At 73.7% G+C, this 222,437-nt stretch carries 212 protein-coding genes, 5 tRNA genes, 5 pseudogenes and 1 riboswitch (1 of these 223 running past the window's edge); of the genes and pseudogenes, 73 read left to right on the forward strand and 149 right to left on the reverse strand.

From position 1 onward, the window contains the following. Window positions 1-112: 112 nt before the first annotated feature. The 38 genes from map to AC0VX0_RS08815 form a co-directional block, all read right to left on the reverse strand. Window positions 113-955 carry a type I methionyl aminopeptidase gene (gene map / locus AC0VX0_RS08630; protein ID WP_036317782.1) on the reverse strand — a complete coding sequence of 281 codons (843 nt, stop codon included), beginning with the start codon at window positions 953-955 and terminating at the stop codon, window positions 113-115. Window positions 956-959: 4 nt separating this feature from the next. Further along, window positions 960-1,577: an adenylate kinase gene (locus AC0VX0_RS08635; RefSeq protein WP_036317780.1), complete on the reverse strand. Its 618-nt coding sequence runs from the start codon at window positions 1,575-1,577 to the stop codon at window positions 960-962. A 51-nt stretch (window positions 1,578-1,628) separates the two neighbouring features. After that, window positions 1,629-2,936: a preprotein translocase subunit SecY gene (gene secY, locus AC0VX0_RS08640; RefSeq protein WP_036317778.1), complete on the reverse strand. Its 1,308-nt coding sequence runs from the start codon at window positions 2,934-2,936 to the stop codon at window positions 1,629-1,631. A gap of 165 nt (window positions 2,937-3,101) precedes the next feature. Then, complete coding sequence (rplO, locus tag AC0VX0_RS08645) at window positions 3,102-3,554, reverse strand: 50S ribosomal protein L15 (protein ID WP_036317776.1); 453 nt, start codon at window positions 3,552-3,554, stop codon at window positions 3,102-3,104. After that, on the reverse strand, window positions 3,547-3,771 hold the full coding sequence (rpmD, locus tag AC0VX0_RS08650) for a 50S ribosomal protein L30 (protein WP_002857502.1): 225 nt from the start codon (window positions 3,769-3,771) through the stop codon (window positions 3,547-3,549). Before rpmD ends, rplO begins: the two co-directional genes overlap by 8 nt. A 3-nt stretch (window positions 3,772-3,774) precedes the next feature. Next, a complete protein-coding gene (rpsE, locus tag AC0VX0_RS08655) occupies window positions 3,775-4,524 on the reverse strand; it encodes a 30S ribosomal protein S5 (protein WP_002857500.1) in 750 nt (249 codons plus the stop codon). Continuing rightward, a complete protein-coding gene (gene rplR / locus AC0VX0_RS08660; protein ID WP_002857498.1) occupies window positions 4,521-4,895 on the reverse strand; it encodes a 50S ribosomal protein L18 in 375 nt (124 codons plus the stop codon). Before rplR ends, rpsE begins: the two co-directional genes overlap by 4 nt. Beyond that, window positions 4,895-5,428, reverse strand: a complete 534-nt coding sequence (gene rplF, locus AC0VX0_RS08665; protein ID WP_036317775.1) for a 50S ribosomal protein L6 — start codon at window positions 5,426-5,428, stop codon at window positions 4,895-4,897. The genes rplR and rplF overlap by 1 nt, the downstream gene beginning before the upstream one ends. Window positions 5,429-5,458: 30 nt before the next feature. Next, the gene (gene rpsH, locus AC0VX0_RS08670; RefSeq protein ID WP_002857494.1) at window positions 5,459-5,857 is read right to left on the reverse strand and encodes a 30S ribosomal protein S8; all 399 of its coding nucleotides are present in this window, start codon (window positions 5,855-5,857) and stop codon (window positions 5,459-5,461) included. 73 nt (window positions 5,858-5,930) lie between these two features. Beyond that, entirely contained in the window at window positions 5,931-6,506 is a 576-nt protein-coding gene (rplE, locus tag AC0VX0_RS08675; protein WP_036317773.1) for a 50S ribosomal protein L5, read from the reverse strand. Next, the gene (gene rplX, locus AC0VX0_RS08680) at window positions 6,506-6,847 is read right to left on the reverse strand and encodes a 50S ribosomal protein L24 (RefSeq protein ID WP_036317770.1); all 342 of its coding nucleotides are present in this window, start codon (window positions 6,845-6,847) and stop codon (window positions 6,506-6,508) included. Before rplX ends, rplE begins: the two co-directional genes overlap by 1 nt. Window positions 6,848-6,851: 4 nt before the next feature. After that, entirely contained in the window at window positions 6,852-7,220 is a 369-nt protein-coding gene (gene rplN / locus AC0VX0_RS08685; RefSeq protein WP_002857487.1) for a 50S ribosomal protein L14, read from the reverse strand. Window positions 7,221-7,562: 342 nt separating this feature from the next. Further along, window positions 7,563-7,844 carry a 30S ribosomal protein S17 gene (rpsQ, locus tag AC0VX0_RS08690; RefSeq protein ID WP_036317768.1) on the reverse strand — a complete coding sequence of 94 codons (282 nt, stop codon included), beginning with the start codon at window positions 7,842-7,844 and terminating at the stop codon, window positions 7,563-7,565. Further along, window positions 7,841-8,110 carry a 50S ribosomal protein L29 gene (gene rpmC / locus AC0VX0_RS08695; RefSeq protein WP_036317766.1) on the reverse strand — a complete coding sequence of 90 codons (270 nt, stop codon included), beginning with the start codon at window positions 8,108-8,110 and terminating at the stop codon, window positions 7,841-7,843. Before rpmC ends, rpsQ begins: the two co-directional genes overlap by 4 nt. Before the next feature lie 4 nt (window positions 8,111-8,114). Continuing rightward, window positions 8,115-8,531 (reverse strand): 50S ribosomal protein L16, encoded by a 417-nt coding sequence (gene rplP / locus AC0VX0_RS08700; protein WP_036317764.1) that lies wholly within the window; start codon window positions 8,529-8,531, stop codon window positions 8,115-8,117. After that, complete coding sequence (gene rpsC, locus AC0VX0_RS08705; protein ID WP_002857479.1) at window positions 8,531-9,349, reverse strand: 30S ribosomal protein S3; 819 nt, start codon at window positions 9,347-9,349, stop codon at window positions 8,531-8,533. Before rpsC ends, rplP begins: the two co-directional genes overlap by 1 nt. Window positions 9,350-9,351: 2 nt before the next feature. Next, window positions 9,352-9,717: a 50S ribosomal protein L22 gene (gene rplV / locus AC0VX0_RS08710; protein ID WP_017487837.1), complete on the reverse strand. Its 366-nt coding sequence runs from the start codon at window positions 9,715-9,717 to the stop codon at window positions 9,352-9,354. A gap of 51 nt (window positions 9,718-9,768) precedes the next feature. After that, a complete protein-coding gene (rpsS, locus tag AC0VX0_RS08715; RefSeq protein WP_002857475.1) occupies window positions 9,769-10,050 on the reverse strand; it encodes a 30S ribosomal protein S19 in 282 nt (93 codons plus the stop codon). Window positions 10,051-10,065: 15 nt separating this feature from the next. Then, complete coding sequence (gene rplB / locus AC0VX0_RS08720) at window positions 10,066-10,905, reverse strand: 50S ribosomal protein L2 (RefSeq protein WP_010080386.1); 840 nt, start codon at window positions 10,903-10,905, stop codon at window positions 10,066-10,068. A 37-nt stretch (window positions 10,906-10,942) separates the two neighbouring features. After that, window positions 10,943-11,248 carry a 50S ribosomal protein L23 gene (rplW, locus tag AC0VX0_RS08725; RefSeq protein WP_070708751.1) on the reverse strand — a complete coding sequence of 102 codons (306 nt, stop codon included), beginning with the start codon at window positions 11,246-11,248 and terminating at the stop codon, window positions 10,943-10,945. Continuing rightward, complete coding sequence (rplD, locus tag AC0VX0_RS08730) at window positions 11,245-11,880, reverse strand: 50S ribosomal protein L4 (RefSeq protein WP_036381542.1); 636 nt, start codon at window positions 11,878-11,880, stop codon at window positions 11,245-11,247. Before rplD ends, rplW begins: the two co-directional genes overlap by 4 nt. 4 nt (window positions 11,881-11,884) lie before the next feature. Beyond that, window positions 11,885-12,535: a 50S ribosomal protein L3 gene (rplC, locus tag AC0VX0_RS08735; protein ID WP_036317759.1), complete on the reverse strand. Its 651-nt coding sequence runs from the start codon at window positions 12,533-12,535 to the stop codon at window positions 11,885-11,887. Window positions 12,536-12,555: 20 nt separating this feature from the next. Beyond that, entirely contained in the window at window positions 12,556-12,864 is a 309-nt protein-coding gene (rpsJ, locus tag AC0VX0_RS08740) for a 30S ribosomal protein S10 (RefSeq protein ID WP_002857463.1), read from the reverse strand. A 326-nt stretch (window positions 12,865-13,190) separates the two neighbouring features. Then, complete coding sequence (locus AC0VX0_RS08745) at window positions 13,191-13,658, reverse strand: DUF3817 domain-containing protein (protein WP_036317755.1); 468 nt, start codon at window positions 13,656-13,658, stop codon at window positions 13,191-13,193. Continuing rightward, entirely contained in the window at window positions 13,655-13,795 is a 141-nt protein-coding gene (locus AC0VX0_RS08750) for a hypothetical protein (protein ID WP_162833779.1), read from the reverse strand. The genes AC0VX0_RS08745 and AC0VX0_RS08750 overlap by 4 nt, the downstream gene beginning before the upstream one ends. 128 nt (window positions 13,796-13,923) lie before the next feature. Continuing rightward, window positions 13,924-15,114 (reverse strand): elongation factor Tu, encoded by a 1,191-nt coding sequence (gene tuf / locus AC0VX0_RS08755; protein WP_036317754.1) that lies wholly within the window; start codon window positions 15,112-15,114, stop codon window positions 13,924-13,926. A 281-nt stretch (window positions 15,115-15,395) separates the two neighbouring features. After that, window positions 15,396-17,510, reverse strand: coding sequence for an elongation factor G (gene fusA, locus AC0VX0_RS08760; RefSeq protein ID WP_036317752.1), 2,115 nt, complete (start codon window positions 17,508-17,510; stop codon window positions 15,396-15,398). A 118-nt stretch (window positions 17,511-17,628) separates the two neighbouring features. Further along, complete coding sequence (rpsG, locus tag AC0VX0_RS08765) at window positions 17,629-18,099, reverse strand: 30S ribosomal protein S7 (RefSeq protein WP_010080379.1); 471 nt, start codon at window positions 18,097-18,099, stop codon at window positions 17,629-17,631. After that, a complete protein-coding gene (gene rpsL, locus AC0VX0_RS08770; protein ID WP_002854787.1) occupies window positions 18,099-18,473 on the reverse strand; it encodes a 30S ribosomal protein S12 in 375 nt (124 codons plus the stop codon). The genes rpsG and rpsL overlap by 1 nt, the downstream gene beginning before the upstream one ends. A gap of 309 nt (window positions 18,474-18,782) precedes the next feature. Then, complete coding sequence (locus tag AC0VX0_RS08775; protein ID WP_113913797.1) at window positions 18,783-22,679, reverse strand: DNA-directed RNA polymerase subunit beta'; 3,897 nt, start codon at window positions 22,677-22,679, stop codon at window positions 18,783-18,785. 83 nt (window positions 22,680-22,762) lie between these two features. Then, a complete protein-coding gene (rpoB, locus tag AC0VX0_RS08780) occupies window positions 22,763-26,269 on the reverse strand; it encodes a DNA-directed RNA polymerase subunit beta (RefSeq protein WP_036317750.1) in 3,507 nt (1,168 codons plus the stop codon). A gap of 285 nt (window positions 26,270-26,554) precedes the next feature. Then, entirely contained in the window at window positions 26,555-26,944 is a 390-nt protein-coding gene (gene rplL / locus AC0VX0_RS08785; protein ID WP_036317747.1) for a 50S ribosomal protein L7/L12, read from the reverse strand. A gap of 69 nt (window positions 26,945-27,013) precedes the next feature. After that, a complete protein-coding gene (gene rplJ, locus AC0VX0_RS08790; RefSeq protein ID WP_002854782.1) occupies window positions 27,014-27,535 on the reverse strand; it encodes a 50S ribosomal protein L10 in 522 nt (173 codons plus the stop codon). A gap of 344 nt (window positions 27,536-27,879) precedes the next feature. Then, window positions 27,880-28,587: a 50S ribosomal protein L1 gene (gene rplA, locus AC0VX0_RS08795; protein ID WP_036317746.1), complete on the reverse strand. Its 708-nt coding sequence runs from the start codon at window positions 28,585-28,587 to the stop codon at window positions 27,880-27,882. Between the two features lie 77 nt (window positions 28,588-28,664). Then, complete coding sequence (rplK, locus tag AC0VX0_RS08800) at window positions 28,665-29,096, reverse strand: 50S ribosomal protein L11 (protein ID WP_010080374.1); 432 nt, start codon at window positions 29,094-29,096, stop codon at window positions 28,665-28,667. 132 nt (window positions 29,097-29,228) lie between these two features. Continuing rightward, the gene (gene nusG, locus AC0VX0_RS08805; protein ID WP_036317744.1) at window positions 29,229-30,113 is read right to left on the reverse strand and encodes a transcription termination/antitermination protein NusG; all 885 of its coding nucleotides are present in this window, start codon (window positions 30,111-30,113) and stop codon (window positions 29,229-29,231) included. Window positions 30,114-30,217: 104 nt separating this feature from the next. Next, window positions 30,218-30,469, reverse strand: coding sequence for a preprotein translocase subunit SecE (secE, locus tag AC0VX0_RS08810; protein ID WP_036317743.1), 252 nt, complete (start codon window positions 30,467-30,469; stop codon window positions 30,218-30,220). Between the two features lie 80 nt (window positions 30,470-30,549). Then, window positions 30,550-30,622 (reverse strand) — tRNA-Trp (locus tag AC0VX0_RS08815). A 173-nt stretch (window positions 30,623-30,795) separates the two neighbouring features. Here AC0VX0_RS08815 and AC0VX0_RS08820 point away from each other — a divergent pair. Next, window positions 30,796-32,004: a pyridoxal phosphate-dependent aminotransferase gene (locus AC0VX0_RS08820; protein WP_102708513.1), complete on the forward strand. Its 1,209-nt coding sequence runs from the start codon at window positions 30,796-30,798 to the stop codon at window positions 32,002-32,004. 47 nt (window positions 32,005-32,051) lie between these two features. Here AC0VX0_RS08820 and AC0VX0_RS08825 read toward each other — a convergent pair whose 3' ends face one another. Both AC0VX0_RS08825 and AC0VX0_RS08830 read right to left on the reverse strand, forming a co-directional pair. After that, window positions 32,052-32,750, reverse strand: a complete 699-nt coding sequence (locus AC0VX0_RS08825; RefSeq protein WP_102708514.1) for a LuxR C-terminal-related transcriptional regulator — start codon at window positions 32,748-32,750, stop codon at window positions 32,052-32,054. After that, complete coding sequence (locus AC0VX0_RS08830; protein ID WP_102708515.1) at window positions 32,747-34,006, reverse strand: ATP-binding protein; 1,260 nt, start codon at window positions 34,004-34,006, stop codon at window positions 32,747-32,749. The genes AC0VX0_RS08825 and AC0VX0_RS08830 overlap by 4 nt, the downstream gene beginning before the upstream one ends. Window positions 34,007-34,102: 96 nt before the next feature. Here AC0VX0_RS08830 and AC0VX0_RS08835 point away from each other — a divergent pair, with 96 nt between their 5' ends. The 3 genes from AC0VX0_RS08835 (at window position 34,103) to AC0VX0_RS08845 (ending at window position 37,037) form a co-directional block, all read left to right on the forward strand. Beyond that, window positions 34,103-35,167 (forward strand): PspC domain-containing protein, encoded by a 1,065-nt coding sequence (locus AC0VX0_RS08835; protein ID WP_102708516.1) that lies wholly within the window; start codon window positions 34,103-34,105, stop codon window positions 35,165-35,167. Window positions 35,168-35,256: 89 nt separating this feature from the next. Beyond that, a complete protein-coding gene (locus AC0VX0_RS08840) occupies window positions 35,257-36,288 on the forward strand; it encodes a 6-phosphofructokinase (RefSeq protein ID WP_036317733.1) in 1,032 nt (343 codons plus the stop codon). Next, complete coding sequence (locus AC0VX0_RS08845; RefSeq protein WP_102708517.1) at window positions 36,285-37,037, forward strand: GNAT family N-acetyltransferase; 753 nt, start codon at window positions 36,285-36,287, stop codon at window positions 37,035-37,037. Before AC0VX0_RS08840 ends, AC0VX0_RS08845 begins: the two co-directional genes overlap by 4 nt. 13 nt (window positions 37,038-37,050) lie before the next feature. Here the strand turns inward: AC0VX0_RS08845 and ygfZ are convergent, their stop codons facing one another. From ygfZ to AC0VX0_RS08860, 3 genes are all read right to left on the reverse strand, one after another. Then, a complete protein-coding gene (ygfZ, locus tag AC0VX0_RS08850; protein WP_102708518.1) occupies window positions 37,051-38,247 on the reverse strand; it encodes a CAF17-like 4Fe-4S cluster assembly/insertion protein YgfZ in 1,197 nt (398 codons plus the stop codon). Next, entirely contained in the window at window positions 38,244-38,912 is a 669-nt protein-coding gene (locus AC0VX0_RS08855) for a nitrobindin family protein (protein ID WP_063188690.1), read from the reverse strand. The genes ygfZ and AC0VX0_RS08855 overlap by 4 nt, the downstream gene beginning before the upstream one ends. A 187-nt stretch (window positions 38,913-39,099) precedes the next feature. Beyond that, window positions 39,100-39,906 (reverse strand): hypothetical protein, encoded by an 807-nt coding sequence (locus AC0VX0_RS08860; RefSeq protein ID WP_223247462.1) that lies wholly within the window; start codon window positions 39,904-39,906, stop codon window positions 39,100-39,102. Window positions 39,907-40,007: 101 nt separating this feature from the next. On the opposite strand from AC0VX0_RS08860, the gene mshD reads away from it, so the two are divergent. The 6 genes from mshD (at window position 40,008) to AC0VX0_RS08890 (ending at window position 44,252) form a co-directional block, all read left to right on the forward strand. Further along, complete coding sequence (mshD, locus tag AC0VX0_RS08865; RefSeq protein WP_061873105.1) at window positions 40,008-40,961, forward strand: mycothiol synthase; 954 nt, start codon at window positions 40,008-40,010, stop codon at window positions 40,959-40,961. Between the two features lie 137 nt (window positions 40,962-41,098). Next, entirely contained in the window at window positions 41,099-42,109 is a 1,011-nt protein-coding gene (locus AC0VX0_RS08870; RefSeq protein WP_061867129.1) for an NUDIX hydrolase, read from the forward strand. Between the two features lie 59 nt (window positions 42,110-42,168). Further along, window positions 42,169-42,525, forward strand: coding sequence for a GNAT family N-acetyltransferase (locus AC0VX0_RS08875; protein WP_036337891.1), 357 nt, complete (start codon window positions 42,169-42,171; stop codon window positions 42,523-42,525). 82 nt (window positions 42,526-42,607) lie between these two features. Next, window positions 42,608-43,438, forward strand: a complete 831-nt coding sequence (locus tag AC0VX0_RS08880; protein ID WP_377635867.1) for a thymidylate synthase — start codon at window positions 42,608-42,610, stop codon at window positions 43,436-43,438. A 21-nt stretch (window positions 43,439-43,459) separates the two neighbouring features. Then, the gene (locus AC0VX0_RS08885) at window positions 43,460-44,020 is read left to right on the forward strand and encodes a dihydrofolate reductase (protein WP_036317714.1); all 561 of its coding nucleotides are present in this window, start codon (window positions 43,460-43,462) and stop codon (window positions 44,018-44,020) included. Between the two features lies 1 nt (window position 44,021). Beyond that, entirely contained in the window at window positions 44,022-44,252 is a 231-nt protein-coding gene (locus AC0VX0_RS08890; RefSeq protein WP_036317712.1) for an NF038396 family protein, read from the forward strand. On the opposite strand, the gene AC0VX0_RS08895 is transcribed toward AC0VX0_RS08890, so the two are convergent. Next, window positions 44,249-45,256, reverse strand: coding sequence for an IS481 family transposase (locus AC0VX0_RS08895; RefSeq protein WP_161787838.1), 1,008 nt, complete (start codon window positions 45,254-45,256; stop codon window positions 44,249-44,251). The two genes, AC0VX0_RS08890 and AC0VX0_RS08895, sit on opposite strands and share 4 nt — an antisense overlap. Before the next feature lie 127 nt (window positions 45,257-45,383). Between AC0VX0_RS08895 and asd the strand changes: the two genes are divergently transcribed. Further along, entirely contained in the window at window positions 45,384-46,556 is a 1,173-nt protein-coding gene (asd, locus tag AC0VX0_RS08900) for an aspartate-semialdehyde dehydrogenase (protein WP_051995332.1), read from the forward strand. Between the two features lie 192 nt (window positions 46,557-46,748). Here asd and AC0VX0_RS08905 read toward each other — a convergent pair whose 3' ends face one another. The 7 genes from AC0VX0_RS08905 to AC0VX0_RS08935 form a co-directional block, all read right to left on the reverse strand. Continuing rightward, complete coding sequence (locus AC0VX0_RS08905) at window positions 46,749-47,948, reverse strand: UDP-N-acetylmuramate dehydrogenase (protein ID WP_377636230.1); 1,200 nt, start codon at window positions 47,946-47,948, stop codon at window positions 46,749-46,751. Further along, entirely contained in the window at window positions 47,945-48,436 is a 492-nt protein-coding gene (locus AC0VX0_RS08910) for a MaoC/PaaZ C-terminal domain-containing protein (protein ID WP_078025942.1), read from the reverse strand. The genes AC0VX0_RS08905 and AC0VX0_RS08910 overlap by 4 nt, the downstream gene beginning before the upstream one ends. Then, the gene (locus AC0VX0_RS08915) at window positions 48,436-48,885 is read right to left on the reverse strand and encodes an FAS1-like dehydratase domain-containing protein (protein WP_377636228.1); all 450 of its coding nucleotides are present in this window, start codon (window positions 48,883-48,885) and stop codon (window positions 48,436-48,438) included. The genes AC0VX0_RS08910 and AC0VX0_RS08915 overlap by 1 nt, the downstream gene beginning before the upstream one ends. A 40-nt stretch (window positions 48,886-48,925) precedes the next feature. After that, a complete protein-coding gene (locus AC0VX0_RS08920) occupies window positions 48,926-49,219 on the reverse strand; it encodes a hypothetical protein (RefSeq protein ID WP_377636227.1) in 294 nt (97 codons plus the stop codon). A gap of 89 nt (window positions 49,220-49,308) precedes the next feature. Beyond that, window positions 49,309-49,382 (reverse strand) — tRNA-Met (locus tag AC0VX0_RS08925). Between the two features lie 60 nt (window positions 49,383-49,442). Further along, a tRNA-Thr gene (locus AC0VX0_RS08930) sits at window positions 49,443-49,514 on the reverse strand. A gap of 87 nt (window positions 49,515-49,601) precedes the next feature. Further along, window positions 49,602-51,731, reverse strand: coding sequence for a DEAD/DEAH box helicase (locus tag AC0VX0_RS08935; RefSeq protein WP_144819825.1), 2,130 nt, complete (start codon window positions 51,729-51,731; stop codon window positions 49,602-49,604). Window positions 51,732-52,040: 309 nt separating this feature from the next. On the opposite strand from AC0VX0_RS08935, the gene AC0VX0_RS08940 reads away from it, so the two are divergent. Next, on the forward strand, window positions 52,041-52,670 hold the full coding sequence (locus tag AC0VX0_RS08940) for a hypothetical protein (RefSeq protein WP_377636224.1): 630 nt from the start codon (window positions 52,041-52,043) through the stop codon (window positions 52,668-52,670). Between the two features lie 53 nt (window positions 52,671-52,723). Here the strand turns inward: AC0VX0_RS08940 and AC0VX0_RS08945 are convergent. From AC0VX0_RS08945 to AC0VX0_RS08955, 3 genes and pseudogenes are all read right to left on the reverse strand, one after another. After that, window positions 52,724-53,932 (reverse strand): annotated as a pseudogene (locus AC0VX0_RS08945) (amidohydrolase). A gap of 121 nt (window positions 53,933-54,053) precedes the next feature. After that, window positions 54,054-55,313: a cystathionine gamma-synthase gene (locus AC0VX0_RS08950; protein ID WP_083325348.1), complete on the reverse strand. Its 1,260-nt coding sequence runs from the start codon at window positions 55,311-55,313 to the stop codon at window positions 54,054-54,056. Window positions 55,314-55,374: 61 nt separating this feature from the next. Then, the gene (locus AC0VX0_RS08955) at window positions 55,375-56,940 is read right to left on the reverse strand and encodes a pyridoxal-phosphate dependent enzyme (protein ID WP_036317690.1); all 1,566 of its coding nucleotides are present in this window, start codon (window positions 56,938-56,940) and stop codon (window positions 55,375-55,377) included. A 162-nt stretch (window positions 56,941-57,102) separates the two neighbouring features. On the opposite strand from AC0VX0_RS08955, the gene AC0VX0_RS08960 reads away from it, so the two are divergent. Next, window positions 57,103-58,131, forward strand: coding sequence for a DNA-3-methyladenine glycosylase family protein (locus AC0VX0_RS08960; protein ID WP_102708520.1), 1,029 nt, complete (start codon window positions 57,103-57,105; stop codon window positions 58,129-58,131). 205 nt (window positions 58,132-58,336) lie between these two features. Continuing rightward, window positions 58,337-58,801, forward strand: coding sequence for a hypothetical protein (locus AC0VX0_RS08965; protein WP_041103583.1), 465 nt, complete (start codon window positions 58,337-58,339; stop codon window positions 58,799-58,801). Window positions 58,802-58,816: 15 nt separating this feature from the next. On the opposite strand, the gene AC0VX0_RS08970 is transcribed toward AC0VX0_RS08965, so the two are convergent. Both AC0VX0_RS08970 and AC0VX0_RS08975 read right to left on the reverse strand, forming a co-directional pair. Continuing rightward, a complete protein-coding gene (locus AC0VX0_RS08970) occupies window positions 58,817-60,571 on the reverse strand; it encodes an AMP-binding protein (protein WP_340309371.1) in 1,755 nt (584 codons plus the stop codon). A gap of 220 nt (window positions 60,572-60,791) precedes the next feature. Continuing rightward, window positions 60,792-60,873, reverse strand: a tRNA-Tyr gene (locus tag AC0VX0_RS08975). Window positions 60,874-61,082: 209 nt separating this feature from the next. Here AC0VX0_RS08975 and AC0VX0_RS08980 point away from each other — a divergent pair. Continuing rightward, window positions 61,083-61,571 carry a YajQ family cyclic di-GMP-binding protein gene (locus AC0VX0_RS08980; protein WP_036317682.1) on the forward strand — a complete coding sequence of 163 codons (489 nt, stop codon included), beginning with the start codon at window positions 61,083-61,085 and terminating at the stop codon, window positions 61,569-61,571. 40 nt (window positions 61,572-61,611) lie between these two features. Further along, window positions 61,612-62,115, forward strand: a complete 504-nt coding sequence (locus AC0VX0_RS08985; protein WP_115165934.1) for a hypothetical protein — start codon at window positions 61,612-61,614, stop codon at window positions 62,113-62,115. Between the two features lie 187 nt (window positions 62,116-62,302). Here the strand turns inward: AC0VX0_RS08985 and AC0VX0_RS08990 are convergent, their stop codons facing one another. Both AC0VX0_RS08990 and AC0VX0_RS08995 read right to left on the reverse strand, forming a co-directional pair. Continuing rightward, a complete protein-coding gene (locus AC0VX0_RS08990; RefSeq protein ID WP_070709429.1) occupies window positions 62,303-63,598 on the reverse strand; it encodes an MFS transporter in 1,296 nt (431 codons plus the stop codon). A 41-nt stretch (window positions 63,599-63,639) separates the two neighbouring features. Then, window positions 63,640-65,058 carry an FAD-dependent oxidoreductase gene (locus AC0VX0_RS08995; RefSeq protein WP_357013165.1) on the reverse strand — a complete coding sequence of 473 codons (1,419 nt, stop codon included), beginning with the start codon at window positions 65,056-65,058 and terminating at the stop codon, window positions 63,640-63,642. Between the two features lie 141 nt (window positions 65,059-65,199). Here AC0VX0_RS08995 and rarD point away from each other — a divergent pair, with 141 nt between their 5' ends. The 3 genes from rarD to AC0VX0_RS09010 are packed head-to-tail and all read left to right on the forward strand — an operon-like array spanning window position 65,200 to window position 67,217. Beyond that, window positions 65,200-66,219 (forward strand): EamA family transporter RarD, encoded by a 1,020-nt coding sequence (gene rarD / locus AC0VX0_RS09000; RefSeq protein WP_357013168.1) that lies wholly within the window; start codon window positions 65,200-65,202, stop codon window positions 66,217-66,219. 9 nt (window positions 66,220-66,228) lie between these two features. Beyond that, on the forward strand, window positions 66,229-66,723 hold the full coding sequence (locus AC0VX0_RS09005; protein WP_036337079.1) for a hypothetical protein: 495 nt from the start codon (window positions 66,229-66,231) through the stop codon (window positions 66,721-66,723). Next, window positions 66,720-67,217 (forward strand): HIT family protein, encoded by a 498-nt coding sequence (locus AC0VX0_RS09010; RefSeq protein ID WP_070709449.1) that lies wholly within the window; start codon window positions 66,720-66,722, stop codon window positions 67,215-67,217. Before AC0VX0_RS09005 ends, AC0VX0_RS09010 begins: the two co-directional genes overlap by 4 nt. A 43-nt stretch (window positions 67,218-67,260) precedes the next feature. Here the strand turns inward: AC0VX0_RS09010 and AC0VX0_RS09015 are convergent, their stop codons facing one another. From AC0VX0_RS09015 to AC0VX0_RS09040, 6 genes are all read right to left on the reverse strand, one after another. Next, a complete protein-coding gene (locus tag AC0VX0_RS09015; protein ID WP_357013172.1) occupies window positions 67,261-68,325 on the reverse strand; it encodes a polyprenyl synthetase family protein in 1,065 nt (354 codons plus the stop codon). Next, window positions 68,322-69,722: a geranylgeranyl reductase family protein gene (locus AC0VX0_RS09020; protein WP_357013174.1), complete on the reverse strand. Its 1,401-nt coding sequence runs from the start codon at window positions 69,720-69,722 to the stop codon at window positions 68,322-68,324. The genes AC0VX0_RS09015 and AC0VX0_RS09020 overlap by 4 nt, the downstream gene beginning before the upstream one ends. Then, window positions 69,719-71,656 carry a 2-succinyl-5-enolpyruvyl-6-hydroxy-3-cyclohexene-1-carboxylic-acid synthase gene (menD, locus tag AC0VX0_RS09025; RefSeq protein ID WP_041104939.1) on the reverse strand — a complete coding sequence of 646 codons (1,938 nt, stop codon included), beginning with the start codon at window positions 71,654-71,656 and terminating at the stop codon, window positions 69,719-69,721. Before menD ends, AC0VX0_RS09020 begins: the two co-directional genes overlap by 4 nt. 116 nt (window positions 71,657-71,772) lie before the next feature. Then, window positions 71,773-73,917: a PhoX family protein gene (locus AC0VX0_RS09030; RefSeq protein ID WP_169577776.1), complete on the reverse strand. Its 2,145-nt coding sequence runs from the start codon at window positions 73,915-73,917 to the stop codon at window positions 71,773-71,775. 227 nt (window positions 73,918-74,144) lie between these two features. Continuing rightward, the gene (locus AC0VX0_RS09035) at window positions 74,145-75,218 is read right to left on the reverse strand and encodes an o-succinylbenzoate synthase (protein ID WP_036318002.1); all 1,074 of its coding nucleotides are present in this window, start codon (window positions 75,216-75,218) and stop codon (window positions 74,145-74,147) included. A gap of 80 nt (window positions 75,219-75,298) precedes the next feature. Further along, window positions 75,299-75,985: a hypothetical protein gene (locus AC0VX0_RS09040; protein ID WP_036317999.1), complete on the reverse strand. Its 687-nt coding sequence runs from the start codon at window positions 75,983-75,985 to the stop codon at window positions 75,299-75,301. 110 nt (window positions 75,986-76,095) lie between these two features. Here AC0VX0_RS09040 and AC0VX0_RS09045 point away from each other — a divergent pair, with 110 nt between their 5' ends. Next, window positions 76,096-76,956: a phosphatase PAP2 family protein gene (locus AC0VX0_RS09045; protein WP_377636220.1), complete on the forward strand. Its 861-nt coding sequence runs from the start codon at window positions 76,096-76,098 to the stop codon at window positions 76,954-76,956. Between the two features lie 126 nt (window positions 76,957-77,082). Here AC0VX0_RS09045 and AC0VX0_RS09050 read toward each other — a convergent pair whose 3' ends face one another. From AC0VX0_RS09050 to AC0VX0_RS09060, 3 genes are read right to left on the reverse strand one after another with little or no spacing between them, the layout of a single operon-like run. Continuing rightward, window positions 77,083-78,573: a dihydrolipoamide acetyltransferase family protein gene (locus tag AC0VX0_RS09050; RefSeq protein WP_036316711.1), complete on the reverse strand. Its 1,491-nt coding sequence runs from the start codon at window positions 78,571-78,573 to the stop codon at window positions 77,083-77,085. Further along, the gene (locus AC0VX0_RS09055) at window positions 78,570-79,619 is read right to left on the reverse strand and encodes an alpha-ketoacid dehydrogenase subunit beta (RefSeq protein WP_036316710.1); all 1,050 of its coding nucleotides are present in this window, start codon (window positions 79,617-79,619) and stop codon (window positions 78,570-78,572) included. Before AC0VX0_RS09055 ends, AC0VX0_RS09050 begins: the two co-directional genes overlap by 4 nt. A gap of 2 nt (window positions 79,620-79,621) precedes the next feature. Next, complete coding sequence (locus AC0VX0_RS09060) at window positions 79,622-80,824, reverse strand: thiamine pyrophosphate-dependent enzyme (protein ID WP_036382945.1); 1,203 nt, start codon at window positions 80,822-80,824, stop codon at window positions 79,622-79,624. A 189-nt stretch (window positions 80,825-81,013) separates the two neighbouring features. On the opposite strand from AC0VX0_RS09060, the gene AC0VX0_RS09065 reads away from it, so the two are divergent. Next, on the forward strand, window positions 81,014-81,487 hold the full coding sequence (locus tag AC0VX0_RS09065; RefSeq protein ID WP_036316705.1) for an Lrp/AsnC family transcriptional regulator: 474 nt from the start codon (window positions 81,014-81,016) through the stop codon (window positions 81,485-81,487). A gap of 21 nt (window positions 81,488-81,508) precedes the next feature. On the opposite strand, the gene AC0VX0_RS09070 is transcribed toward AC0VX0_RS09065, so the two are convergent. Continuing rightward, a complete protein-coding gene (locus tag AC0VX0_RS09070; protein ID WP_052007026.1) occupies window positions 81,509-82,807 on the reverse strand; it encodes an MFS transporter in 1,299 nt (432 codons plus the stop codon). Between the two features lie 65 nt (window positions 82,808-82,872). On the opposite strand from AC0VX0_RS09070, the gene AC0VX0_RS09075 reads away from it, so the two are divergent. From AC0VX0_RS09075 to AC0VX0_RS09100, 6 genes are all read left to right on the forward strand, one after another. Further along, a complete protein-coding gene (locus tag AC0VX0_RS09075) occupies window positions 82,873-84,363 on the forward strand; it encodes an NCS2 family permease (RefSeq protein WP_073116745.1) in 1,491 nt (496 codons plus the stop codon). A gap of 103 nt (window positions 84,364-84,466) precedes the next feature. Then, window positions 84,467-86,713 carry a S9 family peptidase gene (locus AC0VX0_RS09080; protein WP_475451548.1) on the forward strand — a complete coding sequence of 749 codons (2,247 nt, stop codon included), beginning with the start codon at window positions 84,467-84,469 and terminating at the stop codon, window positions 86,711-86,713. A 170-nt stretch (window positions 86,714-86,883) separates the two neighbouring features. Further along, window positions 86,884-87,867 (forward strand): 1,4-dihydroxy-2-naphthoyl-CoA synthase, encoded by a 984-nt coding sequence (locus tag AC0VX0_RS09085; protein ID WP_051995303.1) that lies wholly within the window; start codon window positions 86,884-86,886, stop codon window positions 87,865-87,867. A 31-nt stretch (window positions 87,868-87,898) separates the two neighbouring features. Next, window positions 87,899-89,464 carry an aspartate:alanine exchanger family transporter gene (locus AC0VX0_RS09090; RefSeq protein ID WP_036382950.1) on the forward strand — a complete coding sequence of 522 codons (1,566 nt, stop codon included), beginning with the start codon at window positions 87,899-87,901 and terminating at the stop codon, window positions 89,462-89,464. 48 nt (window positions 89,465-89,512) lie between these two features. After that, entirely contained in the window at window positions 89,513-90,694 is a 1,182-nt protein-coding gene (locus tag AC0VX0_RS09095; protein WP_002856349.1) for an AMP-binding protein, read from the forward strand. Window positions 90,695-90,821: 127 nt separating this feature from the next. Then, the gene (locus AC0VX0_RS09100; RefSeq protein ID WP_002856348.1) at window positions 90,822-91,694 is read left to right on the forward strand and encodes a 1,4-dihydroxy-2-naphthoate polyprenyltransferase; all 873 of its coding nucleotides are present in this window, start codon (window positions 90,822-90,824) and stop codon (window positions 91,692-91,694) included. A gap of 57 nt (window positions 91,695-91,751) precedes the next feature. Here AC0VX0_RS09100 and AC0VX0_RS09105 read toward each other — a convergent pair whose 3' ends face one another. Continuing rightward, window positions 91,752-92,027: a DUF4229 domain-containing protein gene (locus tag AC0VX0_RS09105; protein WP_002856347.1), complete on the reverse strand. Its 276-nt coding sequence runs from the start codon at window positions 92,025-92,027 to the stop codon at window positions 91,752-91,754. A 69-nt stretch (window positions 92,028-92,096) separates the two neighbouring features. Here AC0VX0_RS09105 and AC0VX0_RS09110 point away from each other — a divergent pair, with 69 nt between their 5' ends. Continuing rightward, window positions 92,097-92,501, forward strand: a complete 405-nt coding sequence (locus AC0VX0_RS09110) for a PLDc N-terminal domain-containing protein (RefSeq protein ID WP_049159041.1) — start codon at window positions 92,097-92,099, stop codon at window positions 92,499-92,501. Window positions 92,502-92,516: 15 nt separating this feature from the next. On the opposite strand, the gene ccsB is transcribed toward AC0VX0_RS09110, so the two are convergent. The 5 genes from ccsB to AC0VX0_RS09135 all read right to left on the reverse strand — a co-directional run bounded on the left by ccsB (window position 92,517) and on the right by AC0VX0_RS09135 (window position 97,522). After that, a complete protein-coding gene (gene ccsB / locus AC0VX0_RS09115; protein ID WP_044658895.1) occupies window positions 92,517-93,614 on the reverse strand; it encodes a c-type cytochrome biogenesis protein CcsB in 1,098 nt (365 codons plus the stop codon). Between the two features lie 2 nt (window positions 93,615-93,616). Continuing rightward, a complete protein-coding gene (gene resB / locus AC0VX0_RS09120; protein ID WP_475451552.1) occupies window positions 93,617-95,314 on the reverse strand; it encodes a cytochrome c biogenesis protein ResB in 1,698 nt (565 codons plus the stop codon). Then, a complete protein-coding gene (locus AC0VX0_RS09125; protein ID WP_036334702.1) occupies window positions 95,311-96,066 on the reverse strand; it encodes a cytochrome c biogenesis CcdA family protein in 756 nt (251 codons plus the stop codon). Before AC0VX0_RS09125 ends, resB begins: the two co-directional genes overlap by 4 nt. 16 nt (window positions 96,067-96,082) lie before the next feature. After that, entirely contained in the window at window positions 96,083-96,694 is a 612-nt protein-coding gene (locus AC0VX0_RS09130) for a TlpA family protein disulfide reductase (RefSeq protein ID WP_002856341.1), read from the reverse strand. Between the two features lie 153 nt (window positions 96,695-96,847). Next, complete coding sequence (locus AC0VX0_RS09135; protein WP_002856340.1) at window positions 96,848-97,522, reverse strand: histidine phosphatase family protein; 675 nt, start codon at window positions 97,520-97,522, stop codon at window positions 96,848-96,850. A gap of 125 nt (window positions 97,523-97,647) precedes the next feature. On the opposite strand from AC0VX0_RS09135, the gene AC0VX0_RS09140 reads away from it, so the two are divergent. Next, the gene (locus AC0VX0_RS09140; RefSeq protein ID WP_002856339.1) at window positions 97,648-98,388 is read left to right on the forward strand and encodes a Bax inhibitor 1 family protein; all 741 of its coding nucleotides are present in this window, start codon (window positions 97,648-97,650) and stop codon (window positions 98,386-98,388) included. A gap of 6 nt (window positions 98,389-98,394) precedes the next feature. On the opposite strand, the gene AC0VX0_RS09145 is transcribed toward AC0VX0_RS09140, so the two are convergent. The 3 genes from AC0VX0_RS09145 to AC0VX0_RS09155 form a co-directional block, all read right to left on the reverse strand. Continuing rightward, window positions 98,395-98,664 (reverse strand): glutaredoxin family protein, encoded by a 270-nt coding sequence (locus tag AC0VX0_RS09145; protein WP_002856337.1) that lies wholly within the window; start codon window positions 98,662-98,664, stop codon window positions 98,395-98,397. A gap of 94 nt (window positions 98,665-98,758) precedes the next feature. Continuing rightward, on the reverse strand, window positions 98,759-98,857 hold the full coding sequence (locus AC0VX0_RS09150) for a 30S ribosomal protein bS22 (RefSeq protein WP_005504750.1): 99 nt from the start codon (window positions 98,855-98,857) through the stop codon (window positions 98,759-98,761). Window positions 98,858-99,020: 163 nt separating this feature from the next. After that, window positions 99,021-100,274 (reverse strand): acetoin utilization protein AcuC, encoded by a 1,254-nt coding sequence (locus AC0VX0_RS09155; protein ID WP_002856333.1) that lies wholly within the window; start codon window positions 100,272-100,274, stop codon window positions 99,021-99,023. 136 nt (window positions 100,275-100,410) lie between these two features. On the opposite strand from AC0VX0_RS09155, the gene AC0VX0_RS09160 reads away from it, so the two are divergent. Both AC0VX0_RS09160 and AC0VX0_RS09165 read left to right on the forward strand, forming a co-directional pair. Next, window positions 100,411-101,886 (forward strand): TrkH family potassium uptake protein, encoded by a 1,476-nt coding sequence (locus AC0VX0_RS09160; protein ID WP_002856331.1) that lies wholly within the window; start codon window positions 100,411-100,413, stop codon window positions 101,884-101,886. Beyond that, window positions 101,879-102,556 (forward strand): potassium channel family protein, encoded by a 678-nt coding sequence (locus AC0VX0_RS09165; RefSeq protein WP_002856329.1) that lies wholly within the window; start codon window positions 101,879-101,881, stop codon window positions 102,554-102,556. Before AC0VX0_RS09160 ends, AC0VX0_RS09165 begins: the two co-directional genes overlap by 8 nt. Window positions 102,557-102,571: 15 nt before the next feature. Here AC0VX0_RS09165 and proC read toward each other — a convergent pair whose 3' ends face one another. The 6 genes from proC to trhO form a co-directional block, all read right to left on the reverse strand. Then, complete coding sequence (gene proC / locus AC0VX0_RS09170; protein WP_002856327.1) at window positions 102,572-103,402, reverse strand: pyrroline-5-carboxylate reductase; 831 nt, start codon at window positions 103,400-103,402, stop codon at window positions 102,572-102,574. Continuing rightward, entirely contained in the window at window positions 103,399-104,286 is an 888-nt protein-coding gene (locus AC0VX0_RS09175) for a sugar phosphate isomerase/epimerase family protein (protein ID WP_002856324.1), read from the reverse strand. Before AC0VX0_RS09175 ends, proC begins: the two co-directional genes overlap by 4 nt. A 2-nt stretch (window positions 104,287-104,288) precedes the next feature. Then, on the reverse strand, window positions 104,289-105,311 hold the full coding sequence (locus tag AC0VX0_RS09180) for a Ppx/GppA family phosphatase (protein ID WP_002856323.1): 1,023 nt from the start codon (window positions 105,309-105,311) through the stop codon (window positions 104,289-104,291). 5 nt (window positions 105,312-105,316) lie between these two features. Further along, window positions 105,317-108,151, reverse strand: a complete 2,835-nt coding sequence (gene topA, locus AC0VX0_RS09185) for a type I DNA topoisomerase (RefSeq protein WP_475451556.1) — start codon at window positions 108,149-108,151, stop codon at window positions 105,317-105,319. Window positions 108,152-108,293: 142 nt separating this feature from the next. Continuing rightward, window positions 108,294-109,970, reverse strand: a complete 1,677-nt coding sequence (locus AC0VX0_RS09190; protein ID WP_144918892.1) for a DUF7059 domain-containing protein — start codon at window positions 109,968-109,970, stop codon at window positions 108,294-108,296. Next, window positions 109,967-110,896, reverse strand: a complete 930-nt coding sequence (gene trhO / locus AC0VX0_RS09195) for an oxygen-dependent tRNA uridine(34) hydroxylase TrhO (RefSeq protein WP_144861971.1) — start codon at window positions 110,894-110,896, stop codon at window positions 109,967-109,969. Before trhO ends, AC0VX0_RS09190 begins: the two co-directional genes overlap by 4 nt. A 93-nt stretch (window positions 110,897-110,989) precedes the next feature. Between trhO and AC0VX0_RS09200 the strand changes: the two genes are divergently transcribed. Both AC0VX0_RS09200 and AC0VX0_RS09205 read left to right on the forward strand, forming a co-directional pair. Beyond that, a complete protein-coding gene (locus AC0VX0_RS09200; protein ID WP_101967387.1) occupies window positions 110,990-111,763 on the forward strand; it encodes a GNAT family N-acetyltransferase in 774 nt (257 codons plus the stop codon). After that, window positions 111,760-114,360: a DEAD/DEAH box helicase gene (locus AC0VX0_RS09205; RefSeq protein WP_119217841.1), complete on the forward strand. Its 2,601-nt coding sequence runs from the start codon at window positions 111,760-111,762 to the stop codon at window positions 114,358-114,360. Before AC0VX0_RS09200 ends, AC0VX0_RS09205 begins: the two co-directional genes overlap by 4 nt. Here AC0VX0_RS09205 and AC0VX0_RS09210 read toward each other — a convergent pair. The 6 genes from AC0VX0_RS09210 to AC0VX0_RS09235 form a co-directional block, all read right to left on the reverse strand. Then, the gene (locus AC0VX0_RS09210; RefSeq protein ID WP_376173543.1) at window positions 114,276-114,719 is read right to left on the reverse strand and encodes an Rv3654c family TadE-like protein; all 444 of its coding nucleotides are present in this window, start codon (window positions 114,717-114,719) and stop codon (window positions 114,276-114,278) included. The two genes, AC0VX0_RS09205 and AC0VX0_RS09210, sit on opposite strands and share 85 nt — an antisense overlap. Beyond that, window positions 114,716-115,168 (reverse strand): TadE family type IV pilus minor pilin, encoded by a 453-nt coding sequence (locus AC0VX0_RS09215; protein ID WP_119217839.1) that lies wholly within the window; start codon window positions 115,166-115,168, stop codon window positions 114,716-114,718. Before AC0VX0_RS09215 ends, AC0VX0_RS09210 begins: the two co-directional genes overlap by 4 nt. Then, window positions 115,161-115,394, reverse strand: coding sequence for a DUF4244 domain-containing protein (locus AC0VX0_RS09220; RefSeq protein ID WP_010080291.1), 234 nt, complete (start codon window positions 115,392-115,394; stop codon window positions 115,161-115,163). Before AC0VX0_RS09220 ends, AC0VX0_RS09215 begins: the two co-directional genes overlap by 8 nt. Window positions 115,395-115,570: 176 nt before the next feature. Beyond that, window positions 115,571-116,716, reverse strand: a complete 1,146-nt coding sequence (locus tag AC0VX0_RS09225) for a type II secretion system F family protein (RefSeq protein WP_262391150.1) — start codon at window positions 116,714-116,716, stop codon at window positions 115,571-115,573. Further along, window positions 116,713-118,038 carry a TadA family conjugal transfer-associated ATPase gene (locus tag AC0VX0_RS09230; RefSeq protein WP_119217837.1) on the reverse strand — a complete coding sequence of 442 codons (1,326 nt, stop codon included), beginning with the start codon at window positions 118,036-118,038 and terminating at the stop codon, window positions 116,713-116,715. The genes AC0VX0_RS09225 and AC0VX0_RS09230 overlap by 4 nt, the downstream gene beginning before the upstream one ends. 158 nt (window positions 118,039-118,196) lie before the next feature. After that, entirely contained in the window at window positions 118,197-119,006 is an 810-nt protein-coding gene (locus AC0VX0_RS09235; protein ID WP_119217836.1) for an NUDIX hydrolase, read from the reverse strand. Between the two features lie 36 nt (window positions 119,007-119,042). Here AC0VX0_RS09235 and AC0VX0_RS09240 point away from each other — a divergent pair. Continuing rightward, window positions 119,043-120,258 (forward strand): annotated as a pseudogene (locus AC0VX0_RS09240) (NAD(P)-binding domain-containing protein). Window positions 120,259-120,275: 17 nt separating this feature from the next. Here the strand turns inward: AC0VX0_RS09240 and nth are convergent. Then, complete coding sequence (gene nth / locus AC0VX0_RS09245) at window positions 120,276-121,082, reverse strand: endonuclease III (protein WP_135019571.1); 807 nt, start codon at window positions 121,080-121,082, stop codon at window positions 120,276-120,278. Window positions 121,083-121,127: 45 nt separating this feature from the next. Then, window positions 121,128-122,135 (reverse strand): IS481 family transposase, encoded by a 1,008-nt coding sequence (locus tag AC0VX0_RS09250; RefSeq protein ID WP_357013657.1) that lies wholly within the window; start codon window positions 122,133-122,135, stop codon window positions 121,128-121,130. Window positions 122,136-122,436: 301 nt separating this feature from the next. Between AC0VX0_RS09250 and acs the strand changes: the two genes are divergently transcribed. Next, the gene (gene acs / locus AC0VX0_RS09255) at window positions 122,437-124,377 is read left to right on the forward strand and encodes an acetate--CoA ligase (RefSeq protein ID WP_044658877.1); all 1,941 of its coding nucleotides are present in this window, start codon (window positions 122,437-122,439) and stop codon (window positions 124,375-124,377) included. 75 nt (window positions 124,378-124,452) lie between these two features. Here acs and AC0VX0_RS09260 read toward each other — a convergent pair whose 3' ends face one another. From AC0VX0_RS09260 to AC0VX0_RS09280, 5 genes and pseudogenes are all read right to left on the reverse strand, one after another. Next, the gene (locus tag AC0VX0_RS09260; protein WP_044658875.1) at window positions 124,453-124,935 is read right to left on the reverse strand and encodes a GntR family transcriptional regulator; all 483 of its coding nucleotides are present in this window, start codon (window positions 124,933-124,935) and stop codon (window positions 124,453-124,455) included. After that, window positions 124,907-125,092 (reverse strand): methionine/alanine import family NSS transporter small subunit, encoded by a 186-nt coding sequence (locus AC0VX0_RS09265; protein WP_044658874.1) that lies wholly within the window; start codon window positions 125,090-125,092, stop codon window positions 124,907-124,909. The genes AC0VX0_RS09260 and AC0VX0_RS09265 overlap by 29 nt, the downstream gene beginning before the upstream one ends. A 3-nt stretch (window positions 125,093-125,095) precedes the next feature. After that, window positions 125,096-126,739 carry a sodium-dependent transporter gene (locus tag AC0VX0_RS09270; RefSeq protein ID WP_119217834.1) on the reverse strand — a complete coding sequence of 548 codons (1,644 nt, stop codon included), beginning with the start codon at window positions 126,737-126,739 and terminating at the stop codon, window positions 125,096-125,098. A gap of 119 nt (window positions 126,740-126,858) precedes the next feature. Continuing rightward, window positions 126,859-127,326: a trypsin-like peptidase domain-containing protein gene (locus AC0VX0_RS09275; RefSeq protein ID WP_475452045.1), complete on the reverse strand. Its 468-nt coding sequence runs from the start codon at window positions 127,324-127,326 to the stop codon at window positions 126,859-126,861. A 478-nt stretch (window positions 127,327-127,804) separates the two neighbouring features. After that, window positions 127,805-128,191: pseudogene (locus AC0VX0_RS09280) on the reverse strand (CvpA family protein); the annotation flags it as partial. A 174-nt stretch (window positions 128,192-128,365) separates the two neighbouring features. Here AC0VX0_RS09280 and AC0VX0_RS09285 point away from each other — a divergent pair. Further along, the gene (locus AC0VX0_RS09285; protein WP_002854021.1) at window positions 128,366-129,043 is read left to right on the forward strand and encodes a Crp/Fnr family transcriptional regulator; all 678 of its coding nucleotides are present in this window, start codon (window positions 128,366-128,368) and stop codon (window positions 129,041-129,043) included. 35 nt (window positions 129,044-129,078) lie between these two features. Here AC0VX0_RS09285 and AC0VX0_RS09290 read toward each other — a convergent pair whose 3' ends face one another. Genes AC0VX0_RS09290 through AC0VX0_RS09300 form a run of 3 tightly spaced genes read right to left on the reverse strand, consistent with a single transcriptional unit; the run spans window position 129,079 to window position 130,635 of the window. Next, window positions 129,079-129,981, reverse strand: a complete 903-nt coding sequence (locus AC0VX0_RS09290; protein ID WP_044658871.1) for an NUDIX hydrolase — start codon at window positions 129,979-129,981, stop codon at window positions 129,079-129,081. Next, window positions 129,971-130,471, reverse strand: coding sequence for a RidA family protein (locus AC0VX0_RS09295; protein ID WP_020628330.1), 501 nt, complete (start codon window positions 130,469-130,471; stop codon window positions 129,971-129,973). Before AC0VX0_RS09295 ends, AC0VX0_RS09290 begins: the two co-directional genes overlap by 11 nt. Continuing rightward, window positions 130,468-130,635 (reverse strand): DUF4177 domain-containing protein, encoded by a 168-nt coding sequence (locus AC0VX0_RS09300; RefSeq protein WP_010080276.1) that lies wholly within the window; start codon window positions 130,633-130,635, stop codon window positions 130,468-130,470. The genes AC0VX0_RS09295 and AC0VX0_RS09300 overlap by 4 nt, the downstream gene beginning before the upstream one ends. Before the next feature lie 68 nt (window positions 130,636-130,703). On the opposite strand from AC0VX0_RS09300, the gene AC0VX0_RS09305 reads away from it, so the two are divergent. The 4 genes from AC0VX0_RS09305 to AC0VX0_RS09320 are packed head-to-tail and all read left to right on the forward strand — an operon-like array spanning window position 130,704 to window position 137,603. Beyond that, the gene (locus AC0VX0_RS09305) at window positions 130,704-132,887 is read left to right on the forward strand and encodes a transglycosylase domain-containing protein (protein WP_036314273.1); all 2,184 of its coding nucleotides are present in this window, start codon (window positions 130,704-130,706) and stop codon (window positions 132,885-132,887) included. Between the two features lie 5 nt (window positions 132,888-132,892). Beyond that, window positions 132,893-133,861 (forward strand): metallophosphoesterase, encoded by a 969-nt coding sequence (locus AC0VX0_RS09310; protein ID WP_036314271.1) that lies wholly within the window; start codon window positions 132,893-132,895, stop codon window positions 133,859-133,861. A 41-nt stretch (window positions 133,862-133,902) separates the two neighbouring features. Continuing rightward, window positions 133,903-135,741, forward strand: a complete 1,839-nt coding sequence (locus tag AC0VX0_RS09315) for an ABC transporter ATP-binding protein (RefSeq protein ID WP_101966072.1) — start codon at window positions 133,903-133,905, stop codon at window positions 135,739-135,741. Further along, window positions 135,738-137,603 (forward strand): ABC transporter ATP-binding protein, encoded by a 1,866-nt coding sequence (locus AC0VX0_RS09320; protein WP_101966071.1) that lies wholly within the window; start codon window positions 135,738-135,740, stop codon window positions 137,601-137,603. The genes AC0VX0_RS09315 and AC0VX0_RS09320 overlap by 4 nt, the downstream gene beginning before the upstream one ends. 65 nt (window positions 137,604-137,668) lie before the next feature. On the opposite strand, the gene AC0VX0_RS09325 is transcribed toward AC0VX0_RS09320, so the two are convergent. Then, window positions 137,669-138,616 carry a phosphoribosylaminoimidazolesuccinocarboxamide synthase gene (locus tag AC0VX0_RS09325; protein WP_044658867.1) on the reverse strand — a complete coding sequence of 316 codons (948 nt, stop codon included), beginning with the start codon at window positions 138,614-138,616 and terminating at the stop codon, window positions 137,669-137,671. Next, a complete protein-coding gene (gene purD, locus AC0VX0_RS09330) occupies window positions 138,613-139,902 on the reverse strand; it encodes a phosphoribosylamine--glycine ligase (RefSeq protein WP_044658866.1) in 1,290 nt (429 codons plus the stop codon). Before purD ends, AC0VX0_RS09325 begins: the two co-directional genes overlap by 4 nt. 62 nt (window positions 139,903-139,964) lie before the next feature. Here purD and AC0VX0_RS09335 point away from each other — a divergent pair, with 62 nt between their 5' ends. Beyond that, window positions 139,965-140,234, forward strand: a complete 270-nt coding sequence (locus AC0VX0_RS09335; RefSeq protein ID WP_020624424.1) for a hypothetical protein — start codon at window positions 139,965-139,967, stop codon at window positions 140,232-140,234. 42 nt (window positions 140,235-140,276) lie between these two features. Here AC0VX0_RS09335 and AC0VX0_RS09340 read toward each other — a convergent pair whose 3' ends face one another. Together AC0VX0_RS09340 and AC0VX0_RS09345 are read right to left on the reverse strand one after the other, a co-directional pair. Beyond that, entirely contained in the window at window positions 140,277-140,906 is a 630-nt protein-coding gene (locus tag AC0VX0_RS09340) for a response regulator (protein WP_060973807.1), read from the reverse strand. Further along, on the reverse strand, window positions 140,903-142,273 hold the full coding sequence (locus tag AC0VX0_RS09345) for a sensor histidine kinase (RefSeq protein WP_119217828.1): 1,371 nt from the start codon (window positions 142,271-142,273) through the stop codon (window positions 140,903-140,905). Before AC0VX0_RS09345 ends, AC0VX0_RS09340 begins: the two co-directional genes overlap by 4 nt. A gap of 202 nt (window positions 142,274-142,475) precedes the next feature. Between AC0VX0_RS09345 and AC0VX0_RS09350 the strand changes: the two genes are divergently transcribed. From AC0VX0_RS09350 to purM, 7 genes are all read left to right on the forward strand, one after another. Further along, on the forward strand, window positions 142,476-143,627 hold the full coding sequence (locus AC0VX0_RS09350; RefSeq protein WP_049146829.1) for an ABC transporter permease: 1,152 nt from the start codon (window positions 142,476-142,478) through the stop codon (window positions 143,625-143,627). 79 nt (window positions 143,628-143,706) lie between these two features. After that, window positions 143,707-144,504, forward strand: a complete 798-nt coding sequence (locus AC0VX0_RS09355; RefSeq protein ID WP_041103971.1) for an ABC transporter ATP-binding protein — start codon at window positions 143,707-143,709, stop codon at window positions 144,502-144,504. An 81-nt stretch (window positions 144,505-144,585) separates the two neighbouring features. Next, on the forward strand, window positions 144,586-145,659 hold the full coding sequence (locus AC0VX0_RS09360; RefSeq protein WP_049146831.1) for an asparaginase: 1,074 nt from the start codon (window positions 144,586-144,588) through the stop codon (window positions 145,657-145,659). Beyond that, on the forward strand, window positions 145,656-146,057 hold the full coding sequence (locus AC0VX0_RS09365; RefSeq protein ID WP_044658863.1) for a sterol carrier family protein: 402 nt from the start codon (window positions 145,656-145,658) through the stop codon (window positions 146,055-146,057). Before AC0VX0_RS09360 ends, AC0VX0_RS09365 begins: the two co-directional genes overlap by 4 nt. A 283-nt stretch (window positions 146,058-146,340) precedes the next feature. Then, entirely contained in the window at window positions 146,341-146,748 is a 408-nt protein-coding gene (locus AC0VX0_RS09370; RefSeq protein ID WP_044658862.1) for a hypothetical protein, read from the forward strand. Next, on the forward strand, window positions 146,745-148,358 hold the full coding sequence (purF, locus tag AC0VX0_RS09375) for an amidophosphoribosyltransferase (protein ID WP_396830003.1): 1,614 nt from the start codon (window positions 146,745-146,747) through the stop codon (window positions 148,356-148,358). The genes AC0VX0_RS09370 and purF overlap by 4 nt, the downstream gene beginning before the upstream one ends. After that, window positions 148,355-149,512 carry a phosphoribosylformylglycinamidine cyclo-ligase gene (gene purM, locus AC0VX0_RS09380; RefSeq protein ID WP_145950673.1) on the forward strand — a complete coding sequence of 386 codons (1,158 nt, stop codon included), beginning with the start codon at window positions 148,355-148,357 and terminating at the stop codon, window positions 149,510-149,512. Before purF ends, purM begins: the two co-directional genes overlap by 4 nt. A 131-nt stretch (window positions 149,513-149,643) precedes the next feature. Here the strand turns inward: purM and AC0VX0_RS09385 are convergent, their stop codons facing one another. The 3 genes from AC0VX0_RS09385 to AC0VX0_RS09395 form a co-directional block, all read right to left on the reverse strand. Further along, the gene (locus tag AC0VX0_RS09385; RefSeq protein WP_336638533.1) at window positions 149,644-150,633 is read right to left on the reverse strand and encodes a hypothetical protein; all 990 of its coding nucleotides are present in this window, start codon (window positions 150,631-150,633) and stop codon (window positions 149,644-149,646) included. Window positions 150,634-150,831: 198 nt separating this feature from the next. Then, on the reverse strand, window positions 150,832-151,776 hold the full coding sequence (locus AC0VX0_RS09390; RefSeq protein ID WP_044658859.1) for a Sir2 family NAD-dependent protein deacetylase: 945 nt from the start codon (window positions 151,774-151,776) through the stop codon (window positions 150,832-150,834). Then, window positions 151,773-151,979 carry a DUF3073 domain-containing protein gene (locus AC0VX0_RS09395; protein WP_036314242.1) on the reverse strand — a complete coding sequence of 69 codons (207 nt, stop codon included), beginning with the start codon at window positions 151,977-151,979 and terminating at the stop codon, window positions 151,773-151,775. The genes AC0VX0_RS09390 and AC0VX0_RS09395 overlap by 4 nt, the downstream gene beginning before the upstream one ends. A gap of 154 nt (window positions 151,980-152,133) precedes the next feature. Between AC0VX0_RS09395 and AC0VX0_RS09400 the strand changes: the two genes are divergently transcribed. Next, window positions 152,134-152,433, forward strand: coding sequence for a M28 family peptidase (locus tag AC0VX0_RS09400; protein WP_041103963.1), 300 nt, complete (start codon window positions 152,134-152,136; stop codon window positions 152,431-152,433). 112 nt (window positions 152,434-152,545) lie between these two features. Here AC0VX0_RS09400 and AC0VX0_RS09405 read toward each other — a convergent pair whose 3' ends face one another. Together AC0VX0_RS09405 and AC0VX0_RS09410 are read right to left on the reverse strand one after the other, a co-directional pair. Beyond that, the gene (locus AC0VX0_RS09405; RefSeq protein ID WP_192593637.1) at window positions 152,546-153,166 is read right to left on the reverse strand and encodes a response regulator transcription factor; all 621 of its coding nucleotides are present in this window, start codon (window positions 153,164-153,166) and stop codon (window positions 152,546-152,548) included. Next, entirely contained in the window at window positions 153,163-154,515 is a 1,353-nt protein-coding gene (locus AC0VX0_RS09410) for a sensor histidine kinase (protein WP_206452285.1), read from the reverse strand. The genes AC0VX0_RS09405 and AC0VX0_RS09410 overlap by 4 nt, the downstream gene beginning before the upstream one ends. A gap of 209 nt (window positions 154,516-154,724) precedes the next feature. Here AC0VX0_RS09410 and AC0VX0_RS09415 point away from each other — a divergent pair, with 209 nt between their 5' ends. Next, window positions 154,725-155,261 carry a hypothetical protein gene (locus tag AC0VX0_RS09415; RefSeq protein WP_168168011.1) on the forward strand — a complete coding sequence of 179 codons (537 nt, stop codon included), beginning with the start codon at window positions 154,725-154,727 and terminating at the stop codon, window positions 155,259-155,261. Between the two features lie 82 nt (window positions 155,262-155,343). Here the strand turns inward: AC0VX0_RS09415 and clpB are convergent, their stop codons facing one another. Beyond that, window positions 155,344-157,938 (reverse strand): ATP-dependent chaperone ClpB, encoded by a 2,595-nt coding sequence (gene clpB, locus AC0VX0_RS09420; RefSeq protein WP_095694926.1) that lies wholly within the window; start codon window positions 157,936-157,938, stop codon window positions 155,344-155,346. 146 nt (window positions 157,939-158,084) lie between these two features. On the opposite strand from clpB, the gene AC0VX0_RS09425 reads away from it, so the two are divergent. Further along, window positions 158,085-159,266 carry a YihY/virulence factor BrkB family protein gene (locus tag AC0VX0_RS09425; protein WP_396830002.1) on the forward strand — a complete coding sequence of 394 codons (1,182 nt, stop codon included), beginning with the start codon at window positions 158,085-158,087 and terminating at the stop codon, window positions 159,264-159,266. 4 nt (window positions 159,267-159,270) lie between these two features. Here the strand turns inward: AC0VX0_RS09425 and AC0VX0_RS09430 are convergent, their stop codons facing one another. Beyond that, the gene (locus AC0VX0_RS09430; RefSeq protein WP_355504508.1) at window positions 159,271-159,972 is read right to left on the reverse strand and encodes a hypothetical protein; all 702 of its coding nucleotides are present in this window, start codon (window positions 159,970-159,972) and stop codon (window positions 159,271-159,273) included. A gap of 313 nt (window positions 159,973-160,285) precedes the next feature. Here AC0VX0_RS09430 and AC0VX0_RS09435 point away from each other — a divergent pair, with 313 nt between their 5' ends. The 3 genes from AC0VX0_RS09435 to AC0VX0_RS09445 are packed head-to-tail and all read left to right on the forward strand — an operon-like array spanning window position 160,286 to window position 162,739. After that, window positions 160,286-161,107: an ABC transporter substrate-binding protein gene (locus AC0VX0_RS09435; RefSeq protein ID WP_122054602.1), complete on the forward strand. Its 822-nt coding sequence runs from the start codon at window positions 160,286-160,288 to the stop codon at window positions 161,105-161,107. Continuing rightward, window positions 161,104-161,934, forward strand: coding sequence for an amino acid ABC transporter permease (locus AC0VX0_RS09440; protein WP_020626482.1), 831 nt, complete (start codon window positions 161,104-161,106; stop codon window positions 161,932-161,934). The genes AC0VX0_RS09435 and AC0VX0_RS09440 overlap by 4 nt, the downstream gene beginning before the upstream one ends. A gap of 1 nt (window position 161,935) precedes the next feature. Beyond that, on the forward strand, window positions 161,936-162,739 hold the full coding sequence (locus tag AC0VX0_RS09445) for an amino acid ABC transporter ATP-binding protein (RefSeq protein WP_036314233.1): 804 nt from the start codon (window positions 161,936-161,938) through the stop codon (window positions 162,737-162,739). Window positions 162,740-162,838: 99 nt separating this feature from the next. On the opposite strand, the gene AC0VX0_RS09450 is transcribed toward AC0VX0_RS09445, so the two are convergent. Continuing rightward, window positions 162,839-163,432, reverse strand: coding sequence for a hypothetical protein (locus tag AC0VX0_RS09450; protein ID WP_020626481.1), 594 nt, complete (start codon window positions 163,430-163,432; stop codon window positions 162,839-162,841). A 200-nt stretch (window positions 163,433-163,632) separates the two neighbouring features. Between AC0VX0_RS09450 and AC0VX0_RS09455 the strand changes: the two genes are divergently transcribed. From AC0VX0_RS09455 to trmB, 3 genes are all read left to right on the forward strand, one after another. Then, a complete protein-coding gene (locus AC0VX0_RS09455) occupies window positions 163,633-164,379 on the forward strand; it encodes a DedA family protein (protein WP_036382290.1) in 747 nt (248 codons plus the stop codon). Between the two features lie 5 nt (window positions 164,380-164,384). Continuing rightward, the gene (locus AC0VX0_RS09460) at window positions 164,385-165,728 is read left to right on the forward strand and encodes a hypothetical protein (protein WP_101966068.1); all 1,344 of its coding nucleotides are present in this window, start codon (window positions 164,385-164,387) and stop codon (window positions 165,726-165,728) included. Window positions 165,729-165,798: 70 nt separating this feature from the next. After that, window positions 165,799-166,794, forward strand: a complete 996-nt coding sequence (gene trmB, locus AC0VX0_RS09465) for a tRNA (guanosine(46)-N7)-methyltransferase TrmB (protein WP_069941131.1) — start codon at window positions 165,799-165,801, stop codon at window positions 166,792-166,794. Window positions 166,795-166,816: 22 nt separating this feature from the next. Here trmB and AC0VX0_RS09470 read toward each other — a convergent pair whose 3' ends face one another. From AC0VX0_RS09470 to dnaK, 5 genes are all read right to left on the reverse strand, one after another. After that, complete coding sequence (locus tag AC0VX0_RS09470; protein WP_231866265.1) at window positions 166,817-167,884, reverse strand: alpha/beta hydrolase; 1,068 nt, start codon at window positions 167,882-167,884, stop codon at window positions 166,817-166,819. Then, window positions 167,863-168,414 carry a heat shock protein transcriptional repressor HspR gene (locus AC0VX0_RS09475; protein ID WP_020626477.1) on the reverse strand — a complete coding sequence of 184 codons (552 nt, stop codon included), beginning with the start codon at window positions 168,412-168,414 and terminating at the stop codon, window positions 167,863-167,865. The genes AC0VX0_RS09470 and AC0VX0_RS09475 overlap by 22 nt, the downstream gene beginning before the upstream one ends. Beyond that, window positions 168,411-169,403: a DnaJ C-terminal domain-containing protein gene (locus AC0VX0_RS09480; RefSeq protein ID WP_396830000.1), complete on the reverse strand. Its 993-nt coding sequence runs from the start codon at window positions 169,401-169,403 to the stop codon at window positions 168,411-168,413. Before AC0VX0_RS09480 ends, AC0VX0_RS09475 begins: the two co-directional genes overlap by 4 nt. A 68-nt stretch (window positions 169,404-169,471) precedes the next feature. Beyond that, complete coding sequence (locus AC0VX0_RS09485; RefSeq protein WP_122054606.1) at window positions 169,472-170,134, reverse strand: nucleotide exchange factor GrpE; 663 nt, start codon at window positions 170,132-170,134, stop codon at window positions 169,472-169,474. Between the two features lie 161 nt (window positions 170,135-170,295). Beyond that, window positions 170,296-172,155 (reverse strand): molecular chaperone DnaK, encoded by a 1,860-nt coding sequence (dnaK, locus tag AC0VX0_RS09490; protein WP_036317232.1) that lies wholly within the window; start codon window positions 172,153-172,155, stop codon window positions 170,296-170,298. Window positions 172,156-172,480: 325 nt separating this feature from the next. Here dnaK and AC0VX0_RS09495 point away from each other — a divergent pair, with 325 nt between their 5' ends. Further along, window positions 172,481-173,107 (forward strand): Dps family protein, encoded by a 627-nt coding sequence (locus AC0VX0_RS09495; RefSeq protein WP_036317229.1) that lies wholly within the window; start codon window positions 172,481-172,483, stop codon window positions 173,105-173,107. 76 nt (window positions 173,108-173,183) lie between these two features. On the opposite strand, the gene AC0VX0_RS09500 is transcribed toward AC0VX0_RS09495, so the two are convergent. Beyond that, window positions 173,184-175,478 (reverse strand): MMPL family transporter, encoded by a 2,295-nt coding sequence (locus AC0VX0_RS09500; RefSeq protein WP_396829973.1) that lies wholly within the window; start codon window positions 175,476-175,478, stop codon window positions 173,184-173,186. 63 nt (window positions 175,479-175,541) lie between these two features. On the opposite strand from AC0VX0_RS09500, the gene AC0VX0_RS09505 reads away from it, so the two are divergent. The 5 genes from AC0VX0_RS09505 (at window position 175,542) to AC0VX0_RS09525 (ending at window position 181,429) form a co-directional block, all read left to right on the forward strand. Continuing rightward, window positions 175,542-176,018, forward strand: a complete 477-nt coding sequence (locus AC0VX0_RS09505; RefSeq protein ID WP_036317223.1) for a MarR family winged helix-turn-helix transcriptional regulator — start codon at window positions 175,542-175,544, stop codon at window positions 176,016-176,018. Further along, window positions 176,015-176,527, forward strand: coding sequence for a nucleoside/nucleotide kinase family protein (locus tag AC0VX0_RS09510; RefSeq protein ID WP_036317220.1), 513 nt, complete (start codon window positions 176,015-176,017; stop codon window positions 176,525-176,527). Before AC0VX0_RS09505 ends, AC0VX0_RS09510 begins: the two co-directional genes overlap by 4 nt. 161 nt (window positions 176,528-176,688) lie before the next feature. Then, window positions 176,689-180,000 (forward strand): MMPL family transporter, encoded by a 3,312-nt coding sequence (locus tag AC0VX0_RS09515; RefSeq protein WP_036317217.1) that lies wholly within the window; start codon window positions 176,689-176,691, stop codon window positions 179,998-180,000. A gap of 71 nt (window positions 180,001-180,071) precedes the next feature. After that, window positions 180,072-181,073 carry an aminotransferase class IV gene (locus AC0VX0_RS09520; protein ID WP_101966067.1) on the forward strand — a complete coding sequence of 334 codons (1,002 nt, stop codon included), beginning with the start codon at window positions 180,072-180,074 and terminating at the stop codon, window positions 181,071-181,073. A gap of 77 nt (window positions 181,074-181,150) precedes the next feature. Further along, window positions 181,151-181,429, forward strand: a complete 279-nt coding sequence (locus tag AC0VX0_RS09525) for a DUF4235 domain-containing protein (RefSeq protein WP_036317169.1) — start codon at window positions 181,151-181,153, stop codon at window positions 181,427-181,429. Window positions 181,430-181,506: 77 nt separating this feature from the next. Here the strand turns inward: AC0VX0_RS09525 and mnhG are convergent, their stop codons facing one another. The 9 genes and pseudogenes from mnhG to AC0VX0_RS09570 form a co-directional block, all read right to left on the reverse strand. Continuing rightward, window positions 181,507-181,914: a monovalent cation/H(+) antiporter subunit G gene (mnhG, locus tag AC0VX0_RS09530; RefSeq protein WP_129867214.1), complete on the reverse strand. Its 408-nt coding sequence runs from the start codon at window positions 181,912-181,914 to the stop codon at window positions 181,507-181,509. Then, window positions 181,911-182,249, reverse strand: coding sequence for an MrpF/PhaF family protein (locus AC0VX0_RS09535; protein WP_036317163.1), 339 nt, complete (start codon window positions 182,247-182,249; stop codon window positions 181,911-181,913). Before AC0VX0_RS09535 ends, mnhG begins: the two co-directional genes overlap by 4 nt. After that, complete coding sequence (locus AC0VX0_RS09540) at window positions 182,249-182,866, reverse strand: Na+/H+ antiporter subunit E (RefSeq protein ID WP_101967512.1); 618 nt, start codon at window positions 182,864-182,866, stop codon at window positions 182,249-182,251. Before AC0VX0_RS09540 ends, AC0VX0_RS09535 begins: the two co-directional genes overlap by 1 nt. Beyond that, window positions 182,853-184,484: a Na+/H+ antiporter subunit D gene (locus AC0VX0_RS09545; RefSeq protein WP_036340029.1), complete on the reverse strand. Its 1,632-nt coding sequence runs from the start codon at window positions 184,482-184,484 to the stop codon at window positions 182,853-182,855. The genes AC0VX0_RS09540 and AC0VX0_RS09545 overlap by 14 nt, the downstream gene beginning before the upstream one ends. Next, the gene (locus AC0VX0_RS09550; protein ID WP_002858374.1) at window positions 184,481-185,041 is read right to left on the reverse strand and encodes an NADH-quinone oxidoreductase subunit K; all 561 of its coding nucleotides are present in this window, start codon (window positions 185,039-185,041) and stop codon (window positions 184,481-184,483) included. Before AC0VX0_RS09550 ends, AC0VX0_RS09545 begins: the two co-directional genes overlap by 4 nt. Then, window positions 185,038-188,136 carry a Na+/H+ antiporter subunit A gene (locus AC0VX0_RS09555; protein ID WP_396768892.1) on the reverse strand — a complete coding sequence of 1,033 codons (3,099 nt, stop codon included), beginning with the start codon at window positions 188,134-188,136 and terminating at the stop codon, window positions 185,038-185,040. The genes AC0VX0_RS09550 and AC0VX0_RS09555 overlap by 4 nt, the downstream gene beginning before the upstream one ends. Window positions 188,137-188,204: 68 nt before the next feature. Then, window positions 188,205-189,605, reverse strand: a pseudogene (locus tag AC0VX0_RS09560) (MFS transporter); the annotation flags it as partial. After that, a complete protein-coding gene (gene dcd, locus AC0VX0_RS09565) occupies window positions 189,524-190,105 on the reverse strand; it encodes a dCTP deaminase (RefSeq protein ID WP_036341271.1) in 582 nt (193 codons plus the stop codon). The pseudogene AC0VX0_RS09560 and the gene dcd, both read right to left, overlap by 82 nt. 3 nt (window positions 190,106-190,108) lie before the next feature. Continuing rightward, the gene (locus AC0VX0_RS09570) at window positions 190,109-191,638 is read right to left on the reverse strand and encodes a hypothetical protein (protein WP_144819993.1); all 1,530 of its coding nucleotides are present in this window, start codon (window positions 191,636-191,638) and stop codon (window positions 190,109-190,111) included. 121 nt (window positions 191,639-191,759) lie between these two features. On the opposite strand from AC0VX0_RS09570, the pseudogene AC0VX0_RS09575 reads away from it, so the two are divergent. Next, window positions 191,760-191,948 (forward strand): annotated as a pseudogene (locus AC0VX0_RS09575) (cation:proton antiporter); the annotation flags it as partial. A 99-nt stretch (window positions 191,949-192,047) separates the two neighbouring features. Next, window positions 192,048-192,121, forward strand: a tRNA-Gly gene (locus AC0VX0_RS09580). A gap of 167 nt (window positions 192,122-192,288) precedes the next feature. On the opposite strand, the gene AC0VX0_RS09585 is transcribed toward AC0VX0_RS09580, so the two are convergent. Continuing rightward, entirely contained in the window at window positions 192,289-192,735 is a 447-nt protein-coding gene (locus AC0VX0_RS09585; protein ID WP_036317141.1) for a DUF2087 domain-containing protein, read from the reverse strand. Between the two features lie 260 nt (window positions 192,736-192,995). On the opposite strand from AC0VX0_RS09585, the gene AC0VX0_RS09590 reads away from it, so the two are divergent. Next, window positions 192,996-193,976 carry an AEC family transporter gene (locus AC0VX0_RS09590; RefSeq protein WP_129866951.1) on the forward strand — a complete coding sequence of 327 codons (981 nt, stop codon included), beginning with the start codon at window positions 192,996-192,998 and terminating at the stop codon, window positions 193,974-193,976. A gap of 55 nt (window positions 193,977-194,031) precedes the next feature. Here the strand turns inward: AC0VX0_RS09590 and AC0VX0_RS09595 are convergent, their stop codons facing one another. The 15 genes from AC0VX0_RS09595 to AC0VX0_RS09665 all read right to left on the reverse strand — a co-directional run bounded on the left by AC0VX0_RS09595 (window position 194,032) and on the right by AC0VX0_RS09665 (window position 207,869). Beyond that, window positions 194,032-194,991 (reverse strand): diaminopimelate dehydrogenase, encoded by a 960-nt coding sequence (locus AC0VX0_RS09595; RefSeq protein ID WP_036317138.1) that lies wholly within the window; start codon window positions 194,989-194,991, stop codon window positions 194,032-194,034. Between the two features lie 44 nt (window positions 194,992-195,035). Next, window positions 195,036-195,629, reverse strand: coding sequence for a hypothetical protein (locus AC0VX0_RS09600; RefSeq protein ID WP_475451572.1), 594 nt, complete (start codon window positions 195,627-195,629; stop codon window positions 195,036-195,038). Between the two features lie 124 nt (window positions 195,630-195,753). After that, the gene (locus tag AC0VX0_RS09605) at window positions 195,754-196,233 is read right to left on the reverse strand and encodes a flavodoxin domain-containing protein (RefSeq protein WP_078025518.1); all 480 of its coding nucleotides are present in this window, start codon (window positions 196,231-196,233) and stop codon (window positions 195,754-195,756) included. A 40-nt stretch (window positions 196,234-196,273) separates the two neighbouring features. Next, complete coding sequence (locus AC0VX0_RS09610; protein WP_396829977.1) at window positions 196,274-198,373, reverse strand: NHL domain-containing thioredoxin family protein; 2,100 nt, start codon at window positions 198,371-198,373, stop codon at window positions 196,274-196,276. Window positions 198,374-198,468: 95 nt separating this feature from the next. Further along, the gene (locus tag AC0VX0_RS09615) at window positions 198,469-199,323 is read right to left on the reverse strand and encodes a hypothetical protein (RefSeq protein WP_396829979.1); all 855 of its coding nucleotides are present in this window, start codon (window positions 199,321-199,323) and stop codon (window positions 198,469-198,471) included. After that, window positions 199,313-201,571 carry a bifunctional copper resistance protein CopD/cytochrome c oxidase assembly protein gene (locus AC0VX0_RS09620; protein ID WP_061873116.1) on the reverse strand — a complete coding sequence of 753 codons (2,259 nt, stop codon included), beginning with the start codon at window positions 201,569-201,571 and terminating at the stop codon, window positions 199,313-199,315. Before AC0VX0_RS09620 ends, AC0VX0_RS09615 begins: the two co-directional genes overlap by 11 nt. 73 nt (window positions 201,572-201,644) lie before the next feature. Beyond that, a complete protein-coding gene (locus AC0VX0_RS09625; protein ID WP_102708540.1) occupies window positions 201,645-203,075 on the reverse strand; it encodes a Dyp-type peroxidase in 1,431 nt (476 codons plus the stop codon). Beyond that, the gene (locus AC0VX0_RS09630) at window positions 203,062-203,673 is read right to left on the reverse strand and encodes a copper chaperone PCu(A)C (protein WP_095694943.1); all 612 of its coding nucleotides are present in this window, start codon (window positions 203,671-203,673) and stop codon (window positions 203,062-203,064) included. The genes AC0VX0_RS09625 and AC0VX0_RS09630 overlap by 14 nt, the downstream gene beginning before the upstream one ends. Before the next feature lie 103 nt (window positions 203,674-203,776). Further along, complete coding sequence (locus tag AC0VX0_RS09635; protein WP_119217817.1) at window positions 203,777-204,460, reverse strand: copper resistance CopC family protein; 684 nt, start codon at window positions 204,458-204,460, stop codon at window positions 203,777-203,779. A 110-nt stretch (window positions 204,461-204,570) separates the two neighbouring features. Further along, on the reverse strand, window positions 204,571-205,266 hold the full coding sequence (locus AC0VX0_RS09640) for a hypothetical protein (protein WP_102708538.1): 696 nt from the start codon (window positions 205,264-205,266) through the stop codon (window positions 204,571-204,573). Between the two features lie 157 nt (window positions 205,267-205,423). Further along, window positions 205,424-205,705, reverse strand: a complete 282-nt coding sequence (locus AC0VX0_RS09645; RefSeq protein WP_002858339.1) for an HU family DNA-binding protein — start codon at window positions 205,703-205,705, stop codon at window positions 205,424-205,426. A gap of 229 nt (window positions 205,706-205,934) precedes the next feature. Next, the gene (gene rpsN / locus AC0VX0_RS09650) at window positions 205,935-206,240 is read right to left on the reverse strand and encodes a 30S ribosomal protein S14 (protein WP_002858338.1); all 306 of its coding nucleotides are present in this window, start codon (window positions 206,238-206,240) and stop codon (window positions 205,935-205,937) included. A 1-nt stretch (window position 206,241) separates the two neighbouring features. Next, window positions 206,242-206,409, reverse strand: coding sequence for a 50S ribosomal protein L33 (rpmG, locus tag AC0VX0_RS09655; protein WP_002858336.1), 168 nt, complete (start codon window positions 206,407-206,409; stop codon window positions 206,242-206,244). A 1-nt stretch (window position 206,410) separates the two neighbouring features. Then, on the reverse strand, window positions 206,411-206,647 hold the full coding sequence (gene rpmB, locus AC0VX0_RS09660; RefSeq protein ID WP_044658835.1) for a 50S ribosomal protein L28: 237 nt from the start codon (window positions 206,645-206,647) through the stop codon (window positions 206,411-206,413). Window positions 206,648-207,113: 466 nt separating this feature from the next. Next, the gene (locus tag AC0VX0_RS09665; RefSeq protein ID WP_396829981.1) at window positions 207,114-207,869 is read right to left on the reverse strand and encodes a VIT1/CCC1 transporter family protein; all 756 of its coding nucleotides are present in this window, start codon (window positions 207,867-207,869) and stop codon (window positions 207,114-207,116) included. Window positions 207,870-208,038: 169 nt separating this feature from the next. Between AC0VX0_RS09665 and AC0VX0_RS09670 the strand changes: the two genes are divergently transcribed. Then, a complete protein-coding gene (locus tag AC0VX0_RS09670) occupies window positions 208,039-209,322 on the forward strand; it encodes an NRAMP family divalent metal transporter (protein ID WP_041104497.1) in 1,284 nt (427 codons plus the stop codon). Further along, window positions 209,315-210,127, forward strand: coding sequence for a putative hydro-lyase (locus AC0VX0_RS09675; protein ID WP_102708537.1), 813 nt, complete (start codon window positions 209,315-209,317; stop codon window positions 210,125-210,127). Before AC0VX0_RS09670 ends, AC0VX0_RS09675 begins: the two co-directional genes overlap by 8 nt. A 22-nt stretch (window positions 210,128-210,149) precedes the next feature. On the opposite strand, the gene AC0VX0_RS09680 is transcribed toward AC0VX0_RS09675, so the two are convergent. The 5 genes from AC0VX0_RS09680 to AC0VX0_RS09700 all read right to left on the reverse strand — a co-directional run bounded on the left by AC0VX0_RS09680 (window position 210,150) and on the right by AC0VX0_RS09700 (window position 216,502). Continuing rightward, a complete protein-coding gene (locus tag AC0VX0_RS09680) occupies window positions 210,150-210,857 on the reverse strand; it encodes a GntR family transcriptional regulator (protein ID WP_095694948.1) in 708 nt (235 codons plus the stop codon). Next, window positions 210,854-212,629 (reverse strand): acetyl/propionyl/methylcrotonyl-CoA carboxylase subunit alpha, encoded by a 1,776-nt coding sequence (locus AC0VX0_RS09685; RefSeq protein WP_102708536.1) that lies wholly within the window; start codon window positions 212,627-212,629, stop codon window positions 210,854-210,856. The genes AC0VX0_RS09680 and AC0VX0_RS09685 overlap by 4 nt, the downstream gene beginning before the upstream one ends. Beyond that, entirely contained in the window at window positions 212,626-214,386 is a 1,761-nt protein-coding gene (locus AC0VX0_RS09690) for a 5-oxoprolinase subunit B/C family protein (protein ID WP_336638539.1), read from the reverse strand. The genes AC0VX0_RS09685 and AC0VX0_RS09690 overlap by 4 nt, the downstream gene beginning before the upstream one ends. Further along, the gene (locus tag AC0VX0_RS09695) at window positions 214,383-215,150 is read right to left on the reverse strand and encodes a LamB/YcsF family protein (RefSeq protein WP_145015394.1); all 768 of its coding nucleotides are present in this window, start codon (window positions 215,148-215,150) and stop codon (window positions 214,383-214,385) included. Before AC0VX0_RS09695 ends, AC0VX0_RS09690 begins: the two co-directional genes overlap by 4 nt. A gap of 200 nt (window positions 215,151-215,350) precedes the next feature. Further along, window positions 215,351-216,502 (reverse strand): glutathione S-transferase family protein, encoded by a 1,152-nt coding sequence (locus tag AC0VX0_RS09700; RefSeq protein ID WP_336638540.1) that lies wholly within the window; start codon window positions 216,500-216,502, stop codon window positions 215,351-215,353. Window positions 216,503-216,514: 12 nt separating this feature from the next. Between AC0VX0_RS09700 and AC0VX0_RS09705 the strand changes: the two genes are divergently transcribed. Together AC0VX0_RS09705 and AC0VX0_RS09710 are read left to right on the forward strand one after the other, a co-directional pair. Then, window positions 216,515-217,330, forward strand: coding sequence for an MBL fold metallo-hydrolase (locus AC0VX0_RS09705; RefSeq protein ID WP_070708537.1), 816 nt, complete (start codon window positions 216,515-216,517; stop codon window positions 217,328-217,330). Window positions 217,331-217,403: 73 nt separating this feature from the next. Further along, complete coding sequence (locus AC0VX0_RS09710) at window positions 217,404-217,940, forward strand: universal stress protein (RefSeq protein WP_060774870.1); 537 nt, start codon at window positions 217,404-217,406, stop codon at window positions 217,938-217,940. Between the two features lie 16 nt (window positions 217,941-217,956). On the opposite strand, the gene AC0VX0_RS09715 is transcribed toward AC0VX0_RS09710, so the two are convergent. Continuing rightward, window positions 217,957-219,534, reverse strand: coding sequence for a mechanosensitive ion channel family protein (locus AC0VX0_RS09715; protein WP_161787802.1), 1,578 nt, complete (start codon window positions 219,532-219,534; stop codon window positions 217,957-217,959). Between the two features lie 134 nt (window positions 219,535-219,668). Here AC0VX0_RS09715 and hisD point away from each other — a divergent pair, with 134 nt between their 5' ends. Together hisD and AC0VX0_RS09725 are read left to right on the forward strand one after the other, a co-directional pair. Then, window positions 219,669-220,985 (forward strand): histidinol dehydrogenase, encoded by a 1,317-nt coding sequence (gene hisD / locus AC0VX0_RS09720; protein ID WP_070709126.1) that lies wholly within the window; start codon window positions 219,669-219,671, stop codon window positions 220,983-220,985. Between the two features lie 10 nt (window positions 220,986-220,995). Further along, window positions 220,996-221,364 (forward strand): RNA-binding S4 domain-containing protein, encoded by a 369-nt coding sequence (locus tag AC0VX0_RS09725; protein WP_002855797.1) that lies wholly within the window; start codon window positions 220,996-220,998, stop codon window positions 221,362-221,364. A 47-nt stretch (window positions 221,365-221,411) separates the two neighbouring features. On the opposite strand, the gene AC0VX0_RS09730 is transcribed toward AC0VX0_RS09725, so the two are convergent. Further along, window positions 221,412-222,026, reverse strand: coding sequence for a hypothetical protein (locus AC0VX0_RS09730; protein WP_241252118.1), 615 nt, complete (start codon window positions 222,024-222,026; stop codon window positions 221,412-221,414). 196 nt (window positions 222,027-222,222) lie between these two features. Beyond that, window positions 222,223-222,342: riboswitch (SAM riboswitch) on the forward strand. Window positions 222,343-222,415: 73 nt separating this feature from the next. Here AC0VX0_RS09730 and AC0VX0_RS09735 point away from each other — a divergent pair. Then, window positions 222,416-222,437, forward strand: the beginning of a protein-coding gene (locus AC0VX0_RS09735) for a flavin reductase family protein (RefSeq protein WP_078025502.1). The gene runs 503 nt beyond the window's last position; 22 of the gene's 525 nt are visible here — the first part of the coding sequence; the start codon lies at window positions 222,416-222,418; the stop codon falls past the right edge of the window.

Genomic DNA, 222,437 nt, shown 5'->3' on the forward strand with positions numbered 1-222,437 from the left:
CACACGAACAACGTTCGATGATACCGCATTCTCGGTCTGAGAACCAGCACAGACGACGACGGCCGCCCGGTCCGCCGGACGGGCGGGACGGACGGCCGACAGCTCGGGCCGCTCACTCCCCCGGCGGGACCGGGACCACGCCGAACCGGGCGAGCTCGGAGGCGCCGCCGTCGGGCGCGGTGAGCACCCACACACCGCCGTCGTGCCGGCAGACCGAGTGCTCCCACTGGCTGGCGCGGGCGCCGTCGAGGGTCACCACGGTCCAGTCGTCCGCGAGCACCTTCGTGTCGATGGAGCCACGCACCAGCATCGGCTCGATGGCGAGCGCCAGACCGGGGCGGATCTTGGGGCCCCGGTGGCCGGTGCGGTAGTTGAACACGTCCGGGGGCAGGTGCATGGCCGAGCCGATGCCGTGCCCCACGTACTCCTCGAGGATGCCGAGCTCCTCGCCCGGCTGCGCCGAGACGAAGTCGTCGATGGCGTCCCCGATGTCCCCGACATGGGTGGCGGACGCGAAGGCCGCGATGCCGACCCAGAGCGCCTCCCGCGTGATCGCCGAGAGGCGCTCGTCGGCCGGGTCCGCGGTGCCGGCCGCGGAGGAGCCCAGGATCACCGTGCGGGCCGAGTCGGCGTGCCAGCCGTCCACGATCGCGCCCCCGTCGACCTTCAGCACGTCGCCGGTCTGCAGGACCCGGTCCCCGGGGATGCCGTGCACGACCTCGTCGTTGACCGAGGTGCAGATCGAGGCCGGGAAGTCGTAGTAGCCCAGGAAGTTGGAGGTCGCACCGCGCTCGGCCAGGACGCCCGCGAACACGGCGTCCAGCTCCGCGGTGGTGACGCCCGGCGCGGCCGCGGTCAGCGTGGCGTCCAGGGCCTCGGACAGGACCACCCCCGCGCGCTGCATGGCCTGCAGCTGGGGGGCGGTCTTGAGCTCGAGCGAGCGGCGGCCGATCACGGGGTCAGGACTCCGCGCCCGGCTGGATCACGGGCAGGGAGCCCGTGGCTGCGCGCACGGAGTACACGGCCTGCAGCAGGCGCTCGGTGACGTCGTCGATCTGCCCGGTGCCGTCCACGCGGGCGACGATGCCGCGCTCCACGTACTCCTGGATGACGGACTCGGTCTCGCGGTGGTACAGGTCCAGGCGGTGCTCGATGACCTCCTGGGTGTCGTCCGCGCGGCCCTCGATCTCGGCACGCTTGAGCAGACGCTCCACGAGCTCCTCGTCGGGCACCTCCAGCTCGACGACGGCGGACAGCGACTGGCCGGACTCGGCGAGCATGGCGTCCAGCGCCTCGACCTGGCCCTTCGTGCGCGGGTAGCCGTCCAGCAGGAAGCCGTGCTCCGCGTCGGCCTGGGCGATGCGGTCCGCGACCATGCGGTTCGTGACCTCATCGGGGACGAAGTCGCCGTTGTCGATGTACTTCTTGGCCTCGACGCCGAGCGGCGTCATCGACTTCACGTTGTGGCGGAAGATGTCACCGGTGGAGATCGGGACGATCCCCAGCTTGTCGGCGATCCGGGCGGCCTGGGTGCCCTTGCCGGAACCGGGAGGGCCCATGAGCAGCATGCGGGTCATCGTGTGTTCCTCACTGTCGATACGGACGGCGTTGCGGGATCGGGTCGGGGCTCAGCGCAGCAGGCCCTCGTAGTGGCGCTGCTCCATCTGTGCGCTGACCTGCTTCACGGTCTGGAGGCCGACGCCCACCATGATGAGGATGGACGTGCCGCCGAGCGGGAAGTTCTGGCTGGTGCCGATCACCGCGAAGGCGATCAGCGGGATCATGGCCACGATACCCAGGTAGAGGGCGCCCACGAGCGTGATGCGGCTGATGACGTACTGCAGGTAACGCTCGGTGGGCCGGCCGGCGCGGACGCCGGGGATGAAGCCGCCGTAGCGCTTCATGTTGTCCGAGATCTCCACCGGGTTGAACGTGATGGACACGTAGAAGTACGTGAAGCCGATGATGAGCAGGAAGTACAGGGCCATGTACACCGGGTGGTCGCCGGGGCCGAAGTACCGGCTCAGCCACGTGATCCACGGGGCCGGCGCACTGCCGTCCTGCGGCGTGTTGAACTGGATGAGGATGCTCGGGAGCATCAGCACGGAGGAGGCGAAGATGACCGGGATGACGTTGGCCATGTTCACCTTGACCGGGATGTAGGTGCTCGACCCGCCCACGGTCCGCGAGCCGATCTGCCGCTTGGCGTACTGGACCGGGATCCGGCGCTGCGACTCCTCCACGAAGACGATGGCCAGCATGGTGAGCAGGCCGATCCCCATGACGATCGCGAACACGCGCCAGCCCTGCGTCTGGACCACCTGGCCGAGGCCGGCCGGAAAGCCCGCCGCGATGGAGGTGAAGATCAGCAGGGACATGCCGTTGCCCACGCCGTTCTCGGTGATCCGCTCGCCGAACCACATGACGATGAGACAGCCGGTGGTCAGGGCGATGACCACGAGCAGCACCGTGAGGATGGAGCCGTCGCGCAGCAGCGGCAGGCTGCATCCGAGCAGGGCCCCGGTGCGGGCCAGCGAGGCCATCGTGGTCGCCTGCAGCAGGGCGAGGGCGAGGGTCAGGTAGCGGGTGTACTGCGTCAGCGTCGCCTGGCCCTGCGGGCCCTCCTGGTGGAGCTGCTCGAAGCGCGGGATCACCACGCGCAGCAGCTGCACGATGATCGACGCCGTGATGTAGGGCATGATGCCGAGCGCGAAGACGGACACCTGCAGGAGCGCCCCGCCCGAGAACATGTTCACGAAGGAGTACAGGCCGCCCTGGGCGTTGCCCGCCGCGAGACACTGCTGCACCGCCGGGTAGTCCACCCCGGGGGCCGGCACGAAGGCGCCCATCCGGTAGACGGCGATGAGCGCGAGCGTGAAGGCGATCTTCCGCAACAGGTCAGGCGTCCGGACGATCCGGGCGATGGCCTTGAGCACGAGTCCTCCTGCGGTGGTCCTGTGGGGCGCGCGCCGGCCGCGGGGCGGGGCACGAGACGGCGGCCACACCGGGGCGGCCGCTGTGCGAGTCTACACGGATGGACCGAGGGCCCTGGTCCGGAGCGGCTGCTCCGGGCCAGGGCCCTCGGTGGATGGGTCGGCGTGTCAGAGGGTCTCGGTGGACCCGCCGGCGGCCTGGATCTTCTCCACGGCGGACGAGGAGAAGGCGTTCGCCTTCACCTGCACGGCCGAGGTGATCTCCCCCGTGCCCAGCACCTTGACGGGCTGACCGCGACGGACGAGGCCCTTGGACACGAGCGCGTCCACGGTGACCTCACCGCCCTCGGGGAAGTGCGCGGAGAGCTTGTCCAGGTTCACGACCTGGTACTCCGTGCGGAACGGGTTCTTGAAGCCGCGGAGCTTCGGCAGACGCATCTGCAGGGGCAGCTGGCCGCCCTCGAAGCCCGCACGGACCTGGTAACGGGCTTTGGTGCCCTTGGTGCCGCGACCGGCGGTCTTGCCCTTCGACGCCTCACCGCGACCCACACGGGTCTTGGCGGTCTTGGCACCGGGGGCCGGACGCAGGTCGTGGACCTTGATGGCGTCGTTGTCAGCCATTGTTGACCTCCTCCACGGACACCAGGTGCGGCACGGTGTTGACCATGCCGACCGTCACCGCGTCGGCCTTGCGGGTGACCTGGTGGCCGATCCGCTTCAGGCCCAGCGAGCGCAGGGTGTCCCGATGGTTCTGCTTGGAGCCCGTGACGCCGCGGGTCTGGGTGATGACCAGGGTGGCGTCCGAGGGCTGGATGTTCTTGCGGGTGGGCTCAAACACGGCTCACGCACCTGCCTTCGCGCTCTTCTGGGCGCGATCGTTCTCCATGGTGCGCAGCATCGCATGGGGGGCGATCTCGTCCAGGGCCTTGCCGCGGCGGGCGGCGACGGCCTGGGGCTCTTCCAGCTTCTTGAGGGCGTCCACGGTGCCGCGCACGATGTTGATCGCGTTCACGGAGCCCATGGACTTGGACAGCACGTCGTGGATGCCGGCGCACTCGAGCACGGCGCGCACCGGACCGCCGGCGATCACGCCGGTACCCGGGGAGGCCGGGCGGAGCAGCACGACGCCGGCGGCGTCCTCACCCTGCACCAGGTGCGGGATGGTGGAGCCGACGCGGGGGACGCGGAAGAAGGACTTCTTGGCCTCCTCCACGGCCTTCTGGATCGCGGCGGGGACCTCCTTCGCCTTGCCGTAGCCGACGCCGACGGTGCCGTCGCCGTCACCCACCACCACGAGGGCGGTGAAGGAGAAGCGGCGGCCGCCCTTGACGACCTTGGAGACGCGGTTGATGCCCACGACGCGCTCGAGGAACTGGTCCTTCTCGTCGTCCTGGGCGCCACGACGGTTGCGGTCGTCGCGACGGCCGCCACGACGATCGCCGTCACGGCCACCGCGGCCGCCGTCGCGACCGCCGCGGCCACCGGTGGCGCGCTCGGTGGTCTGGCTCGCCGAGCCCGACCCGGTCTCGGAGACGGTGGTCTCGGTGCTCTCGGTCACCTGAGTGTCCTTCTGGTTGATGTTCTCGGTCACAGCTGCAGCCCACCCTCTCGCGCACCGTCGGCCACGGCCGCGACGCGCCCGTGGTACTTGTTGCCGCCGCGGTCGAAGACCACGGCCTCGATGCCGGCCGCCTTGGCACGCTCGGCGACGAGCTCGCCCACGCGCTTGGCCTTGGCCGTCTTGTCGCCCTCGAGCGCACGCACGTCGGCCTCCATGGTGGAGGCGTACGCGAGCGTGCGGCTCTGCGTGTCGTCCACGACCTGCACGAACATGTGCCGTGCAGAGCGGTTGACGACGAGGCGGGGACGGACGGTGGTGCCGGAGATCCGCTTGCGCACCCGGAGGTGGCGGCGGGTGCGGGCGTTGAACTTGCCCTTGCCCTTCACCTTCAGAGTAGACATCACTTACCTGCCTTTCCGGCCTTGCGGCGGATCTGCTCGCCCGCGTAGCGCACGCCCTTGCCCTTGTACGGGTCGGGGCGGCGCAGCTTGCGGATGTTGGCGGCGGTCTCGCCGACCTGCTGCTTGTCGATACCGGCGACGGTGACCTTGTTGCCCTCCACCGTGAAGGTGATGCCCTGGGGCGCCTTCACCGGGACGGGGTGGGAGTAGCCCAGGGCGAACTCGAGGTCCTGGCCCTTGGCCTGCACGCGGTAGCCGGTGCCGACGACCTCGAGCTGCTTGGAGAAGCCGTTGGTCACGCCCTCGACCATGTTGCTGATGAGGGTGCGGGTCAGACCGTGCAGGGAACGGGACTCACGCTCGTCGTCGGGGCGGGCCACGGTGACCTGCCCCTCCTCGAGGGTGACCGTGATGGGCGTGGGCAGCGAGTGCTCGAGCTGGCCCTTGGGGCCCTTCACGGAGACGCGGTCGCCGTCGATGGTCACATCGACGCCGGCGGGGATGGTGATCGGGAGACGTCCGATTCGAGACATGTCAGTTCAGCCTTTCTTCCGTCTTGCCCGTCACCAGACGTAGGCGAGGACTTCTCCGCCCACGCCCTTCTTGGCGGCCTGCTGGTTCGTGAGGAGACCAGAGGAGGTGGACAGGATGGCGATGCCGAGGCCGCCCAGCACGTGGGGCAGGTTCGTGGACTTCGCGTACACGCGCAGGCCCGGCTTGGAGATGCGGCGCAGGCCGGCGATCGCACGCTCACGCTGCGGGCCGAACTTCAGGTCGATGGTCAGCTTCTTGCCGACCTCGGCCTCCTCCTCGCGCCAGTCCTGGATGTAGCCCTCGGCCTTGAGGATCTCGGCGACGCGAGTCTTCAGCTTCGAGGACGGCATGGACACGGTGTCGTGGTAGGCCGAGTTTGCGTTGCGCAGACGGGTCAGCATGTCTGCGACGGGATCGGTCATGGTCATGTGGGCTTCACGCCCTTTCTCGCCGTGGTTTCCGCCACCGGTTCACCGGTGGAGGACCTGTGGCGTGGAGGTCTTACTGGTCGGTCTTGAACGGGAAGCCCAGCGCCTTGAGCAGCGCGCGGCCCTCGTCGTCGTTCTTGGCGGTCGTCACCACGGTGATGTCCATGCCGCGCACGCGGTCGATCTTGTCCTGATCGATCTCGTGGAACACGGTCTGCTCGGACAGGCCGAAGGTGTAGTTGCCGTTGCCGTCGAACTGGCGGTCGGACAGGCCGCGGAAGTCACGGATGCGCGGCAGCGCGAGCGTGACCAGGCGGTCCAGGAACTCCCACATGCGGTCGCCACGGAGCGTGGCGTGCGTGCCGATGGGCATGCCCTCACGCAGCTTGAACTGCGCGATGGACTTGCGGGCCTTGGTGATCATCGGCTTCTGGCCGGTGATGGCGGTGAGGTCGGCGACCGCGCCGTCGATGATCTTGGAGTCCTTGGCGGCCTCGCCGACGCCCATGTTGACGACGACCTTCACGAGACCCGGCACCTGCATGACGTTCCCGTACTGGAACTGCTCCTGCAGGGCGCCGCGGATCTCGTCGCGGTACTTGGTCTTCAGACGCGGGGTGACCTTCTCGGTCTGCTGCACCTCGGTCATCACAGCTCCTTCCCCGAGGCCTTGGCGAAGCGGACCTTCACGGTCTTGCTCACGCCGTCCTTCTCGACGGTCTCGAAGCGGTAGCCCACACGGGTCGGCTTCTTGGTCTCCGGGTCCACCACGGCCACGTTCGAGATGTGGATCGGGGCCTCGACGACCTGCAGGCCGCCCTCGGTGGAACCGTTGTTGTCCTGGCCGGCGCGCAGGTGCTTGGTCACGCGGTTCACGCCCTCGACGAGCACGCGCTCATCCGCCGGGAACACGCGCAGGACCTTGCCCTGCTTGCCCTTGTCCTTGCCACTGATGACCTGGACGAGGTCGTCCTTCTTGATCTTGGCCATGAGGTCAGATCACCTCCGGGGCGAGCGACACGATCTTCATGAACTTCTTGTCACGCAGCTCGCGACCCACGGGGCCGAAGATGCGCGTGCCACGGGGCTCGCCGTCGGTCTTCAGGATGACCGCCGCGTTCTCGTCGAACTTGATGTACGAGCCGTCGGGACGGCGGGACTGCTTGCGGGTGCGGACCACCACGGCCTTGACGACGTCGCCCTTCTTGACGTTGCCGCCGGGGATGGCGTCCTTCACGGTGGCGACGATGGTGTCGCCGATGCCTGCGTAGCGGCGTCCGGAACCGCCGAGAACACGGATGGTCAGGATTTCCTTCGCACCGGTGTTGTCGGCGACCTTGAGCCGCGACTCCTGCTGGATCACTTGTCTCTCCTAGCGTCGCGCCGGTTCTCCCCCACGATGGGCGAGCCTTGCGGAACGGTTGAACGGGCATCCCGGGACGCTTACCCCTCCCCCGAGGCGGGCCGCCCGCCGTCGTCCCCCGGCGACGCGTGTTCAGACAGCGTCGGGGAGGTCGAGAGCGGAGGGGCGCGCAGGGCAGGGCCGAGGCGGATCCGGGATCGGCGTGCGCGGCCCTCGGCACACAGGATGGATGGTCCTGCCAACGAGAGGGCGCACGAATATCAGAGTCTAACGCACAAGGCCGCCCCGTGCCAGTGCACGGGGCGGCCCTCTGCGTCGCCGGCCCTCAGGGGGCCGGGTCGATCACTTGGCGCGCTCGACGATCTCCACCAGACGCCACCGCTTGGAGGCGGACAGCGGGCGGGTCTCGGCGAGGCGGACGCGGTCGCCCACGCCGGCGGTGTTGTCCTCGTCGTGCGCCTTCACGCGCTTCGAGGTCTTCAGCACCTTGCCGTAGAGCGAGTGCTTCTTGCGGTCCTCGACCTCGACGACGATGGTCTTGTCCATCTTGTCGGAGACGACGATGCCACGGAGGGCCTTGCGGTAGCCGCGCTCCTCGGAGACGGCCGGGGTCTGCTCGGTCACTTGGCAGCCTCCTCGTTCTTCTCGGCCTGCGCCTCGGCGGCGACATCGCCGCGGATGCCCAGCTCGCGCTCGCGCAGGATCGTGTAGATGCGCGCGATGTCACGCTTGACGGCCTTCAGCCGGCTGGCGTTGTCCAGCTGACCGGTGGCGGCCTGGAAGCGCAGGTTGAACAGCTCCTCCTTGGAGGACTTCAGGGCCTCCAGCAGGCGGGCGTTGTCCATCCCGTCCAGGGACTCGACGTTCAGATCCTTGGTGCCGATCGCCATGGGATCACTCACCACCCTCTCGACGGATGATACGGGCCTTCAGCGGCAGCTTGTGGATGGCCAGGCGGAGCGCCTCGCGGGCGACGTCCTCCGTGACACCCGACAGCTCGAAGAGCACGCGTCCGGGCTTGACGTTGGCGACCCACCACTCCGGCGAGCCCTTGCCGGAGCCCATGCGGGTCTCGGCGGGCTTCTTGGTGAGCGGACGGTCCGGGTAGATGTTGATCCAGACCTTGCCGCCACGCTTGATGTAGCGGGTCATGGCGATACGGGCGGCCTCGATCTGACGGTTGGTCACATAGGCCGGCGTGAGCGCCTGGATGCCCCACTCGCCGAACGTCACGGTGGTGCCGCCCTTGGCGGCGCCGGAACGCTTGGGGTGGTGCTGCTTGCGGTGCTTGACGCGACGGGGGATCAGCATCAGGCGTTGCCTCCTTCAGCGGGAGCGGCGGCCGGGGTCTCGGCGCCGGCGCCGGCGTTCTCCTGGCGGGGAGCACGCTCGGCGCGATCGTTGCGACGACGACGCTCACCGCCGCCACGGCGCTCGCCGCCACGGCCACGGCCGGAGGGCTGCGCGGCCTCCTTGGCCGCGAGCTCCTTGGCGGTCAGGTCGCCCTTGTAGATCCAGACCTTCACGCCGATGCGGCCGAAGGTGGTCTTGGCCTCGAACTTGCCGAAGTCGATGTTCGCGCGGAGGGTGTGCAGCGGCACGCGACCCTCGCGGTAGAACTCCGAGCGGCTCATCTCGGCGCCGCCGAGGCGGCCGGAGCACTGGATGCGGATGCCCTGCGCGCCGGCGCGCATGGCGGACTGGATCGCCTTCTTCATCGCGCGGCGGAACGCCACGCGCGAGGCGAGCTGCTCGGCCACACCCTGCGCCACCAGCTGGGCATCGGTCTCGGGGTTCTTGACCTCGAGGATGTTCAGCTGGATCTGCTTGCCGGTGAGCTTCTCGAGCTCACCGCGGATGCGGTCGGCCTCGGCGCCGCGGCGGCCGATCACGATGCCCGGACGCGCGGTGTGGATGTCCACGCGCACGCGGTCACGGGTGCGCTCGATCTCCACCTTGGAGATGCCGGCGCGCTCCATGCCGGTGGTCATCAGCTCGCGGATCTTGACGTCCTCCTTGAGGAAGTCAGCGTAGCGCTGGCCCTCCTTGTGGGAGTCCGCGAACCAGTGCGAGACGTGGTCGGTGGTGATGCCGAGGCGGAACCCGTTGGGGTTGATCTTTTGGCCCATTGTCAGTTCCCACCCTTCTCGTCCTTGGACGCGACGACCACGGTCACGTGGCTCGTGCGCTTGTTGATGCGGTACGCGCGGCCCTGAGCACGGGGCTGGAACCGCTTCATGGTCGGGCCCTCGTCCACGAAGGCCTCGGTGATGTAGAGGGCGTCCTCGTCGAAGGCCTGGCCCTCGCGGTCCGCCTTGACGCGGGCGTTCGCCACCGCGGAGGCCACCAGCTTGTACACCGGCTCCGAAGCGCCCTGCTGGGCGAACTTCAGGATGGCCAGTGCTTCGGTGGCCTGCTTGCCACGGACCAGGTCGACGACGCGCCGGGCCTTCATCGGCGTCACGCGCAGGTGGCGCGCAATTGCCTTGGCTTCCATTGCTTCTCTCTTTCGATTCTCGAGAAGGTCAAGCGTGCTGTGCCCTCAGGCTCAGCGGCGCTTGCCCTTCTTGTCGTCCTTCACGTGGCCGCGGTAGGTCCGGGTCGGGGCGAACTCGCCCAGCTTGTGACCCACCATGGACTCGGTGACGAACACCGGGACGTGCTTGCGTCCGTCGTGGACCGCGATGGTGTGACCCAGCATGTCCGGGATGATCATCGACCGGCGGGACCAGGTCTTGATGACGTTCTTGCTGCCCTTCTCGTTCTCGGCCAGAACCTTCAGGTAGAGGTGCTGATCGACGAAGGGGCCCTTCTTCAGGCTGCGAGGCATGTCTTCCCTGCTCCCTTATCGCTTGTTCTTGCCGGTACGACGGCGACGCACGATGAGCTTGTCGCTTTCCTTGTTCGGACGACGCGTGCGGCCCTCGGGCTTGCCGTTCCGGTTGACGGGGTGACGACCGCCGGAGGTCTTGCCCTCGCCACCGCCGTGCGGGTGGTCGACCGGGTTCATGACGACGCCGCGGACGGTCGGGCGGACGCCCTTCCAGCGCATGCGGCCGGCCTTGCCCCAGTTGATGTTCGACTGCTCGGCGTTGCCGACCTCGCCGATCGTGGCGCGGCAGCGCACGTCGACGTTGCGGATCTCACCGGAGGGCAGGCGCAGCTGGGCGTACTTGCCCTCGCGGGCGACCAGCTGCACGGACGCGCCGGCGGAGCGGGCCATCTTGGCGCCGCCGCCGGGGCGCAGCTCCACCGCGTGGATGGTGGTGCCCACGGGGATGTTGCGCATCGGCAGGTTGTTGCCGGGCTTGATGTCGGCGTTCGGGCCGGCCTCGACCACGTCGCCCTGCTTCAGCTTGGCCGGGGCCAGGATGTAGCGCTTGGCGCCGTCCGCGTAGTGCAGCAGCGCGATGCGGGCGGTGCGGTTCGGGTCGTACTCGATGTGCGCGACGGTGGCGGGCACGCCGTCCTTGTCGTGGCGACGGAAGTCGACCAGGCGGTACTGGCGCTTGTGGCCGCCGCCCTTGTGACGGGTGGTGATGCGACCGGTGTTGTTGCGGCCGCCGGTCTTGTGCAGCGGACGGAGAAGGGACTTCTCCGGCGTGGACCGGGTGATCTCTGCGAAGTCGGCCACGGACGAGCCACGCAGGCCCGGGGTGGTCGGCTTGTACTTACGGATAGCCATGTGTCAGTTCCTCGATTAAGTGGTCTCCGCACGCCGATCAGGCGAGCGGACCTCCGAAGATGTCGATGGTCCCGTCCTTGAGCGTGACGATGGCACGCTTGGTGGACTTGCGCTGGCCCCACCCGAGGCGGGTGCGACGGCGCTTGCCGGAACGGTTCAGGGTGTTGACCGAGGCCACGTCGACGTTGAAGATGCGCTCCACCGCCTGCTTGATCTCGGACTTGTTGGAGCGCGGGTCGACCAGGAAGGTGTACTTGCCCTCGTCGATCAGACCGTAGCTCTTCTCCGACACGACGGGAGCGATGATCACGTCGCGGGGATCCTTGTTGATGGAGCCGCTCACTGGGCATCCTCCTTCTTGGCGCCGGAAGCCTGGGCCACGTACGCCTCGTAGGCCGCCTGGGTGAACACGACGTCGTCGGAGACGAGCACGTCGTAGGTGTTCAGCTGGTCGGCGTACAGGGTGTGGACCGCGGGCAGGTTGCGGGCGGACAGGGCGGCGACGTCGTCGGCCCGGTCGATCACCAGCAGCACGTTCTTGCGGCCGGTGTTCAGGGACGCGAGGCCCGCCTTGGCGGCCTTGGTGGACGGGGTGGTCCCGGACACGAGGGCCTCGATGACGTGGACGCGGCCGTTGCGGGCGCGGTCCGACAGGGCACCGCGCAGGGCGGCGGCCTTCATCTTCTTGGGGGTGCGCTGCGAGTAGTCACGCGGGGTCGGGCCGTGGACGATGCCGCCGCCGGTCATGTGCGGGGCGCGGATGGAGCCCTGACGGGCGCGGCCGGTGCCCTTCTGCTTGAACGGCTTGCGACCGGCGCCGGACACCTCGCCGCGGCGCTTCGTCTTGTGCGTGCCCTGGCGGGCGGCGGCGAGCTGGGCGACGACGACCTGGTGCATGAGCGGCACGTTGGACTGCACGTCGAAGAGCTCGGCGGGCAGATCGACCTGGACGGTCTTCACGGAGTTCTCAGCCATGGTCTCAGGCTCCCTTCACGGCGCTGCGGACGAGCACGACCTGGCCCTTGGAGCCGGGCACCGCGCCCTTGATCAGCAGGAGGTTGTTCTCCACGTCGATGCCGTGGAGGGTCAGGTTCATGGTGGTCTGGCGCACGGCGCCCATGCGACCGGGCATGCGCTGGCCCTTGAACACGCGGCCGGGGGTGGACGCGCCGCCCACGGAGCCGGGCTTGCGGTGGTTCTTGTGCTGGCCGTGCGAGGCGCCCACACCGGCGAAGCCGTGGCGCTTCATGGCGCCGGCGAAGCCCTTGCCCTTGGTGGTGCCCACGACGTCGACCTTCTGGCCGGCCTCGAAGACCTCCACGGTCACGTCCTGGCCGAGGGAGTACTCGGCGGCGTCGGCGGTGCGCAGCTCGACGAGGTGGCGACGCGGGGTCACGCCGGCCTTCTCGAAGTGACCGGCCAGGGGCTTGGTCACGCGGCGGGGATCGATCTGGCCGTAGGCGATCTGCACGGCGGTGTAGCCGTCGGTCTCCTCGGAGCGCAGCTGGGTGACGACGTTCGGGTCTGCCTTGACCACGGTCACAGGGATGAGCTTGTTGTCCTCATCCCAGACCTGGGTCATGCCGAGCTTCGTGCCCAGCAGGCCCTTGATGTTCTGGGTGTTGGTCATAGTCTCTCAGCACCTCCCTCTCAGAGCTTGATCTCGATGTTGACGTCCGCGGGCAGGTCCAGTCGCATGAGCGAGTCGACGGCCTTCGGGGTCGGGTCGATGATGTCGATGAGCCGCTTGTGGGTGCGCATCTCGAAATGCTCGCGGCTGTCCTTGTACTTGTGGGGAGAACGGATAACGCAGTACACGTTCTTCTCCGTCGGCAGCGGCACGGGGCCGACCACCGTCGCGCCTGCGCGCGTGACCGTGTCAACGATCTTGCGGGCCGAGACGTCGATGACCTCGTGGTCGTACGACTTCAGCCGGATGCGGATCTTCTGTCCCGCCATGGCGTCACGCCTCTCTCGTCGGGTGTGCTGTTCCTGTCCCTGTGCGGCGGATCGTGCCCGCCTTCTTGTCCTCCACCCGCGCGGGGCGAATCCGGTCGGACCGGGTTCCTCGCCGCCGCCGGACTCCGGTCCACGCGGTCGGGCGTGTCGCATTCCTGGGAGGGCACGCGCCTGTGGCGGGTCGGAGTGGTGACGTCACATCTGGGCCGAGCTGCCGCCGCGAGACACACGACGACAGCGCAATGGCGCTTGAGCAACCGAATCAGTATAGACAGAACCGGGCCCGGTCCGCCAATCGGCGGGCCGGGCCCGACGGCCCCCCGGGCTCAGCGGCCCCACTCGGTGGGCGGGCCGGCGTTGAGCAGCAGGGTGAAGACGACGGCGACCACGGCGACCGCCAGGAGCGCGCTGACCACCGGATGGCGCAGCACCACGACGAGAAGCCGTTCGAGGGGCCCCCGCTCCCCCGGCGCGCGGTCCACGACCTGCCACCGCGACGCCGGCTCGCCGCGCCGCCGCTGGGCCCGCTCGAACGGGACCGTCATGAACGGGACGATCGTCGAACCGAGGCCGAGGAGTCCGCGGGCCACGGGCCACCGCCCGTCGATCCACACGGCGACCGTCACCACGAGGTAGCAGAGGAACACGAAGCCGTGGACGCCGCCGGCGATCGGCACCACCCGCTCCGTGACTCCGCCGTACTTGAGGCCCATGGCGATCAGCAGACCGGCCCAGGTGAACATCTCGGCCATCGCCGTGACGGCGAAGAGGCGGCGCGGGCCGGGCAGGCTCATCGCTCCAGCTCCCCGCCGCGGTTCGCGCGCCGGATGCGCCGGGCACGGTCGATCTCGGGACGGAAGGTCCGCAGCGCCCAGCGCACGGCCACGACGGCCACGGCGAGCACCACGATGAGGATGAGCAGTTCAGGCATGCTCCCCAGCCTAGCCGCCGCCGCCGCGCCGTCGTCGGACACGGCGACGCCCCCGCCTCCGGGGGACCCGGAGACGGGGGCGTCGCGCGTCAGCGGCTCAACGGAGCCACGAGACGGGATGCGTCAGATCACTTGGTGATCTTGGTGACGCGGCCGGAGCCCACGGTGCGGCCACCCTCGCGGATGGCAAAGCCGAGGCCCTCCTCCATGGCGATCGGCTGGATGAGCTCGACCGACATCTCGGTGGTGTCGCCGGGCATGACCATCTCGGTGCCCTCGGGCAGCGTGATGACGCCGGTGACGTCGGTGGTGCGGAAGTAGAACTGCGGGCGGTAGTTCGAGTAGAACGGGTTGTGACGGCCACCCTCGTCCTTGGACAGGATGTAGACGTTCGCCTCGAAGTTGGTGTGCGGGGTGATGGAGCCCGGCTCCACCACAACCTGGCCGCGCTCCACGTCGTCGCGCTTCAGGCCGCGCAGCAGCAGACCGCAGTTCTCGCCGGCCCAGGCCTCGTCGAGCTGCTTGTGGAACATCTCGATGCCGGTGACGGTGGTCTTCTGCACGTCGCGGATGCCGACGATCTCGACCTCGGAGTTGATCTTCAGGGTGCCGCGCTCGGCGCGACCGGTCACCACGGTGCCACGACCGGTGATGGTGAAGACGTCCTCGATCGGCATCAGGAACGGCTTGTCCTTGTCGCGGACCGGGTCCGGGATGAACTCGTCCACGGCCTCCATGAGGTCCTCGACGGACTTGACCCACTGGGGGTCGCCCTCGAGGGCCTTCAGACCGGAGGTGCGGATGACCGGGGCCTCGTCGCCGTCGAAGTCCTGGGAGGACAGCAGCTCGCGGACCTCCATCTCGACGAGCTCGAGGAGCTCCTCGTCCTCGACCATGTCCGACTTGTTCAGGGCCACGAGCAGGGCCGGCACGCCGACCTGGCGGGCCAGGAGCACGTGCTCACGGGTCTGGGCCATCGGGCCGTCGGTGGCGGCGACCACGAGGATCGCGCCGTCCATCTGAGCGGCGCCGGTGATCATGTTCTTGATGTAGTCGGCGTGACCGGGGGCGTCCACGTGGGCGTAGTGACGCTTCTCGGTCTGGTACTCCACGTGGGAGATGTTGATGGTGATGCCGCGCTGACGCTCCTCGGGGGCGGAGTCGATCGTCGCGAAGTCACGGGCCTCGTTCAGGTCCGGGTACTTGTCGTACAGGACCTTCGAGATGGCGGCGGTCAGCGTGGTCTTGCCGTGGTCAACGTGGCCGATGGTGCCGATGTTGACGTGCGGCTTCGTCCGCTCGAACTTTGCCTTTGCCACTAGTTCCTCCTAAGAACTGGTTCATCGTCAAGAAGACTGCTCAGCCGCCTGCGACGTGCTGACAACTTGACTGAGTCTACTCGGATGGTGCGGGGTTGGGGAAATCCCGGCCTCACGAGGGCCAGTCCGGTTCCAGGCCGTCGGGACCGCCGGAAGCGGACCGGACCTGACCCGTCCTGATCGCGGACCGCCGCGCCGGGAAGGGCGGTCCGGTCGCCCCGGGCCGGCCGCGGCTGCGGCGGCCGACCCGGGGCAGGTCGTTCAGAGCAGGTGACCTGCGGTCACTCGCCCTGGGACTTCTGGATGATCTCGTCCGCCACGGCCTTGGGGACCTCGGCGTAGGAGTGGAAGGTCATCGAGTACACCGCGCGGCCCTGCGTCTTGGAGCGCAGGTCGCCGATGTAGCCGAACATCTCCGACAGCGGCACGAGGGCGTTGACCACCTTCACGCCGGTGGCGTCCTCCATGGACTGGATCTGGCCGCGGCGGGAGTTCAGGTCGCCGATGACGTCGCCCATGAACTCCTCGGGGGTGCGGACCTCCACGGCCATCAGCGGCTCGAGGATGATCGGGTTGGCCTTGCGGACACCCTCCTTGAAGGCCTGGGAGCCGGCGATCTTGAACGCCATCTCCGAGGAGTCGACGTCGTGGTACGCGCCGTCGAGCAGGGTGGCCTTCACGCCGACCATCGGGTAGCCGGCCAGCACGCCGAACTGCATGGCGTCCTGGATGCCCGCGTCCACCGAGGGGATGTACTCGCGGGGCACGCGACCGCCGGTGACGGCGTTCTCGAACTCGTAGACCTCGCCCTCGGCGGTGTCCAGGGGCTCGAAGGACAGCTGCACCTTGGCGAACTGGCCGGAGCCGCCGGTCTGCTTCTTGTGCGTGTAGTCGACCTTGTCGACCTTGCGCTTGATGGTCTCGCGGTACGCGACCTGGGGCTTGCCCACGTTGGCCTCGACCTTGAACTCGCGCTTCATACGGTCCACGAACACGTCCAGGTGGAGCTCGCCCATGCCGCCGATCTCGGTCTGGCCGGTCTCCTCGTTGAGGTTCACGCGGAACGTGGGGTCCTCGGCGACGAGCTTCTGGATGGCGGTGGAGAGCTTCTCCTGGTCACCCTTGGTCTTCGGCTCGATGGCCACGGAGATCACGGGCTCCGGGAAGGTTATCGACTCGAGGATGATCGGGTTCGCGGGATCGCACAGGGTGTCGCCCGTGGTGGTGTCCTTGAGGCCGATCACGGCGTAGATGTGGCCGGCGACCACCTCGTCCACCGGGTTCTCCTTGTTGGCGTGCATCTGGAACAGCTTGCCGATGCGCTCCTTCTTGCCCTTGGTGGCGTTGAGGATCTGCGCACCGGACTCCAGGCGGCCGGAGTACACGCGGATGAAGGTCAGCGTGCCGAAGAAGGGGTGCGTGGCGATCTTGAAGGCGAGCGCCGAGAACGGGGCCTCCTTCGACGCCTCGCGCTCCAGCACCTCCTCCTCGTCGTTCACGGCGTGGCCCTTGACGGAGCCGGCGTCCAGCGGGTTCGGCAGGTAGGCGACCACGGCGTCCAGCATCGGCTGCACGCCACGGTTCTTGAACGCGGAGCCGCAGAACACCGGGTAGGCCTCGGCGTTCACGGTCAGCTGGCGCACGCCGGCCTGGATCTCCTCGACGGTGAGCTCCTCGCCCTCGAGGTACTTCTCCATGAGCTCCTCGGAGGTCTCGGCGACGGCCTCGACGAGCTCGTTGCGGTACTCCTCGGCCTTCTCCTGGAGCTCGGCGGGGATCTCGCGAGTCTCATAGGAGGCGCCCATGGTGACGTCGCCCTTGGCGTCGCCCGGCCACACGAAGGCCTTCATGGAGAGCAGGTCGACGACGCCCACGAAGTCGTTCTCGGCGCCGATCGGCAGCTGCATCACGAGCGGACGCGCGCCGAGGCGCTTCACGATGGTGTCGACGGTGAAGTAGAAGTCCGCACCCAGCTTGTCCATCTTGTTGACGAAGCAGATGCGCGGGACGTTGTACTTGTCCGCCTGGCGCCACACGGTCTCCGACTGGGGCTCCACGCCCTCCTTGCCGTCGAACACGGCGACGGCGCCGTCGAGCACGCGCAGCGAGCGCTCCACCTCGACCGTGAAGTCCACGTGGCCGGGGGTGTCGATGATGTTGATCTGGTGGTCGTTCCAGAAGCAGGTCACCGCGGCGGAGGTGATGGTGATGCCGCGCTCCTTCTCCTGCTCCATCCAGTCCGTCGTCGCGCCGCCGTCGTGGGTCTCGCCCAGCTTGTGGTTGACACCCGTGTAGAACAGGATGCGCTCGGTGGTGGTGGTCTTGCCGGCATCGATGTGGGCCATGATGCCGATGTTGCGGACCTTGTGCAGGTCGGTCAGCACGTCCTGTGCCACGGTGTCTCCCTTGGTCGGGTGGAATGGGGGGGCTCGTGAGGTGGATGCGGTGGGTGGCCCGTCCGAGAGGACGCACCTGCGGCCCGAGGCGCGGATCGCGCGCCCCGGGCCACACGGATCACCAGCGGTAGTGGGCGAAGGCCTTGTTGGCCTCGGCCATCTTGTGGGTGTCCTCGCGACGCTTCACGGCGCCGCCCAGGCCGTTCGAGGCGTCCAGGATCTCGTTCATCAGGCGCTCGGTCATGGTCTTCTCACGGCGGGCCTTGGAGAAGCCGACCAGCCAGCGCAGGGCCAGGGCCGTGGAGCGGCCCGGCTTGACCTCGACGGGCACCTGGTAGGTGGCGCCGCCGACGCGGCGGGAGCGCACCTCGAGGGCCGGCTTGATGTTGTCCATGGCCTTCTTGAGGGTGGCCACGGGATCGGCGCCGTTCTTGGCACGGGCGCCCTCGAGCGCGCCGTACACGATGCGCTCGGCGGTGGACTTCTTGCCGTCGACGAGCACCTTGTTGATCAGCTGCGTGACCAGCGGGGAGCCGTAGACGGGATCGACGACGAGGGGGCGCTTCGGCGCAGGACCCTTACGAGGCATTACTTCTTCTCCTTCTTGGCGCCGTAGCGGGAGCGGGCCTGGCCGCGGTTCTTCACGCCCTGGGTGTCGAGGGCGCCGCGCACGATCTTGTAGCGCACGCCGGGCAGGTCCTTCACACGACCGCCGCGGACGAGCACGATCGAGTGCTCCTGCAGGTTGTGGCCCTCGCCGGGGATGTAGGCGGTGACCTCGATGCCGCCGTTCAGGCGCACACGGGCGACCTTGCGCAGCGCCGAGTTCGGCTTCTTGGGCGTGGTGGTGTACACACGGGTGCACACGCCACGACGCATGGGGTTCCCCTGCAGGGCAGGGGCCTTCGTATTGACGACCTTGGGTGAGCGGCCCTTGCGGACCAGCTGCTGAATCGTAGGCACTCTTCAGCCTTCCTGTGTTTCGGTGATCGCTGACGTGATCGACCGGCGCCCGGGGCGCCGGCTGCTCGTTCCTCTGCTCTGCCTCTCCCTGTGGGGGCTCGCAACGAGCAGACGTCCGCAGGCGTGCAAAAGTGTGGCATCTGCCGCGCAATGACCCCGCGACCCGGACAGCGTCCAATTTGCCACACGAAAAACAATCCTTGACAGCATAGCACGCCCCGGCGCCGTCGACGAGCCGGCCCCGCACGCCAAGGGGCCCGCCCCTCCCCCGCGTGAGCGGCGGAGCGGCGGGCCCCTGGGGGACACGGATCAGGCGCGGAAGTCGCCCCCGCGGCCGTAGTCGTCCAGCGAGACGGCGTGGAAGTCGTTCTCGCCGAGCGACTGGTCCAGGCCCGGGTAGTCGAAGTCCGCGAAGCCGGCCGGCGAGGCGAACAGGTTGGCCTTCGCCTCCTCCGTCGGCTCCACGACGGTCTTCGTGTAGCGGTCCAGGCCCGTGCCGGCCGGGATCAGCTTGCCGATGATCACGTTCTCCTTCAGGCCCAGCAGCGGGTCGGACTTGCCCTCCATGGCCGCCTGCGTCAGGACGCGGGTCGTCTCCTGGAAGGATGCGGCCGACAGCCACGAGTCCGTGGCCAGCGAGGCCTTCGTGATGCCCATCAGCTCGTCGCGGCCGGAGGCCGGCTGGCGGCCCTCGGCGACGGCGGCGCGGTTGGCGGCCACGAAGCGCGCCCGGTCCGTGAGCTCACCCGGCAGCAGGTCGGTGTCACCGGACTCGATGACGGTGATGCGACGCAGCATCTGCCGGACGATGACCTCCACGTGCTTGTCGTGGATGCCCACGCCCTGGGACTGGTACACGTTCTGCACCTCGTCCACGAGGAACCGCTGCGCGGCCCGCGGGCCGAGCACGCGCAGGACCTGCTTCGGGTCCACGGCGCCGGCCACGAGCTGCGTGCCCACCGGCACGTGCTCGCCGTCGGCCACGAGGATGCGCGCACGGCGCAGCACCGGGTAGGCGATCTCCTCGGAGCCGTCGTCCGGGGTGAGCAGCAGGCGCACGGACGCCTCGGTGTCCTCGATGGTCACGCGGCCGGCGACCTCGGAGATCGGGGCCACGCCCTTCGGGGTGCGGGCCTCGAAGAGCTCCTGGATGCGGGGCAGACCCTGCGTGATGTCGTCGGCCGAGGCCACACCGCCGGTGTGGAACGTGCGCATGGTGAGCTGGGTGCCCGGCTCACCGATCGACTGGGCCGCGATGATGCCGACGGCCTCGCCGATGTCCACCAGCTGGCCGGTGGCCATGGAGCGGCCGTAGCACTTCGCGCAGGTGCCCACGGCGGACTCACAGGTCAGGACCGAGCGGACCTTGATCTCCGTGATGCCGGCGGCCACCAGCTCGCCGATCAGCACGTCGCCCACGTCCGCACCGGCCGAGGCCAGCACCGTGCCGTCCTCGCCCGTGACGTCCTGGGCCAGCGTGCGGGCGAAGGCCGAGTTCTCGACCTGCTCGTGGGCCACCAGCTCGCCGTCGGCGTTCGGCGCGGCGATCGTCACGGACAGGCCGCGCTCGGTGCCGCAGTCGTCCTCGCGGACGATGACGTCCTGGGACACATCGACGAGACGACGGGTCAGGTAGCCCGAGTTCGCGGTCTTCAGCGCGGTGTCCGCGAGGCCCTTGCGGGCGCCGTGGGTGGCGGAGAAGTACTCGAGCACGGACAGGCCCTCGCGGTACGAGGACTTGATCGGACGCGGGATGATCTCACCCTTCGGGTTGGCCACGAGGCCGCGGATGCCCGCGATCTGGCGCACCTGGAGCCAGTTGCCTCGCGCACCGGAGGACACCATGCGGTTGATGGTGTTGAGCTCCGGCAGGCCGTCCTTCATGGCCGCGGCGACCTCGTCGGTGGCCTTGTTCCAGATGTCGATCAGCTCGGAGCGACGCTCGTCGTCCGCGATCAGGCCCTTGTCGTACTGCTGCTGCACGCGCTGGGCCTGCTCCTCGTAGCCCTCCATGATGGCGGCCTTGTCGAAGTCGGAGGTGATGTCCGAGATCGCCACGGTCACACCCGACCAGGTGCCCCAGTGGAAGCCGGCGTCCTTGAGGTTGTCCAGCGTCTGCGCGGTGACGACCATCGGGTAGCGCTCGGCCAGGTCGTTGACCAGCTGGCCGAGGGTGCCCTTGGTCGCCTGCTTGTCCAGCCACGGGTAGTCGTCCGGCAGCAGCTCGTTGAACAGCACCTTGCCCAGGGTGGTCTCGATGAGGGCGATCTCGCCCTCGGACCAGCCCTCGGGTGCCGGCACGGCCGCCGACGGCACGAAGCCCTCGACGCCGATCCGCGCGGGCGCGTTCAGGTGCAGGTCGCCGCCGTCGAACGCCATGATGGCCTCGCCGACGGTCGCGTACAGGTTGCCCGCGCCGACCTCGTCCGGACGCACCGTGGTGAGGTGGTTCAGGCCGATGATCATGTCCTGGGCCGGCACGGCGACCGCGCGGCCGTCCGAGGGCTTCAGGATGTTGTGGCTCGAGAGCATGAGCAGGCGCGCCTCGGCCTGGGCCTCCGGCGACAGGGGCAGGTGGACCGCCATCTGGTCGCCGTCGAAGTCCGCGTTGAACGCGGAGCAGACCAGCGGGTGCAGCTGCAGGGCCTTGCCCTCCACGAGCTGCGGCTCGAAGGCCTGGATGCCCAGACGGTGCAGGGTGGGGGCGCGGTTCAGCAGGACCGGGTGCTCGGTGATGACCTCCTCGAGCACGTCCCAGACCTGCGGACGGAAGCGCTCCACCATGCGCTTGGCGGACTTGATGTTCTGCGCGTGGTTCAGGTCCACGAGACGCTTCATCACGAACGGCTTGAACAGCTCCAGCGCCATCTGCTTGGGCAGGCCGCACTGGTGCAGCTTGAGCTGGGGACCCACCACGATGACCGAGCGGCCCGAGTAGTCCACGCGCTTGCCGAGCAGGTTCTGACGGAACCGGCCCTGCTTGCCCTTGAGCATGTCGGAGAGCGACTTGAGCGGGCGGTTGCCCGGGCCGGTCACCGGCCGGCCGCGGCGGCCGTTGTCGAACAGCGAGTCCACGGCCTCCTGCAGCATGCGCTTCTCGTTGTTGACGATGATCTCGGGCGCGCCGAGGTCGAGCAGCCGCTTCAGGCGGTTGTTGCGGTTGATCACGCGACGGTACAGGTCGTTGAGGTCGGAGGTCGCGAAGCGGCCGCCGTCCAGCTGCACCATCGGACGCAGCTCCGGCGGGATCACCGGGACGGCGTCCAGGACCATGCCCTCGGGCGAGTTGTCCGTGGTCAGGAACGCGTTGACGACCTTCAGGCGCTTCAGGGCGCGGGTCTTGCGCTGGCCCTTGCCCGTCTTGATGGTCTCGCGCAGCATCTCGGACTCGGCCTCGAGGTCGAAGGTCTGCAGGCGACGCTGGATCGCCTCCGCGCCCATCGAGCCCTCGAAGTACTGGCCGTACTTGTCCCGCATGGCGCGGTACAGGCCCTCGTCGCCCTCGAGGTCGGCGACCTTGAGGTTCTTGAAGCGGTCCCAGACCTGCTCCTTGCGGTCCAGCTCCGCGTCCGCGCGCTTGCGGATCTGCGCCATGGTCTTGTCCGCGGCGTCGCGGGCCTTCTTCTTCTCGGCGGCCTTGGCGCCCTCGGACTCCAGCTTGGCCAGGTCCTTCTCGAGGTCGGCGGCCACCGCGGCGATGTCGGAGTCGCGCTGGTCGGCCAGGACACGGGTCTCCTGGTCGTACTCGGCCTGGAGGTTGGCCAGGTCACGGTGCCGGGCCTCCTCGTCCACCGAGGTGATCATGTAGGCCGCGAAGTAGATGACCTTCTCGAGGTCCTTCGGCGCCAGGTCCAGCAGGTAGCCCAGGCGCGAGGGCACGCCCTTGAAGTACCAGATGTGGGTGACCGGCGCGGCCAGCTCGATGTGGCCCATGCGGTCGCGGCGCACCTTCGAGCGGGTCACCTCGACGCCGCAGCGCTCGCAGATGATGCCCTTGAAGCGCACGCGCTTGTACTTGCCGCACGCGCACTCCCAGTCACGGGTGGGGCCGAAGATCTTCTCGCAGAAGAGTCCGTCCTTCTCCGGCTTCAGGGTGCGGTAGTTGATGGTCTCCGGCTTCTTGACCTCGCCGTAGGACCAGCGGCGGATGTCCTCCGCCGTGGCCAGGCCGATGCGCATCAGGCCGAAAGAGTTGTCAGTGGACATGCTGTTCACGCTCATGCTCCGGTGAACTCCCTTGGTTCAGTGGTTCTCAGGTGACGTCTTGTGGATGCGGGATCGGGCCCGGCTCAGACTTCCTCCACCGAGCTGGGCTCGGCGTGGGAGAGGTCGATGCCCAGCTCCTCGGCGGCGCGGTAGACCTCGTCCTCCGCGTCGCGCATCTCGATGGCCTGGCCGTCGGCGGAGAGGACCTCCACGTTCAGGCAGAGGGACTGCATCTCCTTGATGAGCACCTTGAAGGACTCGGGAACACCCGGCTCCGGGATGTTCTCGCCCTTGACGATGGCCTCGTAGACCTTCACGCGGCCGTGGATGTCGTCCGACTTGATGGTCAGCAGCTCCTGGAGGGTGAACGCCGCGCCGTACGCCTCGAGCGCCCACACCTCCATCTCGCCGAAGCGCTGGCCGCCGAACTGGGCCTTACCGCCCAGCGGCTGCTGCGTGATCATCGAGTACGGGCCCGTGGAACGGGCGTGGATCTTGTCGTCCACCAGGTGGTGCAACTTGAGCATGTACATGTAGCCCACGGACACCGGGTCCGGGAACGGCTCGCCGGTGCGGCCGTCGAACAGCTGCGCCTTGCCGCTGTCGCTCATGAGACGGTCGCCGTCGCGGGTCACGTTCACGTGGCCGAGCAGGCCCGTGATCTCGTACGCCTCGGCGCCGTCGAACACCGGGGTGGCCACGTTGACCGGACCGGACTGCCGCGGGAAGTTCGGCAGGTCCTTGATCCACTCCGGCTCGCCCTGGATGTCCCAGCCGCGCGAGGCGGCCCAGCCCAGGTGCAGCTCCATGACCTGGCCGAGGTTCATGCGGCCGGGGACGCCGAGCGGGTTCAGCACGATGTCCACCGGGGTGCCGTCCGCCAGGAACGGCATGTCCTCGAGCGGCAGGATCTTCGAGATGACGCCCTTGTTGCCGTGGCGGCCGGCCATCTTGTCGCCGTCGGTGATCTTGCGCTTCTGCGCCACGTAGACGCGCACCAGCTGGTTCACGCCCGGGGGCAGGTCGTCGTCCTCGTCGCGGTCGAAGATGCGCACGCCGATGACGGTGCCGGACTCGCCGTGCGGCACCTTCAGGGACGTGTCGCGGACCTCGCGGGACTTCTCGCCGAAGATCGCGCGCAGCAGGCGCTCCTCCGGGGTCAGCTCGGTCTCGCCCTTCGGGGTCACGCGGCCGACCAGGATGTCACCGGCCTCCACCTCGGCGCCGATGTGGATGATGCCGCGCTCGTCGAGCTGCGACAGCACCTCCTCGGACACGTTGGGGATGTCGCGCGTGATCTCCTCGGCGCCCAGCTTGGTGTCGCGGGCGTCGACCTCGTGCTCCTCGATGTGGATCGAGGTGAGGACGTCCTCCGAGACCATGCGCTGGGACAGGATGATCGCGTCCTCGTAGTTCAGGCCCTCCCAGGGCATGAACGCGACGAGGAGGTTCTTGCCGAGCGCGAGCTCGCCGTTGTCCGTGGCGGGACCGTCGGCGATGATGCTCAGCGGCTCCACCCGCTCGCCCTCGGACACGCGCACGCGCTGGTTGTAGGCGTTGCCCTGGTTCGAGCGGGCGAACTTCATGATCGGGTAGTGCGTGGTGGTGCCGTCGTCGTTCATGACGGTCACCAGGTCCGCGGCCACCTCGGTCACGACGCCGCCCTGGGTGGCCGTCACGGAGTCGCCCGCGTCCACGGCCACGTACTTCTCCATGCCGGTGCCCACGTAGGGGGCCTCGGAGCGGAGCAGCGGCACGGCCTGACGCTGCATGTTCGCGCCCATGAGCGCGCGGTTGGCGTCGTCGTGCTCGAGGAACGGGATCAGGGCGGTGGCCGCCGACACCATCTGGCGCGGGGACACGTCCATGTAGTCGATCTCGTCCACGGTCGAGAGCACGGGCTCGCCGTCGCCGCCGCGCTGGCGGCAGAGCACGAACTCCTCCTCGAACCGGCCGTCCTCATCCACCGGGGCGTTCGCCTGGGCGATCTGGAAGGCCAGCTCGTCGTCGGCGGTCAGGTAGTCCACGGTGTCCGTGACCCGGCCGTCGACCACGCGGCGGTACGGGGTCTCGATGAAGCCGAAGGAGTTGATCCGGCCGAAGGTCGCCAGCGAGCCGATGAGGCCGATGTTCGGGCCTTCCGGGGTCTCGATGGGGCACATGCGGCCGTAGTGCGACGGGTGGACGTCACGGACCTCCATGCCGGCACGGTCGCGGGACAGGCCGCCCGGGCCGAGCGCGGACAGGCGACGCTTGTGCGTCAGGCCGGCCAGCGGGTTGTTCTGGTCCATGAACTGGGACAGCTGCGAGGTGCCGAAGAACTCCTTGATCGCCGCCACCACGGGGCGGATGTTGATCAGGGTCTGCGGGGTGATCGCCTCGACGTCCTGGGTGGTCATGCGCTCGCGCACGACGCGCTCCATGCGGGACAGGCCGGTGCGGATCTGGTTCTCGATCAGCTCGCCCACCGCACGGATGCGACGGTTGCCGAAGTGGTCGATGTCGTCGATCTCCACGCGCACATCCACCGGCTCGCCGTCGCGCGTGCCCTTGATGACGGTCTCGCCGGCGTGCAGCGCGGCGATGAAGTGCACCATCTGGACGATGTCGTCCTCGGTGAGCACAGACGCGTTGGGGTCGCCGAGGTGCACGTCCACGCCGAGCTTGCGGTTGAGCTTGTAGCGGCCCACCTTGGCGAGGTCGTAGCGCTTCGGGGTGAAGTACAGGTTGTTCAGCAGCGTCTGCGCGGCGTCGACGGCGGCCGGCTCGCCCGGGCGCAGCTTGCGGTAGATGTCGAGCAGGGCCTCGTCCTGGTCCGCGGTGCCGTCCTTCTCGAGGGTGGCGCGGATGGAGTCGTAGTGGCCGAACTCCTCCAGGATGCGGGACTCGGTCCAGCCCATGGCCTTGAGCAGCACCGTCACGGGCTGCTTGCGCTTGCGGTCGAGGCGGACGCCGACCTGGTCACGCTTGTCCACCTCGAGCTCGAACCAGGCGCCGCGCGAGGGGATGATCTTCGCGGAGAAGATCTCCTTGTCCGAGGTCTTGTCCGGGGTGCGCTCGAAGTAGGCGCCCGGGGAGCGGACCAGCTGGGAGACGACGACGCGCTCGGTGCCGTTGATGATGAACGTGCCGTTGCGGGTCATCAGCGGGAAGTCGCCCATGAAGACGGTCTGCTGCTTGATCTCGCCGGTCGTGTTGTTCATGAACTCGGCCTTGACGTACAGCGGGGCGGAGAAGGTCGCGTCGCGATCCTTGCACTCCTCCTCCGTCATCTTGGCGTCGGCGAACTCCGGCTCGGCGAAGGACAGGGACATGGTGCCCTGGAAGTCCTCGATCGGGGAGATCTCCTCGAAGATGTCCGTCAGTCCCGAGGTGACGGGCACGGAGTGGTCGTCGGCGGCCAGGGCGGCGTCCACGCGCGCAGCCCACCGCTCATTGCCGATCAGGCGGTCGAACGACTCGGTCTGCAGCGCCAGCAGGTCCGGCACGTCCAGCGGCTCGGAGATCTTGGCGAAGGAGACGCGTCCGGCGGAGGCGCCGGATCGCGGGGAGACGGTAGCGGTTTCGTTGGAGGTGCTCGAGGCGACCACGTAGGATCCTTCCACAGGCCTTCTGGGTTCCGTTCGCTCCCCTGCCGCGAGACGGCGGCGCCGGCCCACCGCTATATGAAGGCCGTGCGGAACCGTGCGGGCCACGGCGGGACGCGAGGTCCTGCGGGCGGCACGGAACAGGGGAGATGCAAAGATCCATCCTATCCGCGCCCGTCGCCCCTGTCCAGCCGGGGGTGCGTGACCCGGGACGCCACGAGGCCCCCGGTCCGCAGCGCGGGTCCGGGGGCCTCGTGAGGAGGCGTGATGCGGCTCAGGCCGCGATCATCACTTGAGGGTGACGGTGGCGCCGGCGCCCTCGAGCTGCTCCTTGGCCTTCTCGGCGGTCTCCTTGTTGACGCCCTCGAGGATGGGCTTGGGAGCGCCGTCCACCAGGTCCTTGGCCTCCTTCAGGCCGAGGGAGGTGAGGGCGCGCACCTCCTTGATGACGCCGATCTTCTTGTCGCCGGCGGCCTCGAGGACGACGTCGAACTCGTCCTTCTCCTCGGCGGCGGCGGCCTCGGCACCACCGGCGGCACCGCCGGCGGCGGCCACGGCCACGGGGGCGGCGGCGGTGACGTCGAACTTCTCCTCGAACGCCTTGATGAACTCGGACAGCTCGATGAGGGTCAGCTCCTCGAACGCGGCGAGCAGCTCTTCGGTGGTCAGCTTGGCCATGATGGCTCCTTTACGGGTACGTCTTGACTACGTGTGAAGTGGTGGGCCGTGCAGCCCGGGGCGGACTGCTCAGGCAGCCTCGCCCTGCGCGGCGCGCAGCGCCTCGACCGTGCGGACGGTCTTGGACAGCGGCGCCTGGAACAGGGCGGCAGCCTTGGACATGCTGCCCTTCATCGCGCCGGCGAACTTGGCCAGCAGCACCTCGCGGGACTCGAGGTCCGCGAGCTTCTTGATGCCGGCCTCGTCCAGGGGCTGGCCATCCATGTAGCCGCCCTTGAGCACGAGCTTCTCGTGATCCTTGGCAAAGTCACGCAGGGCCTTCGCGACGTTGACCGGGTCCCCGGTCACGAACGCGATCGCGGTGGGACCGGACAGGTGAGCCTCGAGGCCCTCCAGACCGGCGTCCTTGGCCGCGATCTCGGCCAGCGTGTTCTTCGCCACGGCGTAGGTCGCGTCCTGACGGATGGAGTCGCGCAGCTGCTTGAGCTCCGTCACCGTCAGGCCACGGTATTCCGTCAGAACAGCGGCGCTGGACTCACGGAACAGGTCCGTGAGCTCAGCCACCGCCGACTCCTTCGCGGACGTCGCCATGGCACTCCTCTCGATGATGCGTGGGAACCGCCACCCCGAGACGAGAAAGCGCCCCGTGCAGATGCACGGGGCGCAGCAGGAGCATCGACGCGGCCGGACCCGGAGGGTCGACGTGCGGATGCGAGCGTGGCTCACGTTCACCTGCGCGGGCCGTCTCCGTCAGGGAGATCCTTCGGTGGGCTCTGCCCGGAGGCAGGGCACCACGACCGGCGGTCTTCGGTAGGCACCAGCGTACACGTCCGGGGCGGGCCCGCAAAATCGACCCGGGACGACGCCGGCCGGTCGTCCCCGCTGCGGGGACGACCGGCCGACGTCGTGGGCCCCGATCACCGGGGCCGCGTGGCTCAGAGCTCGGAGGAGTCCACCGAGGTCACGTTCGGGTCCATGGGCACGCCCGGGCCGAAGGTGGTGGCCACGGTGGCCTTGGAGATGTAGCGGCCCTTGGAGGAGGACGGCTTCAGACGCAGGACCTCCTCGAGGGCTGCGGCGTAGTTCTCCACCAGGGCCTTGGCCTCGAAGGAGGTCTTGCCGATGATGAAGTGCAGGTTGGAGTGCTTGTCGACGCGGAAGTCGATCTTGCCGCCCTTGATGTCGGCCACGGCCTTGGCCACGTCCGGGGTCACGGTGCCGGTCTTGGGGTTCGGCATCAGGTTGCGGGGGCCGAGCACCTTGCCCAGACGGCCGACCTTGCCCATGAGCTCCGGGGAGGCCACGGCGGCGTCGAAGTCCACCCAGCCCTCGGAGATCCGGGCGATCAGGTCGTCGTCGCCCACGACGTCCGCGCCGGCGGCGCGGGCGGCCTCGGCGCGGTCACCGGTGGCGAACACGACGACGCGCGCGGTCTTGCCGGTGCCGTGGGGCAGGCTCACGGAGCCGCGGACCATCTGGTCGGCCTTGCGGGGGTCGACCGAGAGGCGGAGGGCCACCTCCACGGTGGCGTCGGTCTTGGAGGGGTTGGTCTCCTTGGCGAGGCGGATCGCCTCCACCGGCGAGTACAGATCCTCGCCGATCGCGGCCTTGGCCGCCTTGTATGCCTTGCTGCGCTGTGCCATCTGCGTTCTTCTCCTTGTGCAGTCGTGGTCTGCGGACCGCGCTCGGCCCTGCCACTGGAAGGGGGTGGGGGTGGGCGTCAGCCCTCGACGGTGATGCCCATCGAGCGGGCGGTGCCCGCGATGATCTTGGCGGCGGCCTGGACGTCGTTGGCGTTCAGGTCCTCCATCTTGGTCTGGGCGATCTCCTCGCACTGGGCCTGGGTCAGCGTGCCGACCTTGGCCGTGTGCGGGGTGGCGGAGCCCTTGGCGACGCCGGCGGCCTTCTTGATGAGCTCGGCGGCCGGCGGGGTCTTGGTCACGAAGGTGAACGAGCGGTCCTCGTACACGGTGATCTCGACCGGGACCACGTTGCCGCGCTGCGACTCGGTGGCGGCGTTGTACGCCTTGCAGAACTCCATGATGTTCACGCCGTGCTGGCCCAGGGCGGGGCCGATGGGCGGGGCCGGGTTGGCGGCGCCGGCCTGGATCTGAAGCTTGATCAGACCGGTGACCTTCTTCTTGGGAGCCATGAGTGGATCCTTCTCTCACTGGGGGACCCTCGGCGCAGGAGCGCACCGGGGGCGGTGGCCGCCGTGGCGCGGCGGCCGGTGCCGCGTCCGGGCCGGCAGGCGGCCGGCCCGGTGCGGAAGCGTCGGGTGTCCTCAGATGGCCTTGGTCACCTGGTTGAAGGACAGCGTCACGGGGGTCTCGCGCTCGAAGATCGAGACGAGCACCACGAGCTGCTGGGCCTCCGGCTTGATCTCGGAGATCGTGGCCGGGAGGGTCTCGAACGGGCCGTCGTTGACGGTGACCGACTCGCCGACCTCGAAGTCCACGTGGATCGCGGGGGCGGCGGGCGCGCCGGACTCGGCCGCGGCGGGGACGGCCAGGCCGGCCTTCTCGGCGGCGCGGGCGGCCTCCTGGATCACGGACGGGGCGAGCATGTCGTACACCTCGTCCAGGCTGAGCGGCTGCGGGTGGTGGGCGTCGTTGCCCACGAAGCCCGTGACGCCCGGGGTGTGCCGTACGACGCCCCACGAGGCGTCGTCGAGGTCCATGCGGACGAGCACGTAGCCCGGGATGCGCACGCGCGAGACGATCTTGCGCGTGGTGTTCTTGATCTCCACGACCTCCTCCATGGGGACCTCGATCTCGTAGATCGAGTCCTCCATGTCCTGGGTCAGGATGCGGGCCTCGAGGTTCGTCTTCACGCGCTTCTCGTAGCCGGCGTAGGTGTGGACGACGTACCAGTCGCCGGGCTGGCGGCGCAGGCGGGTGCGCAGCTCCTCGGCGGGGTCCACGGCGGGCTCGTCGTCGGACTGCTCCTCGACGGGGGTCGGTGCGTCCTCGCCCTCGGCGACGGCCAGGTCGGCCTCCTGCACGGTGGCCTCGGCGGTCTCGTCACCGCTGCCGGCGACCTCGTCCAGGGCGTCCTCGACGGGCGTGCCGGCGTCCTGCGCGGTCTCGGCGGTCTCCTCGGCCACGGCGTCCTCCGACATCGGGACGGACTCCTCGGCGGGCTGACGATCCAGTTCCTGCTCGGACACGGTTCCTGCTTTCTGCTGACGGACGGCGGGCCCTGCCGTCGGGGAGGGCCCTCACGGGCGTGCGGGGGACGCGTCCTGCGACGTCGGGACCGTCCGCGCCGGGCTCAGAGGCCGCCGGCGCCGAACAGGAGACCCGCCACGGTGCCGAACACCCAGTCCAGCCCCATGACCAGCAGGATCATGAACGCCACGAAGGCGAGCACCACTCCGGTCGTGCGCAGCAGCTCCTCGCTCGTGGGGGTGACGACCTTGCGGAGCTCGTCCACCACCTGGCGCAGGAACAGCGCGATCCGCGCGAACAGCCCGCGACGCTGCCTGCTCGGCGTGGGGGCGGGCCCCCCGCCGTTCGCCGCCATCTCAGTCACGTGGCCTCACTCGTCGGATCGCCGAATCGCTTTCTACACGTCCGATGCCGAGCACGAGGCCCGGCATCGAGCAGGGCAGACAGGACTCGAACCTGCAACCTGCGGTTTTGGAGACCGCTGCGCTACCAATTGCGCCACTACCCTTCGGACCGACGGAGCCGGCCGAACCCTCGCGGGATCGACCGTGATCGCGGTACCGGAGATCCAGGATACGCCATCGGGCGGCGGGAGTCGAACGGGCCCCGGGCAGTCAGTACCCTGGCAGGACGGAGCCCCGCTCCGCCCCGCCCTCCCCGTCGAGCTCGAAGAAGGTCCCCATGGCCGCGCCCGCCCGCCGCGTCTCCGCCCGTCTGTCCGCCATCGCGCCCTCCGCCACCCTCGCCGTCGACGCCCGCGCCAAGGAGCTCAAGGCCGCCGGGCGCCCGGTGATCGGCTTCGGCGCCGGCGAGCCCGACTTCCCCACCCCGGACTACATCGTGGAGGCCGCCGTCGCCGCGGCCCGGGACCCGAAGAACCACCGCTACTCCCCCGCCGCCGGCCTGCCCGAGCTGCGCGAGGCGATCGCGGCCAAGACGCTGCGCGACTCCGGCGTGTCCCTCGAGGCCGCCCAGGTGCTCGTGACCAACGGCGGGAAGCAGGCCGTGTACAACGCCTTCGCCGCCCTGCTGGACCCGCAGGACGAGGTGCTCGTCCCCGCCCCCTACTGGACCACCTACCCGGAGGCGATCCGCCTGGCCGGCGGCGTGCCGGTCGAGGTGTTCGCCGGCCCCGAGCAGGGCTACAAGGTCACCGTGGACCAGCTCGACGAGGCCGTCACGGACCGCACCAAGGTGCTCCTGTTCGTCTCCCCCTCCAACCCCACCGGCGCCGTGTACTCCCCCGAGGAGACGGCGGCGATCGGCCGGTGGGCACGGGAGCGGGGGCTGTGGGTGGTCACCGACGAGATCTACGAGCACCTGACCTACGACGGCATGCCGTTCACCTCGATCGTCCGCGCCGTGCCCGAGCTGGCGGAGCAGTCCGTGATCCTCAACGGCGTCGCCAAGACCTACGCCATGACGGGCTGGCGCGTCGGCTGGATGGCCGGTCCGCTGGACGTGGTCAAGGCCGCCACGAACCTGCAGTCCCACGCCACCTCGAATGTGGCCAACGTGTCGCAGCGGGCCGCGCTGGCCGCCGTCGCCGGCCCGTTGGACGCCGTGGCGGAGATGAAGACGGCGTTCGACCGCCGGCGCCGGGCCATGGTCGAGGCCATGGACGCCGTGCCGGGCTTCCACTGTCCCACCCCGCAGGGTGCGTTCTACGCGTACGTGGACGTGCGGGAGGCGCTCGGGAAGACCTACCGCGGGGGCGTCACCCCCACGACGTCGGCCGAGCTGGCCGCCTTCATCCTCGACGAGGCGGAGGTCGCCGTGGTCCCGGGCGAGGCGTTCGGCCCGTCCGGCTATCTGCGACTGTCCTATGCGCTGGGCGATGGGGACCTCGCGGAGGGCGTCGAGCGCATCCGCGCCCTGCTCAGCGCCTGAGCCGCCCACCCCGCCCCTGAGCCCCGCGACGCCGCGCGCCTCGGGGCTCAGGCGTATCCGCGGCGCGCGGCCCAGCGGGTCAGCTCGTGGCGGTTGGAGAGCTGGAGCTTGCGCAGCACGGAGGACACGTGGGTCTCGACCGTGCGGTCCGAGATGAACAGCTCCGCCCCGGCCTCCCGGTAGGTGTATCCGCGGGCGATCAGCCGCATGACCTCCCGCTCCCGTGCCGAGAGCCGGTCGAGGTCCTCGTCGGGGGCCACAGCCCCGCTCGCCGCCGCAGCGGTGACGGGCGGAGGCGCGGGCGCCGTGCCGCGGAAGGCGTCGAGGACGAACCCGGCCAGCCGGGGCGAGAACACGGCGTCGCCGTCGGCCACGCGGACCGCCGCGTCCGCCACCTCGGCGCCGGAGGCCGTCTTGGTGATGTAGCCGCGGGCCCCCGCACGGATCACGGCGACGACGTCCTCGGCCGCGTCCGAGACGGACAGGGCCAGGAACCGCTGCGCGGGTCGGCGCGCGAGGACACGCTCGGCCACCTCCGCTCCCCCGCCGCCGGCCCCGCCGGGCAGGTGCACGTCCAGCAGCACCACATCCGGCGCCAGGTCCAGCACGGCGCGGACGGCCTCGTCCACGTCCCCGGCCTCGCCGAGAATGGCCAGTCGGTCCGGGTCCAGGTCGGCGCGCAGGCCGGAGCGGAAGATCGCGTGGTCGTCCACGATGACGGCCGTGCGCGGGGCGGGGTCGGTCATGGGTGCTCCTGTCCGGTGCGCGCTCGCGCACCCTCGGGCTCGGCCAGCGTCAGGTGGACCTCGGTGCCGCCCGGGCCGGACCGGATGCGGGCGGTCCCGCCGGCACGGCCCATGCGGCCGAGGATCGACTCCCGCACGCCGAGCCGGTCGGCCGGGACCGTGGGCAGGTCGAAGCCGGGGCCGCGGTCCCGGACGAACACCTCCGCGACGGTGCGGCCGCGGTCGTCCTCACCGGCCTCCGCGAAGACCTGCGCGTCGCCGGCGTGCCGGGCCGCGTTCTGCATGGCCTCGCGTGCCGCGGCCGCGAGCGGCTCGAGCCACGCCCCCGCGGCCCGCCCCACGGCCACGACCTCCACCCGGGCCCCGTGGGCGTCCTCGACGGCGGCGGCGTGCTGGTCGAGCGCCTCCGCCAGGGAGTGCGGGCCGCCGCGGGAGTCCAGGGCGAGGAACTGACGCAGCTCACGCTCCTGGGCGCGGGCCACCCGGGCCACCACGTCCGCGTCCTGGGCGCGCCGCTGGATGAGGGCGAGGGACTGCAGCACCGAGTCGTGCAGGTGCGCCGCGATCTCGGCGCGCTGGGCCTGCACCGCGAACGCGGTCCGCTCCGCGTCGCGTCGGCGCAGCCAGGCCAGGGCGTAGGGCATGGCCACCAGCGCCGCGCCGGCGAGCATCGCGACGGCGGCCAGCAGAGCCCGCCACAGCTCGCCCGAGCTCACGGCGCCCAGGACGATGGCCAGCACCGCCAGCAGCACGAGGGCCGTGCCGAGCACGAGGCGGACCAGTCGTCCGCTCCGCCCGGCCCGGGGCCCGCCCGCCAGGTCGAGCTGCATCCAGGCCAGGCCGAGGCCGATCACGAGGACGGCCACCGGGCCCACGAGCGCCCAGTCGACGGTGAGGCCGAGGCCGTCCGCGACGGTCAGCACGCCCACGCCGAGCACCACGGCGGCCAGCAGCACCGGCCAGCCGCCCTCGCGCACCCGCTCGAGCACCTCGGGGGCGCGACCACGCAGGGTGGGGGCGTCGGCGGCGGGGGCGCCGTCCGGACCCTCCTCCGGCATGAGCAGCCAGAGCCACACGTACAGGGCCAGGCCCGCGCCGCCCAGCAGGCTCAGCAGCGCCAGGGCCGCGCGGACGCGGCCGGCGGGCATCCCGAGGTGCCGGGCGAGCCCCGCGGCGACGCCGGACACCGGACGGTCGGCCCCGTGCCGCATCAACGGCGGACGCGGGGCCGGCGCGGGCGCGGACGGGGTGGGCATGCCCCCATCCTGCCGTGTCGGACGGGGCGGCACATCCGGGGAGGATTCCGGGAGTTCCCGGATGGGCGGGGGCCGCAGGCGGACGAGGATGGAGACATGACGAGCACACACGACCCGTTCACCGGCCCCGGCCCCCACGTCGCCCCCGACGGAGCCGCCTCGGGCGAGACCGGCCCCGACGGACTGGACGCCCTGCCGGGCTGGCTGCGCCGCGCCGTCCTGAGCTGGGGCGTGCGCCGCTCGCCGGCCTCGTGGGTCGGCGGGGTGCTCGGCGGGGTGGCCGAGCGCTACCGCATCGACCCGCTGCTCGCCCGCGGCGTGTTCGTCGCCGTGTGCATGGTCTCCGCGGGCCTGGGCCTGCTGGCCTACGCGGCCGCCTGGGCCGTGCTCCCCGACGCCGACGGACGCGTGCAGTTCGGCCGCCTGCGCCGCAGGGAGTGGCAGGACGCCACCGTGGCCATCGGCGTGATCGGGGCGATCGGCGCCCTCAACCTGCTGCTCGGCGCCGGGTTCACCCTCATCGCCCCGGCCGTGGGCGGCCCCGGCTCCCTCCTGGGCCTGGGCGCGCTGGCCGTGCTCGTCTGGTGGCTCGTGACCCGCTGGGACGGCCGGGCGCAGGCCCGCGTGGCCCCGGGCCGGGCCCCCGACGCCGACCAGCCCAGCCACGCCGTGCCGCGCCCGGCCTGGTACGTCGGCGGAGGTCCGCGCGAGCGGGCGGCCGAGGTCACCGACCCGCACGGCTTCCACCCCGAATGGATCGACCCCGCGACCGGCACCTGGCGCGACCACGTCCACTCCCGCGAGCGGCGAGCCGCGGCGCGCCTGGCCGAGGAGGCCCCCCGGGCAGCCACCGCCCCGACCGGCTCGGGGTCCGCAGCCACGGCCGCGAAGCCGCGCCTCGGGCCGATCGCGCAGGCCGCCACCTACGCCGGGGCCGTCCTCGCCGCGCTCGCCGCCCTCGGGATCAGCCTGCTGCTCGGTGTCGGTCCGACCCCCACGCTGCTGGCGGTGCCGATGCTCGTGGCCGCGCTCGCGGTGATCGCCCCCGTCCTGCTGGGCGCTCTGCTCAGCGGCCGTCGTCCCGGCACCCTCGGCCCGGCGAGCGGCATCCTCGTGGGTGCGACGGCCCTCCAGGTCGCCGTCCTCGTGGCCCTCGGCTGACCCGCCGCCCGTCGCCCGTCCCCTGACGCGACGCGGCGGGCACGCCTAGGGTGGTGCCGACCCCCACGAGAACGCCCGAGAGGACCCCCATGCGCGTCGGAATGCTCACCTCCGGAGGCGACTGCCCCGGCCTCAACGCCGTCATCCGCTCCGCCGTCCTGCACGGCATCAAGTCGTACGACATGGAGATGGTGGGCATCCGCAACGGGTGGTCCGGCCTGATCGAGAAGGACGTCGAGGACCTGCCCCGCTCCCGCGTGCGCGGCCTGGCCCGCACCGGCGGCACCATCCTCGGCACCTCCCGCACGCACCCCTACAACGCGGAGGGCGGCGGCCCGGAGAACATGCTCCGCAACCTGCGCGAGCTGGACATCGACGCCGTCATCGCGATCGGCGGCGAGGGCACCCTGGCCGGCGCGAACCGCCTGGCCGCGGACGGGCTGCCGATCGTGGGCGTGCCCAAGACGATCGACAACGACCTGCAGGGCACCGACTACACGTTCGGCTTCGACACGGCCGTGCAGATCGCCACGGACGCCATGGACCGGCTGCGCACCACGGGCGAGTCCCACCACCGCTGCATGGTCGCCGAGGTCATGGGCCGCCACGTCGGCTGGATCGCCCTGCACTCGGGCATGGCCGCCGGCGCCCACGCGATCCTCATCCCCGAGGTCCGCACCCCGATGTCCCAGGTCGCCGAGTGGGTGCAGCAGGTCCACGACCGCGGTCGCTCCCCGCTGGTCGTGGTGGCGGAGGGCTTCGTCCCCGAGGGCCACGACGATCCGCTGGCCGAGGCCGGGGTCGAGGCGTCCGGCCGGCCGCGTCTGGGCGGCATCGGCGAGTGGGTGACCCGCGAGATCGAGGAGATGACGGGCATCGAGACGCGCAGCACCATCCTGGGCCACATCCAGCGCGGCGGCGCCCCCACCGCCACGGACCGCGTGCTCTCCACGCGCTTCGGCATGGGCGCCGTCGACCTCGTCGCCCAGCGCCGCTGGGGACAGATGGTGGCGGCCAACGGCACGGAGATCATCTCCATCCCCATGAGCGCCGCCCTCAAGGGCCTCAAGAAGGTGCCGGTCTCCCGCTACGACGAGGCGAAGATCCTGTTCGGCCGGTGAGACCCGACCACCCCGCCGTCGGCGTGCTGGCCCTCGGGCTGGCGCGTCGGCTCGGCCTGCCCGACACCGCGCTCCTGCCCGGCGACGCCCCGGCGGCGGGCGCCGAGCCGCGCCGCATCGAGGTGGCCCGGCAGGGCGTCGCCGAGGCGGAGGTGCTGGCCCTGCCCTGGGCCACCGTCGTGGCGGGGCCGGCGTGGTTCACGCGTGCCTGCCGCGGCGTGCCCGCCGAGGCGCTGGGCGTGGAGTCGGCCCTGCTGCGGACGGCGGTGCGCGCCGCCGCCGGGGAGGCCGTGCGCTCCCGCGGCGAGTTCACGCTCTACGCCGCCGAGGAACCGCCGCCGGTCGACCCCTCGCGCACCGTCAACGTGTCCGACGACCCCGCCCACGTCCACGCCGTGGTCGCGCAGGCCCCCGCAGACGACGTGGCCGAGGCGGGTGTCCCCTCCTGGGAGTCCTCGGTCGCGCTCGTTCCCGACGACGGCGCGGGACGGGCGATCGAAGCCGCGGTGGCGGCGGCGGGGCATCGCGTGACGGGCGGCGTGCTGGCCTCGCTGGGCACCCTCACCCCACCGCGGCTGCGCGGTCGTGGGCTCGGCCGCTACGCGGTGGCCGTGGCGATGGACCGGGCGGCGCTGGAGGGGCTGCTGCCGTTCGCCGAGGTGCCGGCGGGCCACACGGCCGCGCACCACGTGGCGATCGCCGTCGGGCTGGAGGCGGCGGGCACGCGGACCGTCCTCGCGCTGGACTGAGCCGGCGAGTCGGTCAGCGCAGGCGGCCCACGCCGCGCGGTCGGCCGACGACCTGCCCGGCGTCCGGGGACACGAGCGGCTCCTGGCTCGCGGCGATCCAGCCGCCCTCGGCGGCACCGTCCTCGCCGGGAGCGTCCTCGCGGACCAGCAGCTCGGCGTCCACGGGCACCGTGCGCTTGAGCAGCGCCAGGGCGACGGCGCCCGCCTCATGGTGCTGGGCCGCGGCGGTGACCGTCCCCACCGGACGGGCGGCGGCGCGGGCCTCGGGCGTGTCCTCGGCCGGCCGGAGGATCACGGGGGCACCGTGCTCGGGGAGCGCGTGGACGGAGCCGTCCAGGAGCAGGCGGGTGAGGCGGCGGGGCGGGCGGCCCAGGTTGTGCACGCGCGCCACGGTCTCCTGACCGCGGTAGCAGCCCTTCTCGAGGTGCACGGCGGTGCGCAGCAGGTCCAGCTCGTGCGGGATCGCGCGGTCGTCCACGTCGAGGGCCCGGCGGGGGCGGCCGGCCTCGATGCGCAGCGCCTCGGCCGCCGTCGTGCCCGCCAGGGACCAGCCCGCGAGCACGCCCGTGCCGAGCGCGCGGACGGTGGCCTCGAGGTCGGCCCGGGTGACGAGGTACTCGCGCCAGGACCAGTCCGCACCCGGGTGGGTCGCCGGATCCGGATCGGCCGTGTAGGCCCAGCCGCCCGCCCCGACGCGCGGCCACGGGTCCAGCCACACGGTGCGGTCCTCCCAGCCGGGCACGGGCGCGGTGGCGCCCACGACGGCGACCGCCCCGGTGTGGTCCCGCAGCGTGACGTCGTGGGAGAAGCGCATCGAGGTGAGCCACGCGGCGAGGCCCGGGCCGTCCTCGCGGTCCGTGACGAGCCAGGCCGCGGCGCCGTCCTCGAGCAGGTGGGCGGCGTGCTCGATCCGCCCCTGCACGTCGAGGAAGAGGATCTCGGTGCTCGTGCCGGGGGGCAGCGTCTCGACGTGCTGCGTGCCGAGCGTGTGCAGCCAGCTCAGCCGGTCCGGGCCGGACACGGAGAGCACGGCCCGGTGGGAGAGGTCCACCAGGGCGCGGCCCCGGGCGAGGGCGCGCTGCTCGGGCAGGGGGCGACCGTAGTGCGCGGCGACGCCGGCGTCCGGGCCGAGGCCCTCGACGGCGCCACCGGCCGGCCCCTGCGGCTCGGCCACGGCCAGGTCCAACAGCGGGCTGCGGGAGGCTGTCACGACTGCTCCCCGCGAGCCCCGCGAGGACGCTCGGCCCCCGGGGCGAGCCGACCCTCGGCCGCGCTCGGCATGCGGTCCAGGATGGCGGAGGCGTGCGCCTCGAGCTCGGCGCCCGCGGCGTCCGCGACGTCCCAGCGCCAGAACAGCTGCCCGTTCACGAGACCGGCCATGCGGGTGGCCCGGTGGTACGGGCCGGCGGCGGAGCCACTCAGGACCGCGTCCGTGGCCAGCTGCAGCTGCGGGCCCTTGATGCGGCCGTAGTACAGCTCGGACAGCGAGCCCGGATGCGTGATGGTGGCGGTCAGGCCGAAGCCCTCGTCGCCGGCGCGCAGCCGCTCGACGTCCTCGGCGGAGCGGAACGCGGGGACGATGTCCGCCGGGCGCATGCCGGGGCCGACGTCGCCGTCGCGCCGCGCCCGGTCCACCTGCCAGAAGCCGGACTCCACGGTCAGCGGACGCAGCAACGTGCCGTCCGCCTCGCACAGCCACGACTCCGCGCGGTACTCGACGAACGGCAGACCGTGCTCGGTGAAGTCCACCCGCTGGTAGAAGATCTCGGTGCCGGCGGAGCCGTCGCCGAGGCGACCCTGGCCCTCCCAGCTGCCGATGAGCCAGGACAGGGGCGCGAGCTCGGGGGTGAGGTCATAGGGGAGTTCAGTCGCCATGGCAGATCACGGCGCGGCCCGACAGCGGGCCGCGCGTCCTCAGCGCTGGCCCTTGAAGAGGCCGCTGATGACGACCGCGGCGACGGCGGCCATGCCCAGGCCGGCCAGGACCACGAGGGCCAGGAAGAAGATCTCGAGCGCAAGAAGGGTATCCATGCGGGACATCCTACCGAGCGGGCCCGACCTGTCAGGCCAGGAAGCCCACCATGACGTGCGCCACGACGCCGGCCGCGCCCACGGGCGCCAACGCGAGGGCGTAGCCCGCCCGGCGCGGGCGCAGGGTGGTGCCCACCGGCCGGTCCTCGGGTCGCGGCCGCGACGACGGCGCCGTGGCGGCGGTCAGGGACACCAGCACGGCCACCGCGAGCGCCGCGGCCGTGACGGCCGGCCGGTCCCGGGCGCCCACGCCGGCCAGCGCCGAGACGGGCCAGGCGAGCACCGTGCCGAGGGGGATGACGACGAGCGCCAGGACTCCCGGCCGGCCCTGCATCCACGGGGTGAGGCCGACGAGGGAGACCGCGGCCACCGTGACCGCCAGCGTGATGACCAGCCCGGCGACCGCGGGGGTGTCGGTCCAGCGTGAGACGGCCACCCAGCACGCCGTCACGACGGCCATGAACGCCCCGCCCATCGTGGCGACGGTGGACTCGAGGCGCAGCGGCCGGCCGGTCCCGCGCACCAGCTGGACGACAAACGAGGCCATGGTGCTCCAGGCGACGACGACGGCGAGCGGCTCGAAGAGCGTCCAGGCCCCGCTGTGGCCGTCCTCGAGCGGCGGCCACAGCAGCATGAGCAGCACCGCGGCGCCCCCGGCGACGGCCAGGGTGACGCTGAGCGAGAGGCGCGCGGGCGCCCCCATCTGCCGCGGCCAGCCCCAGGCGATGACCAGGATCACGACGGCGGCGGCGAGGGCGGCGGGGACCGGGCCCAGCAACGCGGCACCGCCCAGGACGAGGGCGGCGACGGCCGCACTCAGGGCCATGGACAAGCGCATCACCTGCCCCATCCTGCCAGGTGCGCACCGGCTCGGCCCTGGGCGGGCGACGGCGGGGCGCACCTCGCGGGCCACCGTCCTCCTTCCGTAGGGTGGCCGGCATGGCCGAACACCCCACCCCCACGACCTCCGACGCCGACGGCATGCCGCGCGTCGTCACCCCGCGCCCGGAGGAGGCGAGCGCCGTCCTGGACCTGGCCGACCGCGCCGGGGCGGCGGACGGCCATCCCCCGCTGTCGGACCAGACGCGCGTGCTGCTCGCCCGCGGCGGGCAGCTCTGGTGGGGGGCCACCCGGGGCCCGGACGGGGCGATCGACGGGGCGGCCGTGCTCGTGCCCGAGGGCACGGCGGCCGTGCTCGAGCTCGTCGTCGACCCGGCGGCACGCCGCATCGGCCGGGGGACGGCCCTGGCCGACGCCGCGGCCGCCGCGGTCCGAGACCTGGCGCGGGAGGACACCACGAGCGTCTGGGCCCACGGCATGCTCCCGGGGGCGGTCCGGCTCGCCCGGCGGCACGGCCTCGAGCCCGTCCGCGAGCTGCGCCGGATGCGCCTGTCGCACGCGGCGCTCGCCGCCCTGCCGGAGGTGCGGCTCGCCGACGGGGTCACCCTGCGCGGCTTCGTCCCCGGCCAGGACGAGCAGGCCTGGCTGGACGTGAACGCCGCCGCCTTCGCGGACCACCCCGAACAGGGCAGCCTGACCCGCGCCGACCTCGACGACCGCATGGCGGAGGACTGGTTCGACGCCGACGGCCTCCTGCTCGCCGCCCGCGAGGCGGACGGGCGGCTGCTCGGCTTCCACTGGACGAAGGTGGAGCCGGATGCCGGAGCCGACGGCCCGCGCGTCGGGGAGGTGTACGCCGTGGGCGTCTCCCCCGACGCCCAGGGCCTCGGCCTCGGTCGGGCCCTCACCCTGGCGGGGCTGCACCGGATGGCGGAGCAGGGGGTCGACGTCGTGGACCTGTACGTGGACGCGGACAACACGGCCGCCGTCACGCTCTACGCGTCCCTCGGCTTCGAGCTGTTCGCCGCCGACGCCCAGTACCGCCGCCCCTGAGACCCTCGGGCGGGGACCGGCCGGGCACATCCCGGCGGCCTCGTATCCTGGTGGGGCCGGCCCCCGCGGGGTCGGCCACGCCCCGTGCCCTGCCCCAGCAGTCGTCGCGGCCGCCGCACCCGAGAGGAACCCGCCCCATGCCCTCGTCCCACGCCGACCGCGTCGCCCGCTGGTCCACGGAGGACCGTGTCTCGGAAGGCCCCCGCGCCGAGGTGCTGGCCGCCGGCATGCTGCCGTGGCGCCGCGTGCCCGGCGGCCTCGAGGTGATGGTGATCCACCGGCCGCGCTACGACGACTGGTCGTGGCCCAAGGGCAAGCTCGATCCGGGTGAGACGCTGCCGGAGTGCGCGGTGCGCGAGCTGCGCGAGGAGGTCGGCCTGGAGCTGCGGCCGGGCATCCCGCTGTGCGTGACCGCGTACGAGGTGCCCGGCAAGCGGGGCGCACGTCTGAGCAAGGAGGTCTGGTACTGGGCCGCCGAGGTCGACGGCCAGCGCGCCCTGCCCGACGGCGACGAGGTGGACGAGGTCCGCTGGGTCGGGCCGGACGAGGCCCGGCGGCTGCTGACGAACGACTCGGATCGCGAACCGCTCGAGCTGCTGCTGCGTGCCGCCTCCCGGGGGCGCCTGCGGACCGTGCCGCTGCTGGTGCTGCGCCACGCCAAGGCCAAGCCCCGCTCCTCGTGGTCCCGCGCCGAGCAGGAGCGCCCGCTGGCGGCGACGGGCCGGCGGCAGGCGCTCGCTGTCGAGGGCCTCGTGTCGGCCTGGCGGCCGGAGCGGCTGGTCTCCTCCCCGTGGCGCCGCTGCGTGGAGACGCTGGCCCCGCTCGTGAAGTCCAGCCGGCTGCCGCTGAAGACCAAGGGCGCGTTCACGGAGACCACGGCCCGGGAGAAGCCCAAGAAGACCCGCAAGGTGATGGCCGAGCTCATGGGCCGCTCCCGGCCGCTGGTCGTGTGCACGCACCGGCCGGTGCTGCCGACGCTGTTCGAGGTGGTCGAGGACGCGGCCGCCGGCCAGGCGGACCGCGTGCTGCGGGCCCTGCCGACCGAGGACCCGTGGCTGCGGCCCGGCGCTGTGCTCGTGGCGCACCGCGCGCTCGACCTCGACGGCGACGTGGTGGCCGTCGAGGTCTACGACCCCTGGGACGACTGAGCCGCCCGCGCGACCGGGCCACCGTTGAGCGGGCCCGCCCCCGGCCCTAGGCTCGGGTCATGGAGAACACCGCCGCCCAGAGCCAGCCCGAGAAGATCGTCCACGAGCGCCTCACGGTGACCCGGGACCCGGACCGTCAGCGCTTCGAGCTGCGCCAGGACGGGACTTTCATCGGGTTCCTCGGCTACGACCAGGAGACCGTGCGCGGCGCGGACGGCGAGGACACCGTGGTCCTGCGCCTGCAGCACACCATCATCGACGAGCAGTTCGGCCGCCGCGGCTTCGCCCGCGCCCTCGTGACCATGGTCCTGGACCGGCTGCGCGCGGAGGGTGACCGGATCGTGCCCGAGTGCTCCTACGTGGAGGACTACCTGCGCCGCTACCCCGAGTACCAGGACATGGTCTTCCACGGCTGACCGGGGGCGGGGCCCTGCCCTGCCGGTACCCGCCTCCGCCGGGCCGTCGACGACGCTCAGCGCGTCCGCTCGGATCGCTAGAGTGGGCCAGGTGAGCATCCCCACCCCCTACGAGGACCTCCTCGCCGACGTGATGGCCCACGGGGTCGTCAAGACGGACCGGACCGGCACGGGCACGCGCAGCGTGTTCGGTCGCCAGCTGCGCTTCGACCTGGCCGAGTCCTTCCCGCTGATCACCACCAAGCGCGTGCACTTCAAGTCGGTCGCGCTCGAGCTGCTGTGGTTCCTGCGCGGGGACTCGAACGTGCGGTGGCTCCAGGAGCGCGGCGTGCGGATCTGGAACGAGTGGGCGGACGAGGACGGCGAGCTCGGCCCCGTCTACGGCGTGCAGTGGCGCTCGTGGCCCACCCCGGACGGGGGCCACATCGACCAGATCGCCAAGGTCGTGGAGCAGGTCCGGACGAACCCCGACTCGCGCCGGCACATCGTCACCGCGTGGAACCCCGCCGAGGTGGACGAGATGGCGCTGCCGCCGTGCCACGCGCTGTTCCAGTTCTACGTCTCCCCCGGTCAGGACGGCGCCCCCGGGCGGCTCTCGTGCCAGCTCTACCAGCGCTCGGCGGACCTGTTCCTCGGCGTGCCGTTCAACATCGCCTCGTACGCGCTGCTCACGGTGATGGTCGCGCAGCAGACCGGGCTGACGCCCGGCGAGTTCGTGTGGACCGGCGGGGACGTGCACATCTACGCGAACCACGAGGAGCAGGTACGCGAGCAGCTCTCCCGCGAGCCGTACCCGTACCCGCGGCTGCGGCTGCGGCGCACCCCCGCGTCGATCTTCGACTACGACTACGACGACTTCGAGGTCCTCGACTACCGTCACCACCCCACCATCACGGCGCCGATCGCCGTCTGAGCCGAGGATGCGCAGCGACCCATGAGCCGGGCCACCCGTCCCACCGAGCCCGTGATCGCCATGATCTGGGCCCAGACCCCCGAGCGCGTCATCGGCCGCGACGGCACCATGCCGTGGCACGTCCCCGAGGACCTCGCCCACTTCCGGGCCCACACGCACGGCCACCCCGTGATCATGGGCCGGCGCACGTGGGAGTCGTTCCCGGCGCGCTTCCGCCCGCTGCCCGGGCGCACGAACATCGTGGTCTCCCGCACCCTGACGGCCACCGAGGAGGCCGGCGCGGAGCTGCGGGCCGCGGGTGCCGTCGTCGTGCCGGACTTCGGGGCGGCCCTGTCCGCCGCGGCCGAGGCCGACGGCTGTGACACCGTGTGGGTGATCGGCGGGGCGACGCTCTACGAGCAGGCCCTCGACGTGGCCTCCCGCGCCGAGGTGACCGTGATCGACGCGGACGTCGACGGCGACACGCACGCCCCGCTGCTCGACGCCCGCTGGCGGCGCACCGCCGTCGACCCCGCCCCCGACGCGTGGCTGGACTCCGCCTCCGGCCCGCGCCACCGCTTCGAACGATGGGAACGCGACTGACATGGCCCCGACCGACTCCGACCAGCGTCTGCTCTCCCCGCAGGCGGTCACGTTCCTCGCGCTCGTCGCCCTGCCCGTGCTGGCGTTCGTGTGCGCCGTGTTCGGGCTGATCCTCGTGCTGCAGGGCAAGACCACCGCCGGGCTGGTGTTCCTGCTCGTGCTGACCCAGGTGTTCGCCGTGGGCGGTCTCATCGCGTGGAACAAGCGGAAGCGCGCGCAGCAGGGCCGCTAGCTGTAGGAGGGCATGACGTTGTTGACTCGGGCCGGGGCCAACGAGGCCGGCGGGGCGTTCCCGCAGGAGGTATGAGGCCGATGGTAGTTGTAGTGGTTCACCCACACGGCCAGCGCCTCACGCCGAGCTGTCTCTGAGGTATACGGGCGGGCGTAGAGGACCTCATCGACCATCAGCCGGTTGTACCGCTCGACCTTCCCGTTATGGCGCGGGGTGTAGGGGCGGATCCGGTGGTGCCGGCCCCCGAGCGAGACCACCTTGGCGGTGAAGTCCGCAGCCCGGTAGTTGTTTCCGTTGTCCGTGATCACCCGGTCCACGGTGATGCCGTGGGCGGCGAAGAACGCCCGCGCCCGGCAGTAGAAGCTCACGGTCGTGGCCGCCCGCTCGTCCTCCAACGCCTCGGTGTAGGCCAGCCGGGTGAACCCGTCGATCGCCGAGTGCAGGTAGGTGTAGCCGACCCGCCGGCCAGGCCCGCGCTTGGAAGCACGGCCTGCTTCACTTTCACGTCCGTGGGTGCGCCAGCCGCCCCCGTCTGGGATCTTCCCGATCTTCTTCACATCCAGGTGCACCATGTGCCCCGGCCCTCTCGCGGTGATCTTCTGTGGTCGTTGGCGCAGGTCTTCTCCGGCCGGGGTCAGGTCCCGTAGGCGGGAGATCCCGAGTCGGTGCAGCCACCGTCCCACGGTACGAAGACACACCCGGTGGCCCTCGGAGACGAGGTGGTGATGGATGCGCCGTGCGGACCACTTGCGCTCCCGCCGCAGGGCGTGGATCTGGGCGACCAGGACCGGATCGAGCTGGGCAGGTGAACGGTGCGGCCGGCTGGGCAGGTCCTGAAGGCCGGCCTCGCCCTCGGCGCGGTAGCGGGCCACCCAGGTGGCCACCGTGGGCCGGCTCACCCGGAACTCGGCGGCCACGTGCGCCTGCGGGATCCCGTCGTGCAGGTGGCGGTGGACCATCCTGAGACGGCCGGTCGGGGTCAGGGGTGCGTTAGCGTGAGTCATGAGTGGGTCTTTTCGGGCAGGTGGGTTGTTGAGGAACTTCCATCCTGCGGGAGAGGCCCACTCGTCTCATCTCAGCCCGTACCCCGTGGCAAGAACCTCATGACCCACAACAGCTAGCCTGGAGGGCATGACTTCCGCTGCCCCCGCATCTGTGAACGCCCCCGACGCGGCCGCCGTGCCCACCGTGGGCCTGGTCGGCTGGCGCGGCATGGTGGGGTCCGTCCTCCTGCAGCGCATGGCCGAGGAGGGCGACTTCGCCCGCGTCCATCCCGTCTTCTTCTCCACGTCCAACGCCGGCGGCCCCGCGCCCGTGCGCGAGGGCATGGCCGGCGACCCGGGCGTGCTCCAGGACGCGTACGACGTGGACGCACTCACGGCCCTGCCCGTGATCCTCACCGCGCAGGGCGGGGACTACACGCAGGCCGTGTACCCGAAGCTGCGCGCCGCCGGCTGGGACGGCATCTGGATCGACGCCGCCTCCACCCTGCGCATGGCGGACACCTCCGTGATCGCACTGGACCCCGTGAACCGCGGCGTGATCGACGCCGCCCTGGCGAACGGGACGAAGGACTTCATCGGCGGCAACTGCACCGTCTCCTGCATGCTCATGGGCCTGGGTGGCCTGTTCAAGGCGGGCCTGGTCGAGTGGGGCACCGCCATGACCTACCAGGCGGCCTCCGGCGGCGGCGCCCGGCACATGCGCGAGCTGCTCACCCAGTACGCCGAGCTGGGCGGCGCGGTGCGGGCCGAGCTGGCCGATCCGGCGTCGGCGATCCTCGAGATCGACCGCAAGGTGATCGAGCTGCAGCGCGGCGGCCTGGACTCGACGCAGTTCGGCGTGCCGCTGGGTGGCTCGCTGATCCCCTGGATCGACTCCGACCTGGGCGACGGCGTCTCCCGCGAGGAGCGCAAGGCCTACGACGAGACCAACAAGGTGCTCGGACTGACCGGGGCGGACCGGATCCCGTTCGACTCGCTGTGCGTGCGGATCGGCGCCATGCGCTCCCACTCGCAGGCCCTCACCCTCAAGCTCACCCGGGACGTGCCGCTGGACGAGGTCGAGCAGATCATCGCCGCGGACAACGAGTGGGTGCAGGTGGTGCCGAACACCAAGGAGGCCACGGTCACCGACCTGACCCCGATCGCCGCGACCGGCACCCTGCAGATCCCCGTCGGTCGGCTGCGCAAGCTCAACATGGGTCCCGAGTACCTCTCGGCGTTCACCGTCGGCGACCAGCTGCTGTGGGGTGCGGCCGAGCCCGTGCGCCGCATGCTGATGATCGCCACCGGCAACCTCTGAGCCGCGACGCCGGCGCCGCGGCGCGCACCCGGCCCAGCCCCGGCCCCCGTACCCCCGGCCCCCGTTTTCGTTCGGGAAACGGCGGGTGTTCGCACGTTGTCGTTCGGGAAACGGCGCCCGCGCCGCCAAGGCGCGCCGTTTCCCGAACGAAAGCACTCCTGGGGGCGCCGTTTCCCGAACGAAAGTGAGGGGTCAGAGGCTGGTGCCGATGATCATCGGCTCGGGGTGCAGCTCGACGCCGAAGCGTTCGCGCACGCCGTCGCGCACGGTGCGCGCGATCGTCAGGACGTCCTCGGTGGTCGCGTCGCCGCGGTTGGTCATGGCGAGGGTGTGCTTCGTGGACACCGACGCGCGGCCCCCGGCCAGGCCGGTGCCGTCGACTCCGCGGCCGTCCGGACCGCCCTCGCGGGGCCCGACCTCGGGCAGCCCGAAGCCCTTCGCGAAGCCCGCGCGATCGATCAGCCAGGCCGCCGAGAGCTTCACGAGCGGCGTCCCGTCCTCGGCCTCCCCGGCGGCGAACGCCGGGGCGCCCTCGGGCAGGGAGGCCCGCACGGACGCGGGCACGATCGGGTTCGTGAAGTAGCTGCCCGTGGACCACGTGTCCGGGTCCGCCGGGTCGGACACCATCCCCTTGGCGGCCCGCAGGGCCAGCACCTCGCGGCGGACCACCGCGAGCGGGGCATGGGCGCCCTCCTCGACGTCGAGCGCGGCCGCCAGCTGCCCGTAGCGGACCGGCGCCGTCGGCTCGGCGTCGGAGGAGGCGCGACGCAGCCGCAGGTCGATCGAGAGCACGATCCACCGGGGACTCGGCGCGCCGGTCTCCAGCATGGAGCGCTTGATCACGGAGTCGCGGTAGCCGAGGCGCAAATCCGCGGGCGTCAGCTCGACGACGTCCCCCGCCTCCCGGTCCCACGCGCGCAGGGCGACGAGCACCTGCGAGACGTCCGCACCGTACGCGCCGACGTTCTGCACGGGCGTCGCGCCGGCCGAGCCCGGGATGCCCGAGAGCGCCTCGATCCCGCCGAGCCCGTGCGCCACGGTCCATGCGACGGCGTCGTCCCACGGGTGGCCCGCCGCGACGCGCACGACGACGGCCTCCCCCTCGTGGTCCGCGGACCGGGCCCCGTCGCCGGCGGGCGGCGCCTCACCCTCGCCGGGCGCCGGCCCGTCCAGCACGTGGATGCCCTCGAAGGCCAGCCGCACGACGGTGCCGGGGAAGCCGGCGTCCGCCATGAGGGTGTTGGAACCGCCGCCGAGGACGAACAGGGGCTCGCCCGCCGCGTCGGCGGCGCGCACGGCCTCGATCGCCTCGGCCTCGGTGCGCGCGGTGACCCACGCGCGCGCAGGCCCGCCGACGCGGGTGGTGGTGTGGTCCGCCAGCCGCTCGCTCACGCGCTCTCCCCCGCGGGGTCGGCCAGACGGACCACGGCCTGCGCCTTGGTCAGCACGCGCGGCTTTGCCGCGTCCGGGTTGGTGACGTTCAGGTCGATCCGCACGGTCCCGGCGGCCTCGTCCACGGCCCCGACCGTGCCGACGACCTCGAGCGTGGCGCCGGGGACGGGCGCGCCGTCGTCGTCCGTGCGCCCCGTGGTGTCGGCGACGGGCACCATGCCGGTGAAGCGGGTCTGGTAGTCGACGACGGCGCCCGGGTCGCCCGCCCAGTCCGAGACGAGCTGCACGGCCGCGCCCATGGTGAGCATCCCGTGGGCGATGACGCCGGGCAGGCCGACGTGCTCGGCGAACGACGGGGACCAGTGGATCGGGTTGCGGTCGCCGGAGGCACCCGCGTAGGCGACGAGATCGGCGCGGGTGAACGTGACGGTGCGCGTGCCGACCACCTCGCCCCGGGCGAGGTCGGACAGACGGGGGGCGGTGCTCATCAGGACTCCTCTCCCCGGACCAGCAGGGTGGACGTGACGGTGGAGACGGGCGCGCCGTCCAGATCCGCGATCTCGGTGACGGTGGTGACCATGCGGTTGCCGCCGAGGGCCTTCACGGCCTCGACCCGCACGGTCGCCACGACCTCGTCCCCGGCCACCAGCGGGCGGTGGTGGACGAAGCGCTCGTCCGCGTGGACCACGCGCGAGAAGTCGATCCCCAGCTCGGGATCGGCGACGACGGCGGCCTCGGCGCGCTGGGCGATGACGACGGCGAAGGTCGGGGGGGCGACCAGGTCGGCGTGTCCCAGGGCCCGGGCGGCCGCGACGTCGTGGTGCGCGGGATGCTGGGCCTGCACGGCCTCGGCGAAGGCGCGGACCGCCTCACGACCGACCTGGAAGGGGGGCGCGGGCGGATAGCTCCGCCCGGCGACGTCGGGGTTCACGCTCAACTCGGGCCTCCTGCGGGACGGTTCTCGGCTGCCGTCCAGCCTAACGGCCGGGGCGCCGCTCCCCCTGCCGGCGGGCGGCCTGGCGGAAGCGCACGAGCTGGGCGGACAGGTGCACGGCGACGCCCGCGCCGAGCACGCCCACGGCGGTCCCGGAGACGGCGAGGCGTCCGGTGGTCCCGCCGACGACCGCCAGCACGATGCCCACGAGGAACAGCGCGGAGCCGATCAGCACGAGGGTCCGGTACAGCCGGGAGCCGTGCTCCCACGGGGAGACGAAGCCGCGGGGCGCGGCGGTGCCGCGGGCGGGCTGGTGGGCGGGGCGACGCGTGGACATGCCCGCCAGGCTACCGGGGCGACGGACGGGCCCCGGAACGCGAAAGGACCCGGCCCCTCCGAGGAGGTGACCGGGTCCGTCCGATTCCGTAGCGGCGGGGGGACTCGATCCCCCGACCTCACGATTATGAGTCGTGCGCTCTAACCAGCTGAGCTACGCCGCCACGACACGAGAACGCCCGCACTCACGGTTTTCACGCCGCGAGGGCGGGCTCTCATGTCAGAGCCCCGACCGGGAATCGATCCCGGGACCTCCATCTTACCAAGATGGCGCTCTACCACTGAGCTATCGGGGCAACGAGGTGAGACTCTACCAGGGCCCCGGGGCCCATGCAAAATCGGCCCCGGTCACGGCCTCCGGCGGGGTCCGCACCCCGGCCGGATCAGCGGCGGGCGCCCCGATCCGAGCGCTCCTGGGCGCCCCAGCGGGGCTTGCGGCCGCCGGGGCGTCCCCCGCGGTCGCCGCGGAAGCCGCGGTCGTCCCGGTCCTTGCGGAAGCCGCCACGATCCTCGCGGGAGCCGCGGTCGTCCCGGTCCTTGCGGTACCCGCCGCGCTGGCCGCCGTCGCGGTCCCCGCGGAAGCCGCCGCGCTCGCCGCGCTCGCCGCGGTCCTTGCAGAAGCCGCCGCGGCGCTCACCGCGGTCCTCGCCGTCGCGCTCGGCGCGGGTCGGGCGGCCGGTGTCCTTGCGCAGGCCGAGGCGACGGCCGTTGATCTCGGCGTTGGCCGCGGCCTCGAGCTGGGCCGAGGTCAGGTCTGCCGGCAGCTCGACGAGCGAGTGGTTGCCACGCAGGTCGATCGCGCCGATGGCCGAGGCGGGCAGGCCCACCTCGTTCGCCAGCGCGCCCACGATGTTGCCCGGCCGCACACGGTCCTGGTGGCCGACGGCGATCCAGTACGTCGCGTTGCCGGCCGCGGGCTCCCGGGCCGGGCCACGCGAGCCGCGGCCGTCGCTCGCGCCGCGCTCACGGCCGCCGTCGCGCCCACCCTCGCGACCGCCGTCGCGGTCCTTGCGGCCCCGGCCGCCGCCGGACGGGATCTCCTGTTCGCGGGCCAGCAGCGGGCGGCCGCCCTGGGCCATCATGCCCAGCGCGGCGGCCACACGCGCCGGCTCGACCTCGTGCTCGTCGACGTACGCGGCGACGATCTCACCGAACACCGCCAGCTCCTCCTCCGAGGCGCGCTCGAGGGTGCGGGTGATGCCGTCGGCGAAGCGGCGCTTGCGGGCCGCGTTGACGTCGGCGACGGAGGGCACGGCCATCTCCTCGACCTGCTGGCGGGTGGTCCGCTCGATCTGCTTGAGCAGGAAGCGCTCGCGCGGGGTCATGAAGAGCACGGCGTCGCCCTGCCGGCCGGCGCGGCCGGTGCGGCCGATGCGGTGCACGTAGGACTCCGCGTCCTGCGGAATGTCGTAGTTGACCACGAGCGAGATGCGCTCGACGTCGAGGCCGCGGGCGGCGACGTCGGTGGCCACGAGGATGTCCACGCGGCCGGCCTTCAGGTCCTCGACGGTCTTCTCGCGCTGCTTCTGGGCGATGTCACCGGAGATGGCCACGGCCTTGAACCCGGCGCGCGTGAGCTTCTGGGCGAGCTCCTCGGTGCCGGCACGGGTGCGCACGAAGGCGATCACGCCCTCGTGGTCCTCGGTCTCGAGGATGCGGGTCATGGCCTCGAGCTTGTACTGGTGGCCCACCTGCAGGTAGCGCTGGCGGATGGTGGCGGACGTCGTGGACTGGCGGGACACGGCCACCTCCTCCGGGGAGTTCAGGTACTGCGCGGAGATGCGGCGGATGGCCGGCGGCATGGTGGCCGAGAACAGCGCGGTCTGCTTCGTGTCCGGGGTGGAGGCGAGGATGCGGTCCACCTCCTCCGCGAAGCCCATGCGCAGCATCTCGTCCGCCTCGTCCAGCACGAGGGTCTGCAGGTCGGAGAGGTCCAGCGAGCCGCGCTCGAGGTGGTCGATCACGCGGCCCGGCGTGCCGACGACGACCTGCGCGCCCCGCCGCAGTCCGGCCAGCTGCGGGCCGTACGGGGAGCCGCCGTAGACCGCGAGCACGGAGACGTCGTCGAGATGCTTGGCGTAGCTGTCGAAGGCGTCGGCCACCTGGAGGGCGAGCTCGCGGGTCGGGGCGAGCGCGAGCACCTGCGGGGTGTCCGCGCGCCCGGTCACGTCCGTGGTCTCGGCGAGGCGGGACAGGGCCGGCAGCGCGAACGCGCCGGTCTTGCCGGTGCCGGTCTGGGCCAGGCCCACGACGTCGCGGCCGTCCAGCAGCAGCGGGATGGTCGCCTCCTGGATCGGCGAGGGGCGGGTGTAGCCCAGGTCCTCGACGGCGGCCAGCACGCGGGCGTCCAGGCCGAGGTCCAGGAAGGTGGGGCCGGCGGGCTCGGCCGGGGCCTCGGGGGCGGCGGGCTCGGCGGCGTCGACCTGCGGGACGGTCCCGGTGGCCTCCAGCTCCGCCCCGGCGAGCTCGGGGGCGACCTCGGCGGTGGTCTGGGGATCGAGGATGTCGGACATGGGTCCTCCTGTGGGGATGCGCGGGCGCACGCCGGAGGACGTCGGTCGCGGGTCGACGTCGTGGGGCGCAGGGGCCAGCTGGGTCAGATGATTCCGTCCACCCGGCAGCCCCCGAGGGCCACGACGTTCGTGGCCCGCACACACATCTGCACACACATCTGCAGTCCGGCGTGGCACACGCGTCCACGCTCACTCATCACAAGGGGAGAGACCGGATCCGGTCCGCCCAGTCTACGCCACCGGACCCCGGGCCGGGCTGTGCCCTCGGACACCCCGGTCGCTCACCGGCCGGGACGATAGGCTCGGCACGTGCCCCAGAACAGCGAAGACCGCCCCCTCGCCCGCGGACTCGGCCGGGCCGCCGGCCGCGCCGCCCAGTCCTTCCGGGAGAGTCAGCGGGCCGACGACGCACGGCTGCGCGCCGTGCGCGCCCGCCTCACCGCCGAGGACGAGGAGCGCCTGGAACGGCGCCGCGCGGACCGCGAGCGCGACCTGGCCGAGCGGGACGCGGCCGAGTCCGACGCCGGCCTCGTCCACCCGCTCCTGAAGGTCGCGCGCATCTACTGGCTCGCGGTCACCGTGGTGCTGGTCGGCATCGCGGGCGCGTTCCTCTGGAACGGGGCCCGCGCACACGACAGCGGCGAGCCCGTCATCGATCCGCTCACCGGCATGGAGTCGGTGGGCGTGCTGGGCGGCGCGACGGGGCAGTTCACGATGGGCACCGCCGTCGGCCTGCTGGCCGCGGCGTCCCTGTGGGGCTGGATCGGTCTGCTGCGCCGCCGTCGCTCGGCGATCGGGACCCTGACGTTCATCGCCGTCCTGCTGGCCGCCCCCGCGTTCCTGCGGGCCAACGGCCTGCTGATCATCCTCGCCGTCGTGATGCTCCTGGGCGCCGCGCTCGTCTGGCTGCCGCCCGTGCGCTCGCGCGTGCGGCGCTGAGCCCGCGCGTCCGGCCCCCGTCGCCGGGCGGCGCCGCCGGGCGGCGGGGCCGCTCAGTCCTCCACGGGACGGGCGGAGGCGACGACGGGCCGGGCCGTGGCGAGGTCGTACTCCATGACCTGACGGCCGCCGATCCACACGCGCAGGGCCCGCTGCATGACATCGAGCGGGTCGCCGGACCAGAGCACGAGGTCGGCGTCCTTGCCCACCTCGAGGGAGCCGATGCGGTCGTCCAACCCCAGCACGCGCGCGGGATGGAGGGTGATGGCGCGCAGAGCGGTCTCCCGGTCCAGGCCCTCCTTCACCGACAGCGCGGCCTGGTAGACGAGGAAGTCGATGGGCACCACCGGGTGGTCGGTGATGATGCTGATCTCGACGCCGGCCCGCGCCAGACGCCCCGGGTTGCGCATCGAGCGACCCCGCAGCTCCGGCTTGGACTTGGTGGTGAACAGCGGGCCGATCAGCACCGGCACGCCGCGGGCCGCGAGCTGGTCGGCCAGCGGGTGCGCCTCGGTGCCGTGGTCCAGGACGAGGTCGTAGCCGAACTCGTCGGCCAGGCGCAGGGCGGTGGCGACGTCGTCGGTGCGGTGGCAGTGTTGGCGCTAGGGGATCGTGCGCTCCAGGACGAGGGCGAGGGCGTCGAGGTGGGGGTCGCGGGTGAAGGGCTTGCCCTCGCGCTCGGCCTCCGCGCGACGGGCCATGTAGCCCTGCGCCCGCAGGAACGCCTCGCGGATCACGAGGGCGGTGCCCAGCCGCGTGGACGGGGTGCGGCCCTTCTCCTTGTAGACGTTCTTGGGGTTCTCGCCGAGGGCGGACTTCACGCCCGAGGGGCTGCGCAGCACCATCTCGTCCACGGTGCGCCCGTGGGTGTGCAGCGCCACCGCCTGGCCGCCGATCGGGTTGCCCGAGCCGGGGTTCACGTTCACGGTGGTCACCCCGCCGGCCAGGGCGTCCTTCCAGCCCGGCTCGTTCGGGTCGACGGCGTCGATCGCCCGCACCCCGGCCATCACCGGGTCCGTCATCTCGTTGACGTCCGCGGTCGCACCGACCTCGCCCTCGGCGTGCATGCCGAGGTGGACGTGGGCATCCACGAAGCCGGGCAGCAGCCAGCGGCCCTCGCAGTCCACGACGTCGGCGCCGTCGGGTGCCCGGACGTCGGGGCCGAGCGCGGTGATCCGGCCGTCCTCGACGAGCAGGGCGCCGTCGAACGGTTCGGCGGCGACGGGGACGACGTGGGCGTTGACGAAGGCGGTGAGGGTCATGCCCGTCACACTACGCCGCCCCGTGCTCCCCACCCGTGCGCTTTGGGGGCGGTTTCGGGCGGTATCCGCGTCGGATACCGCCCGAAACCGCCCCAAAATCTCTGACACGGACGTCGGCGGGTCAGAGGCTGCCCAGAGCCCGCTCCAGGTCCGCCACGAGGTCCTCGGCGTCCTCGATGCCCACCGACAGGCGCAGCAGGTCGTCCGGGACGGCCAGCTCGGTGCCGGCCACGGAGGCGTGGGTCATCTCCGCCGGGTAGTTCATCAGCGACTCGATGCCGCCCAGGGACTCAGCGAGCTGGAACAGGCGGGTCGACTCGGCCACGCGGCGGGCCGCCGCGGCGCCGCCGGACAGGCGCAGCGAGACCATGCCGCCGAAACCGCGCATCTGCCGCTGTGCGAGCTCATGGCCGGGGTGGTCCGGCAGCCCCGGGTACAGCACCTGGGAGACCTCGGCGCGGCCGGTGAGCCACTCGGCGACGGCCTGGGCGTTGGCCTGGTGGCGGTCCATGCGCACCCCGAGCGTCTTGAGGCCGCGCGTGGTCAGGTACGCGTCCATGGGCCCGTTCACGGCCCCCGCCGCGAACTGCTGGAACTTCACCTGTTCGGCGAGTGCGGCGTCCGGGATCACGAGCGCCCCGCCGATCACGTCCGAGTGGCCGCCGATGTACTTCGTGGTGGAGTGCACCACCACGTCCGCGCCGAGGGCGATCGGGGACTGCAGGTACGGCGTCGCGAAGGTGTTGTCCACCACGAGCAGGGCGCCGTGCGCGTGGGCCGCCTCCGCGACCGCGGCGACGTCGGAGATCTTCATCATCGGGTTGGACGGGGTCTCCAGCCACACCATGACCGGCCCCGTGGCGGCGGCGCGCTCGACGGCGGCGGCGACCTGCTCGGCGTCCCCCATGTCCACGACGACGTGCTCCACGCCCCACGGGGCGAGCACGCGGGAGATGAGGCGGTAGGAGCCGCCGTACACGTCGTTGCCGAGCACGATCGTCATGCCCGGCCGGCCCGCGCCCATGATCAGCGCGGTCTCCGCGGCCAGGCCGGAGGCGAACGTGAGGCCGGTGGCCCGGGGGGCGCCGGACTCGTCGACGCCGGCCTCGAGCGCGGCCAGCTGCTCCTGCAGCGCGTCCCGGGTGGGGTTGGTGCCGCGGCCGTAGTCGTAGCCGCGCCGCAGCTCGCCGACGGCCGTGGGCGCGTAGGTGCTCGAGAGGTGGATCGGCGGGACGACGGCGCCGAACACCTCGTCCAGGTGCTGGCCCGCGTGCACGGCGCGCGTGCCGAAGCCTCCCCCCTGGGGGTGGGCGGCGGCGTCTTCGGCGCCGGTGTCGGGGGTGGTGGCGTGCGGGTCCTCGTGGACGTTCTGCTCGGTCATCTCGGGAGCCTCCTCGGAGAGATCGGGTCGGGTGGGGCGGGCGCGGCCGGTGCGGCCGGCCTCAGGCGGTGACGTGGGCGAGGACGTCGTGCAGGGTGACGACGCCCTGGACGCGGCCGGCCTCGAGCACCAGCAGCACGGGGTCCTGGGCGAGGCGCCGGGCCACGGCGCGCAGCGGGGTGCGCGCCCCCAGGCAGGGCAGCACGGGGCCCATGACGTCGGCCACGGGGGTCTGCGCGGTGGCCCGCCCCTCAGCGAGGGCGTCCGCGAGCGCGGCGGAGGAGACGGTGCCGCGGACCTCGCCGATCCGCAGGTCGTGCCGGGGCTCGAGGATCACGGGCAGGGCGTCGACGCCGTACCGGTTCATGGTCGCCACGGCGTCCGCCACCGAGGTGGTCGGGGCCGCGGTGACGAGGGTGGGCACGGAGCCCGGGAACAGGTCGGCCTTCTCGGTCAGCAGCTCCCCCGCCGTCGCGGACCAGCGGTCGGCCTCGGCGGGGGCGCCCGCGCGGGTCGCCGGCTCGGCGTCGGCGTGCTCGAGCACCTCGACGGGCGTGCCGGCCCCGCCGGCGGCCCCCGTGGCGCCGTCGTCGTCCATCTGCGGGACCGCCGAGCGGGTGCGCCCGCGCGCCCACGCCGGCAGCACGGTCTCGCGGACGTCGTAGTCGAAGCCGCGCTCGTCCATCCACGGGTCGTTGAAGATCTTGGCGAGGTAGCCGCGGCCCGAGTCGGGCAGCACGATCACCATGACGTCCTCCGGGCCGAGCTCGCGGGCGGCGCGCAGGCCGGCGACGACGGCCAGACCGGAGGAGCCGCCCACGAGCAGGCCCTCCTCGGCGGCGAGGCGGCGGGTCATGGCCAGGGCCTCGGCGTCCTCGACGGCGATGACCTCGTCCGGGACCGCGGGGTCGTAGTTGTCCACCCACATGTCCTCGCCGACACCCTCGACGAAGTAGGGCCGGCCGGCGCCGCCGGAGTACACCGAGCCGCTGGGGTCCGCGCCGATCACGCGGACCGGACCGGACGGGCGGTCCGCCGAGACCTCCTTGAGGTAGCGGCCGGTGCCCGTGATGGTGCCGCCCGTGCCGGCGCCCATCACGACGTGGGTGACGCGGCCGGCCGTGTCCTCCCAGATCTCGGGGCCGGTGGTCTCGTAGTGGGAGGCCGGGGCGGCGGGGTTGAAGAACTGGTTGGGCTGATAGGCCCCGGGGATCTCCCGCACGAGGCGGTCGGCGACCCCGTAGTAGGACTCCTCGGACGTCGGGTCCACGGCGGTGGGCGTGACGACGAGCTCGGCGCCGTACGCGCTGAGCACGTCCCGCTTCTCCTGACCCACCTTGTCCGGGGTGACGAACACGGTGCGGTAGCCCTTGAGCTGTGAGACCAGGGCCAGCCCCACGCCCGTGTTGCCCGAGGTGGGCTCCACGACGGTGCCGCCCGGGCCGAGCAGGCCCTCGCGCTCGGCCTCCTCGATCATCTTCAGCGCGATGCGGTCCTTCACGGAGCCGCCGGGGTTCAGGTACTCGACCTTCACCAGGACGGTGGCCTCGATGCCCTCCGTCACGGAGTGCAGCTTCACGAGCGGGGTGTGCCCGATCAGCTCGAGGACGTTCTCGGCGTACTGCATGGGCTGCGCAGGGGTGGGCGCGGGGGTCTTTTCACTCACGCACCCCACGCTACGCCAGGGGCCGGACGCCTAAGGAGGGCTCCGGACACGCGGGGCAACGCCCGGCGTGCGCGCCGTCACGGCCGACGTCGTCCTGTCCGGGCCCGGGTGTACGGTGCGGGCATGACCGCCCCGGACGCCGAGCGCCGCGTGCGCGTGCCCGTCCCCGTGGACGTCGCGCTCACCCTGCGCCCCCTGCAGCGCGGTGCGGCCGACCCCACGGTCCGCGCCACACCGCAGGGCGTCTGGCTCACTCTGCGCTCCCCCGCCCCGGACGTGGCGTCGGACGGCCCGGGCCGGCCGACGTCGTTGCTGGTCTCCGGCGTCCGGGAGGCCGCAGGGGGCGGCACCGCGGTGACGGCCCGCGCGTGGGGCGCGGGCGCGAGCGCCGCCGTCGCCGGCGTGGAACGCCTGCTCGGCCTGCACGACGACGGCTGGGAAGCCTTCGACGCCCTGCTGCGGCCGGACTCCGGCGCGCCCGCGCTGCCGCCGCACGTGCGCGAGGCGCGGCGGATGCGGGCCGGGCTGCGGCTGCCGGCGGCGGGCGCGCTGTCCCGGCAGCTGCTCACCGCCGTGCTCGAGCAGAAGGTCACCCACGACCAGGCGCGGCACGGCTGGCGCACCCTCGTGCGGCTGGCCGCCCGGATCGACGACGACGGGCCCGCCCCCGGCCCGGTGCCGCCGGGGATGCTGCCGCCGCCGACCCCGGCCGCCGTCCTGCGGATCCCCTCGTGGGACTGGCATGCGCGGGCCTGGGTGCAGCCCTCCCAGTCGCGGACCATGCTGGAGGTCGCCCGGCGGGCCGCGAGCATCGACCGGCTCGGCGACGCGGTCGCCCCCGGGGACACGGCCGGGGTGGCCGCGCTGGCCCGGCGCCTGGAGTCGGTGCCCGGGATCGGGCCGTGGACCACGGCCGAGGCGCTGCAGCGCAGCCACGGGGCGGCGGACCTCGTCTCCGTGGGCGACTACCACCTGGCGCAGTACGTGGGGCAGGTCCTCACGGGACGCCGGACCGACGACGCCGGGATGCTCCGCCTGCTCGCGCCATGGGCCGGGCACCGGCAGCGGGTGGTGCGGATGATCGGGCTCTCCGGAGAGCGCAAGCAGGCGTTCGGGCCCAAGCTCGCCCCGGCCGACCACCGCGCCCACTGACGCGACGCCGGGCCGGCCGAGGCCGTGCCGGCGCGTCCGCGCGACCCCTCCGCTCCTGCACAGGCCGCTGCTCCCGGCGTGTCCTCCCCAGCCCCGGCCGGGTCCGGCCGGCCGCCCGCCCCGGGTTCCTAGCGTGGGCGATGCCGCTCCGACCGGTGCGGCGCCGCCGGGACCCTGATGAGTCCCCACCCGGGAGGAGACCGCCATGACCACCGCCTTCGAGCCCCGCCCGCACACCGCCGCCGCCCCGCGCGAACCCGACCCGCACGGCCCCGGCACGCCCGGCTCCCTGCGTCCGGGCGAGCGCGGCTCCGTGCTCATCGTGACCCGCCACCCCGACCCGGACGAGGCCATGCGGCACGCGATGGCCTGGATCACTGCCTTCGAGGAGGACTGCGGCCTCGTGCTGGACACGGACGAGACCGCGCTCTACGCCGTCGGCCGAGCGGGCGACCTGGGTGAAGCCCTGCGTCGCGGCCCCCTGGTCCACGAGGACGGCAGCCCCGCCGACACCTCCGCGTTCGTGGACGCGGTGCTCGCGGACGGCACGTGGCGCCTGCGCGACGCCGACCCGCGGGCGTGGTCGACCACGTACCGTGCCACGATCCTGGGCGCCGCCCCCGAGGCGGTCTGCACCATCTGGGACGTGTTCCCGCTGCCCGCCGCCTGAGGGTGACGGTCGTCGTCAGCCCGCACCCTGGGCGTGGGCCTGGGCCTGGACGACCTTCGCGCCCTCTTCGCGCAGCTCGACCTTGCGGACCTTGCCGGAGACGGTCATGGGGAAGGCGTCGAGCACGCGGACGTAGGCCGGGATCTTGAAGTGCGCGATCCGGCCCGTGGCGAACTCGCGGACGGCGTCCACGGTGAGCGGCTCGACGCCGTCCTTCATGATCACGCAGGCCATGAGCTGCTCGCCGTACTTCTCGTCCGGCACGCCCACCACCTGGACGTCCTGGATGTCCGGGTGGGTGTAGAGGAATTCCTCCACCTCGCGCGGGGAGATGTTCTCGCCGCCGCGGATGACGAGGTCCTTGATGCGGCCCTCGATGCGCACGGAGCCGTCCTCGTCCATGGAGGCGAGGTCGCCGGAGTGCATCCAGCCGTCGGCGTCCAGCACCTCGGCGGTCTTCTCGGGGGCGTCCCAGTAGCCGAGCATCACGGAGTAGCCGCGGGTGCACAGCTCGCCCGTGGCCCCGCGCGGGACGACGTCACCGGTGGCGGGGTCCACGATCTTCGTCTCCACGTGGGGCATGGTCCGGCCGACGGTCTGGGTGCGCACCTGTAGGGAGTCGTCGCGGCGGGTCATGGTGGACACGGGCGCGGTCTCCGTCATGCCGTAGCAGATGGCGACCTCGGACATGTGGAACCGGTCGATGACCTTCTTCATCACCTCGACAGGGCACGTCGAGCCGGCCATCACGCCGGTGCGCAGCGTGGACAGGTCCAGCTCGTCCGCCTCGGGCCGGGCGAGCATGGCGATGAACATCGCCGGCACGCCGTACAGGCTCGTCGCGCCGGTGGCGGCCACGGCCCGCAGCGCCGAGACCGGCTCGAAGCTGCGCGCCGGGATGACGGCGAGCGAGCCGTGGGAGACGGTGGCGATCACGCCGATCACCATGCCGAAGCAGTGGAAGAACGGCACCGGGATCACCACGGTGTCCTCCTCCGTGTAGCCCAGCAGCTCGCCGATGTGGAAGCCGTTGTTCAGCACGTTGCGATGCGTCAGCGTGACGCCCTTGGGGAAGCCGGTGGTGCCCGAGGTGTACTGCAGGTTCACGGGGTCCGCCGGCCGGGTGGCGGCCTCGCGCGCGGCCAGGTCCTCGTCCGAGACCCGCGCGGCCCCGGCCAGGAAGGCGGCCCACGTGCCCTCGGCCACGGGATCGGCGGCGTGCCGGCCGGCCACGTCACCGTCCTGCACGTGGGCGTAGGCGTCCTCGCCGCTCCCGGCCGGCAGCATGATCAGCTGCCGCAGGTGCGGCGCCGACTCACGGGCCACGGCCCGCGCGGTGGCGGGCGGGTCCATGCGTGCGTCCGCGCAGGCCACCACCAGCCCGCGCATGTCGCACTGCTCGACCACGTACGTCAGCTCGTGGGCGCGGTACGCCGGGTTGAGGTTCACGAGGATGACGCCGGCGCGTGCCGCGCCGTAGAGCAGCGAGACCCACTCGGCGACGTTGGGGCTCCACATCCCGATCCGGTCCCCCGCCTCGTAGCCCGCGGCCATGAGCGCCTTGGCCACCGTCACGGACTCCTCCTGCAGCTGCCCGTAGGTCCAGGTGCGTCCGGTGGCCGGGTCCCCGTCCGGTCCGCACTCCAGGAGGGCGGCGCGGTCGGCGAACCGGCGGGCGGTGTCGTCGAGGTTCTGGGCCAGGGTCTGCTCGAGCAGCTCGACGTCGGTCGGTCCCTGGGTGAAGGACTCGGGGGCGGTGGACTCGGTCATCGGGCGCTCCTCGCGGACGGTCGGGCGACGCCGCACGGCGTCACGATGCACGGCCGTGCCGCCGCCGGACCGCGGAGGGCATCGGGTGTGACACGGACCACAGGCAGGCTACGTCGCCTGGCGGGAGGCCGCCACCTCCCGGGGCGGGGACGCGGGGTGGGCCACGGCCCCGGACGGCAGAAGACCCCGGGACCGTACGGTCCCGGGGTCTTCGTTCCGGTGGCAGATACTGGATTCGAACCAGTGAAGGCAGTGCCAGCTGATTTACAGTCAGCCCCCTTTGGCCGCTCGGGAAATCTGCCGTGCCACCCGGCGGCTGCTGGGCGTCTCGAGGACGACCGCACCGGTCGGGCGAGAGTCGACTGTACAGCATCCCCGCGCCACGCCGCCAATCGGCCCGGGACCGCGCCCGTCGTCCCCGGTAGGCTGATCCGCAGAGCGCCCCGCGCGGCCCCGCAGTGGCCGTCGACGACGGGCGCGCCCCGTCCGCAGACCCTGAAGGAGAGCACCCGTGGCCAGCGATTCCACGTTCGACATCGTCAGCAAGGTGGACAGCCAGGAGGTGTCCAACGCCCTGAACCAGGCGCAGAAGGAGATCGCCCAGCGCTACGACTTCAAGGGCGTCGGCGCCGAGATCGACTTCTCCGGCGAGAAGATCCTCATGAAGGCCTCCTCCGAGGAGCGCGTCAAGGCCGTCAAGGACGTGTTCGAGTCCAAGCTCGTCAAGCGCGGCATCTCCCTCAAGTCCCTCGACGCCGGCGCCCCGTTCGCCTCCGGCAAGGAGTACCGCATCGAGGCGACCATGAAGGAGGGCATCGACCAGCCCACGGCGAAGAAGATCACGAAGCTGATCCGCGACGAGGGCCCCAAGTCCGTCAAGGCCCAGATCCAGGGGGACGAGCTGCGCGTGTCCTCCAAGTCCCGCGACGACCTGCAGTCGGTCATCGCGATGCTCAAGGACTTCGAGGACGCGGACCTGCAGTTCGTGAACTTCCGCTGATCCGCACGCCGCCTCCCCTCCGAGCCCACCAGGAGTCCCCATGCTGTACCTGATCGACCCTCGCGGGGCCGTGTGGTCCGCCGACACCACGATCGGCCGGGCGCGGGCCCGGGCCCGCGTGGACGGCCGCCCGGTCGACGACCTGAAGTTCACCAAGGCCGCCATGCTCCTGACCTTCGAGGACCATGTGGACCTCGCGCTGCGCCACGGGGTCGCCGCCCCGCGCGGCCTCCTCCTCGACCACGGGTTCGTGGCCCAGGTGCTCGCCCCCGCGAACCTGAAGGCCCAGCGCGCCAACCAGGACGCGATCGCCGAGCAGCTCGCGGTGGTGGAGCGTCGCACGGAGGACGTCGGATCGCTGCGCTCCCACCGGCACGCGGCCGCCTACGAGGGCGCGGACCAGGATCTGGAGCGCCGCATCACGAAGGCGGAGGAGGCGGCCCGCGAGACGCTCCAGGCGGCCCCGGACGAGGACCTCGTCCGCCACTGGACGCGCCTGGGCGGCGCGGTGCCGGCCACGCTCCAGGCCGACCGCGACCGCTGACCCGCCGGCCGCCGTCGTCGTGGTGGCTCCCGTGGACGGCGGCTCAGGCTGCCGCGAGCCAGACGTTTCGGCGGTTTCGCGGCCCGATCTGCAGCAGAATCATCTGGCTCACGGGCAGAAACGTCTGGCTCGGCGCTCCTCGGCGGTCGCGGGCTCGCAGCCTCCCGCCACGGAACCCCGCGCCCGCTCAGGGTGTGGGGTTCCGCGCGTCGTAGCGCAGGAAGCCGGGCTGCCACCGCATCAGCGCGGTCACGCCGAGCATGCACAGCACACCGCCGGCCAGCAGGGTCGGCCCCTCCCCCAGGCCCACGGAGGCGCCGCCGGTGAGCAGCTCGCCCAGGCGCGGCCCGCCCGCCACCACGACGACGAACACGCCCTGCAGCCGGCCGCGCAGGTGGTCCGGGGTCGCGGACTGCAGGATCGAGCCGCGGAAGACGCCGGAGAGCGAATCCGCGGCCCCGCCCACCGCCATGCACAGCGCGGCGAGGGCGAACGCGAGCGTGAGGCGGGGATCGCCGTCGGGCAGGGACTGCGCCCACCACACCACGCCGCCGAACGCGGCCACCGCCGCGCCCCACACGAGGATCGAGACGTACACGCCCCAGCCCTGCGCATGCAGGCGTGTGAACGGCGCGGAGAACAGCCCCGCGAGGAACGCGCCCGCCGCCATCGCGGCCAGCAGCACCCCGACGGCGGCCTCACCGCCGCCGAGCACCACGGCGCCGATGGCGGGCAGCAGGGCGCGCGGGAACGCCGTCGTCATAGCCACGATGTCCGCCAGGAAGGTCATCCGCAGGTTCGGTCGCGAGCCGAGGAAGCGCAGGCCCTCGACCACCGAGGCCAGGCCCCAGCGCGTCCCCGAGGCGGTCGCGGTCTCGGCCCGCTGCGGCGGCAGGGACGGCAGCCGCCACACGGCGTACAGGGCGGCGAGGAAGGTGACGACGTCGATCGAGTAGGTCCACGCGTAGCCGACCGCCGCCACGAGCACGCCGCCCAGCACGGGGCCGACCATCAGGGCCACGGAGAACGTCATCATGTTCAGCGCGTTCGCCGCCGGCACGAGCGGCAGGCCCACGAGCGCGGGGATGATCGCGCCGCGGGTGGGCTGGTTGATGCCGGACGCGCCGGAGTGCAGGGCCACGAGGGCGTACAGCACCGGCACCGACTCGAACCCGGCCCAGGCCTGCGCGGCGATGCCGACCGTGGTCAGCCACATGACGGCCGACGAGGTCAGTGCGACGCGGCGGCGGTCGTGCCGGTCCGCGATCGCGCCGCCGTACAGGCCCGCGACCACGAGGGGCACGAGCGCGGCGAGGCCGAGCAGGCCCACCGCGAACGAGGAGCCGGTCAGGGCGAACACCTCGAGGGACACCGCCACGAGCGTGAGCTGCGTGCCCACGTACGCGAGCGTGTTGCCGAGCCACAGCCGCCGGTAGGCGGGTGAGACCCGCAGCGGGGTGATGTCGACGAGGAGGCGGGCCACCCCGGAAGCCTAGCGCCGGGGCGGCCAGGGCCCGCCCCGGATCAGGCGGTCGGGACGGAGGCCCCGTCGCGGGAGATGCGGGTCATCTCCTCCCGGTCCACGACCTTCACCCGCTCCCGCGCCACCGGACCGGCCTCCGTGGCCTGCGCACCCAGGGACTTCTCATGCTCATCCAGAGCGTGCCAACCGGCCCACGTGGTGTACGGGACCTCACGGGACTCGAGCAGCTCGATCACCGACTCCTCGGAGGGCTCCTGGGCCGTCCACAGCCCCGGCTCGTCCTCGATCAGATGCTTGATCGTCTCCAGGGAGTCACCCTTGGTGTGCCCGATCAACCCCACCGGGCCCCGCTTGATCCACCCCGAGGCATACAGACCCGGCACCGGGGCGCCGTCCGCATCCAGCACACGACCCTCCGCGTTCGGGATCACCCCGCGCACCTCATCGAACTCCACCCCCTCCACGGGCGAACCGAAATACCCCACGGCCCGGTAGATCGCCTGCACCGGATAGTCCACGGTCTCCCCCGTCGGACGGACCCCACCGGAACCGTCCAACTCCATCCGGCGCATCCGCAGACCGTCCACCCGGCCGTCCCCGTCCTCGTCCAGGAACTCCTCCGGGGCCTGCAGGAAATGCAGGTGCAGCCGACGCGAGGCGCTCTGCTGACGGTCCTCCTGCTCCATGAGCCAGTTCGTCAACGTCCCCACCATCGTGCGGACCTGGTTGTTCTCCTCGATCGCCTTCTCCGAGGCCTCATCGAAGTCGAAGTCCTCCTCGTACAACACGATGTCCACATCCCGGGAATGCGCCAGCTCCCGCAGCTCCAACGGGGTGAACTTCACCTGCGCCGGCCCACGCCGACCGAACACGTGCACATCCGTGACCGGGGAAGCGGCCAGGTCCCGGTACACGTTGTCCGGGATCTCGGTGGGCAACAGATCCTCGGCATGCTTGGACAGGATCCGGGCCACATCCAGGGCCACGTTCCCGTTGCCGATCACCGCCACCTGCGTGGCCTCCAACGGCCAGTGCCGCGGCACATCCGGGTGCCCGTCATACCAGGACGCGAAATCCGCGCCACCGAACGAGCCGGCCAACTCCACCCCCGGCACGTCCAGGACCGCGTCCCGCACAGCCCCGGTGGAGAACACGATCGCATCGTAATGCCGACGCAGATCCGCCAGGCTCAGGTCCGTGCCGTAGTCCACGTTCCCCAGGAAACGGATGTCCCCGCGGTCCATGACCTTGTGCAGCGCGGTCACGATGCCCTTGATGCGCGGATGGTCCGGAGCCACCCCGTAGCGGATCAGACCGAACGGGGCCGGGTACCGGTCGAACAGGTCGATGCTGACACGGAAGTCCCGCTCCTCCTTGGTCAGGATGTCCGCCGTGTACACCCCGGCGGGTCCGGCACCGATGATGGCGATGCGCAACGGGCGGTCAGGGCGAGCGGTCACGGCGGGTGGGTCCTTTTCGACGACGGCGGGGCGCGCCGGCAGGACGCAGGGCGGGGCCCGGCGCCGGCGCGCGGGATCGACCCTCAGTCTACCGCCGTGACCGGGAGGAACCTGGGTGAGAGTGCTCACCCGGACCGTACAGTGGTCCGCGTGAGCCCCTCCTCCCCCTCTGCCCGGCCCGGCTCGACCCCCGACGGCGCCGCCCCCGACACCGGTGCCCTGCCCACCGTCTCCCCCGCCCCGGCCGACGACCCGCGCGGGCTGGCCCTCGGCTTCACCGCCTACTTCGTGTGGGGCCTGCTGCCGCTCTACATGGCGATGCTCGCGCCCGCCGGGGCCCTGGAGATCGTGGTGGTGCGCATCGGCTTCGCCCTGATCTTCTGCCTGCTGCTGCTGACCGTGATGCGCCGCCTGCGCGAGCTGGGGACGGCGCTGGCCACGCCCGGCCGCTGGGGCACCACGGGTCTGGCCGCCGGGATCATCGCGGTGAACTGGCTGCTGTACGCGGTCTCGGTCACCACGGGCAACGTGCTCCAGGCCTCGCTGGGCTACTTCATGAACCCGCTGGTGAACGTCCTGCTCGGCGTGCTCTTCCTCGGGGAGCGGCTGCGGCGGGGCCAGTGGGTGGCCGTCGGGATCGCGGTGGCCGCCGTCGTCGTGATGTCCGCGGCGATGGGGCAGGTGCCGTGGATCGCGCTCGGGCTGGCCACCTCGTTCGGGCTCTACGGCTTCGTGAAGAAGCGCTTCCCCTCCCCCGTGCACGCAGTGACCGCGATGACCGCCGAGACCGTGGTGCTGATCCCCGTGTTCGTGGTGGGCAGCGTGCTGCTGGCGCAGGCCGGGCTGCTCACGACCGTCACCGAGGGGCCCGGCCACTTCTGGCTCATGGCCGGGCTCGGCGTGCTCACCGCCGTTCCGCTCATCCTGTTCTCGGCGGCGGCCCGCTCCCTGAGGCTGACCACGCTCGGGATGCTGCAGTACACGGCGCCCATCCTGCAGTTCCTCGTGGCGGTCACGGTCCTCGGCGAGCAGATGCCCGCGGCCCGCTGGGCGGGCTTCGGGCTGATCTGGCTGTCCCTGGCGGTGTTCACCGTGGACCAGCTGAACGCCTCCCGCCTGCAGCGTCGGGCGGTCCGGGCCGGGCGGGGCGCGCACGCCTAGACTGACGACATGCCCGCCAAGCCCCCCGCCCCCGTGTACCTCCCGGCCTTCCAGCGGCTCGTCCCGGACCTGCTGGGCGACGCCTGGGCCGAGGACGACGGCCTCTCCCCGGCCGACGTCGACGCCCGACTGGCCCAGTCCCCCGCGGCGGAGCAGCTCGGTGCCGGGCTCATGATCCCGGCCGCCCTGCGCGAGTTCTACCTCGCCCTGGGCAACTGCGGCGACCTCATGGAGACGGACCACTACGTGTGGGACCCCGAGGACCTCGAGGTGCGGGACGGCTTCCTCATGTTCCTGGAGGACGCGGACGAGACGGTCGTGTGGGGCCTGCCGGTGGACAACCTGGCGCTGCCGGACCCGCTGGTGTGGCGGCGCTCCGCCGGCGCCGACGCGCCCGAGGGCGAGTGGCAGGACGAGGGCGGCACCTTCAGCGAGTTCCTGACGGACCTGCTCGCGTGGACCTTCGAGGACCCCGAGGACGACGGCGAGGGGCTGGACCGGTGACCGCGCCCGCCCCGGTCTCCCACGCCCCGGACGACTACGTCTGCCCGTTCTGCGGGCTCGTGGCCAGCGACGTCTCCGACCCGGGCAACCGCTGCGAGCTCGGGGACACCGTCTACCAGGACGAGGACCTGCTCGTGCTGATCGCCGTGGACGGGTTCGGCGACCACGAGGGCCACGCCATGGTCTGCCCGGCCGAGCACTACGAGAACCTCTACGACCTGCCCCCGCGCGTACTGCAGCGCATCGCCCTGATGGCCCAGCAGGTGGCGCTGGCCATGAAGCGCGCGTGGGCCCCGGACGGGGTCTCCACGCGCCAGCACAACGAGCCCGCCGGCAACCAGCACGTGTGGCACTACCACCTGCACGTGTTCCCCCGCTTCGAGGGGGACATGCTCTACCGGCAGCTGCGCCACCCGGTGGCCCCGGAGGTCCGCGCCGGCAAGGCGCGGGAGCTCGCGGCCGCGCTGGACCCCGCCCCGACCCGCCTGGACTGAGCGGCCGCCCCGGATCGAGGCGGCGACGCCGCCGACCGCGGCGTCAGGCCGAACGCCCCACCACGTAGTCGGCGAACGCCTCGAGCGCCGCCTTCACGGCGGAGTCCGGCAACGGGGCGAGCGCCTGCTTGGCCTGCTCCGCCCAGCCGCGGGTGATCGCCCACGCCTCGTCGATGGCGGGGTGGCCCGTGAGCGCGGCGACGGCGGCCGCCAGCTGCTCGTCGGTGTCGAGCGGCCCGTCCACGAGCGCGCGCACCCGGCGGGCGTCCTCGGCCTCCGGCCCCTCGCCCTGCGCGGCGCGGGCCAGCAGCAGCGTGGTCAGGGTGGGCACGCGCTCGCGCAGGTCCGTGCCGGGGACCTTGCCGATCCGCTCGGCGTCGCCGGTGAGGTCGATCAGGTCGTCGGCGAGCTGGAAGGCCAGGCCCACCTTCTCGCCGTATGCGCGCATCACCTGGACGGCGGCCTCGTCGGCTCCGCCCAGCAGCGCGCCGAGCATGCCGGCCGCGGCGATCAGCGAGCCGGTCTTGCCGGAGAGCACCGCGTAGTAGTGCTCGATCGGGTCCGCGCCCTCGGCCGGGCCGCGGGTCTCCCACAGCTGGCCCTGCACGAGGCGTTCGAAGGTGTCCGCCTGGATCTGCACGGGCCGCGGGCCGAGCTCGGCCATGAGCTGGGAGGCGCGGGCGAAGATCAGGTCGCCGGCCAGGATCGCCGCCGAGTTGCCCCACAGCCGGTGGGCGGCGGGGGCGCCGCGGCGCACGGGGGCCTCGTCCATCACGTCGTCGTGGTACAGCGTGGCCAGGTGCGTCAGCTCCATCACGACGGCGGCCTGGCGGACGGGCGCGTCCACGTCGGCGACCTCGCCGGAGGCCAGGGCGGGGTCGCCCAGGAGGGAGGCGAGCACCGTCAGGACCGGACGGACCCGCTTGCCGCCGGCGGCCATCAGGTGGTGGGCGGCGGTGTCGGAGAACAGGTCGTCGAAGCCGAGGGCGGTGTCCAGCTGCTCCTCGACCTGCTCGAGCGCGGTCAGCACGACCTCCAGGACACGGCCGTGCTCGGCGAGGGGTTCGAAGCCGGAGGGCAGGGCGAAGCCGGGGTCTGCGGTGGTCACCGGGCAAGCCTACCCAACGGCACGCCGCCCGCGGTCGTCAGCGCGGGGGTGAGCGCCTCGAGCACGCGGACGGCCCGGTCGACGGCGTCGCCGCCCCGCGCGTCCACCGTGTTGCCCATGACCTTCACCGCGGCCCGCAGCAGCGGGGGTGCGGCCATCCCGGCGCCCAGCGCCGCCTTCATCACCCGCGGATCGCCGATCAGGCGGGCGAACCGGGCGCCGAGGGCGAAGTGGCGGCCCCACAGGTGCTGGGTGATCACCGGGTAACGGGACAGGATCGCGTCCGCGGCGCCGTCGGTCCCGGCCGCGTGCGCCTGCACCGCCAGGTCCGCGGCGAGGCGGGCCGCCTCCATCGCGAACCCGATGCCCTCGCCGTTGAACGGGGAGACCATGCCGGCCGCGTCGCCCACCAGGAGCATGCCCGGCACGTGCTGGGGGGTGCGGTTGAACGCCATCGGCAGGGCCGCGCCGAGGATCCGCGAGGTGCGCGTCTGCTCGGCGATCCCCCAGTCCGCGGTGAGCGCCCCGGTCCAGGACTTCAGCAGCCCGCGGTAGTCCAGCTTCCCGAACTGCGGGGAGGTGTCCAGGATGCCCAGGCCCACGTTCACGGTGCCGTCCGCGAGCGGGAAGAGCCAGCCGTATCCGGGCAGCGGGTTGCCCTCGGCGTCCGGCAGGCGCAGCCAGGACTCCATCCACTCCCCCCGGTCGCCGGGCGGGGCGGGGATCGCCCCGTCGGCGGCGGCGCCGGCGGTGTAATAGGCCCGCACGGCCACGCCCATGGGCCGGTCCTCGCGGCGGTGCAGGCCCGCGGAGACGGCGGCGCGGGCGGAGACGCCGTCGCACGCGAGCACGATCGGTGCGGTGAAGCGGGCGGTCTCCCCGGTCTTTCGGCCGTTCGGCGCGATCAGCTCCGCGTCCAGCCCGACCACGCGCCCGGCCTCGTCCCGCACGACGCCGGTGACGGCGTGCCGCTCGCGGACCTCGGCGCCGCGGGTGCGCGCCAGGTCCGCCAGGAGGGCGTCTAAGTCCCGGCGGGTGCGTGTGAGCGCGTAGTCCGGCCAGGTCTGGGTGGGCGCCCACGGCACGTCCACGCTGCGCTCGCCCGCGCGAAGCCGCAGGCCGCGGATGACGCGCCAGCTGCCGTCGTCGCCGGGCTCACCCCGGTGGGGCACGCCGAGCAGCTGCAGCTCCCGGACCGCCTGCGGGGTCAGGCCGTCGCCGCAGACCTTCTCACGCGGGTGCGCGGTCTTCTCGAGCACCACCACGTCCAGCCCCGCCGCGGCGAGGTGGGCGGCGGCGGTGGCGCCGGCGGGGCCGCAGCCGGAGATCAGCACGTCGGCACGGCGCACGACGGCGGGGGTCGAGGCGGGCGCGGGCGACGTCGGCGTGCCGGTCACTGGGGGGCCTCCTCGGCGGCGAGCTCGGCGGTGGGCGGGGCGGGGGCCGGGCCGGCGTCCGGCGCGGGGTCCGGGACGGGGCACGCGGGCGGGAACGTGGCGCGCACCGCCGCGGCCAGGGCGGCGGCGACGCGCGGGCGGTCGGCGCGGTCGCAGCGGACCTCGAGCAGACGCCGGCCGCGCACCGGGTCGGACAGGGCCCGGACGAGGTCGACGCGGTCGGTGACCCGCGTGTGCGGGAGGCCGTACGCGGCGGCCAGGGCGGCCAGGTCCACGCCGTGCGGGGTGCCGAAGAGCCGTTCGACGGGGTCCGCCATGCCGGGCGCCTCGGCCACGGCCCCGTGTTCGAGGCTCGCGAAGATCGCCCCGCCGTCGTCGTTGACGACCACGAGGTCGAGGTCCGGCTCGGTCTCGGTGGGGCCCACGAGCAGGCCGCCCGCCTCGTGCAGGGCGGTGAGGTCGCCGAGCAGGGCCACGGTCCGCCGTCCGCGCGCCAGTGCGACGCCCGCGGCCGTGGAGACGGTCCCGTCGATCCCGGCGAGCCCGCGGTTGGCGTACACCTCCGCGTCCGGCGCCGAGGGGGGCCGCCAGGTCAGGTCCACGTCCCGGATCACCGAGGACGAGCCCAGCACGAGCGGACCCCGGACCATGGCGGCGCTCACGTGCGCCACCGTCTGCGGGCTGAGCCGGTCGCCGGCGTCGGTGGTGACGAGCGCGTCCTCCACGGCGGCCTGGGCGCGCATCGAGGCGTGCTGCCACGCGGCGAGCCAGCCGGGCTCGCCCTGCCCGGCGAAGGCGGCGAGCTCCTCGAGGGTCTCCACGGGCGTCTCCCGGCGCCGGCCCGGCTCGAACCATGGTGCGGGCTCGGGGGCGTGCAGGGCCGTGGCGACGTCGGGGCGGGCCAGCAGGGCGTTGACCGTCCGGGTGAGCGTGGGCCGGCCGAACAGCACGACCCGTTCGATGCGGGCGGCAAGGGGGTGTGCGTCCGCGTCGCGCCCGCCGGCCGCGCCCAGCAGGAGCGGATAGGCGGCGATGGCGTTGGCGGAGAACCGCGCGTTCGACGACGGCTCGGCCAGCAGGGGCAGGCCCAGGGACAGCGCGAAGGCCGCGGCCACGGGGCCGGCGCCGTGGCAGGCCAGCACGACGGTGCGCCGCTGGTCCAGGCGGGCGACGTCCAGCTCGGGCAGCCCCGAGAGCACCGCCCCGGGCGCCCGGTAGGCCGACGCGGCGGCGGCCGGGCTCGCGCCGGTCGGGGCGACGGCCGGAGCAGGGGTGTGCGGCGCCGCGGCGGCGCCCATGGCGGCCGCCTCCTCAGGACTCGGCACGAGCGGGTCGCGGAAGTGCAGGTTCAGGTGGACCGGCCCGGCCGGGGCCTCTGCCATCGTCACCGGACCGGGCGCGCCGTCGTCGGAACCGGCCTCGGCGACGACCCCCTCGGCCGCCAGCAGGGCCCGGCGCACGGTGGCCCGCACGTGGCGCAGATGCTGCTCGGCATCCACGCCGTCGGCGGCGTCGCAGCCGAGGGAGGCGGCATGGCGGACGTGCGTGCCGAACACGCCCCTCTGGTCCGTGGTCTGGTTCGCGCCGGTGCCGTGCAGCTCGGGCGGACGATCCGCGGTCAGCGCGATCACGCGCGTGCCGGCGTGGATGGACTCCATCAGGGCGGGCAGCAGGTTCCCGACGGCGGTGCCCGAGGTGGTCAGCACGCCCACCGGGCGCCCCGAGGCCAGCGAGAGCCCGTGGGCGAGGAAGCCGGCCGAGCGCTCGTCCACCCGCACGTGCAGGCGGACCTCGCCGGCGCGCTCGAGGGCCGCGAGCGCGTAAGCCAGCGGGGCGGAGCGGGAGCCGGGGCAGACCACCGCGTCCCGCATGCCGGCGTCGATCAGGGCGGTGGCGACGGCGCGCGCCACGGAGAGGGAGTCGACGGAGGTCATGGTGGCCACCAGTCTAGGCCCGGGCGCGGACGGGCCCCGGACGCGGCGAGGCCGCCACGGTGACGCGGTGGCGCCGGCCGTGACGGCCTCGTCGAGGGTCCTCGCGGAGGCGGGGGTCAGCCCTTCGGGCCCTTGCCGTTGCCGTTGCCCTTGCCGTTGCCGTTGCCGTTGCCCTTGCCCTTGTTGCCCTTCTCCTTGCCGGCGCCCTTGCCGATGCCGTTGTTCCCGGTGGCGTTGAACACCTGGACGACGCACGGACGCGGGGCCGCGACCTTGTCGCCCACCTGGACCGGGCCAGTCGGGCTCAGGAAGTCCGGGAAGTAGGAGGTGTGCGCGCCCCAGGTGCCGTCCTCGCCCGGGTGCTGGACGTTGACGAACACGGAGTTGTCGCGGTCGTGGATCACGGGGCCGCAGGTCTCGGCGTCGCGGGGGACGGCGAGGAACTGCTGGACGCGGCCGCGCTCGGCGCCGTCGAGGGTGACCTTGTGCAGCGCGTCGGCGTAGCCGATGGTGCCGGGCTGGCCGTCGGTGGAGATCCAGAGGTTGCCCTCGGAGTCGAACGCCAGGTTGTCCGGGCAGGAGATCGGGGAGACCTTCTCCTTCGGGTAGCCGGCGAAGTAGGCCGAGGAGGAGACCGCCGGGTCGCCGGCGAGCAGCAGGATGACCCAGGTGAAGGTGGTGGAGGTGTGATCCCCGCCCCGCTCGGTGATCTCGATGACGTGGCCGTCGCGGTTGCCGATGACCGGGTTGGCCTCGTCCACGGCGGTGCGCTTGGTGTTGTTGGTCAGGGCCGCGTAGACCTTGCCGGTGACCGGGTTGGTCTCGACGTCCTCCGGGCGGTCCATCTTGGTGGCGCCCATCTTGTCTGCCGCGAGGCGGGTGTAGACGAGGACCTCGGCCAGGGACATGCCCGGGACGAAGGACGTCTTCTCGTCGGCCAGGGCGATCCACTCGCCGGAGCCGTCGAAGGCGCCGTCCGAGGGCAGGGTGCCCCTGCCGTCGATCTGGGCGGCCGGGGAGTCGCCGGAGAACTTGGCCACGTAGAGGGTGCCCTTGTCCATCAGGCGCATGTTGTGCTTCTTGTCGCCCTCGCGGACCTTCTCGGCGGAGACGAACTTGTACAGGTAGTCGTGGCGCTCGTCGTCGCCGGAGTAGACCACGGCGTGGCCGGACGGGGAGATCACGGCGGTGCCGGCCTCGTGCTTGAAGCGGCCCAGGAGGGTGTGCTTCACGGGCGTGGAGGTCGGGTCCTCGGGGTCGATCTCGACGACCCAGCCGAAGCGGTTGGCCTCGTTCTCGTAGCCGGGCTTGGTCAGGTCGAAGCGGTCGTGGACCTTCTCCCAGCCGCGGCTGGTGGCGGCGGCGGAGATGCCGTAGCGCTTCTCCTCGGCCGTGCCGCGGCCCTTGAAGTACTGGTTGAAGTTCTCCTCGCCGGAGAGCACGGTGCCCCACGGGGTGGTGCCGCCGGCGCAGTTGTTCAGGGTGCCCAGCACGCGGGTGCCGGTCGGGTCCTCGACGGTCTTGAGCAGCGCGTGGCCGGCGGCCGGGCCGCGGACCTCGAACTCGGTGGTGCCGGTGATGCGGCGGTTGCGGCGGCCGCCGCGGACGTACTCCCACGGGGCGCCGCGCTTGGCGCGCTTGAGGTCCACGATGGACAGGCCGTGGGCCTGGAGGCCGACGTTGACGACGTCCTCGAAGTTCGAGGCGATGTACTCCGGGGAGAACATGATGTTCTCGTTGGTGTACTCGTGGTTGGAGACGAGGTAGCCGGAGCGGTCGTTGCCGCCGTCGGTGATGATGTTCAGGTAGTCGTTGTTGTAGCCGAACTGGGCGGCCTGCGACGCACCGGTCTGGTGCTCGATGTCGAACTCCGGGGAGTCGGCGAACAGCGGGTCGCCCCAGCGGATCACGGTGCCCCAGTCGTAGCCCTCCGGCACGGTCATGGTGTCCACGGTGCGGCTCACCGGCGCGATGGGCTCGAAGGGGAGCTTGCCGCCGCCGGTCGGGCGCCGGCCGTTGTCCGCGAGCGCCTCGGGGGCCTGGGCCACCTGGGAGCCGATGACGACGGCGGCGGCGAGACCGGTGCCGCCGACCAGGGCGGAGCGGCGCGAGATGGCGGTCTCCGCGATCTGCTGGAAGGTCGGGTTCGCCGAGGTGTTGGGCACCGGGTGGGCGCACGCGTTGCCGCACTTGAGCTCGCACGTGACGGCGGAGCGGTTGCCACGGGTGTGGCCGGCCATGGGGAGGAGGCGCTTCAGCATGACGGGGTCCTTCGCGTCGTGGGGATGGTCCGGGGTCCGGTGCCGGGCCGGAGACGACCCCGGGGTGAGACCGGCCGGGGCCGCCATCACCTTGGCCCCTCGCTCCGAGCGGCGAGCCACGCCCAGGTGGCCGCGAGTTGAACTCTTCCCGGCCGCCGGATTTCGCCCCGTCGACATGCTGTAATCCGGCTCACATGCCCCGCGTCGACGGGGACCGGGCGGGCTCGTCAGCCCTGCGCGGCCAGCACCGCGTGGGCCGCGCGCAGGCGGTCGGCCCACCACGCCTGCCGCGTCCCGTCCGCCCGGATGCGGTCGAGCAGCTCCGGGTCGGGGGCGGGTGCCCGCTCCCCCGGTGCCGGGAGGGCCCCCGCGCGCGGGCGCCAGGCCGGGGCGACGACGTCGTGCTCGAAGAGGGCCGCGGTGCCGAGCCCGCACGCGTGCGGCAGGGACGGCAGGCAGGCGGCGAGCGCGGCGCCGCCGGCGATGCCCACGGAGGTGTCCAGCGCGGAGGAGACCACCGCGGGCAGCCCCGCGGCCGCCACGATCGCCGCGGCGCGGCGCACGCCCCCGAGCGGCTGGACCTTCACCACGATCAGGTCCGCGGCCCCGGCGGCCGCGACGGCGAGCGGGTCCTCGGCCTTGCGGACCGCCTCGTCCGCGGCGATCGGGGTGGGGACGCCCCGGGCGCGCAGCTCCGCGCGGACCTCCGCGAGGGCGGTGATGCCGGGCACGGGCTGCTCCGCGTACTCGAGGCCGACGTCGGCCAGCGCGGTGAGCACGTCGACGGCCTCGGCGGGCGTCCAGCCGGCGTTGGCGTCGACGCGGACCTGCGCGTGGGGCAGCAGCGCGCGCACCCGCCGCACGCGGGCCAGGTCGGCCTCGCGGCCGCCGGGGACGAGACCGCCCTCGGGTCCGTGCTCGGCCACCTTGACCTTGACCGCGGTGATGCCGTCGCCGTAGCGGGCCAGGACGGCCTCGACGTCGTCCGCGGCCACCGCGGGCACGGTGGCGTTGACGGGGACGGTCTGGCGGACCGGGCCGGGCCAGCCCTGCCAGCCGGCCTCGATCGCGGCGGCCAGCCACGCGGCGCACTCGTGCGGACCGTACTCCGGGAACGGGGAGAACTCGGCCCAGCCCGCCGGGCCGCGCAGCAGCAGGGCGTGACGGAGGTCCGTGCCGCGGAACCGCACGCGCATCGGCAGGGCGACCGCGACGGCGTCGGCCAGCAGCTCCTCGACGCTCGGCAGGGCGGGACCGCCCGGCGCGCCGGGCAGCGGGGGCAGGGCGGGGGCGGTGCTCATGCGGCCAGTGTAGGAAGGGCGCTCGGCTCCCGTTCCGACGGGCGCCGGCGGGGTGGGACTGTCTGTGTCGGCGCCGACGCTCAGACGGCGCGGAGGTAGCCGAGGGCTCGGGCCAGGTCCACGGCGCGGTCGTGGGCGCCGAGCACCCCCTCCAGGCCGGCGACGACGGCGGCCGTCACCTCCTCGGTGAGATGCCAGTCGGCGGTGAACGGGTCGTCGAAGCGCGCCCACGCCGTGCCCACGGCCGCGAGCGCGCGGGTCATCTCGGTGAGGTCCCGGAAGACCGGTCGCGGCTCGTCCAGGCGGTCCTCCCAGCCCTCGTCTCCCGGGGCCATGAGCACCTGGCCGGTGGAGGCCGCGTGGATGAACGGGTCGGCGCCCTGCTTGGCCACCACGGTCCAGTCGTCGTTCCAGTCCACCAGCAGCGCACCGGTTCGGGGGTTCCACCGGTAGCCGGCCTGCTCGTCCCACAGGCGGTCCAGCGGGAAGAACATCACGGGCAGGCCGAGGGTGTCGATCTCCAGCCACTCCGGTCCCACGTAGCGGTAGAAGTCGGCCAGGTCCGGGGCGAGGGGCTCCTCGGCGGCCCACTCGATGGGCTCCTGCCGGCTCAGCCGGCCGAAGGGGGCCAGGGCGTCCCGGGCGGCCAGCAGGTCCTCGGCCGAGAGACGGGGCCGGGCGCCCGGCTCGACGCCCGGGCCGTGAGCCGAGCCGGTGGAGTCGCGGAGGGCCGGGCGATGTCCGTGGGCGGGGGGCACGCGGGTCATGGCCCCAGGCTAGGCAGGCGGCTCAGGGGCGCGGAGGACGGGACGGCGACGGGGGCGTGACCGTCCGATGAAGCCTGCATGACGGCTGCGCGTCCGACACAATGGAACCCATGCCCCCCACCGCCCGCGCCCCCCGCCGCCTCCCCTCGTGGACGTGGTGGCTGGCGCTGGCCGCGTGCGTGGCCGGCGTCGTGCTGGTCTACGCCGCCCTGGTGTGGTCCTCCGCCGGCCAGGTGCTCGAGTACCAGGTGTTCCGCGCCGTCGAGGAGCGCTACGCGGACACCGTGCCGGACGTGACCTCCCAGGTGGTGCGGATCCTGCCGCTCGCGTTGGCGGTCGGCATGGCGCTGGCCTCGCTCGGCGCGCTCGCCGTGGCCCGGTGGCGGCGGCGGGGGCTGCTCGCCCTCCTCGTGCTGGCCGGGTCCAACCTCACCACGCAGCTGCTCAAGGCGGCGCTTCCGCGGCCCGAGCACGCCGACGGGGTCCCGTGGTCCGGCGGCAACTCACTGCCCTCGGGCCACATGACGCTCGCGACGGGCGCCGCGGTGGCCGCGCTGCTGCTCGTGCCCGCCCGGTGGCGACCTCTCACCACCGTCCTCGGCGCCGTGGTGAGCGCCTGCACCGGCGCCGTCGCCTACACGGAGGCCTGGCACCGGCCGTCGGACATGGCCGCCGCGGCGCTCGTGTCCGCCGCCTGGGGCCTGCTCGCCGTGCCGTTCGCCCGGTACGACGGCGCACCGCGGCCCGCACCGCGCGGCGCCCGCGGCGTGGAGGCCACGCTCTGGTCCCTGGGCGTCGCGGGCCTGGCGGCCGGGCTGACGCTGCTGGCCCTCACCCTCGACACCCCCGCGACCAGCGGCGCAGGCCCCCACCCGGCGGCCGAGCCGGCCGGGATCCTGCTCAGCGCCTCCCCCGCGGTCCTGCTGTGGGGCGCGCTCGGCACGGCCTTTCGCCGCGGCCGCGCGGACTGACCCCTCCCCGCACGCTCACCGCACCCCCACCACGCGACGAGCCCTGCGATGTGGCGGCCATCCGCGAGGAATGGCCGCCACATCGCAGGGCTCGTCCGGGGTCGGGGCGGGCGGGGATCGTCCGGATCAGATCCGGGCGAGGGCCGCCGTCGGGTCGTGGAGGCAGTCCGCCACGAACGTGAGGAACGCGCTCGCGGTGGCGCCGTCGGTGACGCGGTGGTCGAAGGTCACGGTCATCTCGGTGACCTTGCGGACCACGATCTCCCCGTCCACGACCCACGGGCGGTCGATGATCCGGCCGATGCCGAGCATCCCGACCTCGGGCACGTTGATGATCGGCGTGGCGCCGTCCGTGCCCAGCGGGCCGTAGTTGTTCAGCGTGAACGTGCCGCGGGTGAGCTCGGCCGGGGCGGCCCGGCCCGCGCGGGCGCGGCTGACGGTGTCGTTGACCGCGGCGGTGAGCTCGTCCGCGGACAGCTTCTCCGCGTGCTCGACGGACGGCACCATGAGGCCGCGGTCGGTCTGCACGGCCAGGCCGAGGTGGACGCCGTCGACCTCCACAATCTCGTCCTTGCCGTCCGCCCCCGCCTCGATGCGCGCGTTCATCACCGGGTACCGGCGCAGGCCGGCCAGGGTGAAGCGGGCGATCAGGCCGAGCAGCGAGGGCGCGTTCTCCGAGTCCTTCGCCTTGAGCGAGGCCCGCAGCTCGAGCAGGGCGGTGACGTCCACGTCCAGCCACGCCGTGACCTCCGGGACCTCGCGGCGCGAGCGGGAGAGCTGGTCCGCGATCACCTTGCGCACCCCCGAGATCGGGGTGCGGGCGACGACGGCCAGGCCGGTCCGCCCGTCCACGGCGCCCGGCTGCGCGGCGGCCTCGGCCGCCGGGACGGCTGCGACCAACGGGGCCTGGGCCGGGGCGGCCTGCGGGGCGGAGCCCTCGGCCGCGGCGAGCACGTCGGCGCGGGTGATCAGGCCGTCCGGGCCCGTGCCGGTCAGCGCGGCCACGTCCACGCCCTTCTCGCGGGCGAGCTTGCGGACGATCGGGGAGGTCACGCGCGGGGCGCCGGCCCCGGCCGTGGGGGCCGGTGTCGGGCGGGCGGCGCCGCGGCCGCGCTTGGACGGACGGCTGCGGGAGGTGGCCCTGTGGCCGGAGGTGCCGTAGCCGATGAGCACGGCGCCGGAGGCCTCGTCGTCGGAGCCGGCGACGTCGCCGTCGCCGCCGCGGGCCTTGTCCGGCTTCGGCTGGACGCCGGCCATCTCCTCCTCGCGGTAGCTCAGCGCGCCGGGGCGGGCGGCCTCGGCAGCGGCCGCACCGGTGGCCGGCGGGACGGCCAGGGCCTCGGTGCCGGCGGCGGGCGCGGAGCCCTCACCGGACTCGCCGGCCGCGCCGATGGTGATCAGCGGGCTGCCGACGTCCATGGTCTCGCCCTCGGCGCCGTGCAGGGTCAGCACGGTGCCGGCGTACGGGCTCGGCACCTCGACGAGGGCCTTGGCGGTCTCGACCTCGACCATGGGCTGGTCGACGGCCACGGTGTCGCCCTCGGCGACGAGCCAGCGGACGATGTCGGCCTCGGTCAGGCCTTCGCCCAGGTCGGGCAGCAGGAAGGTGTTGCTCATGCGCGGGCCTCCTCGGCGTCCAGGTCCCAGTTCAGGTCGTCGATCGCGTCCAGGATGCGGTCGATGTTCGGCAGGTGGTGCTCCTCGAGCTTCGGCGCGGGGAACGGGATGTCGAAGCCGGTCACGCGGCCCACGGGCGCCGCCAGCGAGTGGAAGCAGCGCTGTTGGATCCGGGCCACCAGCTCGGAGGCCACGGACGCGAAGCCCTGCGGCTCGGCGACGACGACGGCGCGGCCGGTCTTGGCGACCGAGGCGGCCATCGTGTCCTCGTCCAGCGGGTTCACGGTGCGCAGGTCCACGACCTCCACCGAGAGCCCCTCCTCCGCGGCCGCGTGGGCGGCGGCGAGGCAGGTGGGCACGGAGGGGCCGTAGGAGACGAGGGTGACGTCCGTGCCCTCGCGGACGACGGCGGCGCGCGCCCAGGCCTCGCCGTGCTCCTTCTTGTCCTCGACGCGGGCCCAGCCCTCCTCGAACTCGGCGCGCAGCTGGTCGAGGTCGAGCTCGGCCTTGGTCCAGTACATCTTCTTGGGCTCCATGAAGACCACCGGGTCGTCCAGGCGGATGGCCGAGCGCAGCATCATGTACGCGTCCTTCACCGAGGCCGGGGTGTACACCTTCAGGCCCGGGGTGTGCGCGTAGTAGGACTCGGAGGAGTCGCAGTGGTGCTCCACGCCGCCGATGCCGCCGCCGTAGGGGATGCGGATGGTGATCGGCATGGGCGTGGCGCCCTTGGTGCGGTTGCGCATCTTGGCCACGTGCGAGGCGATCTGCTCGAAGGCCGGGTACGCGAACGCGTCGAACTGCATCTCGATCACGGGGCGGGCGCCGCCGAGGGCCATGCCCACGGCCATGCCCGCGATGCCGGACTCGGCCAGCGGGGTGTCGAAGCAGCGCTCCTCGCCGAAGCGCGCGGTCAGCCCGTCCGTGATGCGGAAGACGCCGCCGAGGGTGCCGACGTCCTCGCCGAACACCACCACCATGTCGTCGGCGGCCATCTCGTCGGCCAGCGCCGCGTTGAGCGCGGCGGCGAAGGTCAGGGTCGCCATGCTCAGGCCTCCTGGTTCTCGGAACGGGACAGCTCCTCGGCCAGCTGCGCGCGCTGGGCGGCGAGCTGCGGGGTCTGCACGGAGTAGACGTGGTCGAACAGCTCGAGCGGATCGAGCTCCGTCTCGGCGTTCATGGCGTCGCGCAGCTGCTGCGCGACGTCCTCGGCGTCGCGGGCGATCTGGGCCGAGACCTCCTCGGTGAGGGCGCCGGTGGACTCGAGGTAGGCGGTCATGCGGCGCAGCGGGTCGCGCGCCTCCCACTCCTTCACCTCGGCGTCGTCGCGGTAGCGCGAGGGGTCGTCCGTGTTGGTGTGCGCCTGCATGCGGTAGGTGTCCGCCTCCACGAGGAAGGGGCCCTGGCCCTGCCGGCACAGCTCCACGGCGCGGCCCAGCACGGCCAGCAGGGCGCCGAGGTCGTTGCCGTCCACGCGCTCGCCGGCCAGGCCGTAGCCCACGGCCTTGTGGGCCAGGGACGGGGCGGCCGACTGCTTGGCGAACGGCACGGAGATGGCGAACTTGTTGTTCTGCACGAAGAAGATCACCGGCAGCTTGAACACGGCCGCGAAGTTCAGCGCCTCGTGGAAGTCGCCCTCGGAGGTGCCGCCGTCGCCGACCATGGCCAGGCACACGACCTCCTCGCCGCGCAGGCGGGCGGCCTTGGCCATCCCGACGGCGTGCAGCATCTGGGTGGTCAGGGGCGTGGACTGGATGGAGACGTGGTGCTTCTGGGGGTCGTAGCCCTGATGCCAGGTGCCCTGGTAGGCCACCATCACCTCGAGCGGCGGGACGCCGCGGGCGATCACGGCCACGGTGTCGCGGTAGGTCGGGAACAGCCAGTCGTGCTCGCCCAGGCAGACGGCGGCGGCGACCTCGGAGGCCTCCTGGCCATGCGAGGACGGATAGACGGCCATGCGACCCTGGCGCACCAGGGCGTAGGCCTGGTCGTTGACGCGGCGGCCGATGACGAGGTGGCGGTAGGCGGCCAGCAGCTCCTCGTCGGAGGGCAGGGGATACTCGTGGCCGGGCTCGGTGCCCTGCTCCTCCGGGGCCAGCAGAGTGCCGTCCTCGCCGATCAGCTGGATGCGGCGGGCGGCGGGGAGCAGGTACTCCTCGAGGGAGATGCCGAAGGCGGCGCCGGCGTTCGGGCGGGTCTCGGCCTCGTCGGTCCGGGCGGCCCCGGGCACGGCGGGGGTGGGGTCACTCATGGCGGGTCCTCTCGATCTGTGGCCTTCAGTGTGCCCAAGAGGGTCAATGTGTCGCTCGCCCGCCCGGGATCACGAGACAATCGGGTGCAAACCAGGCACTCCATCGGACGAACTGCTATGGTGACTCGTGCCACGTAGACGGTCCGCCGCCGCGTGGCCGACCCCGTCCGCCCCGCCCCAGGAGGAGCCATGGCCGCCGAGCCGCTGGACCGCGTGGACCGCGCGATCGTCCGCGAACTGACGCAGGACGGGCGGATGTCCGTCGCGGCCCTGGCCGAGCGCGTGCACATCTCCCGCGCGCACTGCTACTCGCGTCTGAACCGCCTGCAGGACGCGGGCGTGATCACAGGCTTCACCGTGCGGGTCGACCCCGTCAAGGTCGGCTTCGGGGCCTCCGCCCACGTGACCATGAAGCTGCGTCAGCACGACTGGCGCGAGCTGCGCGCCACGCTTCTGGCCATCCCCGAGGTCTCCCACGTCTCCCTCGTGGGCGGGAACATGGACGTGATCCTGCTGGTCCGCGCGCGGGACACCGCCGACCTGCGCCGTGTGATCTTCGACGAACTGCAGACCCTGCCGAGCGTCGTCGACACGCAGACGTACATGGTCTTCGACGACCAGGCCTCCGGGCAGACCATCCCCCCGGACGAGACCGCCGACTGAGCCGATGGTCCGGCGCCCCGGTCAGCGGGGGCGCACGACGACGGGCGGCGGGTCCGCCACAGCCCCAGGCCCGCGCGGCAGCACCGCGGCGAACACGACCGCTCCGACACCGCAGACGACCGCGAGGGAGCCGACGCCGACGGCCAGCCCGGCCGCGGCGGTCGCCCCGGAGAGCAGCAGCGGCCCGGCGAGCATCCCCGCGTCGGACATCGAGCGCCACAGACCGAGGAACGGGGCGCGCGCGTTCGGCGGCGAGTGGTCCGCCCCGAGGGTCATCACGATCCCCGCGCCGAAGCCGTTGCCGATGCCCAGCAGCACCGCCGCCGCCGCGAACGCCGTCGGCTCCCGGGTGAGGCTGATCGCCAGGAACCCCGCCCCCAGCAGGGTCAGGCACGGCACCGCCACAGCGCGCCGGCCGAAGCGGTCCATGAGCCGACCCGAGGGGTAGAAGAGCAGCAGGTCCGCCGCGCCGGCCAGGCCGAAGACGAGCGACGCCGTCGCCGCGTCCAGGCCCAGGTGCGTGGCCCACAGCGGGATGACGGCGTTGCGCGCCGCGCGGGCGGCGGAGACGGCCACGACACCGAAGCCGGCCGTGAGCAACGCCCCGCGCCGGGCGCGCGCCACGTCCAGCAGCCGGGGTCGACCGGCCGGGCCGGGCTCCTCCCCCGCCGCCGGATCGGACGCCGGCACCGGCAGATCCCGGATCCGCAGGCACAGCAGGGCGCCGACGGCCATGGCCGCGGCGGCCGCGGCGAACGCGCCGTCCAGCCCGAGCGGGGCCTGCGCGGCGGCACCCAGGAACGGGCCCAGGAACGTCCCGATCCGCACGGTCCCGCCGAGCGTGGACATCGCGCGGGCCCGGTGCGTGGCCGGCACCGCCACCGCCAGGTACGCCTGGCGGGCCAGGTTGAACCCGGCCCCGGCCATGCCCACGGCGAGCACCGCGGCCAGGAACAGCGCCAACCGCCCCGGCTCGGCCACCCCCGCCGCCGAGGGCCCGGAGGACACCCCGGCCGTCGTCGCCCAGGCCAGACCCGCGCCGACCGTGCCGAGCCCGGCGGAGACGACCATGGTGACCCGCTCCCCCGCCCGGGCCGCGAGCGCCGAGGCCGGCCCGTTGGCCACGAGCGAGCCGAGCCCCACCAGCAGCACGACGGCGGCCGCCCGCGCCGCGTCCAGGCCGAGGGCCAGCGCCGCCACCGCGAGCGCGGGCGTCATGGCGCCCAGGCCGACGGCGTAGACGGTGGAGGGGGCGTAGATCTGCACGGCGTCGCGCAGCGCCTCCCGGGTGCGGGCGGCGGAGGCGGAGCGGGGACGCATGCCCGCGAGCGTAGCGGGACGGCACGCGCGCCATCGTCGTGGGACCGGGTCACTACGCTGGTGCCATGGCCTCCCGCACCGCCTCTCCACCGCCCTCGCCCGCCCCGTCCACCGCCGCTCCCCGCGGCGCCCTGGACCGGTACTTCCGCATCACCGAGCGCGGCTCGTCGGTGGGCCAGGAGTTCCGCGGCGGCCTCGCCACGTTCCTGGCGATGAGCTACATCGTGGTGCTGAACCCGCTGATCCTGTCCGGGCCCGACTCGGCCGGGAACACCCTGGGCATCCCCGCCGTGGCCGCCGTCACCGCGCTCGTGGCGGGCGTCATGACCATCGTCATGGGCGTGTGGGCGCGGCACCCGTTCGCGGTGGCCGCGGGCCTGGGCGTCTCCGCGTTCGTCTCCATCACCATCGCCACGACGCCGGGGCTCACCTGGCCCCAGCTGATGGGCCTCGTCACCCTCGCCGGTCTCGTGATGCTCCTGCTCGTGGTCACCGGCTTCCGCCGCGCCGTGTTCGACGCGGTCCCGGAGGCGCTGAAGTCCGGCATCGTGGTGGGCATCGGCCTGTTCATCGCGCTGATCGGCCTCGTCAACGCCGGGTTCGTGCGGCGGCTGCCGGACGCCGCCGACACCACGGTCCCGGTGGGCCTGGGCACGGGCGGCGAGCTCGAGGGCTGGCCCGTGCTGGTCTTCGTCGTCGGGCTGCTGCTGACCGCGGTCCTCGTGATCCGCAAGGTGCGCGGCGCCATCCTGATCGGCATCGTCGCGGCGACGATCCTCGCCAACGTGCTGGAGGCCGTGTTCCACATCGGCCCCTCCGTGGACGCCGACGGGAACGCCGTGCCCACCGGCTGGTCCCTGATCGCCCCCTCCCTGCCCGAGTGGACCGCCCCGGACCTGCACCTGCTCGGCAGCGTGGACCTGTTCGGCGCCTTCACCTCCGTGGGCGGGCTGATGGCCTCCCTGCTCGTGTTCGCGATCCTGCTCTCCGTGTTCTTCGACGCGATGGGCGTCTCCGTGGGCCTGGCCCGCGAGGCCGGCACCGTGAACCCGGACGGCTCCATCCCCGACCTGAACCGGGTGCTCGCCGCGGACGCGCTCGCGGTCGCCGTGGGCGGCGGCGCCTCCGGCTCGGCGCACCAGATCTTCGTGGAGTCCGGCACCGGCATCGGCGAGGGCGCCCGGACCGGCCTGGCCTCCGTGTTCACCGGCCTGTTCTTCCTCGCGGCCGTGTTCCTCTCCCCGCTCATCCACCTCGTGCCGTTCGAGGCCGTGGCCCCCGCGCTCGTGGTGGTCGGGTTCATGATGTGCCAGCACGTGGTGCAGATCGACTGGTCCGACCCGGGCGCGGCCTTCCCCGCGTTCCTCACGTTCATCCTCATGCCGTTCACCTACTCGATCGTCAACGGCATCGGCGCCGGCGTGGTGGCCTACGCGGTGATCCGCACGGGCCAGGGCCGCGGCCGCGAGGTGCACCCGCTGCTGTGGTTCGTGGCGCTCGCGTTCGTCGCGTACTTCGGGCTCGGCGTGGTCCGGGCGGCGCTCGGCCTGAACTGACCCGCCACCCCCGACGGCGGCGCACCGGACCGGTGCGCCGCCGTCGTCGTGTGCGGCGCGGGGGTGTCGGCCCCGCCCCGCGCGGCGTGATGGGATGGGCCGCATGCCCCAGACCACTACGCACGCCCCCGTCCCGCCGTCCGTTGCCGCCGAGCCCGTGACCCGCCGCCACCACGGCCACACGTTCCAGGACGACTTCGAGTGGCTGCGCGGCAAGGCGGAGCCCCGCGTGCTCGAGCACCTGGCCGCCGAGAACGCGTACACCGAGGCCGTGACCGCGGACCAGGCGCCGCTGCGCGAGGCGATCGTCGGCGAGATCAAGGCCCGCACGGTGGAGACGGACCGCTCCGTGCCCGCCCGCCGGGACGGGTGGTGGTACTTCGTGCGCACCCGCGAGGGCGCCGAGTACCCGATCCACTGCCGCGTGCCCGCACGCGACACCGGTGACCTCGAGGCCGACTGGACCCCGCCCGTCATCACCCCGGACGCCGCCCTGCCGGGCGAGCAGGTGATCCTGGACGGCAACGCCGAGGCCGAGGGCCACCCGTTCTTCGCGCTCGGCGGCCTGCACATCAGCCCGGACGCCACCCGGGTGGCCTACGCCGTGGACCACACCGGCGACGAGCGCTTCACCCTGCGCGTGCGCGAGATCGCCACGGGCGAGGACCTGCCGGACGCGGTCGAGAACGTGGCCCACGGCGTCCGCTTCGACCGCTCGGGCACCCGCGTGTTCTACACCGTGTGGGACGACTCGTGGCGGCCGTACCAGGTCAAGGCGCACGTGCTCGGCACCGACCCGGCCGAGGACGTGCTCCTGCACGAGGAGGCCGACCCGGGCATGTGGACCGGCTTCGAGGGCGTCGCCGACCGCACCCAGCTGCTGATCGGCGTCGGCAACTCGGAGGTCTCCGAGACCCTCGTGGTCGATCTGCCGGAGGACCCCGCCGCACCCCTGCCCGCCCCGCGCGTGCTGATCCCCCGCGCGTGGCGGATGCTCGCCGACGTCGAGCCCGTCACCGACGCCGACGGCGTCCGCCGGCTGCTCGTGGTCCACGACCGCGCCCTGGACGACGACGGCGCCCCCGTCGCCGCGCCCAACGGGATGCTCTCGGTGGTCGCCGAGGCGGACGTCGCCGACCGCGGCGCCTGGCGCACGGTCGTCCCGCACCGCGAGGACGTGAAGGTCGACGGCGTCATGGTCACCCTGACCCACGCCGCCCTGGCCGTGCGCCGGGAGACGACCCCGCGCGTCGTCGTCGCCGAGCTGGACGCCGTGCTGGCCGGACAGGCCGCGCACTGGCGCGAGCCCGCGTTCGACGAGGAGCTCTACGCGTGCCATCTGTCCGCGACGGCGGCCGAGTCCCCGTTCCTGCGGCTGGCCTACACGTCCTGGATCACGCCCGCGCGCGTGCTGGACGTCTCGGCGGCGACAGGCGAGGTGCACCTGCGCCGCGAGACGGAGGTGCCCGGCTACGACCCGGCCGACTACGTGGCCGAGCGGGTGTGGGCGCCGGCCTCCGAGCCGTCGTCGGTGACCGGGGAGGACGTGCGGATCCCCGTCACCGTGATCCGGCACCGCGACGTGAAGCCGGACGGGACGGCCCCGTGCGTGGTGTACGGCTACGGCTCCTACGAGATGTCCATGGACCCCGTGCTGGGCGTGGCCCGGCTGTCCCTGCTGGACCGGGGCGTGGTGTTCGCGGTCGCGCACGTGCGCGGCGGCGGCGAACTGGGCCGGCGCTGGTACGAGGACGGCAAGAAGCTGGCCAAGCGGCACTCCTTCACGGACTTCGTGGACGCCACCCGGCACCTCGTGGACCTCGGCTGGGCGGACCCGGCGCGCGTGGCCTGCATGGGCGGCTCGGCCGGCGGCCTGCTCATGGGCGCGGTGCTGAACCTCGCGCCGGAGCTGTACCGGGCGTGCCTGGCCGTGGTGCCGTTCGTGGACGCGCTCACCACCATCCTCAACCCGGAGCTGCCGCTGTCCGCGCTCGAGTGGGAGGAGTGGGGCAACCCGATCGAGGACGCGGCCGTGTACGAGGCCATGCGCGCCTACACCCCGTATGAGAACGTGCGGGGGGTGGACTACCCGGCGATCGCGGCCGTGACGAGCCTGAACGACACCCGCGTGCACTACGTCGAGCCGGCCAAGTGGGTGGCCCAGCTGCGGCGGACGGTGACGAGCGACCAGGCCACGCCCCTGGCCGAGGGCGGCGCCCCGATCCTGCTGCGCACCGAGATGGACGGCGGCCACGGCGGCGCGTCCGGCCGATACCAGGGCTGGGAGGACACCGCGTGGGAGTACGCGTTCCTGCTGACGGCGCTGGGGGCCACGGCGCGGATCGTCTGAGCCGGGGTGGGCCCTCCGTCAGCCCGCGAGCCAGTCGATTCGGCGGTGCACCGCGCGCGAACCAGAGAGTACTGCTGTCAGAACGGCCCTGGAACGACCGAATTGTCTGGCTCGCAGAGGAGGCGGGCGGCTCGCCCCCGGCTCGCCCGGCGGGCCTAGACTCGGGCCCCATGAGCACCCCGCAGCCCGACGCCGCCCGCCCCGACCGCGACCGCCTGCCCGAGCAGGTCTCCGACATCTTCGACCCCACGCGCTGGCGCGTGGTCGAGGGCTTCGACTTCGAGGACCTGACCTACCACCGCCAGGTGGAGCGCGACGCCGACGGCCGCTGGGTGCGCGACCTGCCCACGGTGCGCATCGCCTTCGACCGCCCCGAGGTCCGCAACGCGTTCCGGCCCGGCACCGTGGACGAGCTCTACCGCGCTCTCGACCACGCCCGCATGACCCCGGACGTGGGCACGGTGCTGCTCACCGGCAACGGCCCCTCCCCCAAGGACGGCGGCCACGCGTTCTGCTCCGGCGGGGACCAGCGCATCCGCGGCCGCGACGGCTACCGCTACGCCGAGGGGGAGACGGCCGAGACCATCGACCCGGCCCGCGCCGGACGCCTCCACATCCTCGAGGTCCAGCGCCTGATGCGCACCTCCCCCAAGGCGATCATCGCCGTCGTGAACGGCTGGGCGGCCGGCGGCGGCCACTCGCTGCACGTGGTCGCGGACCTGACCCTCGCCTCCCGCGAGCACGGGAAGTTCAAGCAGACGGACGCCACCGTGGGCTCCTTCGACGCCGGCTACGGCTCGGCCCTGCTCGCCCGGCAGGTGGGCCAGAAGCGCGCCCGCGAGATCTTCTTCACGGCGCGCGAGTACTCGGCCGAGGAGATGGTGGCCATGGGCGCGGTGAACGAGGCCGTGGACCACGAGCGCCTCGAGGAGGTCGCCCTCGAGTACGCCGCGGACATCAACCGTCAGTCCCCGCAGGCCCTGCGCATGCTCAAGTTCGCGTTCAACCTTCCCGACGACGGCATGGCCGGCCAGCAGGTCTTCGCCGGCGAGGCCACGCGCATGGCCTACATGACGGACGAGGCCGTGGAGGGCCGGGACGCGTTCCTGCAGAAGCGCGACCCGGACTGGTCCGCCTTCCCGTACCACTTCTGACCGACCGCCACGGCAGGACGGGGACCCGCCCATGCTCGCACTGCTCAACGACCAGCCCATCCTCGTCCTCATGGCCACCGTCGCCCTGGGCGCCGCCGTCGGCACCATCCCCCTGGGCAAGATCCGCCTCGGCGCCTCGGGAGCACTGTTCGTGGGCCTGCTCGTCGGGGCGGTGCTGCCCGACGTCGGCGACCGGCTGGCCCTGTTCCAGAGCTTCGGCCTGGCCCTGTTCGCCTACCTGATCGGGCTCGGCGCCGGCAAGGTGTTCTTCCGGGACCTGCGCCGCAACCTGCCCCTGATGCTGGCCGCCGTCGTCGTGGTGATCCTCACCGCCTTCACGGTGCACCCGCTGGCCGCGCTGCACAACCTGGACCTGCCGACGGCGATCGGCGTGTGGACGGGTTCGCTCACCGCGACGCCGGCGATGGCGCTGGCGAACCAGCTCACCGGCGGGCAGGCCCCGGCCGTGGGCTATGGGCTTTCCTACCTGGTGGGCGTGGTCGGCACCATCATCGCGATCACCCTGCTCGCCGCCCGCCCGTGGAGCAGTTCCCCGCGCGATCCGGCGCCGGTGACCGACGGCAAGCTGCGCTTCACCGCCGCGGTCGCCACCTCCGCCCTCGCCGTGCGGGAGATCCCCGGGATCTCCGAGGGGCTGGTGCGCGTGGTGGCGCTGCGCCACGGCGGCGTGGCCCGGATCGCCGGCTCCGCCGACCGGATCGAACCCGGGGACGAGGTCGTCCTGGACGGCACGGAGAAGAACATCGACGCGGCCGTGCAGGCCTTCGGCCGCCGCACCGGCGCCGACCCGGCGCGGGTGATGAACCCGCTGCAGACCTCCATGGTCATCGTCACCGCCCGCGCCCTGGCCGATCGCCGCCTGGGCACGCTGTCCCTGCGCGAGCGCTTCGGCACCGACGTCGCCCGGCTGCGGCGCGACGACGTCGAGTCGCTGGCCACCCCGCAGACCGAGCTCAAGGTCGGCGACCGGGTGCTCATCGTGACCACCGCGCCGCGGATGGAGGCGGTGCGCGACTTCTTCGGCAACTCGACCCGCGGGCTCTCGAACCTGGACTGGATCTCCCTGGGCACGGGCATGGCGCTGGGCTACCTGCTGGGCATGGTGACAATCCCGCTTCCGGGCGGGGCCTCCTTCTCCCTCGGCCCGGCGGCCGGGTGCATCCTCGTCGGCCTCGCCCTCGGTGCGATCGGCCGAACGGGACCCACGGTGTGGGAGCCGTCCACGGAGATCGCGCTGACGCTGCGGCAGTTCGGCCTCATGCTCTTCCTGGGCGTGGTGGGCCTGGCCGCCGGCCCGGCGTTCATCGAGACGGTGTTCACCCGGGTCGGCGGGCTGGCCATCCTGATGTCCGCCGTGCTCACCGCGCTGACCGCGGCCCTGCTCATCGCCGCGGCACGGCTGCTGGGGCAGTCCGTGGATCGCACCTACGGGGCGCTGGCGGGCATCACGGGCCAGCCGGCGATCCTGGACTACGCGCTCTCCCGGTCCACCGACGCCCGCGTGACCGAGGGGTACGCCCAGCTGTTCGCGCTGATCATGGTGGTCAAGATCGCCACCGTGCCGTTCATGCTCTGACCGGCCGGGCGGATCCGTCCGACCGTCGGGCCTCCTACACTCGGGGCCATGCCCGCCACCGCCGATGCCCTCGCCCGCGCCACGGACGCCCTCGCGGCGGCCTTCGGCGGCGGCGCCCCCGTTGAGCTGACCGCCGACGGCGCCGCGCTCCCCCGACCCGAGGCCCGCGACCCGCGCCGCTGCGGGGACCCGGAGGCCGTCGCCGTGGTGCGCACCTCCGGGTCCACGGGCACGCCGAAGCAGATCGTCCTGACCGGCGCGGCCCTGCGCGCCTCGGCCGCGGCCACGGCCCGGCGGCTCGGCGGCGAGGGGGCGTGGCTGCTGGCCCTCGGCGTGCACTACGTGGCCGGGCTCGCCGTGCTCTCCCGCTCGATCGCGGCCGGGACCGCACCCGTGGCCCTGCCACCGGGCCCGTTCACGCCCGCGGCGTTCGCCACCGGGGCGGCCGCCCTGCCCGGCGACGCCGGCCCCCGGCTCGTCTCGCTCGTCCCCACCCAGCTCGCCCGCCTCCTCGCGGCCGACGCCGACCCGGCCGGACGGGCGGCCCTGCGCTCCTTCGACCGCGTGCTCGTGGGCGGCGCTCGGCTCGATCCCGCGTTGCGGGCCGCGGCCGAGGCGGCGGGGGTGCGCCTCACCGCCACCTACGGCATGGCCGAGACGTGCGGCGGCTGCGTCTACGACGGCGTGCCGCTGCCCGGCGTCACCGTCGCGGTGGCCCCGGACGACCCCGACGCCCCGCCGCGCGTGCGCCTGGCCGGACCCATGGTGGCGGCCGGCTACCTCGACGACCCCGCCCGCACCGCCGCACACTTCGTCCCCGCCGCGGACGGCGCCCGCGCCTTCCTGACCGAGGACACGGGCGTGCTCTCCCCCACCGACGACGGCGGCGTGCGGCTGGCCGTGACCGGTCGCCTGGACGACGTCGTCATCACGGGCGGGGTGAAGGTGTCCGCGGCGGCGGTGACCGCGGTGCTCGAGGCGCACCCGGGCGTCGCGGCGGCCCACGTGGCCGGCGTACCGGATCCCGAGTGGGGCGCCCGGCTGTGCGCCGCCGTCGTGCCCGCCGACCCGGCCGCGGCCCCGGACGAGGCCGTCCTGCGCGCCCACGTGCGCGAGGCGCTGGGTGCGGCCGCGGTGCCCAAGACGTGGCTCGTCCTCGACGCCCTGCCCCTGCTCTCCACCGGCAAGACCGACCGGCAGGCCCTGGCCGCCCGGTTCACCGCCGGCTGAGCGCCGCCCCGCCCGCGTGGGAGAATGACCCGGGCCCGACCGACGTCGGGCCTCGGCCGCGCGCCGCCGTCGACCCGGCCCGCCGCGCGCCGCTGCCCACCCCGCTCCCCAGGAGGAACCCCCGCCCATGGCCGCCACGCTCTCCCAGTGGGTCGCCGCCGCGCGCCTGCGCACGCTGCCCATGGCGATCGCCCCCGTGATCGTCGGTTCGGCCGCCGCCGCGGAGCTCGGCTCCTTCCACCTCGGCGCGGCGCTGCTGGCCCTCGTGGTGTCGCTCGCGCTGCAGATCGGCGTGAATTACGCCAACGACTACTCGGACGGCATCCGCGGCACCGACGACGAGCGCGTCGGCCCCTTCCGGCTCACCGTCTCCGGGCTCGTGCCCGCGGCCCGGGTGAAGCAGGCGGCCTTCGCGTTCTTCGGCCTCGCCGGGCTGGCCGGCCTGGGGCTCATCCTGCTCTCGGGGCACTGGTGGTTCCTGCTGGTCGGTGTCGCCTGCGTGCTGGCCGCGTGGTTCTACACCGGCGGGAAGCGGCCGTACGGGTACCTCGGCCTCGGTGAGGTGTTCGTGTTCGTGTTCTTCGGGCTGGTGGCCGTCCTCGGCACCACGTACACCCAGGCCGACACCGTTAGCGGCCTGGCCTGGGCCGGCGCGATCGGCTGCGGGCTGATCTCCACGGCCCTGCTCATGGTCAACAACATCCGGGACATCCCCACGGACCGCGAGGTCGGGAAGATGACGCTGGCCGCCCGCCTGGGCGACGGACCCGCGCGGGCGTCCTACGGCGTCATGCTGGCCGTCGCCCTGCTGCTGCCGCTGTTCTGGGTGGCGGTGCACCCAGGGCTGCTGCTCGTGCCGATCGGCGGCCTGCTCGCGATCCGGCCGATCCGCACGGTGCTGCGCGCCGATGATCGCCGGGCGCTGATCCCGGTGCTGCGCGCGACCGGCGTGATCGGGATCGTCTACGCGATCACGTTCACCCTCGGCGCGCTGCTCTGAGCCGCACGGGATGACGGCGGCGTCGGCGGAGGCATCCGCCCCGTCGCCCCGCGGGGCTCACTCGCGGAAACGGCCCTCCGTGTAGGCGTCCTCGGCCTCGGCGTCGGCGGTCTCGGTGCGGCCCCGGCGGCCCGGGCGGCCCTCCCACGCGGCGGACAGGTCCTGGGTGGCCCCCGTGCGCAGGCGGCCGAGGAAGAGGTAGCTGACCGCGAACGTCAGGATCGTGGCCGCGATCACCCCGAAGATCATCCCGAGGTCCATCACGTAGTAGAACAGCGCCCACAGGGCGACGAAGACGACCACGCGGACCAGACCGTAGAAGAAGATGCGCACCGGTCCATCCTACGAGGACGAGCTCCCCGCCCGCCCGCCGACCCCACAGCCCGCGCCTAGACTGACGGGATGGGCCGCTTCATCATCCCCGCCGCGATCATCCTCGCGGGCCTGACCCTCTACGCGCTGTTCGAGGCGCTGCTGACCCCCGCCCGCGAGGTGCGCAGCCTGCCGAAGACGGCGTGGGTGGCGGTCATCGTGCTCGTGCCGCTCGTGGGGCCGCTGCTGTGGCTGCTGCTCGGCCGCGCCCGCCCGGCCGGCGCGGGCAGCCGCCCCGCGCCCCGGCCCACCGGGGCCCCGGACGACGACGAGGCCTTCCTGCGCAGCCTGCGCGTGCAGCGCCGCCAGGACGCCCGCGAGCAGGACCTGGACCGCCGCGAGGCCGAGCTGCGCGCCCGCGAGGAGGAGCTGCGCCGTCGTCGGGAGCAGGGCGACGACGACGCCGACCCGGACGGCGACGGCCCGCGCGCCTGAGGTGCCCCGCCGGACTCAGCCGGGCAGACCCGCGTACGAGTGCAGGCCCGGGAAATACGTGTTGACGATCGTGTAGTTGAACACGATGCACAGGAAGCCCACGATGCTCAGCCACGCGGCGCGGGCACCGGTCCAGCCGCGGGTGGCGCGGGCGTGCAGGTACGCCGCGTACACCACCCAGATCACGAAGGTCCAGACCTCCTTGGTGTCCCAGTTCCAGTAGCGGCCCCACGCGGCCTCGGCCCAGATCGCACCGGCGATCAGCGTGAAGGTCCACATGACGAAGCCGACGGCGTTGAGGCGGTAGGACCAGTTCTCCAGCCCCTGCGCGGCCGGCACGAGGCGCAGGAACGCCCACGAGCGCTCGCCCGCCGCAGCGCGCTTCTCCGCGCGGTCCTGCAGCAGCTGCAGCACGGACATCGCGGCGGTCAGCGCGAACAGCGAGCTGGCCAGCACGGCGATGGACACGTGGATGACGAGCCACGGCGTCTGCAGCGGCGGCTGGAGGTGGCCCACCGGCGTCGGGAAGCCCATGGTGGCCGCGCACATCATCGCCACGACGATGCCGGTGACGAACGTGCCCACGAAGCGCAGATCCTTGCGCAAGAGGAACAGCAGGTAGACGGTCGTGATCACGAGCGCGCCCGTGGTCATGAACTCGTACAGGTTGCCCCACGGCACGCGGTAGGCGGCGAGGCCGCGGGCGACGACGGCGAACGCGTGCAGCGCCCAGCCGACGGCCAGCACGGCCACGGCCACGTTGGCGACCGGGCGGCGGCCGCCGCCCGTGTAGTCCATGTCCTCGTCCACGAGGTCGTCGTCCGCGTCGACGCCGGGCTCGGCGGCGGCCGGCCGGGCCGTGTCGGAGTCGCTCGCGCCGACCGCCGTGGACCCGCCGACGGCGACCCCCACGGTCTCGCGGGCCGGAGCGGTGCGCACCTGCCCGCGCTGGGCCGCGAGGTCGGCCTCGAGGCGGCGGATGGTGACCGAGGCGGTGGCCATGTCGATGGTGAACAGGATGAACGCCGCCGCGTACACGAGCGCGGCGATGAGCATGAAGAGGTCGCTGTACAGCGCCAGCTGCTCGTTCACGGGGGCCGTGGGGTTGAACACTGTCAGTCTCCTGATCGGGCGTCGGCGGGGCCGGCGGGGGTCTCGGGGGCGGTGGGGGTGGACTGGGGGGCGGCACCGGCCGCGGCGTCGTCGGCCGTCTCGGTGGCGGCGACGATGGGCCACCACTTCTCCATGGCGGCGCGCAGGGCCACGTGCTCCTCGTGGAGACCGAACTCCTCGCCGCGGGCGAGCAGCGCGTACTCCACGCGGGTGCGGCCGTCGTCGTCGGTGCGGGCACGCACCCACACGCGGCGGCGGCGGACGAACAGACTGATCGCCAGGCCGAGCAGGGCGGTGCCGGCGAACACGCCGACGCCCCACTTGCCCGGGTCGTAGTGGATGTCCAGGCCGACGTAGCGGCGGACGCCGTCGAAGCTGATGGAGCCCTTGCCCTCGGGCAGCTCGTACGTCTGGCCCGGGCTGAGCACGATGCCGCCGTTCTCGTTGGTGCGGCTGTTGAGCTCGGTGAGGGATGCGGTGTCCAGCACGTACACGTTCTGCGGGCGGCCGGTGTCCAGGCCGAGGTCCCCGTAGTACGAGTTCAGCTGCAGCTCCGGGTTGAGCAGCTCGGGGTCCGCGGAGAACGCGGCGCCCTTCTCGTCCTCCACCGCCGTGGGCAGGAAGAAGCCCACGAAGCCCAGCTGGTCCGGCCGCGCGTCGGGGACCTTGATGGTGGCCTGCGAGCCGTAGTTATTGTCGAACACGCGGGTGACCACGGGGCCCTGGAAGGCCACGTCCCCGGCGCCGTCGCGGATGGTCACCACGGGCGCGTAGCCGTTGCCCACGAGGTAGACGCGCACGCCGTCGATGTCCAGCGGGTGGTTGACCTTGAGGACCTCCTGGTGCGGCTCGGCCTCGGTGCCCTCGCGGACCTCCATGACGGCGGTGTAGTCCAGCGGCTGGCCGTAGTGGGTCTCGGACTCGCGGTCGAACACGGCGTCGAAGGAGTTGAGGGTGAGGGAGAACGGCTGGAGGTCGTCCGCGCTGAAGTAGGTGCCGGGGGTGAAGGAGTCGTAGGCCACGAGGTTGTTGGCGAAGCCCTCGCCCTCCACGATGATCTTCTGCCCGCCGTACTTGGTCATGCCGCCGTAGGCCATGAACACGAGCACGCCGATCAGCGAGACGTGGAACAGGATGTTGCCGATCTCGCGCAGGTAGCCGCGCTCGGCGCCCACGGAGGCGCCGCCGTCCTCGAGGCGCCGCTCCACGCGGTAGCGGCGCTTGCGCAGCCACGCCTGGGCTCTGGCCACGGCCTCCTCGGGGCTCGGGCCGCCCTCCTCGAGGACGACGACGCCGGAGGCCGGCAGGCGCGTCAGGTTGCGGGGGGTGCGGGCCGGGGGCTGGCGCAGGGCCTTGGCGTGCTGGATGGCGCGCGGCCACACGCAGCCCACGAGGGAGACGAACAGCAGCAGGTAGATGGCCGAGAACCAGACGGAGTTGTAGACGTCGAAGAACTGCAGGGCGTCCAGGACGGGGCCCCACACGGGGTTGTCCTCGATCCACTGGTCCACGATCTCGGGGCCGGCACGGCGCTGGGGCACGAGGGAGCCGGGCACGGCGGCGACGGCGAGCAGGAGCAGCAGCATGAGCGCGGTGCTCATGCTGGTCAGCTGGGTCCAGATCCAGCGCAGGGTGCCCGCCAGGCCGAGGCGCGGCAGGGTGACGGGCTCGGAGCGCGTCCGGGCGGCCTTGGAGCTCACAGGGGCATCTCCCATTCGTTGGCGAACCACAGCTGCAGCTGCGTGGTCCAGGCGGTCCAGACGCCGGTGACCATGAGCAGGCCCAGCGCGATCAGCAGGGCGCCGCCGAGGCGCATGATCAGCACGCGGTGCCGCGTGAAGAACCCGACCGCCCGCATGCCGCGCTCCATGCCGAGGGCCATGAGCACGAACGGCAGGCCCAGGCCGAGGCAGTAGAGGAAGGCGAGCAGGGCGCCGCGGCCCACGGAGCCGGAGCTGGCCGTGGACATGGCCAGGACGGCGGCCATGGTGGGGCCGATGCACGGCGCCCAGCCCAGGCCGAAGGTCATGCCCAGCAGGGGCGCGCCGACCAGGCCGGCGGCGGGCTTGAAGTGGACGCGGCGCTCCTGCTGAAGCCGGCCGCCGCCGCCGAGGAACACGAGGCCCATGAGCATCACGAGCACGCCGAGCACGGGGGTGACCCAGGCGCCGTCGCGCCGCAGCCAGACCATGGCCTGGGTGAACACCACGGTGATGCCCACGAACACCACGGCGAACCCGAGCACGAACAGCACGGAGCCGAGCACGAGGCGCCCGCGGCGGCGGCTGGTGAGCACGTCCCCGCCGAGGCCGGTGACGTACCCGAGGTAGCCGGGCACGAGCGGCAGCACGCACGGGGAGAGGAAGGAGATCAGGCCGGCCAGCACGGCGATCGGCGCGGCCAGCAGCAGGGAGCCGTCGAGGGCGATCTCGGCGAAGGGGTTGCTCTGCATGGACACGGCGGCCGGGTCAGGCCGCGGCCTCGTCCACCACGGTGGTGAGCAGGGCGCGCAGGGTGGACTCCTCCACGGCGCCGAGCACGCGGGCGGCCACGCGGCCCTCGACGTCCAGGACGAGGGTGGAGGGCACGGCCTGCGGGGGCACGTAGTCGGTCATGTTCAGGAGCACGTCCCCGCGGGCGTCCTCGATGGACGGGTAGGGGATCTCGAAGGTGCGCTCGAAGGCCTGCGCGGTGGTGGCGGTGTCCCGGACGTTCACGCCGAGGAACCGCACCCCCTGCGGGGCGAACTGCTCGTGCAGGGCCACGAGGTGGGGGGCCTCCACGCGGCACGGGGCGCATGCGGCGTACCAGAAGTTCAGCAGGGCCGGGGCGCCGCGCAGGCTCGCGCCGGTCACGGGGGTGCCGTCGAAGAGCTCGGCGGCGAACTCCACGGGGGCGCCGCGCTCGGCGGGGGCGATCTCCAGGACGGAGCCGTCTCCGGCGATGTAGTTCTTGCCGTCCGCGTTGCCGGCCTGCTGCGTCAGCGAGTCGTCCCCCGAGCACGCCGCGAGGACGGGCGCGAGGCCGAGCAGCGAGAGGCCGGTCAGCACGGTGCGACGGGACGGACGGGGGGTCTGCATGGCGGGCTGCCCTCCAGGGGACGCGCGGGGCTGGATTCCGGGGACCTGGGGAGTCTACTGTCCGCCCCGCATTCTGACTGAACCCTGGACGTCACACCCCCACCCCGTGGGAGGCCGCGGACGGCGCCGTCGACGCCGTCCGCCGTCGGGGCCTCAGGCGCCCGGCAGGGAGGAGGCGTCCTTGAGCAGGGCCTGGTTCGGCTCGCGGTACTCGACGCGCGGCACCCGGCGCCCCTCCTCGTACACGAGCGAGGTCACGGAGGTCAGCGAGCACTCGCGGCGGCGCGGGTCGTGCCACAGCGGACGGCCCTCGACGGCCAGGCGCGTCACCCAGATCGGCAGCTGGTGCGAGACGAGCACGGACTCGGCGCCGGGCCCGTCGGCGGCCACGGTCTCGCCGCGGAGCCGGTCGACGACGGCCAGCATCCGGGCGGCCTGCGCGCGGTACGGCTCGCCCCAGGACGGGCGCAGGGGATTGCGCAGCCGGGGCCACAGCCGCGGGTTCCGCTTCAGCGACGCCGCCACCTGGGACATGCCCTCGAAGGCGTTCTCCGCCTCGATCAGGTCCGGCTCGGTGACCAGCGGCAGGTCGAACGCGGCCGCGATGGGCGCGGCGGTCTGCTGCGCGCGGGTCAGCGGGGAGGCGGCGACGACGGCGGGCGCCCGGCCGGTCTGCGCGGCGCGCTCCTCGAACCACGCGGCCACGCCCCGGGCCATCTCGTGGCCGAGCTCCGAGAGCCCGAACTCCGGCAAGCGGCCGTAGAGGACACGATCGGGGTTGTGGACTTCTCCGTGGCGGACCAGGTGGACGGTGGCGAGCGTCTGCATGGGGCAAGTCTGGCAGAGGCGGACCGGTGGCCCCGGCGGTAGCGTGGGGCACAGCTCGGCGCGACCGCGCCGCCACCCCCGTCCGCACCGAGGCGCCGCGAGCGTCGGCGTCGCTAGGAGGCCCCATGTCCGGCACCTCGCCCACCGATCCCCACGGCAGCCAGAACCCGTACGGCTCCGACCCGTACGGCGCCGCCCCGCAGGGGCCGACCCCGGGCTCCCCCGACCCGTCGGGCGCGAGCCCGTACGGCCAGAACCCCTACGGCGCACCGCCGGCGGCTCCGTACGGCGCCCCGGGCCAGGCGGGGATGCCCCAGGCCCCCTCCCCCCACGGCCCGGCCGGCTGGCAGTCTCCCGGCCCGGTCGAGCTGCCCCCGCGGCCGCGTTCCCTGACGGCCGCGTTCTGGCTGATCGTCTCGGGCGGCCTCCTGCTGCTGGCGACGACCCTGCTGGCGGCCTTCGCCATCACCCAGCCGGAGGGCCAGGCCGCGATCCAGCAGGAGCTGGACCGGTCCGTCGAGCAGATGAATCTGCCCGCCGACCAGGCGGAGCAGATGCGCGCCATGACGGACGGGATGCTTCCGGCCCTCGCCACGACGGCGGCCGTGTTCGGCGTGCTCGCGTTCCTCGTCTACCTGTGGGTGGCGTTCGCGATCCGCGGCGGCTCGCGCGCCGCGCGCATCGTCGGAACGGTGCTGGCGTCCTTGTCCGTGCTGGTGCTGGTCTCCAACGCGGTGATGGGGGCGTTCAGCTCGCTGGACCTGGTGTGGGTGGGCCTCGGCGTCGCCGGCATCGTGCTCGCCTACCGCCCGGACGCCACGGAGTACATGCGGCTGAAGGCCTGGCAGCGCTTCGCGCGCCGCTGAGCCCGCTCAGGCCCGCGGGGCGTCCAGGAGCCGGCCCAGGCGGGCCGGGTCCACGCGCCAGAAGTCGCGCTGGACGCCGTCGACGAACAGCACGGGCACCTCGTCCGCGAACCGCTCGAGCAGGGCCGGGTGCGCGGCGCCGTCGACGGCCTCCCAGGCCTCGCCCCGCGCGTCGCACACCTGCGCCACCGTGGCCTCGGCGTCGGCGCACAGGTGGCAGCCGGGCTTCACGAGCAGCTGGACGCGGGCGGTGGCGGCGGGCAGGTCGGCGGTCATGGCCCCCACTCTACGGATCGCCGTCCACGACGAAGCCGCCGCCCCCGGAAGGGGACGGCGGCTTCGTCTCGTCAGCGCCCGGAGGGCGCGGGCGTCACTTCTTGTTGCGACGCTGGTGACGGGTCTTGCGAAGCAGCTTGCGGTGCTTCTTCTTCGACATGCGCTTGCGGCGCTTCTTGATCACAGATCCCATGGGGACTCCTTGAATCGGGGCGAGGGTCGGCGGTCGTGGGACCGCAGGCATCCGGGGCGCCGGACACGCCGACCCGCATTCCACCGGATGTGGAACGCCTGGAAACGTTCTCGGCCACAATACCGGCCGCACGGGCCGCGGTCGAACCGGGACGCGGGCCGTCTCAGTCGAACCAGGGGTCCAGCCCGTGCAGCGGGAACACCTCGCGGCGCGTGGCCATGATCGACTGGTCCACCGGGTCGGCCGGGTCGTAGCCCACCTCCCACGAGCGCCACCACACATCCGCGTCCTCGCCCATCACGGTGGGGATCCGCTCGGCGTCGTCCCCCTCGTGCACGGACATGTCCCCGGTCAGCTCGTCCGCGGTGAGGGTCCGGACGTGCTCGATCCAGGCGGCGGGGATCTCGCTCTTCACCGGGATCGGGGTCTGCAGGACGGCGGCGGTCAGGTGGGCCCACGCGCGCGGCACCACCCGCAGCGGGTTGTAGCCGCCGCCCCCGGTGGCCAGCCACCGGCCGTGCGCGAACCGGTCGGCCCAGTCGCCGACGTCGAACGCGAGCTGGCGCTGGCCGTCCACGCTCAGCCGCAGGTCGGCGAGCGGGTCCGTGCGGTGACCGTCGCAGCCGTGCTGGCTGACCAGCACGTCCGGGGCGAACGCCTGCAGCAGCGGGGGGACCACGGCGTGGGCGGCGCGCAGGAAGCCGGCGTCGCCGGTGCGCGGGGGCAGCGCGACGTTCACCGCTGTGCCCTGAGCGGCCGAGCCGCCGATCTCGTTGGCGAAGCCCGTGCCCGGGAACAGGCTGATGCCCGTCTCGTGCAGGGAGATGGTGAGCACGCGGGGGTCGTCGTAGAAGATCGACTGCGTGCCGTCGCCGTGGTGCGCGTCCACGTCGACGTAGGCGACGCGCTCCGCGCCGAGGTCCAGCAGGCGCTGGATGGCCACGGCGCAGTCGTTGTAGATGCAGAACCCGGACGCCGAGGACCGGGCGGCGTGGTGCATGCCGCCGGCGAAGTTCACGGCGCGGTCCACCTCGCCGGACCAGATCGCCTCCGCGGCGACGAGGGAGCCGCCCGCGATCCGGGCGGCGGACTCGTGCAGGTCCGGGAACACGGGACAGTCCTCGGTGCCCAGGCCGAAGCAGCCGTCCTCGTCCGACGACGTCGCCGCGGCCCGGCGCACGGCGGCGACGTACTCGGGATCGTGGACGAGGGCGAGCTGCTCGTCCGTGGCCACGGGCGGCTCCACGATCCGCACGTGGGGCGCGTCCAGCAGGCCGAACGCCTCCACGAGCCGGTGCGTGAGGTCCAGCCGCAGGGGCGCCATCGGGTGCTCCGCGCTGAACCGGTAGCGGAGCAGGCTGGAGTCCCACACCACAGCGGCGGGGGTGGGAGCGGGAGGGGTGGACGTGGTGCTCATCACGGTCCAGCCTAGGGCTCCGGGCGGCACGGTGGCGACGAGCGCCTCGGATGTCTCACCCACGTGACGCGCGGGCCTCAGGGGCGCGCGATACTGGGAGCCGGTCCGTTCCCCGTCCCCGTGCAGGAGGTGCCCCGTGGCAGGTCCCCGTCCGACCCCGCACGCCCGCCGCCACGGCGGGGTGCGCCGGCCCGGCGGACTCCCCCGGCCCGGCCAGGCCTCCACGCTGGAGTCCTCGACCGACCTGCGCACGGCGCTGCGGCGCTCGGGCCGTGCCGTCAGCTCGGTGGTGGGCGGCTCCCCGGCCCGCGCCGCCCTCTCCGCCTTCGCCCTCATGGCCCTGGTGTTCACCGGGCTCCTCGCCCTGCCGTGGGCCGCGGCGGACGGCCACGCCACCCCCCTGCACGACGCCATGTTCACCGCGGTCTCCGCCTTCTCCGTGACCGGTCTGACCACCGTCAACACGGCCGAGCACTGGTCCCCCGCGGGCCAGGTGATCATCCTCGTGGCCATCCAGATCGGCGGCCTGGGCATCCTCTCGATGGCCTCGCTGCTCACGTTGGCCGTCTCCCGGCATCTGGGCCTGAGGTCGAAGCTGGCGACGCAGCAGGCGGGCATGACCTCCGGCAGTCTCGGCGAGGTCGGCCAGCTGCTGCGCGTCGTCGTCGTGACGGTGCTGACCGCCGAGGCCGCGCTGGCGCTCGTCCTCGTGCCGCGGTTCGCGGCCATCTCCGGCTCGTGGCTCACCGGCCTGTGGCACGGTGTCTTCTACTCGGTCAGCGCCTTCAACAACGCGGGGTTCACCCTGCACGTGGACGGCCTGCCGGAGATCATGCACGACCCGGTGGTCATCACGGTGCTCGGCGTCGGCGTGTTCCTCGGCGCGCTCGGCTTCCCCGTGGTCATGGTGCTGCTGGAGAAGGGGTGGCGGTTCCGGGAGTGGAACCTGCACACCAAGCTCACGGTCGAGGTGACGCTGGCCCTGCTGGTGCTCGGCGCCGTCGCCCTCTTCTTCTTCGAGGCGGGCAACCCGGCGACCCAGGCCGGCATGGGCTTCTGGCAGCGGGTCGGGCACTCCCTGTTCGGCTCCGTGATGACCCGCTCCGGAGGCTTCGCGATCGACGACACGAACGCGCACCAGCCCGAGTCCCTGCTGCTCATGGACGCGCTGATGTTCGTGGGCGGTGGGTCCGCCTCCACCGCGGGCGGCATCAAGGTGACCACGCTGGCGATCATGTTCCTCGCGATCGTGGCGGAGGCGCGCGGCGACCGCGAGGTGACGGCGCACGGCCGCACGATCGCCCCCGAGTCCCTGCGCGTGGCCATCGCGGTGCTCGCACTCGGGGCCACCCTCGTGCTCGTGGCCACTCTGGCGCTGGTGCACATCACCGACGAGTCCCTCCAGCGGCCCCTGTTCGAGGTGATCTCCGCGTTCGGCACGTGCGGACTCTCCGTGGGCGTCTCCGCGGAGAGCCCACCGGCCGGCAAGTACGTCCTGACGGCCATGATGTTCGCGGGCCGCGTTGGTACGATCACGTTCGCCGCCGCCCTGGCCCTGCGCCAGCGGCGCGTGCTCTACCGCTACCCCGTCGAGAGGCCGGTCATTGGCTGACACCCCGCAGCGCACCGATCCCAACGCCCCCGTGCTCGTCGTGGGTCTGGGCCGCTTCGGCGCCGCCACGGCCGAGGAGCTCGTCGCACAGGGGCGCGAGGTGCTCGCCGTCGAGCGGGACCCCGTCCTCGTGCAGCGCTACGCCCCCTCGCTGACCCACGTGGTGGAGGCGGACGCCACCGACTCCGAGGCCCTGCGCCAGCTCGGTGCGCAGGACTTCTCGACGGCGGTGGTCGGCGTGGGCACCTCCATCGAGGCATCGGTGCTGATCACCGTGAACCTCGTGGACCTGGAGATCCCGCACATCTGGGTGAAGGCGATCAGCGAGGCGCACGGCACGATCCTCAAGCGGATCGGGGCGAACCATGTGATCTTCCCGGAGCACGACGCCGGCGTGCGCGCCGCCCACCTCGTGAACGGGCGCATGCTCGACTTCATCGAGTTCGACGACGACTTCGCGATCGTGAAGATGTACCCGCCGGCCGAGTGCGTGGGCTTCACGCTCGCCGAGTCCCACGTGCGCTCCAAGTACGGCGTGACCGTGGTGGGCGTGAAGACCCCGGGCGAGGACTTCACCTACGCCCAGCCGGACACCCGGGTGGGCCCGCGCGACACCCTCATCGTCTCCGGGCACACGGACCTCATCGACCGGTTCGCCGCCCGGCCCTGAGGCACGCCGGAGCCGTCAGGCCCCGAACTCCTCGGCCATCTCCTTGTCGCGCTGCGCGGCCGCGTCCATGGCACGGTTCACGAGGTCGCCCATGCCGCCGTCCAGGAACGCCTCCACGGCCTTCTCGGTGGTGCCGTTCGGGCTCATCACGGCCTTGCGCAGAGCCTCGGCCCTGGCCCCCTCCTGCTGGAGCATGATGCCGGCGCCCTTGACGGTGGCCGCGGCCATGGCCTCGGCGGAGGCGGCGTCCAGTCCCATCTCCGCACCGTGGGCGGCGATCAGCTCGGCCAGCAGGAACACGTAGGCCGGGGCGGAGCCGGCGGTGGCCACCACGGCGGAGAGCTGCTCCTCGGCCACCGGCACCACCAGGCCGGAGCCCTCGAAGAGAGCGCGCACGGCGGTGGTCTGCTCCTCGGTGACGCCCGGCCCGGGGGCCACGCCCACGACGCCGGAGCCCACCGTCAGGGGCGTGTTCGGCATGGTCCGCACGATCGGCTGCCCCGCCGGCAGCACGGCGGCCATGGTCGCGGCGGTGACGCCGGCTGCCACGGACACCACCACGGTCTCGGGGCGCAGCGACGGCGCCAGGTCCGTGAGGGTGGCGACCATGTCCTTCGGCTTCACGCCCACCAGGACGATGTCCGCCTCAGCGACCGCGGCATGGTTGGTGCGTTCGTCCCGCTCCTGGGAGGTCACCGTGACGCCGTGCTGCGCGGCCGCCTTCTCGGCGGAGGCGGCGGAGCGGGTGGTGGCGGTGACGTCCTCGGCGCGCACGGCGCCGGCGTCGAGGGCCCCGGCGAGGATCGCGCCGGTCATGGTGCCCAGGCCCAGGATGGTCAGCTTCATGGTCGGTCCGTCTCCTTCGTGGTCGGGCGCGGAACGCCGTCGTCGTCGTGGTGGTCGGTCCCGCCGGCGGCCAGGTGCTCGCGCGCGAACGCGAGCGAGGCGGCCAGCTTCTCCTCGCGCTGGCCCGCGTACTCCACGCCGCGCGTGCCCACCTCCACGCACACCGCGCCGGCCAGGCCCTCGGTCGCCAGGTGGCGCAGGGTCTCGGCCACGCGCTGCGTGCCCTCGCCGGGGACCAGGTGGTCGTCCTTGCCGGAGTCGTTGCCGTCGGTGAGGTGGACGTGCCGCAGCCGCGGGCCGAGCTCGCGGACGGCCGCCAGAGAGTCCGCCCGCGCGATGGCCGCGTGGGAGAAGTCCCAGCAGATGTGCTCGTACGGCTCGGGCAGCGGGTTCCAGTGCGGCAGGTACATCTTGGCCTCGCGGCCGTAGGCCCGCCACGGGTACATGTTCTCCACCGCGATCACCACACCGGTCTCCGCCATGAGCTCGTGGATGCCCTCGGCGAAGCGCACCGCGTACGTGCCCTGCCAGCGGAACGGCGGGTGGGCGACCACGGTGGCCGCACCCACGGCCTGCGCCAGCTCCACGGAGCGGCGGATCTTGGACCACGCGGAGCCCCAGACCTGCTGCGTGAACAGCAGGGTGGGGGCGTGGATGGAGTCGATGGGCATCCCGTGCCGCTCGGACAGCCGCATCAGCCGCCGCGCGTCCTGGCTCCACGCGTTGTGCGTGACCATGACCTCCACGCCGTCGTAGCCGAGGTCCTCGGCGGTGGCGAACACGTCCTGGGTGCCCAGGGGGAACACGGACGAGGAGGACAGGGTCACGGGGATGTCCGCGCCGAAGCGCGCCGCGGGGGCCAGGTGCGCGGTGGCGTCCACCATGCTCAGCGCACCCCCAGGCTCAGTCCCGGCAGGAGGGTGTCCGGGTTGAGGTTCACGTGGCCGACGCCGGGCAGGCCGTCCCGGGTGAGGTGGCCCTCGAGCATGAGCGCGTCGAGGCGGTTGAGGATCAGGCCCTCGCGCAGCGCCCACGGGCAGATCTCGAGCTGGGCGATGCCGAACGTGCGCATGGCCGTCAGCGCGACGATCGCCCCCGCGAATACCTGGTGCGCGCGCACGTCCGAGACGCCGGGCAGCTCCGCCCGCTCCGCGATGGTCATCGCCGCGAGGCGGTTCACCCACAGGTGCAGGTCGTCCGCGCGCAGGTGCCGCTTCACGAAGGGCCCCGCCGCCGACGGCGCCGCCCCGGTGATCCGGGCGAGGGAGCGGAACGTCTTCGAGGTGGCGGTGACCACCACGGGCGACTCGATGCGCGGGAAGACCGTGTACGCCTCCTCGAGTCGCTTCTCCACGTGCTTGCGGAGCTTCTTCACCGCCTTGGGGCTGGGCGGGTCCTCGGGCACCCAGTCGCGGGTGAGGCGGCCGGCGCCCAGCGGCAGGGACAGGGCGTGCGAGGGCAGCTCGTCCTGGCCGTAGGCGATCTCGAAGGAGCCGCCGCCGATGTCGAAGTTCAGGATGGAGCCGGCGTCCCAGCCCTGCCAGCGGCGCACGGCGAAGTACGTCATGGCCGACTCCTGGTCCCCCGTGAGCTCGGAGAGGTGCACACCGGTCTCGGCCTGCACGCGGGCCAGCACGGCGGCGCCGTTCGCGGACTCGCGGATCGCCGAGGTGCAGAACGAGATCATGTCCTCCGCCCGGTGCTCCTCCGCGAACGCGGCGGCCTCACGGACGAAGTCCACGAGCTCCCGCTGACCCTCCTCCGTGATCGCCCCGTCGGCGTCCTGGTAGCGGATCAGCGGGAGGGAGCGCTTGTGCTCCGCGTAGGCGACGGGGCGGGCCCCCGGGTGGGCGTCCACGAGCAGCAGGTGAACGGTGTTGGAGCCGATGTCCAGGACGCCGAGGCGCATGGCGCTCAGGCCTTCTTCCGCGCGGTGGTCTTCTTGGCCGGGGCCTTGCGCGCCGCCGGCTTCTTGGCACCGCCGCGGGTGGCCGGGCCCTTGGCGCGCTTGTCCGCGAGCAGCTGGTAGGCCTCCTCCGCCGTGAGCTCCTCGGGCTGGCGGCCGCGCGGGACGGTGATGTTGGTGACGCCGTCCGTGATGTACGGGCCGAAGCGGCCCTCCTTCACAGTGACCTTCTTGCCGGAGACCGGGTCCTCGCCGAACTCGGCCAGCGGCGGCTTGGCGGCCCCGCGGCCACGCTGCTTCGGCTGGGCGTAGATCTCGAGGGCCTGCTCCTGCGTGATGCTGAAGATCTGGTCCTCGGACTCGAGCGAGCGCGAGTCCGAGCCCTTCTTCAGGTAGGGCCCGAAGCGGCCGTTCTGGGCGGTGATGACCTCGCCCTCGGCGTCCGCGCCCACGACGCGCGGCAGGGACATCAGCTGCAGCGCCTGCTCGAGGGTCACGGTGTCCACGGACATGCTCGTGAAGAGGGAGCCGGTGCGGGGCTTCTCCTTGGCCGGCTTCTTCTTCGGCTTGGGCTTGCCGTTCTTGTAGTACTCGGTGGGCTGGGCGTCGAGCCAGGCCTGCAGCTCCTCCTCGGTCATCTCGGGGATGACCTCGGTGACGTAGGGCCCGTAGCGCCCGTCCTTGGCGACGATGGTCCGGCCCGTCTCCGGGTCCGTGCCGAGCTCGCGCTCGGAGGGCTGGGCGGTGGCGAACAGCTCCTCGGCCTTGGCCGGGGTGAGCTCGTCCGGGGCCAGGTCCTCGGGGACGTTGGCGCGCGGCGGGGTGGCGCCCGCCTCCGCGTCGGCCGGCAGCGACCGCTCCAGGTACGGGCCGTACTGGCCCACCCGCAGGGTGATGTCCTCGGTGATCGGCAGCGAGTTCACGGCTCGCGCGTCGATCTCGCCGAGGTTGTCCACCACGTGCTTGAGGCCCTCGACGCCCTTCTCCGTCTCCGCGGCGGGGGCCCCGAAGTAGAAGGTCTGCAGCCAGGCCTCGCGGCCGAGCTCGCCCGCGGCGATCCGGTCGAGGTCGTCCTCCATGCGGGCCGTGAAGTCGTAGTCCACGTACTTCGCGAAGTAGTCCTCGAGCAGTCCGATCACCGCGAACGCGGTCCACGACGGGACGAGCGCGGTGCCGCGCTTGGACACGTAACCGCGGTCCATGATCGTGGAGATCGTCGGGGCGTACGTGGAGGGCCGCCCGATCTCGCGGCGCTCCAGCTCGGCGACGATCGACGCCTCGGTGTAGCGGGCCGGCGGGGAGGTCTCGTGCCCGGTGGCCTCGATCGGGTCACCGGTGAGGCGCTCGCCCTGGGCCACCTGCGGCAGGCGGCGGTCCTTGGCCTCCGCGTTCTCGCCGTCGACCTCGGCGTCCCGGCCCTCCTCGTACGCGTCGAGGAAGCCCTTGAACGTGATGACGGTGCCCGAGGCGCTGAACTGCGCGAGGCGGCCGTCCTGCGCGGTGGCCGAGAGCCGCAGCGTGGCGGTGTAGCCCTTGGCATCGGCCATCTGCGAGGCCACGGTGCGCTTCCAGATCAGCTCGTACAGGCGGAACTCGTCCGGGCGCAGCTCGGCCTTGACCTGGGCCGGGGTCCGGAAGGAGTCCCCCGCGGGCCGGATGGCCTCGTGGGCCTCCTGCGCGGTCTCGTTGCGCTTGGCGTAGACGCGCGGCTGGGCCGGCACGGCGTCCGCCCCGTAGAGCTCGGTGGCCTGGCGCCGGGCGGCCTGCACGGCTTCCTGCGAGAGGTTCACCGAGTCCGTGCGCATGTACGTGATGTAGCCGTTCTCGTACAGGCGCTGGGCCACCTGCATGGAGACGCGGGAGCTCATGCGGAGCTTGCGGGCGGCCTCCTGTTGCAGCGTGGAGGTGGTGAAGGGGGCGGCCGGGCGGCGGGTGTACGGCTTGTCCTCCACCGAGTCGACCGTGAAGTCCGCCCCGCGCAGACCCTCGGCCAGCGAGCGGGCGCCGGCCTCGTCCAGGTGGGTCACCTTCTTGCCGGCGGAGGCCTTGAGCCGCCCGGCGTCGTCGAAGTCGCGGCCCGTGGCCACGCGCTCGCCGTCCACCGTGCTGAGGCGGGCCGTGAACGAGCTGCCCACGGCGTCCGCGGCCTGCGCGCCCTCGGCCACCGTGAAGGTGCCCTCCACGCCCCAGTAGCGGGCGGAGACGAAGGCCATGCGCTCCCGCTCGCGCTCGACGACGAGGCGGGTGGCCACCGACTGCACGCGGCCCGCCGAGAGCCCGCGGGAGACCTTGCGCCACAGCACCGGCGAGAGCTCGTAGCCGAACAGGCGGTCGAGGATGCGGCGCGTCTCCTGGGCGTCCACGAGGGCCGTGTCCAGCTCGCGGATGTTCTCCAGGCCTCGGCGCACGCCCTCCTGGGTGATCTCCCCGAAGGTCATCCGGTACACCGGCACCGTGGGCTTGAGGGTGTCCAGCAGGTGCCAGGCGATGGCCTCGCCCTCCCGGTCCGCATCCGTGGCGAGGTAGAGGGCCTCGGCGTCCTTGAGCTCGCGCTTGAGCTCCGCGACCTTCTTCTTCTTGTCCGGGTGCACCACGTAGTACGGGGTGAAGCCGTGCTCCGTGTCCACGGCGAACTTCCCGAACGGGCCCTTCTTCATGTCCGCCGGCAGGTCCGAGGGCTTGGGCAGGTCGCGGATGTGCCCCACGGAGGAGTCCACCACCCAGCCGGAGCCCACCGCGTTGAGGTACTTCGCGATGGACTTGCTCTTGGCCGGGGACTCCACGATGACCAGCTTCTTGCCCTCGGGCACGGGAGCGGTCACGGAAGCGGATGACGTGGACAAGGGGGTCCTCCTCGGACGGGGAAGGCGGTGGTTCCGGGCCGGTGCGCGGTGCACGCCGGCGTCGGGCGGACGTCCCCACATCGTAGGGGGCGCGGTGCCCACGATAACGCCCGGCGTCCCCGCGCCCGCCACCGCCCGATCGTCAGCCCTCCACCAGGAACCCGTCCTCGTACAGCTCCCGCAGCGCGGCCAGCAGGCCGGCCCGCCCGACGTCGTCCAGCTCCAGCAGCGCGGCGACCGCGCCCACCAGCTGCCCCACGGACAGCTCACCGTCGGAGGCGGACAGCACGCCCGCCGTCGCGGTGTCCAGGCGCGCCACGCGCCGGAACCCGGAGCCCTGCCGGGCCAGGATCACCTCGGGGTGCTCCGCCCCGAACCGCTGGTGCCGCTCCTCCGTGACGTCCGCGGCCACGCGCAGGTGCAGGCCGCGCAGCGCGGCCAGGGCCGGGTCCCCGACGGCGTCCCCCGCCCCGGCGCCGGCGGCGAGCCGGTCCCGGCGGGCGACGGCGGCGGCCCACGCGGCGCCGAGGGCCTCGTCCACGGGCTGGGTCAGCTCCTCGGCGACCACCCACCCCCGGCCCTGGGAGCCGTCCGCGGCGGGCCGACGCAGCCACACGTGGCCGAAGCCCACGCCCGCGACCCCGCGCGCGGCGAAGTCGTCCAGGTAGCCGCGGTAGGCGGCCTCATAGGCGGGCGGGTCGAGCTCGAGCGAGGAGTCCTGCAGCCACGTCTCCGCGTAGCCCGCGGGGTCCTGCCGGTCGCGCTGGAGGAACCAGGCCTGCATCCCCGGCGCCACCCACGAGCGCGGGCGCGCGTCCCACGGTGCGGTGTCGGCGTTGGCGGTGTCCCCCGCCGGGATCTCCCAGTTGGCGAGCAGCTGCGCGGTGCCGCCCTCGGCGAGCACGTCCGGCAGGGCCGCGATCAGCTCCGCGACGATCCGGTCGCCCTCGCGGCCGCCGTCGCGGTAGGTCAGCACGGGCGCATCCGGGTCCGTGCGCGGGGTGATCACGAACGGCGGGTTCGAGACCACGAGGTCGAACCGCTCCCCCGCCACCGGCGCCAGCAGATCCCCGGCCGCCAGCCGGACCCGGTCCTCGAGCCGCTCCCGGTCGAGGCCGAGCACGTCCGCGTTGAGCAGCAGGTTGAACCGGGTGAACGCCAGGGCGCGCTCGGACAGGTCCGTGGCGGTGACGTGGTCGGCGTGGGCGAGCAGGTGCAGGGTCTGGATCCCGCAGCCCACCCCCACGTCGAGGGCGCGGGCCACGGGACGGCGCTGCGTGGCGCCGGCGAGCGTGAGGGAGGCCCGACCGACGCCGAGCACGTGCTCGGGAGGCAGCGGGCCGCGCCGCTGCAGGGCCGTCAGGTCCGAGGCGATCCACATCCGGCCCGGCTCGTCCGCCTCATACGGCGAGAGGTCCACCGCGCCGCGCACGCGCCCGTCCGGTCCCTCGACGACGAGCCCGGCCGCCACGGCCCCGGACAGGCCGAGGCTGGGCAGCGCGGCGTCGAGGTCGGCGGCGGGGACGGAGTTGCCGAGCAGCCAGGCCCCGACGGCGGCGGCGAGGCCCCGCGTGCCGTGCCGGTCGCCGGGGCCGGCTGCGTCGTCGTGCCGGCCGGGGCCCGCCAGGTGACCGGCGACGACGCGGCGGGCGGCCTCGGCGTGCTCGCGGTCCAGGGCGCGCGTGGCCACGGGTCCGAGCAGACCCTCGACGGCGGCGGTGGTGAACGGCAGGGCCGCCAGGTCCGCGGCGAGGGCCACGGCCGTGGCCGGGGTCAGCCGCGGGGCGGGGGGCGACGGGGGTGTCGGGACGGGACTCACGCCTCGGTCCTCTCGGCGGGGTGGGGACGGTGGGCGCAGACAGGGCAGCGGTGCTCGGGGTCGTCGACGGCGCAGGCCGCGCAGCGGACCTCGAGCGTGGTGCAGGCCGGGTCGGCGCAGTTGCGCAGCGCCGAGGTCGGGGCATGGCACGTGACGCACCGGCCGATGGTCTCGGCGTCGGCGGTGAAGCGGGTGGACAGGCGTCGGTCGAACACGGCCAGTTCGCCCCGCCACAGTCCGGCGTCGCCGCGGGCCTCGCCGTAGCGGACGATGCCGCCGTCGAGCTGGTAGACCTCGGCGAAGCCGCGGTCCTTGAGCAGGGCGGAGAGGACCTCGCAGCGCACGCCGCCCGTGCAGTAGGTGATCAGCGGCGCGTCCTTGAGGTGGTCCAGGGCCCCGGAGTCGACGGCGGCGAGCAGGTCGCGGGTGGTGTGCGCGTCCGGGACCACGGCCCCGTCGAAGCGGCCGATGGCCGCCTCCACCGTGTTGCGGCCGTCGAGGAAGCGCACGGGGTTCGCGCTGCCGGCGCGCTCGGCGACGAGCGCGTCCACCTGAGCGGGGGTGAGCCGCTCCCCCGTGCCGACGACCCCGTCCGCGTCCACGGTGACGCGCTCGGGGGCCCCGAACGCGACGAGCTCGGGCTTGAGCTTGACGGAGAGGCGGGGGAAGTCCGCCGCCGAGCCGTCCGACCACTTCACCTCGAGGTCCCGGAACGCCGGATGCTCCCGCGTGCCGCGCACGTAGCGCTTGACCGCGTCGACCGGTCCGCCGACGGTCCCGTTGATCCCCTGCGGCGACACGATGATCCGGCCGGTCAGGCCGAGGGACGCGGCGAGCGCGCGCTGCCACAGCCGCACCGCCTCGGAGTCGGCGAGCGGGGTGAACCGGTAGTACAGCGCGATGCGCGAGAGGGGGGCGGTGCTCATCGAGGTCCAGGCTAGTGCGCGACCCCGGACGTGACGGCCGTGAGGGACGGGCGGGGCCTGGCCCGCACCGGCCTCACGCCTTACCCTTCAGACATGACTGAGCATCTGGATCCGGCACTGGTCGACATCTGGTTCGCGGCCTGGTCGCGATCGCGCGGCTACCGCGTCAGCCAGGAGGCGGGGCGACGCGCGGCCCTGCGCACCCCCCGCCCCGCCCACATGATCCCCGGCGGCTCCGGTCGCGCCACGGTGGACGTGCCGGCCACGTGGGAGCACGTGGTGGTGAACCCCTCCCGCGCGGAGCTGGAGGACCTGCGCGAGGCGGTGCGGGACCAGGAGCAGATCCTGCTCACCGTGTTCGGCGACGCCGGCGAGGACCCCAAGGCCATGGGTCTGAAGGCCCAGGCCGAGCCGGAGCGCTTCATGACCATGGACATGGACCCCGAGCTGCAGGACGTGGAGCCCCCGCTGCTGCCCGAGGGCTATGAGGCCCGCGTGGACCAGCCGATGGAGGGCAGCCGTCGCCTGCGCATCCTGGCCGTCGGCGCCTCGACCGCGCCCGAGGGCGAGGAGGAGCTCGCCGCCCTCGGCTGGGTCACCGAGGAGGACGGCACCGCCGTCTACGACCGGATCTGGACGTCCCCGAACCACCGTCGCCGCGGCCTCGGCTCCCTCGTGATGCGCTACCTCACCTCCGAGGTCATGAGCGAGGGTGAGATCAGCCGCGGCCTGCTCGTCGCCTCCCCGGACGGCCAGAAGCTGTACCGCCACCTGGCCTGGACCGACCTCGGCCCCGTGTCCATCTGGGGTCGCGGCCTGGCCGAGGACAACCCCACCGCCGAGCACACCGGCACCATGGGGGCGTGACCGGCCACCTGCCGGAGCACGATCCCTGGGCGGATCCCGCGGGCGGCTGGGGGCCGCCCGGCACGGCGGACGCCGCGCCGCCCGTCGACGACGCCGCCCCGGACTCCTCCGGACCGGAGCCGCAGCCCGTCGGTGAGGTGGTGGCCGACGTCGTGGCCGGGCTGTCCGTCACGGCACCCGGCGACCTGCGCCCGGACACCCCGGCGGGGGCCGGACTCCGTGCGGCGCTGGGTCGGACCGGGTTGCCCGAGCAGATCCGCCACGTCACCGAGCTGCCCGCACGGCAGGCCCGGCACACGGACTGGCCCGCGGACGCTCCGGAGGGCCTGGTCAGGGCGTTCGCGGCGCGCGGCGTCGAGCGGCCGTGGCTGCACCAGGTGCGGGCCGCGGCCCTGGCCGGCGCGGGTACGCACACCGTGCTCGCCACGGGCACGGCGTCGGGCAAGTCGTTGGGCTACCAGCTGGCGGTCGGCACCCGGCTGGCCGCCGACCCCCGGGCCACCGCGCTCTACCTCGCCCCCACCAAGGCCCTCGCGGCGGACCAGCTGACCTCCTGGCGCGCCCTCGAGCGGGACGGCGCCCCGGGGCTGCGCGCGGCCCCCTACGACGGCGACACCGCACCGCAGGACCGGATCTGGGCCCGCGAGCACGCCACCGTGCTCATGACCAACCCGGACATGCTCCACGTCGGGATCCTGCCGCACCACGAGCGGTGGGCCGCGTTCTTCCGGAACCTGGCGTTCGTGGTGGTGGACGAGTCGCACACCTACCGGGGCGTCTTCGGCTCGCAGGTGGGCATCCTGCTGCGCCGGCTGCGGCGCATCGCCGCCCACTACCGCGGGGACCGGCCGGAGACCGTGTTCATCGGGGCGTCGGCGACGTCGGCGGATCCGGCCGGGCACTTCGCTCGACTGATCGGGGCGCCGGCCACGGCCGTCACCGAGGACGCGTCCCCGCACGGGGCGGTCACGGTGGCGTTCTGGGAGCCGGAGCTGACGGACCGTCGGGGCGAGAACGGCGCGCCCGTCCGCCGCTCGGCGATGGCCGCCGCCGCCGACCTGGTCACGGACCTGGCCCTGCAGCAGGTGCGCACGCTGGCGTTCATCCGCTCGCGGCGCGGGGCCGAGGCCATCGCCAGCGCGGCCAAGCGGCAGCTCGAGGAGGTCGAGCCGGGGCTCGGCACCCGGATCGCGGCCTACCGCTCGGGCTACCTGCCCGAGGAGCGGCGGGAGCTGGAGGCGGACCTGCGCTCGGGTCGGCTGCTGGGCATGGCCTCGACGCCGGCACTGGAGATGGGCATCGACGTCGCGGGGCTGGACGCGGTGGTGGTGGCCGGCTGGCCGGGCACCCGCGCGTCGTTCTTCCAGCAGATCGGCCGCGCCGGGCGCGGCGGCCAGGACGCGCTCGCGTTCTTCGTCGCCTCGGACGACCCCCTGGACACGTTCGTGGTGGACCACCCGGAGGCCGTGTTCGACCTGGGCGTGGAGGACACCGTGGTGGACCCGGAGAACCCGCACCTGCTCGGCCCGCAGCTGTGCGCGGCCGCCGCGGAGCTGCCGATCACGCCCGAGGCGTTCGGCTGGTTCGGGGAGCCGGACCGGGTGCGCGCCCTGCTGGACGTGCTGGTCGAGCAGGGGCTGCTGCGCCGTCGGCCGGCCGGCTGGTTCTGGACGCACCCCGAGCACGCCGCCGGCATGGTCTCCCTGCGGGACGACGGCGGCGGCCCCATGGACATCATCGACGCCGAGTCCGGCGCCCTGCTGGGCACGATGGACTCGCCCCAGACCCACTACCAGGCGCATCCCGGCGCGGTGTACGTGCACCAGGACCGCACGTACCTCGTGGAGGAGCTGGACGAGGACGCGCACGCGGTGGTCGTCACGCGGGCCTGGCCGGACTTCACCACGCAGGCCCGGGACGTCACGGAGATCGAGATCGTGGCGGTGCACCGGCGCCTGGACGCGCGCGAGGGCACCCTGCGCTGGTGCCTCGGGGATGTGCAGGTCCGCACCCAGGTGGTGTCCTTCCAGCGCAAGGCCCTGGTCTCCGGGGAGGTGCTCGGCGAGGAGCCCCTCGACCTGCCGGCGCGGGACCTGTTCACCTCGGCGGTGTGGTTCCAGGCGGCCTCGGACGAGCTCATCGCCGCGGGACTGACCACGGATCGCCTGCCCGGCGCCCTGCACGCGGCCGAGCACGCGATGATCGGCATGATGCCGCTCGTCGCCTCGAACGACCGCTGGGACATCGGCGGCGTCTCGATGGTCCTGCACCCGGACACCGGCTCCCCCGCCGTGTTCGTCTACGACGGCCGGCCCGGCGGGGCGGGCTTCGCCGAGCGCGGCTTCGAGCAGGCGCGGCGCTGGGTCGAGGCGACGGCGGGGGCCATCGCGGCGTGCGAGTGCGCGGAGGGCTGCCCGTCCTGCGTGCAGTCCCCCAAGTGCGGCAACCGCAACAGCCCGCTGGACAAGGCCGGCGCGCTGACCGTCCTGCGGTTCCTGATGGACCACGCCGATCACCTCGTCCCGGCGGACGCCTCGACCGACGGTTCGGGCGACGGCTCGGGCGGCGGGGCCACGGACGCGGCGCCCGGGGCCTGAGACCGCGGCGGGCCCGCGACGGCGTCGGCCGTGGCCGACGGCAGCGGGGCGCGGGCGAGCTCGACCGCGACGCGCACGGTCCCGTCCTCGCGCACCTCGCACGCCACGACGACGGCCCCGTTGCGTGCGGCGGTCCGCCCGGCCAGGGTGCACGGTTCGTGGTTGGAGAGCCCGCGCCGTGCGTCGGAGGCGGCGAGCGCCGCCAGATCGGCGGCCCCGGCCGCCCGGGAGCCGGTGACCGAGGCCTGCCCCAGCACCGCGACCGCCAGCAGCAGACCCGCCCCCAGGGCGGCCGTGCCCAGGACGGACACGGTGCCCGAGCCGCGTTCGCCCCGCGCGGGCGCCCTCCCGCGGGTCATGACCGGTCCTCCGGCCCGGCGGCGGGCGTTCCGGGCCGCTGGTCGGGGGCGGCGGCGTGCGCGGTGAGGGTGAGGGCCTCGGCCCAGGCGAGCGGCCCGGGGCCGGGCTGGACGACCTCGACGGTCACCCACCCGCCCTCGACGGTGTGCGAGAGCGAGGCGTCGTCGCCGGCCATGCGTGCCACCGCATCCCGGGCCGCCGCCTCGTCGTCGCCCCGGGCGAGGATGCGGGCGGCTGACGCCGCCGCGTCCTGACCCCGCACCTGCTGCACCGCGGCGGCCCCGGCCAGCAGGACGGACACGAGCACGAACGCGATCACGGGCAGCAGCACCGCGTACTCGGCCGTGACGGCCCCGGTCTCGCCGCCCCGGAGCGCGCGGGGCCGCCCCGCCGTCCGGGCGCCCGTGCGGCGCGCGGACGGCGGGGCGGAGGTCGGGTGCTCAGTCACGCTGGAGCGCCCCGGAGACGAGGTCCACGAGCAGCGACTGCACGTCCGGGCTGGTGAGCACGACGGCCAGCACACCCGCGAAGCCCACGGCGGCGAGCGTGAGGATGCCGTACTCGGCCGTGATCGCGCCGGTCTCCTCGCCCGCGGCGTCGACGACGCGGGCGAGGCGGTCGCGGTCGCTGGGGCGGGTGACGGCGGGCTGGGCGGTGTGGGAGCGGTGGGTCATGGTGGTCCTCCTGGAGTGGGCCCCGCGGTGCGGGGCGGTGGTGACGGCCCGGCCGGGCCGCTGGTCCCAGGCTGGCCCGCTCCGGGGCCCGCGCGCCGGGGGCGATGCGGATCCGGGGATGGGCCGGGGCGATCGGGGCCCTGTGCAGGACCGGACGCCCCGGCGTCGCCACGGCCTCAGCCCGGTCCCGCCCCGAGCAGGGCCATGACGACGGGCACCACGCCCCAGCACACGAAGGCGGGCAGCAGGCACAGCCCCAGCGGCATCACCAGGCGCACGGCGAGCTCCTCGGCCGCCCGTTCGTCGGCCCGCCGGGTCTGCTGACGGACGGCCGCGGCGGTCTCGGCCAGCGTGCGGGCGCCGGCCATCCCGGACCGGTGCAGCGGTCGCAGTCGGGCGGCGGTCTCGGTCCACACCGGGTCCGTGTCGAGACCCGCCCACGCCTCGTCCCAGTCCCGGCCCCAGAGCAGCAGCGCCGCCGTGGCGCGCAGGTCGCGGGCGCCCGGCAGGGTCCGGCCGAGGTCGTCCAGCGCGGCGGGCAGGGATCGGCCGGCGCTGAGCAGCGCCGCCAGCACGTCCAGCACGACGGCGGCGCCCACGGCCGCCGGCTCGCGCGCGGCCGAACGCAGCAGCAGGCGCGTCCAGGACCGCCCGGCCAGCCAGAACAGCAGCCCCACCGCGGCGACCACGGCGCCGAAGGGCGAGCGGACCAGGTCCCACGGGGAGGTGCCGAGCAGCCACGCAAGGCCGAGGCCGCCCAGGGGCAGCCACTGCAGCAGTCGGGACGTCGCGCCCGGCCCCGCCGCGGCCGAGCGGCGGGCCCGGGCCGCGTCCACGTCCGCCTCGAGGCTGTGGGCCAACCGCCGGGCCACGGCTGCGGGAGCCGCGCCCGCCCGGGCCCCGGCCGCGAGCGCCGCATCGATCAGCGCCCAGCCCGGGTCCCGTGCGGGCGTCCGCCAGGACGGGGTCCCGCCGCGGCGCGCCGCCTCCCGGTGCAGGGTGGCGTCATGAGCCATCGCGTCCCCCGCCTCCACATCCCAGGCCAGCGCCTCGGCCCGGCGTCGGGCGCGGTGATGGGCACAGCACACGGTCCCCGCCTCGCCCGGGCTCGACCCGCAGGCGGGCAGGGTGCACGCGGTCTCCCGCCAGGCCTGCTCCTCGGTCAGGCCGGCCGAGACGAGGGCGGCCCAGCGGCGCAGCACGCCGACGAGCACCTCCGTCTCCTCCTCCGGCCTCGCCCGCCCCGCCCGCCAGGGCAGCAGCGGCACGGCACGCCCAGCGCGCGACCGTCGTGCCTGCCCGGCCGCCGTCGTCGTGCTCACCGGCCGCTCCGCCCCGCCAGCCGGGCCGCGAGCGCGGGCATGCCGGGTCCTTCGACGGTCCGCCCGCCCGTCGCCTCCGTCCCGGGCCGCCACGTGAGGGCGGGCAGCAGGGCGAACCCGTCGGCGCGCGGGTCCGAGACGGCGAGCTCCACGGGGTGCCGCCCGTGGCCGTCGCGGGCGATGTGCAGCACGGCGTCCACGCCGGCGCGGGCCTGCGCGGCCACCGTCTCGGGCCGCCAGCCGGCCAGGGAGGCCATGGCCGTCAGCCGGGCGGGCACCTCGGCGGCGGCGTTGGCGTGCAGGGTGCCCCACGCGCCCTGGTGGCCGGTGTTCAGGGCGGTGAGGACGTCGGCCACCTCGGCGCCGCGGCACTCGCCGACCACGAGCCGGTCCGGCCGCATCCGCAGCGCGTGGCGGACGAGCTCGGCCAGTCCGACCTCGCCGGCGCCCTCCGCGTTGGCGGCGCGGCACTGCAGGGCGACCACGTGCGGGTGATCGGGCGCGGCCTCGGCCGTGTCCTCCACGACGACGATCCGTTCGTCCCCCGGCACCCGGCCGAGGGCCGCGGAGAGCAGCGTGGTCTTGCCCGCCCCGGTCGCGCCGCTGACCAGGACGGTGGCGCGGTCGCGCACGAGCGCCTCGAGGGCGTCGGCCCAGAGGGCGCCGTCCGGCCAGCCGTCGGCCAGTGCGGCCAGCGACGGCGTCGTGGCGGCCGGGATCCGCAGGCTCAGCAGGGTGCCGCCGCCGCTGACCGGGGGCAGGACCGCGTGGACGCGCACGCCGCCCACGCGGGCGTCGGCCAGCGGCACCGCCGCATCGAGGCGGCGGCCGGCCCGGTGCAGCAGCCGCACCGCGAGCGCCCGGGCGGTCGTGGGGTCGAGCCGACCGGGGCGGCGGACGAGGCCCTCGTCCCCGTCGGTCCACACCGCGCCCGCGCCGTCCACGAGCACGTCGGTCACGCCCGGGCTGCGCACCCAGGGTGCGAGCGGGCCGAAGCCGTCGAGCTCATCGACCAGCGCCGCCACGCGCGGGTCGTCGATCGGCGCGTCGAGGGCCTCGGCGATCAGCGGGGCCAGCGGCGGCTCCGCCCCGTCTGTGGCCGAGGCACGGGCCTCGGCCACGCGTCGGCGCACGACGGCGGCGTCCAGCCCGTCGGGGCCCGCTGCGGGTGCGGCGAGCGGCGGCGCGGCGACCTGCGTGCGTTCCGGCTCGGCCGCGCCGGTGCGGGGCCACGGGAACCGTCGGCTCACCTCGGACGGGGCGGGGCGGGACCGTCGGCCCCGGGGCGGGCGGGCCGGGGCGGCGGGGACGAACGGGCGCATGGCGGGCCTCCTGCGGGTCGGGGCGGCCGCCGCGGTCCGCGGCCGCCGGCCCGTCCAGTCCACCGTCCCGCCCGGGTGCCCGCGCCCCCGGTCCCGCCGCTGGGGACACGAACCCGCCCTCCGGCGCCTGTGCAGGAGCGGGCGGCGGCGCGCAGCCGTCAGCCGCGCAGGATCTCGTGGGTCCGCGCGTCGCGCACGCGGGAGTCGTCCCACGGCACGTCCCAGCCCAGCAGCCCCACCACACGGTCCAGCAGCGCCGCCGTGAACCCCCACACCAGCCGCTCGCCCACGAGGAAGCCCGGCGTCTCGCCGCGGCGGCCGCCGGGCCGGGCCACGCGGCATCGGTTCGCGGGGTCCACCAGGTCCGCGACCGGCATCCGGAACACGGCCGCGGCCTCGGCCTGGTCGACCACCGCCACGCGACTGGGGTCCCGCCACCACCCGAGCACCGGGTGCACCACGTGCCCGGAGACCACCACCGGCACCGCCGGCAGCACGCCCAGGACCTCCACGCCGGCCGGGTCCAGGCCGGTCTCCTCCTGTGCCTCGCGCAGGGCCGTGGCCACCACGTCGGCGTCCTCGGGGTCGACCCGACCGCCGGGGAACGCGATCTGCCCGGCGTGCTGGCGCAGGGTGGCGGCGCGCTGGGTCAGCAGCACGTCCACGTGCGGGTGCACGCGCCCGGCGTCGTGACGGGCGGGGACGTCGTCGAGGGCGCCGAACAGGATCAGCACGGCGGAGGGGCGCGGATCGCCGGACCGGGGCCAGTCGAAGCCCCACATCGGCACGGCCTCGGGCGGGACCGTGGTGAGCGAGACCGGGTCGTGGTGACCGGGCGCGTCCGCAGGGGCCGCGCCCCACCGGGCCACGAGGTCCGCCAGCTGGTCCCGCGCACCCGCCAGGGACGCGTCGGACGTCCCGACGGCGTCGCGGGAGGTCGGGCGGGGGCTCGCGGGGGTCTCAGGCATGGCCCCCACGCTAGTCGCCGGTCGTAGCCTCGGGGCATGACGGCTCCCCTGACCTCGCCCCCGGCGGCCACCGCGTCCCCGGATCCGGTGGACGTCGCGGTGATCGGCGCCGGCCAGGCCGGACTGGCGGTCGGCTACTTCCTGGCGCGGGCCGCGCGGGCCGCGCGGGACGTCGGCCGCGGGCGCCGGCCGGGCCCGCCGCCGTCGTTCGTCCTGCTCGACGCGTCCGCCCAGCCCGGCGGCGCGTGGCCGCACCACTGGGACTCCCTGCGCCTGTTCTCCCCCGCCGAGCATTCCTCCCTGCCGGGCCGACCCATGCCGCCGTCGCCCGGCCCCGCCACCCCGGACGCCGGGCACGTCGTCGCGTACCTGGCCGACTACGAGGACCGCTACGGGCTGCCGGTGCGCCGGGGCGTGCGCGTCGCGGCGGTGACGCACGACGCCGCCGCGTCCCCGCCGTTCACCCTGCGGCTCGAGGACGGCTCGGCCCTGAGCGCCCGCACGGTGGTCTCCGCGACCGGCTCGTTCACCCGCCCGTTCGTGCCGGCCCTCCCGGGGGCCGACCGCTTCGGCGGCACGCAGCGGCACTCCGCCGCGTACCGCTCCCCCCGACGCGTTCACCGGGCGGCGCGTCCTCGTGGTGGGCGGCGGCAACTCGGGCGCCCAGATCGCGGCGGACCTGCTGCTGGCGGGTGTCGCCACCACGTGGGCCACCCGGCGTCCGCCCCGGTTCATGCCGGACGACGTGGACGGGCGGGTGCTCTTCGATCGGGCCTCGGCGCGCGTGCTGGGCCGCTCCGAGGCGCGCGTGGGCGACCTCGGGGACATCGTCATGGTGCCCTCGGTGATCCGCGCCCGCGACGGGGCCGGGCTCCACGCGGTCCCCGCGCCCACCGCGCTCACGCCGGACGGCGTCCGCTGGGACCACGACGCCGGCGCGAGCCACGGCTGGCCCGCCGCCAACCGCGCCGCGGCCCGGGTGCGCGGCGCCGAGCACCCGGTGGACGACATCGTCTGGTGCACGGGCTTCCGGGCGGACCTGCGCCATCTGCGGGGCCTCGAGCTGACCCGCCGCCCCTCCGGGGCGCCGGCGACGGAGCGTGCACTGCCGACCGCCTCGGTGGACGTGCCGGGGCTGCACCTGCTCGGCTACGACGACTGGTGCGGGGCCGCCTCGGCCACGCTCGCGGGCGTGGGGGCTCACGCGCGCCGGGCGGTCGCCGCGATCCTCGCGGGTCTCACCGAAGGCTGAGCGGGCAGGCCGGGCGCTCAGGCCTCCAGCCCGTGGCCGAGGGCGCGCAGCTCCCGGCGCGTCCGCCCCGCGCGCAGGAGCTCGAGCAGCTCCTCCCGGCCGGGCTTGAGCTCGTAGGCCAGCAGGGCGCGCGCCCGCTCGGGGTCGGTCTCCCCCTCGCCGTAGGACGGGCACCAGCGGGCGATCGGGCACGCCCCGCACGCCGGGCGGCGCGCGTGGCACACGCGGCGGCCGTGGAAGATCAGCCGGTGGGAGAGCATCGTCCAGTCCCGGCGCGGGAACAGGGCGCCCACGGCGTGCTCGACCTTCACCGGGTCGGTCTCGTCCGTGAACCCCAGGCGCCGGGCGAGCCGGCCGAAGTGCGTGTCCACGGTGATCCCGGGCTGGCCGAAGGCGTTGCCGAGCACCACGAACGCGGTCTTGCGGCCCACCCCGGGCAGCGCCACGAGGTCCTCGAGACGGGCGGGGACCTCGCCGTCGTGCCGGGCCACGAGCTCCTGGGACAGCCGCAGGATCGCGGAGGCCTTGTTCCGGTAGAACCCCGTGGAGCGCACGAGCTCCTGCAGCTCGGGCTCGGTGGCCGCCGCCATCGCGTGGGCGTCCGGGAAGCGGGCGAACAGCGCCGGCGTGGCCGCGTTGACGCGCACGTCGGTGGTCTGGGCGGACAGCACCGTGGCCACGAGCAGCTCGAACGGCGTCTCGAAGTCCAGCTCGGCGACGGCGTACGGGTACGTCTCGGCCAGGATCCGGTTGATCCGCCGTGCCCGGCGCACCAGGGCCAGCCGGGTCTCCCCGGTCGGCGTGTCCGTCGGCTCCGTCTCCATCCGCGCGTCCTCCCGCCTCGTGCGATCCGCTCAGGTCCGACCATCCTAGGTGTAAGAGGGCATGACGTTGTTGACTCGGGCCGGGGCCAACGAGGCCGGAGGGGCGTCCCCGCAGGAGGTATGAGGCCGATGGTAGTTGTAGTGGTTCACCCACACGGCCAGCGCCTCACGCCGAGCTGTCTCTGAGGTATACGGGCGGGCGTAGAGGACCTCATCGACCATCAGCCGGTTGTACCGCTCGACCTTCCCGTTATGGCGCGGGGTGTAGGGGCGGATCCGGTGGTGCCGGCCCCCGAGCGAGACCACCTTGGCGGTGAAGTCCACGGCCCGGTAGTTGTTCCCGTTGTCCGTGACCACCCGGTCCACGGTGATGCCGTGGGCGGCGAAGAACGCCCTCGCCCGGCAGAAGAACCCGATCGTGGTCACCGCCTTCTCATCCTCCAACGCTTCGGTGTACGCCAGGCGGGTGTACCCGTCGATCGCCGAGTGCAGGTAGGTGTACCCGACCCGCCGGCCGGCACCACGCTTGGAAGCACGGCCTGCTTCACTTTCACGTCCGTGGGTGCGCCAGCCGCCCCCGTCTGGGATCTTCCCGATCTTCTTCACATCCAGGTGCACCATGTGCCCCGGCCCTCTCGCGGTGATCTTCTGGGGTCGTTGGCGCAGGTCTTCCCCGGCCGGGGTCAGGTCCCGTAACCGGGAGAGCCCGGCCCGGTGCAGCCACCGTCCCACGGTACGAAGACACACCCGGTGGCCCTCGGAGACGAGGTGGTGATGGATCCGGCGGGCCGACCACTTCTCCCTGCGACGCAGGGTCTGGATCTGAGCCACCACCTCGGGATCGAGCTGGGCAGGTGAACGGTGCGGCCGGCTGGGCAGGTCCTGAAGGCCGGCTTCTCCCTGGGCGCGGTAGCGGGCCACCCAGGTGGCCACCGTGGGCCGGCTCACCCGGAACTCGGCGGCGACATGGGCTTGCGGGATGCCGTCGTGCAGGTGGCGGTGGACCATCCTGAGACGGCCGGTGGGAGTCAGGGGTGCATTAGCGTGAGTCATGAGTGGGTCTCTTTGCGCGGATGGGTGGTGTAGGAACTTCCATCCTGCGGGAGAGGCCCACTCGTCTCATCTCAGTCCGGCCCTCGTGCCAAGAACCTCATGACCCGCAACACCTAGGGAGCGGGGCGCATGCCGACGTCCGCACCGGGTCCGGCCCCCGCTTCCGGGCGCGATGCGACACACAGGACCCGAGGATTTGTGGCGACGGCGCCGCGCGCGGCATGCTGAGGCGGGAGACTAGTGTGGGACGCGTCACATCCGCGCCACGCACCGACCGCACCACCCCGAAAGGACCCCGTCGATGGACGAGCAGATCCCCACGTTCCCGCCCCCGGCCGAGTTCGCCGCCCAGGCGGTGGCCGGAGCCGACCTGTACGAGGAGGCCGCCGAGGACCGCCTGGCCTACTGGGCCCGCCGCGCCCGCGAGGTCCTGCACTGGGAGCAGGACTTCACCGACGTCCTGGACTGGTCCGACGCACCCTTCGCGAAGTGGTTCGTCGGCGGCACCACCAACGCCGCGTACAACGCCCTGGACCGCCACGTCGAGGCCGGCCACGGCGACCGCGTGGCCATCCACTTCGAGGGCGAGCCCGGCGACACCCGCACCTACACCTACGCCGACCTGGCCGCCGAGGTCCGGCGCGCCGCCAACGCGTTCGAGTCCCTCGGCGTGACCAAGGGCGACCGCGTGGCCGTCTACCTGCCGATGATCCCCGAGGCCGTCATCACGATGCTCGCGTGCGCGCGCATCGGCGCGGTCCACTCCGTGGTCTTCGGCGGCTTCTCCTCCGACGCCCTGCGCTCCCGCGTGGACGACGCCGAGGCCAAGCTCGTCGTCACGGCCGACGGCTCCTTCCGCCGCGGCAAGCCCTCCATGCTCAAGCCCGCCGTGGACCAGGCCCTCTCCGCGCCCGGCCACACGGCCGAGCACGTGCTCGTGGTCCGCCGCAACGAGGCCGAGGTCGAGATGACCGAGGGCCGCGACCTGTGGTGGCACGACGTCGTGGACGCCCAGTCCGACGAGCACGAGCTCGTGTGGCACGACGCCGAGCACCCGCTCTACATCCTGTACACCTCCGGCACCACCGGGAAGCCGAAGGGCATCCTGCACACCACCGGCGGCTACCTCGTGCAGGCCGCGGCCACCCATCACGACACCTTCGACCTGCACCCGGAGTCGGACGTCTTCTGGTGCACCGCCGACGTCGGCTGGGTCACCGGGCACTCCTACGTCGCCTATGCGCCGCTGGTCAACGGCGCCACCCAGGTGATCTACGAGGGCACCCCGGACTCCCCGCACCAGGGCCGCTGGTGGGAGATCGTGCAGAAGTACGGCGTGAGCATCCTCTACACGGCGCCGACGGCGATCCGCACGTTCATGAAGTGGGGCCGGCACATCCCGGACGAGTACGACCTCTCCAGCCTGCGCGTGCTCGGCTCCGTGGGCGAGGCCATCAACCCGGAGGCCTGGCGCTGGTACCACGAGGTCATCGGCGCCGGCCGCTGCCCCATCGTGGACACCTGGTGGCAGACCGAGACAGGCGCCCACATGCTCACCCCGCTGCCCGGCGTGACCACCCTCAAGCCCGGTTCCGCCCAGAGGCCGGTGCCCGGCGTCGTGCTGGAGGTCGTGGACGAGCTCGGCGAGCCCATGACGGACACGAGCGCGGGCTTCCTCGTGGTGCGCGAGCCGTGGCCGTCCATGCTGCGCGGCATCTGGGGCGACCGGGAGCGCTTCAAGGAGACCTACTGGTCCCGCTTCCCCGGCATGTACTTCGCCGGCGACGGCGCCCGCTACGACGAGGACGGCGACATCTGGCTGCTGGGCCGCGTGGACGACGTCATGAACGTCTCCGGCCACCGCCTGTCCACCACCGAGATCGAGTCCTCCCTCGTGGCGCACCCGTCCGTGGCCGAGTCCGCGGTGGTCGGCGCGAAGGATGAGACCACGGGCGAGGCGGTCGTGGCGTTCGTCCTGCTCACCGCGGTCGCCGTCGCGGCCGACCGCGACGTCGCCGAGGTCGAGGAGGAGCTGCGGCAGCACGTGGGCAAGGACATCGGACCCATCGCCAAGCCCAAGCGCGTGCTCGTGGTCCCCGAGCTGCCCAAGACGCGCTCCGGCAAGATCATGCGCCGTCTGCTCAAGGACGTGGCCGAGGGCCGCGACCCGGGCGACTCCACCACGCTGGCCGACCCCACGGTCATGCAGCGCATCGTGGAGACGCTCGCCCCGAAGGCCTGAGCCGGCACGACGACGCCGCCCCGGACCGCACGCTGCGTGCGGTCCGGGGCGGCGTCGTCGGTGGGCGGGCCCGGCTCAGGCGCGGGCGGCTGCGTCCCGGCGGACCAGCTCCACGGCCTCGTCGGGCGTGTAGCCGAGGCGCTCGAGCAGGGTGTCGAGACAGCGGCGCACCGCCTGGTGCGCGGCGTCCGCGCGGGCGTCGGCCGAGGCGGCCACGAACGTGCCCGCGCGCCCCCGGGTGCGGATGGTGCCGTGCGCCTCGAGCTCCTTGTAGGCCCGGGCCACGGTGCCCGGTGCCACGCCGAGCTCGGCGGCGAGCGCGCGCACGGGCGGCAGTCGGTCCCCGCGGGCGAGGGATCCGGAGGTGACGCCGGCCAGGACCGCGTCCACGATCTGCCGGTAGGGCGGGGTCGGCAGGCTCCCGTCCACCGCCACGACCGGCAGGGAGGTGGAGACCACGCCCGCGGCCCCGCCGGCGACCGGGGCTGCGGACGGGGCCGCCGCGGACGGACCGGTGGCCCTCATCGTCTCACCGGTGCTGCGCGTCGAGAAGGCCATCCTCGCGCTCCCACACGGCGGGGGCCAGGTCGTCCTCGATGGCGAGGTCGCCCGAGGAGTCGTCCGGGTGGCGGAGCAGGTGGATGGCGGAGACCGCGAGGCCGCCCCACACCAGGAGGATGGCCAGGGACATCATGACGATCGCTGCGGTGCTCATCGGTCAGAGCTCCTTCCGGGTGGTGGCCACGGGCACCACCGGCAGGGCGCCGGTGGGGACGGTGCCCTCGGGCACGGCGTTGTGCGGGATGAGGTCGCCGTGGATCTCGCTGTCCAGGTCCTCCGCGTAGAGGTTGGACTTGCGGGACCACGGGATCAGGGAGAGCAGGACGGCCAGGGCGACGGAGCCGAGCGCGATGCCCCAGCCGAAGACGCCGAGGAAGTCGCCCGGGTAGCCCTCATAGCCCTCCGCGATCACCTTCATGATCCAGGAGAGCCAGATGTAGGCGAGCACGATCGGCATGAGCACGCCGATCAGCAGCACGTACCCGCGGCCGACCTTGAAGGAGGAGACGGCGTTGAGGTGCGCCGTGATGCGGCGGGCCGAGCCCAGCGCACCGGTGACCAGGAGCACCGACAGGAGCGCCGCGCCCACGATGCCGAAGTTGTTGGCGAACGCGTCCATGGTGTCGAGCATCTGCAGGCCCGTGGTGGTGGAGAACAGGGCGAGGGAGACCACCCCGGACAGGCCGATCACGACGATCGTGGCCGTCCAGCGGCCCCAGCCGAGCTTGTCCTTCACGGCGGAGATGACGACCTCGAGGATCGAGATCAGCGAGGTGAAGCCGGCGACCACGAGCGAGCCGAAGAACAGCACGCCGATCAGAGCGCCGAGCGGGGCCTGCGAGATCAGGGTGGGGAAGGCGATGAACGCCAGGCCGATGCCGCTGCCGGCCACCTCGGACACGGACACGCCGGAGGCCTGCGCCATGAAGCCCAGGGCGGAGAACACGCCGATGCCGGCCAGGATCTCGAAGCCCGAGTTGGAGAAGCCGACGACCAGGCCGGAGCCGGTGAGGTTCGTGCGGCGGTTGAGGTAGGAGGCGTAGGTGATCATGATGCCGAAGCCGACGGACAGCGAGAAGAAGATCTGACCGTAGGCGGCGATCCAGACGCCCGGGTCCGCGAGCGCGGCCCAGTTCGGCGTGAACAGCGCGTCCAGGCCCTGGGCGGCGCCCGGCAGGGTGAGGGCGATGCCGACGAGGACCAGGAACATCACGATGAGCAGCGGGATGCCGACCATCGAGGCCAGGGCCACGCCCCGGCGCACGCCGAAGCCCATGATGAGCAGCGTGATCACCCAGACGGCGAGCATGGGCCAGAAGACGCCCGAGACGACGTCGAAGGACGGGGACGGGTCGTCGGCGACCCGCAGGTAGTCGCCCATGAGGAAGGTCTCCGGGTCGTCGCCCCACCGCTGGTCCACGGAGAACCAGGTGTACATGATCGCCCAGCCGATGATCGCAGCGTAGTAGATCCCGATGACGACGCAGATGAGCACCTGCCACCAGCCGACGGTCTCGGTCCACCGGGACAGGCGCCGGAACGCCAGCGGCGCGGAGCCGCGGAAGCGGTGGCCGATCGCGTAGTCGAAGAACAGGAGCGGGATGCCCGCGGTGAGCAGCGCGATCAGGTAGGGGATGACGAACGCGCCGCCGCCGTTCTCATAGGCGACGTAGGGGAAGCGCCAGATGTTGCCGAGGCCCACGGCGGAGCCGATGGCCGCCAGGATGAAGGCCCACCGGCCGGCGAACTCCTCCCGGGTGCGCTTCGGCGCCGTGGCGGGCGCGGAGACGGTGCTGGACATGCAGGACCTCCGAGGGTCGGGGAAACTCGAGTGTGACGGATGCCACAATAGTCGACGCGGGCCGTTGCCGGACAGTCCGGTCCGGAATGCGGGCGTCAGGCGCGTGGCGCGGCGCCGGCTCAGCCGCCCGGGACGCAGTCCCCCGAGGGGACCGTGGCCGTCATCCCCGGGGCCGCGGCGACGACGGGGGCGATGGTGTCCGCCGTCAGGGCGTAGCCGACGGCGTCCGAGCCCGGGGCCCGGGCGAACACCAGACCGGCCAGGTTCCCGGCGGCGTCCACCACCGGGCCGCCCGAGTAGCCGTGGCGGATGTCCGCCGCGAGGGTGTAGACGTCCACCATGCTCGCGGCACCGGTCAGGACGTCGCCGAGCGGCACCTCGCCGACGGCCTGCACGGTCGCGGGGGTGGAGGCGAACGGGCCGCCGTCGGGATAGCCCAGGACGGAGGCCGACGCGCCGCCCGTCAGCTCGGCGCCGACCGGCATGACGGGCAGGTTCGCGTCGTCGACCGCCAGGACGGCGAGGTCGTGCGCCGTGTCCAGGTGGACGATCCGCGCCGCGTGCACGCCGCGGGCGCGGTCCGTCACGGTGGGGGGCGTCCACGCCGAGGACCACGTGCGCGTTCGTGAGCACGCGGTCCGGGGCCACGGCCACGCCCGAGCCGCTCTGCACCTGGTTGCACTGCGCGGCCGTCCCGGTCAGCCGGACGACGGCGGCCGACGCCGAGGAGGCGGCGGGAGTCGAGGGGGCGGCCGTCGACGTCGACGAGGCGGGGGCGGTCGTCGTGGCCGACGGCGCGGCGGACGTCGGGGGCGGGGCGGACGTCGCGGTGTCGGACGGGGAGGAGGCGGCCGAGGGCAGACCCGGCGTCGCGGCCGGGGCCGGGGCGGCGCGGACGCCGTCGTCGGACTCCGGGACGGGGGCGGGCAGCTCGAGCTCCGGCAGCACGTCCAGGTCGGCGACGGCGGAGCGCGAGCGGGCGGCCCAGGCCAGGAGCGAGTCGGGCATCACGGTGTCCAGCGCCGTGATCACCTGCGAGCGGTTCACCTCACGGGTGACCGCGGTGGAGCCGGAGGCCGCGATGGAGAACGCCACGAGCCAGAGGACGAGGGCGCCCGCGAGACCGGCGGCGAGCGCGCCGAGCAGGCGGTCGACGAGTCGCAGGGCCGGCAGGTTCACGCGCAGCCGGATCGCCTCGCCGATGGCGGCGCCCACGTACTGGCCCGCCGCCACGAGCAGGACGAGGGTGGCGATCAGCGCGGCCCACCGCCACTGCGGCGCGGTGACGAACTCCGCCACCTCCGGCAGGGCGTAGAACGCGATCGCGGCACCGCCGACCAGGCCGACGAGGTTGCCCAGCACCACCCACAGGCCGCGACGGTGGCCCTGGACCAGGAGCATCGCGAGCGCGACGATGAGCAGGACGTCCAGCCACGTCAGACCCAGCGGCATGGGCGACCTCCTTCGGATGCGACGGCACCGGCCACGCACGGGGACCGCCCGCGCGCCCGGTGGAGGATCCAGGGTATCGGCCCGCACGGGGGTATGGGGCACAATGGACGCCAGTGAACCGGGCGGCTCCTCCGCCGCGGTGTGAGGAACTGGCCACAGAGAGGACACGCACACATGGATCTCGAGGTTCTGCGGAAGGCTCCGCTGTTCACCAACCTGGACGACGAGGTGTTCGCCATCCTCACCTCGGAGCTGACCGAGGTGGAGCTCTCCCGCGGCGCGTCCGCGTTCCACGAGGGCGACCAGGGCGATCAGCTGTACGTGATCATGTCCGGCAAGATCAAGCTCGGCCGCACCGCTTCGGACGGCCGCGAGAACCTCGTGGCCGTGCTCGGCCCCGGCGAGATCTTCGGCGAGATGGCCCTGTTCAACCCCGCCCCGCGCAACGCCACCGCCACCGCGGTGTCCGCCACGCGCCTGGCCGGTCTGCGCCATGAGAACCTGCGCCGCGCCATCGCCTCGTCGCCGGATGTGTCGGTCCAGCTGCTCCAGGCCCTGGCCCAGCGCCTGTCCAAGACCAACGAGTCCCTGGCGGACCTGGTGTTCTCGGACGTGCCGGGCCGCGTGGCCAAGGCGCTCCTGGACCTCGCGGACCGCTTCGGCCGGCCGGCCGCGGACGGCCTGCTGGTGGCGCACGACCTCACGCAGGAGGAGCTCGCCCAGCTGGTGGGCGCGTCCCGCGAGACCGTGAACAAGGCCCTGGCCGAGTTCGTCCAGCGCGGCTGGATCCGCCTGGAGAACCGCGCCGTGGTCATCCTGGACCTGCAGCGTCTGCGTCAGCGTTCGCGCTGACGCCCCCCGCCCTGCCGTGGAGCGGGCCACCCCGGTCAGTCCCGGGTGGCCCGCTCCACGCGCATCCGGGGGGTGCCGTCGTCGCCGGCCTCGGTGACCAGATGGTATTCCGGCACGGGACCACGCCGGACACAGGGCGTGACGGAGAGCAGGAAGGCGGCGGCCGTCCGGTGCGCCGCGACCCGACGCACGATCACCTGCGTCAGCGGGGTCGCCACCTGGTCGAAGGGTGCCGTGCCCTCCGCCCCGGCGGGTCCGGGCAGCCGCAGTGGGCCGGCGAGCGCGCGACGCGCGGGCACCCACGCCTGAAGTTCGGGACCGGGTTCCTCGGATGCCGGCGCGGACTGCAGCGGTGGGGTCATCGTGGCGAACACGGCCGTGTCGAAGCGTCGGTGGACGTGGGGCGCGGATCGCCAGCGCATGACGGGGCGCAGCAGGTCGGCGCGCACCCCGAGGCCACGCGCGGCCAGCAGATGGGGCAGACTCTCCGAGCCCTCCTCGAGGGAGCTGCGGCCCCCGCCCCAGGTCTCGATGCGCGCCGTGGACACGACGTCCGTGTCGGAGCGACCGGCGAGGAGCACTCCGGCCTCGTCGTGGAGCTCACGGACGGCGGCCACCACGTGCTGCCGCGCACGCCGCCGGTCCGTGGTCCCGAACGTGCGGGCCCACTGGGAGGGCTCGGGCCCGTACCACGGGCAGGAGTCGGCGTCGGACTCGATGAGCGCGCCGCCGGGCAGACCCACGCGGCCGAGCGGGGTGCGTCCCGCGCGGTGACGGAGGAAGACCTCCGGGCCGTCGTCGCCGTCCCGCACGAGCACGACGGACGACCCGGGCCGGGCGGGGCGGACCTGGCGGAAGCGCCGGTCCAGCCACTGGCGGGTGAGGTCCTCCTCCTGCCCCGGGACCGGCAGCAGCAGGCCGGCCGGGTCAGCGGACACGGACGGTGATCTCCACCTCGACGGGAGCGTCCATGGGCAGCACGGCCACGCCGACGGCGGAGCGCGCGTGGCGGCCGGCCTCGCCGAAGATCTCGGCCAGCACGTCCGAGGCGCCGTTCACCACGCCGGGCTGACCGGTGAACGCGGGGTCGGAGGCCACGAAGCCGACGACCTTGACGACCTGGGCGACCCGGTCCAGGTCGCCCACCAGCTCGTGCACCGCGGCCACCGCGTTCACGGCGCATGCCCGCGCGAGCTCCTGGGCGCGTTCGGGGGTGACCTCCGCGCCCACCTTGCCGGTGGCGGGCAGGGCGCCGGCCACGAAGGGGAGCTGGCCGGAGGTCAGCACGAGGTCGCCGTCCCGCAGCGCCGGGACGTAGGAGCCGACCGGCGCCGCGACGGCGGGTCGGTCGATGCCGAGCTCCGCGAGGCGGGCCGCGACGGCGCCGTCGCCCCAGGTGGGGGCCGAGGACTGCTCCGTCACGTTCACGCCGCCTTCGGACGCTTGAGGTAGGCCACGGGGTTGTTCCCCTCGGGGCCCGGGATCACCGTGACGAGCTCCCAGCCGTCCTCGCCCCACTGGTCGAGGATCTGCTTGGTCGCGTGGATGAGGAGGGGGATCGTGGCGTACTCCCACTGCGTCTGCTGAGTCATGGGACCCACCCTAGCCACCGGTGCGGACCCCGGAAGAGGTCCCAGGCGCCCGCGCTACACTCGCGCCCATGGCCTCCCGCACGACCCGCTTCCCCGCGCCCTCGAGCGCCCCCGGCCGCCTCCTCGCCTTCGTGGGCCTCTCGGCGCTGGCCGGCCTGCTCGTGGCGGCCCTCCTGCTGCCCGTCGCGGGCCTGGCCGGTGTCGCCGCCGCGTCGGGTCGGGAGATGCTGGACGAGCTGCCGGACGAGCTGCCCACGGAGCCGGTCTCCGTGCCGTCGCGCATCCTCTCGGAGGACGGTGAGGAGATCGCCGTCTTCTACGAGGAGAACCGCACCCCGGTCCCACTGGACGAGATCTCAAAGCACATGCAGCACGCGATCGTGGCCATCGAGGACGAGCGCTTCTACGATCACGACGGCGTGGACGCGCGCGGCCTCATCCGCGCGACCGTGAACAACGCCACCTCCGACTCCACGCAGGGCGCCTCCACCCTCACCCAGCAGTTCGTGAACAACATGCTGGTGAACGTGCAGCAGATCCGCGGCGACTCCCGCCTCACCCTCTCCGGCTCCAAGAACATCGCGGACAAGGTCAAGGAGATCAAGCTCGCCGTCGCCGTCGAGAAGCAGATGTCGAAGGACGAGATCCTCGAGGGCTACCTCAACATCGTGCTGTTCTCCGGCCGCGCCTACGGCGTCGAGGCCGCCTCGCAGTACGTGTTCGGCAAGTCCGCCGCCGACCTGGAGAGCTGGGAGGCCGCCACGCTGGCCGGCATGGTCCAGTCCCCCACCCGGTTCAACCCGGCCCGCAATCCGGAGGAGGCCACGGAGCGGCGCAACCTCGTGCTGAACGCGATGAAGGACAACGGCTACCTCTCCCAGGAGGAGTACGACCACGCCGTCGCCCAGCCGATGGAGGTGGTGATGGAGTCCCGCCCCTCGGGCTGCCTCTACGCCAAGTTCGGCGCCTACTTCTGCGACTACGTGGAGCGGCAGATCCTCGCCGACCCCACGTTCGGCCCGGACGTCCAGTCCCGCCAGGCCCTGCTGGACCGCGGCGGACTCACCATCCGCACGACGATCGACTCGACGCTCCAGAAGGAGACCGAGAAGAACCTGCGCGCCTCCGTGCCCAACAACGAGTCGCTGGGCGCCGGCCACGCGCTCACCTCGGTGGAGGCCGGCACCGGCAACATCCGCACCATGGCCCAGAACACCGAGTACGCCATCCAGGACGAACTCGGCCACACCTCGCTGAACTTCAATGTGGACAAGCAGTGGGGCGGCGGCCAGGGCTTCCAGGCCGGCTCCACGCTCAAGCCCTTCGTGGCCCTGACGTGGCTGCGCAACGGCAACCGCCTGGTCGACTCCGTGGACGCCTCCCGGAACGTCTACCCCACGGGCACGCGCTTCGCGGCCTCGTGCCGCCCGGGCGGCTACACCACGATCGGCGGCACCTGGCAGTTCAAGAACGTGATCCCCGACATGCTGCGGCAGGTGCGCGTGGACGAGGGCCTCTTCTGGTCCGTGAACACCCCGACCGTCGCCACCGCGTACCAGCTGGACCTGTGCGACATCACGAGCCTCACCACCCAGCTGGGCATCACCCGCGCCCTGGACAGCTCCCCGCTGCAGCCGGACGACCCGTCCTTCCTGCTCGGCAAGGACTCGGTGGCACCGCTGTCCCTGGCCGGCGCGTACGCCGCCATCGCCGCGAACGGCCTGTACTGCGAGCCGCGCGCCATCCTGGAGGTCACGGACACCGCCGGCAACCAGTACGACGTCGCCGACCCGCAGTGCGATCAGGTCATCGACCCGGACCACGTCCGGGAGCTGATGCCGGTCCTGCGCCACATCGGCGGCTTCAACATCGCCGAGGAGGGCGCCGGCTACGAGTTCGGCGGCAAGACGGGCACGAACGACAACGTGTCCTCCACGTGGTTCGTCGGATTCACCAGCAAGCTGGCCACCGCCGTGTGGACCGGCCGCTACAACAACCTGAAGTCCATGACGGGCGAGACCGTCAACGGCGAGGTCCGCAACCCGTTCTACTCGACCTCCATCAACGGCCCGTCCTGGCTCGAGTACAACCAGTTGGCCAAGGAGAAGTTCCCGCCGGGTGAACTGCCCGAGTGGGACGGCCCGCAGTCGGAGGACCCGGGCGAGGCCGGCGAGCACCCGGACGGACGCCAGTTCACCATCGACGACCTGGACCGGGGCGGGCCGCAGCCCCAGGCGGTCCCGGGCTTCTGACCGCGATGCGCCCCGCCGCCTCCCCCGCCCGGCGCATGTTCCGCGCCGCAGCGCCTGCCGCCGCCGGGCTGGCCGCGACGGCGGGCCTCGGCCTGGCCTGGGGCCTCGCCGAGGCCGAGGCCCGGACGGTGCGCACGCACCGACTGGCCGTGCTGCCGGCCGGGTCGGCGCCGCTGCGGGTGCTGCACCTCTCGGACATCCACCTGCTGCCCCGGCACCGGGCCAAGCGGGCGTGGCTGCGCGGATTGGATGCACTCGAGCCGGACCTCGTGGTCAACACGGGTGACAACGTGTCCGCCGCGGCGTCGGTGCCGCTCGTGCTCGACGCTCTCGGGCCGCTGCTGGCGCGGCCCGGCGTGTTCGTGCCCGGCTCCAACGACTACTACGCGCCCAAGGCGGCCAACCCCCTCCGGTACTTCGCGGGCCCCTCGCGCATGGACGCGGACCGGCCCCGGCTTCCCTCCGACGTCCTGTTCGGCGCGTTCCGCGCCGCCGGCTGGGCCGACCTGACGAACCGGGGCGCCGCTCTGGCCGTGCCGACCCGCGCCGGGACCACGCTCGAGGTCCTCGCCGCCGGCACCGACGACCCGCACCTCGGTCTGGACGCCTGGGCCGGCTTCCCCGGCTCCGCGCCCGACGACGGCGCCGGGCGGCCCGGCGACGACGGGCGGTTCCGGCTGGGCGTCACCCACGCCCCGTACCGCCGCGTGCTGGACGCCATGACCGCCGACGGCGCCGACCTGCTGCTCGCCGGCCACACCCACGGCGGGCAGGTGTGCGTGCCGTTCCTCGGCGCGCTCGTCACCAACTGCGACCTGCCCCGCCGACAGGCCTCCGGGGTCTCGACGTGGACGGCCGCGGGGCGGACCGTCCCCCTCGAGGTGTCGGCCGGCCTGGGGACCGCGCCGTCCGCGCCCGTGCGGTTCGCGTGCCGGCCCGAGGCCGTGGTGCTGGACCTGGTCCCGCGGGGCTGAGCCGCCTGTCCCGTCCGCGGCCGCGGGTACAGTGGAGCCCCGTGACCCGCGCCACCTCTCCCGCCGCCTCGTCCCTGCGTGACGCCCTGGGCGGGATCGCACCGTACCTCGAGGGCGTGCGGGCGCGCTGGGTGCTCGGGCTCGCCTCGGCCACGGCGGCGGGCCTCGTGGCCCTGGCCATCCCGCAGGTCATCCACCTGCTCGTGGACACCGTGTTCACGCAGACTGTGCTCGCCGGGCCCTCCTCCCCCGACTCCCGCGCGGACGTGTGGCGGGCCGCCGGCCTGCTCACCGTGCTCGGCCTCGCCGAGGCCGCGTTCATCGGCCTGCGCCGGTACTTCATCCTCCCGCCGGCCGCCGGGGTGGAGAACCGGGCGCGCATCGCCCTGTTCGAACGGCTCCAGCGCCTGCCGGTGGCGTTCCACGACGCGTGGCCCTCGGGGCAGCTGCTTTCCCGGGCCCAGGGCGACCTCTCGCTGCTGCGGCGGTGGATCGCGTTCGGCTCGGTCATGCTCGTGGTGGACGTGGTGACCATCGCCGTCGGCCTCGTCCTGCTGTTCCTGCTGTCCTGGCAGCTGGCCCTGCTCTACCTCGCCGCGGCCGTGCCGATCATGTGGGCGTCGTTCGGGTTCCGCAACGACTTCCGCGCCGCGTCCCGGCTCTCCCAGGACCAGGCCGGGGACCTCGCCACGTCCGTCGAGGAGTCGGTGCACGGCATCCGCGTCCTCAAGGCGTTCGGCCGCGGCGCGCACGCCCTCGACGGCTTCCGCGGGCGCGCCCGCACGCTGCAGGGCACCGAGGTGCACAAGGCCTCGGTGCTGGCCCGGTTCATCGCGCTCATCGTGGCCCTGCCGGAGACGGTGCTGGGCCTGGGCCTCGCCCTGGGCCTGTGGCTCGTGGCGACCGGGGAGCTGACGGTGGGCGCGCTCGCCGCCTACTTCGCCACCGCGGCCGTGCTGGCCGGGCCGGTCGAGTCGGTGGGCCAGCTGATGGGCATGACGCTCTCGGCCCGCACGGCGATCGACCGCCACGTGGACGTCCTCGCCACGCCCGTGGACATCGCCTCGCCCACCGGGGAGGCCGCCGTCGTGCCCCCGGCCACCGGCGCGCTCGCGTTCCGCGGGGTGCGCTTCCGCTGGCCGGACGCGGACCCGGGGCGCGGGGAGCGCGACCTGCTCGACGGCGTCGACCTCGAGCTGGTGCCCGGCGAGACGATGGCCCTGGTCGGCGCGACCGGCGCCGGCAAGTCGACGCTGCTGCAGCTGGTCCCCCGGCTGCTCGACGTCACGGCGGGCTCCGTCTGCGTGGACGGGATGGACGTGCGCCGGATGCCGCTCGAGGAGCTGCGCCGGCGGGTGTCCGTGGCATTCGAGGACGCCACGCTGTTCTCCGCGACCATCCGGCAGAACGTGCTGCTCGGCGCCCCGGCGGACGTGCTCGCGGACGGCCTCCACTCCCCCGCGGCGGACGCCCTGCTCGACCTCGCGCTCGAGACCGCGCAGGCGGGCTTCGTGGCGGACCTGGCGGACGGCGTCGAGACCGAGATCGGCGAGGAGGGCCTCAGCCTCTCCGGCGGACAGCGCCAGCGGATCGCCCTCGCCCGCGCGATCGCGGCACGCCCGGACGTGCTCGTGCTGGACGACCCCCTCTCCGCCCTCGACGTGCGCACCGAGGAGGCCGTGACCGCGCGCCTGCGCGAGGTCCTCGACGGGACGACCACCCTGATCATGGCGCACCGTCCCTCCACCGTGGCCCTCGCGGACCGGGTCGCGGTGCTGGCGGACGGGCGGATCGAGGACGTGGGGACGCACCCCGAACTGCTGGCCCGCAGCGCCGTGTACCGGCACATCATCTCGAGCCGACCGGAGGAGCAGGCATGAGCGCCGCCGACGTGAGCCGCGTGCGCGGCGTGGGGGCCGAAGAGGACCTCGACTACACCCGCGCGGAGCGCCGCCACATCCGGCGCCGATCCTTCCGCCTGCTCGGCGAGCTCGCGCGGCCGGTCCGGGGGACGCTGCTGCTCACCGTGGTCTTCGTGCTCGTGTCCAACGCGGCGCGGGCGGCCGGGCCGCTGATCATCGCCTGGGCGATCGACGCGGAGCTGCCGCGCGTCGTCGAGGCCGTGCGGGCCGGCGAATCCGTCTGGCCCATCCTCGTCCCCGTGGGCGGGGCGTACGTGGCGGCGGCCCTCATCTCCGGCGGCCTCCTGGGGGCGTACACGTGGCTCACCGCGCGGGCGAGCCAGGCCATGCTGCTGAGCCTGCGGCTGCGCGTGTTCCGGCACACGCAGCGGCTGAGCCTCGGCTTCCACGAGCGGTACACGTCCGGGCGGGTGATCTCGCGGCAGACCTCGGACCTGGAGGCGCTGCGGGAGCTGCTGGACCAGGGCGTGTCCTCGCTCGTGTCCGGGCTGATGTTCATGTCGTTCACCGCGGCGTCCATCCTGCTGCTGGACCCGCCGTCGTTCCTCGTGCTGCTGGGCGCGGCCGTGCCGGTGGCGATCGTGACGCGCTGGTACCAGGTGCGGTCCGAGGAGGCGTACCGGCGGTCACGGGTGTCCTCGGCGCGGTCGATCGTGCACTTCGTGGAGACCATGACCGGCATCCGCGCGGTCCAGGCCTTCCGGCGGGAACGGGACAACGACGCGCGGTACCGCGACTTGGCCACGGCCTACCGGGACGACATGGTGGCCACGCTCAACCTGTTCGGCATCCTGCAGCCGGTGCTCGTGGCGACGGGCAACCTGACGGTGGCGGCGCTGCTCGTGACCGGGGGCCTGCGCGTCCTCGACGGCGACCTCGAGGTGGGGGTGCTCGTGGCGCTCCTGCTGGCCGGACGGCGCGTGTTCCAGCCCATGGAGATGGTGGCGATGTTCTACTCGTCGCTGCAGTCCGCGACGGCGGCGCTCGAGAAGGTCTCCGGCCTGCTCGAGGAGGAGCCCACCGTGGTGGAGGCCGCCGAGCCCACGCCGCTGCCCGGGGCCGACGCTCCGGGGACGGGCGTGGCGTCCGGGCGGGTGGAGTTCCGGGACGCGGTGTTCAGCTACGGACCGGACCGGGTGGTGCTGCCGGAGTTCGACCTCGTGATCCCGGCCGGGCAGACCGTGGCCGTGGTGGGCCAGACGGGTGCGGGCAAGTCGACGCTGGCCAAGCTCATCGCCCGGTTCTACGACGTCTCTGCCGGCTCGCTGACGCTGGACGGGGTGGAGCTGCGCGAGCTCAGCCAGGCGGATCTGCGGCGCAACGTGGTGATGGTGACCCAGGAGGCGTTCCTGTTCTCCGGGTCGATCGCGGAGAACATCGCCCTCGGCCGGCCCGACGCCACCGAGGCCGAGATCCAGGCGGCCGCCCGGGCGGTGGGGGCGCACGACTTCATCCTGGGGCTGCCCGAGGGCTACGCGACCGACGTCGCCAAGCGCGGCGGGCGGCTGAGCGCGGGACAGCGGCAGCTCGTGTCGTTCGCGCGGGCGTTCCTCGCGGACCCCGCCGTGCTGATCCTGGACGAGGCGACGTCGTCGCTGGACCTGCCGAGCGAGCGACTCGTGCAGGCCGGGCTGGAGCGGCTGTTGGGGAACCGGACGGCACTGATCATCGCCCACCGGCTCAGCACCGTCGAGACCGCCGACCGGGTGCTCGTGATGCACGACGGCCGGATTGTCGAGGACGGCAGCCCCGCCGAGCTGGTGGCGGCCGACGGGCGGTTCGCGGCGCTGCACCGGGCCTGGGAGGACTCGCTCGCCTGACGGGTGGCGCGCCCGACGCGCTTTCGAACGTGGCAGAGGGCCTACCCCACGTTCGAAAGTCCGGGTCAGGCGTCGAAGGGGCGGCCCGTCAGGCGCTCGTACGCCTCCACGTAGCGGTCGCGGGTCTTGGCCACGACGTCGGCGGGCAGCGCCGGCGGGGCCTCCCCGCTGGTCTTGTCCCAACCGGAGTCGGGGCCCGTGAGCCAGTCGCGGACGAACTGCTTGTCGAAGCTCGCCTGGGGGCGGCCGGGCTCGTAGTCCTCGGCGTCCCAGAACCGGGAGGAGTCCGGGGTGAGGACCTCGTCGCCCAGCACCACCTGGCCGGTGGCAGGGTCCACACCGAACTCGACCTTCGTGTCCGCCAGGATGATGCCGGCCTCGCGGGCGATCGCCTCGGCGCGGGCGTACAGGTCCAGGGTGAGGAACCGCAGGCGCTCGGCGGCCTCGGTGCCCACGCGCTCGACCATCTGCTCGAACGTGATGTTCTCGTCGTGCTCGCCGACCTCGGCCTTCGCGGACGGCGTGAAGATCGGCGGGTCGACCCGCGAGCCGTCCACGAGCCCGGCGGGCAGCGGCAGGCCGGCCACCGTGCCCGACGCGCGGTACTCGGCCAGGCCGGAGCCGGTCAGGTAGCCGCGGGCGATGCACTCCACGGGGAACATGTCCAGGCGCTTGACGATCATCGCCCGCCCGGCCACGGCCGCGGGCACGTCCGTGCTCACCACGTGGTGCTCGACCGGCTCGGCGTGGGCCCCGTTGTAGCCCTCGGCCAGCTTCTCGAACCACCACAGGGTCAACCGGGTGAGGATGGCGCCCTTGTCCGGGATCGGCGGCTCCAGCACGTGGTCGTAGGCGCTGATCCGGTCGGAGGCCACCACGAGCAGCGTCGCGGACCGCCCCGGCTCGGCGTCAGCGGGCTCGTACAGGTCCCGCACCTTGCCCGAGTAGACGTGCCGCCAGCCCGGCAGCTCGAGGGCCTCGGCCCCCGTGAACCCCACGCGCTCCCCGCTCACTTCGCTCCCTCCGTCCCCGGCACGGTGATCTCGCCGCGCTCGGCCTTGAGTCCGATGTCCGTGCGCCACTGGGCGCCGTCGAACCGGATGCGCTCGACGCCCGCGTAGGCGCGCTCGCGCGCTTGGGCCAGGTCCGCCCCGCGCCCGACGACGGCCAGCACCCGGCCGCCCGCCGTCACCACGTCCTCACCGGACACCGCGGTGCCCGCGTGGATCACGTGCACGCCCTCGAGGCCGGCCGCGTCGGCCAGCCCGGTGATCACGTCGCCCTTCGAGGAGGAGGCCGGGTAGCCGGCCGAGGCCATGACCACGTCCACGGCGACGTCGTCGCTCCACTCGAGTCGACGGTCCGCGCCGAGCCGGCCGGCCGCGGCGTCGGCGAGCAGCCCGCCCAGGGGCGTCTCGAGGCGGGCGAGCACGGCCTGGGTCTCGGGGTCGCCGAAGCGCACGTTGAACTCGATGACCTCCACGCCCTCGGCGGTCACGGCCAGGCCGCAGAACAGCACGCCCGTGAACGGGGTGCCGCGGCGGGCCATCTCGGCGAGCACGGGGCGGGCCACGCGGTCCATGACCTCGTCCGTGAAGCCCTCGGGCAGCCACGGCAGCGGCGTGTACGCGCCCATGCCGCCGGTGTTGGGGCCGGCGTCGCCGTCGTGGATGCGCTTGAAGTCCTGGGCGGGGGTGAGGGCGACGGCGGCCTCGCCGTCGCAGATCACGAAGAGGGAGACCTCGGGGCCGTCCAGGAAGTCCTCGATCACCACGGTGCCGCCGGCGGCGAAGCAGGCCTCGGCGTGGGCGAGGGCCTCGGCGCGGTCGGAGGTGACCACGACGCCCTTGCCCGCGGCCAGACCGTCGTCCTTGACGACGTGCGGGGCGCCGAACTCGTCGAGGGCGGCGGCGGCCTCCGCGGCGGTGGTGCACACGCGGGAGCCGGCGGTGGGCACGCCCGCGGCGGCCATGACCTCCTTGGCGAAGGCCTTGGACGCCTCGAGCTGCGCGGCGGCCTGCGAGGGGCCGAACACGGCGAACCCGGCCTCGCGCAGGGCGTCGGAGACGCCGGCGGCCAGCGGGGCCTCGGGTCCGACGACGACGAGGTCGGCCCCCAGCTCGCGCGCGAGCTCCACGACGGCGGCCGGGTTGGTGGCCTCGACGGCGTGGAGGGTGGCGAGGTCGGCCATGCCGGCGTTGCCGGGCGCCGCGTGGAGGGCGCTGACCTGCGGATCACGGGAGAGGGCGGTGAGCAGCGCGTGTTCGCGGCCGCCGTTGCCGAGCACAAGGGTCTTCACGAGCCTCAAGCCTACGCGGTGGCCCTGGCCCGGCCCGGCCCGTGGCCCCTACGGTGGAGCGCATGACGATGCCTCCCCTCCACCACGGTCAGCCCGGCGACGACGGCGACCCCCGTGACCCCCGCCACCGGCCCGGCGCGGGGCTGGGACCCGGGCTGCGCTCGGCCTGGACGTTCGTCGGCGTGATGTTCACGTGCGCCCTGATCGTCTTCTGGACGCTGCGGGGGCTCGGCGTCCAGCGCGGCGACCTCAGCCTGCCCGCCGCGCTCGGCGTGCTGGCGCTGGCCGCCGTCGCCGCGGCGGTGATCACCCGGTACGTGCGGCGCCGCTGAGCAGGGCTGGGCCCTCCAGGGCCGGCCGCCCCGGCCTGTCCGTCAGCGGATGATGCGCCGTCGCCGGGCCTCGTCGACGGCGCGCGTGCGGTTGTCCACCCCGAGCTTCTGGAAGATGTGCACCAGGTGCGTCTTCACGGTGGCCTCGGAGATGAACAGCTCCTTCGCGGCCACCTTGTTCGTGGCGCCCCGCGCGATCAGCTCGAGCAGCTGGATCTCCCGCTCGGACAGCACCTCGGAGCCGCCGGACATGCGCCCCATCAGCGTGGCCGCGACCTGCGGGGCCAGCGCCTTGCGCCCCGCCGCCGCCTGCCGCACCGCCGAGGCGATCTCCTCGCTCGGGGCGTCCTTGAGCAGGTAGCCGGCAGCGCCCGCGTTCACGGCCGCGAGGATGTCCGCCTCCGTGTCGAAGGTCGTCAGGATCAGCACCTGCACCCCCGGCCACCGCTCCCGCACCGCGCGGGTGGCGGTCACGCCGTCCATCCCCGCGCCCATCTGCAGGTCCATCAGCACGACGTCCACCGCGGGCTCGCCCGCCTCCAGGACGCCGATCGCCTCCGCCCCGTCGGCGGCCTCGGCCACCACGGTCAGGTCCGGGTGCGCCTCGACGACGGCCCGCACCCCCGCCCGGACCACGGGGTGGTCGTCCACCAGCATCACGCGCACGCTCATGCGGTCTCCTCGCTCTCGGTCTGCTCGGGATCAGCGCTCCGGCCGGCCCCGGCGGCGACCAGCGGCACCCGCAGCGCCACCACGGTGCCCTCGCCGGGGGCCGACTCGACGGTGGCCTCGCCGCCCACCGCCGCGAGGCGCTCGCGCACGCTCGCCAGTCCCACGCCGGTCCCCACCCCCAGGTCGGCACCGGCGGCTCCGGCCCGGGCGCGGGCCGCGACGACGGCCGGGTCGAACCCCGCGCCGTCGTCGGCCACGTCCACCGTCAGCTCGTCGCCGAGGTAGCCCAGCGTGACGCGGGCGCGATGGGCGCCCGCGTGGGCGCCGACGTTCGCCAGGGAGGCCTGCACGGCTCGCAGCACGGCGGTCTCCACGGCCTCGGCGACCGCGACCGGCTCGCCCACGACCTCGACGTCCGCGGCCACGGGTGTCCCGGCGGCGGCCTGCCGGTCGGCGAACCCGGTGACCGCTCGTTCGAGCGCCTCGATGAGGGACGGCGCCCCGGTGCCGCGCAGGTCGCGGACGAAGCGGCGGGACTCGGCGAGGTTCTCGGCGGCCGTGGCGCGCACGGTCTCCATGCGCTGCCGGGCGAGGGCGGGGTCGGCGGCGTCGAGCGCGTCCTGGGCCGCGCGCGAGACCAGCACGATCGAGGCCAGCCCCTGGGTGAGGGTGTCGTGGATCTCGCGGGCGAGCCGCTCCCGCTCGGCGCTCACCCCCGCCCGGTGCTCGGTGCGCGCGAGCTCGGCCTGCGCGGCGCGCAGCTGCTCGGCCACGGCACGCTGGCGCTCGGACTCGGCGTGCAGGGCGCGGTACGCCCCGGAGAGCACCACGGCCACGGCGGCGCCCACCAGCGGACCGATCACGGCCGGCACCCGCACGCCACCGGCGCCCGCCGCCATCCCGGCCACCACGACGACGGCCATCGCCACCACCAGCGCGGGCCCGACCACGTGGCGCACCCACGCCTGCCGGGCCACCCGGTCGACCACGTGCAGGACGACGAAGAAGAGGGGGAAGGCGACCCACGCGAAGTCGCCGTGGTGGGCCACGAGCAGGCCCCACAGCAGCAGCACCAGGGCCAGCCAGGCGACCGCCGGACCGCGGCCGACGTCGTCGCCCCGGGCCCACCGGCGCCGCTCCAGCACGGTCCCGGCCAGGTAGACGCCCGCCAGCGCGGCGGTCAGCAGCACCAGGGTGGTGGCCGGGAACGGACCGGAGGACGCCTCCGGGGACCGGTCCGCGAGCGCGCGCGCCAGCCCCACGGTGAGCAGCGCGGCGAACGTGACGTGCAGGGCCACGCGCAGGCCGGCGAGCACGGCAGTGGTGCCGGTCTCGGTGGGCGCGGCGGCGCGGGGTGCGACGGACATGGCTCCACCCTAGGGCGCACCCCGGACGCGACGACGGCCCGCGGCCCCGGGGCCGCGCCGCCCCGGGGCCGCGCCGCCCCGTCGCCGGAATCAACCATTCGGTTGACCGGGTCCAGCCGCCGCGGGCGATGTGGCGACCCCTGCCCGCGCGAGACCGTGGAGGCAACCTCAGGACAGACCTCTCCAGGAAAGGACGCGCCCCGTGTTCCTCGCACTCCGCGACCTCCGCTTCGCCACCGGACGGTTCGCCCTCATGGGCTCCGTGGTGGCCCTCATCAGCCTGCTGCTCGTCATGCTCTCCGGCCTCACGGCCGGCCTGGGCGGGCAGAACACCGCCGCGATCGACCGCCTCGGCGAGCAGGGCGTGCAGCGTCTGGTCTTCGGCGGCGCGGCGGGCCAGGAGCCCACCGCGTCGTTCACCCAGTCCGAGTTCACCGTGGCCCAGCGCGACGCGTGGGCGGCCACGGACGGCGTGGCCTCCGTCGAGCCGCTCGGTGTGAGCCAGGGCCGGGCCATCGGCCTCGAGCACCCCGTGGACACGGACCCGCAGGGCCGCGCGGACGTGTCCGGCGAGCCCACCACCGGCGTGGCCACCACCGCGTTCATCGGTCTCACCCCGGGCGGCTCCGACGCGCCGGCCGGCGTCGAGCCCGGGCAGATCGTGCTCAGCCAGGACGTGGCCGACTCCCTCCACGCGCAGGAGGGTGACGCCGTCGCGGTCTCCGGCTTCGTCTACACCGTGGCCGACGTCGTGCCGACCGAGTACTACTCCCACTCCCCCGTGACGTGGCTGGCGCTCGAGGACTGGAACGCCATCTCGCACACCGCCGACGACGCGGTGCTCGGCACCGCCGGCCTGGTGCGCTTCGACGCCGGCGCCGACGTCGACGCCGTGGCCGCCGCCGGTGACGACGCCGCGGGCACCGTCGCCGAGACCGTGAAGGGCTCCTACGCCGCCCTGCCCAGCTACCGGTCCGAGAACGGCTCCCTGATGACCATGCAGGGCTTCCTGTACGGCATCTCGGCGCTCGTGGTGATCGCGTTCCTGTCCATCTGGACGGTGCAGCGCACCCGCGACATCGCGGTGCTCAAGGCCCTCGGCGGCTCGAACGGCTGGGTGCTGAAGGACTCGCTCGCGCAGGCCGCGTTCGTGCTCGTCGGGGGCGTGGCCGTGGGCACCGGGCTGGCCGCCGTGGTCGGCGCGTTCGCGGGGCGGGCCGTCCCGTTCGAGCTCTCGTGGGCCACCACCGCGGTGCCCGCCGCCGGGGTCCTCGTGCTCGGCATGCTCGCCGCCGTCGTCGCGGTCTACCGCGTCACCCGGATCGACCCGCTGGTCGCCCTCGGCGGCAACTGACCGCCCCGACGACGGCGCCGCCCGGCGCCGTCGTCCCCCTCGGCTCCGCCTCGCCCCCGCCTGGAGAAAGGACCTCCCCATGACCACCCTCACCGCCCCGCAGGCCGACCTCGACGCCCTCCGCACCCCGGCCGCCGCGGCCGCCCACCGCGTCGCCGGCGAGCGCCCCGCCGCCGCGGCCGACGCCACCCCCGCGCTGTCCGTGCGCGACCTCGTGCTGGAGTACCCGGACGGCGAGCGCGGCGTGCTGCGCGCCCTGGACGAGGTGAGCCTGGACCTGCTCCCCGGCACGTTCACCGCGATGGTCGGCCCGTCCGGCTCGGGCAAGTCCTCCCTGCTGGCGGTGGCCGCGGGCCTGGTGACGCCCACCTCCGGCTGCGTGTCCGTGGCCGGCCGCGAGATGGCCGGGCTGTCCCGGAAGGAGCGCACCGCGCTGCGCGGCCAGGAGATCGGCATGATCTTCCAGCAGCCCAACCTCATCCCGTCCCTCACGGCGGCCGAGCAGCTGGAGCTGACCGTGCACCTGGACCGTGACGCCACCCGCGCCGACCGCAGGGCCGCCAAGGCGCGGGCCCTGGAGCTGCTCGAGCGTGTGGACCTGGCCGACCAGGCCGGCAAGCGCCCGCACCAGCTCTCGGGCGGTCAGCGGCAGCGCGTGAACATCGTGCGCGCGCTGATGGCCTCGCCGACGCTGCTGCTCGTGGACGAGCCCACCTCCGCGCTGGACCGCGAGCGCTCGGCCGCCGTCGTGGACCTGCTGGGCACGCTGACCCGCGAGGAGCAGGTGGCGACGCTCATGGTCACGCACGACCACGAGTTCCTCTCCGCCACGGACCGCACCCTGACCATGGTGGACGGGCGGCTCTCCGCGGAGTGAGCCGGTGATGCCGCCGGACCTGACCCGGCCCACCGGCCCCGGACGCCCGGCGCGTCTGGGGCCCTCGCTACCCTGGACCGCATGACCCACGCCACCGTCGCCCCCGCGGGCGAGACCTTCGCCCTGTCCGACGCCGTCGAGCTCGTGGAGACCGTCCGCAACGGCTTCGTCGAGTCCCGCACGGCGGGCGCCGCCGTCGTGACCGGCCCCGACGGGCGGGTGCTGGCCGGGCTCGGCCCCGCAGACGCGCTGATCTACCCGCGCTCCACGCTGAAGCCGTTCCAGGCCATCGCGTCGCTGCGCCACGGGGCGGCGCTGGCAGGTGAGGCCCTGTCCATCGCGTGCGGCTCGCACCGGGGCACGCTCCGGCACCAGGCGCTGGCCGAGCGCATGCTCGCGGACGCCGGCCTCGACGCGTCCGCCCTGCGGTGTCCGCCGGCCTGGCCCGCGGACACCTCCGAGGTCGTGGCCCAGGTCCGCCGCGACGGCGAGGCCGCCGCCGCGACCCCGCTGGCCTTCAACTGCTCCGGCAAGCACGCCGGCTTCCTCGCGGCCTGCGCGGCATCCGGGCACGACGTCGCCACGTACCTCGACCCGGCGCACCCCCTGCAGCGCGAGGTGGACGCGGTGATCGCCGAATACTGCGGCGAGCCGGTGGCCCACACCGGTGTGGACGGCTGCGGCGCCCCCGCCGCCGTCATCTCGCTGGCGGGCCTGGCCCGCGGCATCGGGCGGGTCGCCGCGGCACCCGGCCGCGCCGACGCGGACCCGCACGCGGCCGCCGTCGCCACCGCGATGCTCGAGCACCCGTGGGCCGTCCACGGGGAGACGAGCTCCAACACCGTGGTGATGCGCGAGCTCGGCCTGCTCGCCAAGGCGGGCGCGGACGGCGTCCTCGTCATGGCCGCGCCGGACGGCACGGCCGTGGCCGTCAAGGCGCTCGACGGCGGCACGCGGGCCGGCGACCTGGTCGCGCTCGCGCTGCTGGCCCGGTTCGCCCCGGACCACGTGGACCGGGCGACGCTGCCGGGCGTGCTGGCCGCCGTCGTGCCCCCGGTGCTCGGCCGGGGTGAGCCGGTCGGTGAGATCCGCCTGGCCGCGCCGGTGCGGGACCTCGTGGGGGACGTCCTGCCGGCCTTCGAGGCGCGGGCGTGACCACCGGCTCCGTGCCCCGCCGCCGGGTGCCTGTCGTCGAGGGCCACGCGGCGCTGCTGGCGTGGGCACGCGCCCACGAGGAGGACCCCGCGGCGGCCGCCGCGCTGCCGCGCCCCACGCGGGCCATGGCGGTGCGCTTCGCGCTCGAGGAGCTGGCGACCCGCGTGCCCGGGAACTCGGTGGAGGTGCGCGTGCCGCCCTTCGGCGTCGCCCAGTGCCTCCCCGGGCCCCGGCACACCCGCGGCACCCCGCCCAACGTGGTGGAGATGGACGCCGTGACATGGCTGTCCCTGGCCACGGGGCTGACGACCTGGGAGGACGCGACGGCGGCCGGCGGCGTGCGCGCCTCGGGCGTGCGGGCCGACCTCGGCGCGCACCTGCCGCTCGTGCGGCCGTGAGCGAGGGGTGTCCGGCAGTCCTCTCGGCGGCACCGACCGTTCGAACGTCGGCACCGTTCCTCGTCGCGGGATGCAGCTCTGCCGATCCCGCCCCGGACACCGCGGCGAAGGCACAGCTCGCCCGTGCCTGCGGGCAGGTCGTGCTCCCGCTGGAGGAGTATCAGGCCGCGGTCGACGAGCTCAACGTCACGCAACGCGCCGGCCAGAGCGTGCTCCGGGAGTGCCGCCACCGCCGCGGGCACGCGCGACTGGCCCCAGCGGCCGACTCGATAGACTGGCGCGCATGACCTCCGCCCCCGAGCCGACCCCCGATCAGCGCGCCTACACCGTCCGTCGCGCCCCGCGGCTGACCGCGGTGCTCGCGGTGGCGCTCGCGCTCGGCCTGCTGATCGCACTCGTGATTACCACCGCGGTCCACGCCTCCCCCACCCCGCCCGCGGACCCGTACTCCGGCATCCCGCTCTCCTTCTCGGAGACGTTCGGCTTCGCATCGCTGCTGAGCATGCTCGGCACGAGCGTGCTCGGGCTGCTCGTGTGGCTGCTGCTGGACCGCCGCTCCCGGTCGACCGCGCGCACCGTGGTCCTCGAGCGCACCGACGACCCGGCCGTGGCGGACGTCCGCCTGGACCGTGTGGACGCGGGTGCCCCGCCCGCCCGCACCACCCCCACCGAAAGGACCCCCGAGCAGTGATCGCACCGCGCACCCGACGAGGCGACGGCCGCCTGACCGCCGCCCTCGACCCCCAGGACCAGGGGCCGCAGGACGAATGCGGCGTGTTCGGCGTGTGGGCGCCGGGCGAGGAGGTCGCGAAACTGGCCTACTACGGCCTGTACGCCCTCCAGCACCGCGGCCAGGAGTCCGCGGGCATCGCCGTCTCGGACGGCGGGCGCATCGCCGTCTACAAGGACATCGGCCTGGTCTCCCAGGTGTTCGACGAGGCCACCCTGACCGCACTGAGCGGCCACATCGCCGTCGGCCACTGCCGCTACTCCACCACCGGCGTGAACAAGTGGGCCAACGCCCAGCCCACCCTGGGCGCCACCGCCGACGACGGCACGGTCGCCCTGGCGCACAACGGCAACCTCGTGAACTCCGCCGAGCTGCTGCGCATGGTGCACGCCGCGGACGGCCGCCACACCCACGGTGAGATGAAGCAGGGCAACACCACGGACACCGCCCTGGTCACGGCCCTGCTGCACGGCGCCCCCGGGGACCGCCTCGAGGAGACCGCCCTCGAGCTGCTGCCGAAGATCCGCGGCGCCTACTGCTTCGTGTTCATGGACGAGCACACCCTCTACGCCGCCCGCGACCCGCAGGGCGTGCGCCCGCTCGTGCTCGGCCGCCTCGAGCGGGGCTGGGTGGTGGCCTCCGAGCAGTCGGCCCTCGCCACCGTCGGCGCCTCGTTCATCCGTGAGGTCGAGCCCGGCGAGATGATCGCGATCGACGAGGAGGGCATCCGCTCCACCCGCTTCGCCGAGTCCAAGCCGGCCGGCTGCGTGTTCGAGTACGTCTACCTCGCCCGGCCGGACGCCACGATCGCCGGGCGCTCCGTGTACGAGTCCCGCGTGGAGATGGGCCGCCGCCTCGCGCTCGAGCAGCCGGTCGAGGCCGACGTCGTGATCCCCGTGCCCGAGTCCGGCACGCCCGCCGCCGTGGGCTACGCGGACGCCTCGGGCCTGCCGTTCCGCCAGGGGTTCGTGAAGAACGCGTACGTGGGCCGCACCTTCATCCAGCCGTCCCAGACGCTGCGCCAGCTCGGCATCCGCCTCAAGCTCAACGTCGAGTCCACCGTGGTGGCCGGCAAGCGCGTCGTAGTGGTGGACGACTCGATCGTGCGCGGCAACACCCAGCGCGCCGTCGTGCGGATGCTCAAGGAGGCCGGCGCCGCCGAGGTGCACGTGAAGATCTCCTCCCCGCCCGTGAAGTGGCCCTGCTTCTACGGCATCGACTTCGCCACCCGCGCCGAGCTCATCGCCAACGGCGCCGCGGTGGACCAGATCGCCGCATCCATCGGCGCCGACTCGCTGGCCTACATCAGCGAGGAGGGCATGATCGAGGCCACCGGGCAGCCGCGCGAGCGCCTGTGCACCGCCTGCTTCACCGGCGACTACCCGATCCCGCTGGCCGACGAGGGCGAGCGCGGCAAGGGCCTGCTGGAGCCGGTCGCCGTGTCGCCCGCGTCCACCGTGGTGCTGGACGTGGACGGCGAGACCACCACCGTGACCGCCACGGGCTGCGAGCCCGGCCCGGACGCCGACGACGAGAAGCTGCTCACCGAGACGGACAGGATCCCGCTGTGACCCCGAACCAGACCCCCTCCTCCGCCACCCCCATCACCTACGCCTCGGCCGGCGTCGACGTGGAGGCCGGCGACCGCGCCGTCGAGCTGATGAAGGACGCCGTGAAGGCCACCCACACCCCCGAGGTCCTGGGCGGCATCGGCGGCTTCGCCGGCATGTGGGACGCCTCCGCGCTGCTGCAGTACCGCAAGCCGCTGCTGACCACGTCCACGGACGGCGTCGGCACCAAGGTGGCGATCGCGCAGGCGATGGACAAGCACGACACCATCGGCCAGGACCTCGTGGGCATGGTCGTGGACGACATCGTGGTGGTCGGCGCCCAGCCCCTGTTCATGACCGACTACATCGCGTGCGGCAAGGTCGTGCCCGAGCGCATCGCGGACATCGTGCGCGGCGTGGCCGAGGGCTGCCGCCTGGCCGACACCGCGCTCGTGGGCGGCGAGACCGCCGAGCACCCGGGCCTGCTGGCCGTGGACGAGTACGACGTGGCGGGCGCGGCCACCGGCGTGGTCGAGGCGGACATGGTCCTGGGCGCGGAGCGGGTGCAGTCCGGCGACGTCGTGATCGGCATGGCCTCCTCCGGCATCCACTCGAATGGCTACTCGCTCGTGCGCCGGGTGGTGAACGCCGCGGGCTGGTCCCTCGACCGCGAGGTCACCGAGCTCGGCTGCACCCTCGGCGAGGAGCTGCTCGTGCCGACCCGCATCTACTCCCGCGCCTGCCTCGACCTGGTGCAGCGCCTCAACGGCCACGACGGCGGCTCGGACCTGCCGGTGCGCGCGTTCAGCCACGTGACCGGCGGCGGCCTGGCCGCGAACCTGGCGCGCGTGCTCCCGCAGGGCCTCATGGCGACCGTCGAGCGCGACACCTGGTCCCTGCCGCCCGTGTTCCGCCTGGTGGGCGAGCTCGGCCGCGTTCCGCAGTCCGACCTCGAGCGCACCCTCAACCTCGGCGTGGGCATGGTGGCCGTGGTGGACCCGGAGGTGGCCGCGACGTCGATCTCCGTGCTCGTGGACGCCGGCATCGACGCGTGGGAGATGGGCACCATCGGCGCCCTCACCGACGACGCGGCGGCCGCAGGCCTGGACTTCGTGCAGGGCGCCAAGGGCGTCGACGGCGGCGCCGTGCTGATGCGCGGCCAGTACGCCGCCTGACCCCCACGGAGCGTTTTCGTTCGGGAAACGGCGGGCTCCGGAGCGTTTTCGTTCGGGAAACGGCGGGCTCCGGAGCGTTTTCGTTCGGGAAACGGCGGCCTCCGGGGCGTTTTCGTTCGGGAAACGGCGGTTCACGACGCGAAGATCCGCCCGCCGAGCCGGGTCCGGTGCGTCTGCACCTCGGCGACGACGCGCCGGAAGTCGTCCCGCGCGTCGTCCACCGTGGCCCAGATCTGCGTCCAGCCCGCGCGCGCCCATCCCTCGTCTCGCCACGCGTCCACGGCGACCTGTGCCGGGTCGAGGTGGTGACCGCCGTCGTAGTGGACCACCATGCGCCACTGCCGCCACCCCAGATCCGCGTCCGGCGACCGCGCCCGGCCCGGGTGCAGCACCAGCTGGAGCTCCGGCTCGGGCAGGCCGGCGTGGAGCAGGGCCAGGCGCAGGGCTGTCTCCTGTGGGGAGTCCGCGCCCACCCGCATCAGCTCGAGGGCGGCACGGGCGGTGCGCACTCCCTTGAACCGCCCGGCACGCAGGAGCGCGGACCGCAAGGCCGCCGTCGTGGTCCGTGGTGAGCGGCGCCCCTCCGGCGACCAGGGCCGGTGGACGAGGGCGTCCCCGGCCACCACGACGGGCTCGAGCATGCCTGGACGGAGCAGTGCGGCCAGATCCGCCCAGGATCGCTCCAGGCTCGTCAGGCGGATCCCGTGGAGGACGGTGACATCCGAAGCTGGGACCAGGCGGGCATGCGAGGTGATCTCCGGTCGGACGCTCGCCCCGCGCGGGTGTGGCCGGGAGACGTGCACGGTGCCGTCCTCCGCCAGGAACGGCGGCAGCGGCACGCGGTGCAGGAGCAACGCTGTGAGGTGGGACGCCACTCCCCCGCTCGCCTCCACGATCGCGGCCGTCTCCTCCGGCGCGAAGGGAGCGGGGGCCTCGGCGTAGCCGAGATCCGCCCACGAGCCGAGGTGGTCAGTCCGGAGCCGATGGACCCCATGCGTCACGCGCCGCACGTCACCGCCGCGGACCAGTCGCTCCGAGACCCCGGCCGCGCGCAGGTCGCCACGGGTGAACGGCCGGCCGGTCTCGACGATGTCCGGCAGGGGCAGGGAAGACGTGGCCATGCCCGTGACGATGGCTCAACCCGGCCTATCCCGCCCGCTCAGGAGCACCCACCGTGGACGACGACACCGGCGGCGCCACCTGTGCAGGAGTCGTGCGTGGCCCCGGGCCACCCGGTGTCCACACCCCCGGCGCCCGCCGTTTCCCGCACGAAAACGCCCCGGCGTCCGCCGTTTCCCGCACGAAAACGTGGGTGGGGGTCAGAGGCGGGCGTCGAGCCAGGCCAGCGCGTCGGCGACCGGGGCGCGCCAGCGCCAGCGGGCCTTGGCGTCGGCGCGGGTGGGGCCGAGGTTGATCAGCCCCGTCTCATGCCCGGCCCGCTCGGCCCGCAGCACGAACCGGTAGCCGCTCATCACGGCCAGCGAGGTGCCGACGGCGAGCACCGTGCCGCCGTCGTCGGCCATCGCCTCCGCGGCCGCGCGCCGCGCCGCGGGCACGGACTCGCCGAAGTACACGACGTCCGGCTTGAGCTTCACGGAGCCGCACACCCGGCAGCCGACCATCGTGAACTCCTCCACCCAGTGCTGGTCGAGGGAGACGTCCCCGTCGGGGTTCACGGCGTCCGGGTCGATCGCCACGCGCTCGAGGTAGCCCGGATTGGCGGCCTCGAGCCGCAGGTCCAGGTCACGGCGGGACTCGGTGGCCCCGCAGTTCAGGCAGGCCACGCGCGCCAGGTCCCCGTGGAGCTCGATCAGCCGGTCCTCCGGCATCCCCGCCGCGCGTCCGGCCTCAGCGTGCAGCCCGTCCACGTTCTGGGTCAGGACGCCGGCGATCCGCCCCTCGGCCGCCCAGCGCGCGAGGATGCGGTGCGCCTCGTTCGGCCGGGCCTGGTCCATGCGACGCCAGCCCACGAACGAGCGTGCCCAGTAGCGGTGGCGGGCGGCCGGGTCGTCCCGGAACTCCTGGTACGTCATCGGCCGGTGGCGGTGCAGGGACCCGTTCGGCCCCCGGTAGTCCGGGATGCCGGAGTCGGTGGACACGCCGGCCCCGGTGATCACGAGCGGGCGGGACTCCTCCATCAGACGCAACAGACCTCGAGACGCCGTCTCGGGGTCCTGCAGCGGTGCTGTCTCATCCACCACCCTGGCGATCGACCGCAGGGCGGCCTGATGCCCGTCCAGGGCCGGATGCCGTGCGGGCGTCATCGCGCCCGCGCGTCGTCGTCCTCGTCCTCCGCGTAGAGGTCCGCGTACGGATCCTCGTACTCGGGCTCCTGGTCCTGCTCCGGGCCGCGCGTGCGTCCGCCCGTGAGCTCTCGCTCCAGTGCCGAGAGGTCTGTTCCGGGAGAGAAGTACTTCATCTCCCGTGCCTGCTTCGTGGCCTTCGCCTTCTGACGGCCGCGCCCCATGAGCGTGACCCCCTTCGCATCTCTCGCCGCCTCGGATCTGTGGCGCACAGGGGCCCGCCGAGGTCTTCACTGGTCAATATGGTTCGTGCGGACAAGGATACATGACCCGCCGGACGGCCTGTGGACGACGACGACCGGCCCGGTCCGGCGGGGCGTGCAGTGGCGCCGGGTGCGGCGCGGGTCGATCGGTGCTGAGTCCCTGCTCGGCGCGCAGCTCGACCGCGACGGCCACGCGCACCAGCCCGAGGGCAGCAACGGCCGCTCGGACTACGCGCCGTTCGTGGACGCGGGCATCGCCTCGACGGGCCTGCTCTCGATCCGCGACGACAACTACCACACGCCCCAGGACGACATCGACAACGTCTCCATCACCACGCTGACCCACACGGCCCGCGCGGTGGCGAACCTGATCGGCACCCTCCAGCAGGACGCCGACGCCCTCGGCACCCGCTGACCCGAGGCGTCCGTCCGTCTCACAGATGCCGTCGGGGGCGGTTTCGGGTGGTATCCAGGCCGGATACCACCCGAAACCGCCCCCGGCGCGTCTCCTGCAGGGCCGGCCGCGCTCAGATCCAGCCGGCCTCCCATGCGGCCCGTTCGGCCTCCTGGCGGGTCCGCACACCGAGCTTGCCGATCGCGTTCGAGACGTGGTTCCGCACGGTCCCCGGGGCCAGGTGCAGGGCGGCGGCGATGTCCTCCACGCGGGCGGCGTCCCGCCCGGCCCGCAGCACGTCCAGCTCGCGCTCGGTCAGGGGGCTGCGCTCGGCCGTCAGCGCGGAGGCGGCGATCTCGGGGTCCACGTAGCGCCGGCCCGCCACCACCTGCCGCAGGACGACGGCCAGCTCCTCGGCCGGCGTCGACTTCGGGACGAACCCGGACACCTGCTCCGCGAGCGCCCGGCGCAGCACGCCGGGTCGGGCGTGCCGGGTGAAGATGACGACCTTCGTGGGCACCGAGCGCAGGATCTGTCGGGCGGCCTCCACGCCGTCCAGCCCCGGCATCTCCAGGTCCAGCAGGCAGACGTCCGGGCGGTGCTCCTGCGCGGCGGCCACGGCGGCGATGCCGTCGGAGACGCCGGGCAGCACCTCCAGGTCCTCCTCCAGGGCGAGCAGCGCCTCCACGGCGCCGCGGATGAGGACCTCGTCGTCGGCGACGAGCACGCGGATCCTCTCGGTCGGGGCACTCATGCGATCTCCTTCTCGGTGCGGGGCACGGTCAGGGTCAGGGTGAACTCCCCGCCCGCCTGGGTGGCGGTCAGGGTCCCGCCGGCCGCCTCCGCGCGCTCGGCCAGGGCCGCCAGCCCGGTGCCGCCGGTGCCGGCGTCCGCCGTGGGAGCGCCGTCGTTGACGATGACCAGGCGCACGGCGTCCGGGCCGGCCGCGGTGAGCTCGATGCGGGCGTGGCCGGCCGAGGCGTGGCGCAGGATGTTCGTGGTGGCCTCGCGGACGGCCAGACCGACCAGACGGCCGGCCGCCGTGCCGAGTGGGCCCAGGTGCGGGTCGGCGCCGACCTCGGTGGCGGTGCCGGCGGCGGTGAGCACCTCCTTCGCGTTGACCAGCTCGCGCTCGGCGGAGACCTCGCGGAGGTCGCGGACGAGGGCCCGGGTCTCGGCGAGCGCCTCCCGGGCCTGCTCGCGCACCTCGTGGAGCGAGGCTTCGGCGTCCTCGGTCCGGCCCTTGGCCAGCAGGCGCTCGGCGAGCTCGGCCTTGAGTGCGATGACCTGCAGGTGGTGGCCCTGGACGTCGTGCAGGTCGGCGGCGAAGCGCAGCCGCTCGCGGGTGACGGCGAGGTCCGCGGCCTGCCGCCGGGCGTTGTCGAGGCGCTGCATCAGTCTCCAGAACCAGACCGTGGGGACGATCATGCAGGCGGTGATCACGCACCAGACGAGGAAGCCGACGGCCGTGTCGGCGGGCCCCGCGGGATCCTGGAGGACCGCCGCCGCCCCGAGGACGAGTGAGGCCGCCAAGCCGCCCCAGAGGACGGGACGCCGCCGGCACGGGTGCACCAGCAGGGCGAGGACGAGGGAGGACAGCCAGAGGGGCAGGGCCCACCACGTGCCCGTCCCTGTGAGCCCCAGCGCCGGAAAGACGGCACCGGCGAGCGCGAGCGGGACGGTGGGGCCGAACAGCCAGGCCAGGTCCCGCCGGCCGAACACCGGCCCCTCCGTCTCCTCGGGCGGCGGGGCCTGGAAGTGGCGGGCGACGTGCAGCTGGCCGACGACTCCGAGGACGTGGAGCAGGAGCAGGACCGCCAGTGCGACGACCTGCTCGGTGTGACCGGCCTCCAGGTGCTCCCGCAGGTGGGACAGCGGGCCGAACGCGGAGAAGCCGGCGATCATCAGGACGCAGAGCAGGAAGCCGGTCCAGGTGTACCACCACGCGCCGGTGAGGTCGCCGGAGTACGGGCCGGGCCCGGTGGGCCCGGCCGACCGCATGCCCGCCGGGTTGGCCGTGGGCAGGGCACCGGTCGGACGGCGCCCCGGCGCGGCGGCCGGCGGGGCCGGGCGGCCGTCGTCGTGGTTCCCCTCGATCCTCATGGGCCTCACCCTACGGGCGTGACAACTGTCATGGTCCGCCGTGCGGATCTGCCCGGGCGGAGGTGACCGCACGGCACTTCTGAGGACGGGCGGCGGCCGGAAGGCTGGAGTCAGGGCTCGGGAGCCCGACCGGATCCCGAACGACGACGGGGAACGCGATGGTTTCCCGAACGAGATCGCTGGAGAGGAACGTGGTCACGATGGACCTGATGAACACCGCACGCGAGTTCGTGATGGGACTGCCCGACGGCCTGCAGGGCCTCGGCGTCTTCCTTGCCGGCCTCGTGCCGTTCGTCGAGGGCGAGGGCGCCGGGCTGATCGGCGTCGTCGTCGGGGTGCACCCGTGGGTGGCCATCCCCGCCGCCGTGCTGGGCAACCTCCTCGCCGTCGCGCTCCTGGTCTACGCGGCCCACGGCGTGCGCTCCGCCGTCACGGCGCGCCGTGGGGTGGCCGCCGACGCCGCGGTTCCGGCGACCGGCCCCGGCACCCCGGTGGCCGAGCGCCACGTCCACCTGCACCGTCGCTTCGAGGCGTGGGGTGTGCCCGGGCTGAGCCTGCTCGGCCCCTGGTTCCTCATCCCGGGGCACGTGGCGGCCCCGGCCATGGTGTCCTTCGGGGCGAACCGGCACCGTGTGATGGCGTGGCAGGCCGTCGCCATCGTCCTCTACACGGCGCTGACGGCGTGCGTGGCCTTCGGCCTCGTGAGCTGGAGCGGCGTGCGGGACGCGACACCGGGCACCTTCTGAACCTCGCCCGTGGACGGGCCGAGGGCCGTGCCCTCCCCCGAGCACGGGGGTGGGCACGGCCCTCGGTCCGTCGGTCCCGGCGTCAGCCCTTCCGGGTCACGGTGAGGCCGTTCTCGCCCTCGGCACGGTCCACGACCACGGTGTCCCCGTCCGCGATCTCCCCGGCGAGGATGCCGCGGGCCAGGCGGTCGCCGATCTCGCGCTGCACCAGGCGGCGCAGCGGGCGGGCGCCGTAGGCCGGGTCGAACCCGGCCTCGGCGAGCCACGCCTTGGCGGCGTCGGACACCTCGAGGGTGAGGCGGCGGTCCGTCAGGCGCGCCTGCAGGGACTCGACCTGCAGGTCCACGATCCGCGTCAGCTCGGCCACGGTGAGCGCGTCGAACTGCACGATCTCGTCCAGGCGGTTGAGGAACTCGGGCTTGAACGCCCCGCGCACCACGGACATCACGGACTCGCGCTTGGCGGCCTCGTCCAGGGTCGGGTCCACGAGGAACTGCGAGCCCAGGTTCGAGGTGAGGATCAGGATCACGTTGCGGAAGTCCACGGTGCGGCCCTGGCCGTCGGTGAGGCGGCCGTCGTCGAGCACCTGGAGGAGGATGTCGAAGACCTCGGGATGGGCCTTCTCCACCTCGTCCAGCAGCACCACCGAGTACGGCCGGCGCCGCACGGCCTCCGTGAGCTGGCCGCCCTCGTCGTAGCCGACGTAGCCCGGAGGGGCGCCGACCAGGCGGGAGACGGAGTGCTTCTCCGCGTACTCGGACATGTCGATCCGCACCATGGCGCGCTCGTCGTCGAAGAGGAACTCCGCGAGCGCCTTGGCGAGCTCGGTCTTGCCCACGCCCGTGGGGCCCAGGAAGAGGAACGAGCCGGTGGGCCGGTTCGGGTCCGCGATGCCGGCCCGCGAGCGGCGCACCGCGTCCGCGACGGCGACGACGGCGTCCCGCTGCCCGATCAGCCGCTCGGCGAGGTGCTCCTCCATGGTGAGCAGCTTCTCGGACTCGGCGGTGAGCATGCGCCCGGCGGGGATGCCGGTCCAGGCGGAGACCACCTCGGCGATGTCGTCCGCCGTGACCTCCTCGGAGACCATCGGCTCGGTGGCCGAGCGGTCGGCCTCGCGGGCGGCGCGGTCCGCCTCCTCGAGCTGCTTCTCCAGCGCGGGGATCTCGCCGTACAGCAGGCGGGAGGCCTCGGCGAGGTCGCCGTCGCGCTGGGCCTTCTCGGCGAGCGAGCGCAGCTCGTCCACCTTGGCGCGCAGGTCGCCGGCCTGGTTGAGGGTGGCCTTCTCCGCGTCCCAGCGGGCGGTGAGGGCGGTGAGCTCCTCCTCGCGGTCCGCCTTCTCGGCACGCAGGGCCTCGAGCCGCTCGATGGACGCGGGGTCCGTCTCGCCCTCGAGGGCGAGCTCCTCCATGGTCAGGCGGTCCACCTGGCGGCGCAGGACGTCGATCTCCTCCGGGGCGGAGTCGATCTCCATGCGCAGGCGCGAGGCGGCCTCGTCCACGAGGTCGATGGCCTTGTCCGGCAGCTGGCGGCCGGTGATGTACCGGTCGGACAGCGTGGCCGCGGCCACGAGCGCGGAGTCGGCGATGGCCACCTTGTGGTGGGCCTCGTAGCGCTCCTTGAGCCCGCGCAGGATGGCGATCGTGTCGTCCACGCTGGGCTCGCCCACGAAGACCTGCTGGAAGCGGCGCTCCAGGGCGGGGTCCTTCTCGATGTTCTCGCGGTACTCGTCCAAGGTGGTCGCGCCGATCAGGCGCAGCTCGCCGCGGGCCAGCATGGGCTTGAGCATGTTGCCGGCGTCCATGGCGCCCTCGGACGCGCCCGCGCCCACGACGGTGTGGATCTCGTCGATGAACGTGACGACCTGCCCCTCGGCGGCCTTGATCTCCTCGAGGACGGCCTTCAGGCGCTCCTCGAACTCGCCGCGGTACTTGGCGCCGGCGACCATGGCGCCCAGGTCCAGGCTGATCAGCGTCTTGCCGCGCAGGGACTCGGGGACGTCCCCGGCCACCATCCGCTGGGCCAGGCCCTCGACGACGGCGGTCTTGCCGACGCCGGGCTCGCCGATGAGCACGGGGTTGTTCTTGGTGCGGCGCGAGAGCACCTGCACCACACGGCGGATCTCGGCGTCGCGGCCGATCACCGGGTCGAGCTTGCCGGAGCGGGCGATCTCGGTGAGGTCCGTGCCGTACTTCTCCAGGGACTGGAAGGTGGTCTCCGGGTCCTGGGTGGTGACGCGGGAGTCGCCGCGCACCAGGGTCAGGGCGGCGGCGAGCGCCTCGAGGCTCGCCCCGTTCGAGCGCAGTGCCTCACCGGCCTCGCCGGAGTCCGCTGCCACGCCGAGCAGCAGGTGCTCGGTGGAGACGAACTCGTCCGAGCGCTGCTCGGCCTGGGTGCGCGCGTTCTGCACGACCTGCAGGGCGGCGCGCGAGAACTGGGGCTGGGCCACCGTGCTGCCCTGGGTGGAGGGCAGGCGTCGGATGGCCGAGGAGGCCGCCGTGGAGACGGCGTCGGGGTCGGCCCCGGCGGCCTTCAGGACGGCCACGGCGACGGACTCCCGCTGGTCCATCAGGGCCTTCAGCAGGTGGGCCGGCTCGACCTGGGGGTTGCCGGCGGTGGAGGCGTTCATGGCCGCAGCCGAGAGCGCCTCCTGGCTCTTGGTGGTGAACTTGGCATCCATGGACTACTGGCTCCTTCTCTCCCGTGTCCCGGGGTGTCGGACAACCGTCGACCGCGGGCCGTTCCCGCCGCAGACGAAGTTGAGTCTATATAGCTCAACCCTCCACGCACCAGGGCTATTCCCCGGCGCGCCGGTACGTTGGTGCCATGGCCGGCTCCACAGCGGCGCCCCGGCGCCTTCGCACGTACACCCGACCGCGGGTGTCCCTGCTGTACGTCCTGCGCCGCACCCTGCACCGGCTCTTCGAGCTGCAGGTCTGGGATGTGGCCGCCGCCATGACCTTCTTCGGGGCGCTGTCCCTGCTGCCCACCGTCATCGCCCTGCTCTCCGTGGTCTCGCTGCTGGGCGTCGAGGAGGAGACAGTGGACGCCGCGGCCCACCTGGCCGCCGAGATCTGGCCGTCGCTGACGCCCGACGTCGTCCGCGAATGGATCCTGACCCTCGGCTCGGCCGGGCCCGGCACCGGCGCCGTCGTCCTCGGGGCCGTCGGCACCGTGGTGTCCGCCTCGGGCGCCGTCGGTGCGTTCCACCGGGCGATGCACCGCATCCACGACACCCGCGAGGGCCGGCCCTTCCTCCACTTCCGCCTCGTGGTCTTCATCGAGACGCTCGCCCTCATGCTCGGCGCCGTGCTGATCACGATCCTGGTGGTCGTCGGCGGGGACCTCTCCCAGCGCCTCGGCCAGGCCGTCGGCCTGCCGGAGGAGACGGTCCAGACGTGGAACGTGGTGAAGTGGCCGGTCATCCTCGTGGTGATCGCCCTGATCGTGACCCTCGCCTACCGCCTGGGGCCCAACGTCCGGCAGCCCCGCTACCGCCCGCTCTCGCTCGGCGCCGTGGCCGTGGTGGTCCTGCTCTTCGGCGCCACCATGGCCCTGGGCTGGATCACGGACCGGTTCGGCCAGTTCGCCGTGGTCGGGCGGATCAACTCCGCGATCGGCGTGCTCGCCCTCGCGTGGGTGGCGTGCATCGTGCTGTTGGCCGGGGCCGCCTTCGACGCGGAGGTGCTGCGTGCCCGCCAGCTGGCCGTCGGCATCGACGCCTCCGTCGAGATCCAGCTGGCGACGCGGCACACCGCGGTGCTCGAGGCCTCCGAACGGTACGAGGCCCGCAACCGCCGCCTGGCCCGGCTCGTGGCCGACGCCGTGCGCGCCGGCGAGGACCTCACGATCGAGGCCACACCCCTGCTCTCCGAGGAGGGGCGCCTCCTCGCGGTCGAGTCGGGAGGGCGAGGCCCGGAGGACGTCAGCTCGGGCAGCCCGTTCCACGCGGACCCGGTGTCCGACGACGGCGCCCGCCTCGAGCCGACGCCGCGGCCCGACGACTGAGAGGTCAGCGCTCCCGCTTCTCGAACGCCTCGACCTGGGCACGCAGCGTCTCGGCCGCGATCTCCTCGTCGAGGCCCACCATGCCGAGGTACACGAGCTCGTCCCCGTCCGTGACGCCGCCGACGATCATGGTGAACAAGGCCGTGTCCATGCCCGAGTTCCCCAGGGAGATGTGGACCGCGTCCGGCACGCCGGGCACCGTCGTGAAGGCCGCCTCGACGCCGTCCGGGTCGCCGAACGTGCCGCACGTGTCGGCCAGCTCGCCGAAGGGCTCCAGCAGATCGGTGCCGTCCTCGGTGACCGCGACCATGCCGAACGCCCCGGCCTGGGAACCGGCCAGGCCGGTGACCGCGGCCGGGTCCACCTCGTACTGGGCCAGCGCACCGCCGAGCCCGGGCGCCTGCTGCGTGTTGATCTGCTCGATGAGGTCCGCGCAGGCGCCCGTGGGGGTGACGCCCGTCAGGCTCAGGCTGGTGCTGATCGGCTCGCCACCGCCGCCGGCCTGGGTCTCGATGTCCGTGAACACGCCGTCGGGCGCGGTCTGGGGCGTGAGCAGGACGTCCTCGAGCGCCTCCACGCGCTCCTCCTGCTCGTCCGTGAGGTCCGAGCCGGCCCCCGTCGGGCCGGACTCGGACGCGTCGGCCGACGCGGAGGACGAGGCCTCGCCGCCGCCCCCGGCACAGCCGACGAGCGCGTGGGCGCCCACCGCGAGCAGGGACAGGGTGGCGACGGGGCGGGCGGGGGCGGCGGTGCGGAGGATGAGAGACCTCTCAGACCGGGTGACGACGATGTGACCAGCCTGGCAATCCCCACAGCGCGAGGCCAGCCTTCGTCTGCTGGGGCGGGCCGCGGCAGGGCCACCGGTCGATCGGCTCGCTCCGCGGCGACGAGTCGTCTCCCGGCGCCCGCGACGGGCCCGACGCACTACGATGACCACCAATCACGGCGGAACACGTCACTCTGCCGGCTCCCTCCGACCCGCACGCCCGTCCTCCCGACGGCGGCACAGAAGGCACTCCATGACCCGCATCCACTCCCGCCTCCTCGGCGCCGTGGGGCTCACCGCGTCGGCGGCGCTGCTCACCGGCTGCGCCGTCCTCGGCGGCGACGCCGGATCCGCCGGCATCGTGTCCGATGACGACCTGAGCACCTCGTACGGCCTCGTCCAGCCCGGCGTCCTGACGGTCTGCTCCGACATCCCCTACCCGCCCTTCGAGTTCGAGGAGAAGGGTGAGCTGACCGGCTACGACATCCAGCTGGTCGAGGCGGTGGCGGAGAAGCTGGGTCTCGGGGTGAACGTGATCGACTCCTCCTTCGAGGCGATCGAGTCGGGTGCCTCGCTCACCGGCTGCGACGTGAACGCCTCGTCGATCTCCATCACCGAGGCCCGCCAGCGCGTCATGGCCTTCACCCTCCCCTACCTCGACGACGACCTCGTCCTGGTCGCGAAGAAGGGCTCCGGCATCACCGACGTCGACTCCGCGAAGGGCCGCCGGATCGGCGTGCAGGCCGCGACCACCGGCGACGAATACGCCCAGCAGAACGGCCTGAGCCCCGTGCAGTTCGAGGACGGCGGCATGCAGGTCCAGGCCCTGCAGGCCGGCACCGTGGACGCCGCCCTGGGCAACCAGTCCGTGTTGCTCTACTCCCTCAAGGACGACGATCGCTTCGAGGTGGTCGAGTCGCTGCCCACGGGCGAGCAGCTCGGCATGGCGGTCGGCCCGCAGAAGGCGCAGCTCGGCTCCGCCGTGAACCGCGCGCTGCAGGAGCTGCGCAACGACGGCACCGTGGCCGAGCTCCAGGAGCGCTGGTTCGGTCAGGCACAGGAGGACTACCGATGAGCACGCAGGCCCCCGTCTCGCCGGCACCGGCCATGAAGCCCGGCCGCGCGCGCCGCCGTCGTCGGCTGTCCCTGATCATCCAGGCGGCCGTCTTCGTCCTCGCCCTCGTCGTCCTGGCCGTCCTCATCGACTGGGGCGCGCTCGCCGAGAACGTCCTGAACTTCCCCGCCGTGGCCCCGATGTTCCCCAACGTGATCCTCGTGGGGCTGGGCAACACGCTGTTCTACACGGTCACCTCGTTCGTCGTCGGCCTGCTGGGCGGCATCGTGCTCGCGCTCATGCGCCTGAGCTCGTTCGGCCCGTACCGGTGGCTGGCCACCGCCTACGTGGAGTTCTTCCGCGGCGTCCCCGCGCTGCTGGTGTTCCTCGCCTTCGGCTACGGGGTGCCCTTCGCGTTCGGGGTGTCCTGGCCGATCCCCGTCGTCGTGATGGTGGCCCTGGGCATGGTCTCGGCCGCGTACATCGCCGAGACCCTGCGTGCCGGCCTGCAGGCGGTGCCCCGCGGCCAGATGGAGGCGGCCCGGTCCCTCGGCATGCCGACGTGGCGGGCCATGGTCACCATCGTGATCCCCCAGGCGTTCCGCATCGTGCTGCCGCCGCTCACCAATGAGGTCATCCTCCTGACCAAGGACTCCTCGCTGGTCTACGTGCTCGGCCTGGCCGCGCACGAGTACGAGCTCACCAAGTTCGGTCGCGACGGCATCTCCGCCCTCGACGCCGGCATGACGCCGATCCTCGTGGCCGGCCTGTTCTACCTCGTGATCACCGTGCCGCTGTCCCTGCTGGCCCGCCGGTTCGAGGCCCGTTCGACCAAGAAGGGGCACTGAGATGGCCCAGCAGAACCCCATCACCGGATCCTTCGGCGCGGTGGCCGCCGCGGACGCCGCCGGCGTGCACGTGGCCGGCCTCAACAAGTCCTTCGGCGCCAACCACGTGCTGCGCGGCATCGACCTCGACGTCGCCCCCGGCGAGGTCGTGTGCCTGATCGGCCCGTCCGGCTCGGGCAAGTCCACCCTCCTGCGCTGCGTGAACCTGCTGGAGAAGCCCGACTCGGGCGTCGTCACGGTCGGTGAGTTCACGGTCACGGACGAGGACGTGGACCTGGACGTGCTGCGCCGGCACGTGGGCATGGTGTTCCAGCAGTTCAACCTGTTCCCGCACCTGTCCGTGCTGGAGAACTGCACCGTGGCCCAGCTCAAGGTGCTCAAGCGGGGCAAGGCCGAGGCGGTGGACGTCGCCCGTCGGCAGCTGGCCCGCGTGGGCCTGGCCGAGCTCGAGGACCGCTACCCGGACCAGCTCTCCGGCGGTCAGCAGCAGCGCGTGGCGATCGCCCGTGCGCTGGCCATGGACCCGCAGCTGATGCTCTTCGACGAGCCCACCTCGGCCCTCGACCCCGAGACCGTCGGCGACGTCCTGGCGATCATGCGTCAGCTGGCCCGCGACGGCATGACCATGCTCGTGGTCACCCACGAGATGGGCTTCGCCCGCGAGGTGGCCGACCGGGTCGTGTTCATGGACGGCGGCGTCGTGGTGGAGGCCGGCCCGGCCGCCGCGGTGATCTCCGATCCCCAGCAGCCGCGCACCCAGGACTTCCTGCGCCGCGTGCTGCACCCCACCGAGATCGATCTCTGAGCCTGCCCGCCCGCCGTGCCCCGGTGGGCGGGCGCATGCGTGAGGGGCCCCGCCTGGACCGTGGTCCGGGCGGGGCCCCTCAGGCATGCGGCGGGGGCGTCAGGCCTTCTTGCGCAGCTTCTTCAGCTCGTCACGGGCCTCGCGCAGCGCGGCGACCTGCTCCTCACGGGCGGCGTGGATCGCGGCGACCTTCTCGTCCTGGGCGTCGCGGATGGCCTGCACCTTGGCGTCGCGGGCGCCCTCGATGCGGGCGGCACGCTTCTTGGCGGCCTTGCGGCGCTTGCCGGGGCGGTTGGCCACGGAGTCGGCGGCGATGGCCAGGCCGGAGCCGACCAGGAAGATGTCCTTGGCGACGGCGGTGCCCTCCTGGGACGGGCGCACGCCGTCCGCCTCGGTCATCTCCGGGGTGTTCAGGTACATGGAGAACAGGCCGCCGGAGAACGCGGTCAGGGCGGAGCCGGCGAGCCAGCCCGGGACGAACGGGGCCAGCAGGGCCGAGCCCACGCCGATCTCGGTGGTCACGAGGAACTTCTTGAACTGCTCCGGTGACAGGTTGGCCAGCGCGGGCAGGCCGCGGGCGCTCATGTCGCGCAGGCCCTGGGCCTGCTCCGCGGAGATGCCGCGCTTGTTCAGGCCGGAGTTCAGGATGAACGCGCCGGAGGCCAGGCGCAGCGGAATCTGGACGATGCTCATGGAGTCTTCCTTCCAGTAGGGCCCGCGGCACGCACGTGGAGTGGGGTGTGGCGCGAACGGTCGGTGAGCGGTCTGCACCTCCGACAGTACCAACGGCAGCCCGCTCCCGCCCGCCCGGAGGCGCGGCTGTGCGCGCAGAGCGGACGACGTCGGCGCCTCCACCACGTCGCGGAGGCGGTCGATGATGGACAATGGGGCGCATGCTCCCCCTCGTCGCACCCCTGACCGTGGCCGCCGCCGCGCCCACCGACTACGGCTGGCTCGGCAACATCGTCGTGGACATCATGGAGGCGGTCGGCCCGATCGGCGTCGGCCTGGCCGTCTTCGCGGAGAACATCTTCCCGCCCATCCCGTCCGAGGTGATCCTGCCCCTGGCAGGCTTCACCGCGGCCGGCGGCGCCTTCAGCCCGCATGCCGCGCTGGTCTGGGCGACGGTCGGCTCGATCGTCGGAGCGCTGGCCCTCTACGGCCTCGGCGCGTGGCTCGGCCGCCACCGCATGTACCGCCTCGCGGACCGCATGCCGCTGGTGGACATGGAGGACGTGGCCAAGACCGAGCGCTGGTTCATCCGATACGGCTACTGGACCGTGTTCCTGGGCCGCATGGTCCCCGTGTTCCGCTCCCTGATCTCCATCCCCGCGGGCATCGAGCGGATGAACCTCGCGAAGTTCACCCTGTTCACGGCGCTGGGCTCCCTGATCTGGAACGCGATCTTCGTCTACGGCGGCTACGCGCTCGGGGAGCGGTTCCACGTCGTCTCCGAGTACGCGGACGTCTTCTCCAACATCGTCCTGGTCCTGATCCTGGCCTTCCTCGCGATCTGGGTGGTCCTGCGCCTGCGCCGTGACGCCCGCCGCCGGAACGACCCGGACTGGCGCCCGCCGACCGCGGATGAGATGGCCGCCCGCGTCGAGGCCATCCTGGAGTCCTCCGACCACCGGAAGTGAATCGCATGCACCCCGTCCTGCCCTCCCCCCGCCGTGGCCGCGCGGCCCTCGGCCTGGCCGCCGTCGCCCTGGTGACGCTGAGCGCCTGTGCCCGCACCGAGCCGCAGCCTGAGCCTGCGCCCGCCACGACGGCGGCCTCCGCCCTGCCGTCCATGGACATGGCCCCGTTCACGGTCGAGGTCCCCTCGCACGACCTCGAGCGGGTGCCGGAGGCGAGCGTCGCCGTGCTCGAGGGCGAGGACCCGGACCACCACGGGGCGTGGCTGCAGGTGCCCGGGGCGCCGGCCTGGACGGAGGCCATGGCCGAGGCCGTGCGCGCCCAGATCGACCAGTACCGCCGGGACACCGACCCGAGCGCGGACCCGCGTCTGGAGATCCAGCCGCAGCTCGCCGTCGTGGCCGAGGACATCGCCGCGGCCCGACTGCTCGCCACGGAGCGGCGCGGCACGGACTCCGTGTCCACCTCGCACGTGATCTGGTACTCGGCCCGCGAGGACCGCGTGCTCGAGACCGCCGATCTCTTCACCCCCGACGGCTGGGACGCGTTCCGCGCCGAGGTGCGCCAGCGCATGGCCAACGACCCGGACGTGATCGGCTCGCGCCTGGACTCGGCGGTCGACGCCCCGGAGCAGGTGGAGAACCGTCGCGTCTGGGACGCGGTGGTCTTCCTGCCGGACGGCAGCCTGATGCTCGAGGCGGACCAGGCGTCCATGGCGCCGGCCGCCGCGGGCGTGCTGACGGTGCGGATCCCTCGGGACACGGCGACCGCCTGGCTGTCCGACCTGGGCCACGTCGCCGCGGACGCCGCCTCCGCCCCCGCCGACCTGCGTCTGCCGGACCGCTCCACCCCGACCCCCGAGGAGCAGCAACCGGAGCCCGCCCCCGAGCCGGAGCCCGAGACGTCCTCGTGGACGGAGGAGGCCACCGGCGCACCCGTGCCGCCCCCGTCCGCGCCCGCCGACACGGCGGCCCCGACGCCCAGCGTGACCACCCCGGTGCCGAGCAGCACGGCCCCGTCCTCCTCGGCCCCCGCGCCCACCCGCTCGGCCACGCCGTCCTCCCCGTCGTCTCCCCCCACCTCGTCCTCGCCGTCGGGCACGGGATCCGGCAGTCCGACGCCGAGCACCCCCGACCCGACGCCGACCTCCGCGACGCCGACCCCGACGTCCCCGACCCCGACGTCCCCGAGCCCGTCCGGTCCGTCCACGAGCGCGTCCGGTCCGTCCACGAGCGCGCCGGCCACGGACCCTGCGCCGGACCCGACCGAGTCCGCACCCGAGCCGACCGCCACCACGGCCTCCGCGTCCGCGTCGCCCACGTCGGGGGACCGCTCCAGCAGCACCCCCTGACCCCGGCGCCGGGCGCCGTCGTCGGCCGCGGTCTGCACCGTCGACGCGCGGCCGTGGCAGGATCGGGGCGATGACTGAGCACCTGCCCCGCCCCTGCCCGGACGCACCCGGCCCCGACGCCGTGCCGCCGCCCGCCGAGCGCGTCCACGCGCACGACCACAATCGGGACAAGGACCCCGCCCTCGTCCGACGGGAGCCGGTCTCCTTCGTCCGACGTGGTGCGCGCCTGAACGCGGGGCGGCAGGCCGTGTGGGACCGCCAGGCGGAGCGGGTCCTCGTGGACGTGCCTCGCGGCCGCGGCGCCACCTCGGTGGACGGCCAGGCCCGACTGGACTGGGCGGGGGTGTTCGGGCGCGAGGCCCCCCTGCTGGTCGACATCGGCTCCGGGCTGGGCGAGTCAACGGCGCAGGCCGCCGCCGACCGGCCGGACTGGAACGTGCTCGCCGTCGAGGTCTACGTGCCCGGCCTGGCCGCGCTCATGACGCGCGTGGAGCAGCAGGGCCTGGAGAACGTCCGCGCCGTGGAGGCCAACGCCCCCGAGCTGCTGGACGCCCTGCTCACGCCCGGCTCCGTCTCCGAGGTGTGGGTGTTCTTCCCGGACCCGTGGCACAAGAAGCGGCACCACAAGCGCCGCCTGGTCTCCCCCGCCTTCGCGGACCGCGTGGCGCGGGTGCTCACCCCCGGCGGGGTGCTGCGGCTGGCGACGGACTGGTCGGGCTACGCCGTGCAGATGCGCGAGGTGCTCGAGGCGCACCCGGGGTTCGAGAACCTCTTCCCCGGGCGCGCCGCGGGCGAGGACTCCCCGCTCACGCGGGTGCGCCGAGAGGGCAGGGAGACCGAGGTGGGCGCCCAGCCGCTGCCCGCCGGCTGGGAGAGCGCGGCCGAGGAGGAGCGCCCGCTGCGGGCCGGCCTGGGTGAGGCGCGGGCCGGCGCGGCGGCCGCGGACCCCGTGGACCACGAAGGCGGCTGGGCGCCCCGGTTCGAGGGTCGACCGATCACGAGCTTCGAGGCGAAGTCCCAGCGGGCCGGGCGCCTCGTGTTCGACCTGGCGTACCGCCGCCGCTGAGCACGGGGCCCGACGGAGCCGCTCAGACCGGGGCGACCGGCCCGGCCGGGTCGGCGCCGTCCGGGGCGGGCGACAGCGGCAGGCCGGCGGTCACCCGCGCGGTCGCCGCGAGCGTCACGGACCCGGCGTCCCGGTAGCCCCTCGGGGCGTCCTCGGAGGCCGTCGGCGACCAGCGGGCCGTGTGGTGGCCACGGACGGCGGCCCCCGCCAGGCCGGGCCGCGGGGCCACCGGCAGCACGGCGGCGTCCGTCCAGTCCCGACGTCGGCCCACCGCGCGGCCGACCCGGGCGAGGAGGTCGCCCGGGGCCAGGGCGCGGAACGTCCGTCCGGACCGCAGGCCGAGGTGCGCGGCCCGAGCTGCCAGGGCGGCGGGCAGGCCGACCGCGCCCGAGACCACGAGTGCCTCGACGGGACGCTCGGCCGGCCACGGGGCCTCGGCGTCGTCGGGCTGCAGGCCCCGGTCCGCGAGCAGGCGCAGGGCGTGCGCGGCCACGAGCGAGCCGTACGAGTGGGCCTCCACGGCCCCGTGCACGGCGGTCCCGCGGGCGCGCAGGGCCAGGGTGGCGTCATCGTCCTCCCCCGGCCCGTGGCGCAGGAACTCCCACCAGGCCCACACATCCGCGGCGAGCATCGCACCGCCGCGCCGGCCGGGGCCGTCGAGCACCACCCGCCAGGGCGTGGGTGCGGGGTAGCCGAGCCACCCGATGACGACGGGGCGGGGTGCGCCGGCGGCGCGCTGGGCGGCGGCGAGGTGGGCGGCCTCCCGGGCCGTCCCCCACATGGCCGTCTGGGGGCGGATGCCCATGCCAGAGACGAGCCAGGTCAGGTGGGTGGCGGTCGCGGGGTCCCCCGCGGCGACCACCGCGCGCGGCCCGTCCGGGCCCTCGAGGACGTAGTCCAGCAGATGCCGGGCGGGCAGGTGCGGGTCCATGCCCTCCGGCTTGAGGGCGTGGACGATCCCGTCCAGGGCGCTCCGGGCCTGCCGGCCGAGGCCGTCGCGCCGGGCCATGTCGGCGCGCAGCCGCTCCTGCACGCGGGACCGCGCGGCCGCCCCGAACGACGCCCGGCTCAGTCCTGCTCGGACTGCCACGTGGGCACCCGTCGGAGGCCTGCGACGCCGGAGGGCAGCCTCCGCAGGCCGCTCGGGCAGGCCTCGCCCGCGGTGTCCGCCCCGGCCCGTGCCGCGGCGTGACGGCGGACGGCCATCCGGTCGGCGTAGCGGGCCGAGACGTCACCGCCGGAGCCCACGGTGAAGACGCGGGCCAGGCGGGAGGCGTGGTGGAGGCGGTCCACCTGGGCAGCCAGCTCGACCACGGTGTCCTGCAGCTGCTCGACCTCGCGCTGCAGCGCGATCACGCGGCGGATGCCCTCCAGCGAGATGCCTTCACGGCTCAGGGTCTGCACGGTCTGCAGCCGCTCGACGTCGGCGAGGGAGTAGCGGCGGTGCCGTCCGTCCTGGCGGGCGGGGACCACGAGGCCGAGCCGGTCGTACTGGCGCAGGGTCTGCGGATGCATGTCCGCCATCTCGGCGGCCACGGAGATCACGAAGACCGGGGCGTGCCGGTCGGGACCCCCCTCGCGGCCCCGGTCCGCACGGGCGGCGCCGTCGCGGGCGCTCACCAGGCTGCCTTCCGGGCCAGCTCCCGCCGCGGATCGTCGCCGGCAGTGGCGGACTGCAGGGCCTCGACGGCGGCGCGGGCGTCGTCGTTGAGCGTGGTGGGCACGGTGACGCGCAGCTCCACGAGCAGGTCACCCGTCGTCGTCCCGCGCTCGACACCGCGGCCCTTCAGGCGCAGCACGCGGCCACACTGGGAGCCCGCCGGCACCTTCACCTTCACGGAGCGATCCAGCGTCGGCACCTCGATCGTGGCGCCGAGGGCGGCCTCGGGGAAGGTGATCGGCACGGTGATCCGCAGGTCGTCCCCGTCCCGGCGGAAGAACTCGTGCTCGCGCACGTGCACGGTGACCAGCAGGTCGCCGCGGCCGGCCGGGCCGGGCGAGCCCTTGCCGCGGGCACGGACCTTCTGGCCGTCGCGGATGCCCTTCGGGATCTTCACCTCGATCGTCTCGCCGTCCGGGCCGCGCAGGGACACCGTGGTGCCCTGGATCGAGCCGCGGAAGGAGATCGTGGTGGTGGCGGTGCGGTCCGCGCCCTTCGTGGGGCGCGGCCGTGCGTACCCCGCATCGCCGAAGCCGCCGGGGCCGAAGCCGCCGGGCTGGCCGGCGGCGCCACTGAACATCCCGCTGAACAGGTCGGACAGGTCGGGCTCGGACTGCGTGGTGCGGGGGCCGCCCCCGCCGCCGAACATGCCGCCGAAGACGTCCTCGAAGCCGCCGCCGCCGGCACCGCCCGGGGCGGAGAACCGGGCGCCGCCGCCCATCGCGCGGATCGCGTCGTACTCCTGGCGCTCCTGGGGGTCGCTCAGGACGGCGTACGCCTCCGAGATCTCCTTGAACTTCTTCTCGGCCGCCTCGTCCCCGGGGTTCTGGTCCGGGTGGTGGGTGCGGGCGAGCTTGCGGTAGGCCTTCTTCACATCCGCATCGGAGGCGTCCTTGGACACCCCCAGGGTCGCGTAGAAGTCCTTGTCCATCCAATCCTGCGAGGCCATGGTGCCTCCTCTCGTGTGCATCGGTCAGGGGGTCGGCCGGCGGCGGGGTGGGCCGCCGGCCGACGGGGTCACTCGTCTCCGGCGGAGACCATCACCTGGGCGGCGCGCAGCACGCGGCCGTCCCGGACGTAGCCGTTGCGGAAGACCTGGACCACGTGGTCCGCGGGCACCTCCGCGTGCGGCTGGCGCATCACGGCCTCGTGCAGGGCCGGGTCGAACTCGACGCCGGCCAGCGCCGCCTGGTCGTGGCGCTCGAGGCCGAGGCCGGCCAGGACGGTGTCGAGCTTGGTCGCGATGGCGGCGAACGGGCCGTCCGTCAGGTCGCCGGCGGCGCGGGCGGCGTCGATGTCGTCGAGCACCGGCAGCAGTGCGGTGACGGCCTTGAGCACGCCGGCGTCCCTGGCCAGGTCGCGGTCGCGGTCCACGCGACGCTTGTAGTTCACGAACTCGGCCTGCAGACGTCGCAGGTCGGTCTCGAGCTCGGCCTCGCGGTCCGAGGCCGCGGGCTGCGGCGCCTGGGTCCCGGCCTCCGCGCCGGCCTCGTCGAGGATGCGCTCGGCCTGGGCGAGGGCGTCGCCGTCCTCGGCCTGCTCGGCCGCGCTCTCGGCGGAGACGCGGGGCTCACCGGTCTCGGGGTCGATGCGGCGACGGTCGTTGAACACGATGGGCTCCTCCTCGGAGCCGCGCTCGGCGTCGGAGGAGCCGTGCGGACGCTGCTGGTCGGCGCTCATGGTGTGTCCTTTCGAAGCGGGTGGGCGCGGCGGGTCCGCCGCGCGGGGGTGGTGCGGGAAGGCCGGCGGGCTGGCCCGGCAGGGGCGCTGCCGGGCCGGCCCGCCGGCGTCGTGGGCCTCCGGGCGGGGCGGGCGTGGACGCCCGCCCCGGCCCCGGGGTGTCAGGCCTTCTTCTCGTCGTCCTCGTCGACCACCTCGGCGTCGACGATGTCCTCATCGTCGCCCTGCGGGGCGGCGGACTCGGCGCCGGCGTCGGCCGACTCCGCGCCCTGCTGGGCGTAGAGGGCCTCGCCGATCTTGACCTGGGAGGCCTGGAGCTTCTCGAACGCGGCGGCGACCTCGTCGTCGTTGTCCTGCTTCTCCAGGGCGGCCTTCAGGGCGTCGACGTCGGCCTGCACCTCGGTCTTGACGTCCTCGGGCAGCTTGTCGCCGTTGTCCTGCAGGAGCCTCTCAACGGAGTAGGCGGACTGCTCCGCCTGGTTGCGGCGGTCGGCGGCCTCGCGGCGCTTCTTGTCCTCGTCCGCGTGGGCCTCGGCGTCCTTGACCATGCGGTCGATGTCCTCCTGGGACAGCGAGGAGCCGCCCGTGATGGTCATCGACTGCTCGGTGCCGGTGCCCTTGTCCTTCGCGGAGACGTGCACGATGCCGTTCGCGTCGATGTCGAACGTGACCTCGATCTGGGGCATGCCGCGCGGGGCCGGGGCGATGCCGGTCAGCTCGAAGGTCCCCAGCGCCTTGTTGTCCCGGGTGAACTCGCGCTCGCCCTGGAAGACCTGGATGGACACGGAGGGCTGGTTGTCCTCGGCCGTGGTGAACGTCTCGGAGCGCTTGGTCGGGATGGCCGTGTTGCGCTCGATGAGCTTGGCCATCACGCCGCCCTTGGTCTCGATGCCCAGCGACAGCGGGGTCACGTCGATCAGGAGCACGTCCTTGCGCTCACCGGCGAGCACGCCCGCCTGCACCGCCGCGCCGATGGCGACGACCTCGTCCGGGTTCACGCTCTTGTTGGGCTCCTTGCCGCCGGTCAGCTCCTTCACCAGGTCGGAGACGGCGGGCATGCGGGTGGAGCCGCCGACGAGGATCACGTGGTCGATGTCGGAGACCTTGACGCCGGCCTCCTTGATGACGTCCTCGAACGGCTTGCGGGTGCGCTCGAGCAGGTCCTTGGTGAGGTCCTCGAACTTGGCGCGGGACAGGTGCTCGTCCAGATGCACCGGGCCCTCGGGGGTCACGGACAGGTACTGCAGCGAGATGCTGGTGGAGGTGGCCGAGGAGAGCTCCTTCTTGGCCTGCTCCGCGGCCTCCTTCAGGCGCTGCAGGGCGATCTTGTCCTTGGACAGGTCCGCGCCCTTGGACTTGGCCTGCTGGAGCAGCCAGTCCACGATCCGCTGATCCCAGTCGTCGCCGCCGAGGCGGTTGTCGCCGGCGGTGGCGCGCACCTGGATGGTGGCGAAGTCGTCCTCGTCCTTGGCGACCTCGAGCAGGGACACGTCGAAGGTGCCGCCGCCCAGGTCGAAGACCAGGATGAGCTCGTCCTCCTTGCCCTTCTCCAGGCCGTAGGCCAGCGCGGCCGCGGTGGGCTCGTTGATGATGCGCTTGACGTTCAGGCCCGCGATCTCGCCGGCCTCCTTGGTGGCCTGGCGCTCGGCGTCGTTGAAGTAGGCGGGCACGGTGATCACCGCGTCGGTGACCTTCTCGCCCAGGTACTCCTCGGCGTCGTGCTTGAGCTTCATCAGCGTGCGGGCCGAGATCTCCTGCGGGGTGTACTTCTTGCCGTCCACCTCGGTGGTCCAGTCGGTGCCCATGTGGCGCTTGACGGACGCGTAGGTGCGCTCGGGGTTGTTGACGGCCTGGCGCTTGGCGACCTCGCCGACCAGGACGTCCCCGCCCTTGGAGAACGCGACGACGGACGGGGTGGTGCGGGCGCCCTCGGCGTTCGCGATGACGACCGGGTCGCCGCCCTCGAGGACGGCGACGACGGAGTTGGTGGTGCCGAGGTCGATGCCGACTGCACGGGACATGGTGGGGTCCTTCCTGTCTGACGGTGAAGCGGGGGCCGGACCCGCGGGCCGGGGGCACCGACGCCACAGGGACTTGAGCCTTCATGACTCAGGTTGCCACCGGGTCGGTGGACTGTCAAGTGAACCTGAGTCGACTTCACTCACTTCTGCTTCTGCGGGGGTCAACGCGGGCCGTCCGCGATCCATTCCCGGCGCCGCGGATCCGCTCCGGACCCGCCCGCGCACGCCGCTCAGACCTGGAAACACGACGACCTCACGCGGTTGGATGGCGGATCACGGGGCGTCGCCGACGGCGCGCCCACCCCAACGGAGAAGGAGCACCACCATGGCCGAGAAGAACGCCGCCGAGTACACCGTCCCGGGCCTGTCCCTGAGCACGGGCCGCCGCACCGCCGAGATCCTCCAGGGCCGTCTGCACGCCCTCAACGACCTGCAGCTCACGCTGAAGCACGCCCACTGGAACGTGGTGGGCCCCGGCTTCATCGGCGTGCACGAGATGCTCGACCCCCAGATCGAGCTGGTCCGCGGGATGGTGGACGTCCTCGCGGAGCGCATCGCCACCCTGGGCGTCTCCCCCGCCGGCACCCCGGGCGCACTCGTGGCCGCCCGCGCGTGGGACGACTACACGCTGGGCCGCGCGTCGACCCTGGAGCACCTGGCCGCGCTGGACCTCGTCTACGACGGCGTCGTGACGGACCACCGCGCCGCGATCGACGCCACCGAGGACCTCGACCCGGTCACGCAGGACATCCTCATCGACCAGGTGGCCCAGCTCGAGCTGTTCCAGTGGTTCATGCGCTCGTTCCTGACCACCGACGACGGCCGGCTGAGCAGCGCAGGCACCACCACCGAGGCCGCCGCCGCGGGCCGCGTGAAGGGCGCCCAGTCCGCGCCCGCCCCGAAGGCCGGGCGCACGAAGAAGTCGGACGCGAAGAAGTCCAAGAAGAAGTGACCGCGCGCCCCTGAGGCGCCCGTGCACCGGAGGGGCCCGACCGCACTGACGGTCGGGCCCCTCCCTCCTGCGCGGTTCAGTCGACCTTCGCCGGCCACCACACCTTCGGGCCGATGTCCCGCACGAGCGCCGGGATCAGCAGGGAGCGCACGATCAGCGTATCGAGCAGCACGCCGAACGCGACGATGAACGCCAACTGCACCATGAACATCAGCGGGATCACCGCGAGCGCGGCGAAGGTGGCCGCCAGCACGACGCCGGCCGAGGTGATGACCCCGCCCGTGACGGTGAGGGCGCGCAGCACGCCCGCCCGCGTGCCGTGCCGCGGCGTCTCCTCCCGCGCCCGGGTCATCAGGAAGATCGTGTAGTCGATCCCGAGCGCCACGAGGAAGACGAAGCCGTACAGCGGCACGGTGGGGTCGGCGTCCTCGAAGCCGAACACGTGCCGGAACACGAGGGCCGAGACGCCCAGGGCCGCGCCGAAGCTGACCACGGTGGCCGCCACGAGCAGCACGGGTGCCAGGAGCGAGCGCAGCAGCACCGCGAGGATGACCAGCAGCATCGCGAGGATCAGCGGGATGACGACCCGCAGGTCGCGCTGCGTGGTGACGTTCGTGTCCAGCGCCTGGGCCGCCGGGCCGCCCACGAGGATCTCGCCCGTGGCCGGGAGGTCCGCGAGCCGGTCGCGCAGGCGGGCCACGGTCTGCTGCGCGGCAAGGGACTCGCCCGGGTCCGCCAGGGTGGCCGAGACCAGCACGCGGCCGTCCACCACGCGGGGCTGCGGCTCCGGCGCGGACGCGGCGCCCGCCCCGCCCTCCGCGTCGGTCACGCCCGGGGGTGGGCCCGCGGCGGCCTCGGGGGCGTCCGTGGTGACCTCGGCCTCGGCCACGCCGGGGTCCTCCGCGACGGCGGCGAGCACCGCCTCCGCGTCCCCGGCCGGGGCGAGGATCTGGGCGGGGGCGCCCGCGCCGGCGTCGAAGTGCTCGCTCAGCAGGGCCTGGGCCTGCCGGGCGTCGGAGTCGCCGAGCAGCACGTCCTCCTGGGCGACGCCGTCCGCGCGCAGCTGCAGCAGACCGCCGCAGAGGGCGAGGAGCACGACCGTCGTGGCGACCCAGACGAGACGGGGCCGGCGCGCGACGACGGCGCCCACCCGCGTCCACACCCCGTGGTCCTCCTCGAGGCCGGCGACGGGTCGGCCCGCGCCGTCGAGCGGCGGGGTGAAGGCCCGGCCCCGGGCGGCTCTGCGCTGCGCGCGACGGCGAGCGCGCTCGGGGGACGGGATCGTGGGCCAGAAGGCGGCACGCCCGGTCAGCCGCAGCAGCGCCGGCAGCAGGGTCAGGGCGGCGAGCCACGCGAACGCCACACCCGTGGCGGCCACGGGGCCGAGGGAGCGCGTCGAGTTGAGGTCCGAGGCCATCAGGATCAGCAGGGCGAGGGCCACGGTCGAGGCGGACGCGGTGATCGCGCCGAAGGACCCGCGCACGGCGGCCCGCAGCGCCTCCCCGACGTCCGCCCGGACCAGCAGCTCCTCGCGGTGCCGGGCCACGAGCAGGAGGCAGTAGTCGGTGGCCGCGCCGATCACGAGGATCGAGAGGATGCCCTGGGCCTGGCCGTTGAGCTGGATCCAGCCCGCCAGTGCCATCCCGTAGACGGCCACGATCGCGCCGCAGAGCGCGGCCACGGCCGTCAGGAGCACGAGGACCGGCAGCAGGACGGAGCGGTAGACCGCCACGAGGATCACGAACACCACCGCGAGCGCCACGAGCAGCAGCAGCCCGTCGATGCCCGCGAACGCGCCGCCCAGCTCCGCGACCAGGCCCGCCGGACCGCCCACGTGCCACTCGGTGTCCGCGGCCACGGTGCCGGTGAGGGCGGGGTCGGCGGCCGCCGGGTCCGCCACGACCTCCCGCAGGTCGGCCACCACGTCGGCCACGGGCCGCTCGGCCCCGGCCGAGGAGTCGACGAAGGCCAGGAACTGCACCGCCGCGCCGTCGTCGGAGGGGATCGGGCCGGCGACGTCGGTCACGCCCGGCACCTCGCCCAACCGGCCCGCGAGGTCCGCGAGCGCGGGGAAGGCGGCCGCGGGGTCCGCGGTGCTCGCCGGGCCCACGACGACGGCGGGCACGGCCTCGCCGTCCTGGAACGCCGCCGCCTCCTGTCCCGCGCGGGTGGACTCGGCCGACGCCGGCAGGAAGGTGGCCTGGTCGTTCGAGGAGACGTCGCCGATCCTGCCGAACACGGGGCCGCCCAGGCCGAGCACGGCGAACCAGACCACGGCCAGCGCCGCGGCCAGGCCCAGCCGCAGCCCCCGAGGGGGACGCCCCGTGGCGGCGGGGGTGCGGAAGGCGGAGAGGTCGGGCGGGGTGGGCATGCCCCGAGCGTAGGGGATGGTTCGATGATCAAACAACCATGGGGGCTGGCTAGACTCCCGGCCATGACCACGCAGCCCCCCTCCGCCCCCGCGGAGCACCTCGCCGTGGTCCACGCCCTGCGCGTCTTCAGCGAGAGCGCGGAGCACGCCGTCGACGAGGCCGGCCGCGGCGTCGGCCTGCACCGCACGGACCTCAGAGCCCTCGCGTACCTGATGGCCCGCGCGGCGGCCGGTGAGCCCGTCACGGCCTCGGACCTCGGCGCCCACCTGCACCTCACCCGGGCCTCGGCCACCGCCCTCGTGGACCGCCTGGCCGCCGCGGGCCACGTCCGCCGCCACCGGGACGAGGGCGACCGGCGGCGCGTGCTGGTGGAGCACACGGACACGGCCCGCCGCGACGGACAGCGCGCGTTCGAACCGATGTCCCAGCGGCTGAGCGCCGCCCTCGAGGGGTTCTCCGCCGCGGAGCTGCGGGCCGCGGTGCGGGTGCTCGAGGCGGCCACCGCCGCACTGACGGACCCCGCCCCGGAGGACCCGTGACCCGACCGGCGCTCATCGGCCTGGACGGCCGCTCGGGGTCGGGCAAGACCGTCCTCGCCGCCGCGCTCGCGGCCCGGATCGCGCCGTTCGCGCGCGTCGAGGTGATCGAGATCGAGTCCATGTACCGGGGCTGGGACGGGCTGGCCGCCGCGGTGGACGACGACGGCCCCTACCCGGGCGTCGTGCGCGCGCTGCGGGAGCGGGGCACGGCGACCTGGACCACGTGGGACTGGCACCGCGCCGCCCCCGGCCCGCCGCGGCGGACCGCGCCGGCCGACGTCGTGGTGTGCGAGGGCGTGGGTGCGCTCAGCACCGCCGCCCGACCGCTGCTCGACCTGGCGGTGTGGCTCGAGCTCGAGACCCCCGCGCGACGCACGCGGGCGCTGGCCCGGGACGGTGAGACCTTCGCCCCGCACTGGGACCGCTGGGCCGCACAGGAGGAGGACTACCTGGCCCGGCACGCCCCGCGCGCCGCGGCGGACCTGATCCTGCGTCTGCCCTCCGCCTGACGGCGGCGGTGCCCGGGGCCGGGGGCGTCGGGGTCTGCGTGCGGGCCGGTCGGGCGCCCGCGCTGGGACCGGAGCGGTTCGCTCCGCTTAGGTGTAGCATCGGAGGCGGCGCGCCGCGTCCGGCCGCGTCCCACCCCAGCACACGGAGACCTCCCCTTCCCATGGCGACACTGCTCTACCGTCTCGGCCTCGGCGCCGCCCGCCGCCCCCTCCTCGTGATCCTCGCCTGGGTGCTCGCCCTGGCCCTCGCCGTCGGCGGGTTCCTCGCCTTCGGCGGCACGCTCTCCTCCACCGTCACCATCCCCGGCACGCCCACCGCCCAGGTCACGGACCGCCTCAAGGAGGAGTTCCCCGAGGCCTCCCGCGGCAGGGGCCAGGTCGTGTTCACCACCGAGGACGGCTCCCCCCTGACCGACGCCCAGCGCGAGCAGATCACCGCCCTGTTGGACGACGTCGCCGAGCAGCCGGCCGTGGAGGGCGTCGTGAACCCGTTCGAGGCCCAGGCCCAGCAGGACGACGCCCGCACCCGGCTGGACGAGGGCCGCACCGAGCTGGCCGACGGCGAGCAGCGCCTCGCGGACGGACGCCAGGAGATCGAGGACGGCCGGGCCGAGCTCGAGCGTCGCACGGCCGAGGCCGACGCGGCCGAGCAGCGCCTGGCCGAGGCCGCCGCCCAGCTGGAGGAGGGGCAGGCGAAGCTCGACGCCGCGCGCGCCGACCTCGAGGAGCGTGGCCTGGACGCCCTGCCGGCCGAGGCCCTGGCCCCGCTCCGGGAGGCCGAGCAGCAGGTGGCCGAAGGCCAGGAGCAGCTCGACGCCGGCCGCGCCGAGCTCGAGGAGCAGGCGGAGCGCCTCGAGGCCGGGCAGGCCAAGCTCGACGCACAGCGTCAGGAGCTCGAGGCCGCGCAGGCCGAGCTCGACGCCCGGTGGGCCGAGCTCGAGGCCGGGCAGGCCGAGCTCGACGCCCGGGCCGAGCAGCTGGCCGCGGGCCGCGCCGAGCTCGAGCAGGCCCGGGACGCCGCACTGGCCGAGGCCGAGGCCGCCGGCATCCCGGCGGAGCAGGTCACCGAGCAGTTCGCCGACCAGGAGGCGCAGCTCGCCGCCGCCGAGGCACAGCTGGCGGCCGGTCAGGACCAGGCCGACGCCGCCCGCGCCCAGCTGGAGGCCGCCCAGGCCGAGGCCGACGCGGGCGCCGAACAGCTCGCGGCCGCCCAGGCCGAGGCCGACGACGGCGCCGCCCGACTCGCCGCCGGCCGGCAGCAGCTGCAGGAGTCCGAGGCCGAGCTCGAGGCCGGCCGCGAGCAGGTGGCCGCGGGACGGCAGCAGGCCCTGGACGCGGCCGAGGCCGAGCTCGACGCGCAGCAGCAGAAGATCGACGAGGGCCGGGCCGAGTACGAGCGCGGCGTCGCCGAGCTCGAGGACGGCCGGGCCCAGCTGGCCGCCGGCGCGGAGCGCCTGGACCAGGCCGAGGCGGACCTCGCCGACGGCCGCGCCGAGCTGGAGGACGGCCGCGTCGAGGCCGAGCGCGGCGAGCGCACCCTGGCCCTCGCGGAGGACTTCCGCACCGTGTCCGAGGACGGCAGCACCGCCGTCGGGATCGTCACCTTCACCACGCCGACCCTGGACGTGACCGCCGAGGACAAGGAGGCGGTCACCGGCGCCCTCACCGGCGCGGACATCGACGGCGTCGCCGTGCATCCCTCCCAGGAGCTCAACGCCACCGTGTCCTCCCTGCTGGGCCCGGGCGAGGTCGTGGGCCTCGTGGTCGCCGCGATCGTGCTGGTGGTCATGCTCGGCACCCTCGTGGGCGCGGGCCTGCCGCTGGTCAATGCGCTGGTGGGCGTGGGCGTGGGCGCCGCCGGGGCGCTCGCGTTCTCCTCCGCCGTGGAGATGATCTCCGTGACCCCGGTGCTCGGGGTGATGCTGGGCCTGGCCGTGGGCATCGACTACGCGCTGTTCATCGTCAACCGACACCGCCATGAGCTGCGTCGCGGCACGAGCCTGCACGAGTCGATCGCCCTGGCCACCGGCACCTCCGGCAACGCCGTGGTGTTTGCCGGCATCACCGTGATCGTCGCCCTCGTGGGCCTGAACGTCACCGGCATCCCGTTCCTGGGCCTGATGGGCACCGTGGGCGCGGTCTGCGTGGCCGTGGCCGTGCTGGTGGCCGTCACCCTGACCCCGGCCCTGCTCTCCCTGGCCGGGATGCGGATCCTCTCGAAGAAGGAGCGGGCCCGCCTCGCCGACGAGGGTCCCGCCTCCGTCGCCGAGGGCTCCGCCGCCGTGCGCCGCGCCGGGCGCCGCTCGACCATGTCCACCCCGGCCGCGATCGCCTCGGCCCTGGCGGCCGTCGCCCTGCTGGTGCTCGTGGCCCTGCCGGTCGGCTCGATGCGCCTGGGCCTGCCGGACGGCGGGTCCGAGCCGGAGGGCTCCGACTCGCAGGTTGCGTACGAGCTCACCGCCGAGAAGTTCGGCGAGGGCTACAACGGCCCGCTCGTGGTGACCGTGGACCTGCCCGCCGGCCTGGACGAGGACGCGGCCGAGGACGCCCGCCTGGCGGTGGGCGAGCAGCTCGCCGGCCTCGAGCACGCGCACGCCGTGGTGCCCGCGGGCTTCAACGAGGACCGCACCGTCACCATGTTCCAGGTGCTGCCCGAGGAGGGCCCGAACGCCGTCTCCACCGAGGAGCTGGTGCGCGAGCTGCGCGCCACCGAGCCGGCCGGCGAGGCCTCCAACCTCGGCGTGGCCGGCATGACCAGCGGGTTCATCGACGTCTCGGAGAAGCTCTCCGACGCCCTGCCCCTCTACCTGGGCGTGGTGGTGGGCCTGTCCCTGCTGATCATGGTGCTGGTGTTCCGCTCGATCCTGGTGCCGCTGATCGCCACCGGCGGGTTCGTGCTCTCCATGTTCGCCGCCATGGGCGGCGTGGTGGCCATCTACCAGTGGGGCTGGCTCGGCTCGGTGTTCGGGGTCCACAACCCCGGCCCCGTGCTCAGCTTCCTGCCGACCATCATGATCGGCGTGCTGTTCGGCCTGGCCATGGACTACCAGCTGTTCATCGCCTCCGGCATGCGCGAGGCCTACGCCCACGGCCTGCCCGCCCGCCAGGCCGTGCTGACCGGCCTGCGCTCGGGCCGGGCCGTCGTGATCGCCGCGGCGATCATCATGATCTCCGTGTTCGGCGGGTTCATCTTCGCCCACGACGCGATGATCCGCCCGATGGGCTTCGGCCTGGCCTTCGGCGTGCTGCTGGACGCGTTCGTGGTGCGCCTGCTCCTGATGCCGGCGCTGATGCACCTGCTCGGCGAGAAGGCGTGGTGGCTGCCGCGCTGGCTCGACCGGATCATGCCGGACGTGGACGTGGAGGGCGCCCAGCTCGAGCGCGGCCACGCCCCCGCCGCCGAGGCCGCGTCCGCCCCGGCTCCCGAGGCCGGCCGCACCCCGGCCGTCGACGGCGGCGCGCACCGCGCCTGAGCGCGCCCGACCGCGCGGGACACCGCCGCCCCCGGCCACTGCGGCCGGGGGCGGCGGACTATCCTGGGCGCATGTCCCCCACCCCGTTCTCCCCCTCCCCCGGCGAGCCCGTCCTCGTGCTGCTCGAGGCCGGCGCGGACGGCGCCCGCCTGCCCCGCGTGGCCGACCCCGCCGTCCCGCACCTGCGCGTGAGCGACCAGGGCGTCACGCGCGGCGACGGCCTGTTCGAGACCGCGCTCGCCGTCGCGGACGAGGCCGGGGTGCTGCGGATGCGCAAGCTCGGCGCCCACCTGGGGCGCCTGGCCTCCTCGGCCGCCGCCCTGCAGCTGCCGGCGCCGAGCGCCGCGGCGTGGGAGGCCGCCGTCGAGCGGGGCCTGCAGGCCTTCGCCGCGGCCAACGACGTGGCCGCCGGGGACCGCCTCTCCGTGCGCCTGACCGTCACCCGCGGGCCCGAGGCCGCGCCCGGCGCCGTGCCCGAGCCCTCCGCCTGGGCGCTGCTCAGCCCCGCCCCCGCCGTCGAGGACGAGGAGCGCCGCACCGGGCTGCGCGTGCTCCTGCTGGACCGCGGCCTGGACTCCCGGGCGCCGGAGCGCTCCCCGTGGCTGCTCACGGGCGCCAAGACCCTCTCCTACGCCGTGAACATGGCCGCCCTGCGCCACGCCCGCGACCACGGCGCCGACGACGTCGTCTTCACCAGCGCGGACGGCTACCTGCTCGAGGGCCCCACCTCCACGGTGCTGATCGTGCGCACCGGGGAGGACGGCGTCCGCCGCCTCCTCACCCCGCTGCGCCAGAAGGGCATCCTCGCCGGCACGTCGCAGGCCGTGATCTTCGCGGCCGCCCACGCGGACGGCTGGGAGCTCGGCTACGGCCCGCTCGTCCCGGCGGACCTCCAGGGTGCCGAGGGCGTCTGGCTCGTCTCCTCGGTGCGCGGCGTCCTGCCGGTGCGCGCCGTCGACGGCGTCGAGATCCCCGTGGACCACGAGCTCACCGGCATGCTGCAGGCCCATCTGGACGCCGACGGCGATCCCGGCCGGCACGTCAGCGGCGACCCGGTGCCCACCGCGGGCTAGGCTGGAGACCGGCCCGTCCGACGTCGTCGGCCGCGACCGCAACCGCACGTGATATCCCCGACCACGGAAGGCGCACCATGAACACGCTCGTCCAGAAAGCCCTGTCCGCCGGCATCACGCTGGTCGGCGGCATCGTCGGCTCCCGCGTGGTCGCGGGCGGCTGGCGGCTCGTCACCGGCCACAGCGCCCCGGACGACGCGGCCGACGAGACGCTGCCCCTCGTCGAGGCCCTGTCCTTCGCGTTCATCTCCGCGGGCGTCGCGGCGCTGCTGAAGGTCGCCGGCCAGCGCGGCGCCGGCGCCGCGATCCGCAAGGTGTCCGAGTCCACCGCGCACCGCGTGGACCACGAGGTCTGAGCCGCCCGCGACCACCACGACGACGGCCGCCGCCCGGAGGGATCCGGACGGCGGCCGTCGTGCTGTGCGGGGTGGTGTCAGCGGCGCCCGCGTGGCCGGGCACCGGCGCGGCGCGGCCCGGGGTCCGCCGGGGGCTCGGCCCGACGGACGACGGCGGCCAGCTCGTCCCGGTGCAGCAGCTCACGGCGGGCGTGCTTGGTGCGGTAGCCCGTGCGGCCCACCAGGTGGGAGGCCACCGGGGCCGTGACCATCTGGGTGACCCAGGCCAGGAACAGCACGGGCAGCCACACCCACGAGCGCCACTCGATCGCCAGCCCCGCGAGCATGAGCAGCAGGCCGAGGACCTGCGGCTTGGCGGCGGCGTGCATGCGGGCCAGCAGGTCCGGCAGCACGAGCAGGCCCACGCCGGCCACCAGGGAGAAGAAGGCGCCGCTGACGATCAGGAACGCGGCCAGCCAGTCCAGGAGCGTGGCGGTGTCGGTCATCGGCCCTCCTCCCCGCCCGGCACGTCCGTGGTGCCGGGCACGCGCGCCTGGTCCTCGAGCGAGTGGTCCGGGCGCCGGTCCTCCGCGAAGCGCGCCACCGTCACCGAGCCGACGAAGCCGACGGCGGCGGCCAGCACCACGAGGACCACGTGGTGGGTGTGGCGGTGCACGGCCATCTCCAGGACGAGCATCCCGGAGAACACCACGAGCAGCACGTCCGTGGCGACCGCCCGGTCCAGCAGCGAGGGGCCGCGCACGATCCGGTAGAGCGCACCGACGGCGCCGACCACGAGCAGCGCCCCGCCGGCCCACGTGGCCAGGTCCATGGGGTCCATCAGGCCTCCTCCTTCGGGGGGCGGGCGGCGGGGGGCGCCGAACTCGGGAAGCGGCGGACCAGCTCGAGGTCCTCACGCGTGCCGACGGCGCGGATGATGCCCGCCTCCACGTCGAGGGCCTTGGCGCGGAAGCCCGCCACGTCCTCGTCCGTGGTCGCGTCGAGCACGTGCAGGTACAGGACGGAGCGGACCCGGTCCACGTCCAGCACGATCGAGCCCGGCACCAGGGCCAGGGCGTGGCTGACGAGCGTGATGATGAGGTCGTCGTGGCTGCGCAGCGGGACGCCCACGATCGAGCCGCGGGCGCGGCGGCCACGCAGCAGCACCGTCCCGGTCACGTTGACTGAGGCGCGCACGACGTCGACGAGGAACCGCACCGTGAACACGAGGGACCACCAGGGGTTCAGACGGCCGCTGAACGGGATGTCCGGCATCGGGAAGAGCCCGATGATCAGCAGCGCGAAGGCGAGGCCGGTCAGGGCCACGTGCGGAGCGAAGTCCTGCCACAGGGCGCACCACACGGCCACCATCACGAGGATCAGCGGCCACTGGGCCACGATGCCCCGGATCCCGTCGGGGCGCACCACGCCGCGGCGGGCGGAGTCACTTCCGGGCATCGTGCACCTCCGTCGGGTCGACGCTGAGGGTGGCCGCGGCCCGCTCGGCCGCGGCGTCGTCGAGCACCGCCGCGATGTAGGGCGAGCGGTCGAGCATGTCCGTGGCGGCCTCGTCGGCCAGGGCGAACAGCGGACCGGCGGCCACCGTGAACACCAGCGTCAGGCCCACGAGCGCCGTGGTGGGCAGCACGAGGCCCGGCTCGAGCGGGCGGGGGCGCTCGCCACGGGCGACGGCCCGCTCGTAGGCGGCCACGAGCTGGGCGGGCGGGTGCTCCACGTCCTCGACGCGGCGCCAGAACGCGCGGGTCCACACGCGCACCACCACGAGCAGGGTCAGCAGGGACACGAGCAGGGACACGCCCACCAGCGTGTAGGCCAGGGGCGTGGCCTGCTCGACGCCGCCGCGCAGCAGGCCGACCTTGCCGAGGAAGCCGGAGAACGGCGGGATGCCGCCGAGGTTGAGCGCGGGCACGAGGAACAGGACGCTCACGAACGGGGAGACCTTCGCCAGGGACCCGAGGCGGTCGATGTTCGCGGTGCCGGCGCGGTTCTCGATCAGACCCGTGACGAGGAAGAGCGTGGTCTGCACGGTGATGTGATGGGCCACGTAGTACACGGTGGCCGCCAGCCCCGCCTCCGTGGCCAGGCCCAGGCCGAAGATCATGTAGCCGATGTGGGAGACGAGGATGAAGGACAGGATGCGCTTGATGTCCGTCTGGGCCAGCGCGCCGAGGATGCCCACCACCATGGTCAGCGCGGCCACCACGAGCAGGAGCGCGTTGACGTGCTCCCCCGGGAAGAGCAGCGTCTCGGTGCGGATCATCGCGTACACGCCCACCTTGGTGAGCAGGCCCGCGAACACCGCGGTCACCGGGGCGGGCGCGGTGGGGTACGAGTCCGGCAGCCAGAAGGACAGCGGGAACACGGCCGCCTTGATGCCGAAGCCCACCAGGAGCAGCACGTGCAGGACCATCTGCACGTCGGTGGGCAGCTCGCCCAGCTTCACGGCCAGGTCCGCCATGTTCACGGTGCCGGTGGCCGCGTAGATCATCGCGATCGCGATCAGGAACACCACCGAGGAGAGCACGGAGACCACCACGTAGGTGATGCCCGCGCGGATGCGCTGGGCGGTGCCCCCCATGGTCAGCAGCACGTAGGAGGACGTCAGGAGGATCTCGAAGCCCACGTAGAGGTTGAACAGGTCGCCGGCGAGGAACGCGTTGGACACGCCCGCCACGAGGATCAGGAACGTGGGGTGGAAGATCGAGACCGGCCCACCCTCGTCCCGGTTGATCAGCCCCTGCGCCGAGGCGTACAGCAACACCGCCAGGGTGATCAGCGCCGACACCACGAGCATGAGGGCCGAGAGCCGATCCACCACGAGGCTGATGCCCAGCGGGGCCGGCCAGCCGCCGAGGTGGACGGCCGCGACCCCGGTGTCCCAGACCGCGGCCAGCAGCAGCGCGTCCAGCACGAGGGTGAGCACGAGCGCGGAGACCGTGACGGTGATCTGCGCGCGGGGGCGGCGCACGAGCATGAAGGTCACGGCCGCGCCCAGCACGGGCAGCATGACGGCCAGCGGGGCCAGGTCGGTCAGGGGGACGGAACCGATGCTCATGCGCGCTCCCCGCCCTCGGGACGGCGGCCGCGGGACGCTGCCCCGGATCCGGTGGGCGCCTGGGGGGCGGGCGTGGCGTGCTGCACCTGGGGCCGTGCCTCCGTCGCGTGCTCGTAGTGGGCGTTGGGGTCCGCGGCGTCGTCCAGGAACTCGGAGGACTCCTCCACGAGCTCCGCGTCGTCCTCCGCGTCCCAGGCGGGCATCCGGGCGATCTTGACGTCCTCCGCGTCCACCTCGACCTCGTCCTCGCGGACGAGCAGCCACGAGCGGTAGATCATGGCGGTCAGGAACGCGACCACGGCGAAGCCGATCACGATCGCGGTGAGGATCAGCGCCTGCGGCAGCGTGTCCGCGTACTCGTGCGGGTCCCGTCCGCGCACGAACAGCGGGGCCAGGCCCGTGCCGCCCGAGGAGAGGAACAGCAGCATGATGGCGCCGTTGTTGATCAGCACGATGCCGAGCAGGATGCGCGTCAGGCTGCGCTCGAGCACCAGGTAGATCCCCCCGGCGAACATCACGCCCATCGCCAGGAGCAGGGCCAGGTCGACGGTCATCATCGGGCGGCCTCCGGGGCGTCGGGGGTGGACGGGGTGGGCATGCGCGGATGACGACGGCGGGCCGCGGCGCGCAGGCGGGCGCGGCGGGCCTCCTCGCCCCGGCGGTCCACCTCACCGCCGAGCGAGCGCAGCACGTCGATCACGAGCCCGACCACCACGAGGTACACGCCGATGTCGAACGCCGTGGCCGAGACCAGCTTGAGGGCGTCGCCGAACAGCGGCAGGTCGGTGAACTCCACCACATAGGACTGCAGGATCTGCCCGCCGAAGAAGAGCGGGGCGATCCCGGTGAGCGTGGCGATCGCCAGGCCCAGGCCGATCATGGGCCCGGCCGGGATCACGGAGGCCTCCTGCAGCTCGTACCGGCCGCCGGCGAGGAAGCGCAGCGTGAGGGCCAGGCCTGCGAGCAGGCCGCCGGCGAAGCCGCCGCCGGGGGTGTTGTGCCCGGCCAGCAGCAGGTAGACGGAGAGCAGCATCATGATCGGGAACATGAAGCGGGTGACGACCTCGAGGATGATCGAGCGCCGCTCGGGGGCCATCGTGTGGCCGGCCACGAGCCACTGGCCCTTGCGATCGTCCACAGCGAAGCTGCGCACGACGGACAGCTCGCGGGCCCCGAGCGAGGAGTCGGCGCCGAAGTCGCCGACGGAGCCGGGGGCGACGTCGTCGATGCTGCGGGTGCGCCCGTCGCGGTGCTGCAGGAAGATCAGGGAGGCCACGCCGGTGGCCGCGGCGGCCAGCACCGTGATCTCGCCCCACGTGTCCCACGCGCGGATGTCCACGAGGGTGACGTTCACGGCGTTCGTGCCGTAGCCGTCCGTGTAGGCGAGTTCCGGCATGGGCAGCGAGATCCGCTCCGCCGTGCGGGCGGCCAGCGCGGTGGCGGCGATCCACATCATGGTCAGGGCGAAGCCGCCGGCGACCGCCATACGGGCGATCCGCCGCGAGCCGGTGCGGCGGTCGTACCAGTCCGGCGGCAGCACGCGCAGGCCCAGGATGAGGGTGACCAGGATGATGGTCTCCACGAGCACCTGGGTGATCGCGAGGTCCGGGGCGCCGCGCATCGCGAACAGGGCGGCGGCGCCGTAGCCGGTCACGGACACCAGCATGATCGCCTTGAAGCGGCGGCGCGCGCGGACGGCGAACACGGTGGCGACGGCGATCATCAGCACCACGACCAGCTGCGCCGGGGTCTGGAACCAGGCGACGTCCGCGGAGAGGAACGAGGTGGCCAGCGTGCGCTCGCTGCGCCCCACGGGGAAGAGCAGGAACGCGGCCGGCAGCAGGAACGCGGTGGCCAGGATGATGCCCAGGTAGCGGCGCAGGGAGCCGGTCTGGGTGCGCCCCGTGACCCAGATGGCGACCTCGTCGAGGGCGCCGGTGATCTTCCGGTACGTGCGCAGGGCGTCGACCGGGAACTCGACGCGGCGCTGGAACGCCTCGACTCCCGGCCGGCCGAGGGCGAGCAGCGCGCCGAGCACCCAGACCCCCGCGGAGAGGGCGAGGATGGGCGTCCAGCCGTGCCAGAGGGCCAGGTGCGCCGGAGAGGCGGCCGGGTCCAGCGGCGGCAGGGAACCCGTGTGGGCGGTGATGATCCCCTCCACCGGGCCGGGCAGGAAGGCGAGCACCAGGCCGGCGAGCGCGAGCAGCGCGGCCGGGGCCAGCTCGAGGGTGGTGACGCGGGTGTGGAAGCGCGTGACGGGGACCGCGGCCCCCTCCTCGTCCCGCTTGGCGGCGAACGAGCCCCACAGGAACCGCCACGTGTAGGCGAAGGTGAGCACCGAGCCCACGGTCATGAGCACGAGCGGCGTCCAGCCCCACACGTCCGCGTGCGCCACGCCGTGGGCGGCCAGGCCCTCCAGGACGGACTCCTTGGCCACGAAGCCGAACAGCGGAGGCAGGCCGGCCATGGACAGGCCCGCCACCACGGCGACGGCGGCCAGGGCCGGGTGGCGGCGGCCGATCCCGGAGAGCTGGCGCAGATCGCGCATGCCGGCCTCGTGGTCGATGATGCCGACCACCATGAACAGGGGGGCCTTGAACACCGCGTGGGCCAGGAGCATGGCGAGGCCGGCCATGGCGGCGTCGCGGGTGCCCAGCCCGTTGGCCACCATGAGGAAGCCGAGCTGGGAGACCGTGCCGTACGCGAGGACGAGCTTGATGTCTGTCTGCCGCAGGGCGCGCCAGCCGCCGAGCAGCAGGGTCCACAGACCCACGCCGATCACGAGGACCTGCCACATGGCGAGGCCGTGGAACTCCGGGGCCAGGCGGGCCACGAGGAAGACGCCGGCCTTCACCATGGCCGCCGCGTGCAGGTACGCGGACACGGGGGTTGGCGCGGCCATGGCGGCCGGCAGCCAGAAGTGGAAGGGGGCCTGGGCGGACTTCGTGAGGGCGCCGATCAGCACCAGGGCGACGGCGACCTCGAGCAGCCCGCGCAGCCCGGCGTCGGCCATGAGGGCGGGGGCGGCCTCGAGGACCCCGGAGATCCGCCAGGACCCGGCGAAGTGGGCCAGCATGATCAGGCCCGCGAGCATGGCCAGGCCGCCGAACGTGGTGACGATCAGGGCGGTGATGGCGGAGCGGCGGGCGAAGATGCGGTGGCCCGAGTAGCCGATCAGCAGGAAGGACAGGACGGACGTGATCTCCCAGAAGGTGTAGAGCACCATCAGGTCGTCCGTGGTGACGAGCCCGAACATCGCGCCGGCGAACGCCAGCAGCTGCCCGCCGAACACCGCGTTGCGCGGCTCGTGCTCCCGGAAGTAGCGGGCGCAGTAGGCCAGGACCAGCGCGCCGACTCCCAGCACGATCAGGGACATGAACGCGGCCAGCACGTCCATGCGGAACGCGAGCTCGATCTCGAGGTACGGCACCCACGGCACGGCGCGGTCCAGGTGCGCCGCCGAGGCCGGGACCGGCCGGCCGGCGTCGAGCGCCTCCTGCAGCGCGAACACGTGCGGCAGCTGGGTGAGCAGCCAGACGAAGCCCGCCGCGGGGGCGGCGGCGAGCAGATAGAACCCCTGACGTCCCGTCCACCGGAAGATCACCGGGGCGGCGAGCGCGACGACGAAGAGCGCGGTCAGGATGACGAGCATGCGGTCCCTTCGTCAGGCACGGGAAGGGGTACGGTCCAGCCTAGCGGAGGGATGCGCCCCACCCGGGGTCAGCGGACCGATTCCGCGCTCCGCGTGATCGGCTCCGTGACCCGGGCGAACAGCAGCCCACCGGCCACGAGCACGACGGCGATCACGGGGATGACCACCCGGTTGTCCGGGTGCAGGGCGAGCGCGAGCGTCACGAGCGCGGGCGTGATGAACCCGACCGCGCGGCCCGTGGTGGCATACAGCCCGAACACCTCGCCCGCCGTCCGCGGCGTGGTGAGCCGGCCCAGGAACGCGCGCGAGGCCGACTGCACCGGGCCCACGAACAGGCACAGCGCCAGCCCGCCGACCCAGAACGCGAGGGTGCCCGAGGCGAAGAACAGCGCCCCGGCCACGAGGACCATGGCGGCCAGCGAACCGAGGATCACCCGGCGCGGGCCGACTGCGTCGTCGAGCTGCCCGCCCACGAAGGCGCCCAGGGCGGCCACCACGTTGGCCGCGATCGCGAACAGGACCACGTCCGAGGCCGCCAGCCCGTAGACCGTGGTGCCCAGGATGGCGCCGTAGACGAACACCGCGCCCACGCCGTCGCGGAACACCGCCGAGGCCACGAGGAACCACAGCGTGTTCCGGTCCTCGCGCCACATCCGCGCCAGCGTGGACCCCAGCGCACGGTACGAGGCCGCCAGGGACTCCCGCCGCGGGCCGCCGCCGGGGGACGGCGCGGGCGCCGGGTCCGGCACGGCCACCAGCACCGGGATCGCGAACACCAGGAACCACGCCGCGGCCACGAGCGCGACCACCCGGATGTTCAGCGCCGCGTCCTCCGTGACGCCGAACCAGTGCGCGTCCCCCGAGACGAAGCCCACGAACACGATCAGCAGCAGCAGGATGCCACCGAGATAGCCCGCGCCCCAGCCGATGCCCGAGATCCGGCCGATCGTGGCCGGCGTCGAGATGTGCACGAGGATCGCGTTGACCTGCACCTCCGCGAACTCGAAGAACACCGTGCCCAGGGCGATCAGGGTGACGCCCAGCAGCAGCGAGGACTCCTCCGGGGTGACCCAGAAGCAGGCCGCGGTGCACGCGATCACCGCCGCCGTCATCACCCCCAGCCAGAGGCGGCGCCGGCCCGCGCCGTCCGCGCGCCGGCCCATCACGGGCGCGGTCAGGGCGATCACGACGCCGGCGATCGCCAGGGCCGTGGACAGCCACGCCGTGCCCCGCTCGTCCGGCCCGAACGCGTCCGAGGCCAGGTAGGTGCCGAACACGAAGGTGACCATGACCGCGTTGAACGCGGCCGAGCCCCAGTCCCACAGCGCCCACGCGGCCACCTGGCGACGCGGGGCGGCGGAGGCGACCGGCGGGAGCGCGGCGCCGGTCATCGCTCGATGCGGGTGAGGTGGAAGTCGCGGTGCGCCCGGGAGGCCGTGGGCCCGCGCTGACCCTGGTACCGGTTCTGGTTGGCCCCGGTGCCGTACGGCGACTGGGCCGCCGAGGAGAGCCGGAAGAAGCACAGCTGGCCGATCTTCATCCCCGGCCACAGCGTGATGGGCAGCGTGGCCACGTTGGACAGCTCGAGCGTGACGTGCCCGGAGAACCCGGGGTCGATGAACCCGGCGGTCGAGTGCGTCAGCAGGCCCAGCCGCCCCAGCGAGGACTTGCCCTCGAGGCGGGCGGCGAGGTCGTCCGGCAGCGTGACCTGCTCATAGGTGGAGCCGAGCACGAACTCCCCCGGATGCAGGATGAACGCCTCGTCCGGGTCCACCTCCACCAGCCGGGTCAGCTCGTCCTGCTCCTGACGCGGGTCGATGTGCGCGTACCGGTGGTTGTCGAAGAGCCGGAAGAACCGGTCCAGGCGCACGTCCACGGACGCGGGCTGGACCATCGCCGGGTCGAGGGGGTCCAGGCCCACGCGGCCGGAGGCGAGCTCGGCGCGGATGTCGCGGTCGGAGAGCAGCACGGCTCAGTCCATTCGCACGACGACGGCCAGCGGGGTGCGCTCGCGGCCCTGGCCCAGCGGGTTGTCCGCGAAGGCGGCCTCGAGGACGGCGGCCGACGCGGCGGTGTCCTTGCCGAGGGCGTTGCGGCCGATGTCGTTGGCGTCCATCACGACGGTGCCGGCGAAGGAGGCCTTCGCCCAGGCCGGGATGTCCGCCGCCCGGATCATCGCCGAGACCTCGGCGGCCACCCGGTCCGGCTCGGCCGGGGGCAGCTTGGCGGAGACGTTGGCCGGGAACGTGGAGTAGGTGGTGGGCCCGTCGATCGCGCGGACGTTGCCGCCCACCACGTTGTAGAACACACCGCGCTTGCCGGCGACCTTGCCGGCGGCGCCGGCGGCCGCGGAGAGCACGATGCGCGGCAGGCCGGCCTCCTGGATGGCCAGCTGCATGGTGGTGGGATCGCCCAGGCCGATGCCCGCGGGCGTGCGGGTGACCAGGCGGGAGAGGACGCGGGCGGCCACGGAGGGGCGGACCTCCCACGTGTAGTAGGAGCGACCCTGGGTGATGGCCACGATCTTCTCGGACACGGAGAAGTGCCACGGGGCGTCCTGCGGCATCGCGTCCGCGGGCAGGTCGCGGAAGAAGTCCTCAATCTCGCCGCGCAGGTAGGCCTGCAGGTCCGTGTCCCGGTCCACCAGGCCGGTCTGCACAGGGAAGCGGCGGTAGCGGCGGCCGTCCTCGGCGGAGACCAGGTCGAGCTCCTTGCCCGGGTTCGGCTCGTGGTCCGGTTTGGCCGGTGCCGGGGCGGTGGGGGCCTCGTCGACCGCGGTGGCGGGGCCGGCCGGGGCGGCGTCCGCGTCCACCGCGTCGCGCAGCCAGAGCTCGAGGTTGAGCAGGCGCCAGAAGCGCTCGGGGTCGTGCCGGCGCGGGTGGGCGAGGAAGTCCTCGAAGAGCGCGCGGACGGTGGGCGCGTCGGCGTACGGGCGGGCGGCGAACGAGTCGGAGGCGAACACCTCGCGGACCGGCTCGCGCAGGGCGAGCAGCAGGCCGGCCGCGGCGTCGTCGTCCGCGTGGCGGGCCGGCGGGAGGACGGCGTCCACCAGGCCGGCGAGCCGCCCGCGCGGCACGCCGCGATCGGCGGGGCGCTCGTCCGCGTGGGCGTCGACGAAGGCCGAGTTCAGCAGCGCCTCGACGGGCACGTCGGCGCGCTCGCGGGAGTCGGCCAGGCGTGCGGCGACGTCGCGGCGGGTCGCGGTCAGGGTGCGCGCGGCACCGCGCAGGCCGCGGGACGCGTCGGCGGCCGAAGGCGTCGGGGCGGGGCGGCCGCACACGTGCGCGGTCGAGGCCAGGGGGCCGCCGTGGGCGCGGATCGCGGCGCGGACCGGCTCGAGGTCGGCGACCGGGGACGGTGTCGCGGCGGGGGCCAGCGGTGCGGGCCGGGGACCGCCGACGAGGAAGGGGCGGTCCGCCTCCCCGAACGCGAGGTAGCGGTACACCGCCGCGTCGTCGGGGCGGGCGGGGACCTGGGCCGCGTCGGCCGTGGTGTCGCGCATGGGACGTCCTTCCGGGACAGGGGCTGCCGGACGCGTCCGGCCGCGGCCGGGCGCGGTTCGGACTCTACCAGCGGCCCCCGGCGCGCTTTCGTTCGGGAAACGGCGGCCCCTGGTGCGCTTTCGTTCGGGAAACGGCGTGGCCGGCCGCTGGCGCGCGGGTGCGGCCCTGACCATCCGCGGGGAGTTCTCCATCGTGATCGCCGGGCCGGTGCTCACGCGGTACGCGGACGCGTTCGGTCGTTCGCGCGCCCGGGCGGCGACGCGGCGGGTGCAGGCGCGCGAGGTCGCCGCGGCGGACCCGGCGCACTGACGTACGGGTCCGCGGGGCGCGAGGACGACGCGGGGCCGGTGCACCGGCCGGGCTGGTGTATGGTGGTGCCCGCGCCGCAGGCGGAAGCCGAGCGGTTGCGCGGGCGTAGCTCAATGGTAGAGCGCTTGCTTCCCAAGCAAGATACGCGGGTTCGATTCCCGTCGCCCGCTCCACACCACGACGACGGCCCCGGGCCCCTCACGCGAGGGACCCGGGGCCGTGTCGGTCCACGTCGCCCCGCCACGGCCGCACCGGGAACGCAAGACGTCGGAATGCGGCCACATTCCGGCGTCATGGCGACCGCTGGCGTTCCAGGTCGCCGCGTGGGGTCCCGCTCCCCTCAACGGCCCGCGCGGATCTCGCGCAGCCGGCGTTCCAGGTCGACCGGCAGGTCCGCGGCGAAGCGCGGGTCGAGGTCGGGCCCGGCGTCCGCCAGTCGGTAGACGCCGTCGGCGCGGGCGAGGAACCCGTAGTCCACGAGTTCGCGACGCAGCGTGGCCACGTCCTCGTGGGCGGGGCGCAGCAGGTCGTTGACCTCGGCCTCCGCGTAGGCGCGGCCCGCTCTGAAGCGACGCAACAGCTCGAGAAGGACGGCCACCCGCGGCTTGCGACGCGCAGGGATGGAGCGCAGCCGGTCCCCGTCGAAGAAGCGGGCGAGCACGGTCGCGTGGTAGCGCTCGGCGGACTGCCACTCGTCGGCGAGGGCCGCCGCCGCGGCGGTGTACCGCTCACCGGTGACGGCCATGCGGGCGCGGATCAGGGTCTTGAGGTCGGACTGACGGGTCATGGTGCATCCTCGCCGGCGCGCTCCCGGCCATGCCGCGCCGCGGGTCGGGGACGACGTCCGTCGCGTGCGGGTGGGCCCGAGGATCCGCTCCCCTTCGCGCCGGGCTGCAGGGCCCTGCCGCGCGGGACCGGGCCGCGTGGCGCGCTCGGCGGTGGGCGCCGCCGTCGTGATCCAGGCTAGCCGACGCCCGCGACGTAGGATCGCGCCATGCCCCTGACCCCGCCGCGGACCGCCCCACCCCGACCTGTGGAGGCCCGTCCGTGACCCAGGTGCTCTCCGGCTTCGCGGTCGTGTGGGTGATCATCCTCGTGGGCGTCCTGGTGGGGCGCACGGGGGTGCTCGGCGAGCACGGCCGCACCGTGCTCTCCCGCGCGGCGTTCTTCATCGGCAACCCGGCGCTGCTGTTCGTCACGCTCTCCCGCGCGGACGTGGGCGCCGTGCTGGGCCCCCAGCTGTGGGTGGCCTCGCTGTCCGCGTTCACCGCGGCCGCACTGTACCTCGCGGTGACGGTCCCGCTGCTGAAGGGCAGGTCGGCCTCGGAGCGGATCATGTCCGCGCTCAGCGCCTCGCTCGTGAACTCGGCGAACCTCGGCATCCCCATCGCGGCCTACGTCCTCGGCGACGCCGCCCTGGCCGCCCCGGCGCTCATCTTCCAGCTGGCGATCTACACGCCGCTCTACGTGGCCGCGATGGACGCCGCCACCGCGCGCGAGGCCCGACGACGCACGACGGCGGGCCGGCGCCGTGCGGTGCGCCGCTCCCCCGGGCGCGCCGTGGCCGACCAGGTCCGCCACACGGTCACCAACCCCCTGATCCTGGGCTCGGTGGCCGGCCTGGTCTTCTCCCTCACCGGCTGGTCGTTGCCGGGCCCCCTCATGGAGTCTGTGGAGCTCATCGGCGGGCTGTCCATCCCGGCGATGCTCCTGGCGTTCGGCATGTCGCTGGTCGGCTCGCGGCCGCTCGAGCGGGCCGGCGGGCGACGCGCGGACGTGCTGATCGCCTCGGCGGTGAAGCTGGTGGTGCATCCGCTGCTGGCCTGGCTGCTCGCGCAGTTCGTGTTCGGCCTGGACGCGCGGCACGTGTTCGTCGCCGTCGTCCTGGCCTCCCTGCCGACCGCACAGAACGTGTTCGTCACCGCCGTCCGCTACGACACGGGCCTGCGCGTCTCGAAGGACACGATCCTGGTCACCACGATCGTCGCGATCCCGGCGATGATCGCCGTCGCACTGCTGCTGGCCTGAGGCCGACGACGGCGGCGCCCGGCCCGGTGCCCCGCGCCGGACGCCTCGCCGCGGCTCAGACGTCCCGGCGGATCAGCTCGTCCAGCCCCGTGGGCGAGAGCAGGTACGGGGCGACCTCGAGCACGGTGCGCGCCCCCGTCTCCCCCTGGGCCTTCAGACGCGCGGCGGCGCGGCCGTAGGCGACCTGCGCGGCGGCGGTGAAGTCCGGGTTGGACTCCAGCTCCAGCACGAACTCGACAGCGCTGCGCGAGCCGCCGAGGTCGCCCGAGGTGACGACGTGGCCGCCGTGCGGCATGCCCTGGTGGTCGCGCTCGAACTCCTCCTCGGAGATGAAGTGCACGGTGGTCTCGTACGGGGCGAAGTAGTCGGGCATCGTGGTGATGGCCTCGGTGATGGCCGCGTGGTCGGCCTCGTCGGCCACCACGTAGCACTCACGCACGTGCGCGGAGGCGCCGGTGATCTCGGCGCCCCGTCCGGCGCGGGCCTCGGCGATCGCCTCCTCGCTGGGGATCGTGTACTGCACGCCGCGCCGCACGCCGGGGACCCGCCGGACGGCGTCGGAATGGCCCTGCGAGAGACCCTTGCCCCAGAACGTGTTCTGCTGCGGCTGCGGGAACAGCGCGGCGCCCAGCACCCGGTTCACCGAGAACAGGCCCGGGTCCCAGCCGGTGGAGATCATCGCCACGTGCCCGCCCTCCCGGGCCGCGGCGTCCATCTCGGCGCGGTGCCGCGGGATGAGCTGGTGGTTGTCGTAGGTGTCCACGGTGGTGAAGTGCCGCGCGTAGCCGGCCGCCTGCTCGGGGATGTCCGTGGCGCTGCCGAGGCAGAGGAACAGCACGTCGATCTCCCCGGCGTGCTCGGCGGCCCGCTCCGCCGGGAGCACGGGCGTGTCCGTGTCCAGGCCGGTGCGGCGCGAGAAGATGCCCACCAGCTCCATGTCCGGCTGGAGCTTCACGAGCTTCTCCACACTGTGGCCGAGGTTCCCGTATCCGACGATGCCGGCGCGGATGGTCATGTGCGTCCTCCTGGAGGGGTCGTGGTCAGGTCGGTCCCGCCAGCCTAGGCCCGGCGCCGCGGGGCGCCGAGTCCGCCGGCCGGACCGCGCAGCAGGAGCACGACGACGGCGACCAGCCCCGCCAACGCCAGCACGCTGACCACGTAGATCGGCCAGGCCCACGGGCTGTGGTCGCCCCCGCCGACGCCGTAGGTGTCCGCGAGCGCCATGCCCGGCCCGAACGAGGCCATGAAGTAGGCCGGAGACGCGGCGACGAGCGAGGCGAGGCCCAGGGCGAGGACCGCCAGCGGGTCGACCTCCTCGCGACGCCACGTGAGGAACCACAGGACGGCGGCCACACCGAGCCCGGCCGCCAGGATCACGGCCGGAAGGACGAAGGGGACGCCGAGCTGGCCCGCCGCGCTCAGGTCCGCGTAGATCCTCCCGAGGCCGCGGTCGCCGGGCGCGGCGGCCAACGGGTTGAGGACGAACACCTGCAGGGCCGCGAGCGCCGCGGCGGCGGCGATGACGCCCGGGACCACCGCACCCGCGGCGAGCCGCACCCAGCCGGGCCGGTCGGGCAGGGCGAAGGGCGCCGTCGTCGGGCGGGGCCGGGCGGGGCGGGAGGACGCGGCGGGGCGACGGGCGGAAGGGGACATGCGGCCAGGCTAACCGCTCGCCTCCGCTGCGGACACGAGAGCCTCCGGCGCCGTTTCGTCAACGAAAGCGGCTGTGGAGGCTCCTCCGCCTCCACCGTCTCGTCGACGACAGCGGCGGGTGAGGTCAGCGCACGCCGGCGCCGGGGAGGGTCTTGGCCCAGGCCTCGATGGCGTCCCAGTCGCGGAAGTCGCCGTAGTGCTCGTTGCGGGAGAGCTTGAGCTTGAGCTTCTCCAGCCGGCCCAGGCGCTCCTCGAAGAGCGCCCCGCGGAAGTACGCCACCTCGCGCGGACCGTAGGACTCGAGCTTCTCCCGCACCGGCCGGGCCAGCTCGGGCGCGCCGCCCGAGGCCAGGATCACGAGCGGCAGGTCCGTCAACTCGGCCCGACGGGTGTCAAGGAACGCCCGGGCGTCGGCGGCGAACGAGCCCGTGTAGACCGGAGCCGCGACGATCACCGCGTCCGCCGTGGCCAGCCAGGCGGCGGCGCCCTCGACGTCCTCCACCACGGTCGGGACGGCCTGCGACGTGCGCAGCACCTCCGCGACACGCTCGGCGATCTCTCGCGTGGATCCGTGGGCGGACGAGGTGACGATGAGCGTGGTCATGGTGGGGCGCAGCCTTCGGGGTCGGGGGCGGACGACGCGCTCAGTGTATCCCGCGCAGGTCCAGGTCCAGGCGGGTCTCGGCGCCCTCCGGGGCCCGGTCCGGGGTGTGCACCGTGACCGGGATGCCCCAGTCCTGCTGGTACAGGTGGCAGGCGGCGTGGTCGGGGATCGGCTGCCCCTTCTCCCCGTCGCATGCGGCGGCCCGGGCGGTGATGTGCAGGACGCCCTCCTCGACCTCGGGGTTCAGCCGCAGCGTCCGGTGCAGCCCCGTGGACGTGCCCGCGCCCTCGAGCAGCAGCTCCTCCGGGGAGGAGGAGATCTTCAGCTGCGTGGGGTCGCCCCAGCGGTCGTCCAGCTTCTGCCCCGTGGGCGCGGCGAAGCCGATCGTCAGGTCCAGGTCGCCGGCCACCACCGGGGTGCGGGGACGCTGCGTCTGCCGCGCGCCCTCGTCCACGGTGAGGAACTCCTCCGGCACCGCCAGCCGCGTGAGCCGGTGGGCGTTGGACTCGACCACCACGATCGCGGTGTCGTTCCCGTCCGCGTCGTGCTCCACGAGCACGTCCGAGGGCTCGAGCAGCCCCCGCGCCACCGTGGTCACCGTGGCCGGGACCGCCCGGCCCGCAGCGTCCTCGCCGGCCGGGGCGTACCGGCGGATCGCGCCGTTGTACGTGTCCGCGATCAGCACGGAGCCGTCCGGCAGGGCCGTGACGCCCAGCGGGTGCTGCAGGCGCGCGCGGTCCGCCTCCCCGTCCACGTGGCCGAAGTCGAACAGGCCCGCCCCGACGGCGGTCCCGACCTCGCGGCGCCCGTCCTCCCCGGTCCGCACCCAGCGCACCGCGGAGGTCTCCGAGTCCGCGACCCACAGCGCGCCGTCCGCGCCCACGGACAGCCCCGAGGGCTGCGCGAACCAGGCCCGTCCGGCGTCACCGTCCAGCAGGCCCTCGAGCGCCGTGCCCGCGTGCACCGCGAGCGCGCCCGTGACGGGGTCGAAGTCGAAGAGCTGGTGCGTGCCGGCCATCGCGATCACCACACGCCCCAGGGCGGGGTGCCACACGACGTCCCACGGGGAGGACAGCGAGATCGCGGTCGGCTCCCCGGGCAGGTCCGCGAGGTCGACGGCGACGTCCCCCTCGTCGTCGACGGCGGCGGCCTCCTTGGCGCGCTCGGAGTCGATGAGCTTCTGCACGCCGTTGCCGGCGAGGGTGCTGACGCGCCCGTCCGACAGGCGCAGGCCCCGCAGCCGGTGGTTGACGGAGTCCGCCACGACGACGTCGTAGCCGACGCGCCCCGCGACGTCCTCGGGCAGCAGCGCCAGGCCCTGGGGCTCGTTGAACAGCGCCTGGTCCGGCCCGCCGTCCGCGTGGCCCTTCTCCCCGGGCGTGGGGAATGCGAGCTCGGCCTGGCCCGCGTCCGCCGTGGCGGGGTCCCCGCCGCCGAACGCGCGGAGCACCGTGGTCAGGTCCTCGGCGACCTCCAGGAGGCGGTGGTGGCCGGTGTCCGAGACGAGGAACGTGCCCGGGCGGGAGCCGCGGCCGCCGAGGGACACGGCCTTGCCGGGGAACGACAGGTCCCGGGCCACGGGCGCGGGCGGGACGTAGGGGCCGGAGCCGCGGTGCAGCGTGCCCTTGGCCTCGTGCTCGGCCACGAGCTCGCGCACGAGCCCGTAGAGCCCGGCCACGTGCCCCTCGCCGGACAGGTGCGCGGCGATGTAGCCCTCCGGGTCCACCACCACGAGGGTGGGCCACGCGCGCGCCGAGTACGCCTGCCACGTGGTCAGCTCGGGGTCGTCCAGCACGGGGTGCTCGATGGCGTAGCGCTCGACGGCGGCCGCGAGCGCGTCCGGGTCCGCCTCGTGCTCGAACTTGGGCGAGTGCACGCCCACCGTGACGAGCACGTCCGCGAACTCCTCCTCGAGCGGGCGCAGCTCGTCCAGGACGTGCAGGCAGTTGATGCAGCAGAACGTCCAGAAGTCGAGGAGGACGACCTTGCCGCGCAGGTCCTCGAGGCTCACCTGCTCGCCGCCGGTGTTCAGCCAGCCGCGGCCCACGAGCTCGGACGCGCGCACCCGGGTGGCCGCGCGCGGCACGGCGGCGGGGGCGTCAGCGGTCGGGGCGGGGTTCGGGGTCTGCGGTGCGGTCATGTCCACCATCATGACGCACGCCCCGGACGCGTCAGCCGTGAGCGGACGCCGGCGGCGTCACAGGGGGAAAGACGACGCCGCCGGGCGGGCCCGGCTCAGTCGGCGGCCAGGGCGGCGGCCAGCATCTCCTCGGCGATGAGCGTGAACTCCTTGCGCCCGGCCTCGGGCCGGCCCACGAAGGAGACCATGACCACGGCGTCGGAGGTGACGGCGGTGAGCACCTGGGCCGTGAGCTGGGGCTCGGACTCCGAGGCCAGGGTCCGCTCCCACACGAGGGCGGACTGCGCGGGGGTGCCGTCGGACAGCGGCGCGTCGGAGACCTCGAGGCGGTAGTCGACGGTCGCGTCCCCCTCCTGCACGGTCATGGTCATCTCGCGGCAGTCGGCGCGCAGGGCGTTGACGGTCTGGAGGTGCCGCTCGACGTCCTGGCGGCCCTGGCCCGTGAGCCGGGCGACCTCCACGGTGCCCGTGCCCGTGAAGGTGTCGGCGCCGACGTCCACCCGCGTGGCCTCGGCCGCGTCGAGGATGATCGGAGAGAAGTCCAGGGCGGTCAGCGGCGCCTTGCACTGCGCCGGCTGCACGGTGGTCCGGTCCGCGTCCGCACGCCGGTCCCGGGAGTCCTCGCGGGCCGCGTCGATCTCCTCCGCCGTGGCGGCCCGCTGCCGGACGAAGCCGAATGTGGCCGCACGCTCGGCCGCGGCCTCCGCCATGCGCTCGTCCTGACGGTCGCCCAGGCCGAGCCCCTCCGGGGCCGCCGACTCCGTGGGCGCCGCGGTGCCGGCGTCGTCGTGGACTCCGTCCGCGGGCGCGGACGCGGCGGCCGGATCGCCGTCCCCGGCCCCGCAGCCCGTCAGGGCCAGCAGACCGGCCGCGACGGCGGCCACGAGGCGCAGCCGACCACGCCGGGGCGCGGCCGGGCTGCCGAGGGGACGGACACGGTCAGCGGACATCACGGGCCTCCTCGGGGCCGGTGGAGGAGTCACGGGCCGCGGGCTCGGCGCCGCTCGGGGCGTCGGTGGCCGGGGTGCCGTGCATGCGGGCATACATCTCGTTCCAGCGGCGCAGCTCCGCGTCGCCGTCGCGGTCGGCCTGCCGGTCCAGCCGGACCGCGTTCTTGCGGTCGCTGCGATACCAGAGCACGGCCACCATCACCGCCATCATCACGGTGGGGAACTCGCCGATGCCCCACATCACCGCGCCGCCGATGCGCTGATCCTCGAGGGCGGTGGGGCCCCAGTCGCGGCCCATGTTGCCGAACCAGGACGCCTGCAGCAGACCGGTGGAGGTGGTCATGGCGACGCCGATGAAGGCGTGGAAGACCATCGTGGCCATCAGGAGCACGAGCCGCAGGGCGTACGGGGGCCGGCGCGGCAGCGGATCCGAGCCGATCATGACCAGGGCGAACAGGAACCCGGTCAGCAGGAAGTGGACGTTCATGAACTCGTGGCCCACGTGGGTCTCCAGCGAGAACCGGAAGAAGTCCGTGTAGTAGAACACCAGGATCGAGCCGGCGAAGTTGACCCCCGCCACGATCGGGTTCGTGATGAACCGCCCCCACGGGGAGTGCACGATCCACAGGATCCACTCGCGGGGGCCGCGCGTCCCATCCGTGCGGGACGGCAGGGCCCGCAGCGCCAGGGTGATGGGTGCGCCCAGGACGAGGAAGACGGGACTGAGCATCGTCAGCGTCATGTGGCCCACCATGTGCGCGCTGAACAGGACGCGGCCGTACACGGCCGGGGACCCGGAGGTCGCCCACAGCAGCACGGCCAGGCCCGCGAGCCACGCGACGGTGCGCAGCACGGGCCAGCGGTCGCCGCGGCGGCGCAGCTGCCACACGGAGCGCAGGTACCAGAGGGTCAGGAACGCGATGATCGCGACCCACAGCCAGTCGAACCGCCACATCGTGATCCACCGGGCGCCCTCGAGGGCCGGCGGCAGCTCGTAGCCGGTGAGGATGCGGGCCGGGGAGGCGTCCGGCGCGAGCTCCTCCGGCACGGGCGGGGCCGTCCGGGAGAGCACGGAGGAGACGCCCATGACGGCGCCCATGATCACGGCCTCCACGGCGATGAGCTGCCACAGCAGGCGACGCGCGGGGGCGGGGCTGGGACGGTCCGGGCCGGCGTCGAGGCGGGGGATCACCCACCGGCGGTGCAGCAGGCCGATCAGGCCGAGGCCCAGGGCCGCCAGGAACTTGGCCGACACGAGGATGCCGTAGGGGCTCAGCAGCTGGGCCGGATCGTCCATGCGGATCGACGCGTTGACCACGCCGGACAGCGCCACCGTGACCAGGCCCAGCCCGGCGAGCACGGAGTAGCGGGTCAGGACCGTGTGCAGCAGGGGCGCCGGGCCCTGCCGGCGCAGGCTGCGGCCCCGCCCCTGCGCCCCGTTGGGCCCCACGAGGGTGTCCGAGATCGCGACGAGCACGAGCAGTCCGCCCACCCACACGACGACGCCGAGCAGGTGCAGGCCGATCGAGTTCACGGCGCCGGTGTGGTCGTCACCGCCCGCCGCGTGCCCGATCAGGGCCAGGGGCACGAGGGCGAGCATCGCCAGGATGCCGGTCCAGAACAGGCCGTTGTGGGAGCGGACGGCGATCGCCAACGTGGTCACGACGGCGGCGATCACGGTGACCCAGAACCACGCCTGGCCCACCGAGATGCCGACCACGTAGGCCGCCAGGCCGTCCGTGAAGCCCTGCCCCGCCGTGACGGGGATGCCGGCGAGATCCGAGTAGGACAGCACGCCGACGGCCAGCGCGGCCACTGTCCACACGCCGGCGCTGACGGCGGCGATCCGCATCACGCGGGTGAACGCGGGGTGCTCGGGCAGCGGTGCGGCGTCCGCGTCCTCGCGCCGCTGCCGGGCGGAGCGGTGCCACCGTTCCGTGCCCGCCGCGTGGGGCGGCAGGACCCCGGCCGCGAAGATCAGCGCGGCGATGGTCAGGGACATCGCCACGTTGGAGACGAGCTCCCCCACGGGCACGCCCCAGCGGGTGATCCACCCCGGGTCGGAGAGCTGGCGCGCGGCGGTGACGCCGGTCAGCCAGCCGGCGGCGGCGAGGCCGGCCGCTCCCGCGGCGGCCACGAGCACCCAGATCCACCGGGGCACTCCGACCGGCCCCGACGGACCGGGGCGGGCGGCGTCGTCGTTCTCGGCGGGATGGCTGCCCCGGGCGGGGGCGGTGGCGGCGGACATGGGGTCCATCCTCTCAAAGCATGCGGACGCCCGGCGACGACGGGAGCGGCCCCGCCGTCGTCGGGCCCCTGGGTCAGGCGAACAGGGCGTCGCCCACGAACCCGCCCTCGGCGCAGCCGGGCGGGATCGCGAAGACCGCCGAGCCGACGGGCACGGTCCACAGGTTCAGGTGGTCCGACTCCGCGAGCCGGGCCTGGACGGGGACGAACTGTCGGTCCACGTCCGCCTGGTAGGCGGCGAAGATCAGGCCGGAGCCCGCCTCCAGCGCCCCGCGCGGGTCGTCGTAGTTGTAGCCGCGACGCAGCATCCCGTACTCGGGCTCCTCCCCGCGGGCCCGCCGCAGGTGCGCGATGTCCGAGATGACCGGGAAGCCCGTGGGGCCGACGGCGTCGAAGTCCGGCTCGTCGTGCTCCTGCTCCCCCGTGAGGGGGGCGCCGGTGCCGAGGCGGCGGCCGATGACCTTCTCCTTGGCCGGGCGGTCGAGCTCGTCCCACGTGTCCATGAGCATCTCGATGCGCCGGATCACCACGGACGTGCCGTCCGCGATCCACGGGGTGACGCCCACCTGCTCGGCACCCACGCCCCACACCACGCGGTCGAGGTGCGGGGTGTCCGCCGCCGGATTGCCGGTGCCGTCCACCTGCCCGAAGAGATTGCGCATCGTGGTGCCGGTGGGGTGGGCGCCGCGGGCGGAGCGGAAGCCCTCCTGCACCCAGCGCTCGGTGGCGAACGGCCGGGCCGCCTTGAGGAGCATGCGCCGGGCGTGGGCCACGGACATCCGGTCGTCGCCGCAGATCTGCAGCAGCAGGTCGCCGTCGCTGAACGCGGGGTCCAGGCGGTCGATCTGCTCGAACGCCGGCAGCGGGCGCAGCCAGGCCGGGGCCCGGTCCGGGGCCACGCGGCGGACGAGCTCCGGGCCGAAGCCGAACGTCACGGTGAGCCGAGCGGGGGCGGCGGCGAGCTCCGGCTCGGTGTCGGCGATCGTGGCGCGGCCCTGGGTCAGGCGCGCCGCGTCGTCGGTGAGCAGGCGCAGCATCCGCTCGATGCGCACCCGGTCCGTGTCCTCGTGCAGGTCGAAGGCGAGGAAGACGGCGTGGGCCTGGGCGGGGGTGTCGACGCCGGCCTGGCGCGGCCCGTGGAACGGCACGGTGTCCGTGCCCACGGGCGAGCTGACGGCCACCCGGGCGGCCTGGCCGCCGGGCTCGGCCCAGCCGGCCCGGCCGACGTCGCCCTCGATGCCGGTGTCGCCCATGACCTCGGAGGGCGAGGCCCCCGTCCCGGACGCGGCGGACGCGCCCGGGGCGGTGGAGGCCGACGCGTGGCCGGCGCCGTAGCCGAGTGCCGTGCCCAGCAGGCCGCCGCCCACCGCGCCCGCCCCGAGGAGCAGGCCGCGGCGGGAGGGGCCCCCCGGGGTCGGGCGGGCGCCCTCGCGCCCGTCCGGCCCGTGGTGGTCGTCCGGCCCGTGGTGGTCGTCCGACCGGACGACGGGGTCAGTGGTCGGCATGGTCCTCCGATTCGTGGGACTCGCCGCCGTGGTACGACTCGTTGGCGCCGGTGAAGGGCCGGACCACGGAGGTGACCTCGAGGGTGGAGCCGTCCTCCAGCTCGAGGTCGTAGGTCACGTCCTCACCCGGCTCGATCGGGTCGGTCAGGCCCATGAACATCACGTGGTTGCCGCCCGGGGCGAGCTCGAAGCTCCCGCCCGCGGGCACGGTGAAGCCGTCGGGGCTCTGCTGCATCACCATCTGGCCGTCCTCGCCGGAGACCATCTCGTGGAGCTCGACCGTCTCGCCCAGCTCCGAGCGGACGCCGACGATGTGCAGGTCCTGGTCCGAGGAGTTCTCGAGCATGCCGAAGGAACCGGTCATGCCCTCCTCGGTGGCCTTCGTCCAGGGGTCGGTGATCGTGAGGCCGGCGGCCTGGCCGTCCGCGGTGGACGCGGCCGACGAGGCGCCCGTGGCCGGCGCGACGCTCGAGGCGTCCGACGCGCTCGGGGCGGAGCCGGCGTCGTCTCCGGCGCAGGCCGTCAGGCCGAGGGCGGCGACGGCGAGCACGGCGGCGGCGCCGAGGCGGCGAGGGGCGCGGGGGGAGGTGGTGGTCACGTCTGTGGGGTTCCTTGTCAGGCGGGCGCGCGACGACGCGCGGGGCGTTCGGACGCGCGAGGACGGGGCCGGTCCCCTCAGGGGGCCGGCCGGGGATCAGAGGTCAGCGGCCGTCGTCGAGGTGGCCGAGCGCGCGGGCGCGGCGGCCCATCAGGAGGAAGGCGACCACGAGCACGGCCAGGCCGGCGATGCCGGCGACCCACACCCAGGCGGGCAGCGCGTCGGAGTCCGCGGGCTGCGCGGCGTCGGAGGCGTCCGCCTGCGCGGTCGCCGCGGCCGAGGCGGCGTCGCCCTGACTTGCCGTGGCCTCCGGGGAGGCGGCGATCGAGGCCCCGGCGACGGCGGAGCCGCAGCCCTGGGGCGCGGTGCCGGCGGCCGGTGCGGCCGGGTCGTCCACCGCGAAGTCGAACGAGCGCTCCTCGGAGTGCCCGTCCGAGTAGACGACGCGGTAGGCGACCTCGTAGTCGCCGTTGGGCAGCCCCTCGCACAGCGGCGCGGAGAAGGTGGGGCCGTCCACGGTGCCGGCGGCGGACTGCCACTGGTTGCCGTCGGCGTCGCGGACCTGCAGGAGGTTCTGGATGCCCTCGCCGTCGATCAGCTCGCCGCTGAAGGTCAGCGAGACCTCCGACGGCGCCGTCGTGACGGTCTCGTCGACGGCGGGGGCGGTGCGGATGAGCTCGTCGTGCGCGGCCGCGGGGGCAGCCCCGGCGACGACGAGGGCGGGCAGCAGGGCGAGTCCGGCGGCGGCGCGAGCAGCGCGGCGGACAGGGGTGGTCTGGTGATGCATGGTGGTGTCCTCACGGGTCTGCCGCGGTCCCGGACGGGAGTCGCGGGCGGACCGTTCCGAAGGGTCGTCGGGCGCGGTCGGGCCTCGAGACGCGGACGGAGCCGGCGTCCTCAGGCCGCGAGGGCGAACGGCGGGCCGCGCCGCCCCGGAGAGCTGAGGAGGACGAGGGACGTCGCCGGCCGGAGCACCGGCGGGACGGGGACCCGGACGCGGGCCGGCGTCGGCAGGGGGCCGTGCGCGGCCGGCGGCGGGCAGACGGCGGCCACCACGCGTTCGGCGATGGTGAGCACGAGGGCCTCGCCGCGCCGCAGCACCAGCACGGTGAGGACCGCGGCGATCACGTGGGCCGCGAGCATGCGCAGGTCGGTCAGGTGGCCGGTGGGGGCGCCGGACAGGGCCTCCCCCGACGCCAGGAGGGCCCCGGTGCCGGGACGGGCGTGGCCGAGGTGGGCCGGGTCGACGCCGGCGGCCGGCGCCACGGCGTGCCCGCCGGCGGCGAGCCCGTAGAGCACGTGGAACAGCCCCTGGGCGATCGCGACGGCCGCGGCGGTGCGCCACAGCGAGAGGGCGCGGCCCGCCAGGGCGGTGCAGAGCGGGGCGGCGAGGACGGCCGCGAAGGCGACCACGCCGACCTCGGGGAACCCGTGACCGGGCTCGGCGGCGGTGTGGAACAGCGCGGCCAGGGCGGTCATCGCCAGGGCCCCGGCCCAGCCCCGGGCCAGACGGGCCGGTCCACGCACGACGCGCGGACGGGGGTCCTCGAGGCCGGACGGGGCCCACGGAGCGGCGGCGACGGCGCTGCGCATGCCACGACTCCTCTCCTGACGGCCCCGGCCCACGTCGGCCGGACGATCGTCCGCCCATCCTACGCGGCCGGAGACGACGACGGGCGCCCCACCCGAGGGTGGGACGCCCGTCCTGCGGCGTGCGGCGTGGGTCCGGGGACGCGCACCGCGGCCGGGATCACTCGGAGGCGGCGGCCTTGAGCTTGGAGCCGGCGGTCACCTTCACGGAGTGGCCGGCCGGGATGGTGATCTCCTCGCCGGTGCGCGGGTTGCGGCCGGTGCGCTCCTTGCGCTCGGTGCGCTCCACGGCCAGCCAGCCCGGGATCGAGACCTTCTCGCCCTTCTTGACCTGGGCGGTGAACACCTCGAAGAGGGCGTCCAGCACATCGCTGACGGCGGCCTGGGTGTTGCCGGAGCGCTCGGCGACGGCGGCGACGAGTTCCTTGCGGTTCATGGCCATGGGTCCTCCCTATGGGACGTCGGTTACGGTTCCCGGGCCGTTCGGACCGGGCTGCCAGTTGTGAACGTACCACCTCTCCGCGGGCGAATCGCCCCCTGAACCGCGAGAATCCGCGATTTCCCGTGACCCGGGTGGCCCTCATCCCCGGGGCACGACGACGGCGGCGCCCCTCCTGAGGAGGGACGCCGCCGTCGCGGTGGTGCCGAGCGCCCGGAGACCGGGCCTCAGGTCACCAGGAGGACTTGGTCACGCCGGGCAGCTCGCCACGGTGCGCCATGTCGCGGAAGCGCACACGGGAGATGCCGAAGCGCTGGAAGGTGCCGCGGGGGCGACCGTCGATGGCGTCGCGGTTGCGCACGCGGACCGGGGAGGCGTCGCGGGGCAGCTTCTGCAGGCCCAGGCGGGCGGCCTCGCGGGCCTCGTCCGACGCGTTCGGGTCCACGAGGGTCTTGCGCAGCTCGAGACGCTTCTCGGCGTAACGGGCCACGATGGCCTTGCGCTGCTCGTTCTTGGCGATCTTGGACTTCTTGGCCATCTCAGCGCTCCTCTCGGAAGTCGACGTGCTTGCGGACCACCGGGTCGTACTTCTTCAGGGTGATGCGGTCCGGGTTGTTCCGGCGGTTCTTGCGGGTCACGTAGGTGAACCCGGTGCCGGCGGTGGACTTCAGCTTGATGATCGGACGAACGTCCTTGTCCTTGGCCATGTCAGAGCTTCACTCCCTTCGCGATCAGGTCCGCCACGACGGCGTCGATCCCGCGCACGTCGATGGTCTTGATGCCCTTGGCGGACAGCGTCAGCATGACGTTGCGGCGCAGGGAGGGGACCCAGTAGGTCTTCTTCTGGATGTTCGGGTCGAACCGGCGCTTGGTGCGACGGTGCGAGTGGGAGATGCTGTGGCCGAATCCCGGCCCAGCCCCGGTTACCTGGCAGTGAGCTGCCATGATCACTCCTCGTGGCAAGTAGTAGTAAAAGGACGGGCGGAACCCGCATGGCGGCGAGCCGCGGACCTGTCCGCGGACACCTGTTGTGAGCCCCGCCCCGGGTGTGGACACCGCACTCTTACTGCGACTTCTCGAAAAGGTGGACCAGGCTGGGTGAGAGCCAACCGAAGTTCCTTATGGGATCGCTGGTGTGGACGGTGAGCCCCGGTCCGCCCTGAGGGCGTCCCGGGATCCGGTCTGCGGGAGCGCGTTGCTTTTCCGACCCGCCGTCCGCCCGGTCACCTGACCGATGGAACGACGAGAACAACGCGGCGTGCGCCGTCCCACCTTACGCGAACCGTGGGCGTCGCTTCAACTCGACGGGGGGCGCCTGTGGTATGCGCACGGTCCTCGGCTTCCAGGACCGCTCCGCGCGCGCCACGGCGCGGCCACGGGCGCTGGGCCGGCCCACCCCTTCCGGCGCGGATCAGGCGACCGACGCCCCCAGCAGCGAGCCCACCGCGAAGGTCAGGCCGAGTGCCAGGGCGCCGCCGAGGACGACGCGCACGGCCGCCCGCAGCGCGGGCGCGTCGCCGAGCCGGGCCCCGACCCAGCCGGTGACGGCGAGGGCCACGAGGGTGACGCCGAACGTGAACGGGACGCGGAGGCCCACCGGCGCCAGGACGACCGTCAGGAAGGGCAGCAGCGCGCCCACGAGGAACGCGAGGAAGGACGCTCCGGCGGCGGCCCACGGGCTGACGACGTCCTCCTCCGCCATGCCCAGCTCCATGCGCAGATGCGCGGCGAGCGCGTCCTTCTCGGTGAGCTCCCGCGCGGCGGCCTCGGCCGTGGCCCGGCTCAGGCCGTCCGCCTCGTAGAGCTGCACGAGCTCCTCCAGCTCGCCCTCGGGATCCTCCTCGAGCTCACGGCGCTCCTTGGCGATCAGCGACTTCTGCGAGTCGGAGGACGAGGAGACGGACACGTACTCGCCCAGCGCCATGGAGAACGCGCCGCCGACCACGGCGGCGGCGCCGGCCAGCAGGATCGGGGTGAGCGCCGTCGTCGCACCGGCGACACCGACGACGGTGGCCGCGACGGACACGATGCCGTCGTTGGCGCCGAGCACGCCCGCGCGGAGCCAGTTGAGGCGGGCATGCACGCCGCCGGCGGCGTGCGGCTCGTCGGGACCGCCCGGCGGGAGCTGATCGGCCCGGGGCGAGGACTGTTCAGACGTGTGCGACATGTCTCCATGGTCGCGGCGTGGGGCGGGGCGCGCCAGGCAGGTGAGGCGTTCCTTCGGGCGGGGACGCCACGACACCCGGTCTCGCTGTTGCCAGGATTGTTCAACAACAGCTACCGTCTCCCCCAGCGCCTCGTGACGCCCGTCACCTCGCCTGGCGCCCTCGACGAAGGTGACCACCGTGTCCCACGCAGACATCCCCCACGCCGGGCCGGACGGCTCGACCCCCTCGGGCACCGCACCGAAGACGGACTCCCGTGCCGCGAGCGCCACCCGGCGCACCGCACTGCTCGGCGCCATGTTCCTCATGGCCACCTCGGCCATCGGCCCCGGCTTCATCACGCAGACCGCCACGTTCACCGTCCGGATGGGCGCCGCGTTCGCGTTCGCCATCCTGGTCTCGATCCTCATCGACATCGCCGTCCAGATGAACGTGTGGCGCGTCATCGGCGTCTCCGGCATGCGCGCCCAGGAGCTGGCGAACCGCGTCCTGCCCGGCCTCGGCTGGGTCCTCGCCGCGCTCGTGTTCCTCGGCGGCATGGTCTTCAACATCGGCAACATCGCCGGCACCGGCCTCGGCGCGAACGCCATGCTCGGCGTCGACCCCCTGATCGGTGGCGGCGTCTCCGCGCTCATCGCGCTGCTGATCTTCCTCTCCAAGCGCGCCGGCGTGGCCCTGGACCGGATCGTGGTGGCGCTCGGCGCCGTCATGATCCTGCTGATGCTGTACGTGGCCATCACCTCCGCCCCGCCCGTGGGCGAGGCCCTGCGCCAGTCCGTGATGCCGGAGGAGGTCGACTTCTTCGTGATCGTCACCCTCGTGGGCGGCACCATCGGCGGCTACATCACCTACGCGGGCGCCCACCGCATGATCGACTCCGGAGTGAAGGGCGTGGACGACGTCCAGGACATCACCCGCAGCTCCGTAGCCTCGATCCTCGTGACCGGCCTGATGCGCGCCCTCCTGTTCCTGGCGATCCTCGGCGTCGTCGCCTCGGGCGCGGTGCTGTCCAAGGACAACCTGGCTGCCTCCGCCTTCCAGGCCGCCGCCGGCGACATCGGCCTGCGCATGTTCGGCATCGTCCTGTGGGCCGCCGCCGTCACCTCCGTGATCGGTGCGTCGTACACCTCGATCAGCTTCGTCACCCGCTCCACCACCAGCGCCCGCACCCGCAACCTGCTGACGGTCGCCTTCATCGTGGTCTGCACCGCCCTCTACCTGGCCCTGCGCCAGGCACCGCAGACGCTGCTCGTGTTCGCCGGCGCGTTCAACGGCATGATCCTGCCGGTCGGCTTCGCCGCCCTCCTGTACGTGGCCTGGCGCCGCCGCGACCTGCTGCACGGCTACCGCTACCCCGGGTGGCTGCTCGTGATCGGCGCGCTCGCGTGGATCGTGTCCGTGTTCATCGCGGTGCGCGGGTTCATCCCCATGGTCGAGATGATCACCGGTGCCTGAGATGACCACGACGACGCCGCTGCCGCCGCTGGACGCCGCCACGACCCCCGCGCAGGCCCGCGAGCGGTTCCGCGCGGGGCTCGTGCGGCCGACCTCGGGGATCGCCGACGGCTACGCGCAGGCGAACCTCGTCTCGATCCCGCAGGACCACGCCTACGACGTCCTGCTCTTCGCCCAGCGCAACCCCAAGGCCCTGCCGCTGCTCGGCGTGTTCGAGGCCGGCGAGGTCAACGGCCCCGCGCTGGACGGCGACGTCCGCACGGACGTGCCGCAGTACGTGGTGTACCGCAACGGCGTCGAGACGGACCGCCCCACGGATCTGCTCGACGTGTGGCGGGACGACCTCGTGACGTTCGTGATCGGCTGCTCGTTCACCTTCGAGTCCGCCCTGGTGGCCGAGGGCATCCGGATGGCCCACCAGGACGCCGGCGTGAACGTGCCGATGTACCGCACCACGCGGCGCTGCGCCTCGGCGGGCCGCCTCTCGGGCCCGCTCGTGGTCTCGATGCGCCCCATCCCCGCCGACCGCGTGGCCGACGCCGTGCGCATCACCTCCCGCTACCCCGCGGTGCACGGCGCGCCCGTGCACGTGGGCGACCCGGCCGGCCTCGGGATCACGGACCTGTCGGCACCGGACTTCGGCGACGCCGTCGAGGTCCCGCAGGGCCACCTGCCCGTGTTCTGGGCGTGCGGGGTGACGCCGCAGGCGGCGATCATGGAGTCCCGCCCGCCGCTGGCCATCACGCACGCGCCCGGGCACATGCTCATCACGGACCTGCCGGACCGGATGTTCCAGGTCCCGTGACCGTCCGGGCCCGGGGAGGCGGTCAGTCCCCCACGGCGGCGAGGTGCGCCAGGACGAACTGCTCCGCCTCGTCCAGGTAGTCGCCGAACACGGCGTGCACCGCGGGGAGGTCGCCGGCCAGCAGCCGCTCCACGATCCACCGGTTGCGGTCCGCGAACTGCACGTGCAGGCGCGTCTGCTCGTCCATGGGATGGAACGCCAGGCGCACGCGGGCCTGCACCGACGCCATGAGCCGCGTGAGCTCGGGGGCGCCGGCCAGGTCCACGATGCCGACGTGGACGCGATGGTTGGCGTCGCCCAGGACCCGCGCGGGGGTGTCCGGGCCGCCCGAGAGCAGGTCCTGGGCACAGCGCAGCTGGCGCGCCGCACCGGGGGTGAGCTCGCCGTGTTCGAGGGCGCCGAGCTGGATCACCCGACGCGTGCGGTACAGCCCACGCACGTCCTCCGGACCCGGCGCCGCCACGAACACCCCGCGGTGCGGCCGGCGCTCCACGAGGCCCTCCGAGGCCAGCATGGTGAACGCCTCGCGCAGGCTGTTGCGGCTGACCTGGAGCTCGGCGGCCAGCGCCACCTCTCCCAGTCGCTCCCCCGGCACGAGCCCGGCCGCCGCGATCCGCTGCCGCAGCTGTGCGGCCGCGGCCACGGGAGCCGGAGCCGGGGCGGACTCGCCGCCGCCGACGCCGGGCGCGAGGCCTTCCCCGGTGACACCGCCGCGCGCCGGCACCCTCACGCCCCCAGCCGGGCGATCGCCTGGCCGCGCGTCACCGAGGCCGGGGTCTCGGCCACGAGGAGCTGGATCCGGCCCGCACGCGGGGCACGGATCGGCGTCTCCATCTTCATCGCCTCGACGATCGCGACCGTGTCACCCTCGACCACCTCGGCGCCGTCCTCGACCTTCCACGAGGCCAGGGTGCCGGTGACCGGCGAGGCCACGGCGCCGTCGTCGTCGGGCTTCCCGGCGCCGGCAGCGCCGGCCGGGGCCGCGGCACCCGCGCCGCCGCCTCCGAGGAGGGCCGCGTAGAGATCGGCGGGCAGGCCCAGGCGCACGGCGCGGCCGTCCAGCTCGACGGTGACGGCGGTGCGGCCGCCGGCGGGCACCTCGGCGCTCAGGTAGGGGGACTCGGCCAGCGGCTCGGCGAACTCGGACTCGATCCACGTGGTGTAGACGCCGAGGCGGTCCCCCGAGGTGAAGGCGTCCTGCTCGAGCACGGCGCGGTGGAACGGCACCACGGTGGGCACGCCGTCGATGCGCAGCTCGGCCAGGGCGTCGCGGGCGCGGGCGACGGCCTGGGCGCGGTCCTCGCCCCACACGATGAGCTTGGCGAGCAGGGAGTCGTACTCGCCCGGCACCACGGAGCCGGTGCGGACGCCGGAGTCCATGCGGACCCCGGGGCCGGTGGGGGCCTCGAACGCGTCGATCGGGCCGGGCACGGGCAGGAAGCCGTACGCCGGGTCCTCGGCGTTGAGGCGGAACTCGAGGGCGTGGCCGCGCGGCGTCGGGTCCTCGGGGATGCTCAGCGGCTCGCCGGCGGCGACGCGGAACTGCTCGCGCACCAGGTCCACGCCGAAGACCTCCTCGGTGACCGGATGCTCCACCTGCAGGCGGGTGTTCACCTCCAGGAAGCTGATGAGGCCGTCCGGGGCCACGAGGTACTCGACCGTGCCGGCCCCGGTGTACCCGGCGGCGCGGCAGATCTCGCGGGCGGAGGTGTGGATGCGCTCGCGCTGCTTGTCCGTGAGGAACGGCGCCGGGGCCTCCTCCACGAGCTTCTGGTTGCGGCGCTGCAGGGAGCAGTCGCGGGTGCCGAGCACGGCCACGTGGCCGTGCTCGTCGGCGAGGACCTGGGCCTCCACGTGGCGGGGGCGGTCCAGGAAGCGCTCCACGAAGCACTCGCCGCGGCCGAACGCGGCGACGGCCTCGCGGACGGTCGCCTCGAACGCGTCCTCGACGTCGCCGAGCTCGCGCACCACGCGGATGCCGCGGCCGCCGCCGCCGAAGGCCGCCTTGATGGCGATCGGCAGGCCGTGCTCCTCGGCGAACGCGCGCGCGGCGGCGGCGTCCGGCACGGGGCCGTCCGAACCCGGCACGAGCGGGGCGCCCGCCTGCTGGGCGAGGGAGCGGGCGGTGATCTTGTCGCCGAGGGCGCGGATGGCGTCCGGCGACGGGCCGATCCAGGTCATCCCGGCGTCGATCACGGCCTGCGCGAAGTCGGCGTTCTCGGAGAGGAAGCCGTAGCCCGGGTGCACGGCGTCGGCGCCGGCGCGGCGGGCGACGTCGAGGACCGCGTCGATCTTCAGGTAGGTGTCCGCCGAGGACGCGCCCGGCAGGTGGAAGGCCTCGTCCGCGACGGCCACGTGCAGGGCGTCGGCGTCCGGATCCGAGTAGACGGCGATCGAGGCGATGCCGTGGTCGCGGGCGGCGCGGGCCACGCGCACGGCGATCTCGCCGCGGTTGGCGATGAGCACCCGCGTGACGGGGCGGGCGGCGGGGGTGGTGGTCATGCGGGGGTCTCCTCGGAGGGCGATGCGGAGTCGACGACGGTCTCGGCGCCGGGGCGGGGATGGGGGACGAAGCGGACGCGGGCGCCCGGCGGCAGCTGGGCCGCCAGGCTGAGGTCCGCGCGGGCCACGACGCCGATCACCGGGTAGCCGCCGGTGACCGGATGGTCGGAGAGGAACAGGACGGGCTCACCCGAGGGCGGCACCTGCAGCGCGCCGCGCACGGCGCCCTCGGACTTCAGCTCGCCCTCCCGCACGCGCTCGAGCGGCGCGCCGTCGTCGGGGGCCGTGAGGCGCACGCCGATCCGGTCGGTCTGCTGGCTCACGTCCCAGTCCTGCGTGAACAGGCGCTCCAGGCCCGCCTCGCCGAACCAGTCGTCGCGGGGGCCGGGGACCACGCGCAGCACGGCCACCTGGCCGGGCGCGGGCATGGGGCGCAGCGCGGTCTCCGGGTCCCCCACCATCACGACGCCGACCTCCTCCGAGGCGGGGACGCCGGCGGCGGTCGGGCTCGCGGCGGAGGCGCCGGCGGCGCCCCTCGCATCCGGGCCGGCGCGACGGGCGAGGCGGTCCCCCGCCGTCAGCGGGGCGGGGCCGAGCCCGGACAGGGTGTCGGTCGAGCGGCTGCCGAGCACGGGCGGCACGTCGATCCCGCCCCGGAGGCCCACATACACGCGCAGGCCGCCGACCGGCTCGTCCACCGTCAGCGTCTGGCCGTCCAGCACGACGAACGGGGTGCGGGCGGGCACCCGGCGCGTGGCGCCGTCGGCCGCGGTGATCGTCCCGCCGGCCTCGGCGCCGGCCAGGGCCATCACCTGGTGGCCGTGCGCGGTGAGGGTGAGGCCGCCCAGGACGGTCTCCAGCACCGCCTCGCGTGAGCGGTTGCCCACGAGCCGGTTCGCCTGGCGTGCCGCGTCCCGGTCGGCCGCGCCGGACGCGACGACGCCGAGGTCGCCCAGGCCCGGGCGGCCCAGGTCCTGGACCAGGGTCAGGAGCCCCGGGTCCACGACGGTGACGCCGCGGCGGCCGGCCACGGACGGGAGGCCGGCCGCGGCGTCGGCGGGCGGGGTGGCGTCGACCGCCGCGTCCGTGCCGGAGGTGACGGACGCCGTCGGGCGCACGGGGACGTAGCGGACACGGTCGCCGGGCTGCAGCAGGGCGGGCTGCTCGCGGCCGAGGTCCCACAGGGCCGCGGTGGTGTGTCCGAGGAGCTGCCAGCCGCCGGGCGAGGTGCGCGGGTAGACGGCGGAGAAGGCCCCGGCGACGGCGACGGCGCCTGCCGGGACGGCCGTGCGGGGCGAGCTGCGACGGGGCGCCTCGAACGGGGCCGCCTCGGAGGCGCAGTACATGAACCCCGGCGCGAAGCCGCCGAACGCGGCGAACCAGTCGGCCTCGCTGTGGGCCCGGATGACGCCGTCGACGCCGAGCCCGGTGAGCCGGCCGACCTCGGCGAGGTCCTCACCGTCGTAGACCACGGGGATCTCGACTATGCGGCCCCCCGTCAGCTCACCGGTGTCCGGGGTGAGGGTGCTGACCCGCGGTGCGGCGTGCTCGGCGGCGGCCTGCGAGGTGAAGGTCACCAGGACGGTCGCGGCGGCGGCCATGACCTGGCGCTGGCCGCGCGCCGGGTGGGCCGTGAGGTGGGCGTGGACGGCCATGACGTCCTCGAGCGAGGCGCACTCGACGAGGAAGCCCTGCGTGCCGACCCAGCGGATCGGGCGGGCCGGCGGTGTGGCGGCGGGGTGACGTGGGGCGCTCATGCGAAGGCCTTGATGGACACGCCCGCGCCCTCGAGCGCGCGGCGCACGGCCGCGGCCATGGCCACGGCGCCGGGCGTGTCGCCGTGCAGGCAGATGCTCTCGGCGTCGACGCGCACGTCCGTGCCGTCCACCGCCGCGACGACGCCCTCGGTGGCCAGGCGCACCATGCGGGCGGCGACGGCGTCCTCGTCGTGGAGGACCGCGCCGGGCTCGCGGCGGGAGACGAGCGTGCCGTCCGGGTTGTAGCCGCGGTCCGCGAAGGCCTCGGCGACGCCGCGCAGCCCCGCGGCGGCCGCCTTGTCCAGGGCGACGGAGCCGGGCAGGAGCAGCAGCGGGAGGTCGGAGCCGAACGCCCTGACGCCGTCGACGACGGCCTGGGCGTGCGCCTCGTGACGGACGATCGTGTTGTAGAGGGCGCCGTGCGGCTTCACGTAGCGGACCCGGCCGCCGGCCGCGCGGGCGAGCGCGTCGAGGGCGCCGATCTGGTAGAGGACGTCGTCGGCCAGCTCGGTGGGCGTGCAGTCCAGGAAGCGGCGGCCGAAGCCGGCGAGGTCGCGGTAGCCCACGTGCGCGCCGATCGTGACGCCTGCGGCGACCGCGTCACGGCAGGTCTGGGCGATCCCCGAGGGATCGCCCGCGTGGAAGCCGCACGCGACGTTGGCAGAGGAGACGGAGGGCATGATGGCGGCGTCGTCCCCCATCGTCCACGAGCCGAAGGACTCGCCGACGTCGGAGTTCAGGTCGATCTGCGGCGCGTGAGACACGGTGCAGTCCTCTCGGATCGGGCCCGGCTGAGGTGCCGGTCACACAATCTTGAGGCATGAAGGATGATTGTTCAACAATCCCCGGCGCGTCCTGCTGGCGCTCACCCGCACCACATGCCAACGCGGGTTGAGTTGTCGCGGGTGTCCCAGCCCGGGACCCGCGACAACTCAACCCGCGTTGCGGACCGGGCCGGGCGACCTCACCGCAGCGGCGTGTGCTCCGGGTCCACGCGCTCGCCCTCGCGCACGGGCCCGGGTGCGGTGCCGCCGCCCCACGGGTCCCCGCCGAACGCCTCACGCCCGTGCTCGCTCAGCCAGCTCGTCAGCTCCGGGCCCGCGGGCACGATGCGCGTCGGGTTGATGTCCTCGTGCACCACGTAGTAGTGCTCCTTGATCTGCGCGAAGTCGATCGTGTCGCCGAAGCCCGGGGTCTGGAACAGGTCGCGCGCGTAGCCCCACAGCGCCGGCATCTCGGTCAGCCTGTTCCGGTTGCACTTGAAGTGCCCGTGGTACACGGGGTCGAACCGCACGAGCGTGGTGAACAGCCGCACGTCGGCCTCGGTGATCCGCTCCCCCATCAGGAAACGGCGCGTCGACAGGCGCTCCTCGAGCCAGTCCATCGCGGCCCACAGCCGCTCGTACGCGGCGTCGTACGCCTCCTGCGAGCCCGCGAAGCCGCACCGGTACACGCCGTTGTTCACCTCGGTGAACACGCGCTCGATCACCTCGAACATCTCGTCCCGCTCCGGCCCGGCGTCGGGGATCAGCTGCGGGGCGCCGTCGCGGTGGAACGCGGTCCACTCCGTCGAGAGGTCGAGGGTGATCTGCGGGTAGTCGTTGGTCACGACGCCGCCCGTCGGCACGTCCACGATCGCCGGCACCGTGATGCCCCGCGGGTAGTCCGGGAACCGCGTGAAGTAGTTCTCCTGGAGCCGCTCGGTGCCCAGCACGGGGTCCTTCCCGCCCTCGTCGAGGTCGAAGGTCCAGGACCGCTCGTCGTGGGTCGGCCCCGGGGTGCCCAGCGAGATCGCGTCCTCCAGGCCGAGCAGGCGCCGCACGATGATCGTCCGGTTCGCCCACGGGCACGCCCGCGCCGCCACGAGCCGGTAGCGGCCCGCCTCGACGGGCCACGCCTCGGCCCCCTCGGTGAGCCCGCCGCCCACGCGGCCGACCGTGGACGGCTCGGCCACGGGCAGGGCCCGCACGGCCTCCGGATCCGCCACGATCCGGTCCGCGATGTAGTTCGTGTCCCGCGTGAACTCCGCCCCGGACTGCACGTAGTTGCCCGTGAACCCCTCGCGCGTGTCGATGGTGCCGCGGTCCGCGGCCTGGCCGGTCTGCTGGTTCTCCATACACTCGAGCCTATGACGACGACCACCGCCACGCCCGGCCCCACGCCCGCCCCGCTGGTGCGCTGCGTGACCGCCCAGAACCCCTCCCCGATGACCCTCGCGGGCACCAACACGTACGTGGTCGCCGCACCGGACTCGGACGCGGCCGTCGTGGTGGACCCGGGTCCGGAGGACGACGTCGCCGCCCACCTCGAGCGCGTCCGTGCGGCGGCCGAGGGGCGCCGGATCGCGCTCATCCTGGTGACGCACCGGCACGCCGACCACACCGGCGGGGTGGACGCCTTCCACGCGGCCACGGGCGCCCCCGTGCGCGCCGCGGACCCGGACTGGTGCCGCGGCGGGGCCGCCGTCCTGACGCCGGACGAACGGATCGACGCCGCCGGCACCCCGATGCTGGCGTGGCACACCCCGGGCCACACCTCGGACTCCTACTCGTTCGCCGTCCCGGACGCGGGCGCGCACGGCGCGGTCATCACGGGCGACACCATCCTCGGCTCGGGCACCACCATGCTCGACCACCCGGACGGCACCCTCACCGACTACCTGGCCAGCCTGCGCCGCCTCGAGGCGGCGGGCCCGCTCACGGTGCTGCCCGCGCACGGGCCCGTGCCGGGGCCGCTGGACGTCGTCGCCCGCGACTACCGGCACCACCGCGAGGGCCGCCTGGAGCAGATCCGCGCCGCCCTGGCCGCGCTGCCCGAGACCGAGGCGGCGACGATCACGCCCGAGGACCTGGCCCCGCGCATCTACCCCGGCCTCACCGGCACCGTGGCCCGCGTGGCCGTCCAGACGGTGGCCGCGCACCTGCGCCACCTGCGCGAGGGCTGAGCCCCTCCGCCGCGGGCCCGGCCCGCACTACGCTGACCTCAGACCCGTCCCCTCGACCCCGCGGAGGCACCCCATGACCATCCTCGTCGGCTACGCCCCCTCGAAGGCCGCGGACGCCGCTCTGGACACCGCCCTGGACATCGCCCGCTCCACCGGCGAGCACGTGGTGGTGGTCAATGCGGGCCCCGGCGGCGAGCACCGCACCAAGTCCCTCGTCACGGAGGAGCAGCAGCGCGGCGTGCAGGCCCGGTTGGACGCCTCCGGCGTGACGGCCGAGTTCCGCCAGTACGCGCGCGGCCGGTCCACGGTGGAGGAGATGAAGGACGTGGCCGCGGAGCTGGACCCGTCCATCGTGGTCATCGGCGTGCGCCGCCGCGGCGGCTTCGGCCGGTTCGTCATGGGATCGGTCTCGGACGAGCTGCTGCAGGAGATCGATCAGCCCGTGCTGTGCGTGAAGGAGTACCGGCAGTACGGGGACCACACGCCCGAGGCCGTGAGCCACGTCGCCGAGACGGACCCGGCCACCCACGGCCTGCCCGCGTCCGAGCCGATGGCCGAGCGGCGTCGGCTCACGCCCGTCGATCCCGGGGACCCGACGCTCGAGCGCTGAGCGCTCCCGCCGGGCCTCAGTCCTCGTCGTCCTGACGGCGGCGCGTGACGGCGTCGTCGAGGAGGCCGTCCGCGTGGGAGCCGGCGCCGCTGCGCCGCCCGGCCTCGTCCGCCGCCGCGGCCTCCGCCGCCTGCTTGGCCCGCTGGGCGCGCCGCTCGGCGAACGCCTCCTCGCCCGGGCCGGCGAGTTCGCGGTTGCGCTGCACCGCCGTCATCGAGCCGGTGTACAGGCCGGAGTGGTCGCCCACGCGGGTCAGCGGTGTGGTGAGGGTGTCCGGGCGCGGATCGGCGCCGTCGACGCGCGGCAGCGGCGCGGTGTGCGGGCGCGGCTCGCGGGCCGCCACCCCGGAGCCGTCCGGGCCCGGCTCACCCGTCCGGTCGCCACCGCGGGCCCCCGCGTCGGAGCCTTCGGAGGCGGGCGCCGCGTCGTCGTGGGCGGGGTGCCGGACCACCATGCGCTGCACCACGATGCCCTCGGGGTGCTCGTGGCGCAGGAAGGCCACGAGGTCCTCGCGCACGAGGCAGCGCAGGTCCCAGAGGTCGCCGGAGTTGCGGGCGGAGACCACGGCGCGGATGCGCACGACGCCGCCGGTCGCGTCGGTCACCTGCAGCGCGTGTTCGCGTCCGTCCCACAGGTCCGTGGACTCGAGCAGCTGGGTGAGTCGTGCGCGCAGCACGTCCATGGGCACGCGCCAGTCCACGTCCAGCTCCACGACGCCGGAGACCTCGGTGCCCACCCGCGTCCAGTTCTCGAACGGCTGGGTGGTGAAGTGCGAGGACGGGTAGACCATGCGGCGACCGTCCCAGAGCTTGAGCACCACGTTGGACAGGGTGATCTCCTCGACGGTGCCGAACACGCCCTCCATGTCCACCACGTCGCCCACCCGGATCGCGTCCGTGAAGGCGAGCTGGAAGCCGGCGAACACGTTGGTCAGCGTGGACTGCACGGCCAGGCCGGCGATCACCGAGATCACACCGGCGGAGGCGAGCAGACCGGCCCCGAGCGAGCGCACCTCGGGCACCCCCAGCAGGACCACGGCGACGGCCACCACCACGATCACCGCGTTGAGGATGCGCCGGATCAGGATGGTCTGCGTCCGGATGCGTCGCTCGCGGCGGTGCTCGACGCTGGTCTCCTGGTAGCGGCCGAGGATCCCCTTCTCGATCACGCCGACCAGGCGCCACGCGGCCCATGCGACCGCCGCGGCCACGGCGATGAGCAAGAGGAACGACGCCGGCCGGTACCAGGTCTGCTCCTCGGCCATGACCCCGAGCCAGATCCGGGAGGCCAGCAGGCCGGCGGCGACGGCGGCCGGCAGGCTCAGCCGGGCGGCGCCGTGCTGGAACGCGGGGCGGCGCACGAGCACGACGCGTGCCACCTGCAGGGCCAGGTACACGACCGCCGCGCCGATCGCGAACGCCATCAGCACGGTCAGCAGCGTCCCCCATTCCACGCCGAAGGCCCGGGTGGTGGCGGCCGCCCCGTCCTGGATGTCCCCCTCCACCCCGGTCGGCACGGTCTCGCCCGCCAGGAGGCGGTCCAGGGCGGTCAGCAGGGGCGGGGTCGCGAGGGCGGGCAGGACGGGGAGGACCATGACGACAGTCTGACACCCGCCCCCGGACGCGCCCCGGAGAAGAGCACAATGGAGCCTGACCGTCCGCGCGGTCCGGGCCCGGCCGTCGTCGTGCCCCGTCCCGCCGGCCCGCCGCCGCCCCTCTGGAGGAATCCGTGCTCTCCGTCACCGACCTGCGCCCGCTCGACACCGCCACCGCGGACCTGTCCCGCATCATCCCGCGGGCGAACGTGGACGTGTCCTCCGTGGTGCCGGTGGTCGCCCCGATCATCGAGCAGGTCCGCCACGGTGGCGAGCAGACCCTGCTGGAGCTGGCCGAGCGGTTCGACGGCGTCCGTCCGCCCGCCCTGCGCGTGCCCGCGGAGGCGCTCGAGGCCGCCCTGGCCGGGCTCGACCCGCGGGTGCGCGCGGCGCTGGAGGAGTCGATCCGCCGGGCCCGGCTCGTGCACGCCGCCCAGCACCCCCAGGACTCGACGGTCGAGCTGGGCGAGGGCGCCGTCGTCGAGAACCACTGGCTCCCCGTGGGCCGCGTGGGCCTGTACGTGCCCGGCGGCCGCGCCGTGTACCCCTCCTCGGTGGTGATGAACGTGGTGCCCGCGCAGGCGGCCGGCGTGGGGAGCCTCGCGGTGACCTCGCCCCCGCAGCGGGACCACGGCGGCCTGCCCCACCCCACCGTGCTCGCCGCGTGCGCGCTGCTGGGTGTGGACGAGGTCTACGCGGCCGGCGGCGCCCAGGCCGTGGCCATGCTGGCGCACGGCGTCCAGGACGACGACGGCGGGTGGCTCTGCGCGCCCGTCGACCTGGTGACGGGGCCCGGCAACGTGTACGTGGCCGCCGCGAAGCGCGCGCTGCAGGGCGTGATCGGCGTGGACGCCGAGGCCGGGCCGAGCGAGATCGCCGTGATCGCGGACGGCACCGCCCGCGCCGACTGGGTGGCCGCGGACCTGATCAGCCAGGCCGAGCACGACCCGCTGGCCGCCTCCGTGCTCATCACCGATTCCGAGGACCTGCTCCGGGACGTGCAGGCGGCGATCGAGGCGCAGGTGCCCGGGGCGTTCCACGAGGATCAGATCCGCGAGGCCCTCACCGGCCCCCAGTCTGGCGTGCTGCTGGTGCGGGACATGGACCAGGCCGTGGAGGTCTCCGACCGCTACGCCACCGAGCACCTCGAGATCCAGACGCGCGACCCCGAGGCCCTCGTGGGGCGCATCCGCAACGCCGGCGCCGTGTTCGTGGGCCCGCACGCCCCCGTGCCGCTGGGCGACTACTCGGCCGGGTCCAACCATGTGCTCCCCACCTCGGGGACGGCCCGGCACTCCTCCGGTCTGAACACGGTGACGTTCCTGCGCCTGCAGCAGCGCATCCGCTACACGGAGACCGGGCTCGAGGAGGTCGCGGACGGGATCGGCGTGCTGGCCGAGGACGAGCGCCTGCCCGCGCACGGCGCCGCGATCCGCGCCCGCTTCGCGTGAGGGGGCGGGCGTGAGCGGCGTCCGCATCGACGCGTGGCTGTGGGCCGTGCGGCTGTACAAGACCAGGTCCGCCGCGACGGCGGCGGTGCGCGCAGGCCACGTGCGCATCGACGGCGAGCCCGTGAAGGCGGCGACGCCCGTCGTCGTCGGGAACCGGGTGCGGGTGCGCCAGGACGGACGCGAGCGGATCCTCGAGGTCACGGGGCTGATCGCCAAGCGGGTGGGTGCCCCCGTGGCCCGGCAGCAGTACGTGGACCACTCCCCGCCGCCCGTGCCGCGTGAGCTGCTCGCGGTGCCGTACCGCGAGCGGGGCGCGGGCCGGCCCACCAAACGGGACCGCCGGCAGCTGGACGCGCTGCGCGGCCGCGACCGACGCTGAGCGACTCAGTCCTCCCCGCGCCGTCATCCGCCGTCGTGATGGCGGCCTCATGCGGAGGGTGCGGTCAGCACCATCCGGAACGGCTTGTCGTTGTCCACCGTGACGGTGAACGTCATCGGCCCCGCCTCATCCACGGGGGGAGTCGCCGCCGACCAGCCGCCGCACAGCGCCTCCGATCCGGCCATCCAGGTCTTCGTTCCCCCGCCACCCCGTGAGGTCAGGATCTCCGTCTCACCGGTGGCATCCGAAGGACACAGCACGATGACCCGAAGGACCGCACCCTGTTGAGCGTCCACGGTGATCTGTTGTGTGCCCGTCCCGACCGCCTCCTCCAGGACGGACTCCTTCTCCGGGTCGAGATGGTCCGCATCCGGATGCCGGCGCGTGTACTCGACCAACGTCATCCCGTCCTCCTCGAACAGCGCGGCGGGGAGTGCTTCTTCACCGGCGGGTGACGACGCGGACGAACCGGTGGCGGAGGCCGACCGGGTTGCCGAGGGGGCCGCTGACGTCGGGGTGACGGAGGACGCCGCAGCGGTGGAGGCCTTCGCGGTGGAGGAGACGCTGCCCGGGGAAGCGGAGCATCCCGAGATGGCGGTGCCGAGGAGAGCCGCGACGACCACGGCGGCCGACAATGCCGCACGCTTCTTCTTGATGTCCATCCGCATGATCCGATCCCTTCCAAGAGAACCGTCTGCGGGGGCCGCGGGCCGCGGTCTCGAGCTCCCCCCTCTCGAGTGGCTTGATCCTGACTGGGGATGCGCGGTGTGTCAAGCATCACATCGGGCAGCTCGGATGACGCCGCGCGACCGCCGCGCTTTGACCACCCCACGGACCCCTCCGTAGGCTGATCCCCAGAATCACGAGTTCCCGTCATTCACGGCCCTGGCCGGCGGGACGGCAACCCTCTCACGCAGTAGTGGGGTGCTCCAGGTGATGATTCGGCCCCTCGGACACCCCGACGGGCAAGTACCGCGCCTCCGCGGATCCGGGCGATCCGCGTTCCCGCCGTCTGCGGAGCCGCGTCAGTCATCGGAAGAGGACGCGCGCCATGACCCTGACCCACGAACCCC

It is taken from the genome of Micrococcus sp. iso_26 (assembly GCF_056172975.1).

What these genes read in the sequence shown, in the direction of transcription:
- AC0VX0_RS08635 (WP_036317780.1), bottom strand. Translation starts at nt 1,577, where the DNA reads ATGACCCGCATGCTGCTCATGGGCCCTCCCGGTTCCGGCAAGGGCACC.
- rplO (WP_036317776.1), bottom strand. Translation starts at nt 3,554, where the DNA reads ATGGCTGACAACGACGCCATCAAGGTCCACGACCTGCGTCCGGCCCCC.
- rplR (WP_002857498.1), bottom strand. Translation starts at nt 4,895, where the DNA reads ATGTCTACTCTGAAGGTGAAGGGCAAGGGCAAGTTCAACGCCCGCACC.
- rplF (WP_036317775.1), bottom strand. Translation starts at nt 5,428, where the DNA reads ATGTCTCGAATCGGACGTCTCCCGATCACCATCCCCGCCGGCGTCGAT.
- rpsH (WP_002857494.1), bottom strand. Translation starts at nt 5,857, where the DNA reads ATGACCATGACCGATCCCGTCGCAGACATGCTGACCCGTCTGCGCAAC.
- rplE (WP_036317773.1), bottom strand. Translation starts at nt 6,506, where the DNA reads ATGACCGAGGTGCAGCAGACCGAGAAGGTCACCCCGCGTCTGAAGACC.
- rplX (WP_036317770.1), bottom strand. Translation starts at nt 6,847, where the DNA reads ATGGCCAAGATCAAGAAGGACGACCTCGTCCAGGTCATCAGTGGCAAG.
- rpmC (WP_036317766.1), bottom strand. Translation starts at nt 8,110, where the DNA reads ATGGCGATCGGCACCAAGGATCTGAACGTCGAGTCCCTGGACGGGATG.
- rplP (WP_036317764.1), bottom strand. Translation starts at nt 8,531, where the DNA reads ATGCTGATCCCCCGTCGCGTCAAGCACCGCAAGCAGCACCACCCCAAG.
- rpsC (WP_002857479.1), bottom strand. Translation starts at nt 9,349, where the DNA reads ATGGGCCAAAAGATCAACCCCAACGGGTTCCGCCTCGGCATCACCACC.
- rplV (WP_017487837.1), bottom strand. Translation starts at nt 9,717, where the DNA reads ATGGAAGCCAAGGCAATTGCGCGCCACCTGCGCGTGACGCCGATGAAG.
- rpsS (WP_002857475.1), bottom strand. Translation starts at nt 10,050, where the DNA reads ATGCCTCGCAGCCTGAAGAAGGGCCCCTTCGTCGATCAGCACCTCTAC.
- rplB (WP_010080386.1), bottom strand. Translation starts at nt 10,905, where the DNA reads ATGGCTATCCGTAAGTACAAGCCGACCACCCCGGGCCTGCGTGGCTCG.
- rplD (WP_036381542.1), bottom strand. Translation starts at nt 11,880, where the DNA reads ATGGCTGAGAACTCCGTGAAGACCGTCCAGGTCGATCTGCCCGCCGAG.
- rplC (WP_036317759.1), bottom strand. Translation starts at nt 12,535, where the DNA reads ATGACCAACACCCAGAACATCAAGGGCCTGCTGGGCACGAAGCTCGGC.
- rpsJ (WP_002857463.1), bottom strand. Translation starts at nt 12,864, where the DNA reads ATGGCGGGACAGAAGATCCGCATCCGGCTGAAGTCGTACGACCACGAG.
- AC0VX0_RS08745 (WP_036317755.1), bottom strand. Translation starts at nt 13,658, where the DNA reads ATGAGCCTGCCCGGCCCGCGCCGCCTCTTCGCCGTCACGGCGATGGCC.
- AC0VX0_RS08750 (WP_162833779.1), bottom strand. Translation starts at nt 13,795, where the DNA reads ATGCCTGAACTGCTCATCCTCATCGTGGTGCTCGCCGTGGCCGTCGTG.
- rpsG (WP_010080379.1), bottom strand. Translation starts at nt 18,099, where the DNA reads ATGCCTCGTAAGGGTCCTGCGCCGAAGCGCCCCCTCGTCGTCGATCCC.
- AC0VX0_RS08775 (WP_113913797.1), bottom strand. Translation starts at nt 22,679, where the DNA reads ATGTCCACTGACAACTCTTTCGGCCTGATGCGCATCGGCCTGGCCACG.
- rplL (WP_036317747.1), bottom strand. Translation starts at nt 26,944, where the DNA reads ATGGCCAAGCTGACCACCGAAGAGCTGCTCGCCGCGTTCGAGGAGCTG.
- rplJ (WP_002854782.1), bottom strand. Translation starts at nt 27,535, where the DNA reads ATGGCGACGTCCGCGAAGGAGTCGGCGGTGGCTGAGCTCACGGACCTG.
- rplA (WP_036317746.1), bottom strand. Translation starts at nt 28,587, where the DNA reads ATGGCACAGCGCAGCAAGGCATACAAGGCGGCCAAGGCCGCGATCGGC.
- rplK (WP_010080374.1), bottom strand. Translation starts at nt 29,096, where the DNA reads ATGGCTCCCAAGAAGAAGGTCACCGGTCTGATCAAGCTTCAGATCCAG.
- secE (WP_036317743.1), bottom strand. Translation starts at nt 30,469, where the DNA reads ATGGCGGCGAACGGCGGGGGGCCCGCCCCCACGCCGAGCAGGCAGCGT.
- AC0VX0_RS08820 (WP_102708513.1), top strand. Translation starts at nt 30,796, where the DNA reads ATGGCCGCGCCCGCCCGCCGCGTCTCCGCCCGTCTGTCCGCCATCGCG.
- AC0VX0_RS08825 (WP_102708514.1), bottom strand. Translation starts at nt 32,750, where the DNA reads ATGACCGACCCCGCCCCGCGCACGGCCGTCATCGTGGACGACCACGCG.
- AC0VX0_RS08830 (WP_102708515.1), bottom strand. Translation starts at nt 34,006, where the DNA reads ATGCCCACCCCGTCCGCGCCCGCGCCGGCCCCGCGTCCGCCGTTGATG.
- AC0VX0_RS08835 (WP_102708516.1), top strand. Translation starts at nt 34,103, where the DNA reads ATGACGAGCACACACGACCCGTTCACCGGCCCCGGCCCCCACGTCGCC.
- AC0VX0_RS08840 (WP_036317733.1), top strand. Translation starts at nt 35,257, where the DNA reads ATGCGCGTCGGAATGCTCACCTCCGGAGGCGACTGCCCCGGCCTCAAC.
- AC0VX0_RS08855 (WP_063188690.1), bottom strand. Translation starts at nt 38,912, where the DNA reads ATGGCGACTGAACTCCCCTATGACCTCACCCCCGAGCTCGCGCCCCTG.
- AC0VX0_RS08860 (WP_223247462.1), bottom strand. Translation starts at nt 39,906, where the DNA reads ATGCGCTTGTCCATGGCCCTGAGTGCGGCCGTCGCCGCCCTCGTCCTG.
- mshD (WP_061873105.1), top strand. Translation starts at nt 40,008, where the DNA reads ATGGCCGAACACCCCACCCCCACGACCTCCGACGCCGACGGCATGCCG.
- AC0VX0_RS08870 (WP_061867129.1), top strand. Translation starts at nt 41,099, where the DNA reads ATGCCCTCGTCCCACGCCGACCGCGTCGCCCGCTGGTCCACGGAGGAC.
- AC0VX0_RS08875 (WP_036337891.1), top strand. Translation starts at nt 42,169, where the DNA reads ATGGAGAACACCGCCGCCCAGAGCCAGCCCGAGAAGATCGTCCACGAG.
- AC0VX0_RS08885 (WP_036317714.1), top strand. Translation starts at nt 43,460, where the DNA reads ATGAGCCGGGCCACCCGTCCCACCGAGCCCGTGATCGCCATGATCTGG.
- AC0VX0_RS08890 (WP_036317712.1), top strand. Translation starts at nt 44,022, where the DNA reads ATGGCCCCGACCGACTCCGACCAGCGTCTGCTCTCCCCGCAGGCGGTC.
- AC0VX0_RS08895 (WP_161787838.1), bottom strand. Translation starts at nt 45,256, where the DNA reads ATGACTCACGCTAACGCACCCCTGACCCCGACCGGCCGTCTCAGGATG.
- asd (WP_051995332.1), top strand. Translation starts at nt 45,384, where the DNA reads ATGACTTCCGCTGCCCCCGCATCTGTGAACGCCCCCGACGCGGCCGCC.
- AC0VX0_RS08910 (WP_078025942.1), bottom strand. Translation starts at nt 48,436, where the DNA reads ATGAGCACCGCCCCCCGTCTGTCCGACCTCGCCCGGGGCGAGGTGGTC.
- AC0VX0_RS08920 (WP_377636227.1), bottom strand. Translation starts at nt 49,219, where the DNA reads ATGTCCACGCGTCGCCCCGCCCACCAGCCCGCCCGCGGCACCGCCGCG.
- AC0VX0_RS08935 (WP_144819825.1), bottom strand. Translation starts at nt 51,731, where the DNA reads ATGTCCGACATCCTCGATCCCCAGACCACCGCCGAGGTCGCCCCCGAG.
- AC0VX0_RS08950 (WP_083325348.1), bottom strand. Translation starts at nt 55,313, where the DNA reads ATGACCGAGCAGAACGTCCACGAGGACCCGCACGCCACCACCCCCGAC.
- AC0VX0_RS08955 (WP_036317690.1), bottom strand. Translation starts at nt 56,940, where the DNA reads ATGCAGTACGCCGAGAACGTCCTCGAGCTGATCGGGCACACCCCGCTC.
- AC0VX0_RS08960 (WP_102708520.1), top strand. Translation starts at nt 57,103, where the DNA reads ATGACCGCCCCGGACGCCGAGCGCCGCGTGCGCGTGCCCGTCCCCGTG.
- AC0VX0_RS08965 (WP_041103583.1), top strand. Translation starts at nt 58,337, where the DNA reads ATGACCACCGCCTTCGAGCCCCGCCCGCACACCGCCGCCGCCCCGCGC.
- AC0VX0_RS08970 (WP_340309371.1), bottom strand. Translation starts at nt 60,571, where the DNA reads ATGACCGAGTCCACCGCCCCCGAGTCCTTCACCCAGGGACCGACCGAC.
- AC0VX0_RS08985 (WP_115165934.1), top strand. Translation starts at nt 61,612, where the DNA reads ATGCTGTACCTGATCGACCCTCGCGGGGCCGTGTGGTCCGCCGACACC.
- AC0VX0_RS09005 (WP_036337079.1), top strand. Translation starts at nt 66,229, where the DNA reads ATGCCCGCCAAGCCCCCCGCCCCCGTGTACCTCCCGGCCTTCCAGCGG.
- menD (WP_041104939.1), bottom strand. Translation starts at nt 71,656, where the DNA reads ATGACCTCCGTCGACTCCCTCTCCGTGGCGCGCGCCGTCGCCACCGCC.
- AC0VX0_RS09030 (WP_169577776.1), bottom strand. Translation starts at nt 73,917, where the DNA reads ATGCTGAAGCGCCTCCTCCCCATGGCCGGCCACACCCGTGGCAACCGC.
- AC0VX0_RS09035 (WP_036318002.1), bottom strand. Translation starts at nt 75,218, where the DNA reads ATGAGCACCGCCCCCGCCCTGCCCCCGCTGCCCGGCGCGCCGGGCGGT.
- AC0VX0_RS09040 (WP_036317999.1), bottom strand. Translation starts at nt 75,985, where the DNA reads ATGACCCGCGTGCCCCCCGCCCACGGACATCGCCCGGCCCTCCGCGAC.
- AC0VX0_RS09045 (WP_377636220.1), top strand. Translation starts at nt 76,096, where the DNA reads ATGCCCCCCACCGCCCGCGCCCCCCGCCGCCTCCCCTCGTGGACGTGG.
- AC0VX0_RS09050 (WP_036316711.1), bottom strand. Translation starts at nt 78,573, where the DNA reads ATGAGCAACACCTTCCTGCTGCCCGACCTGGGCGAAGGCCTGACCGAG.
- AC0VX0_RS09055 (WP_036316710.1), bottom strand. Translation starts at nt 79,619, where the DNA reads ATGGCGACCCTGACCTTCGCCGCCGCGCTCAACGCGGCGCTGGCCGAC.
- AC0VX0_RS09060 (WP_036382945.1), bottom strand. Translation starts at nt 80,824, where the DNA reads ATGAGTGACCCCACCCCCGCCGTGCCCGGGGCCGCCCGGACCGACGAG.
- AC0VX0_RS09065 (WP_036316705.1), top strand. Translation starts at nt 81,014, where the DNA reads ATGGCCGCCGAGCCGCTGGACCGCGTGGACCGCGCGATCGTCCGCGAA.
- AC0VX0_RS09070 (WP_052007026.1), bottom strand. Translation starts at nt 82,807, where the DNA reads ATGCGTCCCCGCTCCGCCTCCGCCGCCCGCACCCGGGAGGCGCTGCGC.
- AC0VX0_RS09075 (WP_073116745.1), top strand. Translation starts at nt 82,873, where the DNA reads ATGGCCTCCCGCACCGCCTCTCCACCGCCCTCGCCCGCCCCGTCCACC.
- AC0VX0_RS09080 (WP_475451548.1), top strand. Translation starts at nt 84,467, where the DNA reads ATGCCCCAGACCACTACGCACGCCCCCGTCCCGCCGTCCGTTGCCGCC.
- AC0VX0_RS09085 (WP_051995303.1), top strand. Translation starts at nt 86,884, where the DNA reads ATGAGCACCCCGCAGCCCGACGCCGCCCGCCCCGACCGCGACCGCCTG.
- AC0VX0_RS09090 (WP_036382950.1), top strand. Translation starts at nt 87,899, where the DNA reads ATGCTCGCACTGCTCAACGACCAGCCCATCCTCGTCCTCATGGCCACC.
- AC0VX0_RS09095 (WP_002856349.1), top strand. Translation starts at nt 89,513, where the DNA reads ATGCCCGCCACCGCCGATGCCCTCGCCCGCGCCACGGACGCCCTCGCG.
- AC0VX0_RS09100 (WP_002856348.1), top strand. Translation starts at nt 90,822, where the DNA reads ATGGCCGCCACGCTCTCCCAGTGGGTCGCCGCCGCGCGCCTGCGCACG.
- AC0VX0_RS09110 (WP_049159041.1), top strand. Translation starts at nt 92,097, where the DNA reads ATGGGCCGCTTCATCATCCCCGCCGCGATCATCCTCGCGGGCCTGACC.
- AC0VX0_RS09125 (WP_036334702.1), bottom strand. Translation starts at nt 96,066, where the DNA reads ATGCAGAGCAACCCCTTCGCCGAGATCGCCCTCGACGGCTCCCTGCTG.
- AC0VX0_RS09130 (WP_002856341.1), bottom strand. Translation starts at nt 96,694, where the DNA reads ATGCAGACCCCCCGTCCGTCCCGTCGCACCGTGCTGACCGGCCTCTCG.
- AC0VX0_RS09135 (WP_002856340.1), bottom strand. Translation starts at nt 97,522, where the DNA reads ATGCAGACGCTCGCCACCGTCCACCTGGTCCGCCACGGAGAAGTCCAC.
- AC0VX0_RS09140 (WP_002856339.1), top strand. Translation starts at nt 97,648, where the DNA reads ATGTCCGGCACCTCGCCCACCGATCCCCACGGCAGCCAGAACCCGTAC.
- AC0VX0_RS09145 (WP_002856337.1), bottom strand. Translation starts at nt 98,664, where the DNA reads ATGACCGCCGACCTGCCCGCCGCCACCGCCCGCGTCCAGCTGCTCGTG.
- AC0VX0_RS09150 (WP_005504750.1), bottom strand. Translation starts at nt 98,857, where the DNA reads ATGGGATCTGTGATCAAGAAGCGCCGCAAGCGCATGTCGAAGAAGAAG.
- AC0VX0_RS09155 (WP_002856333.1), bottom strand. Translation starts at nt 100,274, where the DNA reads ATGAGCACCACGTCCACCCCTCCCGCTCCCACCCCCGCCGCTGTGGTG.
- proC (WP_002856327.1), bottom strand. Translation starts at nt 103,402, where the DNA reads ATGAAGCTGACCATCCTGGGCCTGGGCACCATGACCGGCGCGATCCTC.
- AC0VX0_RS09175 (WP_002856324.1), bottom strand. Translation starts at nt 104,286, where the DNA reads ATGGTGGACGCCACCGCGCACCTGGCCCCCGCGGCGCGCTTCGGCGCG.
- AC0VX0_RS09180 (WP_002856323.1), bottom strand. Translation starts at nt 105,311, where the DNA reads ATGCGCCTCGGCGTCCTGGACATCGGCTCCAACACCGTTCACCTGCTG.
- trhO (WP_144861971.1), bottom strand. Translation starts at nt 110,896, where the DNA reads ATGAGCACCGCCCCCCTCTCGCGCATCGCGCTGTACTACCGGTTCACC.
- AC0VX0_RS09200 (WP_101967387.1), top strand. Translation starts at nt 110,990, where the DNA reads ATGACTGAGCATCTGGATCCGGCACTGGTCGACATCTGGTTCGCGGCC.
- AC0VX0_RS09210 (WP_376173543.1), bottom strand. Translation starts at nt 114,719, where the DNA reads ATGACCCGCGGGAGGGCGCCCGCGCGGGGCGAACGCGGCTCGGGCACC.
- AC0VX0_RS09220 (WP_010080291.1), bottom strand. Translation starts at nt 115,394, where the DNA reads ATGACCCACCGCTCCCACACCGCCCAGCCCGCCGTCACCCGCCCCAGC.
- AC0VX0_RS09230 (WP_119217837.1), bottom strand. Translation starts at nt 118,038, where the DNA reads ATGCGCCCGTTCGTCCCCGCCGCCCCGGCCCGCCCGCCCCGGGGCCGA.
- AC0VX0_RS09235 (WP_119217836.1), bottom strand. Translation starts at nt 119,006, where the DNA reads ATGCCTGAGACCCCCGCGAGCCCCCGCCCGACCTCCCGCGACGCCGTC.
- nth (WP_135019571.1), bottom strand. Translation starts at nt 121,082, where the DNA reads ATGGAGACGGAGCCGACGGACACGCCGACCGGGGAGACCCGGCTGGCC.
- AC0VX0_RS09250 (WP_357013657.1), bottom strand. Translation starts at nt 122,135, where the DNA reads ATGACTCACGCTAATGCACCCCTGACTCCCACCGGCCGTCTCAGGATG.
- acs (WP_044658877.1), top strand. Translation starts at nt 122,437, where the DNA reads ATGGACGAGCAGATCCCCACGTTCCCGCCCCCGGCCGAGTTCGCCGCC.
- AC0VX0_RS09260 (WP_044658875.1), bottom strand. Translation starts at nt 124,935, where the DNA reads ATGGCCTTCTCGACGCGCAGCACCGGTGAGACGATGAGGGCCACCGGT.
- AC0VX0_RS09265 (WP_044658874.1), bottom strand. Translation starts at nt 125,092, where the DNA reads ATGAGCACCGCAGCGATCGTCATGATGTCCCTGGCCATCCTCCTGGTG.
- AC0VX0_RS09270 (WP_119217834.1), bottom strand. Translation starts at nt 126,739, where the DNA reads ATGTCCAGCACCGTCTCCGCGCCCGCCACGGCGCCGAAGCGCACCCGG.
- AC0VX0_RS09285 (WP_002854021.1), top strand. Translation starts at nt 128,366, where the DNA reads ATGGATCTCGAGGTTCTGCGGAAGGCTCCGCTGTTCACCAACCTGGAC.
- AC0VX0_RS09300 (WP_010080276.1), bottom strand. Translation starts at nt 130,635, where the DNA reads ATGACTCAGCAGACGCAGTGGGAGTACGCCACGATCCCCCTCCTCATC.
- AC0VX0_RS09305 (WP_036314273.1), top strand. Translation starts at nt 130,704, where the DNA reads ATGGCCTCCCGCACGACCCGCTTCCCCGCGCCCTCGAGCGCCCCCGGC.
- AC0VX0_RS09310 (WP_036314271.1), top strand. Translation starts at nt 132,893, where the DNA reads ATGCGCCCCGCCGCCTCCCCCGCCCGGCGCATGTTCCGCGCCGCAGCG.
- AC0VX0_RS09320 (WP_101966071.1), top strand. Translation starts at nt 135,738, where the DNA reads ATGAGCGCCGCCGACGTGAGCCGCGTGCGCGGCGTGGGGGCCGAAGAG.
- AC0VX0_RS09335 (WP_020624424.1), top strand. Translation starts at nt 139,965, where the DNA reads ATGACGATGCCTCCCCTCCACCACGGTCAGCCCGGCGACGACGGCGAC.
- AC0VX0_RS09340 (WP_060973807.1), bottom strand. Translation starts at nt 140,906, where the DNA reads ATGAGCGTGCGCGTGATGCTGGTGGACGACCACCCCGTGGTCCGGGCG.
- AC0VX0_RS09345 (WP_119217828.1), bottom strand. Translation starts at nt 142,273, where the DNA reads ATGTCCGTCGCACCCCGCGCCGCCGCGCCCACCGAGACCGGCACCACT.
- AC0VX0_RS09355 (WP_041103971.1), top strand. Translation starts at nt 143,707, where the DNA reads ATGACCACCCTCACCGCCCCGCAGGCCGACCTCGACGCCCTCCGCACC.
- AC0VX0_RS09360 (WP_049146831.1), top strand. Translation starts at nt 144,586, where the DNA reads ATGACCCACGCCACCGTCGCCCCCGCGGGCGAGACCTTCGCCCTGTCC.
- AC0VX0_RS09370 (WP_044658862.1), top strand. Translation starts at nt 146,341, where the DNA reads ATGACCTCCGCCCCCGAGCCGACCCCCGATCAGCGCGCCTACACCGTC.
- AC0VX0_RS09385 (WP_336638533.1), bottom strand. Translation starts at nt 150,633, where the DNA reads ATGGCCACGTCTTCCCTGCCCCTGCCGGACATCGTCGAGACCGGCCGG.
- AC0VX0_RS09390 (WP_044658859.1), bottom strand. Translation starts at nt 151,776, where the DNA reads ATGACGCCCGCACGGCATCCGGCCCTGGACGGGCATCAGGCCGCCCTG.
- AC0VX0_RS09395 (WP_036314242.1), bottom strand. Translation starts at nt 151,979, where the DNA reads ATGGGGCGCGGCCGTCAGAAGGCGAAGGCCACGAAGCAGGCACGGGAG.
- AC0VX0_RS09405 (WP_192593637.1), bottom strand. Translation starts at nt 153,166, where the DNA reads ATGAGTGCCCCGACCGAGAGGATCCGCGTGCTCGTCGCCGACGACGAG.
- AC0VX0_RS09410 (WP_206452285.1), bottom strand. Translation starts at nt 154,515, where the DNA reads ATGAGGATCGAGGGGAACCACGACGACGGCCGCCCGGCCCCGCCGGCC.
- AC0VX0_RS09415 (WP_168168011.1), top strand. Translation starts at nt 154,725, where the DNA reads ATGAACACCGCACGCGAGTTCGTGATGGGACTGCCCGACGGCCTGCAG.
- clpB (WP_095694926.1), bottom strand. Translation starts at nt 157,938, where the DNA reads ATGGATGCCAAGTTCACCACCAAGAGCCAGGAGGCGCTCTCGGCTGCG.
- AC0VX0_RS09425 (WP_396830002.1), top strand. Translation starts at nt 158,085, where the DNA reads ATGGCCGGCTCCACAGCGGCGCCCCGGCGCCTTCGCACGTACACCCGA.
- AC0VX0_RS09435 (WP_122054602.1), top strand. Translation starts at nt 160,286, where the DNA reads ATGACCCGCATCCACTCCCGCCTCCTCGGCGCCGTGGGGCTCACCGCG.
- AC0VX0_RS09440 (WP_020626482.1), top strand. Translation starts at nt 161,104, where the DNA reads ATGAGCACGCAGGCCCCCGTCTCGCCGGCACCGGCCATGAAGCCCGGC.
- AC0VX0_RS09445 (WP_036314233.1), top strand. Translation starts at nt 161,936, where the DNA reads ATGGCCCAGCAGAACCCCATCACCGGATCCTTCGGCGCGGTGGCCGCC.
- AC0VX0_RS09450 (WP_020626481.1), bottom strand. Translation starts at nt 163,432, where the DNA reads ATGAGCATCGTCCAGATTCCGCTGCGCCTGGCCTCCGGCGCGTTCATC.
- AC0VX0_RS09455 (WP_036382290.1), top strand. Translation starts at nt 163,633, where the DNA reads ATGCTCCCCCTCGTCGCACCCCTGACCGTGGCCGCCGCCGCGCCCACC.
- AC0VX0_RS09460 (WP_101966068.1), top strand. Translation starts at nt 164,385, where the DNA reads ATGCACCCCGTCCTGCCCTCCCCCCGCCGTGGCCGCGCGGCCCTCGGC.
- trmB (WP_069941131.1), top strand. Translation starts at nt 165,799, where the DNA reads ATGACTGAGCACCTGCCCCGCCCCTGCCCGGACGCACCCGGCCCCGAC.
- AC0VX0_RS09480 (WP_396830000.1), bottom strand. Translation starts at nt 169,403, where the DNA reads ATGGCCTCGCAGGATTGGATGGACAAGGACTTCTACGCGACCCTGGGG.
- AC0VX0_RS09485 (WP_122054606.1), bottom strand. Translation starts at nt 170,134, where the DNA reads ATGAGCGCCGACCAGCAGCGTCCGCACGGCTCCTCCGACGCCGAGCGC.
- dnaK (WP_036317232.1), bottom strand. Translation starts at nt 172,155, where the DNA reads ATGTCCCGTGCAGTCGGCATCGACCTCGGCACCACCAACTCCGTCGTC.
- AC0VX0_RS09495 (WP_036317229.1), top strand. Translation starts at nt 172,481, where the DNA reads ATGGCCGAGAAGAACGCCGCCGAGTACACCGTCCCGGGCCTGTCCCTG.
- AC0VX0_RS09500 (WP_396829973.1), bottom strand. Translation starts at nt 175,478, where the DNA reads ATGCCCACCCCGCCCGACCTCTCCGCCTTCCGCACCCCCGCCGCCACG.
- AC0VX0_RS09505 (WP_036317223.1), top strand. Translation starts at nt 175,542, where the DNA reads ATGACCACGCAGCCCCCCTCCGCCCCCGCGGAGCACCTCGCCGTGGTC.
- AC0VX0_RS09515 (WP_036317217.1), top strand. Translation starts at nt 176,689, where the DNA reads ATGGCGACACTGCTCTACCGTCTCGGCCTCGGCGCCGCCCGCCGCCCC.
- AC0VX0_RS09520 (WP_101966067.1), top strand. Translation starts at nt 180,072, where the DNA reads ATGTCCCCCACCCCGTTCTCCCCCTCCCCCGGCGAGCCCGTCCTCGTG.
- AC0VX0_RS09525 (WP_036317169.1), top strand. Translation starts at nt 181,151, where the DNA reads ATGAACACGCTCGTCCAGAAAGCCCTGTCCGCCGGCATCACGCTGGTC.
- mnhG (WP_129867214.1), bottom strand. Translation starts at nt 181,914, where the DNA reads ATGACCGACACCGCCACGCTCCTGGACTGGCTGGCCGCGTTCCTGATC.
- AC0VX0_RS09535 (WP_036317163.1), bottom strand. Translation starts at nt 182,249, where the DNA reads ATGGACCCCATGGACCTGGCCACGTGGGCCGGCGGGGCGCTGCTCGTG.
- AC0VX0_RS09540 (WP_101967512.1), bottom strand. Translation starts at nt 182,866, where the DNA reads ATGCCCGGAAGTGACTCCGCCCGCCGCGGCGTGGTGCGCCCCGACGGG.
- AC0VX0_RS09545 (WP_036340029.1), bottom strand. Translation starts at nt 184,484, where the DNA reads ATGAGCATCGGTTCCGTCCCCCTGACCGACCTGGCCCCGCTGGCCGTC.
- AC0VX0_RS09550 (WP_002858374.1), bottom strand. Translation starts at nt 185,041, where the DNA reads ATGATGACCGTCGACCTGGCCCTGCTCCTGGCGATGGGCGTGATGTTC.
- AC0VX0_RS09555 (WP_396768892.1), bottom strand. Translation starts at nt 188,136, where the DNA reads ATGCTCGTCATCCTGACCGCGCTCTTCGTCGTCGCGCTCGCCGCCCCG.
- AC0VX0_RS09570 (WP_144819993.1), bottom strand. Translation starts at nt 191,638, where the DNA reads ATGCGCGACACCACGGCCGACGCGGCCCAGGTCCCCGCCCGCCCCGAC.
- AC0VX0_RS09585 (WP_036317141.1), bottom strand. Translation starts at nt 192,735, where the DNA reads ATGACCCGTCAGTCCGACCTCAAGACCCTGATCCGCGCCCGCATGGCC.
- AC0VX0_RS09595 (WP_036317138.1), bottom strand. Translation starts at nt 194,991, where the DNA reads ATGACCATCCGCGCCGGCATCGTCGGATACGGGAACCTCGGCCACAGT.
- AC0VX0_RS09600 (WP_475451572.1), bottom strand. Translation starts at nt 195,629, where the DNA reads ATGTCCCCTTCCGCCCGTCGCCCCGCCGCGTCCTCCCGCCCCGCCCGG.
- AC0VX0_RS09605 (WP_078025518.1), bottom strand. Translation starts at nt 196,233, where the DNA reads ATGACCACGCTCATCGTCACCTCGTCCGCCCACGGATCCACGCGAGAG.
- AC0VX0_RS09610 (WP_396829977.1), bottom strand. Translation starts at nt 198,373, where the DNA reads ATGACCGCACCGCAGACCCCGAACCCCGCCCCGACCGCTGACGCCCCC.
- AC0VX0_RS09615 (WP_396829979.1), bottom strand. Translation starts at nt 199,323, where the DNA reads ATGTCCGCTGACCGTGTCCGTCCCCTCGGCAGCCCGGCCGCGCCCCGG.
- AC0VX0_RS09620 (WP_061873116.1), bottom strand. Translation starts at nt 201,571, where the DNA reads ATGTCCGCCGCCACCGCCCCCGCCCGGGGCAGCCATCCCGCCGAGAAC.
- AC0VX0_RS09625 (WP_102708540.1), bottom strand. Translation starts at nt 203,075, where the DNA reads ATGCCGACCACTGACCCCGTCGTCCGGTCGGACGACCACCACGGGCCG.
- AC0VX0_RS09635 (WP_119217817.1), bottom strand. Translation starts at nt 204,460, where the DNA reads ATGCATCACCAGACCACCCCTGTCCGCCGCGCTGCTCGCGCCGCCGCC.
- AC0VX0_RS09640 (WP_102708538.1), bottom strand. Translation starts at nt 205,266, where the DNA reads ATGCGCAGCGCCGTCGCCGCCGCTCCGTGGGCCCCGTCCGGCCTCGAG.
- AC0VX0_RS09645 (WP_002858339.1), bottom strand. Translation starts at nt 205,705, where the DNA reads ATGGCCATGAACCGCAAGGAACTCGTCGCCGCCGTCGCCGAGCGCTCC.
- rpsN (WP_002858338.1), bottom strand. Translation starts at nt 206,240, where the DNA reads ATGGCCAAGAAGTCCAAGATCGCCAAGAACGAGCAGCGCAAGGCCATC.
- rpmG (WP_002858336.1), bottom strand. Translation starts at nt 206,409, where the DNA reads ATGGCCAAGGACAAGGACGTTCGTCCGATCATCAAGCTGAAGTCCACC.
- rpmB (WP_044658835.1), bottom strand. Translation starts at nt 206,647, where the DNA reads ATGGCAGCTCACTGCCAGGTAACCGGGGCTGGGCCGGGATTCGGCCAC.
- AC0VX0_RS09665 (WP_396829981.1), bottom strand. Translation starts at nt 207,869, where the DNA reads ATGTCGCACACGTCTGAACAGTCCTCGCCCCGGGCCGATCAGCTCCCG.
- AC0VX0_RS09685 (WP_102708536.1), bottom strand. Translation starts at nt 212,629, where the DNA reads ATGACCACCACCCCCGCCGCCCGCCCCGTCACGCGGGTGCTCATCGCC.
- AC0VX0_RS09690 (WP_336638539.1), bottom strand. Translation starts at nt 214,386, where the DNA reads ATGAGCGCCCCACGTCACCCCGCCGCCACACCGCCGGCCCGCCCGATC.
- AC0VX0_RS09700 (WP_336638540.1), bottom strand. Translation starts at nt 216,502, where the DNA reads ATGGAGAACCAGCAGACCGGCCAGGCCGCGGACCGCGGCACCATCGAC.
- AC0VX0_RS09705 (WP_070708537.1), top strand. Translation starts at nt 216,515, where the DNA reads ATGACGACGACCACCGCCACGCCCGGCCCCACGCCCGCCCCGCTGGTG.
- AC0VX0_RS09710 (WP_060774870.1), top strand. Translation starts at nt 217,404, where the DNA reads ATGACCATCCTCGTCGGCTACGCCCCCTCGAAGGCCGCGGACGCCGCT.
- AC0VX0_RS09715 (WP_161787802.1), bottom strand. Translation starts at nt 219,534, where the DNA reads ATGGTCCTCCCCGTCCTGCCCGCCCTCGCGACCCCGCCCCTGCTGACC.
- AC0VX0_RS09730 (WP_241252118.1), bottom strand. Translation starts at nt 222,026, where the DNA reads ATGGACATCAAGAAGAAGCGTGCGGCATTGTCGGCCGCCGTGGTCGTC.